177 protein-coding genes, 1 tRNA gene, 1 rRNA gene and 1 pseudogene (1 of these 180 only partly in view) are annotated in these 199,029 nt (G+C 31.5%); 150 read left to right on the top strand and 30 right to left on the bottom strand.

Annotated elements, in window-relative coordinates:
• Window positions 1-86: 86 nt before the first annotated feature.
• Window positions 87-201, top strand: a 5S ribosomal RNA gene (gene rrf / locus BQ7358_RS04945).
• Window positions 202-332: 131 nt separating this feature from the next.
• Here rrf and nagB read toward each other — a convergent pair.
• Window positions 333-1,052, bottom strand: coding sequence for a glucosamine-6-phosphate deaminase (gene nagB, locus BQ7358_RS04940; protein ID WP_062172059.1), 720 nt, complete (start codon window positions 1,050-1,052; stop codon window positions 333-335).
• A gap of 4 nt (window positions 1,053-1,056) precedes the next feature.
• Complete coding sequence (gene nagA, locus BQ7358_RS04935; protein WP_062172057.1) at window positions 1,057-2,211, bottom strand: N-acetylglucosamine-6-phosphate deacetylase; 1,155 nt, start codon at window positions 2,209-2,211, stop codon at window positions 1,057-1,059.
• Window positions 2,212-2,428: 217 nt separating this feature from the next.
• On the opposite strand from nagA, the gene BQ7358_RS04930 reads away from it, so the two are divergent.
• The 11 genes from BQ7358_RS04930 to BQ7358_RS04880 all read left to right on the top strand — a co-directional run bounded on the left by BQ7358_RS04930 (window position 2,429) and on the right by BQ7358_RS04880 (window position 14,294).
• Window positions 2,429-3,037 (top strand): S1 RNA-binding domain-containing protein, encoded by a 609-nt coding sequence (locus tag BQ7358_RS04930; RefSeq protein ID WP_062172055.1) that lies wholly within the window; start codon window positions 2,429-2,431, stop codon window positions 3,035-3,037.
• Window positions 3,027-4,343, top strand: a complete 1,317-nt coding sequence (tilS, locus tag BQ7358_RS04925; protein WP_062172051.1) for a tRNA lysidine(34) synthetase TilS — start codon at window positions 3,027-3,029, stop codon at window positions 4,341-4,343. Before BQ7358_RS04930 ends, tilS begins: the two co-directional genes overlap by 11 nt.
• Before the next feature lie 4 nt (window positions 4,344-4,347).
• Window positions 4,348-4,896 carry a hypoxanthine phosphoribosyltransferase gene (gene hpt / locus BQ7358_RS04920; RefSeq protein ID WP_062172046.1) on the top strand — a complete coding sequence of 183 codons (549 nt, stop codon included), beginning with the start codon at window positions 4,348-4,350 and terminating at the stop codon, window positions 4,894-4,896.
• A 143-nt stretch (window positions 4,897-5,039) separates the two neighbouring features.
• Complete coding sequence (gene ftsH / locus BQ7358_RS04915) at window positions 5,040-7,019, top strand: ATP-dependent zinc metalloprotease FtsH (protein WP_062172040.1); 1,980 nt, start codon at window positions 5,040-5,042, stop codon at window positions 7,017-7,019.
• Window positions 7,020-7,305: 286 nt separating this feature from the next.
• On the top strand, window positions 7,306-8,124 hold the full coding sequence (gene cdaA / locus BQ7358_RS04910; protein ID WP_062172032.1) for a diadenylate cyclase CdaA: 819 nt from the start codon (window positions 7,306-7,308) through the stop codon (window positions 8,122-8,124).
• A gap of 11 nt (window positions 8,125-8,135) precedes the next feature.
• Entirely contained in the window at window positions 8,136-9,095 is a 960-nt protein-coding gene (locus BQ7358_RS04905) for a CdaR family protein (protein WP_062172028.1), read from the top strand.
• A gap of 6 nt (window positions 9,096-9,101) precedes the next feature.
• A complete protein-coding gene (locus tag BQ7358_RS04900) occupies window positions 9,102-9,356 on the top strand; it encodes a hypothetical protein (protein ID WP_062172025.1) in 255 nt (84 codons plus the stop codon).
• Window positions 9,357-9,654: 298 nt separating this feature from the next.
• On the top strand, window positions 9,655-11,526 hold the full coding sequence (locus BQ7358_RS04895) for a polysaccharide biosynthesis protein (protein ID WP_072520274.1): 1,872 nt from the start codon (window positions 9,655-9,657) through the stop codon (window positions 11,524-11,526).
• A gap of 341 nt (window positions 11,527-11,867) precedes the next feature.
• On the top strand, window positions 11,868-12,419 hold the full coding sequence (locus BQ7358_RS04890; RefSeq protein WP_072520273.1) for a hypothetical protein: 552 nt from the start codon (window positions 11,868-11,870) through the stop codon (window positions 12,417-12,419).
• Between the two features lie 171 nt (window positions 12,420-12,590).
• Window positions 12,591-13,055 (top strand): hypothetical protein, encoded by a 465-nt coding sequence (locus tag BQ7358_RS04885; RefSeq protein WP_072520280.1) that lies wholly within the window; start codon window positions 12,591-12,593, stop codon window positions 13,053-13,055.
• A gap of 99 nt (window positions 13,056-13,154) precedes the next feature.
• Window positions 13,155-14,294, top strand: coding sequence for a tRNA(Met) cytidine acetate ligase (locus BQ7358_RS04880; protein ID WP_231723785.1), 1,140 nt, complete (start codon window positions 13,155-13,157; stop codon window positions 14,292-14,294).
• Window positions 14,295-14,415: 121 nt separating this feature from the next.
• On the opposite strand, the gene BQ7358_RS04875 is transcribed toward BQ7358_RS04880, so the two are convergent.
• Window positions 14,416-14,979 (bottom strand): flavodoxin family protein, encoded by a 564-nt coding sequence (locus BQ7358_RS04875; protein WP_062172014.1) that lies wholly within the window; start codon window positions 14,977-14,979, stop codon window positions 14,416-14,418.
• A 173-nt stretch (window positions 14,980-15,152) separates the two neighbouring features.
• Here BQ7358_RS04875 and BQ7358_RS04870 point away from each other — a divergent pair, with 173 nt between their 5' ends.
• From BQ7358_RS04870 to BQ7358_RS04830, 11 genes are all read left to right on the top strand, one after another.
• The gene (locus tag BQ7358_RS04870; protein ID WP_062172010.1) at window positions 15,153-16,205 is read left to right on the top strand and encodes a Tle-like phospholipase domain-containing protein; all 1,053 of its coding nucleotides are present in this window, start codon (window positions 15,153-15,155) and stop codon (window positions 16,203-16,205) included.
• A 497-nt stretch (window positions 16,206-16,702) separates the two neighbouring features.
• Window positions 16,703-17,404: a response regulator YycF gene (yycF, locus tag BQ7358_RS04865; RefSeq protein ID WP_062172007.1), complete on the top strand. Its 702-nt coding sequence runs from the start codon at window positions 16,703-16,705 to the stop codon at window positions 17,402-17,404.
• Window positions 17,404-19,356 carry an ATP-binding protein gene (locus BQ7358_RS04860; RefSeq protein WP_062172003.1) on the top strand — a complete coding sequence of 651 codons (1,953 nt, stop codon included), beginning with the start codon at window positions 17,404-17,406 and terminating at the stop codon, window positions 19,354-19,356. Before yycF ends, BQ7358_RS04860 begins: the two co-directional genes overlap by 1 nt.
• Window positions 19,357-19,368: 12 nt before the next feature.
• Complete coding sequence (yycH, locus tag BQ7358_RS04855) at window positions 19,369-20,685, top strand: two-component system activity regulator YycH (RefSeq protein ID WP_062172001.1); 1,317 nt, start codon at window positions 19,369-19,371, stop codon at window positions 20,683-20,685.
• Window positions 20,685-21,476: a two-component system regulatory protein YycI gene (locus BQ7358_RS04850; protein ID WP_062171998.1), complete on the top strand. Its 792-nt coding sequence runs from the start codon at window positions 20,685-20,687 to the stop codon at window positions 21,474-21,476. The genes yycH and BQ7358_RS04850 overlap by 1 nt, the downstream gene beginning before the upstream one ends.
• A gap of 208 nt (window positions 21,477-21,684) precedes the next feature.
• Entirely contained in the window at window positions 21,685-22,509 is an 825-nt protein-coding gene (locus BQ7358_RS09020; RefSeq protein WP_062172723.1) for an ISL3 family transposase, read from the top strand.
• Window positions 22,478-22,723 carry a hypothetical protein gene (locus tag BQ7358_RS09015; protein WP_106388771.1) on the top strand — a complete coding sequence of 82 codons (246 nt, stop codon included), beginning with the start codon at window positions 22,478-22,480 and terminating at the stop codon, window positions 22,721-22,723. The genes BQ7358_RS09020 and BQ7358_RS09015 overlap by 32 nt, the downstream gene beginning before the upstream one ends.
• A 55-nt stretch (window positions 22,724-22,778) precedes the next feature.
• On the top strand, window positions 22,779-23,087 hold the full coding sequence (locus tag BQ7358_RS09010) for a transposase (protein ID WP_159428385.1): 309 nt from the start codon (window positions 22,779-22,781) through the stop codon (window positions 23,085-23,087).
• Between the two features lie 498 nt (window positions 23,088-23,585).
• The gene (locus tag BQ7358_RS04840) at window positions 23,586-26,288 is read left to right on the top strand and encodes a DUF1542 domain-containing protein (protein ID WP_072520272.1); all 2,703 of its coding nucleotides are present in this window, start codon (window positions 23,586-23,588) and stop codon (window positions 26,286-26,288) included.
• A gap of 360 nt (window positions 26,289-26,648) precedes the next feature.
• On the top strand, window positions 26,649-27,074 hold the full coding sequence (locus tag BQ7358_RS04835) for a sigma-70 RNA polymerase sigma factor region 4 domain-containing protein (RefSeq protein ID WP_062171988.1): 426 nt from the start codon (window positions 26,649-26,651) through the stop codon (window positions 27,072-27,074).
• Window positions 27,075-27,142: 68 nt separating this feature from the next.
• Window positions 27,143-27,661, top strand: a complete 519-nt coding sequence (locus BQ7358_RS04830; RefSeq protein WP_062171985.1) for a sigma-70 family RNA polymerase sigma factor — start codon at window positions 27,143-27,145, stop codon at window positions 27,659-27,661.
• A 268-nt stretch (window positions 27,662-27,929) separates the two neighbouring features.
• On the opposite strand, the gene BQ7358_RS04825 is transcribed toward BQ7358_RS04830, so the two are convergent.
• The 3 genes from BQ7358_RS04825 to BQ7358_RS04815 form a co-directional block, all read right to left on the bottom strand.
• A complete protein-coding gene (locus BQ7358_RS04825) occupies window positions 27,930-28,628 on the bottom strand; it encodes an N-acetylmannosamine-6-phosphate 2-epimerase (protein ID WP_062171982.1) in 699 nt (232 codons plus the stop codon).
• 23 nt (window positions 28,629-28,651) lie between these two features.
• Window positions 28,652-29,356 (bottom strand): GntR family transcriptional regulator, encoded by a 705-nt coding sequence (locus tag BQ7358_RS04820; protein ID WP_062171979.1) that lies wholly within the window; start codon window positions 29,354-29,356, stop codon window positions 28,652-28,654.
• Between the two features lie 310 nt (window positions 29,357-29,666).
• Complete coding sequence (locus BQ7358_RS04815; protein WP_062171975.1) at window positions 29,667-30,530, bottom strand: ROK family protein; 864 nt, start codon at window positions 30,528-30,530, stop codon at window positions 29,667-29,669.
• 274 nt (window positions 30,531-30,804) lie between these two features.
• On the opposite strand from BQ7358_RS04815, the gene manA reads away from it, so the two are divergent.
• On the top strand, window positions 30,805-31,758 hold the full coding sequence (gene manA, locus BQ7358_RS04810) for a mannose-6-phosphate isomerase, class I (RefSeq protein WP_062171972.1): 954 nt from the start codon (window positions 30,805-30,807) through the stop codon (window positions 31,756-31,758).
• Window positions 31,759-31,916: 158 nt separating this feature from the next.
• Here manA and BQ7358_RS04805 read toward each other — a convergent pair whose 3' ends face one another.
• On the bottom strand, window positions 31,917-32,951 hold the full coding sequence (locus BQ7358_RS04805) for a cyclically-permuted mutarotase family protein (RefSeq protein WP_062171967.1): 1,035 nt from the start codon (window positions 32,949-32,951) through the stop codon (window positions 31,917-31,919).
• 247 nt (window positions 32,952-33,198) lie between these two features.
• On the opposite strand from BQ7358_RS04805, the gene BQ7358_RS04800 reads away from it, so the two are divergent.
• The 13 genes from BQ7358_RS04800 (at window position 33,199) to tnpA (ending at window position 46,018) form a co-directional block, all read left to right on the top strand.
• Window positions 33,199-34,077: an N-acetylneuraminate lyase gene (locus tag BQ7358_RS04800; RefSeq protein WP_062171964.1), complete on the top strand. Its 879-nt coding sequence runs from the start codon at window positions 33,199-33,201 to the stop codon at window positions 34,075-34,077.
• A 25-nt stretch (window positions 34,078-34,102) separates the two neighbouring features.
• Window positions 34,103-35,656: a sodium:solute symporter family protein gene (locus BQ7358_RS04795; protein ID WP_062171961.1), complete on the top strand. Its 1,554-nt coding sequence runs from the start codon at window positions 34,103-34,105 to the stop codon at window positions 35,654-35,656.
• 456 nt (window positions 35,657-36,112) lie between these two features.
• Window positions 36,113-36,397, top strand: coding sequence for a CD1845 family protein (locus tag BQ7358_RS04790; protein ID WP_034910996.1), 285 nt, complete (start codon window positions 36,113-36,115; stop codon window positions 36,395-36,397).
• An 89-nt stretch (window positions 36,398-36,486) separates the two neighbouring features.
• On the top strand, window positions 36,487-37,515 hold the full coding sequence (locus BQ7358_RS04785; RefSeq protein ID WP_072520271.1) for a DUF6017 domain-containing protein: 1,029 nt from the start codon (window positions 36,487-36,489) through the stop codon (window positions 37,513-37,515).
• 2 nt (window positions 37,516-37,517) lie between these two features.
• Complete coding sequence (locus BQ7358_RS04780) at window positions 37,518-38,003, top strand: PcfB family protein (RefSeq protein WP_006268784.1); 486 nt, start codon at window positions 37,518-37,520, stop codon at window positions 38,001-38,003.
• Window positions 38,000-38,731 (top strand): phage antirepressor KilAC domain-containing protein, encoded by a 732-nt coding sequence (locus BQ7358_RS04775; RefSeq protein ID WP_072520270.1) that lies wholly within the window; start codon window positions 38,000-38,002, stop codon window positions 38,729-38,731. Before BQ7358_RS04780 ends, BQ7358_RS04775 begins: the two co-directional genes overlap by 4 nt.
• On the top strand, window positions 38,721-40,502 hold the full coding sequence (locus BQ7358_RS04770) for a VirD4-like conjugal transfer protein, CD1115 family (RefSeq protein WP_072520269.1): 1,782 nt from the start codon (window positions 38,721-38,723) through the stop codon (window positions 40,500-40,502). Before BQ7358_RS04775 ends, BQ7358_RS04770 begins: the two co-directional genes overlap by 11 nt.
• 63 nt (window positions 40,503-40,565) lie before the next feature.
• The gene (locus tag BQ7358_RS04765) at window positions 40,566-41,003 is read left to right on the top strand and encodes a hypothetical protein (RefSeq protein ID WP_072520268.1); all 438 of its coding nucleotides are present in this window, start codon (window positions 40,566-40,568) and stop codon (window positions 41,001-41,003) included.
• A 175-nt stretch (window positions 41,004-41,178) separates the two neighbouring features.
• On the top strand, window positions 41,179-41,322 hold the full coding sequence (locus BQ7358_RS08590; RefSeq protein ID WP_456071312.1) for a hypothetical protein: 144 nt from the start codon (window positions 41,179-41,181) through the stop codon (window positions 41,320-41,322).
• A 32-nt stretch (window positions 41,323-41,354) separates the two neighbouring features.
• Window positions 41,355-42,956, top strand: a complete 1,602-nt coding sequence (locus BQ7358_RS04760; RefSeq protein WP_268762348.1) for a recombinase family protein — start codon at window positions 41,355-41,357, stop codon at window positions 42,954-42,956.
• 1 nt (window position 42,957) lies between these two features.
• Window positions 42,958-44,502: a recombinase family protein gene (locus tag BQ7358_RS04755; protein ID WP_072520267.1), complete on the top strand. Its 1,545-nt coding sequence runs from the start codon at window positions 42,958-42,960 to the stop codon at window positions 44,500-44,502.
• Window positions 44,441-45,532 (top strand): ORF6N domain-containing protein, encoded by a 1,092-nt coding sequence (locus tag BQ7358_RS04750; RefSeq protein WP_061115189.1) that lies wholly within the window; start codon window positions 44,441-44,443, stop codon window positions 45,530-45,532. Before BQ7358_RS04755 ends, BQ7358_RS04750 begins: the two co-directional genes overlap by 62 nt.
• A 30-nt stretch (window positions 45,533-45,562) precedes the next feature.
• On the top strand, window positions 45,563-46,018 hold the full coding sequence (tnpA, locus tag BQ7358_RS04745; protein ID WP_072520266.1) for an IS200/IS605 family transposase: 456 nt from the start codon (window positions 45,563-45,565) through the stop codon (window positions 46,016-46,018).
• 149 nt (window positions 46,019-46,167) lie between these two features.
• On the opposite strand, the gene BQ7358_RS04740 is transcribed toward tnpA, so the two are convergent.
• Both BQ7358_RS04740 and BQ7358_RS04735 read right to left on the bottom strand, forming a co-directional pair.
• The gene (locus tag BQ7358_RS04740; RefSeq protein ID WP_062171955.1) at window positions 46,168-46,746 is read right to left on the bottom strand and encodes a TlpA disulfide reductase family protein; all 579 of its coding nucleotides are present in this window, start codon (window positions 46,744-46,746) and stop codon (window positions 46,168-46,170) included.
• Between the two features lie 23 nt (window positions 46,747-46,769).
• The gene (locus BQ7358_RS04735) at window positions 46,770-47,498 is read right to left on the bottom strand and encodes a cytochrome c biogenesis CcdA family protein (RefSeq protein ID WP_062171952.1); all 729 of its coding nucleotides are present in this window, start codon (window positions 47,496-47,498) and stop codon (window positions 46,770-46,772) included.
• Window positions 47,499-47,840: 342 nt separating this feature from the next.
• Between BQ7358_RS04735 and BQ7358_RS04730 the strand changes: the two genes are divergently transcribed.
• The 6 genes from BQ7358_RS04730 (at window position 47,841) to BQ7358_RS04705 (ending at window position 56,043) form a co-directional block, all read left to right on the top strand.
• Window positions 47,841-48,767 (top strand): LysM peptidoglycan-binding domain-containing protein, encoded by a 927-nt coding sequence (locus tag BQ7358_RS04730; RefSeq protein WP_062171949.1) that lies wholly within the window; start codon window positions 47,841-47,843, stop codon window positions 48,765-48,767.
• A gap of 388 nt (window positions 48,768-49,155) precedes the next feature.
• Complete coding sequence (locus tag BQ7358_RS04725; protein ID WP_062171946.1) at window positions 49,156-49,809, top strand: response regulator transcription factor; 654 nt, start codon at window positions 49,156-49,158, stop codon at window positions 49,807-49,809.
• Window positions 49,809-51,149: a sensor histidine kinase gene (locus BQ7358_RS04720; RefSeq protein ID WP_072520265.1), complete on the top strand. Its 1,341-nt coding sequence runs from the start codon at window positions 49,809-49,811 to the stop codon at window positions 51,147-51,149. The genes BQ7358_RS04725 and BQ7358_RS04720 overlap by 1 nt, the downstream gene beginning before the upstream one ends.
• Window positions 51,150-51,467: 318 nt before the next feature.
• Complete coding sequence (locus tag BQ7358_RS04715; RefSeq protein ID WP_072520264.1) at window positions 51,468-52,238, top strand: threonine/serine exporter family protein; 771 nt, start codon at window positions 51,468-51,470, stop codon at window positions 52,236-52,238.
• Window positions 52,238-52,690 (top strand): threonine/serine exporter family protein, encoded by a 453-nt coding sequence (locus BQ7358_RS04710; RefSeq protein WP_062171936.1) that lies wholly within the window; start codon window positions 52,238-52,240, stop codon window positions 52,688-52,690. Before BQ7358_RS04715 ends, BQ7358_RS04710 begins: the two co-directional genes overlap by 1 nt.
• Window positions 52,691-53,433: 743 nt before the next feature.
• Window positions 53,434-56,043 carry a thioester-forming surface-anchored protein gene (locus BQ7358_RS04705; protein WP_327058535.1) on the top strand — a complete coding sequence of 870 codons (2,610 nt, stop codon included), beginning with the start codon at window positions 53,434-53,436 and terminating at the stop codon, window positions 56,041-56,043.
• Window positions 56,044-56,063: 20 nt separating this feature from the next.
• Here the strand turns inward: BQ7358_RS04705 and BQ7358_RS09175 are convergent, their stop codons facing one another.
• Together BQ7358_RS09175 and BQ7358_RS09170 are read right to left on the bottom strand one after the other, a co-directional pair.
• The gene (locus BQ7358_RS09175; protein WP_231723783.1) at window positions 56,064-56,672 is read right to left on the bottom strand and encodes a transposase; all 609 of its coding nucleotides are present in this window, start codon (window positions 56,670-56,672) and stop codon (window positions 56,064-56,066) included.
• A complete protein-coding gene (locus BQ7358_RS09170; RefSeq protein ID WP_062172723.1) occupies window positions 56,641-57,465 on the bottom strand; it encodes an ISL3 family transposase in 825 nt (274 codons plus the stop codon). Before BQ7358_RS09170 ends, BQ7358_RS09175 begins: the two co-directional genes overlap by 32 nt.
• A gap of 330 nt (window positions 57,466-57,795) precedes the next feature.
• On the opposite strand from BQ7358_RS09170, the gene ybaK reads away from it, so the two are divergent.
• Entirely contained in the window at window positions 57,796-58,284 is a 489-nt protein-coding gene (ybaK, locus tag BQ7358_RS04695; RefSeq protein ID WP_062171917.1) for a Cys-tRNA(Pro) deacylase, read from the top strand.
• A 43-nt stretch (window positions 58,285-58,327) separates the two neighbouring features.
• Here ybaK and BQ7358_RS04690 read toward each other — a convergent pair.
• A tRNA-Thr gene (locus BQ7358_RS04690) sits at window positions 58,328-58,398 on the bottom strand.
• Window positions 58,399-58,562: 164 nt separating this feature from the next.
• Here BQ7358_RS04690 and BQ7358_RS04685 point away from each other — a divergent pair.
• The 4 genes from BQ7358_RS04685 to BQ7358_RS04670 all read left to right on the top strand — a co-directional run bounded on the left by BQ7358_RS04685 (window position 58,563) and on the right by BQ7358_RS04670 (window position 65,521).
• Window positions 58,563-59,546, top strand: coding sequence for a DDE-type integrase/transposase/recombinase (locus BQ7358_RS04685; RefSeq protein WP_072520279.1), 984 nt, complete (start codon window positions 58,563-58,565; stop codon window positions 59,544-59,546).
• A 544-nt stretch (window positions 59,547-60,090) separates the two neighbouring features.
• Window positions 60,091-60,984, top strand: a complete 894-nt coding sequence (locus BQ7358_RS04680; RefSeq protein ID WP_062171914.1) for a DMT family transporter — start codon at window positions 60,091-60,093, stop codon at window positions 60,982-60,984.
• A 165-nt stretch (window positions 60,985-61,149) separates the two neighbouring features.
• On the top strand, window positions 61,150-62,208 hold the full coding sequence (locus BQ7358_RS04675; RefSeq protein WP_062171911.1) for an exonuclease/endonuclease/phosphatase family protein: 1,059 nt from the start codon (window positions 61,150-61,152) through the stop codon (window positions 62,206-62,208).
• Between the two features lie 655 nt (window positions 62,209-62,863).
• Window positions 62,864-65,521 carry a Cna B-type domain-containing protein gene (locus BQ7358_RS04670; RefSeq protein ID WP_072520261.1) on the top strand — a complete coding sequence of 886 codons (2,658 nt, stop codon included), beginning with the start codon at window positions 62,864-62,866 and terminating at the stop codon, window positions 65,519-65,521.
• 76 nt (window positions 65,522-65,597) lie between these two features.
• On the opposite strand, the gene glmS is transcribed toward BQ7358_RS04670, so the two are convergent.
• Both glmS and BQ7358_RS04655 read right to left on the bottom strand, forming a co-directional pair.
• Window positions 65,598-67,400 (bottom strand): glutamine--fructose-6-phosphate transaminase (isomerizing), encoded by a 1,803-nt coding sequence (gene glmS, locus BQ7358_RS04665; RefSeq protein WP_072520260.1) that lies wholly within the window; start codon window positions 67,398-67,400, stop codon window positions 65,598-65,600.
• 569 nt (window positions 67,401-67,969) lie between these two features.
• Window positions 67,970-68,770, bottom strand: a complete 801-nt coding sequence (locus BQ7358_RS04655; RefSeq protein WP_062171900.1) for a DUF6612 family protein — start codon at window positions 68,768-68,770, stop codon at window positions 67,970-67,972.
• Between the two features lie 334 nt (window positions 68,771-69,104).
• Here BQ7358_RS04655 and BQ7358_RS04650 point away from each other — a divergent pair, with 334 nt between their 5' ends.
• Window positions 69,105-69,491, top strand: a complete 387-nt coding sequence (locus BQ7358_RS04650) for a DUF1310 family protein (protein ID WP_062171897.1) — start codon at window positions 69,105-69,107, stop codon at window positions 69,489-69,491.
• A 362-nt stretch (window positions 69,492-69,853) separates the two neighbouring features.
• Window positions 69,854-71,236 carry a H2O-forming NADH oxidase gene (nox, locus tag BQ7358_RS04645; RefSeq protein WP_062171893.1) on the top strand — a complete coding sequence of 461 codons (1,383 nt, stop codon included), beginning with the start codon at window positions 69,854-69,856 and terminating at the stop codon, window positions 71,234-71,236.
• A gap of 151 nt (window positions 71,237-71,387) precedes the next feature.
• Here the strand turns inward: nox and BQ7358_RS04640 are convergent, their stop codons facing one another.
• Entirely contained in the window at window positions 71,388-72,491 is a 1,104-nt protein-coding gene (locus BQ7358_RS04640) for an ArsR/SmtB family transcription factor (RefSeq protein WP_062171891.1), read from the bottom strand.
• Between the two features lie 356 nt (window positions 72,492-72,847).
• Here BQ7358_RS04640 and BQ7358_RS04635 point away from each other — a divergent pair, with 356 nt between their 5' ends.
• From BQ7358_RS04635 to BQ7358_RS04575, 13 genes are all read left to right on the top strand, one after another.
• Window positions 72,848-73,633, top strand: coding sequence for an MBL fold metallo-hydrolase (locus BQ7358_RS04635; protein ID WP_062171888.1), 786 nt, complete (start codon window positions 72,848-72,850; stop codon window positions 73,631-73,633).
• A gap of 291 nt (window positions 73,634-73,924) precedes the next feature.
• The gene (locus BQ7358_RS04630; protein ID WP_072520259.1) at window positions 73,925-74,923 is read left to right on the top strand and encodes an ABC transporter ATP-binding protein; all 999 of its coding nucleotides are present in this window, start codon (window positions 73,925-73,927) and stop codon (window positions 74,921-74,923) included.
• Complete coding sequence (locus tag BQ7358_RS04625) at window positions 74,923-75,855, top strand: ATP-binding cassette domain-containing protein (RefSeq protein ID WP_062171881.1); 933 nt, start codon at window positions 74,923-74,925, stop codon at window positions 75,853-75,855. Before BQ7358_RS04630 ends, BQ7358_RS04625 begins: the two co-directional genes overlap by 1 nt.
• Complete coding sequence (gene opp4B, locus BQ7358_RS04620) at window positions 75,855-76,820, top strand: oligopeptide ABC transporter permease (protein WP_062171878.1); 966 nt, start codon at window positions 75,855-75,857, stop codon at window positions 76,818-76,820. The genes BQ7358_RS04625 and opp4B overlap by 1 nt, the downstream gene beginning before the upstream one ends.
• An 11-nt stretch (window positions 76,821-76,831) precedes the next feature.
• The gene (locus tag BQ7358_RS04615) at window positions 76,832-77,737 is read left to right on the top strand and encodes an ABC transporter permease (protein WP_021753109.1); all 906 of its coding nucleotides are present in this window, start codon (window positions 76,832-76,834) and stop codon (window positions 77,735-77,737) included.
• 435 nt (window positions 77,738-78,172) lie between these two features.
• Complete coding sequence (locus tag BQ7358_RS04610; RefSeq protein WP_072520258.1) at window positions 78,173-79,975, top strand: ABC transporter substrate-binding protein; 1,803 nt, start codon at window positions 78,173-78,175, stop codon at window positions 79,973-79,975.
• A gap of 612 nt (window positions 79,976-80,587) precedes the next feature.
• A complete protein-coding gene (locus tag BQ7358_RS04605) occupies window positions 80,588-82,390 on the top strand; it encodes an ABC transporter substrate-binding protein (RefSeq protein ID WP_062171875.1) in 1,803 nt (600 codons plus the stop codon).
• Window positions 82,391-82,677: 287 nt separating this feature from the next.
• The gene (gene leuS / locus BQ7358_RS04600) at window positions 82,678-85,107 is read left to right on the top strand and encodes a leucine--tRNA ligase (RefSeq protein WP_062171873.1); all 2,430 of its coding nucleotides are present in this window, start codon (window positions 82,678-82,680) and stop codon (window positions 85,105-85,107) included.
• 10 nt (window positions 85,108-85,117) lie between these two features.
• On the top strand, window positions 85,118-85,342 hold the full coding sequence (locus tag BQ7358_RS04595) for a KH domain-containing protein (protein WP_062171870.1): 225 nt from the start codon (window positions 85,118-85,120) through the stop codon (window positions 85,340-85,342).
• 571 nt (window positions 85,343-85,913) lie between these two features.
• Window positions 85,914-89,498: a MiiA motif-containing surface protein gene (locus tag BQ7358_RS04590; protein ID WP_456071311.1), complete on the top strand. Its 3,585-nt coding sequence runs from the start codon at window positions 85,914-85,916 to the stop codon at window positions 89,496-89,498.
• A complete protein-coding gene (locus tag BQ7358_RS08630; protein ID WP_122983164.1) occupies window positions 89,485-91,752 on the top strand; it encodes a MiiA motif-containing surface protein in 2,268 nt (755 codons plus the stop codon). The genes BQ7358_RS04590 and BQ7358_RS08630 overlap by 14 nt, the downstream gene beginning before the upstream one ends.
• Window positions 91,753-92,139: 387 nt before the next feature.
• Window positions 92,140-92,841 (top strand): peptidoglycan editing factor PgeF, encoded by a 702-nt coding sequence (gene pgeF, locus BQ7358_RS04580; protein WP_062171864.1) that lies wholly within the window; start codon window positions 92,140-92,142, stop codon window positions 92,839-92,841.
• A gap of 14 nt (window positions 92,842-92,855) precedes the next feature.
• Window positions 92,856-93,383 (top strand): hypothetical protein, encoded by a 528-nt coding sequence (locus tag BQ7358_RS04575; protein ID WP_062171861.1) that lies wholly within the window; start codon window positions 92,856-92,858, stop codon window positions 93,381-93,383.
• 78 nt (window positions 93,384-93,461) lie between these two features.
• On the opposite strand, the gene BQ7358_RS04570 is transcribed toward BQ7358_RS04575, so the two are convergent.
• Window positions 93,462-93,983 (bottom strand): hypothetical protein, encoded by a 522-nt coding sequence (locus BQ7358_RS04570; protein WP_062171857.1) that lies wholly within the window; start codon window positions 93,981-93,983, stop codon window positions 93,462-93,464.
• A 94-nt stretch (window positions 93,984-94,077) separates the two neighbouring features.
• Here BQ7358_RS04570 and BQ7358_RS04565 point away from each other — a divergent pair, with 94 nt between their 5' ends.
• Complete coding sequence (locus tag BQ7358_RS04565; RefSeq protein WP_062171854.1) at window positions 94,078-94,497, top strand: hypothetical protein; 420 nt, start codon at window positions 94,078-94,080, stop codon at window positions 94,495-94,497.
• Window positions 94,498-94,596: 99 nt separating this feature from the next.
• Here BQ7358_RS04565 and BQ7358_RS04560 read toward each other — a convergent pair whose 3' ends face one another.
• The gene (locus tag BQ7358_RS04560) at window positions 94,597-95,985 is read right to left on the bottom strand and encodes a rhodanese-like domain-containing protein (protein WP_062171851.1); all 1,389 of its coding nucleotides are present in this window, start codon (window positions 95,983-95,985) and stop codon (window positions 94,597-94,599) included.
• 512 nt (window positions 95,986-96,497) lie between these two features.
• Here BQ7358_RS04560 and rpsJ point away from each other — a divergent pair.
• The 29 genes from rpsJ to rplQ all read left to right on the top strand — a co-directional run bounded on the left by rpsJ (window position 96,498) and on the right by rplQ (window position 110,316).
• Complete coding sequence (gene rpsJ, locus BQ7358_RS04555; protein ID WP_003147624.1) at window positions 96,498-96,806, top strand: 30S ribosomal protein S10; 309 nt, start codon at window positions 96,498-96,500, stop codon at window positions 96,804-96,806.
• A gap of 18 nt (window positions 96,807-96,824) precedes the next feature.
• The gene (gene rplC / locus BQ7358_RS04550; RefSeq protein ID WP_021753555.1) at window positions 96,825-97,487 is read left to right on the top strand and encodes a 50S ribosomal protein L3; all 663 of its coding nucleotides are present in this window, start codon (window positions 96,825-96,827) and stop codon (window positions 97,485-97,487) included.
• A 32-nt stretch (window positions 97,488-97,519) separates the two neighbouring features.
• Window positions 97,520-98,143, top strand: coding sequence for a 50S ribosomal protein L4 (gene rplD, locus BQ7358_RS04545; RefSeq protein WP_021753554.1), 624 nt, complete (start codon window positions 97,520-97,522; stop codon window positions 98,141-98,143).
• The gene (gene rplW / locus BQ7358_RS04540; RefSeq protein ID WP_021753553.1) at window positions 98,143-98,424 is read left to right on the top strand and encodes a 50S ribosomal protein L23; all 282 of its coding nucleotides are present in this window, start codon (window positions 98,143-98,145) and stop codon (window positions 98,422-98,424) included. The genes rplD and rplW overlap by 1 nt, the downstream gene beginning before the upstream one ends.
• A gap of 39 nt (window positions 98,425-98,463) precedes the next feature.
• Window positions 98,464-99,294: a 50S ribosomal protein L2 gene (gene rplB / locus BQ7358_RS04535; RefSeq protein ID WP_072520256.1), complete on the top strand. Its 831-nt coding sequence runs from the start codon at window positions 98,464-98,466 to the stop codon at window positions 99,292-99,294.
• Window positions 99,295-99,384: 90 nt separating this feature from the next.
• Complete coding sequence (gene rpsS / locus BQ7358_RS04530; RefSeq protein WP_021753551.1) at window positions 99,385-99,663, top strand: 30S ribosomal protein S19; 279 nt, start codon at window positions 99,385-99,387, stop codon at window positions 99,661-99,663.
• Window positions 99,664-99,700: 37 nt separating this feature from the next.
• Complete coding sequence (gene rplV, locus BQ7358_RS04525; protein ID WP_021753550.1) at window positions 99,701-100,036, top strand: 50S ribosomal protein L22; 336 nt, start codon at window positions 99,701-99,703, stop codon at window positions 100,034-100,036.
• Window positions 100,037-100,078: 42 nt separating this feature from the next.
• Window positions 100,079-100,732, top strand: a complete 654-nt coding sequence (gene rpsC / locus BQ7358_RS04520) for a 30S ribosomal protein S3 (RefSeq protein WP_021753549.1) — start codon at window positions 100,079-100,081, stop codon at window positions 100,730-100,732.
• Window positions 100,733-100,735: 3 nt separating this feature from the next.
• Window positions 100,736-101,161: a 50S ribosomal protein L16 gene (rplP, locus tag BQ7358_RS04515; protein WP_021753548.1), complete on the top strand. Its 426-nt coding sequence runs from the start codon at window positions 100,736-100,738 to the stop codon at window positions 101,159-101,161.
• Window positions 101,161-101,370 carry a 50S ribosomal protein L29 gene (gene rpmC / locus BQ7358_RS04510; protein ID WP_003147630.1) on the top strand — a complete coding sequence of 70 codons (210 nt, stop codon included), beginning with the start codon at window positions 101,161-101,163 and terminating at the stop codon, window positions 101,368-101,370. The genes rplP and rpmC overlap by 1 nt, the downstream gene beginning before the upstream one ends.
• A gap of 14 nt (window positions 101,371-101,384) precedes the next feature.
• Window positions 101,385-101,648, top strand: a complete 264-nt coding sequence (gene rpsQ / locus BQ7358_RS04505) for a 30S ribosomal protein S17 (protein WP_062171844.1) — start codon at window positions 101,385-101,387, stop codon at window positions 101,646-101,648.
• Window positions 101,649-101,687: 39 nt separating this feature from the next.
• The gene (rplN, locus tag BQ7358_RS04500; protein ID WP_021753546.1) at window positions 101,688-102,056 is read left to right on the top strand and encodes a 50S ribosomal protein L14; all 369 of its coding nucleotides are present in this window, start codon (window positions 101,688-101,690) and stop codon (window positions 102,054-102,056) included.
• Window positions 102,057-102,092: 36 nt separating this feature from the next.
• Window positions 102,093-102,398 carry a 50S ribosomal protein L24 gene (gene rplX, locus BQ7358_RS04495; protein ID WP_021753545.1) on the top strand — a complete coding sequence of 102 codons (306 nt, stop codon included), beginning with the start codon at window positions 102,093-102,095 and terminating at the stop codon, window positions 102,396-102,398.
• 32 nt (window positions 102,399-102,430) lie between these two features.
• Window positions 102,431-102,970 (top strand): 50S ribosomal protein L5, encoded by a 540-nt coding sequence (gene rplE, locus BQ7358_RS04490; protein ID WP_062171841.1) that lies wholly within the window; start codon window positions 102,431-102,433, stop codon window positions 102,968-102,970.
• A 20-nt stretch (window positions 102,971-102,990) separates the two neighbouring features.
• Window positions 102,991-103,260 (top strand): 30S ribosomal protein S14, encoded by a 270-nt coding sequence (gene rpsN / locus BQ7358_RS04485; RefSeq protein WP_021753543.1) that lies wholly within the window; start codon window positions 102,991-102,993, stop codon window positions 103,258-103,260.
• A gap of 29 nt (window positions 103,261-103,289) precedes the next feature.
• Entirely contained in the window at window positions 103,290-103,685 is a 396-nt protein-coding gene (rpsH, locus tag BQ7358_RS04480; protein WP_021753542.1) for a 30S ribosomal protein S8, read from the top strand.
• Between the two features lie 23 nt (window positions 103,686-103,708).
• Window positions 103,709-104,245 carry a 50S ribosomal protein L6 gene (gene rplF / locus BQ7358_RS04475; RefSeq protein WP_062171838.1) on the top strand — a complete coding sequence of 179 codons (537 nt, stop codon included), beginning with the start codon at window positions 103,709-103,711 and terminating at the stop codon, window positions 104,243-104,245.
• A 27-nt stretch (window positions 104,246-104,272) separates the two neighbouring features.
• Window positions 104,273-104,629 (top strand): 50S ribosomal protein L18, encoded by a 357-nt coding sequence (rplR, locus tag BQ7358_RS04470; RefSeq protein ID WP_021753540.1) that lies wholly within the window; start codon window positions 104,273-104,275, stop codon window positions 104,627-104,629.
• A 21-nt stretch (window positions 104,630-104,650) separates the two neighbouring features.
• On the top strand, window positions 104,651-105,148 hold the full coding sequence (gene rpsE / locus BQ7358_RS04465) for a 30S ribosomal protein S5 (RefSeq protein ID WP_021753539.1): 498 nt from the start codon (window positions 104,651-104,653) through the stop codon (window positions 105,146-105,148).
• 15 nt (window positions 105,149-105,163) lie between these two features.
• The gene (gene rpmD / locus BQ7358_RS04460; protein ID WP_021753538.1) at window positions 105,164-105,340 is read left to right on the top strand and encodes a 50S ribosomal protein L30; all 177 of its coding nucleotides are present in this window, start codon (window positions 105,164-105,166) and stop codon (window positions 105,338-105,340) included.
• A 28-nt stretch (window positions 105,341-105,368) separates the two neighbouring features.
• Window positions 105,369-105,809 (top strand): 50S ribosomal protein L15, encoded by a 441-nt coding sequence (gene rplO / locus BQ7358_RS04455; RefSeq protein ID WP_021753537.1) that lies wholly within the window; start codon window positions 105,369-105,371, stop codon window positions 105,807-105,809.
• A complete protein-coding gene (gene secY / locus BQ7358_RS04450) occupies window positions 105,809-107,113 on the top strand; it encodes a preprotein translocase subunit SecY (RefSeq protein ID WP_062171835.1) in 1,305 nt (434 codons plus the stop codon). The genes rplO and secY overlap by 1 nt, the downstream gene beginning before the upstream one ends.
• Window positions 107,114-107,119: 6 nt before the next feature.
• The gene (locus BQ7358_RS04445) at window positions 107,120-107,773 is read left to right on the top strand and encodes an adenylate kinase (protein ID WP_062174633.1); all 654 of its coding nucleotides are present in this window, start codon (window positions 107,120-107,122) and stop codon (window positions 107,771-107,773) included.
• A 15-nt stretch (window positions 107,774-107,788) separates the two neighbouring features.
• A complete protein-coding gene (infA, locus tag BQ7358_RS04440) occupies window positions 107,789-108,004 on the top strand; it encodes a translation initiation factor IF-1 (RefSeq protein ID WP_003144387.1) in 216 nt (71 codons plus the stop codon).
• Between the two features lie 26 nt (window positions 108,005-108,030).
• Complete coding sequence (rpmJ, locus tag BQ7358_RS04435; RefSeq protein WP_021753534.1) at window positions 108,031-108,144, top strand: 50S ribosomal protein L36; 114 nt, start codon at window positions 108,031-108,033, stop codon at window positions 108,142-108,144.
• A 22-nt stretch (window positions 108,145-108,166) separates the two neighbouring features.
• Window positions 108,167-108,532, top strand: coding sequence for a 30S ribosomal protein S13 (gene rpsM, locus BQ7358_RS04430; RefSeq protein WP_006364579.1), 366 nt, complete (start codon window positions 108,167-108,169; stop codon window positions 108,530-108,532).
• A gap of 25 nt (window positions 108,533-108,557) precedes the next feature.
• On the top strand, window positions 108,558-108,947 hold the full coding sequence (gene rpsK, locus BQ7358_RS04425) for a 30S ribosomal protein S11 (RefSeq protein ID WP_006364578.1): 390 nt from the start codon (window positions 108,558-108,560) through the stop codon (window positions 108,945-108,947).
• Between the two features lie 35 nt (window positions 108,948-108,982).
• Window positions 108,983-109,924 (top strand): DNA-directed RNA polymerase subunit alpha, encoded by a 942-nt coding sequence (locus tag BQ7358_RS04420; RefSeq protein ID WP_062171830.1) that lies wholly within the window; start codon window positions 108,983-108,985, stop codon window positions 109,922-109,924.
• Window positions 109,925-109,947: 23 nt separating this feature from the next.
• On the top strand, window positions 109,948-110,316 hold the full coding sequence (gene rplQ / locus BQ7358_RS04415; protein ID WP_062171819.1) for a 50S ribosomal protein L17: 369 nt from the start codon (window positions 109,948-109,950) through the stop codon (window positions 110,314-110,316).
• 588 nt (window positions 110,317-110,904) lie between these two features.
• On the opposite strand, the gene BQ7358_RS04410 is transcribed toward rplQ, so the two are convergent.
• A complete protein-coding gene (locus BQ7358_RS04410) occupies window positions 110,905-112,410 on the bottom strand; it encodes a C69 family dipeptidase (protein WP_072520255.1) in 1,506 nt (501 codons plus the stop codon).
• Window positions 112,411-113,054: 644 nt separating this feature from the next.
• Between BQ7358_RS04410 and BQ7358_RS04405 the strand changes: the two genes are divergently transcribed.
• Window positions 113,055-113,573 (top strand): recombinase family protein, encoded by a 519-nt coding sequence (locus tag BQ7358_RS04405; protein ID WP_327058534.1) that lies wholly within the window; start codon window positions 113,055-113,057, stop codon window positions 113,571-113,573.
• Between the two features lie 1,316 nt (window positions 113,574-114,889).
• Here BQ7358_RS04405 and proC read toward each other — a convergent pair.
• Entirely contained in the window at window positions 114,890-115,678 is a 789-nt protein-coding gene (proC, locus tag BQ7358_RS04400) for a pyrroline-5-carboxylate reductase (RefSeq protein ID WP_072520254.1), read from the bottom strand.
• 192 nt (window positions 115,679-115,870) lie between these two features.
• Between proC and ung the strand changes: the two genes are divergently transcribed.
• Both ung and BQ7358_RS04390 read left to right on the top strand, forming a co-directional pair.
• Complete coding sequence (ung, locus tag BQ7358_RS04395; RefSeq protein ID WP_062171798.1) at window positions 115,871-116,527, top strand: uracil-DNA glycosylase; 657 nt, start codon at window positions 115,871-115,873, stop codon at window positions 116,525-116,527.
• Between the two features lie 340 nt (window positions 116,528-116,867).
• Entirely contained in the window at window positions 116,868-118,748 is a 1,881-nt protein-coding gene (locus BQ7358_RS04390) for a Tle-like phospholipase domain-containing protein (protein ID WP_062171795.1), read from the top strand.
• 444 nt (window positions 118,749-119,192) lie between these two features.
• Here BQ7358_RS04390 and BQ7358_RS04385 read toward each other — a convergent pair whose 3' ends face one another.
• Window positions 119,193-120,008 (bottom strand): hypothetical protein, encoded by an 816-nt coding sequence (locus BQ7358_RS04385; RefSeq protein WP_072520253.1) that lies wholly within the window; start codon window positions 120,006-120,008, stop codon window positions 119,193-119,195.
• 388 nt (window positions 120,009-120,396) lie between these two features.
• Here BQ7358_RS04385 and BQ7358_RS04380 point away from each other — a divergent pair, with 388 nt between their 5' ends.
• On the top strand, window positions 120,397-121,575 hold the full coding sequence (locus BQ7358_RS04380) for an acetyl-CoA C-acetyltransferase (protein WP_062171789.1): 1,179 nt from the start codon (window positions 120,397-120,399) through the stop codon (window positions 121,573-121,575).
• 11 nt (window positions 121,576-121,586) lie between these two features.
• Window positions 121,587-122,204, top strand: a complete 618-nt coding sequence (locus BQ7358_RS04375) for a ribonuclease H1 domain-containing protein (protein WP_062171786.1) — start codon at window positions 121,587-121,589, stop codon at window positions 122,202-122,204.
• Window positions 122,205-122,418: 214 nt separating this feature from the next.
• Here BQ7358_RS04375 and BQ7358_RS04370 read toward each other — a convergent pair whose 3' ends face one another.
• Window positions 122,419-127,584 carry a hypothetical protein gene (locus BQ7358_RS04370; RefSeq protein ID WP_072520252.1) on the bottom strand — a complete coding sequence of 1,722 codons (5,166 nt, stop codon included), beginning with the start codon at window positions 127,582-127,584 and terminating at the stop codon, window positions 122,419-122,421.
• A gap of 803 nt (window positions 127,585-128,387) precedes the next feature.
• On the opposite strand from BQ7358_RS04370, the gene BQ7358_RS04365 reads away from it, so the two are divergent.
• From BQ7358_RS04365 to BQ7358_RS04355, 3 genes are all read left to right on the top strand, one after another.
• Entirely contained in the window at window positions 128,388-129,557 is a 1,170-nt protein-coding gene (locus BQ7358_RS04365; protein WP_062171780.1) for a hydroxymethylglutaryl-CoA synthase, read from the top strand.
• Window positions 129,558-129,573: 16 nt separating this feature from the next.
• On the top strand, window positions 129,574-130,839 hold the full coding sequence (locus BQ7358_RS04360) for a hydroxymethylglutaryl-CoA reductase, degradative (RefSeq protein WP_072520251.1): 1,266 nt from the start codon (window positions 129,574-129,576) through the stop codon (window positions 130,837-130,839).
• Window positions 130,840-131,071: 232 nt separating this feature from the next.
• On the top strand, window positions 131,072-131,761 hold the full coding sequence (locus BQ7358_RS04355) for a C39 family peptidase (protein WP_062171774.1): 690 nt from the start codon (window positions 131,072-131,074) through the stop codon (window positions 131,759-131,761).
• Window positions 131,762-131,879: 118 nt separating this feature from the next.
• Here the strand turns inward: BQ7358_RS04355 and galE are convergent, their stop codons facing one another.
• Complete coding sequence (gene galE / locus BQ7358_RS04350) at window positions 131,880-132,896, bottom strand: UDP-glucose 4-epimerase GalE (RefSeq protein ID WP_062171770.1); 1,017 nt, start codon at window positions 132,894-132,896, stop codon at window positions 131,880-131,882.
• Window positions 132,897-133,210: 314 nt separating this feature from the next.
• Between galE and BQ7358_RS04345 the strand changes: the two genes are divergently transcribed.
• The 4 genes and pseudogenes from BQ7358_RS04345 to BQ7358_RS04335 all read left to right on the top strand — a co-directional run bounded on the left by BQ7358_RS04345 (window position 133,211) and on the right by BQ7358_RS04335 (window position 138,416).
• On the top strand, window positions 133,211-133,999 hold the full coding sequence (locus BQ7358_RS04345; protein WP_062171767.1) for a TatD family hydrolase: 789 nt from the start codon (window positions 133,211-133,213) through the stop codon (window positions 133,997-133,999).
• A pseudogene (locus BQ7358_RS09290) lies at window positions 134,000-134,377 on the top strand (ubiquitin-like domain-containing protein); the annotation flags it as partial. It lies immediately after the preceding gene.
• 18 nt (window positions 134,378-134,395) lie between these two features.
• Window positions 134,396-134,989, top strand: coding sequence for a G5 domain-containing protein (locus BQ7358_RS09285; RefSeq protein WP_371524246.1), 594 nt, complete (start codon window positions 134,396-134,398; stop codon window positions 134,987-134,989).
• 430 nt (window positions 134,990-135,419) lie between these two features.
• Window positions 135,420-138,416 (top strand): GbpC/Spa domain-containing protein, encoded by a 2,997-nt coding sequence (locus tag BQ7358_RS04335; protein ID WP_072520250.1) that lies wholly within the window; start codon window positions 135,420-135,422, stop codon window positions 138,414-138,416.
• Between the two features lie 234 nt (window positions 138,417-138,650).
• Here the strand turns inward: BQ7358_RS04335 and BQ7358_RS04330 are convergent, their stop codons facing one another.
• Both BQ7358_RS04330 and BQ7358_RS04325 read right to left on the bottom strand, forming a co-directional pair.
• Entirely contained in the window at window positions 138,651-139,814 is a 1,164-nt protein-coding gene (locus tag BQ7358_RS04330; protein ID WP_062171757.1) for a multidrug effflux MFS transporter, read from the bottom strand.
• Window positions 139,815-140,309: 495 nt separating this feature from the next.
• On the bottom strand, window positions 140,310-140,564 hold the full coding sequence (locus tag BQ7358_RS04325) for a hypothetical protein (RefSeq protein ID WP_062171754.1): 255 nt from the start codon (window positions 140,562-140,564) through the stop codon (window positions 140,310-140,312).
• Between the two features lie 129 nt (window positions 140,565-140,693).
• On the opposite strand from BQ7358_RS04325, the gene BQ7358_RS04320 reads away from it, so the two are divergent.
• Window positions 140,694-141,176, top strand: a complete 483-nt coding sequence (locus BQ7358_RS04320; RefSeq protein WP_231723784.1) for a hypothetical protein — start codon at window positions 140,694-140,696, stop codon at window positions 141,174-141,176.
• Between the two features lie 252 nt (window positions 141,177-141,428).
• Here the strand turns inward: BQ7358_RS04320 and BQ7358_RS04315 are convergent, their stop codons facing one another.
• Window positions 141,429-142,196, bottom strand: a complete 768-nt coding sequence (locus BQ7358_RS04315) for a MurR/RpiR family transcriptional regulator (protein WP_062171751.1) — start codon at window positions 142,194-142,196, stop codon at window positions 141,429-141,431.
• Between the two features lie 233 nt (window positions 142,197-142,429).
• Between BQ7358_RS04315 and BQ7358_RS04310 the strand changes: the two genes are divergently transcribed.
• From BQ7358_RS04310 to BQ7358_RS04275, 8 genes are all read left to right on the top strand, one after another.
• Window positions 142,430-144,136: a PTS transporter subunit EIIC gene (locus BQ7358_RS04310; protein WP_062171747.1), complete on the top strand. Its 1,707-nt coding sequence runs from the start codon at window positions 142,430-142,432 to the stop codon at window positions 144,134-144,136.
• A 4-nt stretch (window positions 144,137-144,140) separates the two neighbouring features.
• A complete protein-coding gene (locus BQ7358_RS04305) occupies window positions 144,141-144,899 on the top strand; it encodes a Cof-type HAD-IIB family hydrolase (protein WP_062171743.1) in 759 nt (252 codons plus the stop codon).
• A gap of 249 nt (window positions 144,900-145,148) precedes the next feature.
• Window positions 145,149-145,607, top strand: coding sequence for a DUF4064 domain-containing protein (locus tag BQ7358_RS04300; protein WP_062171741.1), 459 nt, complete (start codon window positions 145,149-145,151; stop codon window positions 145,605-145,607).
• 194 nt (window positions 145,608-145,801) lie between these two features.
• Entirely contained in the window at window positions 145,802-146,209 is a 408-nt protein-coding gene (locus BQ7358_RS04295; RefSeq protein ID WP_062171736.1) for a hypothetical protein, read from the top strand.
• Window positions 146,210-147,154, top strand: coding sequence for a polyprenyl synthetase family protein (locus tag BQ7358_RS04290; RefSeq protein ID WP_062171732.1), 945 nt, complete (start codon window positions 146,210-146,212; stop codon window positions 147,152-147,154).
• Entirely contained in the window at window positions 147,154-148,338 is a 1,185-nt protein-coding gene (locus BQ7358_RS04285; RefSeq protein ID WP_072520249.1) for a tetratricopeptide repeat protein, read from the top strand. The genes BQ7358_RS04290 and BQ7358_RS04285 overlap by 1 nt, the downstream gene beginning before the upstream one ends.
• 100 nt (window positions 148,339-148,438) lie before the next feature.
• Window positions 148,439-151,054 carry a DNA polymerase I gene (gene polA / locus BQ7358_RS04280; RefSeq protein ID WP_062171725.1) on the top strand — a complete coding sequence of 872 codons (2,616 nt, stop codon included), beginning with the start codon at window positions 148,439-148,441 and terminating at the stop codon, window positions 151,052-151,054.
• Window positions 151,055-151,255: 201 nt separating this feature from the next.
• Window positions 151,256-152,515 carry a Glu/Leu/Phe/Val family dehydrogenase gene (locus tag BQ7358_RS04275; protein ID WP_062171722.1) on the top strand — a complete coding sequence of 420 codons (1,260 nt, stop codon included), beginning with the start codon at window positions 151,256-151,258 and terminating at the stop codon, window positions 152,513-152,515.
• Window positions 152,516-152,658: 143 nt separating this feature from the next.
• Here BQ7358_RS04275 and BQ7358_RS04270 read toward each other — a convergent pair whose 3' ends face one another.
• Complete coding sequence (locus BQ7358_RS04270; protein WP_083577635.1) at window positions 152,659-154,608, bottom strand: amidase family protein; 1,950 nt, start codon at window positions 154,606-154,608, stop codon at window positions 152,659-152,661.
• Window positions 154,609-155,252: 644 nt separating this feature from the next.
• Here BQ7358_RS04270 and BQ7358_RS04265 point away from each other — a divergent pair.
• The 10 genes from BQ7358_RS04265 to BQ7358_RS04220 all read left to right on the top strand — a co-directional run bounded on the left by BQ7358_RS04265 (window position 155,253) and on the right by BQ7358_RS04220 (window position 168,471).
• The gene (locus BQ7358_RS04265) at window positions 155,253-156,062 is read left to right on the top strand and encodes a class I SAM-dependent methyltransferase (RefSeq protein ID WP_062171720.1); all 810 of its coding nucleotides are present in this window, start codon (window positions 155,253-155,255) and stop codon (window positions 156,060-156,062) included.
• A 48-nt stretch (window positions 156,063-156,110) separates the two neighbouring features.
• On the top strand, window positions 156,111-157,151 hold the full coding sequence (locus BQ7358_RS04260; RefSeq protein ID WP_062171717.1) for a hypothetical protein: 1,041 nt from the start codon (window positions 156,111-156,113) through the stop codon (window positions 157,149-157,151).
• A 293-nt stretch (window positions 157,152-157,444) separates the two neighbouring features.
• Window positions 157,445-158,464, top strand: a complete 1,020-nt coding sequence (gap, locus tag BQ7358_RS04255; RefSeq protein ID WP_062171714.1) for a type I glyceraldehyde-3-phosphate dehydrogenase — start codon at window positions 157,445-157,447, stop codon at window positions 158,462-158,464.
• A gap of 406 nt (window positions 158,465-158,870) precedes the next feature.
• Window positions 158,871-161,474 (top strand): leucine-rich repeat domain-containing protein, encoded by a 2,604-nt coding sequence (locus tag BQ7358_RS04250; protein ID WP_072520248.1) that lies wholly within the window; start codon window positions 158,871-158,873, stop codon window positions 161,472-161,474.
• A complete protein-coding gene (locus tag BQ7358_RS04245) occupies window positions 161,434-162,936 on the top strand; it encodes a MucBP domain-containing protein (RefSeq protein ID WP_072520247.1) in 1,503 nt (500 codons plus the stop codon). The genes BQ7358_RS04250 and BQ7358_RS04245 overlap by 41 nt, the downstream gene beginning before the upstream one ends.
• 863 nt (window positions 162,937-163,799) lie before the next feature.
• A complete protein-coding gene (locus BQ7358_RS04240) occupies window positions 163,800-164,072 on the top strand; it encodes an autorepressor SdpR family transcription factor (RefSeq protein ID WP_062171703.1) in 273 nt (90 codons plus the stop codon).
• Window positions 164,065-164,688 carry a DUF1648 domain-containing protein gene (locus tag BQ7358_RS04235; RefSeq protein WP_062171699.1) on the top strand — a complete coding sequence of 208 codons (624 nt, stop codon included), beginning with the start codon at window positions 164,065-164,067 and terminating at the stop codon, window positions 164,686-164,688. The genes BQ7358_RS04240 and BQ7358_RS04235 overlap by 8 nt, the downstream gene beginning before the upstream one ends.
• Window positions 164,689-164,949: 261 nt before the next feature.
• Window positions 164,950-165,987 carry a YdcF family protein gene (locus tag BQ7358_RS04230; protein ID WP_062171694.1) on the top strand — a complete coding sequence of 346 codons (1,038 nt, stop codon included), beginning with the start codon at window positions 164,950-164,952 and terminating at the stop codon, window positions 165,985-165,987.
• A 149-nt stretch (window positions 165,988-166,136) separates the two neighbouring features.
• Complete coding sequence (locus tag BQ7358_RS04225; protein WP_072520246.1) at window positions 166,137-166,418, top strand: DUF6110 family protein; 282 nt, start codon at window positions 166,137-166,139, stop codon at window positions 166,416-166,418.
• A 1-nt stretch (window position 166,419) separates the two neighbouring features.
• Window positions 166,420-168,471: a heavy metal translocating P-type ATPase gene (locus BQ7358_RS04220; RefSeq protein ID WP_062174629.1), complete on the top strand. Its 2,052-nt coding sequence runs from the start codon at window positions 166,420-166,422 to the stop codon at window positions 168,469-168,471.
• Window positions 168,472-168,643: 172 nt separating this feature from the next.
• On the opposite strand, the gene BQ7358_RS09165 is transcribed toward BQ7358_RS04220, so the two are convergent.
• The gene (locus BQ7358_RS09165) at window positions 168,644-169,252 is read right to left on the bottom strand and encodes a transposase (protein WP_234971553.1); all 609 of its coding nucleotides are present in this window, start codon (window positions 169,250-169,252) and stop codon (window positions 168,644-168,646) included.
• Window positions 169,221-170,045 carry an ISL3 family transposase gene (locus BQ7358_RS09160; protein WP_062172723.1) on the bottom strand — a complete coding sequence of 275 codons (825 nt, stop codon included), beginning with the start codon at window positions 170,043-170,045 and terminating at the stop codon, window positions 169,221-169,223. Before BQ7358_RS09160 ends, BQ7358_RS09165 begins: the two co-directional genes overlap by 32 nt.
• A 390-nt stretch (window positions 170,046-170,435) precedes the next feature.
• Between BQ7358_RS09160 and tadA the strand changes: the two genes are divergently transcribed.
• The 21 genes from tadA (at window position 170,436) to BQ7358_RS04105 (ending at window position 190,706) form a co-directional block, all read left to right on the top strand.
• Window positions 170,436-170,891, top strand: coding sequence for a tRNA adenosine(34) deaminase TadA (gene tadA / locus BQ7358_RS04210; protein WP_062174627.1), 456 nt, complete (start codon window positions 170,436-170,438; stop codon window positions 170,889-170,891).
• A 256-nt stretch (window positions 170,892-171,147) separates the two neighbouring features.
• Complete coding sequence (locus tag BQ7358_RS04205) at window positions 171,148-171,978, top strand: methyltransferase domain-containing protein (RefSeq protein WP_062174626.1); 831 nt, start codon at window positions 171,148-171,150, stop codon at window positions 171,976-171,978.
• Window positions 171,979-172,002: 24 nt separating this feature from the next.
• Window positions 172,003-172,281: a hypothetical protein gene (locus BQ7358_RS04200; RefSeq protein ID WP_062174624.1), complete on the top strand. Its 279-nt coding sequence runs from the start codon at window positions 172,003-172,005 to the stop codon at window positions 172,279-172,281.
• Between the two features lie 58 nt (window positions 172,282-172,339).
• On the top strand, window positions 172,340-173,380 hold the full coding sequence (locus tag BQ7358_RS04195; protein WP_062174621.1) for a competence protein CoiA: 1,041 nt from the start codon (window positions 172,340-172,342) through the stop codon (window positions 173,378-173,380).
• A gap of 73 nt (window positions 173,381-173,453) precedes the next feature.
• Complete coding sequence (dprA, locus tag BQ7358_RS04190) at window positions 173,454-174,287, top strand: DNA-processing protein DprA (RefSeq protein WP_106388773.1); 834 nt, start codon at window positions 173,454-173,456, stop codon at window positions 174,285-174,287.
• 24 nt (window positions 174,288-174,311) lie between these two features.
• Window positions 174,312-174,983: a hypothetical protein gene (locus tag BQ7358_RS04185; RefSeq protein ID WP_062174617.1), complete on the top strand. Its 672-nt coding sequence runs from the start codon at window positions 174,312-174,314 to the stop codon at window positions 174,981-174,983.
• A 519-nt stretch (window positions 174,984-175,502) separates the two neighbouring features.
• The gene (locus tag BQ7358_RS04180; protein ID WP_062174615.1) at window positions 175,503-176,117 is read left to right on the top strand and encodes a nitroreductase family protein; all 615 of its coding nucleotides are present in this window, start codon (window positions 175,503-175,505) and stop codon (window positions 176,115-176,117) included.
• Between the two features lie 134 nt (window positions 176,118-176,251).
• The gene (locus BQ7358_RS04175; RefSeq protein ID WP_062174613.1) at window positions 176,252-176,923 is read left to right on the top strand and encodes an HAD family hydrolase; all 672 of its coding nucleotides are present in this window, start codon (window positions 176,252-176,254) and stop codon (window positions 176,921-176,923) included.
• A 114-nt stretch (window positions 176,924-177,037) separates the two neighbouring features.
• Window positions 177,038-177,427, top strand: coding sequence for an OsmC family protein (locus BQ7358_RS04170; RefSeq protein ID WP_062174611.1), 390 nt, complete (start codon window positions 177,038-177,040; stop codon window positions 177,425-177,427).
• Between the two features lie 239 nt (window positions 177,428-177,666).
• Window positions 177,667-179,043: a S1C family serine protease gene (locus BQ7358_RS04165; protein WP_062174609.1), complete on the top strand. Its 1,377-nt coding sequence runs from the start codon at window positions 177,667-177,669 to the stop codon at window positions 179,041-179,043.
• 237 nt (window positions 179,044-179,280) lie between these two features.
• A complete protein-coding gene (gene galU, locus BQ7358_RS04160) occupies window positions 179,281-180,153 on the top strand; it encodes a UTP--glucose-1-phosphate uridylyltransferase GalU (protein ID WP_062174607.1) in 873 nt (290 codons plus the stop codon).
• A 567-nt stretch (window positions 180,154-180,720) separates the two neighbouring features.
• Window positions 180,721-182,043: a proline reductase-associated electron transfer protein PrdC gene (gene prdC / locus BQ7358_RS04155; RefSeq protein ID WP_327058533.1), complete on the top strand. Its 1,323-nt coding sequence runs from the start codon at window positions 180,721-180,723 to the stop codon at window positions 182,041-182,043.
• A 20-nt stretch (window positions 182,044-182,063) separates the two neighbouring features.
• Entirely contained in the window at window positions 182,064-184,013 is a 1,950-nt protein-coding gene (gene prdA, locus BQ7358_RS04150) for a D-proline reductase (dithiol) proprotein PrdA (RefSeq protein WP_072520244.1), read from the top strand.
• 23 nt (window positions 184,014-184,036) lie between these two features.
• Window positions 184,037-184,327, top strand: coding sequence for a CBO2463/CBO2479 domain-containing protein (locus BQ7358_RS04145; protein ID WP_021752993.1), 291 nt, complete (start codon window positions 184,037-184,039; stop codon window positions 184,325-184,327).
• A gap of 18 nt (window positions 184,328-184,345) precedes the next feature.
• Complete coding sequence (prdB, locus tag BQ7358_RS09155) at window positions 184,346-185,071, top strand: D-proline reductase (dithiol) protein PrdB (protein WP_082729142.1); 726 nt, start codon at window positions 184,346-184,348, stop codon at window positions 185,069-185,071.
• A gap of 123 nt (window positions 185,072-185,194) precedes the next feature.
• Complete coding sequence (gene prdD / locus BQ7358_RS04130) at window positions 185,195-185,932, top strand: proline reductase cluster protein PrdD (protein ID WP_072520243.1); 738 nt, start codon at window positions 185,195-185,197, stop codon at window positions 185,930-185,932.
• 15 nt (window positions 185,933-185,947) lie between these two features.
• Window positions 185,948-186,418, top strand: coding sequence for a glycine/sarcosine/betaine reductase component B subunit (locus BQ7358_RS04125; protein WP_062174599.1), 471 nt, complete (start codon window positions 185,948-185,950; stop codon window positions 186,416-186,418).
• Between the two features lie 18 nt (window positions 186,419-186,436).
• The gene (locus BQ7358_RS04120; RefSeq protein WP_062174597.1) at window positions 186,437-187,456 is read left to right on the top strand and encodes a proline racemase family protein; all 1,020 of its coding nucleotides are present in this window, start codon (window positions 186,437-186,439) and stop codon (window positions 187,454-187,456) included.
• Window positions 187,457-187,466: 10 nt separating this feature from the next.
• Entirely contained in the window at window positions 187,467-188,354 is an 888-nt protein-coding gene (locus BQ7358_RS04115) for a TSUP family transporter (protein WP_062174595.1), read from the top strand.
• A gap of 336 nt (window positions 188,355-188,690) precedes the next feature.
• Entirely contained in the window at window positions 188,691-189,581 is an 891-nt protein-coding gene (locus tag BQ7358_RS04110) for a TSUP family transporter (RefSeq protein ID WP_062174593.1), read from the top strand.
• Between the two features lie 237 nt (window positions 189,582-189,818).
• A complete protein-coding gene (locus BQ7358_RS04105; RefSeq protein ID WP_062174591.1) occupies window positions 189,819-190,706 on the top strand; it encodes a sulfite exporter TauE/SafE family protein in 888 nt (295 codons plus the stop codon).
• Between the two features lie 95 nt (window positions 190,707-190,801).
• On the opposite strand, the gene rarD is transcribed toward BQ7358_RS04105, so the two are convergent.
• Both rarD and BQ7358_RS04095 read right to left on the bottom strand, forming a co-directional pair.
• Window positions 190,802-191,698 carry an EamA family transporter RarD gene (gene rarD, locus BQ7358_RS04100; RefSeq protein ID WP_062174589.1) on the bottom strand — a complete coding sequence of 299 codons (897 nt, stop codon included), beginning with the start codon at window positions 191,696-191,698 and terminating at the stop codon, window positions 190,802-190,804.
• Between the two features lie 36 nt (window positions 191,699-191,734).
• On the bottom strand, window positions 191,735-193,168 hold the full coding sequence (locus BQ7358_RS04095; protein ID WP_062174587.1) for a bifunctional folylpolyglutamate synthase/dihydrofolate synthase: 1,434 nt from the start codon (window positions 193,166-193,168) through the stop codon (window positions 191,735-191,737).
• Between the two features lie 203 nt (window positions 193,169-193,371).
• On the opposite strand from BQ7358_RS04095, the gene folP reads away from it, so the two are divergent.
• The 5 genes from folP to BQ7358_RS04070 all read left to right on the top strand — a co-directional run.
• Entirely contained in the window at window positions 193,372-194,175 is an 804-nt protein-coding gene (gene folP, locus BQ7358_RS04090; protein ID WP_062174585.1) for a dihydropteroate synthase, read from the top strand.
• 5 nt (window positions 194,176-194,180) lie between these two features.
• Window positions 194,181-196,988: a DUF3427 domain-containing protein gene (locus BQ7358_RS04085; protein ID WP_072520242.1), complete on the top strand. Its 2,808-nt coding sequence runs from the start codon at window positions 194,181-194,183 to the stop codon at window positions 196,986-196,988.
• Window positions 196,989-197,412: 424 nt separating this feature from the next.
• Window positions 197,413-197,979, top strand: a complete 567-nt coding sequence (locus BQ7358_RS04080; protein WP_062174582.1) for a DUF402 domain-containing protein — start codon at window positions 197,413-197,415, stop codon at window positions 197,977-197,979.
• Window positions 197,960-198,772, top strand: a complete 813-nt coding sequence (locus BQ7358_RS04075; RefSeq protein WP_062174581.1) for an NAD kinase — start codon at window positions 197,960-197,962, stop codon at window positions 198,770-198,772. Before BQ7358_RS04080 ends, BQ7358_RS04075 begins: the two co-directional genes overlap by 20 nt.
• On the top strand, window positions 198,765-199,029 hold the 5' portion of the coding sequence (locus BQ7358_RS04070; RefSeq protein WP_062174580.1) for an RluA family pseudouridine synthase. It continues 617 nt past the right edge of the window; the window shows 265 of its 882 coding nt (coding positions 1-265); its start codon is at window positions 198,765-198,767; the stop codon falls past the right edge of the window. The genes BQ7358_RS04075 and BQ7358_RS04070 overlap by 8 nt, the downstream gene beginning before the upstream one ends.

The raw sequence follows: 199,029 nt of genomic DNA, 5'->3' as shown, positions 1-199,029 counted from the left end.
GAGGACTTAATCAGAGAGTAGAAGCAGAGAAGTAAAGAAGTTGACAAAAGGAGAGGAATTGATATAATATGAGTATAAAGTTTTCGTCTGGTGGCGATAGCAAAGAGGACACACCTGTACCCATACCGAACACAGAAGTTAAGCTCTTTAGCGTCGAGAGTAGTTGGGTTTACGCCCTGCGAGGCTAGATCGTTGCCAGGCTTTTGTTTTAACTCCCGTTTGGGAGTTTTTATTTTTTAACGAAAATAAAAAAACGAAAGAATAATATATAAAATTTTTAACATAATATAAGAGCAATTAAACAAAAAGATTGTTTAATTGCTCCTGTTTTTTTATTTATAATCTGCTTCTTTATCAACAAAAACATAAACACTAGGGTGTTTTTTTAAAATAGTACAAGGGATATTCTCATCTATTAAATTGCCGGAAGTAAGATATTTAATAGCTTCTTTTTTCTCTTCACCGAAAGCTAGAAGAATAATATGTTTAGCACGCATAATATCATTAATGCCCATAGTAACAGCTTGTTTAGGAACTAAATCTATATTATTATCGAAAAATCGTGAATTTGCTTTAATAGTTTCTTCTTTTAAGTCTACAATATGAACTCCGGTTTCAAAAGAAGTACCCGGTTCATTAAAACCGATATGTCCGTTAGAGCCGACACCTAATATTTGTACATCGATAATGGTATCGTTTAGTTCATTCTGATAATCATCAACAGCCTGTTTTAAATTTTTTGCACCGGCATTGGGAATATGGGTATTATTTTTGTTAATATCAATATGATTGAATAAATTTGTTTCCATAAATTTGTGGTAACTTTCAGGATGATCATAATTAATACCAACGTATTCATCTAAGTTGTATGATTTTATATTTTTGTAACTGAAATTTCCTTTTTTAAAATCTTCAATCATTTCACGGTAAAGATCAATAGGAGTGGATCCGGTAGCAAGTCCCAAAGTAGAATTTTTATTAATAAGTTGTTTCAATATTTCATAAGCCTTTTTAGAGGCTTCTTTTTTTGTTTCAAAAACTAAATATTTCATATTATTATTCTCCTATTTTATTACTATAAGCAAGTTTTCCTCGGGTAAAGGTATTGAGTATTTCATAATCAGAATTTATAACTACAAAATCAGCATCATAGCCAACTTTTAATTTTCCTTTTTTATCACCGAAACCAAGCATTTCCGCAGGATTTTTAGTACATGAATTTATGGCTGAATCTATTGGAACCAACGCTTCTTCAATTAAAATTCTTAAACCGTCAATAACTCGTAAGGTTGAACCGGCTAAACGTCCATCATCACGATGAGCACTACCATCTTCGTAAATTTCCATATTCTCACCACCGAAAACATAAGAGCCACGACCACAGCCTTTTGCACACAATGAATCGGTAATCATAATAGCATGATCACGACCTTTGGCATTAAAATAAGTGTTTAGAGCATCGGTTGTTGAATGAATACCATCACAAATAATTTCTCCGTAAGCGTCTTTAGCACGTAATGCGAAGCCGACCTGTCCGCCGTCACGATGATGAAAACCAACCATACCGTTAAATACATGAGTTTGAGAAGTAGCACCATTGGCAAAAGCTAAATAACTTTCTTTATAGTTGGCAGCCGAATGACCGAGACTAACTTTAATGTTTTGACTTGCCAAGTATTTGGTAAGTTTGTAATCGATGTCCTTTTCACAAGCTATAGTAATAAGTTTTATAAGATTATTACTAGCCTGTTGAAATTTTTTAAATTGTTCAACACTTGGAGTTTGAATACATTTTAGAGGTTGAGCACCTCTTTTTTCAGCATCAAGATAAGGACCTTCAAAGTGAATACCAAGTATTTCGGCACCATCGTAACCTGCTTCATAAATATTAGCAATATTTTTTACAGCTTTTAATAGAACTTCTTCTGTTTGGGTAATAGTCGTTGGTAAAAAGGAAGTTACTCCCTCGCTCGGTATATTTTTAGTCCAATTACGTAAACCGTCTTCTGTTGCATCGTTTGTATCATAGCCATAGGCACCATGAGTATGAATATCTATAAATCCCGGCAAGATACGATTGTTTTCAAAATCATAATCGACGGTATTGAAATGATTATAATCATAGATGGAAATTATTTTTCCTTCTTTTATTTCAAGTGTTAACGGTAAAAATTGACTATTAGACCATACTTTTTTACTACGTATTAGCATATAAAACAAACTCCTTTTAATATTTTAAAATTTAATGTGTTAAATTTCTGTTATCTTAATGGTAACACAGAAAGAGTAGTTTTGTAAAGTAGGAAAAAATTAAATAAAAATCTAATTTTAAAAGAAAAACTATATTATTATTTACCTTAGTTGTTGGATATTTTTTCTTGTGATATAATGATGAATAAAGTTGTATTGAGTAAAGCGTGGTGTTTTTATGGAAAAAGATATTATAGGAAAAGAAATTTCCGGAAAAATTGTAAAAGTTGAAAACTATGGCTTGTTTGTTGAGTTTGATAACAATCAAGGATTTTTACCAAAGCAAAATATGAATATTGGGAAAAAGAAAAAATTGATTGATGTTTTTTCTTTTGGTTTTATTGTTAAAGCAAGGGTGATAAATTTAAAAAAAGATTGCTATATTCTCAGTCAAAAGGATAAAATAAATGACGAAAAGAATGTGGAGAAAAAAGCACCTTTTAAAAAAGAAAAAGTAAAAAAGAAAAAAATAAAAAAAGAGAAGATATATAATATAGAAAAAGAAGAAATAAATCAAGAACCTAAAATTGAAAAAACCAAAATAACAGATTTGCATAAACTGAAATATTTAGGTAATATGAAAATATCTGTTAAAAAAGGAAAAAAAGCTATAATAGAGTTAACACAAGAAAAAGAAGAGAAGCAAGAATTTTTAGAAATTCCCGAAGGTTTTTTAGAAAAAATAATAACGACAACAGAATCAAAAATAAAAAAATTTGAAAATATAAAGCAAGAATTGTTAGAAAAAGGTTGTTTAGATAGTAGAGGACAAAGTGATGAATTTTAATATTTTGTGGGACAAAAAAGAGAAGATAGCATTAGCGCTTTCCGGTGGTGTAGATTCTATTGTTTTGTTTCATCTTTTGGTGACAAAATATAAAAATAGCTATAAAGAACTTGTAGTTTTCCATATTAACCATGGGTTAAGGAGTGAATCTTTTGAAGAGGCGAACTTCGTTGAGAAATTTGTGGGCAGTTATGATGTGAAATTTTATAAAAAAGAATTAAATATGAAAACAGTTGTTAAAAAATCACATATTTCTGAGGAAATGTTGGCACGTGAGCTAAGATATAAAGCATTTAAAGAAATGGCAAAAATGGAAAAAATTGATAAAATTTTAACAGCTCATCATAAAAACGATAGAGTTGAAAATATTTTAATGAGATTGCTAAGTGGGCGAAGTATTGATTACAACCTTTCAATAGAAAGTAAGACAATAATAAACGGTTTAAATATTTGTAGACCGCTCTTAGATACTTTAAAAGAAGAATTGGAAAAATATGCCGTAAGTGAGAGATTAACATATTATACTGATAAAACAAATTTCGATACCGAATATACAAGAAACAACATTCGCCATAATATAGTTCCTCTGTTAAACGGCATTAATAATGCCAGTTTTGATAATCTTATTAATTTTTCGGAGTATTATTTCAATGTGAATACTATTCTAAAAGAGTATATCTTAAAAAGAAAAGATACTTACATAAAAGAAAGTTCAAAAAATTTTGTAGAGCTTGATAAAGAAAAATTACTTTTATTAAAAAGAGAAGAAATATTTTTTATTTTTAAAGAGATTTTTATAGATAATTTTTGTGTTTATGACATCAAACAACGAACTTTGTTTAAGATAATAGAAGATTTAAAACAAAGGGGAGGCAATAAAAGTTATGATGTGAAAAATAATTTTAAAATAGTAGTAGAATATGATAGTATATATATTCATAAAATTGTGAAAAAGTGTTATAATGGTAAAATAGAATTAATTATAGATAAAATTGAAGATAATAAAGAGTATGAATTTTATCAAAATAAGTTTCTAATATCAACAAATACCGAAGGTGCAGAGCTTGGATTTAATAAAGAAGATTTACCACTTATTATTACAACAAGGCGTCAAGGAGATGTAGTAAAGAGAGGCAATATTAATAAGAAATTGTCAAGATTATTTATTGATGAAAAGATTCCGGCAAGCTTGCGTGATGAGTTGGCGGTTGTAAGGAGTGGAAATAGTATTTTGGGAGTTTTAGGTATCGGTACTAAGGTTAACAAAAATATAAAATATGACTATTACATAAAAACGAAAGGATAAAGCAGTGGAAAATTTAAAGCAGGATATAGAAAAAATTCTATTTAGTCATGAGAAAATCGTAAATGCTTCCAAAAGAATAGCAAAGCAGATAGAAGAAGATTATAAGGACAAAGAGCCGGTGCTTTTATGCACATTAAAAGGTGCGTTACCTTTTATGGCAGAGGTTATGAAACATATTGATATACACGTTGTAACTGATTTTATAGATGTTTCAAGCTATCATGGCGGAACTTGTTCATCAGGATCAATAAAAATTAATAAAGATGTAGCTATGGACGTTAAAGATAAAGATGTCATTATAATTGAGGATATTGTTGATACAGGCAGAACGTTAAAATGCCTTATTGAATATTTAAAAGAACTTGGCGTGAACAGTGTAACCTGTGCATCTTTAGTAGATAAACCGGAAGCACGTATTGTTGAAGTACAAGCGGACTATATTGGAATAGAATCTCCAAACGCATTTTTAGTAGGTTTCGGATTAGATTATGAAGAAAAATATCGTAATCTTCCATATATCGGGGTGCTGAAAAAAGAAATTTACACCAAGTAGATTAGGTATTATTAAAAACTGAAAAAAAGAAAAGAAATTTTTAGTCAAAAATAGTCAAAACTTTAATTAGATTTAAAGTACATTGTGTTAAAATGAATTACTTTTAGAAAATTAGGATAATAGTAGGAGGTAAAGTTTTTCTTATGAATAATAGAAAAAGGCAGAATCCTTTTCTTGGTATTCTAGCTTTAATAGTTATTGCTATTGGAGTATTTGCTTATTGGCAACAAGATTTACCGGGGACAACAGAGAAAATAGATTATGCTAAACTTGTCCAAAATATTAATGATGATAAAATTAAGGATATTAGTTTGCAACAAAAAGACGAAAATTACAATGTTAAAGGAACATTAAAAGACGGTAATAAAAACTTTGAAACGGTAGTACCGGCAAGTGACAGTAAAGTAAGAGAACAAATCAACGATAAGGCAAAAGAAGGAAAACTTAGCGTTGTTGAATATAAACCGGCAGAGAAAACGGGTGTAATTCTTCAATTTTTAGGAAATATAATACCGTTTATTTTAATGATGGGATTATTGGTATTCTTTATGTCGCAAATGCAAGGCGGCGGTGGCGGAAAAATGATGAATTTCCAAAAATCGAAAGCTAAAAAAATCGATGGAGATGAAGCAAAAATCACTTTTGCCGATGTTGCCGGAGCTGATGAAGAAAAACAAGAACTGGCAGAAATGGTTGAATTTTTAAAAGATCATCGCAAATTTACCAAAATGGGTGCTAAAATACCTAAAGGTGTTTTATTAGAGGGCCCTCCGGGAACAGGTAAAACACTTCTTGCACGTGCTGTGGCAGGGGAAGCAAAAGTTCCATTCTTCTCAATCTCGGGTTCTGATTTTGTTGAGATGTTTGTCGGGGTTGGTGCGAGCCGTGTTCGAGATTTGTTTAAAGAAGCAGAAAAAAGTGCTCCATGTATTATCTTTATTGATGAAATAGATGCCGTAGGTCGTAAGCGTGGAAGCGGAGTCGGTGGCGGTAATGATGAAAGAGAACAAACGTTAAACCAACTTCTTGTAGAAATGGACGGATTTAACGGCGACAAAGGTATAATCGTTATTGCGGCTACTAACCGTGCCGATGTTCTTGACAGTGCGTTAAGAAGACCGGGACGATTCGACAGACAAATTAAAGTATCAACACCTGATGTAAAAGGTCGTGAGGCAATCTTAAAAGTTCACGCTAAAGGAAAACCGTTGGCAGAAGATGTTGAATTAAGAAGTCTTGCACAAAAAACTCCGGGATTTTCCGGAGCGGATCTTGCAAATATCTTAAACGAAGCGGCTTTACTTGCAGCACGAGAAAATAAAAAAGCTATTGAAAAAGAAGATTTAGACGAGGCAATGGACAGAGTTATTGGTGGGCCTGCTAAACGCAGTAGAGTCTATACTCCAAAAGAAAAACGTTTAGTAGCATATCATGAAGCAGGACATGCAATCGTCGGAATGGTTTTAGACAGTGCCGATAAAGTGCAAAAAGTTACTATTATCCCACGTGGTGATGCCGGTGGTTACAATTTAATGATACCGGAAGAAGAAAAATACTTCCAAACAAGAACGGATCTAATCGATAAAATTTGTGGATTGTTGGGAGGACGTGCCGCTGAGCAAATCTTCTTTAATGAAGTATCAACCGGTGCTCATAATGACTTCGAACGTGTTACGGCAATTGCTCGTGCAATGGTAACGGAGTACGGTATGAGTGATGCTGTAGGACCGATGCAAGCACCGTTTCATGATCCGTACAGCGGACGTCAATTATCAAGTATCGGTAATTATTCGGAAGATATGTTGAAAGAAATTGATGGAGAAGTACGAAAAATAATTAATGAATGTTATACAAAAGTGCTTCATATTATAGAAACTCATAGAGAACAACTGGAGTTAATAGCTCAAACATTGGTGAAAGTGGAAACAATTGACAGAAAAGAAATCGTTGCTTTATACCAATTCGGTAAAATGCCGAAAGAACTTAGCGAAGAAGAAGCTGAGCAATTAGATAGAATAGTCAATAAAAAATATTATGAAGAACAAGCTCGTTTGGAAAAAGAAAAACAGCAAGAAGAAATAATTGATGTTTCTGCAACTGAAAATATAATAGATAATGAATAAGAAATTTCCCCATAAAGACGTATCTTTGTGGGGATTTTTGGTTGTACAATAAATATGTGATATGGGAAAAATACATACCGATATTTGATAAAGAACCGATTTTTTTAATCTGTTCTTTGCAGTAAAGAAAATTTTAAAATAAGTTTATATGATACAGAAGAAAAAAGAAAAAAACTACAGCATAACCTTTTTATTTATGTTATAATAAAAAGTGAATTGTTATGGGTATTTAATATTAATAAAAAATATTTGTAACAAAGAATATTAAAAAGAAAGGAGCTTTGAAATGATAGCTGATTATTTATCAAATATAGGAACTTTGACACTTATTATTCACCTGCTTGATATATTATTGGTTTGGGTAGTAGTTTATAAATTGCTGACACTGTTAAAAGGAACACGTGGTATGCAACTTGTTAAAGGTATTTTAATCGTTATTGGATTAAAAATATTTTTTAGCTTTATAGGCTTTACAACAATGACTTATATATTTGACCAAGTGGTAACATGGGGAGTTCTTGGTATAATGATTATATTCCAACCGGAGTTAAGACGGGCGTTGGAGTATATCGGTCGAGTTCAGCTATCTAATATCCTTAACCTTAATATTAAAAAAGAAAAAGATAATAAAGCTGATATTATAAGTTCCATCGTCGAAACGACACGTCATATGTCACGTAGAAGAATAGGAGCTTTGTTAGTTTTGGAAAATTATACCGGTCTGGATGAGTATGTTGAAAGCGGGATAATAATCAATGCAACTGTTAGCAATGAACTTATTATTAATATTTTTATCCCTAATACACCTCTTCATGACGGTGCGATGATTTTAAATAAAGATAAAATTCGTGCGGCGAGTTGCGTTCTTCCTTTGTCGGATAATAGAAGTATTGCCAGCAGTTATGGAACAAGACATAGAGCGGCGTTAGGACTTTCGGAATTAACCGATGCTATTGTCGTTGTTGTGTCGGAGGAAACGGGAAAAATTTCTGTTTGTCAAAACGGTATTTTAACGACAGACTTTAAATCCGACGAACTTTCAAAATATTTAACAGAAAATTGGCTTACTCAAAAAGATAATCTCCTTAGAGATAAATTAAAATAGGGGGTGATATTGTGAGACTAAAAGAAAATAACCAATTAAAATTAATATCATTTTTGATAGCGGTACTACTTTTTATTTCGGTAAATGAAAATTTCAAAAATATTTCCGTTATCGGAAATAATGACAACATAGCGGCTGCTTGGATAACAGATGTACCGTTGGAAGCTGATTATGATAGGGATAAACTTTATGTAGTAGGAATACCGAATACGGTGTCTGTAAAATTAAGCGGGCCTCCATCAAAAGTACAAAAAGAAAGTATTGCTAAAAATTTCAAGGTGAAACTTAATTTAAAAAATGCCCAAATCGGCGATGATCAGAAAGTTAAGTTGGAAGTGGAAGGATTGGAAAAAGGGCTGGAGGCTACCGTTGAGCCTAGCAGTATTACTATTTCCATTCGAGAAAAAGTAACACGTGAATTTAAAGTCACTCCGATAGTTAAAAAAGAAAGGTTATTGCTCGGTTTTGAAATTGATAAACTAAGTTTAAATAATGATACGGTAAAAATTTCCGGAGATATAGACAGTATTAATAGAATTAAAGAAGTACGGGCAGAAAGTGCTACAAAAACTAAAATTAACAAAAATACACGAGAAGAGGCTAAAATTGTCGCTTATGACAGTGATTACAACAAGATAGAAGATATTCAAATAGAAACGGAATCAACTGTAATGACAATTGATCTTAAAAAAATAGAAAAAGAAGTACCGTTACTTGTTAATAAAGTGGGGGAACTTTCTTCAGATTACGAATTGGTATCCATAACACCGGATTCAACAAAGGTAACCGTAAGAGCGGAAACACAAGAAGAGCTTGATAAAATATCAGCGATGTATGTTGATGTTGATTTGAGTGATGTTAAAGAGGAAACCGAAGAACGTAGTAATTTAAAAATTTATCCGAAAGAAGATGTAAAAACCGCTACTGATACTCCAATAGTAAAAGTAACAATTAAGGTAAGGAGAAAATAGAGGTTTATGGTAGATAAAAAACTAATATTTTTAGCTATAAGTATGTTGATTACTGTAGTTGCCTTAGTTATTATAATAGGCACGACGTTTATTGATAACGAAAAAATGAAAAATATCCTTATTGCAGTAGGTTTTGTTATTCTAATTGTTCAAAAAATTGTTGAGATAATAGTAATAAAAGAAACTCGAAAAGTGAGCTTCGTTATCTTAGGAGTAATAATTATTGCGGCGGCTTACTTAGGATATAGGTTAACTTTATAAAAAGTATATTGGTAATATTTTAAGATAAAAAAGGGATGGCTAACTGAAGACGGCGCAAAAATCATAATTTTTTAAAGTAGGATTTTGTTAAGTCATCCCTCAAGTTTAACAAGGACAAAAAATTTCATAAAACAAATTTGAATACAGGTAGGTTGCTGTTGCTAAATTAATATAAAAACTTTTAAAAGGATAGATTGTGAAAAAGTTGGTTGTAGGTGTTTATATCGCTACTAACCATTGCCGGGATATTTGTAAAATAATATATTTTTTTATTGAATTATTATATTAGGAGTTGAACATGAGAAAATTATTTTCATCAAAATTATATATATATCATCGTTTTAAATTAATAATGATGATAGACTTGTTTATAGTAGCACTTGGTACTTTAGCCTCTATTTTTTTAGGGCGAAATTCTTACCCGCTGGAGATGTTGGAAAATCATGGTGTAAGTATTTTAGAGTTTGTAGTGCTGTCACTTTTTATTTACGGAATATTATTTAAAATATTCGGTATTAACAAGTCTTTATGGTCTTATCTTGGAGTTACCGAGATAGTTAATATTTGTACTTCAATATTGATTGCAGATTTATTTTGCGGTGTGTTGTATCAGTTTATGTTACCTGACACATTTTCTAATGTAAGATTTGTTATTTTTGCTCCATTACTTATTGTTGCGGGGATAATGTTTATTAGAATGTTATACAGAGCATTAAGAGAACGTGAAAATAATATTCATGGAAAAAATGCCTATAAAAATACATTAATCATAGGAGCGGGAGATGCCGGTTATATTCTTTTAAAAGAACTTTCTAAAAACAATGTTTTTAAAGCCAATGTTATCGGACTTATTGATGATAATAGAAAAAATTCAATTATCAGCGGTGTAAATGTTTTAGGAACAACCTATGATTTGTTAAAAATTATACCTAAGCATGAAGTAGAACAGGTATTTTTAGCGATACCGTCTATTTCTACCAAGGATAAAAATAGAATATTAAATATTTTAAAAGAAGCGGATGTTCAAGTTAAGGTAATGGGTTCGGGCATTGCACTTGAAGAAGGCGAAAGCATTTCAAAACATCTTAAAGACGTGTCGATAGAAGACCTTTTAGGACGTGGAGAAGTTAAACTTTCGCAAGGAGAAGTTCAGTCATATATAAAAGGAAAAAGTGTCCTTGTAACAGGCGCAGGCGGTTCTATCGGTAGTCAAATCGCAAGAGAAGTGTTTAAGTTTAAACCGAAGCAATTGGTCTTGGTTGATATAAATGAAAATTCTCTATATATGTTGGAGCGTGATTTGGATTTTGAAAAATCTCACGCTAAAGAATACGAACAGGTAAATTATATCTCTGAGATAGTGAGCATTAGAGAAAAAGCCGCTTTAAAAGAGGTGTTTGAGAAATACAAGCCTGATGTTGTTTTTCATGCGGCTGCTCATAAACATGTGCCGTTAATGGAAAGACGCCCGCAAGAAGCTATAAAAAATAATGTTTTCGGTACGAAAAATGTTATGGATGTTGCTATTGAATATGAAGTTAAACGTTTTATAATGATTTCTACAGATAAGGCGGTTAATCCGACCAACGCTATGGGAGCTTCAAAACGTTTAACGGAAATTATTTTACAGTCTAAAGGTGCTAAATACAAAACTAAATTCGCAGCGGTTAGATTTGGAAATGTTCTAGGTTCAAACGGTTCGGTTATTCCTATTTTTAAGGAGCAGATAAAAAAAGGTGGACCTGTAACGATTACTCATAAAAACATAATTCGTTATTTTATGACAATACCGGAAGCCTCACAACTCGTTTTACAAGCCGGATACTATGCCAGTAGCGGAGAAATTTTCCTACTTGATATGGGTGAGCCTGTGAAAATTATAGATCTTGCTACAAATTTGATAAAACTTTCAGGGTTGGAGCCGTATAAAGATATAGATATAGAAGAAATAGGTTTACGCCCCGGTGAGAAAATGTACGAAGAGTTATCACTTGATTACGAAAATAGTGAAAAAACTGATAATAAAATGATTTATAAAAATACAACATTGGATATAGATATTGCTACTTTAGATGAACAATTAGAAAAACTTCGCACGATGTTAAGTAATTCTACGAGTGAAGATATTAGGAAATATTTGTTTGAAGTAATAGGTAAGTATAATAGTTAACAAGCTGATAATAATACAAAATATGTAGAAAATAATGCGAATAATCAACAAAAAATATTAGAGTTAAAATAAAGGCAATTTCTGTTAGGGTAACGCCATATTAATAAAATTTGCTATTGATAATTAGAGTAGCGGTTTACTGAGTTGGGAACTTACTTTAAAGAACTTTTTAAAATCAATGAACCGTGTCGGAGCGACCTTATAAAGTCGCTCCTTTTTTCCATTAATGGAGATTTGGAAAAACCGGAATAAAAGGAAACGTTTACTCTAAATCGCCTATAGAAATTTTTTTAAAAGAGTATTATAATAATAAATAGTAAAAAAAGAAGGACTGATTTAATATGAAAGATAATAAATTACTAAAAACATTATGGGGAATAGTGATTGCTGTATTTTTATGCAGTGCATTATTTATAGGGATAAGTTATTTTTCCAGTGGTGACAAAGAGCCGAAAAAAGATAATGAATCCGGTTTTGTAAAAAAAGATAGTGAAGATAATAAAGATAATGAAGAAAACGTAGATGATAAAAAGTCTGATGACGATAAAACAGAGGAAGAAAAAAATAATTCTTCAGACAACAAAGACGAAACTTCAGATAATAAAAACAATTCATCATCAAATAATAAAAAAAATGAAATTAACATAAAAAATAATAGTCAAAGAAAAGATACCGATCAAGATAAGAAACAAGATAATAAAGAACAAACCGGTTCTTCAGATAACTCGCAAAAACCGTCTTCACGAACCTTTAAAACTTCAGAAGAAGCCCATAAATATGCAAATGAAGAGATGGATAAATTAATTAAGAAAAATAAAACAGGTTATACTTACAAAATTGTTCAGGATCCAAAAGGGGAAAGAACGGTAGTTTTTATACCAAATAAAAAATAGTTTAAAAGTTAATCACCGATAAAAAAGATATTCCAAAGGTAGAGAATATTATAAATTCTTTACCTAAGGGTATCTTTTTGGTTATAAGGGAAAAACTTCGCAAAAAATAGCTAACGGTGGTATAATTAGGGGGTGAATATTTATAAAGTTTAATAAAAAGGACTGATGGATATGAAAAATAATAATTTATTAAAAATACTATGGGGAATGGTGTTTGTAATATTTTTATCAAGTGCACTTTTTCTAGGATATAGTTACTTTTTTGGAAAAAGTTCTACAAAAGAGAAAGATAAAACATCACAAACCAATACTACCAAAAAGGTAGAAAAAGAAGAAAAACAAAATTCAAATACGACAGATTCGGCTCAAAGTTCAACAGAAAATAAAACAAAAAACCAAGATCAAAAAAACAGTTATGAATATGACGGTAAAAAATTATCTCATAGTGCCGGACTTGGGAATACAGGAAAGGTATTTAATTCACAAAAAGAGGCTATGGAATATGGAAATCAAGAGATTGCAAGGTTAATAGAAAAAGATAAAAAACCTCGACAATTTTCAATCAGCAGAGTAACCTCAGAAGATGGTAAGTTAGTTGGTTGGACAGTCGATATATTTGAAAGTAATAATGGATAAAGGTGACGAAAGTTACCTTTATTTTTCTAAAGTTAGGGTAGTCATCTATATAACTGTAAAAAAATTATTAAAATTATAACTGATAAAAGGGACGATAAAATGAGTATTAGAGTAGGTATTATAGCGGAATTTAATCCGTTTCATAATGGACATAAATATTTAATAGAGCAAGCAAAAAAATATATAAAAAATCACGGTGGAGGAGAAATAGTTTGTGTAATAAGTGAGTATTTTACTCAACGAGGGGAAGCGGCAATAGTAGACGGTTATACCCGTGCTGAAGAAGCGGTAAAAAACGGTTGCGATATGGTAGTTGCACTACCTTACGTAGCGAGCGTTTCTTTTGGAGATGACTTTGCTGAAAAAAGTGTGGAAATTCTTACCAAGATGGGAATTACTCATTTAATATTCGGAACAGAAGAAATAAATATGGAAAAATTTTCCACATTGTATAATAAACAACAAGGAAAAGATATTAAATTAAAATATAAAGAATTATTAAAACAGGGTTATAGCCACGCAAAAATAAATAGTTTATTGTTTGATATTGATACAAATGTTCCAAATTTTATTCTGGCTTACAGTTATTACAAAGCGTTAAAAAAACAAGCTCCTAATGTGAAACTAATACCTATAAAACGACAAGGTCAAAGTTTAAACAACTCAAACTTGGAAAAAACAAGATTTCTCAGTGCTACCGCCTTAAGGACAAATATTTATAAAAAAGAGATAGAAAACTATCTTCCTGCCGAAATGCTGGAAAAACTTCGCAATAAAAAAAATATCTACTTGGAAGATTTTTATTCCTTTATAACCTATCAAATAAATATTTTAGGAAAAATCGGTTTAAGTAATATTTACGATGTTAATGAGGGATTGGAAAATAGAATATTTAATGCAGCACGAATATCGAAAACTTATAAGGATTTGGTAGAAAATATAGCGACAAAAAGATACAGTAATAAAAAAATACAACGAAACCTGCTTCATATACTGACTAATACAACAAAGGAAGACTATAAAAAGTATTTTGGAACAAAAGCGTTTAGAGTGCTGGCGGTAAAAAAAGAAAAAACTCATTTAATAAAAGAAATAAATAATAAAAAAGAAATAATGTTGGTTACAGTTTTAAATAGTAAAAATGCTCAATATTTTGAACATGATATAAAAGTTTCGAGGTTGTATAACTTGGTAGCCGGGGACAAAGATATATTTAAAGAACCTGTTGTTATTATTTAGCAACAGGTTTAATAAGTTTAATTAGGACGTTTTTCTAAAGGTAAAAATCCTAATAGAAATGCTTATAGGTATTTAGACACAGTGTTTATTTATTTGAGAATTTACTTTGGAAATAAAATTATTAAACATTAAGCGGTGATTTTTCAAGAGTTATATCTTTTAAAAGCGTGCTGAAACAATCTTGTGCATCTTTTAAATCTTGAGCATCAGGGTGTGTTTTAGACTCATTAACCATCTCCACTAAGTCCGGCGTTACTTTATGAATAAAGTTAGGATCTTTCCATGTTAAAATTCTAAAGACAATCATTACCTTCGGGTCTATTTTCCCTTGGCAAATAAATGTTTTATGAATGCGGTTATTACGCTCTTTCATAAATTCAATATAGTTGTTTATCGAATCATCGGCATGGTAATGCTCACGAGGAACACCGCAGGTTAAAAATATTGCTACATCTTTGTTGTGAATTTCTTGAATATCAATAAAATGCTGCATATTTTTATTAGCATTTGTTTTATCCGTCCAAGCACCGAGTATATAAAAATCGTACTCTTTATTCATTTTTTTCTTGTGTTTTTTTATATCAATTAAATCAACGTCCCCTAGATTTTTTATATCTTCGTAAATAGCTTCAGCTACTTTTCTTGTGTTTTTTGTTTTGCTAGAGTAAGCAAGTAAAATTTTCATAAATCTAACCTCCGTTTAAGCTGTTATTAAACATCTGATATTATTATAACAAAAAATAATTTTATTTTAAATAGGTAGATGAAAATAATTATCACTTATTGGCAACGGTTATAGTGTTAAAAATATAATAAGTGTGATAGAATACTATTGATTAGTAAATTAGGAGAAAAAAAGTGGCAAAAGAACTAGAAGTAACCAGCTATGCTTCGTTTATTGTATATCGAATAGAAGCTATGGACAGAATTAACACACCTAAAAGAGTAATAAAGGAATTTATAGAATTGCAAAAAATAGTAGGTAAGTTTCCGAAAGAGTTGGAATATTTACACAGCTTTTATGATAAAAATACCGGTAGCAGCGGAGCATTATTTAAAAATATTGATAAAGATAATTATGTTTTATCTTTCACCGGAACGAATTTTTATTTTGATAGAGAAAAAGACTTATACGCTGATATAGTAGGGATTTGTCTAGGGCAAGGAGAACATTATTTAGTTTGTTATAAATTTTATAAAAAAATGGAGAAAAAATATGGTGAAAATATTATTCTCACCGGTCATTCCCTTGGTGGAAATATCGCTCAACGTGTTGCTTTGGAGTATAATGTTGCAGAAACGATTGTTTATAACGCCGCACCGTTGTATCTAATCGGAGGAATAGATATTTTTATGAACAAAAATGCAGATACTGAATTATATCAAGGAAGGTTATCGAGATACAAAAGAGTTGTCAACAGAATAGAGAAAAAGAAACAGTTATTTACGGGTGATGTAAAAAGGATAGTTTCTGAGCAAGATGTATTTACCCGTATAGCGGAGCTTTTAAATATCGGTTATTATATTGGAGAAGAATATATTATTAAAGAGGCGGGTATGCACGGTATAAAAAATTTTCTCGGAGAACGTCAACTTACTTTAAAAGAATTACTTATAGAAGATATTAAGGAAGAAAATCTTTCTACAGAATATAAAGAATTCAGCCTCGCTGAGATTAATATGCTTAAATATTTTTCAGAAGACAAATTATCTTATCTGGAGAATCAACTAACGGGCATGTTGATGAGTGAAACGGTAATGTGTAATCTCAATAAAAATCCATACCATGTTGATTTTAGATACTTCTTAACAAATGTTTTAGAGAAAATAACAGAAACAAAAAATATTAATAATGAAGATGTGGAAAAACAAGAAGTTTTACTATTAGATAAAAAATTAAAAAATAATTAATTTAGAAAAATAAGATTACCGAATTTATTAAGTTTCAATCTGTTTTTAAGTTAACTTTTGATATAGAAAGCAATCGATTTAATATTAAATACTGAAAAAATATTAAAAAAATGATATAATGTAGGTAATTCTATGTGTAATTATTATGAAAAGTATATATTTATATACAAAATATTATTTTTTGCTGATTTTATAGTGGTGTGGCAACCTTAAGAACTAACTGCTACGCAGTTTTCTTAAGGTTCACCTAAGCTTATAATCTCAGGTGAAGCCAGTATTCCACCACTAAGAACAGCAACGAACTTAATAGCAATGTTTGTAGTGGTAATAGTAAAATGCTAAAAGCATTTTACTTGGAGAATTTTAGACCTTGGCTAAAATTCTAGCCGAAAAATCCACCTACGTAGTAGGTTAGTTGTAGGCGTCCATACCACTACTAACCATTGCTGGAATATTTGTAAAATAATATATACTTTCTGTAACAAGGAGGAAATTAAATGGTTGAATATAAAATTTTGGTTGTTGATGACGAAGAACCAATTGCAAAAATTTTAGATTTTAATTTAAAAAAAGAAGGCTATGAGGTAATAGTAGCTAATGACGGAGAAAAAGCGGTAGAGCTTGCTTTTAGTGAAAATCCGGATTTAATACTGTTAGATTTAATGCTACCTAAAAAAGACGGCATGGAAGTATGCCGGGAAGTTCGTGCCCAAAAAAACATTCCGATTATTATGTTAACGGCAAAAAATACTGAAATTGATAAAGTATTGGGACTTGAGTTCGGAGCGGATGATTATGTTACTAAACCATTCTCAACTCGAGAACTTATGGCACGTGTTAAGGTAAATTTACGCCGAGTTACTAAAAACCAAGAAGAAAAAGAAGAAAAAGCCAACGATAATTTAGTTGTTAAAAATATTGTCATCTATCCGGAAGCATATGTTATTAAAAAAAATGGTCAAGAAGTTGATTTAACACGAAGAGAATTTGATTTATTTTATTATTTGGCACAACATCGTGGACAAGTGTTAACACGTGAAAATCTGCTTCAAACCGTTTGGGGTTATGATTATTTCGGTGATGTAAGAACTGTCGATGTAACTGTCAGACGATTGCGTGAAAAAGTAGAAGATGACTCGTCGCAACCGGAGTATATTATGACAAGGCGTGGTGTCGGATATTTTATAGGTGAAGAATAATGAATTTCTTTAATAAAAAAATAAAGAAAAGATTTTTTTCATCAATTAGAATAAAGTTTGTTATAGTGTATGTGCTTGTTAATATTATTTCTTTACAACTAATAGGTTTATTTTTTACAACACAGTTGAGAAATACAAATATTAACACCTTTGAACAAAATATAATAGAACAGGAAAAGGTTCTTAATTATCATATAAGAGAAGAGTTGGATAAAGATAACGCCTCAAAAAAAGGTAACGGAGAAAAACGTGAATCGGTATCGCTGGAAGAAACTCAACGTAATCAAAATAATCCGCAAAACTCACTGCAAATTGACAGTAAAAGCGGTGTAGCTAAATTAATAAGTGAGTTTAATACCCAAAAACTGTTATTAGTTAACGTTATCGACAAAAATACAAAAATATTGGCTTCATCGTCTAAAAACGGGAACAGTGATTACTTCGGAAAAAGATCTTTTGATCCGCTGGTAAGCCAAGTGCTAAAAACCGGTGAGAGTGCAAAAAGAATTCAAACAGATGCCAACACCAATAAGCGTGTTTGGATGTATGTAAGCCCGATAAAAAAAGATAATCAAGTAATAGGTGTCATTTCATTAATGGCAGATATAGAAAGTGTTTATCAAGAAGTAACGGGCATTTCTAAAATATTTATTGTCGGAACTGTTTTATCTATTTTAATAACAACAATAATAGGGCTTTTAGCGTCAAAAACGGTCACAAGCTCTATTGAGAAGATGAGCTCACAGGTTAAAAAAATGGCTTCCGGAAATTACGGTACGGTTGTCGGAATAAATACCAATGATGAAATTGGAGATTTGGCAAAAGTGTTTAACCAAATTTCCAAAAGAATAAAAGAAGAACAAGATGTAACCGAAACGGAAAAAAGAAAACTTGCAACGATTATCAGCAGTATGATAGACGGTGTAATAACTACGGATAACAACGGGAAAATTATTCTTATTAATACAAGTGCTGAAACAATGATCGGAACAAAAGATAATGAGATATTTATCGGAGAAGATGCTCTTAAAGTTTTAAATATAACAGAATATGAAACTATAGGAGAAATAATAGAAGCGGAAGACAGCTTATTGGTTAATATTACTAATAATGAGGGTGAAAATCTTTTGATTCGTGTGGAATTTTCAGAAGTAGTGAAAGAAGAAACGGAAGATTTAACTCAAATGTCGACAGAACTTGAAGGGTATATTATTGTATTATATGATGTAACCGATCAGGAACGTCAGGAAAAAGAACGACGAGAATTTGTATCGACCGTATCCCACGAACTTAGAACACCGCTAACAACGATGAATAGCTATATTGAGGCATTAGAAGAAGGTGTAATGGCTGATAAAGAATTAGCACCGGTGTTTATTGATACAATTCATAAAGAAATCAATCGTATGATAAGAATGGTTAACGAACTTATGCAGCTCGGTAAAATGGATATTCAAGAAGAACATTACGAAAAAGAGTTTATTGATATTAATAAAATGATTGAGCAGATAGTTGGTCGTTTTGAACTAACTCATCCGGAGAAAAACTTTATTAGACACATACCGAAATCTCCTATATTTGTAGAAGGAGATCAGGATAAACTTACGCAAGTATTTGATAATATTATAAATAATGCCGTAAAATATTCTCCAAATGGGAAAAACATTACAATAAGAGTTCGTCAAAATTATAATCATAATAGGGTAAGTATATCAATAAAAGATGAAGGCGTCGGAATACCGCTTGTTCATATTGATAAAATTTTCAATAGATTTTATCGTGTTGATAAAAGCAGACAACGTAGTATGGGCGGAACCGGTTTAGGTTTAGCACTTGCAAAAACAATAGTAGATGCACACAAAGGAAGAATTTGGGCTCAAAGTAGAGAAGGATACGGTAGCATTATTTTTGTAACGCTACCTTGTGAAAAAATAGAAGATGAGTGGCTGTAGGGAGTGAATGCTATGAAGAAAAATAAAGAAACGATTAAATCCATAATACTGGTATTACTTGTCATATCTAGTATTTTTCTGACCTATGTAATAACAACTTATCAGCCGGATTATGAAATATTTACCAAAAAAACCTCTCAAAAAGTAAACGACAATGAAGAAAAAGTCGTAGATGATCTACTTCATTTTTTAACACCTAATATTATAGTAAAAGTCAATGGAGGAGCAAGAGAAGAACCGCCGGTTCAAAACAGTATTACCAAAATTGCAACTGTTGACGGAATAAAAGATAAAAAAACTCAAAAAGAGATTATAAAAGAAGTTACCAAGAGTGAAAGTGTTGAAACAAGGGTTCGAAATAAAGATATTGAAGAAGTTATACATAACGGTGGAGAAAAAATCACCTTGGAATACTCGGCGACACTTGACTCAGCGTTAGTAAAACCGATATTTTTTGCAGAAGAAAATTCGAATATAAGTTTAGAATTTGATACAGTAGTATTTTTAAAAGAAAAACCGGAAAATATCTATCTTTATAAAAAAGGCGAAAAGAATTATCTCCAAATCAAAGTAAATGGGGATATTTATAAAAAAATATCTGAAAAATTCTCTTCTGCTAAGCAGAGTTATGGGAAATATAGTTTGAATAATAATTTTATCTACTTAAAAGAAGATGCGGACAAGTATTATATTGATGAATTTAGTACGGAAAACATCAGTTTAAATAAACTTGGTAGAGATATTTTTGAACCTCAAGGTGGCATAAAAAACAGTAGTGATAATGAAATTTCCGATGGTTATTCCATTTTAAGAGAACAGGGGGACAGATTAACCTATATTAATCCGTCAAACGAAGAAAAAAACGGAACAACCTCTTTAGCATCATTAGGATATGCGGTCAATTTTTTAAATCTCGGGTATGTTAATAACCAAAATTATCAGCTTATTTATTCATATGAAGACTTAACACAGTTTCAAGAAACATATAAAGAGGGTTTGGTATTTAATAAAGAAGAATTAGCCAATATTAGAGTTTTAAGTAACAGTTCAGGAGTATATCAGGTTATTTCACCTAAAAAAATAACGAAAACTTATTTATCCTCTAAAACTGCGGGAGTTTACGACGTAGAACGTGGTGAATATGTAATAAACTACCTATATAATTACGCTAATTTAAAAAGCGTCAGCGATGTTGTTTTAGGTTATGAAAAAACATTTAGCAAAACAAAAATTAATTGTTATTACAAGCCGACTTGGTATGTAAAATATAACGGTAAGTACATAAGTTTTAAAAATCTAAAGGCTAGTTTAGAAAAGGGGGCGGAGTAATGAATTGGAATAAAATAAAAACGATGTTTATTTATTTATTTATTGCTCTGAATGTTATGCTCCTAGGCTTTTATGTTTACACCGTTTATAAAAACAAAGTGGAAATTGTTCAAGAAAAAGAAGTTATTGAACGTGCAATGAAAAATGACGGTATAAAGATAGAAGAAAATCAGCCGAAAAAAGAAAATCTCGGTTATATCAATGTAACAGGTTCAAATTTTAAAGATATAAAAAAAGAAACCGGCGGTTTAAAATTAGAAATAGAAACTGTAGATAAATATAGCAAGCTGAAAGGAACATTGGATACCGCAATTACTAATATTGATAAAAATAATTATAGGGCTGAATTAGATACTTTTTTAGCAGAAAAATACAAAGCGGGTAATCATTATATGTTCTCAAGTTATGACGCTACAGAAAAAACGGTAACTTATGAACAAATAATAGACGGGGTCAGAGTATTTGATAATAAAAATGCAAGACTTGTGTTTAAGGTGGAAGCGAATGGAGATATAAAATCTTTCGAGCAAACAGCCGTAACAAATATAAGAAAAGATAAAAACGAAACATTGGTAACTCAATCGCAAGCCATTAATCGATTATACCACGAAGATTTAATACCGAAAGACAGCAGAGTAAAGGCGACGTTAGGGTACTACACCTATATTTCCCAAACAGAAAATCAAGTATTAATTCCGACGTGGTATGTCGAAATAGTATCAAAAAATGACGTTGTTAAAAAATACTATGTTGATGCTATAGAGCTTAATATATTAAATAAAGGGAATTAGCAATTTGCTGTATAGATAAAAATTTTTTACCAATATAACTATAAGATATAAATCTCCTACTAGGAACTTAAAATAAGATTTTAGGTTGTATAATAAATACGGGGTATGGGAAAAAAATCCATACCTCGTATTGTTTTTTAATATACAAAAAGACAAATATCCAATATAATTAAAGTGCAAAAAAATAAACTATGAAAGGATATCTGTCATGAATAATTTTAACACAAAAACAAAAGAAATAAAAGAGGGAGAATTCATTAAAAACCTACTACAAATAAAAGATAAAAATATAACTATTGAGAAAACACATAACGAAACTATAAAAAATAATCAAAAGTACTTTGTATTCAAAGGTACCTTAACATATAAACCCAAGAAGTGTGAATGCTGTGGTTGTCTTAATAAAGGTTATACTGTAGTTAAAAACGGCTTTAATGAACTTACTAGAATTAATCTATTAAAAATATCAGGTATCCCTGCTTATTTGGAACTAAGAAAGCAACGTTTCAAGTGTAAAACTTGTAATAAAAAATTTGTAGCTACTACTTCTTTTGTAGATAAATACTGTAGTATTTCTAAAAATGTTAAGTTTTCTATAATGAGTGATTTAGCTGATACTTTATCTTTTAAACAAATAGCCAAAATGAATAATGTATCGGTTAATACTGTTATAAGAACTCTTTATAAATGTAAATCCCATGTAGACATTCTTAACTATAATACCTTACCTGAGTATTTATGCTTTGATGAGTTAAAGTTTACTAAAGATAGTAAAAATGGTATGAGTTTTATTTTTTTAGATGCTTTAACTCATGAGATTATTGATATAGTTGATGGTAGAACTGAGTATATTTTAAATAATTATTTTTCCAGATTTTCTAAAGAGGCTAGAAGTAATGTTAAGGCTATTTGTATTGATATTTATACTCCTTATATGAAGTTGATTAGAAATAAGTTTCCTAATGCTGAAATTGTTATAGATAGGTTTCATATTATTCAAAATGTTAATAGAGAACTTTATTCAAAATGTTAATAGAGAACTTAATAGAACTAGAGTTAAGCTAATGAATATTTACAAAAAACAAAAAGGTATTAATTATACTCTTTTAAAAAATAATTGGAAGTTAATATTAGAAGATGAAAGTAATGTTACTCATGGTAGGTTTTTCTTTAATAGGAGTTTTAGGAGTTTAGTTACTAGACGTGATATTTTAGATTATTTATTAGGATTAGATTGTAATATTTAAGGCTAGCTATGAGAGAGTTCAGGATATTAGATATGCAATAAGGTATAGAAATGAGTTGGAGTTTAAAGAATTAATTGAAAAATCTACTATCGGTTTATCTGATGGTGTTAGTAAGGCTATTAATACTATGAGAAAACATAAAGAGTATATGCTTAATAGTGTTAGGTATTCTATCTCTAATGGTTCTTTGGAGGGTATTAATAATAAGATAAAGGTTTTAAAGAGAGTTTCTTATGGTTATAATAGCTTTTATAACTTTAGATTACGCATTTTAGTTGTTTCTAGGTTATTTGTTTCTGAGTATAAAAATAATATTTCTTTTAAGGGCGTTTTGAAAAATGCCAAGCAACACTGCATTGCTTAGCATTTTATCCTTATTTTTTCTCATGCCCCGTATTTGACACAGAGCCAGATTTTAAGGTTTTAGTAGGGGATTTTAATATTTTTTTGTATTGTCTAAAAAATATTTCTAAAGAGGACATATGTATATTAATGTATTAAATTTTAATCTTGAAAAATATATTTATATGCTTAGCAGAGAATAAAAAATGAGTGAATATTTATTCACCTTTATGTATAATAATATTAATCTAAGTTTATTTAATAAATACTTAAAAAATTTAAAGTTTACATAATTAAAACTAAAAATAAATATAATCTTAACGGCTTTTAAAGTAGAATTTAAGTGGATTTTAATTTTATTTATATAAAACTCATTTCTTAAAAAATGTCACTAAAAAAGTAAAATTTTAAGTATAATTATATTGCATAATATTAAATTATCTGTTATTATAAATATTGTTGTAGGGGAGGACACCCTAATTATAGTGATAATAAAATTAAGAAAAAAGAGGATTATAAAATGCAAAACAAGGAAAAATTTTCTATACGAAAGTACAAGATAGGAGTAGCATCTGTTCTAGTAGGACTGGGAGTAGCGATGGGCGGAAGTATGGCTGTTGCACAGGCGTCAAATACTACCGGTACTCCGGCTCAATCGAAAGTAAAAGATAATAAAAATTCAGAAACACGTGGAAGAGCACTTCTTCCTTTAATAGAAGAGAAAAAAGCAGAATTGGGATCTAATGTAAATTTATCGGAAAAAGAATTAGAAGCTGCTAAAACACAGGTAGTAACAAAAGCAAATGAAGCAATTGATAAATTAGAAAGAAGTAGCAGTGATACTGATAGAGAAATAGAAAAAATAAAAACGGAGTTAAAGGCAGATTTAGCTAAAATTAACCCTGTAGGTAAGGAATTAGTTTTTACAGAGTTAGATGATGTTAAAGATAGTTTAGTAAAAAAAATACTTGAGAATAAAAATCTAACACCTGAAAAAAACCAAGCTTTTACAGATGAAATTATTAAACTGGTGGATAATAAAAAAGCAGAGATAGAAAAATTGGCTAAAAATGCTAATACTTCTGCAGAAGCGGATAGACTTCAAAACGAAATAGATAAAATTGAAAATACCGTAATTAAACGTGCTGCTCAAATAGAAGTAGAATTATTACAAGCTGATAAGGTAGCACAGTTAAAAGCTAATAATCATTTATCAAAATCTGAGTTGAATGAAGCTAATAAATCGGTTGAGTATGAAACAAAAGAGCCAACTGAAAAGATTGATAAAGTTAGTGAAGAAAATATAGATTATGATATTGAAAAAATAAAAGAAGACTTTTTAAAGAAATTAGCAGAAATAAATCCGCTTGGAGTAGATAAGTATCTTGAGGAAATAAATAAAGAAAAAAACAGATCATTACAAGCCATAAAAGATAACAAAAATCTTTCTGACGCTGAAAAAGGTCAACTTAAAAGAAAAATAGAAGATGAACTTAAAAGACTGTTTGACGAAATAAGTGGTATTGCGAACAAAGTGGATACTGCACGACCGAAGTATACACCGGAACAAATTAAACAAGCACAGCAAAAAGTATATGAGGTGTATCTAAAAGCGTTAAAAACTGTAGCAGAAAATGATATTACTTTGGAATCGGCAAATAAACAAGCTGAAATAGATAAAGCGAATGCAACAGAAGATAGTAAAAATGAGGCAAGCTCTAAGCTGGAAGAAAAAACACAACAGATTTATGAAAATATAAATAAACAAACTGATCCGGATAAACTAAAAAAAGTTGTAGAACAAGGTAAAAAAGATATAGCTGATATTAAGGTAAAAGAAGATAAAAAAGGACAAAAACCGGATATGTCGAAACCGGACATGCCAAAACCTGATATGCCGAAACCGGACATGCCAAAACCTGATATGCCGAAACCAGACATGCCAAAACCAGACATGCCAAAACCAGACATGCCAAAACCTGATATGCCAAAACCGGACACACCGAAACCAGATATGCCAAAACCGGACATGCCAAAACCTGATATGCCAAAACCGGACACACCGAAACCAGATATGCCAAAACCGGACATGCCAAAACCTGATATGCCAAAACCGGACACACCGAAACCAGATATGCCAAAACCGGACATGCCAAAACCTGATATGCCAAAACCGGACACACCGAAACCAGATATGCCAAAACCGGACATGCCAAAACCTGATATGCCAAAACCGGACACACCGAAACCAGATATGCCAAAACCGGACATGCCAAAACCTGATATGCCAAAACCGGACACACCGAAACCAGATATGCCAAAACCGGACATGCCAAAACCTGATATGCCAAAACCGGACACACCGAAACCAGATATGCCAAAACCGGACATGCCAAAACCTGATATGCCAAAACCGGACACACCGAAACCAGATATGCCAAAACCGGACATGCCAAAACCTGATATGCCAAAACCGGACACACCGAAACCAGATATGCCAAAACCGGACATGCCAAAACCTGATATGCCAAAACCGGACACACCGAAACCAGATATGCCAAAACCGGACATGCCAAAACCTGATATGCCAAAACCGGACACACCGAAACCAGATATGCCAAAACCGGACATGCCAAAACCTGATATGCCAAAACCGGACACACCGAAACCAGATATGCCAAAACCGGACATGCCAAAACCTGATATGCCAAAACCGGACACACCGAAACCAGATATGCCAAAACCGGACATGCCAAAACCTGATATGCCAAAACCGGACACACCGAAACCAGATATGCCAAAACCGGACATGCCAAAACCGGACAAACCGTCAGATAAGCCGAACACCCCGCCGGCAACATCAACTCCGCAAGATGGGATTAAAGATTTAACAGAACAAAAATCGGAATTAAAAGTAACACGCTGGGTAGATGAAAACGGAAAAGAACTAAAACCATCAGAGGTAGGTGAACTAAAAGCAGGCGAAATAAAAGGTTATACTTTTGATAAAACTTTGAAAAAAGATGGAATAACAACACATTACTTTAAAAAAGTAAAAGAAAAAACCCCTGATAAATCAACGCCAACACACCCAGGTACGGATCTATCACAAGGTAAAACTTTGCCGAATACAGGGCTAAATACAACTCAAAATGCAGCATTAGGATTAGGGTTAATATCTTTAATCGGTTTAGCTGTAAGAAAAAGATTATCTGATAAGTAAAATATTTACTTAAGATATTAAAAATTATGTAATTTATAAATACTCCTCCAAAAAATTTCTGTGGGGCATGGATATATTCCGTGTCCCTTATTTGTATGCACCCAAATCGGTTACGGTTAAACAACAACCGCCATTAAATCAAAACATAATTATTATTTATCAATAATTTAAAAATTGCTTTAAGAGGGTATAGTTTGCATCAACTTGGCTTTTATTTAAAGAAGAAATTAATTATTTCAATTAAAAGTTATATGTTTTGTTAAATATTTTGTGAATATCTTTAATTTTTGCTATATAATGGTATTCCCTAGTATTCTTGTTTGCCCTTTTATTGAAGTGTCTTATAGGAGAGGAATAATTATGACAAAATATATCTATGTTAATAAAGAAAAAGTAATTGTTGAAGATGATGTTTATAAAGCATTAAAAAAAATTTTAAATAGGGAGTATTATTTGTTCAAAGAAAATATCCGCCATGGATTGATTAATATGGAAAGTTTTGATAGCGAAAATCAAAACGGGATTGAGTTGTTAAAGGCAACTACTCCGTCCCCCTACGATAACCTTGAAAGAAAAATAATTCTCCAAGCACTTCGTCATGCTTTGTTAAAACTTACCGGAAATGAACGACGTTTGATTTATTATTTGTTTTTTGCAGAGTATTCACTAAGAGCGGTAGCTAAAAAAGAAAAAACGAATGCGATGGATATTAAAAGAAGACGTGATAAAATATTACAAAAATTAAAAGTATTTCTAAAAAATTACAAAATTTTTGTTACAGAGTAAAGGATTTTTAAGGTTTAGTTATGAAGGGATAACTTCAATATTTTATTTTTATAAGGGAGGATAAGTATATGAAAAATTATGCGTTATCTGATGAACAAGAATCTAGGTTTTTGGAGGTTGTAGAAGAACATAGTTCACTCATTAACATAGCTTTAAGGAAACTTAATATTCCGGCGGGGGTCAGGGATGAATTTTACACTTTCGGTTTGGAAGGATTACTTGTAAGTTTTTTAATTTTAGAAGAAGGGAAGATAGAAAAACAAGATTTTGAGCGTTTTGCTTATGTTGCGATAAAAAGGAAAATTATTGATGAAATTCGTCGCCGTAATCGTAAAAAAGAGGTTGCTTTTGATTTTGTGGAAAATTCTAAGCTGTTTATTTCACCAAATATGGATATGGTTAAATTTGAGTTTTATAACGGTTTTCTTGAAGTATTGTCCCCTAAAGAAAAGAAGTTTTTCTTGGCTTACTTAAAAACATTAAACGTTAAAGAAACAGCAAAAAATTTAAAGATATCTAAAAGCAATGCCTACCGTCTTATTGAAACAATTAAGCTAAAAGGAGCAAAATATATGTTTGTTAAATAGATAGTAAATATTTTCATTTTTATAGACGAAAATTAAACTATATAAAAAGGTTCTAAATTTAAAAAACTGTCTGACATTTTGTATAAAAACGTCTATAACATTAATTTACCGGTGTTCAAATAAGTCTTTTGAACACCGGTAAATCTTGTGGGAGTATTTTGATAAAATCTTATTTAAAAAATTACGATTATTGAGTTACTCCCGTTTTAATTTTTATAAATAATTTTATGCAAAGGCAAGAAAATTTTAAATAAATAGAGAATTTTCTTTATTTAACGGCATTAATAAAACGTTGGGTAATTTCTTTTGGGCGGGTAATCGCTCCGCCGACAACTACGCAAAAAGCTCCTGCTTCGAGTGCTTCTTTTGCATGATGTGGATAATGAATTCGTCCCTCCGCAATAACCGGAATGGAAATAGTATTTGAAAGATTTTTAATTAACTCTAAATCAACTTTGTCGGGACGGTTTTTTGTATTTTCGGTATAACCGCTCAGTGTTGTTCCGACAAAATCAACACCTAATTTTTCAGCATTAATGCCATCTTCTAAAGTAGCGATATCTGCCATTAAAATAATATCCGGATATTTTTCTTTTATTTCAGCGACAAAATCATTAACGGTAGTTCCGTCAAACCTAGGTCTTAAAGTACAATCAAGAGCGATAATTTCGCACCCGGTTTTGACAAGATCATCAACTTCTTTCATAGTAGCTGTGATAAATTGTTCCATACCGTCATAACTTTTTTTAATAATACCGATTATAGGTAAATCAACCATTTTTTTAATTTGCGTAATATCTTGAACGCCTTGGGCACGGATACCTACAGCGCCCGCTTGTTTTGCGGCAAGTGCCATTAGCTGCATAATTCCACCTTTTTCGACAAAAAGCGGTTCTCCGGGCAGTGCCTGACATGAAACGATAATGCCATTTTTTATTTTTTTTAACAGTTCTTCTTTTTTAGTCATACAAAACTCCATTCTTAAGACTTTTAATCTTTTATAGTAATGCTATAATATTTGTAGTTAATATATATTTTTACATATTCAAAAATTTTTCCGTCAGAAAAATAAGTATATCTGTTAAATTCGAAACAAGGTTCACCGCTAGGAGCTATATATTTAGAGATCTCATCAGGAACATCGGTAATAACTTTCATAGTTTTTTTAGATTTCTCCTGATGAATATCAATGCGATACTCCTTACGAATCATTGTTGCTAATTCTCTAAAGTTATCAATATCGGTTATATTAATATTGGGTAAATATTTTATCGGAATGTAATTGGTTTGATAAGCCCAAGGAGTAGTACCGATATATTTAATACGGGTTACCTTTAGTAACTTTTGATTTTTAAGTTGTAATTTTGAACAAAGTTCTTTATCTTGAACCAATTGAACATCAATAACTTCAGAACGTTCAACAACGGCTTCTTTAAATATTTTGTTGAAATTATTGGTTTCTGTCAAATAAACACGTTTGTTAACAAGTGTTTTATTTACGAAACTCCCTTTACCTTGGACTCTAAATATATACCCTGTAACCTCCAGCTCGTTTAGGACACGGACGGCGGTAGTAGAACTGACATTGTAAATTTCTTTAATTTCTCTTTCGGTGTAAAGTTGCTCCCCCTCTTTAAAAATACCGGTTTTTATTTTTAGAATAATATCATTAATAATTTTTTCATATTTTTTCATTTTGTTCTCCATAGCTATATTAAATTTAATGTGTTAACTTATTTTGATTGTATCACCATAGTGATAATTTGTAAAGATAAAATTTGAAATATTAGTAAAATAGACGAATATTTTTAATTAACAATGGAGGAAGATAATATATAAAAAAAGAGCAACTTAAAAATCGTAATTTTGTTAGAAATTGATTTTATTAAGTCGCTTTCGCATAATTCGTTAGATTTTGTAAAGTTTTTTAAAGTACATTATCTAACTGTTAAATAAGTAAATTCTATAAAAATTTTTAACTTTTTGATCGGTACAGGTAGGAATATTATTTTTTAACAAAAGGACTGATCGCTCCGTAAAGAGCGGCATCATTACCTAAAGCGGCTGTTAAAAATTTTGTTTTATCGATTTTTATAGGATTAAGTTCACGTACTTTTTCTTCGATTTTATTTAATAAGTAATCTTTCTGAGCGGAAATAGCACCGCCGATGATTAAATATTTAGGATCTAATATTACGAAGAGATTTACTATACCACGAGCAAGTTCAAATAACCACTCATCAAGAACTTTTAAAGCATTGGCATCTTCTTGTTTACAAAGTTCAAAAAATTCAATAACATCAAGAGTATCATGGATTTCAGTTTTGATTTTTTTATCAAGGGCAATCGTTGAAGCACGTTGTTCATAAGTAGTTTCAGTATCAAAATCGTAGACAGATTGACCGATTTCTCCGACACTAAACTGCGAACCTGTAGGAAGTCTATCAAGATAATAAGCACCGCCGATGCCCGTTCCGAGAGCCATACAGAAAACTTCGTCAAGCCCTTTAGCGCAACCGAGCCACTGTTCACCGAGTAAGGCGCAGTTAACATCGTTATCAACGTAAATGTCAACACCTAATTTATCACCAAATTCACGTCTGAAATTAGTGCCGATATAATTTTTAATTGTCGGAGCGGCACTGATAACTTTCATAGCTATATTATCAATAACTCCTGCCGAAGAAATACCGACTGCATTAAAGTTATACTTTTCACGAATAATACCGGCAACACGATACATTTCATCGGTAATTTTCACCGTAGTATTATCCGGTGTTTTACATGTTTCATAGTGAATAATTTCGTAGTTGTTATTAAAAACGGCGAATTTAATACTTGTTCCGCCAATGTCGATTCCTAATAGCATAATTTTACCTGCCTTTTAATATTTTATACAACAAATATCTTAACATAAAATTTAACGTTTTAAAATAAATATTTCCAAAAACCTTATTTTCTCTTTGAATTTTTTTTATACTGTGCTATGATAAATTTTAAAGCGGTAGCTACTTGCTAATCTTTACGAACAAAGTAAGTAAAAGATTAGAGTAGCCTTGCATATCTTACTTCTACGAATTTTTACACATTACAATACTAAAAATTCCAAAATTAACCCAAATAGATATATTAAGGAGGTTGGCATGGATAAAATATTATTTTTAAAACCTGTTCTTTGTGAGCGACTTTGGGGCGGGAGAAACTTAGAGCAGTTCGGCTATGACCTACCTGCCGGTAAAATCGGTGAAGCATGGGTGATTGCGGCACATGATAACGGCAGTTCGCTTATAATAAACGGGAAATATAGCGGTAAAACTTTAAAAGAAGCGTATAAAGAAGATTATAAACTTTTTACTCAAAAACAGTATGAAAAATTTCCGTTGCTTATAAAAATATTGGATGCAAGTGATGAATTATCGGTTCAAGTTCATCCGGATGATAACTACGCTAAAAAGTACGAAAATGGTGAATTAGGAAAAACAGAGTGTTGGTATGTTCTTGATGCAGAAAAAAACTCTCAGTTAATATATGGTCATACAGCGAAAAATCACGAAGAATTTAATAAGAAAATTGATAATAAAGAATGGGATAAATTGTTTATAAAGGAAAATGTTAAAAAAGGTGATTTCTTCTATATACCGGCAGGAACGCTACATGCAATAGGCGGAGGGATTTTAATTTATGAAGTACAGCAAAATTCAGATACAACTTACCGGGTTTACGATTATGACAGAGTAGACAAAAACGGCAATAAGCGTGAACTTCATATCGAAAAAACAAAACAAACAACGACAGTACCGTTCAAAAAGATAGTATCTGATTATACAAAAACTGTAAAAGATGATGCAGTAATTACAAACTTAGCACAAGAGCGTTATTTCGGTGTTTATAAAATAGAATTAGACGGTAGTGCTACGCTTGAAAAAAATAAAACAGGTAATCTTTTTACAGTCTTAAATGGAGCCGGTGTGATAAAAATTGATGGACAAACTTTTTCGTTAAAAAAAGGTGACAGTTTTATACTAACGACAGCTTGTCGTAATTATGAACTTATCGGGGAAATGTTTTTAATCGGTAGTTATGATAGGGTGCAGTAAAATTGAGTTCATAAAGTTTAAAAAATAAAAAATTAATTAAAATAAAAACACAGGATAACATAAACTTATTTTCTAAAGTTAGAGTTCTTTTGTCCGGCTTTAGGAGATAGTCTATATGTTCCTGTGTTTTTGTGTAAATTATAGGTGTGAATTAAAAATTATTTTTTACATTGTTGAATAAATGGTGAGCGGACAGCAGGTTTTATCTCGCCCATAATCGAATAAATATATTTTTTTGTTGAAAGAAGGGCATGTCCACAGGGTGCGTAAAAATTTATTTCCCTTAATTTGTACCATTTATCTTCAACAAAATTATAAACTAATTCTTTTTTATTCCAATGATAATCTTCTATCGGCATGGTGAAGTATTTTGTTCTGTACTCAGCACGCTCATCACCTGTTAAAGTGTTGAGATTATAAGTAGCTTCTTTCCAAACGTCTTTATTAAAACCGCCGATAATAAGAAGTTCATTTTCGTTAAGAAGTGTTCGATCAGCACCGAGTAGAGATAATTCTTCATCGTTGATAACAACAGGAGAAAGATTATTCCAAGTAAGAGTTTTGGTATCGAAACTAAAGCCGTCGTTATAAGTAACGTCCGCACCACCGCCGTAAATAATAAGTAAATTTCCTGCGGCATAAGATATAGCTTGTGAACGTGATAACCCCGGAAAGTTTGAAATAACTTCAAAACCGCCGTCTTTTAAACTGTAGCGATAAAGCTCATTACTGTTGGTACCATTAATAGAACCGACACCAAAATATAAATAATCACCCAAAACTTCAGCGATAATATTTTCTACCGAAAATGGTAGAGCATATAACTCTTCAAAAAACAACTTTTCATTTTGTACAGAAATTTTAATAATTTTTGATGAAGTTTCATTTTCTGCTCCTATGTAGTAAAGAGCGTTTTTAGTTTGCGCCGTTGCTCCATAGGCGGTTTTAAAAGAAAAATTAGTTTGTTCAATCAGTTTTAAATTATCGTCAATTTCTTTATAAAGATAAATGTCGGAATAAATAACCTTGGTGCCATTTTCGACAGGAGTTCCGTTGGGGAAGTTAGCACCACCGCCTATTATTAAATAATCGTTAATCGTTCCTTTTATTAAACCGGCAGTTCCGATATTTTCTTGTTGATTTTTTTGAGCCGGAACTTTTCCGATGTTTTTCCAAAATAATTTTTTGTTCATACGAATATCTCCTAAATAAATTTTATTTTTGTATTTCAATCAACGTGTTAAATAACTTGCACTTTAATTTTACAATAGAGTTAGAACGTTTGTAAAGTGTTAATATTAAAATAAAATTTGCTGTAAATAGCGTTAAACATCTTATTTTTTAAAAATAGTTCTTGACAAAACAAAAGTAAGCGTTTTATAATATAAATGTATTAAAATTTAATGTGTTAAATAAAATTTAAAACAAGGAGAATCTAAAATGAAAGATTTAAAAGGTATATACTCAGCAGTATTAATCCCGTTTGATGAAAATGGAAACATTAAAGAAGACGGTTTAAGACAAGTTATTGAGTACAATATCGAAGTATCAAAGGTAGATGGTTTATATGTTAATGGAAGTAGTGGCGAAAATTTCTTATTAAATACAACGCAGAAAAAACAAATTTTTAAATTTGTAAAAGAAGTTGTCGGAAGCAGAGTAAAATTAATCGCTCAGGTCGGTTCTCTTGACTTAAACGAAGCGGTAGAACTTGCAAAATATGCAACCGACTTGGGATACGATTCGCTATCGGCGGTAACACCGTTTTACTATCCGTTATCATTTGCCGAAGTAAAACATTATTACGAAACTATTATCAATGCAACGGAAAATACAATGATTTTATATTATATCCCAACATTGACAGGGGTAAAAATCAGCTTAGACCAATTTGCTGAACTTTTGGATAATGAAAAAGTAATCGGTGTTAAATATACAGCGGCGGACTTTTATCAATTAGAACGTTTTAGAAGAAGATTTCCTAATAAATTAATTTGGTCAGGATTTGATGAAATGTTGGTACAAGCTGTAGTGTCAGGTGTTGATGGAGCTATCGGTTCTACGTATAATGTAAACGGTAAAACCAGTAGAAAAATTTTCGATTTGGCGAAAGCCGGAAAAGTTGCCGAAGCTTATGAACTTCAACATCAAGCTAATGATGTGATTGAAAAAGTTTTAGAACTTGGGCTTTATCAAACATTAAAAGAAATTTTAAAAGTAAAAGGTATTGATGCCGGTTACTGTAAACAACCGATGAAAGTATTTGCCTCTGAAAAACTTAAAGAAGTAGAACAGTTGGTAAAAGACTATAACTTATAATTTAAAAAAGTGGAGGAATTAATCTATGGAAAAAGTCGGTTTTGGTACTCTTAATGGTATTATGCTGGTGGTATATTTACTGGCAATGCTGGGTGTTGGAGTGTATTTCACTAAAAAAGCAGGTTCCAGCACGGATGAATTTTTTAAAGCAGGTGGAAGTATTCCCTCGTGGGCGGTAGGTTTTTCGATTTATGCGACGACATTATCAGCCATTACGTTTATGGCGACACCGGAAAAAGCATTTAATGGAGATTGGACATATGCAGCCGGAAATTTTGCGATTATAGCAATTATTCCCATTCTAATTCATTACTATGTTCCGTTTTTTAGAAAGTTAAATGTTACAACAGCTTATGAATACTTAGAAGCACGTTTTAATCCTAGTATGAGAGTAATAGGAAGTGTCTTATTCTCACTGTTTCATATAGGAAGAGTTGCAATAGTTATTTATTTACCGACGGTAGCTATTACATCAGTGTCTACTATCAGTCCTTATTTAGTGTGTGCGGTAATTGGACTTCTTTGTGTAATTTATTCATTTTTAGGTGGAGTGGAAGGAGTTATTTGGACGGACGTTATTCAAGGTATTATTCTGTTGGGAGGTGCTATTTTAGTTATTGTTATTGGGATATATCAAGTTGGCGGTTTTTCTCATGTTGCAAACGACGCTGTTGCCAACGGGAAGATTGTTACTTCAGAAAAATTTAGCTGGTCATTTACAGCATCAACTATTCCTATTATATTTATAGGATCAATATTCAACAATTTACAACAGTACACAGCTTCTCAAGACGTTGTTCAACGTTACAGCACAACAGAATCGGTAAAAGAAACTAATAAATCTATTTGGACAAATGGCTTACTTGCATTTATTTCAATTCCGATATTTTACGGAATGGGAACCGTATTGTACAGTTTTTACAAAGGGGCTCATGCTGTAACAAAATTACCGAACTTTATGAATGCTGAAGTTGTTGGAAAAACTGCGAATACAACAGCGTTAGTTCCTTACTTCATACTGACAGCTCTTCCGGCAGGAGTGGCAGGCTTGGTTATTGCGGCAATTTTAGCGGCGGCACAATCAACAATTGCTTCCAGCTTAAATTCTATTTCCGCTTGTATCACGGTTGATATTAAACAACGTTTCTTCGGTTGCAGCAAAGATGCAAAAACAGACGTTTTAATCGCTCGTATAATTATTATCTTAGCCGGTATTTTCGGAACATTAGCGGCGTTGTACTTTGTTAATACAAACCAAAAAGAAACTTGGGATTTATTCTTGAAATATACAGGGTTATTAGGAGTGCCGCTAGCGGGGACATTTGCGTTAGGAATCTTCACAAAACGTGCTAACGGTGTAGGTGCGTTGGTCGGATTATTTGCGGCAGGAATAGTTTGCTGGTATATCCAAGATTACACACTATACGCTAAACAAAGTCCATTTATATTCTCAGGTTTTTCATTCTTAAGTTCATTAGCCTTCGGTTATATTTTTAGTTTAATATTCAAATTTGATAAGAAAAATATAGTAGGTTTAACTATCCATACAAAAAATGAAAAATATATAAAAGAAAATTAATTTAATAGACGTGTAAATAAAAATAATTAAATATAAAAAACAGCGATGTATTTTGAGATAATCTCATAATTCACATCGCTGTTTTTATTAATGGCTTTAGCCAGTTGAGGAGGCGAAGTCTCCGAAACAATAAACCACCCGCTATGCGGGTGCGAGAAAAGAGTTAAACAATTGAAAAATCATCCTTTCTTGATAAAATAAGAGTAGTTCAAGCACTAAAATAAAGAAAGGATGATTTTAATTATGGCAAATAAACATAATAGTTTATCGCATACAAAGTGGGCTTGAGATATAATAGGGATACAGAGGAAAAAGCTTGATAAATAGGAGCTTTCAGCACTGTATCCCTATTTTTAAAATCAAACAAAATATCGAAAAGGAGGCTTTTATGATATGTAAAAGAATATTTCAAGCCATTATGTCAGTTATTCCATTAGCAAAGGCGGTGGAGAATAAATGAGATGGATATTAAAAATAATTTTATTTCCGATCAGCCTGCTGTTAAGTATTCTTACTGCATTTTTAACATTCTTACTAAGCATAGGAACAGCGTTACTGTATCTGCTAATGCTGATGTGTGTATTTGCGGCAATAGGCTCGTTCTTTATGTTGCACAACACAAGAGCAGCAATAGAAGCACTCATACTCGGATTTCTGCTAAGTCCTTACGGAATACCGATGATTGGAGCTGTAATTATAGCTTTTATACAAGGAATCAATGAAGCCATAAAATCAATATAAAAAATTTTATAAAAATGGTTACCAAGGGCGATAGATAAAAACTATCGTCTTTTTTAGTGGAAAAATATCATGGAAAGGAGAGCTTTTAGATGAGTATGTATTTATTTGATGAACAACCTATCGTTGCAAATAAGACATTGGCAAGGGAAATAGGTTTAAACGAAGCTCTTATCTTACAACAAATAAACTATTGGATAGAAATAAATAAGAAATCCGGCAATAACTTCTATGACGGAAGATATTGGACATATAACTCAATAAGAGCATGGCAGGAAAAAGATTTTGACTATATGAGTTTCGATACTGTAAAAAGAACCTTTGCGAAGTTGGAAAAGGCAGGTTTTCTACTCGTAGGAAACTACAATAAAGATCCAAGAGATAAAACAAAATGGTACACCATAAATACCGAAAAGCTGGAGGAACTTTATGCTGAAATTGAGAACAAAAAGAAAAAAGAAGAATTACAAGCCTTAGAAAAAGCTGTGCCTAATGCATTAGGGCAAAATGCACCAATGGAAAAGTGCAAAATCCACCAATGCACAAGTGCAGATTGCACCGATGCAACAGAGCAAAATCTGCCAATGCAAAATGGCAATATGCCCCAACCATTACCAGAGATTACTACAAATAATTCATCAAAGATTACTACAGATATTTCATCATATAATTCCACCCATCATTCCATCATAGATGCCGAGTATTCAGAACCAAGAAAAAGGATGGATGGAGAGGCGGAAATAGAAAACAAAAATATATATCAGAAATATTTAGATGAGTTAAGAACACAGACAGGCTATTATGAACATCTTGAGTTGGGCAATAAATTTATAGTTAAAGACTTTGATGAGATATTAAAGATACTGGCAGATATTATGATACTTGATGATAGAGAGTTTGTTACAATCAATCAAACGAAGCTTCCGGCACATATAGTAAAAGAAAGATTTAGAAAACTTAGATCAGAGCATTTAGAGTATTTGTCAGATGTTATTAAGGAAAATGAATACAAGATTAGGAATATCAGAGCATTTGTCCTAACAGCAGCATATAATGCACCAAGCGGGATAGATGCACACTACTCTGCCCTTGTAAGTTATGATATGAGAGGAGGATATTGAATGTGGTTAACGAAGAAATTGCAAGAAAGACATTAAGCCTTGAAGTTAAGGCTGCTAAAGTAACAGGAAAACTTCTTTTAAATCTGTTGAAAAAACTGATAAAAGAAGCAGAGAAACTGGGAGGACTTGAAAAGCTCGTTAAAGTAAACGGAAATGAAGTCAAGCTCAAGGATATGGCGAAAAAAGGGCAACTGGAAGAAATACCGGTAGAAGAAGCGGAACTGAAAGAACTGAAAAAAGAGCTTAACAAATATGGTGTTAAGTTTTCGGTAATGAAAGATAAAGAAACAGGCAAATACTCCGTATTTTTCCAAGCCAAAGATATGAAAATGATGGAGAAAGCCTTTAAAAATGCCCTTGCAACATCAGAAAGAAAGGCTGAGAGGAAAGAGTCCATTCACAAAAATATTGAGAAGTTTAAGGAGATGGCAAAAAATACTGTTTCTAAGGATAAAGTTAAGAATAAACAAAAGGAGCAGAGCTTATGAGCAACTTAATAACATTTGAAAATATGGAATTTGGGAAACTCACTGTAATGGAAAAAGACGGTGAGTTTTTCTTTATCGGAAAAGAAGTAGCTGAAAAGCTTGGCTATTCAAACACGAGAGATGCTTTGGTAAGACATGTGGATATAGATGATAAAGCTGATGTCGTGTTTCACGACGACAGGCAAAGAAGAAGTATGGTATCTATCAACGAGTCAGGATTATATTCTCTGATCCTATCTTCAAAGCTACCACAGGCAAAGGAATTTAAGAAGTGGATCACCACAGAGGTATTACCGAGTATTCGTAAGAATGGAGGATATATCAAAAATCAAGAAAAAATGAGCAATGAAGAAATATTGGCAAATGCGGTACTCCTTGCCAATCACCTGATTGCTGAAAAAGAAAAAATCATAGAAGATTTAGAGCCGAAAGCCAAGTATTTTGATGAACTGGTGAATAACAATCTGCTGACCAACTTTAGAAACACAGCAAAAGAGCTTCATATCCCACAAAAGGTATTTATTCAATTCCTCTTAGAGAAGGAACTCATTTACAGAGATAAGAAAAACAGACTTCTACCCTATGCTAAGAACAATAAGGGATATTTTGAAGTAAAGGAATGGTGTAGAAACGATAATGATGCAGTGGGCATTCAAACCTTTATAACACCTAAAGGAAGACACTTTCTTTTACTCTTGATTGGAGGTGAAAAGACTCGTGATAAATAAGATATTAAAAGACATCAAAGGCTTATTCAAGGTTCAAGATAAGGCAAAGTTTGTAAAACAAAACATTCCCTATCTTGCATTTTTCTATTTAGGAAACATTTTCTCTCATCATGTAAGAAGTTATGTAGGTGGAGATATGATTGATAAGATATTTCAGGGGATATTAGAGCTTAATACAATGAGTTTTATCCCAAGCATACATCTTATTGATATACTGGTAGGAGTTGGAGTAGCAGCCTTAATTAAATTTATTGTCTATACCAAAGGAAAGAATGCCAAGAAGTTTAGGCAAGGCAGAGAGTACGGCTCGGCAAGATGGGGAAATAAAAAAGATATCGAGCCATATATGGACGAGAAGTTTCAAAGCAACATCTTGCTAACACAAACAGAACGACTGACAATGAATGGCAGACCGACAAATCCGAAGTATGCGAGAAATAAAAATGTACTTGTCATAGGAGGTAGTGGAAGTGGTAAGACGAGGTTTTATGTCAAACCGAACCTTATGCAAATGCACTCGTCATATTGCGTAACCGATCCGAAAGGAACGATAGTCCTTGAGTGTGGCAAAATGCTTGAAGATAACGGATATGAGATAAAAATTTTAAATACCATCAACTTCAAAAAGAGCATGAAATACAATCCATTTGTCTATATTCGTTCTGAGAAAGATATATTAAAACTTGTTCAGACTATCATTGCAAATACCAAAGGTGAGGGAGAAAAGGCAGGTGAGGATTTTTGGGTAAAAGCCGAAAAACTCTACTATACAGCACTTATCAGCTATATCTTCTATGAAGCTCCAAAGGAAGAAAAGAACTTCGCTACTCTCCTTGATATGATAGACGCTTCAGAAGTCAGAGAAGATGATGAAACCTATATGAATCCGATAGACAGACTCTTTGAAGCATTAGAAAAGAAAGAGCCTACACATTTTGCGGTGAAACAATATAAGAAATACAAATTGGCTGCGGGAAAAACTGCGAAATCTATCCTTATAAGCTGCGGTGCAAGGCTTGCTCCATTTGACATTCAGGAACTTAGGGACTTGATGCAAGAAGATGAATTGGAACTGGATACTCTTGGTGATAGAAAGACTGCCCTCTTTGTTATTATATCCGATACCGATGATACTTTTAACTTTGTAGTGTCCATTATGTACTCGCAGTTATTTAATCTTTTATGTGATAAAGCGGATGATGTATATGGTGGCAGGCTTCCTGTCCATGTGCGATGCCTGCTTGACGAATTTGCAAATATCGGCTTAATTCCAAAGTTTGAGAAGCTGATTGCAACCATCAGAAGTAGAGAGATTTCAGCAAGTATAATACTTCAAGCACAATCTCAGCTAAAGGCAATCTACAAGGATAACGCCGATACAATTGTAGGTAATTGTGATAGTACCCTATTTTTAGGCGGAAAAGAGAAAACAACTCTAAAAGAGCTATCAGAAACGCTTGGTAAAGAAACCATAGACCTATATAATACTTCTGAAACAAGGAGCAATCAAAAGAGTTTCGGATTAAATTATCAAAAGACGGGGAAAGAGCTGATGAGTCAGGACGAAATAACAGTAATGGACGGCAGTAAATGTATCTTTCAACTTCGTGGTGTTCGCCCTTTCCTATCGGATAAATTTGATATTACAAAGCACAAGAACTATAAGCTACTTGAGGATTATGATAAAAAGAACCTGTTTGATATAGAAAGCTATATGAAAAGAAGGGGCAAGGCTAAACTAAATAAGAATACGGTTATTATGAAGTTATAGCTGTTAGATATTATTTGCATTTGGTATAATAATCAAAGAGAAATACACAAGGAGGAAACATTATTGAACGATAAAGAACTGATAGGAAAAGTTCATTCATCTATGTATCACCAATTAAAAAGAAAAGGATATGCAACAGCAGTAGATGTGCTTATGGATTTGGAAATACTTTCAAAGACCGACTATGAACTTTGGAGAAATGGAAAAGTTTTGTATTTGGAAAAAGTATGCAAGGTCAATCTTAAAAAATTGTCTACAATACTGCATGAAATGAGGGTATATGCAAAGAAAGGAAATCTAAAACCGTCGTTTTGTGTATATAAGAAATGGGCGATTAAGAAAAAGAACGGGCAAGGGAAAAAGCCGGTTATTAAACTACGGTTTAGCAAAAGTGGTTCTGAAGATATTGAAAAATGGTATGCTACTCACTTTGTAGACACGAAGAAGATAGAAAAGATAAAAGAAGAAAAACAAGTAAATAACAGTGATGATAAGCAGTAAGTCTAAAAATAGATTTGCTGCTTTTTTCATGTAAAAAGCAGGAGGAAAGATGATAAGGATAAGAAATCCCACTTAATAAAACATAAGAAAACTTAACAGTAGCGTTATGAAGCGATTGGAAAATAAAACTTTCAGTCGCTTTTTTTATTGAAAAGAAAAAGGAGAAATAAAAAACATGAAGCAGGAAATGATTAACATCAATGCCAACTTGGTTGCAGAGCCTACGTTCTCAAGTTTTGAAAAAGATGAGGAAACAGTAGAAGTTACAAACTTTACTCTTGTAAAAAAGTACGGGAAAGGGCAGAAGAAGCTTCATTAAGCAAAGAAAGCGGAAACAGTTTTCAAACAGCGATTTACACAAGAATATCAAGAGATAAAAAAGAAAAACCGAGTGATTCCATTGAAAATCAAATTGCTCTTTGTGAAAGTTATATAAAGAAAAATGACGGGCATAATTTGGTTGGAATATATAAAGACATCGCAAAGACAGGGACAGAATTTGAAAGACCTGACTTTGAAAAACTTATGGGAGAAGTAAGGACGGGAAAAGTCAACTGCATTATTGTAAAAGATCTATCCCGCTTCGGAAGAAATTATACGGAGCTTGGAAACTTCATTGAAAAGATATTTCCGTTTCTTGGAGTAAGATTTATTGCGGTTAATGACAATCTGGATACCTTTCACATGGAAGATCCCAATAAATCTCTTGAGGTAATCTTGAAGAATATTGTAAATGAAACTTATGCAAAAGACATTTCAAAGAAAATATCAACTTCCCATCAGATTAGAATTAAGCAAGGTGGATTTATTTGTGGTGCAGCTCCTTATGGCTATACAGCAAGAAAAGATGAAGATGGAGTAAGACGGTTATATATTGATGAAAATACAGCTTCCATCGTAAAAGAAATCTTTGATGCGTATTTGAAGGGATTTAGTACACTTGATATTTCAAAGTTACTGCTTGAAAAGAAAGTATATATAGCAACTGATTATAGGAAGTTTGGAAAAGCTAAAGCTGATGAAAATGAACTTATAAGAACTTGGATTCCAACAACAATATTACAAGTACTTAAAAATCGTGTATATACAGGAACACTCATTCAAGGCAGAAATCAAAAGCATTTATTTGAAGGCAAAAAGAGAGAAAGGCTTGACGAAGAACATTGGACAATAACAGAAGATGCCCATGAAGCAATTATCTCGCTTGATACATTTGAAAAGGTACAGGAGAAAATTTCCTCAAAATCTAATTCCATTAAAAATAGCAGAAAAGAAAATAAGAATGCTAAGGATGATACAGTATTTAGAGGAAAACTCTATTGTGGGATTTGTAAGAGAAAAATGAGCGTACACAGGCAAAAAAGCGGTAAGAAAACTGTATTTTATTTTAACTGTAATCGGTTCAGAGAATTTACAACAGAAAAATGCGGAACATCTATTACAGAAGCTACTCTTGTAAAAACCGTTAAAGCAGCCTTTGATACTATTCTTTTAAATAACAGTAAAAGTTATAAGGCTTATCTGAATGCTTATGACAATCTTAAAATAGAGATGGATAAGAAAAAGGAAAAAGAAATAACTGAAATTGAAAGAAAAATTTTAGGCTTTAGCAGACTTCAAAGTGAGTATTATGAAAAATATGTTTTGGGCAAGTGGAGGAAAGAAGATTTTGAAAGGGAAAAAGGACTTCTGGGTAAAAAGAAAGCAGAACTCGAAAGTCTAAAAGAAAGACAAGTTGCTATCTTTGAAAAAGAAGTATTTGAACTTGAAGAAAGGCATAAGTACCTTACAGCACTTTTTAAAGGTAAAACAAAGAAATGGGATAAAGACTTTGTAGATAGCATCATTGATAAGATCTTTATAGGGAAAGATAACACAATAGAAATCAAATTTAATTTTGAAGAAACTCCTGTGATTACTGAAAAACTCGGTAGAAAGACAAGGAGGAGCTGATATGAATACAGTAGATTTTTATTTAAGACTTTCCTTAGAAGATGACGACTTAAAAGACGAAAGTAACAGCATTACTTCCCAAAGAGAAATCTTAAAAGACTATATCAGTTCAAGAGAAGAATTTACTGGAGTGAAGATAAGAGAACATATTGATGATGGCTATACCGGAACAAATTTTAATCGTCCTGCATTTCAAAAGATGATAGGTCTTGTGAAGAAAAATGAGATAAGAACTATTCTTGTAAAGGATTTATCACGATTTGCAAGAGATTATATTGAATCCGGAGCATATATTGAGCAGATATTCCCTTTTATGCAGGTTCGTTTCATCTCTGTGAATGACAATTATGACAGTAATAACAATGAGAATGGAATCAGCAGTTTAGAAATTCCTTTTAAGAATCTTGTCTATGACTACTATTCCAAGGACATTTCACAAAAAATCAGTTCATCAGTAAGAGTAAGACAGGATAGAGGGTATTATTTCGGTTCAAAAGCACCGTATGGATATGTAAAAGATGAAAAAGACCATCATCAGCTACTTGTCGATGATAGAGTGAGAAACATCATTGAAGAAGTCTTTGAAAGATACCTTAGTGGTGAAAGTATGCTTTCCATTTCTAAAGATTTTAATCATAGAGGTGTTCTGACGCCGGCAAAACATATAGGGCTTAAAAGAGGAAGTGGAGTATGGACAGGACAGATTATTAGATATGTTTTAACACAAAGAGTTTATACAGGAGCTGTTGTTGGTGGAAAGACAAGGGTACAGGAAGTTGGTTCTGATAATAGAAAATGGGTTGATAGCAAAGACTGGATAATTAGAGAAGATATGCACGAAGCTATTATATCCAAAGAGGATTTTGACAAAGTGCAGGATATGCTAAACAGCAATACAAAACATATCAGCAGGGAGCGGAAGCATTTTCATATTCTTCAAGACAAAGTCTATTGTGGTAAGTGCTATCATAAAATGACTTATACGGTTAATTATGGAAAAACAGATGGATATTGCTGTCCCTATCGGTACAAAGTAAAAGACTGTGGCTGCATGAAAGGGAAGATAAAAGCAGAAACACTGGAAGATATTGTTTCAGAAGAGATTAAATTTTATACAGAGAGCTTTCTTGAAAAAGAACAGACAAGAAAGATTGAGCATAAAGTTATGGAAAGCATTTGTGAAAGCCTGCTTGACAGGAAGAAAAGACTGGAAGCGGAAAAGCAAAAGATTCAGGTTTCCAAAATGCAGCTTTATGAAAAGCATAAACAGGACGAAATAGATAAGGAAGCATATTTATCAAAGAAAGAAGATTTAAGCAGAAAACTTAAAAATACAGAACAGGAAATAACCATCATTACGGACAAGATAAAAGAAAATACATCTTCAGGACATAACCTTAATGTTGATAAGCTAAGAGAAGCGGTTGCAAAAGGAGAGCTTGTTTTAGACTGGATCAACGAAGTCATAGACAGGATTTATGTTTATGATAAAGACAAGGTGGAGATTATTTGGAAATTTGAGAAAGGGAATGGAAAAGATGGATAAAAAAGACGAAATTATGCTTGTAAATCAGGAATCCCTTGCAGAAAAAATTTATATCATAAGGGGACAGAAAGTAATGCTTGACTTTGAACTGGCAGAGATTTATGGGTATGAAACAAAAAGATTTAATGAGCAGGTCAAAAATAACATTGAGAAATTTGACGATGATTTCAGGTTTCAACTTACAAAAGAGGAATGGGAAAATTTGAGGTCGAAAATTTCGACCTCAAAATCGGAAACAGGTTCAGGAGGAAGAAGATACTTACCTTATGTTTTTAGTGAAGCCGGAATCTACATGCTGATGACGGTTCTTAAAGGAGAGCTTGCTGTCAAGCAGAGTAAAGCCTTAATACGTACTTTTAAGCAGATGAAAGACTATATTGTGGAAAACCAAGGCTTGATTGGACAAAGAGAATTTTTACAGCTTTCCATGCAGATAACAAGTAATGTCGTAGAAATGCAGGATTTAAGACGGGATTTAATGAATGTGGAAGATAAGGTGGCAGGATTGGTGGACAATTTAGGTAGTGTTGTGCATAAATCCGAACTGTCAGAGTTAATTCTTGACCTTAGCAATCCTCAGCTAAAATATGGATTTTTGCTTTTAAATGGAGAGCCGATTGAAGCGAACCTTGCTTATAAGGACATTTACAGCATAGCAAAAAAGAGCATTTATATTGTAGATAACTATATCGGAGTTAAGACACTGGTACTGCTGAAAGATATACCCTCATCGGTAGAAATCACTATATTTAGCGACAATGTTGGTAAAGGACTTCATACCCTTGAATACCAAGATTTTTGCAAAGAATATCCGTTTAGAAAGATAAAGTTTCAAAAATCCGGTGGAGAGTTCCATGACAGGTATATTATCATAGATTGGAATACGGATAAGCAAAGGATATACCACTGTGGAGCATCTTCCAAAGATGCAGGGCAAAGAATCACAACTATATCGGAAGTAGTTGACCAAGTAGTATATGCAGACCTAATAAACAAGCTCTTGAAAAATCCAATTTTAAAGTTAAAATAGAGTAAAAAAGTTGATTGGAAATTTGAAAAAATATGTATCCAATACTTGACACAAGGGTGGATATGTAAATACCATATTGTATTTACCCCTAAGTATAGACGAAAAATAGAATTTAATCAATACAAACGAGATATAGTAGATATAATAAAAAGGTTATGTAAGTATAAAGGAGTGGAAATAATAGAAGGACATATAATGCCAGATCATATACATTTGCTGTTATCAATACCACTAAAATATAGTGTATCAAGTTTTATGGGATATTTGAAAGGAAAAAGTTCACTGATGATATTTGATATGCATGCAAACCTGAAGTATAAGTATGGGAATAGAAAGTTTTGGGCAGAAGGATACTATGTAAGTACTGTAGGTTTGAATGAAGGTACAATAAGAAAATACATCAAAGATCAAGAAGCGCATGATATTGCAATAGATAAACTGACAACAAAAGAATATACAAAACCATTTGGAAATAAGAAAAAATAGATAAACCCGTTTGACGGGTAGCGGGCGTAAAAATACAATAGGGCTTGAACGAATGTGAAAGCCAGCGCCTTGAGGTGCGTGTTAGTAACAAAGGGTTATACCCGAAGAGAAAACCACCCCTTTTCAGGGGTGGTCATTATTTGGATAACTTAAACTAAAGCGTTAATTTCTTTTTCTAATACATCTTTAGAAATCATACCTGTAATTTTCTTATTAATTGTCCCATTACTATTAATAAAAATATGAGTTGGGAATGAACGGATATTGTAATTAATAAAAAATCTATCATTTACATCAAATAATATGGGATAATTAATACCTAACTCTTTAGCTTTCGCAAGAATAGTAGCTTTATCTTTATCACCGGGATTATCGTTTTTAAATAAACTGTCATTTGGGGACGTCATTGATAAAAACGCAAAGTCGGTTTTATCTTTAAATTTATTATAGGTGTTGATTAATTCTGGAGTTTCCTTAATACAAGGTCCGCACCAGCTTGCCCATGTATTAATATATACCTTTTTTCCTTTAAAGTTACTAAGTTTAACGGTATTGCCGTCTTTATCCATAGCGCTGAAATCAAAAGCCTGTGATTCAGTTTTTTTTGTAGTTTGAGAATTGGAACTGTTCTTGTTATCAGAATCATTATTTTTCGGATTATCAGCCGAACAACCGGTTAAAATCACCGACCCGCAAATAAGTAGAGTAAGTAAAATTTTCTTTTTCATAGTTAAACCTCCATTATAAATAGTTAGTTAAAATATCTCATAATTGTAGCGAAAGAACCGCTTAAAATTAAAATTCCGATAATAATAAGAATAGCACCCGAGATAATAGATGTGTATTTTAAAATATTATCGTTTTTCTTAAAGACCGTAAGTAATTGTGTCGCAAAAAATGCTACAAGAATAAACGGTAAAATAAATCCGAGTGAGTATACGAGAACTAAAATAATACTCATAATTCCGGTATGGCTGCTTGCGTATATGAAAACACCGGCTAAAATAGGGCCTATGCAGGGTGTCCAAGAAAAACTAAAGGTAAAGCCCATCAAAAATGCTAAGATTGGGGTAGTGTTACCTTTTTTTAGTGTCAATTTATTTTTCATCGAAAATTCTCTGTTCAAAGCGGATATTTTAAAGATACCGAGTTGCAGTAATCCCATAAAAATAATAAGAATACCGCTGATAATTTGTAGAATTTTAATATTATCATTTAAAAAGATACTAATACGACTTGTCGCAAAAGCGAGTATAAAAAATGTTGCCGAGATTCCCAAAACAAAAAATAAAGTATTAACAATAATATTACGTTTATTAAATACTAATTCACCTTGGATATTTTTTTCCTTTTTCCCGGCTAAAATCCCTATATAAATTGGTAAAATAGGAATAACACAAGGAGAAAGAAATGACAGTACACCTTCTAAAAATAAAAGAAATATCTTCAAGATAGAAGCTGAAGCTGTGAAATCATACATATATAATCCTCCATAATTTTATAATATATCATTGACCAATCAGTACAATTTACAATATTACTATATAATAAATGTTGCATGAAAGCAATAAAAGTGATTTATTTTCATAGGAACAAATTACTGTAAAGTAACGAAACACAAGCAATGTAACAGAAGATTATCACTATTATTACAAAAGTGTTACAACTATTGAAAAGGTGAAAGATATATAATACAATGTTACTACATTGGTTTGAAAAAACGTTAAGAAACTATAAATTTAGAAATTGAAAATACATTAAAGAAAATTGATAAAAGTGAATATAAGTTCACAAATATGAATTTAAGGAGATTTTAGAACAGATGGGTAAATTACATAAATTAGTAGCAACAACAGCAATAGTATCGACAGTGGCTTTCGGATTGGCACAAGTGGCTGATGCGGATACATATACAGTAAAAAAAGGTGATACACTTTGGGATATTGCTATTAACAACGGAACAACAGTTGACCAACTTATGAAAGATAACAATCTTACAAGTTCACTTATCTTTCCTGGAGATAAATTAACTTATAACGAAACTGTATCACAAGTGGCAAAAGCTAAATCACAAGGATACTACACAGTAGTTTTAGGTGATACTTTAGGTAAAATTTCTAATAAATTTGGAGTATCGGTAGATAAGTTAGTACAATTAAACAATGTTTCTAATCCAAACTTAATTTATGTTGGTGAAGTATTAAAAGTAACTGAATCAGCTCCGGCAAAAGCGGAAAATACTGTAGCGAAAACTAGTGTAGTGGAAAGCACTCCAACTAAAACTGTAGCGAAAGTTGAAGAAAAAGCGGCTGCAACTCCAAAAGCGGAAGTTAAAAAAGCAGAAGCACCAAAAGCACAAACTAAAGCAGTTGCTCAAACAACAACTAAAGCACCTGCTCCGGCAGCAACAGTGAGATCTTCTAGCAAAGGATCTGCAATTTATCAAGCGGCTTTAGCGCAATTAGGAAGATACCAAGACTGTACAATGTTGGTAACAAATGCACTTAAAGCAGTAGGAATTAATTTCCACGACTGGCCGGCTGGATACATGAAATTAGGAACAGTAGTTCCGGCATCACAAGCACAACCGGGTGACTTAATCTATTATGCTAACGGTGGAATAGGATTAGCTCATATTGCCGTATATGCAGGAAACGGTCAAGCAGTTCACGGTGGTTGGTACGGAAACCAAACAGTACTTAACACTGCAAGCGTAGGTAGTGGAGCTGTATATATCCGTGTAAGATAATATAAAGTAAAGTTCAAAGGCATCTCGAATGATATTCGAGGTGCTTTTTTAAATTTATATGGAAATTTTTCTTACAGCACTATCCAAAAACAAGATAAATACTTTTCCTATAAAATTTATAGGTTGTATAATAAATATCCGGCATGGGAAAATTTCATTTTAATATTTAATATAGAGCCTTTTATTGTAAAAAGAGGGTAAATATAAGATAAAGTTTATAAAATATACCAGCATAAATTATTATGTTTTATATGAAACAAATATGAAATTTTGATGATTAGATTGAAAATTTTAAGATAAAGTGATACGATAATACTGTTATAAATTTAAAAAGGATATATTGAAATAGTTGATAGAAACCATAATATTATGATTGGAGAAAGACTATATGAATATACTTATTATTGATAATGAAGAAATAATTTTAGACGGAATAGCAGAGTTTTTCAAAGAAGAAAATTACAATGTATTATTGGCAGAAAATGGAGAACAAGGATTAAATCTATTTAATAGTAATACTGTAGATCTAATTATTTTAGATTTGATGCTACCGAAAAAGCATGGGTTTGAAGTGTTAAAAGAAATTAGAAAAATCAGTAATATACCGGTCATAATACTAAGTGCATTAAATGATGAACAAACACAGTTAATTTGTTTTGATCTGGATGCTGATGACTATGTAATAAAACCGTTTTCTTTGGCATTACTTGAAAAAAGGGTAAAAGCATTATTAACCAGACACTATGGTATACACGATACATGGTCTTACGGTGAAACAATAGTCGATTTTACCAGTTACAACGCAACCAACGGCGGGCATGAAGTCGATATAAAACCAAAAGAATTGGATATATTGAGATTATTGCTTCGCTATCCAAATCAAGTGTTAACCAGAAGCCAGATAATAGAACACGCTTGGAGCGATACCGAAGGTATTCCGTTGGAAAGAGTGATTGATGTTTACATAAAAAATTTAAGAAAGAAATTAGTATTAGACTGCATAATAACTGTTAAGAATGTGGGGTATAAGATAAAATTATAATGAAGAATATGAAAATTTTTCCCAAGACTTTTATTTACACAATAACTATTTTAGGAAGTATATCATTGTTGGCGCATGCAATTTTTTATTGTGTATTCCCTAATGAATATCTTAAACAAGAAAAAAGAGAGATAAGAGAAAGGGCTGATGTTTTAGTTCAAAGTTTAAACGGTAAAAATATTTCCGAAGTACGAACATTTTTAGAAGCCTACTCTAAAAATATAAATTTAACGGCACATTTAAAAAGAGATATAAATGATGGAAAGTTCGAATTAACTCATGATTTGGATATAGAAAACAAGGGAGAAAATAACCAATTACTAATAGAAGAAAGATCATTAACGACAAGTGACGGCTACCGTGTTATTGTTCAAGTCGTCCTAAGTAAAGACGTTAAAGAGAAATTCACGAGAACATTACGGTTAACATTACCGGCAGTGGTCGGAATTACCTTGTTTTTCTCGATAGTATTTTCTTATTTTTATTCAAAAATATTAGTTAGACCGCTGTTATACGCTGCTGATGTAACAGAAAAAATGGAAAAATTAGACCCTAATGCCAGATTCGATATAGTTCAAAAAGATGAAATAGGAGAAGTAGGATTACATATTAATAAATTGTATGAGACATTGCTGGCTGTTATTGAAACTTTGAAAACTAAAAATAAAAATATAGAAAAACTTCAAGAACAAAAAGTTAACTTTTTGCGAAGTGCTTCTCATGAATTAAAAACGCCTTTAACCAGTTTGAAAATTATGCAGGAAAGTATGCTTTACAATATCGGAAAATATAAAAATCATAATACTTATCTTAAAAAGAGTATTTCCGTTATTGATGATATGGACAAATTGCTTAAAGAAATTTTAGAATCGTCAAAATTTCAAGAATGGACTGAAAATAAAGAAGAACTTTTTGTAAAAAAAGAGGTAGAAAATATTCTAAAAAATTATGAAGAGCTATACCTAAATAAAAAATTAAAAATTCAAAACCTACTTTGTGAAGAAAAAACCATTCTAATGAACAAACAGGCGTTTGGCAAAGTACTATCAAACATTATAGGAAATGCCGTAAAATATACCCAATTTTATGGAGAGATAAGCATACACTTACAAAATAACTATTTGGTGGTGGATAACACTTGCGAAGCACTTGAGAAAAGTGAATTGGATAATCTGTTTAAAATATTCTATCGCACCCAAGTATTTGATAATGCCAAAAACAGAGGAACGGGATTGGGTATATACATTGTTAAAAATATTTTAGAAAGCTATGAGTTGAACTATAGTTTTCTACCATATAAAGATGGTATGAGATTTAAAATAGAATTACCGATAAAATAAATCAACCGCGGGGAAACATTTTCCTAAAGTTGATTTTTTATTCTTTAATTTTGATAAAATAAAATTTTATTTTTAAATAATTTAAAAATAACGCCGTAATAATGTTTTTAATAAGTATTTTTAAAAGAAGTATAGTTAGCTTTTTCCAATATACAAAGATATTAAGGGCAACTAATAAAGCCTGAAAAATTCTTAATACTAAATATAAAATATTTTTAAACAAAACTATATTTTTAGTTAAATATTTATGCTATAATATGTTTGTTGAAATTCTAGGAAAGGACTATAAAACATTTTGTTTTAAGATGGATAATTGTTATGAATGAAAAATTATTAATGAAGACAGCATTACTTGCCGGGAAAATTCTTATGGAAAATGGAGCGGAAGTGTATCGAATAGAAGATACAATGGAGCGAATTATTCGAAAGGGTATCGGCGATCCTAGAATGGATATTTATTACACCCACGTCACTCTTTCAGGGCTTTTTGTTAGAATTGAAGATGTCGGAACTGATTTTCGTCGTGTGGAAGACAGAACATATAACCTGACCAAAACAACGGCTGTTAATACACTCTCAAGGGCATATACAGCCGGGAAAATCGGATTAACCGATATGTATAAAAGTTTAAAAATTGTTGAAAAAGAACAAAGTAAAATTCCGGAATGGTTCAAAATTTTATGTGCCGGAATTTTAAGTGGAAGTATCGTTCTTATTTTTGAAGGTAGTTGGTGGGATGTTTTTCCGGGGGGAATCGCCGGAGTTGTCGCCTACTACGTTTTTTTAAGAGTTGCAGGATATTTAAAAGCACCTTTTATTTCAGAATATATCAGTACCTTTGTAGGGGGGGCGGCGGGATACGTAACATATTTACTTTGTAACGGTGTTTCATTAAAATTTGCTATGGTCGGTGCGGTAGTTCCTCTTGTACCGGGAATTACGATTACTAATTCAATGCGTGATATTATGGCAAGACATTATTTATCGGGTATGATTAGATTCGTCGAAACGTTTTGTATTGCCTTTGCACTGGGAGCGGGAATCGTAACGGTTTACTTTATTCTTAGATTGGTAGGAGGGGAGGCATAATGTTAATGTTATTGTATCATTTTGTGTTCAGTTTTATCTCTTCGGTATCATTTGCGATTTTATGCGATGTTCCTAAAAAAACCTTAGTAACCGGTGGTGTTATCGGGGCTATAGGTTGGTGCGGATATTGGGAGATGTGGAGCCACGGTCAAAGTGTCTTTATGGCAAGTTTAGTCTGTTCATTACTATTAGCTAATATCAGCCAAATCTGCGCCATTAAATTTAAAATGCCTTTAACGGTTTACTTTATCCCGGGGCTTGTACCCGTCGTACCGGGGGTAACGATTTACGATGCTTTTAGAACATTGCTGCTTGATGAATACTCAAACTCAGCGCATATATTTTTAAACAGCTTTTACGGTGCTGTAGGTTTAGCAGTTGGGATAATTATTGCGGATTCGTTGTTTAGAGTAATAATAGGATCTTTACTACATAAAAAAGGGCGTATATAAGTCGAAAACCAACGACTTATAATAGCATGAATAAAAAATCGTTTTAGAGAGATTAAAAATATTAAAACTAAACCAAAAGGGAAGAAAATTTCAAATATTAAGCACATAACTTTTAGTTTTAAAGGTTATGTGTTTTTTGTTGAATAATACGATTTTCTTCCATTATAAAAGGTCGTAAAATTTCACACAAAAGAAAATTACTCTTATTAGCAAAATTAAAATAAATGAAAAAAGGAAAAATTCCGTTGTAAAAATGAATAGAATTATCTAAAATATAAGATAGTGAAAAAATTTTATTTTAAATTAATTTTGTTAATAATTTGATAAAAAGTGTAAATGAAAACGATTTAAAAAGGAGTTATACTAATTAAAATTGTGATTTTAGTAAAAATTTTCAAATTATTAATTAAAAGTAATTTTTTTATTACTTTATATAATTAATAGTAATAACACTGTAAAATAAGGTACTTGATTTTAAAAATAGATTAACAATTTATTATTTTGTTTTTGGTTTATTTACATAACTAACATTATTTCATATTTATTTCATATTATTAGTAGTAAAATCAAAAAATATATGGTATAATCTGTAATGGAAAATATGAAGGTAATCTAGGGAAGTAATTTATAAATAGGGTTTAAAGCATTATTTTTTATATTACTTGTGTGGGTTATCTTTTTGTTTTTTATGAGTAGTTATAATAAATACAGGAGGTATATTAAATGAAAAAATCATTTAAAAAATTATTAGTATTGTTCTAACGATACTTATGGTTGTTGGATTAGCTGCTAATTATGTAAAAGCGGAAAATTCTAATGGCGATACCGGTTATCCTAATGATGCCGTAGCTGATTCAGCAGATGGCAAATATTATTCAGCCGGAACAAGTAATCGTTTGGGTATGGTTACATCAGACGAAGAACATAAAATTGCGGAGTATTTTGGTTTTTGCTTAGCCAATGGTAAGCAATTTCCTAGGTATGATTATAATAGTGATCAATATTTTGGTAAGTATGAAAGATTAACAAAACTTAACAAGGATTCTCTTTCTAAATTTGTTAGAGATAATCATACTTATAGCCATGTTTCTACACCTGATGATCAGCTTTGGGATCTTTTTACTAAATTAGTTTATATTTATTTAAAAGATCCAACTAATATTGTAAAAAAAGCAGGTTGGAAAGATCGTGAACATGCTATATATGATTTTTGGCAATTAATTCAAAATGAAATGTGGCGTTATACTGATGGACTAAAAATTGATAATCAAGCCAATCAATACCTATTTGGAAAATATTCAAAAGAATATCAAAAAGCATTATATATATTGCGTGAAGATATGAATAAAATCACCGTGCCTATGGATAAATTTGAACTTCGTGGTTATAAACCGGAATGGCATAGTGGTAAACTTGGATATCAAGCAATTCTTACAGGGCGCTTTAGAGAAACACCGGCAAAAGAAGTACAAATTAGTAAAGTGGACTTAGCCGGAAAAGAATTGCCGGGAGCAAAAATCCAAATTAAAAAAGGTGATGAAGTAGTAGACAGTTGGACATCAACAAATGAAGTTCACAAGGTAAACTTAAAAGAAGGTGAATATACTTTCCACGAAGAAGCAGCACCTAATGATTATACTGTGGTAACTGATATTCAATTTAAAGTTGATAAAGATGGAAATGTAACAATCATTAAGAAAGAAACTAGTGATACTGCAACAACAGAGAATAATAAACTAAAAGTAACAGATCAAAAAAAAGATATTGATAAAAATGCTAAATTACAGACAACAGTAAAAGTAAATGAACAGGTTTCAACTACAACAAAATCAGTAGAAGTACCGGAAAATAAAGACGGAGTAAAAGTAGTGGATACGCTACATTATAAAGGTTTAGTTGCCGGTGAAAAATATGAAGTAAAAGGAACAATTTATGCAGTAAATGGTGACAATGAAGAAGAAGTAAAAGAAACAAAAACAGCCGAATTTACTGCAGATGCAAGTGGTCAGGGTGATTGGGATCTTGATTTCGGTAGTGTTAAAAACTTAGAAGCCGGTAAATCATATGTAGTATACGAAGAAGTAACATCAAAAGAAAATCTGGTAGATAAAGATAATAACGGCACTCCGGATGAAAAACAAACATTAGAACATAAAGATCCTAAAGATAAAGCACAGATAATGGTTATTAAACCAAAAACAGAAAAAGAAGTAGAGTTCAGTAAGGTAAATATTGCAGGTAAAGAAATTGCCGGAGCACAAATTGAAATTAAACAAGGTACTACGGTAGTGGAAAAATGGACTTCAAAAGAGAATGAAACTCATAAAGTTAAACTAACAGAAGGAACATACACATTCCATGAAGAAGCAGCACCGGAAGGATACTTAGCGGTAACAGATATAACATTTACAGTAGATAAAGACGGAAAAGTCAAAGTAACAAATGTAAATGGAAATAAGGTAGAAGCTAAGGGTAATAAATTAATTGTAACAGATAAAACAAAACCGGTAAATCCGCCACAACCACCAACACCTGGACAAAAAGAAGTGCAATTCAGTAAAGTTGACATAGCAGGAAAAGAGTTGGCAGGAGCGAAAATTAAAATCTTCAAAGAAGGACAACTGGTAGATAGTTGGACATCAACAAATGAAGTGCATAAAGTTAACCTAACAGAAGGAACATATACATTCCACGAAGAAGCAGCACCGGAAGGATACTTAGCGGTAACAGATATAACATTTACAGTAGATAAAGACGGAAAAGTCAAAGTAACAAATGTAAATGGTAATAAGGTAGAAGCTAAGGGGAATAAACTAATCGTAGCAGATAAAACAAAACCGGTAGTACCACCAACTCCAACACCTGATCAACCGAAAGAAGTACAATTCAGTAAAGTAAACTTAGGTGGAAAAGAAATTGCAGGAGCAAAAATTCAAATTCTAAAAGATGGAAAAGTAGTAGCAAGCTGGACATCAGTTGAAAACAAAACACATAAATTAAAACTGGCGGCAGGAACATACACATTCCATGAAGAAGCAGCACCGGAAGGATACTTAGCGGTAACGGATATAACATTTACAGTAGATAAAGACGGAAACGTAAAAATAACAAATGTAAATGGAAACACTGCAAAAGCAGAAGGTAATAAATTAACAGTTACCGATAAAAACAAACCGGTAACTCCGCCAGCACCGCCTATACCACCGAAAGATAAACCAAAATCAACATTACCAAATACAGGTTTAGCAGATAACGGTATGGCAGAAGTGGCAGGAGGATTGTTACTAGCCGGAGCGGCATTAGCTTATTCAAGAAGAAGAAAAGGTTGGCTCTGTGTCAAATACGGGGCATGAGAAAAAATAAGGATAAAATGCTAAGCAATGCAGTGTTGCTTGGCATTTTTCAAAACGCCCTTAAAAGAAATATTATTTTTATACTCAGAAACAAATAACCTAGAAACAACTAAAATGCGTAATCTAAAGTTATAAAAGCTATTATAACCATAAGAAACTCTCTTTAAAACCTTTATCTTATTATTAATACCCTCCAAAGAACCATTAGAAATAGAATACCTAACACTATTAAGCATATACCCTTTATGTTTTCTCATAGTATTAATAGCCTTACTAACACCATCAGATAAATCGATAGTAGATTTTTCAATTAATTCTTTAAACTCCAACTCATTTCTATACCTTATTGCATATCTAATATCCTGAACTCTCTCATAGCTAGCCTTAAATATACAATCTAATCCTAATAAATAATCTAAAATATCACGTCTAGTAACTAAACTCCTAAAACTCCTATTAAAGAAAAACCTACCATGAGTAACATTACTTTCATCTTCTAATATTAACTTCCAATTATTTTTTAAAAGAGTATAATTAATACCTTTTTGTTTTTTGTAAATATTCATTAGCTTAACTCTAGTTCTATTAAGTTCTCTATTAACATTTTGAATAAAGTTCTCTATTAACATTTTGAATAATATGAAACCTATCTATAACAATTTCAGCATTAGGAAACTTATTTCTAATCAACTTCATATAAGGAGTATAAATATCAATACAAATAGCCTTAACATTACTTCTAGCCTCTTTAGAAAATCTGGAAAAATAATTATTTAAAATATACTCAGTTCTACCATCAACTATATCAATAATCTCATGAGTTAAAGCATCTAAAAAAATAAAACTCATACCATTTTTACTATCTTTAGTAAACTTTAACTCATCAAAGCATAAATACTCAGGTAAGGTATTATAGTTAAGAATGTCTACATGGGATTTACATTTATAAAGAGTTCTTATAACAGTATTAACCGATACATTATTCATTTTGGCTATTTGTTTAAAAGATAAAGTATCAGCTAAATCACTCATTATAGAAAACTTAACATTTTTAGAAATACTACAGTATTTATCTACAAAAGAAGTAGTAGCTACAAATTTTTTATTACAAGTTTTACACTTGAAACGTTGCTTTCTTAGTTCCAAATAAGCAGGGATACCTGATATTTTTAATAGATTAATTCTAGTAAGTTCATTAAAGCCGTTTTTAACTACAGTATAACCTTTATTAAGACAACCACAGCATTCACACTTCTTGGGTTTATATGTTAAGGTACCTTTGAATACAAAGTACTTTTGATTATTTTTTATAGTTTCGTTATGTGTTTTCTCAATAGTTATATTTTTATCTTTTATTTGTAGTAGGTTTTTAATGAATTCTCCCTCTTTTATTTCTTTTGTTTTTGTGTTAAAATTATTCATGACAGATATCCTTTCATAGTTTATTTTTTTGCACTTTAATTATATTGGATATTTGTCTTTTTGTATATTAAAAAACAATACGAGGTATGGATTTTTCCCATGCCCCGTATTTATTATACAACCAAAAGGTTAATAACTAACCGATAAAAAGGACGGATAATTATTTTATCCGTTCTTTTTTGGCTCTGTGTCAAATATGGAGTATGAGAAAATCAAGTTTTATAGATAATATTTATATAAATTGTTAATATTACTTTGACATAAATTAAACTTTGAAGTAGAATAAAAATTAATAATTAAAAAATAAAATTAATATAACCGAGGGAATATATGGTAAAGAAAAAAGAATTAAAAACAAATGCTATGAGATTTTTAGAGGAACATGGAGTTGAATATAATCATTATGAGTTTGATGTGAAAAGTGATGCGGCAAAAACCGGTGTAGGGGTAGCGGATATTATCGGTAAAGAACACAATCAAGTATTTAAAACAATTATGACAACTGACGGTAAAGGGAATTATGTTGTCGGAGTATTGATGAGTGAAGACAGTATTAATTTTAAAAAATTAGCAAAAGCGGTGGAACTTAAATCATTATCTATGTTACCGCTAAAAGACTTAACAACAATTACAGGATACGTTAAAGGCGGGTGTTCACCGTTTGCTATGAAAAAATTATTTCCAACAATTATTGATATAAAGTGTAATAATGTGGAAACAATTATTATATCAGCCGGTAAAGTCGGGCATCAGATTGAAGTAAAACCTGATGTATTGGTTGAGTTAATCGATGCAAAGATAGCGGATATTTCAGCATAATAAAAAAAGAAGTTAATCAACTTCTTTTTAAACTTTAAAGTTATGCCGCTACCCAGAATTGAACTGGGAACGGAGCATTACCATTGCTCTATTATACCATTTAACTATAGCGGCTTACTAATGATTATAACATAGAAAGAAAGTAAAGTACATAGGAAATTTTTCATTTAGTAAAAGTGTTGTAGTGTTACAATAGATGTGAGACATATAATAAAAAAAAGAAGAGTAAATCCTGTATAATGAAGTTACCTACAAATCAAAAAAAGGAATTTACTCTTATGAAAACTATTATAACAGAAAATATAGAAAAAACACAACGATATATACCTCATACTTTACAAACAAGAATAGCTGCAGTTAAAACTTATAGAAACGGTAACTCTATTCGTTTTGTTTGTAGGCGCTATAAAATATCAAAAGCCTCTCTTTTGCGTTGGAATAAAAAATATGACGGTACTAAAGAGTCTCTTATAGATAAGTCTCATAGACCTCATTCCATTCACCCTAACGCCCATACAGTTGAAGAATTGTCTTGGATTAAAAATCTTATTAAACGTAATCCTAATATTTCTATGATTGAATTATATGCTAAACTTAAATTCAACAAAGGTTATAAAAGACATCCTTGTTCTTTATTTAGAGTGCTTAGAAAATTAGGTTTTTATAAAGATACTAAGAAAAAAGTAATTCCTTATAAACCTAAACCCTATAATACACCTACTGAAATTGGTAAAAAATGGCAACTTGATGTGAAATATGTTCCTAAACGTTGTTATGTAGGAGAAATTCCTGATAAATTTTATCAATATACTATCATTGATGAAGCTACTAGGGAAAGATTTATTTTCCCTTTTAAAGAACAATCATCATACTCTACTGTTCAATTTGTTAAAATGGCTATTGATTATTTTGGGTATAAACCCAAGATAATTCAAACTGATAATGGTTTTGAATTTACGCATTTTAAAGATACTAAACGAATACACCCTTTTGATGTATTGTGTAATAATCTTGGCATTAAACATCAACTTATTAGACCTAGAACTCCTAGACATAACGGTAAGGTTGAACGTAGTCATAGAAATGATAATGAACGTTTTTACAGGCATTTATCTTTCTTTTCGTATGATGATCTTATATCTCAGATGAAAAAGTATCTATATCGCTCTAACCGTCTTCCTATGCAGACTTTAAATTGGCTTTCTCCTGTTGAAAAAAGAAAAGAGTTACGGAAAGAGTCTATAAAAATATGCCGGCTTTAATTCCTTGTTAGATAATAGATTTCACAACTTATTTGTCAAGGACAAGGGCTACGCCTTTTTCAAATCCTTGACAAATAAGTTTTAGAAATCTGAAATGTTCTCTAAGGAATTAAAGCTGGCAAATCTAATCAAATAATGTAATTTACGTCGGGGGCTTCATACGGTTTACATAGAAGCTAGCTTCTATGTAATTCTATTATATCCGGTATTTATTTTTTACTTTTTTTGTCTCACATCATTTACAAATGTACAGAAATTTTTCATTTAGTAAAAGTGTTTGTAGGGTCGAAATAGGCGTAGGATAAGAGGGTTAAAAAACAGTAAATTCCGCATAAATAAATACCCGTAAATTACAAAAGAAATTAAGAAAGGTTTTTATCGGTATTTTTTTAATTTTGTTCAAATCGGCACTTCGTCATTGCTTTTTGAATTTTATTTTACAGTGTATTATATAAATGTTAACGGTTGAAATTTTTAATATAACACTATAAAATTACATGGTGAGGTTTTATTCATATACTTTACGGTAGAAAGGAATTGTAATGTGAGAAAATTTATAGCGGAAATATTATTAAGTATTGTAACGATAATTTGGGGAATAGCTTTTGTTTGGCAGAGTTTGGCAAGTAAGGCTCTCGGTCCGCTCAGCGTTGTCGGATTTCGTTCGATAATAGCGGTAATAGCGATTAGTGCTGTTGCACTTCTTTTCCCTACACTTTATAAAACTCAAGAACCGAAGATTAAAATTCAAAAAGTAAAGTACAGCAGGCTTCTTTGGTCGCTTCTTTGCGGTATAGTTTTGTTTTTAGCCATGTATATTCAACAAATAGGTCTTGCTATGACAACAGCGGGGAAAGCAGGGTTTATTACGGTGCTTTATATTTGTTTAGTACCTTTTATCGGGGTATTTCTTGGCGAAAAACTTAATAAATACTTTATTGTAGGTTTAATCTTGTCGGTTGTCGGTTTTTATTTATTATCTGTAAAAGAAGAATTTACCTTTGAAACAGGTGATTTAATAGTTTTTATCAGTGCATTTTTATACGGTGCTCATATTATAATAATCGGTTATGCTACAGTTAGGGTTAACTCAATGTTATTATCTATTAACCAACTGGTAGTAGTTAGTGTTTTAAGTTTAAGTCTAGCAATCTTTAAAGAGAATATTACACTGGATGCCGTGGTAAGTGTAGCTGCTCCACTGCTTGCTTTAGGAGTATTATCAAGTGCCGTCGGTTATACTTTACAAATTATCTCTCAACGTGATATACCTGCCCACACTGCTTCACTTATAATGAGTTTGGAGTCTGTTGTTGCGGCGATAGGTGGCGTTATAATATTAGGAGAACATATCGGGCTTAGAGAAGCGGTAGGAATGGTTATTGTTTTTATCGGCATAATTATTTCTCAGAAAAAAGATAAAAAAATTAAAGATTAATTGTAATTTAACGGAAAAAATTATGATTTTAAAAAAATAAGATGCGTTTTCTTATAAGTGTTATTATATTTAATAAAGTACGATAAAAATTATAAAGAGATTGTTTAGAACTTTTTAGTTTAGAAATTTCAAATTTAATTTTGATATATTTTAAGGAGAAAATTCATGAAGAAAATTTTAAAAATAATATTATATGCAATATTAACCTGTCTTTTGTTATTCGGTGCGTTGGTCGGCTATTTAATGGCGACGGAGTATAAACCGAAAGATATTGAAAAATTATCCGTAGTCGGAACAGGTGGTAAGGTAGTAGAACTTAACAAAGATTACAGTGCATTAGATTGGAATATAGGGTATGCCGGGCTTGATAAAGATGAAGACTTTTTTATGGACGGTGGAGAGATGGTTTTACCTTTGGATAAGAACCATGTTGAAGAAAATTTAGAAAATATTTCAAAAATAATAAAAAATGAAAATGCTGATATAACTTTTATTCAAGAAATCGACGAAGATTCAAAGCGAAGTTACAATATTAATCAGGTAGAATATTTGAATAAGGAATTAGGGTTAAATAGTATTTTAGCTTATAATTTTAAGGTAAAATATATTCCGTACCCGTTGCCGCCGCTTGGGAAGGTAAATAGCGGTATTTATACAGCGACCAAATATAATATAGATAAGGCTGAACGTTATCAAATGCCTATACCGTTCAATTTTCCTGAAAAAATAGCCAATCTTAAACGAGGTTTTTCAGTTATTTACAGTAAGATAAACAACAGTGATAAACAGTTGGTGCTTATTAATGCTCACCTTGATGCCTATGACAAAGGAAATAAAGGGAAAATTGCTCAGACAAAGCAATTAGTTGAATTTATAGAAAAAGAATATAAAAAAGGCAACTATGTACTGGTAGGTGCGGATTTTAACCAATCGCTTAGAGAATTATCAAAAGAAGAATTAGGAAAAGTGCCTCTTGATTTATGGCGTGCTGAGAATTTTGATAAAAGTTTATTACCAAGTAGTTTTAAACTCTATCATGGAACAAATTCAGCGAGATTAACTAATAAGCCGTATAAAAAAGGTGAAAAAGATATTTATGAATTTGTTATTGACGGTTATATAGCCAGTGATAATATTGAAGTAAGTTCAGTAGAAACATTACCATATGATTATCGTTACAGTGATCACAATCCTGTAAGATTAAAATTTAAACTAAAAGGATAAAATATAAGCGAAACAAACTCTTTGCTAAATTATGCAGAGGGTTTGTTTTTTAATGTGGTTGGTGTAATAAGAATAAGAAATTTTAAAAAATATAATTTAGTTAGAAATTGATTTTGGCGGACTGCTTTTGTATAGTTTATTAGACTTGAGAAAGATATTTTAAAGTGAATTTTCAAATAAGTAAATCATGTATTTAACTTGTAATAAGAAAATTCGGTTAGAATTTTTAGCTTTTAGATTAATCCCTTAACTGTACGTTTTTGCTTTTACTAAGTATTTTATTTTTTGTAGCTAACTTAATTTTACAATATGTGAATAAATATTTTTTGAGAAAAACTATATTATTTTTTCTTAATTTCACACTTATTACATATTAAAGTTGTATAATGAAAAAGGATAATTAGTGGACCTAGCAACTAATTATATCCTGATATTTATAACACACTCATAAGAAGGGGTGGGGCTAAGTAAGAAATTTACTTAAAACCGCCGCCTTCTTATCTATATATTAGAATATCAACAAAATAGAACAAAAAGTGAGGAAATAAAAATGGCTAAAAAAAAAATTATAGATTAATAACAGAGAAATATAATAAAAAATAATGATAATAATTATAGAAACGGAATAAGAAAGACAGAAAGGATTTAAAAAATAATGCGAAATAAGTTAAGTGCAGGTATATTAAGTATATTACTTTTACTAACTACGCTAAGTGCTTCTTTAGGAATTGGTAAAAGTTATGCACAAGAAAATAATATAAGCGATAAAGTTGTTACCGATTTAACGGTAAGTAATAATAATATTCAAGACGGTGGGAGAACTACCGTTCAATTAAAATTTAAAGAAAACACCGCTCATAATATTAAAGGTGGAGATTTTATAGAGGTTACTTGGCAGAAAACCGGTCAACCTACTTTTGAAGGGTATAGTAAAAAAATACAGTTGGAAGTTAAAGGTCAGCATGTGGCAGATTTGGAAGTAACTGTAGATAAGGCTGTAATTAGATTTAATGATAAAGTTAACAATTTAGATGATGTAGAGGGTTGGGCAACTTTTGAAATTACAGGAAGAAACACTACTCAAACTTCAAAAGAAGATATTAAGACGGGTGATATTGTTTCGGGGAATAAAAGGGTGCAGGTTTCTGTTACCAAGCCGGAATCAGGAACGGAAAGTGTATTTTACTACAAGACAGGTAATATAGATCCACAAGATACGGAGCATATTAATTGGTGGTTAAATGCAAATATGAGAAAAACTCATGTTAATAAAGAAATTAGGATTGAGGATGAAATTCAAGGTGGACAAGAACTTGTTAAAAACAGTTTTTATATCACAGTTGAAGGGACACATTCTAAAATATTCAATGGAGCTAATGCCTTAAATGAATTTGCACATTATTATAAAGGATCATCTATTAGTGTAAATGGTAATAAAATATCAATATACATACCTCAGGGATATGCTTCTTTAAATCATTTTTCAATTTACTACAAAACAAAAATAATAAACAAAAATCAAAAAGAATTTGTAAATAAATCAAAAGCATGGTATCACGAATACAATAAAGAAAAAGTAGTGGGGAAAGATTTTAACTATACTGTAAAAAATATTTATGCAGACGGTGAAGTTACGGGAACTGTAAAAGGCGAACTAAAAATCTTAAAATATTTAAAAGGAACATCAATAGGAATACCGGACGTTGAATTTAGTCTAAAAAAAGAAGATAATTCGGCAATTATAGACGGAAAAGATACTATTATTTTAAAAACAGATAATAAGGGTATCGCTAATATTAAAAATCTTCCTATTGGGAAATATAAAGTAAAAGAGATTAAAGCGCCTAATTGGATTGACTTTAATCCGGCGACAGCTCAGACCATGGAATTTGAAATGAAAGATACGGATATTGTAGGGAAACTTCTAAAAGTTTATAACGATGTAAAACGAACAAATGTCCATGTGAATAAGGAATTTAAAGATGAAAAAGGAGAAAATTTAAAAGACCCTGTAGAAAAAATACTGGTACAACTATATAAAGACGGGGTAAAAGAGGGAGAAGTCAAAGAACTGAATAAATCAAATAATTGGTCATATACCTTTACAGATTTAAAAGAATACGAAAAAGTAGGGACAGACGTTAAAAAACATGTCTATACAGTTCGAGAAGTAGGAGAAATTGACAAAAAAATACAACTGAATGAAAAAACATTTGATGTTGAGTATATAAAAAATTCAGATAACAATTTCACTATTAAGAATATTTTAAAAGAATCTAAAAAGGTTAAAGTTACGGCTCAAAAGACTTGGTCAAACGGTGAAGCGGCAAAAGAAGTGGAAATATTTTTACTTGAGAATGGAGTTTATAAGTATAAACATCAAATAGCAAAACCTGAAAATAATTGGCAGGTAGAATTTTCTAATCTTCCTAAATTTGATAGTAAAAATCAAGAGATAAAATATACCGTTACGGAAGTTAGACCGGATTTAAATACCGTTAAACAAAATAATATCGTTAGCTTAGATAATAAAAAATATCAATTTAGTATTACAGAGTATAAAAAATATAATTTTGTAATTGATAATAAATATATTCCTGAAATATTGCCGAAACCTAAGAAAAAAGATGTAGTAGTAAGCAAAATAAGTTTCAACGACGATAAAACAATATCAGAAGTAGTTGGAGCGAAGATACGAATTTTTGAGGGTGAAGATGGTAGAATAGTAGATGAATGGATAACTGAAAAAGGGAAAAATCATACAATTAAAGATTTGGAAGTAGGGAAGAAATATACCTTTAGGGAAATATTTGCACCAACAGGCTTTAAAGCAGTAACAGATTTTATATTTAGCGTAGATGAAAAAGGAAAGATAACAATTCATTCTACACTTACAAGTGGAAAAGCGGAGTATAAGGACGGAAAGTTAGTTGTTACTGATGATAGGGAAGTAATCCCGACCCCACCTGTACCGACGCCACCAACACCAACGCCACCTGTTCCAACGCCACCAACACCAACGCCACCTGTTCCAACGCCACCAACACCAACGCCACCTGTTCCAGCGCCACCAGCTCCAACACCGCCAGTCCCAACACCGCCAGTCCCAACACCGCCAGTCCCAACACCGCCAACACCCGATAAGCCGACAGATAAAGAAGAACAACCACCAAAATCTAAGGATAATATTCCGAAAAAAAATAAAAAAATTACTAAATTGCCAAACACAGGGGAAGTTCCCAACAGTAACTTCGTTTTGGGTATTTTTGGATTAATATTGGCGTTTGTAATAAAAAGAAAATATATAAAATAGATACATATTAAGGTTAAAATAAGTCCCCTCAAAACGGTTCATGTTTTGAGGGGATATTAAAATTATTATAAATTACTTATTCAACAGTTACTGATTTTGCCAGATTACGTGGTTTATCAACATCAAGTCCACGGCCGACAGCTGCATAGTAAGCGAATAATTGCGTTACAACAATACTTGCAATAGGTGCAAGGTCTTCGTTAACATTTGGAATAGCGTAGTCGCCTTTTCGTGCTAATTTTTCCAATGTGATAATTAGAGTATTTGCACCACGGCTTGCTACTTCACTGACATTGCTTCGGGTATTAAGATCCAGTTTTGTGCTGGTAATTAAAGCTACTACCGGAGTTTTTTCTTCGATAAGAGCGATTGTTCCGTGTTTTAGTTCTCCACCGGCAAAACCTTCTGTTTGAATATAAGAAACTTCTTTAAGTTTAAGAGCGGCTTCACAGGCACTATAATAATCAATGCCACGACCGATATAAAATGCGTTTCGTTCTGTAAATAACTCTTCTGCCAATTTTTTAATAGTTTTGGTATCATCAAGGATAGATTCAATAGCTGAGGTTACTACTGATAATTCTTTTTCAATATCAAGTTTCGGTTTACTGTTACGTCTTGTTGCTACTTCATATGCTAAAATACTTAGTATTGCTATTTGTGAAGTATATGCTTTAGTAGATGCTACGGCGATTTCAACACCGGCATGAAGAAGTAAAGTATAATCACATTCACGGCTTAATGTAGAAGAATCAACATTAGTTAATACCAAGAATTTATAGTTGGAGTTTACGCTGCGAAGTTTAGTAAGAACGGCACGTAAATCCGCAGTTTCTCCTGATTGTGATAAGAAAATAAACATTGGTTTTTTCGATAAGAGTGGTACATTGTAGGCAAATTCACTAGCTAGGTGAACTTCTGTTGGAATACCTGCCCATTTTTCAAAATAATTTCTACCTACCAAGCCGGCGTTGTAGCTGGTACCACAACCGATAATATATAATCTGTCAGCATCTTTAATGTGATTAATTATTTCTGTATCAATATTTACATCATGTCCATTAAAGTAATGAGAGATGATATTACGCATTGCTCTGACTTGTTCGTTTGTTTCTTTAATCATATAATGTTCGTAAATACCTTTGTCAATTTCACCCGCATTTAAGTTAGTAGAGAAAGGTTTACGTTTTATGATTTTGCCGTCTTTATCTTCAATAGTTACATTGTCTTTTTTCACAATAACGACTTCACCGTCATTAATTTCTAAAAAGTTGTTAGTGTATTTAATCATTGCAAGAGCGTCGCTACCAACATAGTTAGTAGAGTTATCTCCAAGTCCGACTAAGAGTGGACTTTTATTTTTTGCAACATACAAGGTATCTTTATCATCGGTATCAATTAAGCATAAAGCGTATGATCCTTGTAGCTTAGAAATAGCTTTTTTAAAAGCGTCTTTAGTAGATAAGCCACGATCACTATAAATTTGAATTAATTGAACAACTACTTCCGTATCAGTTTCACTAACAAGATTAACATCTTTAAAAAATCTGTCTTTTAACTCTTGAAAGTTTTCAATAACTCCGTTGTGAACTAAAACGAAACGTTTGTTAAAACTTTGGTGAGGATGAGAGTTTGTTACATTAACGCCGCCGTGGGTCGCCCAACGTGTATGTCCGATTCCAATATTAAAATAAAGGTCGGCAGGTGTTAATTTCTCAAGATTTTTAATACGACCGACGGTTTTAATAACCTTAGCTTCTTTATCAACTATTCCGGCAATACCGGCAGAGTCATAGCCACGATACTCAAGACTGCTAAGCCCGTCAATTAAAAATTTTACTCCATTATCTTCTCCGATAAATCCTACGATTCCACACATATATATAAAATCTCCTTGCTTTTTCCTAAATTATTTATAAAACTAAGTAAATTATAGTTTTAGATTATATATTAAAGTATATATTATTTTACATATTTATATACAAAATTTTTTTGTTGCTAATTCTATAGTGGTGTGGCAACCTTAAGAACTAACTGCTACGCAGTGGATTTCTTAAGGTTCATCTGAGCTTATAATCTCAGGTGAAGCCAGTATTTCACCACTAAGAATAGCAACAAGCCTAATAGCAATGTTTGTAAAATAATATATGGGAAATAATACTGCTTTTGTAGTGAAAGTACACCTTTGTACAGCATTTAACGAAATTCCATTTTCCGAAAAAGCATCCGCCGAATTTTCGATAACTTTTTTCCTCGTCAACTAAGCTCCTGTTAATCGTTGGTGCTTAGTTCGGGCGCTATAATTGTAAATAATTTTCTTCCTTTCATATCATGATTATATGACAATAATATAACATATAAAAATAAATATGTAAATAGATTTAATATTTCCAGAAAACTAAATTAACCTAAATTTCTTGTTTTGAAATTTAGGTTAATTAAAAAATATTAATCTGTTTTTAATTCGGTTGCATTTTTTACGTCATCAGGTAGGGAAATGTCCGATACCTTATTTACATTAGTATAGGAAGTTTTTTGAGTTAGTTTCATAGCTGAACCGATGTTGTTTTTAATCTCAAGATCCATAGTTGTTTCAATATCAACAGGTATAAATTTTTTTGTTATAACATATCTAATAGAAACATTTTTAAAGTTAACGTCATTAAATGTATTGGTGTCGACTTGCTGAGAACCAGAAGCAGAATTAACAATTTCTACCATGAGTTCTTTAAACTGTTCGCCACTTCCCGAATAAGTAAGTACGTAATTTCCATTTTCTTCAGTTACTTTAAAATCTTTGGCAAGTTTCTTATAAAATTCAAAAATTTTTTCAGAGTAAGCAATGTTCTTTAGATTTTGAAATTGCGACATAACGTTGTCGTTGGAGTTTTTAATCCAACTATTTTGTTCAAAAGATTTTGTGTAAATAACATTATCTTTGACATAAAGTTCAGATTTTTGGGTTGTACTTTGTGATTTAGTTTCGGAGATAGTTTTTAAAGTGAATGGTTCAAAAATAATAGAACCGGAAATTTTGCTGTCGACTTTATGAGTTTGTTCACCGTTTACTATTTCAGAAACATTAGTAGAAATAAAATCGGTATTTTTTATACTTTTAGCTGTGTCTGCCGTTTTATTTAAAATGTTTTCGGCTGATTTATTGAACTGTAACATGCTACAAGCACTCAGTACGACTGTTAAAGTTAAAGTGAAAAAAACAGCGATACTACGTTTGATGTTTTTTGGCATATTTTTTCTCCTTGTTCTGTGTATGTTACTATGTATTTTAGCATATAATGACTATTATAGCTAGAAAACCTTCGACTGATGAAAAAATTAATTAAAATTAAATTTTCACAATATAATATAAATAATTCACTATAAAATATTTATTTCATAATCTAAAATAGCATTATTTAAAACTTGTAATAATAGCGATTAATTATTTTATAGTCTAAAATATATAATAAAATAGTTGAAAAAAATATAAAAAAGATATATTATAATGGTTAACTAATAAATTCACCATTGGTTAGATTTGAAAATTTTGAAAATTAAAATAATGTTTAAGGAGGGGTATAATATGAAAAAAAGAATAGTCGGAACGTTTGCTTTTATTGTTGCTATTGGGGGAGTTATTTATATGAAAAATAACCCTAGGTACAAAGAAATAATTAAAACGGTAAAAACTGCTGATACAAAAGGTTTGTATAAAAAAATAATTTTAGAAAAAGATAAACAGGCTTTTACAACAAAATCTAAAATAAAAAATTATGCAATAGATTACGAAAGTATTCGAGGTGTCGGTGAGAAAATTTTTACCAGATTGATTATAAATGATAATTCTAGGTTTAACATTAATACTCTTATCATCCCAAGAGAAAATACCTATAATATAGAAAAAATCGAGTATTCAAAAGAATTGGAAAAGTTATTAAAATCTGATAACAACAATAGCATGATGACATAATAGTTACACAAAAAGGCGATGATACAAAAAATCATTTGCTTTTTTATTTAATTTTAAACATAATTAGCATTAATAATTTTTTATTTTTTAAAGTTAATTTAATGTTTCGTTAATACAGATATTAATAATTATTAATACAGACAATTTGTTTTTAATCTACATCTATAGTTTTAGATAATGGGATTATTAAAAAAATTTTAATACAGAAGTAATACAGATACAAAAATATGCCATTAAAATAATTTTTTAAAATTTATCTTATTTTTATGAGCGGTAAATTTGTAATTGAATTTAATTCTGAGTATAATGGCGGTAATGATAATTATTATCATTAAAAATTTAATAATAAAGAGGTATTTGATATGAGTAAAATAGTAGTAGTTGGGGCTAACCACGCAGGAACAGCTTGTGTTAATAAGATTTTAGCAACATATGGTGATAAAAATGAAGTTGTAGTTTTTGATCAAAACTCAAATATTTCATTTTTAGGTTGTGGTATGGCGTTGTGGATAGGTAAACAAATTTCAGGTGCGGAAGGATTATTTTATGCAAATAAAGAGTCTTTGGAAAAAGCCGGTGCTAAGGTATATATGAATTCACCTGTTGAGTCGATTGACTATGATAAAAAAGAAGTGCATGTGTTATTGGAGGGGAAAACACAACATGTAGAATCATATGATAAATTAATTTTAGCAACAGGCTCAACACCAATTTTACCTCCTATAAAAGGTGCGGAACTGGTACCCGGTAATCGTGAATTTAAAGCAACGTTGGAAAATTTACAATTTGTAAAATTATATCAAAACGCTGAGGAAGTAATTAATAAATTAAACGATAATCCGAATATTAAACGTGTGGCAGTTGTTGGAGCCGGTTATATCGGAGTTGAATTAGCTGAGGCGTTTGAACGTTTAGGAAAAGAAGTAACGGTGGTTGATATAGTAAATACATGTCTAGCAGGTTACTATGATCCGGAATTTTCTGATTTAATGAAGAAAAACTTGGAAGATCATGGTATTAAATTGGCATTTGGGCAAAAAGTGGAGGCTATTGAAGGTGACGGCAAAGTTGAACGATTGGTTACCGATAAAGAAACATTCGATGTTGATATGGTAGTTCTGGCTGTTGGATTTAGACCGAATACAGCACTAGGAAATGGTAAAATAGAACTATTCCGTAATGGTGCATTTTTGGTAAACAAAAAACAAGAAACAAGCATTAAAGATGTTTATGCAATAGGAGATTGTGCAACAGTGTACGATAATGCAATAGAAGATACAAATTATATTGCTTTGGCATCAAATGCGGTTCGTACCGGTTTGGTTGCGGCTTTAAATGCCGGAGGTGACGGTGATGTTGTTGAATCGGCAGGAGTTCAAGGGTCAAACGGTATTTGTATCTATGATTTAAAAATGGTATCAACAGGTCTTACATTAGAAAAAGCAAAACGTTTTGGATACAATGCAGTGGTAACTGAATTTACAGACTTGCAAAAACCGGAATTTATTGAACATGACAACCATGAAGTGAAAATTAAAATTGTTTATGATAAAGATAGCCGTGTAATTTTAGGAGCGCAAATTGCATCTAAAGAAGATGTTTCTATGGGAATACACTTATTCTCATTGGCAATTCAAGAGAAAGTAACGATCGAAAAATTAGCATTAACTGATATTTTCTTCTTACCGCACTTCAATAAACCGTACAACTATATCACAATGGCAGCACTGTCAGCTAAAGAATAGGATAAACTATAAAGAATTAATTAACCTTAATAAAAAAGATTAATTGTTTTAAATATTTAAAAACCAAGATTTTAGAAGTATGTTTCTTTAATCTTGGTTTTAATTTTTAATTAAATTTTTTTATAGCTTATCGCAATATTATTATTTAAGATTATGTGTTATCGTCATTATCGGTTTCTCCTACCAACAAGAATAAAAATTCTATTGATTTCAAACCTAATTTTATTTTCTCGAAATTGACACAGAGTAACCCGTTTCCATAGCTGTCAACAAGTCCGGCTTGTTTTAAAATATTTGTTTGATAAGTAATTGCCGGTGGCGAGATTTGGAAAAAATCGCTCAATTTTTTGTTTGTATTAAAACCGTAGTGAATCATGCGGAGAATTTCGAAACGTGTATCATCGCCAAGAGCTTTTAATAATGATTTGCGAATGTTATCGGCATTTTTTAACTGTGTAGCTGATTCTCTTGTTAACAGTCCAAGGCAAATAACAGGTTGAAACGGACTGTTATTCGTTGTAAATGGTTCGTCGCTAATAATAACAAGACGATTAGCGGAAAACATCAAGGGTATTATTTCGGACTCATGGTTATCTTGCAATAATGCTTTAGCTTTATTATTAATATATTTACGGTACAAAGTATCGAGTTTTTCCGTTCCAAGTATATTTAGAAAATAAGAATTTGTATTTTTATCAACTTCTTTATAAAATTTCGTAAGTTGTGGTTCAAACAATTTTTCAGCATCAATGTAGTGCTTAAGAAAAATTGGGTATAATGTAGAAAAACAGTTTTTAATTTTTTTACGATAAATTCCAAAACTTCTGTAGGCGGAAAACAGTACAAATTTAGTTTCGTTTCCAATATCAAGTAAAGAAAGATTTTCCAGAAAGGTATCGTTATCAAGTATGGTATTTTTATTAAAAGCGTATTTAACTACCGCTAACTTAAACTCATTCGGATCGATAGCATCTAAAATTCGCAAAAAATCATCAACGTTATTAACATTTTGTGTCATAAAACGGCGATAAATCATTTGAACAAGAGGTAGTGACGGTTCGGTAAAAACATCACCGATAAGCGTTTGGTATGCACTGATGTCAGAATAATATTTATAAATTGTGTGTTTAAACAGCAGTGCTTCCGAACTGTTATCAAAATTATCACGTAATGTATTAAGCCATGTAGTTTTAATAAGTTCGTGTGTAATAATAAAATCAAGTAGTATACATTTCTCTCTTTTAGCGATATTCATGCACATTCTCCTATAAAAATTCAATATACTAATTATATATCAGAATAAGCTATAATACAAATGTTTCTTAAAGAGATATTTAATAATAATTACGATTTAAAGCTAGGATATATTAATAATTATTTATTAAATTATAGTTTATATACAGTAATTTTATGATAAGGATATATAAATTTTAATTTAAGTAGCTATTTAATTATAGGATATTTTAAAATGAAATAATGATTTTATAATTATTACTTGATATTTTAAGATAAGAAATTTGAAATAAATTATTAAAGTGTGTTTTAGCTAGTGGAAAAGGACACGAAGTAATGCTATAATAAACAAGAAATATTAATAAATGGAGGTGTAATTTGAAATTATCAGTTTTGGCTAGTAGCAGTAGTGGAAATAGCATTTATATAGAAAGTCCTAAATTCAGATGTTTAGTTGATGCAGGACTTACCGGAAAAAAAATAGTGGAAAATCTGGAACAAATAGATAAAGATATAAAAGATATTAATGCAATTTTTGTTACTCATGAACATATCGACCATATAAAAGGGGTTGGTGTTCTTGCGAGAAAATACAATATTCCAATCTATGCAAATAAACTGACTTGGGATAATATGACAAAAATTGGAGAAGTTAAATCCGATTTGAAATTTCATTTTGAAAAAGAAGAAAGTAAGATTTTTGGAGATATTGTCGTTAACAGTTTTGGAGTAAGTCATGATGCAGCTAATCCGCAGTTTTACACTTTTGAATGTGACGGTAAGAGAGTTGGTATCTTAACAGACACCGGATATATTTCGGATAAAATGATAGATTATGTAAAAGACTCCGACACTCTTGTTTATGAGAGCAATCATGAGGAAAATGTTTTACTCAGCGGCTCATATCCTTGGAAAACGAAACAACGTATTTTATCAGATATGGGGCATTTATCCAATACAGATTCGGCAAATTATCTCACAAGAATTATCGGGGATAATACAAAAAATATCTACCTTGCCCATCTTAGTAAAGAAAATAATACTAAGGAGCTGGCAAGGATGACGGCTGTAACAACATTGGAATCAAAAGATATTGATTGTAACAACAGAATTTGTATTTTTGATACAGATCCGGAATTGCCGACGGATATAATAGAAATATAAAATTTTGGGGAAGAGGTTATTTAATAATTTTATATTTTTCAAATTTGTAGTTGAATAAATGCAGGGAAAAAATAATAAAAAAATTATAGCAATTCTCACTGAATATTCAGAAAATTCTAGTTTTTTTAGTGGGAATTGCAACTTTTTTATTGCATTTTTTCGAAAAATCTTATAATATATTACTATGTTTTAAAAAAATTGACTGTGTAGTTAATATAAAAATATAAAAGTTATAAAGTTTGAACAGAAAAGCTATAAAATGATATTAGGTATGTTCGGAAGGAGTAGTTAATGGACAAACTATTAGAGATTAAAAATCTGGAAACAGCTTTTAGAATTAAAGATGATTATTTTAACGCTGTCGACAAGGTGAGTTTGGATTTGTATAGAAATGAAGTGCTTGCTATTGTTGGAGAAAGTGGTTGCGGTAAGTCAACTTTAGCAACGACAATTATGCGACTTCATAATGAAAATTTAACACGTTCTACCGGAGAGATTATTTACGATGGGAAAAATCTTTTAGAACTGACTGAAGAAGAGATGAATAAAATTAGAACGAAAGATATTGGTATGATTTTCCAAGATCCGCTTTCTTCTTTAAATCCCCTTCATAGAATAGGAAAACAAATAGAAGAAGCTTTGATTTATCATACTGAATTATCAAAGGAAGAACGAGAAACACGTGTTATTGAGTTATTAACTCAAGTAGGTATTCCAAATCCGAAACGTTGTGCAAAACAATATCCGCATGAATTATCAGGTGGTATGCGTCAACGTGTTATGATTGCGATGGCGATGAGTTGTAAGCCTAATGTTTTAATCGCTGATGAACCGACTACAGCCTTAGATGTAACTATTCAAGCACAAATTTTAGATTTGATAAAAGGATTGCAAAACGAAATGCACGCCGGAATTATTTTAATTACTCACGATCTTGGTGTCGTTGCTGAAATGGCGGATAGAGTGGCGGTGTTATATGCAGGAGAAGTGGTGGAAATCGGTACTGCAGAACAAATCTTCAAAAATCCGAAACATCCTTATACACGTAGTCTTTTACGCAGTATACCACAATTAGACGATGATGCGGCAGATGATGAATTATATGTAATTCAAGGTATGGTGCCGTCTATTAAAAATCTTGACCGTAACGGGTGTCGTTTTGCGGATCGTATTCCATGGATTAAAGAAGAAGCACATGAACCTAATCCGACTTTACATGAGGCGGAAGAGGGACATTATGTAAGATGTACTTGCTACAAACACTTTGTATTTGAAGGGGAGGATAGCTAATGTTAAAAGTTGACAATTTAAAAGTACACTACCCCATTCGTGGAGGTTTTTTCAATACGATAAAAGATCACGTTTATGCAGTTGACGGTGTTGATATTGAAATTGAAGCCGGAAAGACTTACGGTCTTATAGGAGAAAGTGGTAGTGGGAAAACGACTGTCGGTAAAGTGGTGCTGGGTTTGGAAAAAGCTACTGCAGGGCAAATTATTTATAAAGATGAAGATGTTACTAAGAAAAATGCACGTAAAAAAATAAAGTATAATCGTGATGTTCAAATGATTTTCCAAGATGCGATGTCGAGTTTAAACCCTAAAAAACGCATTATTGATATTATCGCAGAACCGATTAATAATTTTGATAATTTATCGGAAGAAGATACTAAAAAACGGGTTTTAGAACTTTTAAATATCGTCGGTATGGGAGAAGAGTCGTTGTATAAATATCCGTTTGAATTTTCCGGTGGACAACGACAACGTATCGGTGTAGCTCGTGCTATTGCGTGTAACCCACGTTTAATCGTAGCTGACGAACCTGTATCTGCCCTTGATCTTTCCGTACAGGCACAAGTGCTTAACTTTATGAAACAAATTCAACGAGAGTTTAATATCAGCTATTTATTTATTTCTCATGACCTTGGTGTCGTAAAACATATGTGTGATTATATTTATATTATGTATCGTGGGCGTATTGTAGAGCGTGGTACTCGTGAGGATATTTACAATAACCCGCAACACATTTATACTAAAAGATTGATTGCAGCTATTCCGAGTACAAACTTAGATAAAGCGAAAGAAGTTATTGAAGTGAGGGAAGCTGTAGAAAAAGAATATCAGAAACATTACGAAGATTACTTTGACGAAACCGGCAGAGTATATCCGTTGAAAAAGTTAACTGATACACACTATGTTGCGATGAAAGGAGGAGAAGTATAATGTGGAAAGTAGTATTAAAACGTGTTTTAATCATGATACCGCAGCTGTTAATTCTTAGTATTTTAGTTTTCGGTTTGGCAAAACTTATGCCCGGAGATCCGTTTAGCGGACTTGCAGAAAATCCGAAAATATCACAGGAACAAATCGAGTCGATTCGTCGTGCGAGCGGATTTTATGATCCGTGGTATCAACAATATCTAACATGGCTTAAAAATTTTATCCATGGTGATTTCGGTTTGAGTTATACAACCGGAAAATCGGTAGGGACATTACTCGGAGAACGTATTTTCAACACGTTTAATCTGTCATTATTTACAGCGATATTAATGTATGCGGTAGCAATTCCTATGGGAATGTATGCAGGGCGTTATAACGGTTCAAAATTTGATAAATTTGTAACGTTTTATAACTTCTTCTTCCTTGCGATTCCATCATTTGTATTGTATTTATTTATGATCGCGATTTTCGGTTTCGGTCTTGGATGGTTTCCGACAAGCGGATCTGTAGATGTTAATCTTGACCCGGGGGCTTTTAATTATTATATTAATAAATTACAGCATTTAATTTTACCGGGTATTTGTTTAGCATTACTATCAACGGTATCAACGGTTCAATATTTGCGAAATGAAGTAATAGATGCTAAACATAGTGACTATGTAAAAACAGCCCGTGCTAAAGGTGTACCTGTAAATAAAGTATATTCAGGTCATATTTTTAGAAACTCAATCTTACCGATTGCAGCGTTTTTCGGATTTACAATAACAGGATTGTTTAGCGGTGGTATTTTTGTTGAAACAATCTTCGGTTATCCGGGTATGGGGCAATTGTTCTACCAAGCAATACAAGATCGAGATTATAGTGTTGTTACAACGTTAATGTTATTCTCAGGGCTTTTAACTTTAGTAGGTAGTGCATTAAGTGATATTATTATGGCTATTGTTGACCCACGTATTAAACTGGACTAGGAGGAAGTAAAATGTCAAAAGCTAAAGAAACAACAGTTACAACAAAAACTCCTTCCGGATTTTCGGTTGTAGCACGTGAGTTTAAAAAAGATAAAGGTGCATTTGCATCGTTAATCGTGTTATCGGCGATTATATTATTTGTTATTGTTTTTAATATTTACATAAGAGTAACGGATCTTTATGATAGTTATTTTAATGTGGATTTACTGAATATTTTCTTAAAACCCGGTGAAGATGGCTTTTTACTTGGAACGGACGTAGGTGGTCATTCTGTTTTCGGTTGGCTTATGATGGGTATGCTCAACTCAATTTTGATTGCGGTTGCCGTTACAGTAATTACGATTACTTTCGGAACGACTGTCGGGTTGGTAATAGCCTATTACGGTGGACGTGTCGATAATATTGTTATGCGTTTTGTAGACTTTATGGTAATTATTCCGATTCTAATGGTAATTATAGTATTCGTTAGTATTAAGCGTAATTACGGTATTGTGTTATTTATCTTAATACTGGCAGCGTTCGCTTGGATGAGTTCAACACGTTTAGTACGAAGTAAAGCACTTAGTGAATCACGTCGTGACTATGTTCTTGCCTCAAAAACTATGGGAACACCGGATTGGAAAATTATGTTAAAAGGGATATTGCCTAATATCAGTTCGATTATTGTTGTAGAAGCAACTTTAACCTTAGCTGCTAATATGGGTATTGAAGTTGGATTGACATACCTTGGTTTCGGTCTTCCGGCAGGGACACCGAGTATCGGGACAATGTTATCTTATGCCAAAGATGCCGATGTACTTATTAATAAAATGTATATCTGGTTACCGGCAGCCCTTGCGATTTTAATTATTGTTTTATGTATTAATTCAATCGGTGGAGCATTAAAACGTAGTTTAGATGCAAGACAAAGATTATAGCAAATATATTAAATTATTTTAAAGTAAAAAATAGAAAAAAGAAAAGCTAAGCAGCATTTTGTTGTTTAGCTTTTTTCGGCTCTGTGTCAAATGCGAGGCATGAGAAAAAACGCGTAACTAAAAAATCATGATTTCATTAGAAATTTGTTTTGGTAAGTTGCACTTATAATCATGAAAATGCTGCTACTAGGTTAGATGTTATACAGCTATAAAGTAAAATAGTTTGTTTATGAATATATTCGTTTGCTATTTTCTAAATAAAAGCACTTGATAGAAAATACAACTGTAATATTTCAAAAAATGTTTCCTAAGGAGAAACTTTTATGTTAAATTTTCTGACAATTAATTGACCGTGTTAGATTCTTCTGATATAATACCAAACAACAAACGATTAAGAAAGGTCGTGTGCTTTAGACACGATAGGAGGATAAGATAATGGAAAAAAGAAAAATGTTAAAGGTTGTTAGTTCTGCTATGGCGCTCACTATGTTACTTGCAGGTTGTTCAAGTGCAAGTAACAAAACCGGTGGGAGTAAATCTGCCGTAGAATTTAAAACATCTGTTGATAATGGAGGAACAGCGGTAAGTAACGGAAAACTTAAAGTCGGTATTCTAAGTTCTGATCCACTAACAGGTATGTTTAACCCTGTATTTTATTTACAAGCAACAGATCTTTATGTCATGGAAGATACAATGACAGCAACATTCTCAACAGATAAATCATATAGAATGAAACAAGATAATAGTGATGATCCTGTAATGTTCCACATGGATAGAGATAAAAAAGAAGTTACATTAACCGTTAATAAAGATTTAAAATGGAGCAACGGTAAAGATGTAACGGCAGATGATATTATTGCAACTTATAATTTAATGGGTAACCCGAAATATTCTGATAACGTACGTTACAGCGATGAATTTGAAGTTATTGAAGGTATGAAAGAATATCATGACGGAAAAGCAAGCAGTATTTCAGGAATTAGCAAAAAAGACGATAAAACAGTTGTGATTAAATATAAAGAAATTAAACCTGCGTTATTATGGGGTACAGGATTTATAACCACATTCCTTAACAAAGATCAAGTAGAAGCTGCTTCAAAAGATTTTACAAAATTCTCTGAAGCCGAACTGAATACAAAACCATTATCATACGGCCCTTATTACTTTGATAAAGTAGTAAACGGAGAAAGTGTTTTAGCGAAAGCAAATCCTCATTTCTACAAAAAAGATGATGTTAAAGTTAAAGAAATTGAATATAAAGTTATCTCTCCTGCCCAAGCGAGTGCGGCAATTAAAAATGGCGATGTTGATTATATGAAAGCAATAACAACAGGGGTTTATGATAGTATTAAAGATGCTAAAAACGGAACAGTTTTAGGGCAATCGGACTTCTATATGTCATATGTCGGCTTTAAACTTGGTAAATTTGATAAAGAAACAGGTAAAAATGTCGTAGATCCTAATGCGAAAGCGGCAGATGTCAGAGTGCGTCAAGCGTTCGGTTATGCAGTTGATTGGGATCAAATCAACGAAAAAGTCTTTAAAGGATTGCGTTTTACAGCTACTGATTCAGGGTTATATCCTCCACGTGTAGAAATGTTCCACAATAAAGACGGTAAAAAATTTACCAAAGATACAGAAAAAGCGAAAAAATTATTAGATGAAGCCGGTCTGAAAGATACTGACGGTGACGGATTACGTGAAGATAAAAACGGTAAAAAATTAACATTTAACTTCGCAATTCGTAACACAGGGCAGGATTTCGACCAAACATTAGCTGATACATTTATCAAATCATGGAAAGAAGTTGGACTGGATGTAAAACTTGTTGACGGAAAACTAATGGCACCTAAAGACTGGTCACGTCGTGTAACAGCGGATGATCCAAGTATTGATATTTTCCAAGGTGCATGGGGCTTAGGAACCGATCCGAACCCTAGTGAATTGGTGGGAACTACTGCACCGTTAAATTATACACGTTATACCAGTGATACTTTGAACAAAGACTTGGCGGCACTTAGTACACAAGAAATGTTCGATGATAACAAATTAAAAGAAGCATACAAAAAATTCGACAGTGATTATGCTAATGAAATACCATGGTTACCATTCAGTTGGACAAATGAAATGACATGGATTAATAAACGTATTAAAAATATTGATATAGCAAAATTGAGTTTAGGAGAAATGAAATTATATCAATTAGAACTTACATCAGATGACAGTGCAAAAGGATAGAAAATACTAATTATTATTAAAAACAAAAAGAGGGCTGCCCTAAAAAGCGGAAATTCTAATAGAATATCTTATTGGCAGTTAGACGCAAAGACTCATTGATTTAGGAATACTCTTTAGAGAATTTTTCAAAAATCTAATGAACTGTGCGGGGTGATCTTACAAAATCGATTTTTAACGAAATCACGATTTTTAAGTCGCCCCTCTTTTTTTATGATTTTTTGCTAAATAAATGTTAATTATATTTGGATAACTATTTTTTCGATTGTATTAATAATTTTAAAAGACTAATTGTCAGATTTGAAAATAATAAAGTTTCTTCTATATAAAATAAAGATAACATTGCAAAAATCAATTTCTCCAATTTAATAAAAAAATATAGAATAAGAATTTGTAGAAATTGAAAAGTAAGTAGAGCTATAATATTTAAACAACGGCTGATATTATTTAATAAAAAAGCAGTTTTGCAGAACGTGTTCTATCAAATTATTGAATTAAATAAACTTAAATATAAATAAAATTTTCAGATAATTATATTGACTTATTATTAAAATGATGTTAGAATATTCTCATATTAACTGAAAATAAACAACTGTATTTTATGGAGGGAATAAAATGAAAAAAGGTAAGTTCTTAAAAGTATTTAGTTCGGCAATGGCGCTTTCGGTGATTTTAGCCGGTTGCTCAAGTTCAAGCAATTCAGGAAGTAAAAATTCACCAAAAGCAAAAGTTGAATTCAAATCAAGTTTTGATAATGGTGGTTCGGCTGTAAAAGATGCAACATTAAAATTTGGTATTCTTTCACCACAACCGTTAACCGGACTTTGGAATCCTATATTCGCAGATAAAGCAGAAGATATGTATGTTAATGATGCTGTTATGGGTGGAACTTTTACAGTCGATAAAGAAGGACGTATTAAACAAGATAATGCTGATGATGCGGTTAAATTCCATTTAGACAGAGAAAAAAAAGAAGTAACGTTAACTATTCATGACGGAGTTAAATGGAATAACGGAGAAGATTTAACAACAAAAGATATTGTTGCTTCATACGAACTTATGGGTAATCCTAAATTCACTACAAACACCCGATATAATGATGCTTTTGAATTTATTGAAGGTATGAAAGAATATCACTCAGGTAGTGCAAAAACAATTTCAGGCTTGCAAGTAAAAGACGATAAGACCATTGTAATTAAGTATACTCAAATTCGTCCATCATTGTTATGGGGAGAAGGATTTATCGCCGATTTCTTAAATGCAAAACAAGTAGCGGAAGCCTCTAAAGATTTTGCAAAATTTGCAGAAGCGGACTTAAACAAAAAACCGTTATCATATGGTGCTTACTATATTGCTAAAGAAGTAAATGGAGAAAGTATTCTTGCAGAAGCTAACCCGCACTTCTATAATAAAGACAAAGTAAAATTAAATAAAATTGAATTTAAGGTTGTATCACCGTCACAAGCAAGTTCTCTAATTAAAAATGGAGACATAGACTATTTGGCTGCTACGCCGGCTGTTTATGAAAACAGTAAAGATTTGAAAAACGGTACATTTTTAGGAGAAACTTCACGTGATATGACATATGTTGGATTTAAACTAGGTAAATTCGACAAAGAAAAAGGAGAAAATGTTGTAGATCCGAATGCTAAATTAGCCGATAAAAACTTACGTCAGGCATTCTTATATGCGGTAGACCGTGACCAAATCAATGAAAAAGTTTATAAAGGTATTCGTTTTACACCGACAGGATCAGGTATGTATCCGCCGGCAGTAGGTAAATTGGTAAATGAAAATGCAACAGCCGTTAAAAAAGATGTTGAAAAAGCTAAAAAATTACTTGATGATGCAGGTTATAAAGATACCGACGGTGATGGATTACGTGAAGATAAAAACGGCAAAAAATTAACATTTAATTTTGCTATTCGTAATACCGGAGCTGACTATGACCAAGCATTAGCGGATACATTTATTAAATCATGGAAAGATGTTGGATTAGATGTAAAACTTGTTGACGGGAAATTAATGTCACCAAAAGACTTCGCTTCTCGTGTTCAAGCAGATGATCCGTCAATCGATATTTTCCAAGCCGGATGGGAATACGGAACAAATCCTAACCGTCAAGAGTTATTAGGTAAAAAAGCACCGTTAAACTTATACCGTTATACTACCGATGCTTTTGAAGAAAGTTTCAAAAAACAAGCAACCGATGAAATGTTTGATGATAATAAATTAAAAGAAGCATATAATAAGTTTGATATGGAAGTAGCAGAAGAACTACCATTCTTCCCATTAAGTTGGAACACAAATATTTATTGGTTCAATAAACGTGTTAAATCTTATGATTTAGAAAAAGTTAAAAAAGGTGATTTTAAACTATACGAGTTGGAATTAACCGCTAACGAAGGTGCAAAATAACAGTTAGAAAATAATTAAGTGAATGCTCGACCGGAAAATTCCGGTCGGGTATTACTGTTTTATATGAAAAATTATTAAAATTAGTGCAATAAATAGCAAATAACCTTTTTGCAAAAATATTATCAAGATATTAGGTTAAAAAGATATATATAACAAATAAAAAACAGTATAATATTTGATGTAATTGTATTTTGAAAACCGGTAAGGTGTTGCTAAATGACATTAAAATTGATATACTATAAGTTAGACAATAGACAACTTGAAGCGAAGGAGTGTGCTTAAATAATATGGTATATAATCATAGAGTTATAGAAAAGAAATGGCAAAAATATTGGGAAGAAAATAAAACATTTAAAACATTAGAAAATCATAGTAAAGAAAAATTTTTTGCATTGGATATGTTCCCTTATCCGTCGGGAGCAGGGTTACATGTTGGACATCCGGAAGGATATACGGCGACAGATATATTAAGCCGTTATAAACGAGCAAACGGCTATAACGTCTTACACCCGATGGGGTGGGATGCTTTCGGTTTACCGGCTGAACAATATGCGCTCGATACCGGAAATGATCCGAGAGATTTCACAAAAAAAAATATTGATACATTCCGTCGCCAAATTAAAGAATTAGGATTTTCTTACGACTGGGATCGTGAGGTTAACACAACAGATCCGAAATATTATAAATGGACACAGTGGATTTTTAAAAAATTATATGAAAAAGGTTTGGCGTATGTTGACGAAGTACCTGTCAACTGGTGTCCGGCTTTGGGAACGGTGTTGTCAAACGAAGAGGTAATTGACGGGAAATCGGAACGTGGTGGGCATCCGGTAGAACGTCGACCTATGCGTCAATGGGTTCTAAAAATTACCGAATATGCTGAACAACTATTAGCTGATCTTGATATTCTTGATTGGCCGGAGAGTTTAAAAGCAATGCAACGCAACTGGATTGGGAAATCTGTCGGAGCGGAGATTGATTTTAAAATCGATAAAACGGAAGAAAGTTTTACAGTATTTACAACACGTGCGGATACTTTGTTCGGAGCGTCTTATTGTGTACTTGCCCCCGAGCATAAATTAGTGGAAAAAATTGTAACTGCCGAACAGCGTTTTGTTGTAGATGAATACTTAGATATTGTTAAGCACAAATCGGATTTGGACAGAACAGATCTTAATAAAGATAAAACCGGGGTTTTCACCGGAGCATACGCAATTAATCCGGTAAATAATGAAAAATTACCAATCTGGATAGCAGATTATGTGCTTGTTTCATATGGTACCGGTGCTGTAATGGCGGTACCTGCACATGATGAACGTGATTACGAATTTGCTACAAAATTCAACTTACCTATAAAGGCTGTTATTAAAGATAGCGGTGAGGTGGTTGTACCGTTTTACGGTGACGGTAAGCATATCAATTCAGATTTTATCAATGGTTTAAATAATGAAGATGCTAAAGTAAAAGTAATAGAATTTTTGGAAAATAACGGAGTTGGACGCAGCAAGGTAACATATAAACTTCGTGATTGGTTGTTTTCAAGACAGCGTTATTGGGGAGAACCTATTCCGATTATCCATTGGGAAGATGGCACTATGACAACCGTGCCGGATAGCGAACTGCCGTTATTACTACCGGAAACCGATAATATAAAACCATCAGGGACGGGAGAATCACCGCTGGCGAATATTGAAGATTGGTTAAATGTTGTAGATTCTAAAACCGGTAAAAAAGGAAAACGTGAAACAAATACAATGCCGCAATGGGCAGGCTCATGTTGGTACTACTTGCGATATATTGATCCGCATAATGATGAAATGTTTGCAGATCCTGAAAAATTGAAATACTGGTTACCTGTTGATGTATATATCGGGGGAGCTGAGCATGCTGTCTTACATCTGCTGTACGCACGTTTTTGGCATAAAGTGCTTTATGATTTAGGCTTAGTTCCGACTCGTGAACCGTTCCAAAAACTATTTAACCAAGGTATGATTTTAGCGGAAGGAAAAGACGGACGTCCGGAAAAAATGTCAAAATCAAAAGGAAACGTTGTTAATCCCGATGATATTATTATCTCTCATGGAGCAGATACATTGCGTGTTTATGAAATGTTTATGGGGCCGTTAGATGCCTCTATCGCTTGGAGTGAAAATGGACTTGACGGATCACGCCGTTTCTTGGATAGAGTATATCGTCTGTTTGTTGACGAAGAAACCGGTATGGTAAATAACAAAGTTAAAGACAAGGATAATTCTAAGTTGGAAATAAGTTATAACTACACTGTGAAAAAAGTATCAGAAGATATAGAAACAATGCAATTCAATACAGCCATTTCTCAACTTATGGTTTTTGTTAATGATTGTTACAAAGCGGAGTATATTCCACGTAAATATGCGTTAGGTTTTATCCAATTATTAGCACCGTTTGCCCCTCATTTAGCAGAAGAAATGTGGTCTATTTACGGAAACAATAAATCAATATCATATATCTCGTGGCCGACATTTGATGATAGCAAATTGGTTAGTGATAATGTAGAAATCGTTGTGCAATTAATGGGTAAAGTAAAAACTAAATTAGGAGTTAAAAAAGATTTAACATCTGCCGAATTAGAACAAACAGTATTGGAAAATGCTGAAGTTAAAAAACTGTTAGCAGGTAAAAATATTATTAAAGTAATTGTTGTCCCGGGTAGATTAGTCAATATAGTAGCAAAATAAGGAGAATAACATGGAAGAATTAATTTATAATATTGTCAGTGAAATAGTTGCACATAAAGATGAAATCAAAATAGAAAAATTGGTAAAAAATGCACGTGAACATTATATTTTAACCGTTCACCCCGAAGACTGCGGACGTGTTATCGGTAAAAAAGGTATGGTCATTAATGCGATTCGTACTGTACTAAATTCAACGACATTTAGCAAAAAAGTATATTTAGATTTAGTGGAGTAAAAGCATAAGTTAGAAAACCTTTAAATCAGCTCTAAAGTATAAAAGTTTAGATGATTTAGAGGTTTTTTATTTTTATAGAATTTAATTAAAAAAAGAAAATCGAAAATTATTTAATGTGATTTTCAATGTAATAGCACTATGTGATAAATTGTAAGTTATAATAGAAGAATTGCAATAAAATGTGCTAAAAAACTATAAAAATATATGGTAAAGGTATAAATTAAAGAGAAAAAAGTGACAATATCTATAATTTAGATAGAAAACTATAAAAGTTCAACAAAAAATACAAAAAAGAGTATTTAAAGCGGTAATAATAAATAATTATTAAATTTACAAAAAAACGTTTAATTACGCTGGAAAACTAAAATATTTTCTGTAAGTTTTTTCATTATCAGTTACATAAAAAACAAAAAATATTAAGGAAACAATAAGGTTTTTGCTTGACAGATCAAATATATTAATAGTAGTATATACATATAGCGTAATTATGTATACTTAAAAAATAATAAATAATATGCAAAAATAAGAAATATATAGAACTATAAAATTGTGTGTTATAAAAGTGTTATAAATGTTAAGGAGGAATATTATGTTTAATAAAAAGAATGCTACACAAAAAAATTGGCGAATGATCAAAAAGGGGAAAAATATCCTATTTAGCTGTTCGCTTGTTCTCACGTCCGGAGTAGGTGCTTTAGCAACTCAATCGTCTTCAGCAGCTTTGGCGAAGGATACAGCTAAGGTAGATACGGTTTCAGCCGAAACATCAACAAAGTCGTTAAGTTCTGAGAAGAAAGTAGAAAATGTAGGAGAGGGAAGTAGAAGTATTAAATCCGGAGAATCTAACGGGACAACTCATACCGGTAACAATGCAGGTGGTGTGAATTATCTTTTAAATGGACAAGTAACTCCCGCTCCAACTGTAAATACTACTTATTCTAACACATCAATAAATATTAAAATAGCAACAGTAGCCTCAACCGATAGAGAATTAACGGGGACAGGTAAGCCTGGAGCTACTATTAATGTTAAAATTAAGGGACATGTTGTTTATAATGCAAAAGTAGATAATTCAGGGAAATGGGTTGTTAAACTTACGCAAGGTTTAAATAATAATGCCGGAGATGGAGCTACCCTTACTGATAAAGATGGAATAACTGTTACACAAACGCTTAATGGTGTAGAAAGTACAGAAGTGAATGTATTTGTTTCTATCGGTCATTCAAATGTTGAAGCATCATCTTTATCAGCTGATAGCAAAAGTTTAATTGCCGGACAAAAGGAAGTTACTGTAAAAGTACCGCATGACGTTGGTATGGGTTATTTCCAATATAAAAATGATGCTAACGTAGATAGTCAACTTGGTTTTAAACGAGATTCTTTAAATTCGCCTTGGGTTTCTGTTGATGAGTCAAAAGGGAAAGTAAAATCATATAGCTCAGATGGTTTTTATGATACAGTTGTTCTCGAAATGAAACAAAAAATAAAAGAAGGTACTAATGGCGCATCTTCTACATCAAATGCCGTAGAAAACGGTTATTCGAGTCTTGATGGCTGGAAGAAAATTAATGTTGTAAATGAAGCGCCGACTATTACTTCAAAAGTAACAGGAAATAAAAAAGAAGTTGTTAAAGGTACTTCTTTAGATTTAATGTCACTTATAACTGTTGCTGATAAAGAAGATAATGCAAATGCTACAATAGGAACACCTGTTCATGCAGAGGTGGTATCTGTTAATGGTGATGTAAATACAAAAACAGTTGATACAAACAAACTTGGAAGTTATAGTGTTGTTTATAAAGCGATTGACAGCCAAGGTAAGGCATCAACAGTTACAATTACAGTAGAAGTTAAGAAAACGCCTACTCCGCCCGTACCACAAGTAGCGGCAAATGATGACGGAAGTGTGGAAATTACTCCACAAGGAGATACTGATAAGGTAGAAATAAAATATACAGATGAAAATAACCAACCACGAACAATAACTGTTAAAAAAGGTTCAGATAATAAATGGAAAGTTGAAGGAACAACACCGACAGGAGTAACAGTTGACGAAGCAACCGGAAAAGTAACATTACCTAAAGAAGCGGTAAAAGACAATTCACAAGTAACAGCTGATGCAACAAAGGGAGACAGTGACAAAGCTACACAAACTGAAACAGCAAAAAGTAATAAAGAAACTATAGTACCGGAACTTCAAATACCTTATGATAACCCAACATTAAAAGAAATTTACGTATACGCTACTGAAGAAACAAATATTACACTAAAAGCCACAGACAACTCAGGGAAATTAGTTCAATTTGGTTTGAAATTACCGGTGAGCGGCTCTTGGGATGATCAAATGAATGGTAATAGCCAATATGCGTTATATCTAAAAGCTGATAAAATAACAACAGAAACAACTGCAACAGTAGCTAATCCGGCATCAATCACAGTAACAGGTAAGGTGCCTAAAGGGAAATACACTGCAGGTACAGGATTTACTCGCTTTTTATATGCAAAAGATGAAGCAGGGAATGAAACAACAAAAACATATGAAAATAAACCATCAGTAAATGGTTATATTCGTTTTATTGTAAAAGAACAAACAAGTAAATACGATGCCAAAGCACCGGCAACACCAATTCTTGTAACTGAACCGACAGCGGATATTACTAAAATCGAAGAAGCTGTAAAAAATGCCAATAGTACATTTAAAGATAAAATAGGTAGTGTAACACTATCTGTTGATGGTAGTAAAGTAATTGTAACTTATAATGACGGTAGTACAGATGAGTTAGATGCACAAAAAGTATTTGTAGTTAAACAAAAAACGCCACTTGCACCAAAAGTAGAAGCAAAAGATAATGGTGTTGTAGAGGTGACACCACAAGGTGATGCAGACAAAACAGAAGTAAAATATACAGATGAAAATGGAGCATCACAAACAGTAATCGTTAAAAAAGGTGCTGACGGAAAATGGAAAGCAGAAGGAACAACGCCGGCAGGAGTAACAGTTGACGAAACAACCGGAAAAGTAACATTATCGGCAAATGTGGTGAAAGATAATACAGAAGTAAGTGCAACAGCAACAAACGGTAACAGTGACCCATCAGAAGTGGCTAAAGCCCAAGCTAAAAAACCGGTAGAAGCACCAAAAGAAGTAAAAATAAAAGAATTTAAACATGGTGACACAAGCGTAACAATTACACCTGAAGACAAACCGGACTTAATTTTCTTAGGTGTAAAAGGAAAAGAAGCTAAACTGGAAAAACAAGCAGACGGAAAATACAAAGTAGTATCAAATCAAGCAAATGTGACGGTAGAAGAACAAGCAGACGGAAGTATTAAATTAACATTACCGACCGGAGAAACATTTGCAGCAGGCGACAGAGTTGTAACAAGAGCGGAAAATAAAGATAATACAATGCCGAAAGGAACAAGACCGTCACAAGAAGTAAGTGGCTATGCTGGCTTAAATCCTATAACAACTAAAGTACCTGTTAAAAATCCAAGTAGTTTGACGGACGAAGAAAAAGCCAAAGTAAAAGAAGAAGTTAAAAAAGCAAATCCGGGAATGGAAGAAGCTGATATAGAAGTGGAAGCTAACGGAGATGTAACATATAACCATAAAGGAGCGGGTTCAGACGCAAAACAACCGCTTAAATTAACCAATACGGTAAAACCTGCAGATGCAAATAACGTTAAAGATCCTGAAACAAAAACACCTGTAAAAGATGCAAGCAACTTAACAGATGAGGAAAAAGCAAAAGTCGAAGAAGCAGTTAAGAAAGCGAACCCTACAGCAACAAAAGTAGAGGTAGGACAAGACGGAACAACAACAGTAACATTCCCAGACGGAAGTACGACAACAATAACTCCTGATAAAACAGTTAAGTCAGCAGATGCAAATAACGTTAAAGATCCTGAGGTAACACCTGTAAAAGATCCAAGTAACTTAACAGACGAAGAAAAAGTAAAAGTCGAAGAAGCAGTTAAGAAAGCGAACCCTACAGCAACAAAAGTAGAAGTAGGACAAGATGGAACAACAACAGTAACATTCCCAGACGGTTCAACAGCAACAATAACTCCTGACAAAACAATAAAATCAGCGGACGCAAACGGAGTAAAAGATCCTGAAACAAAAACACCTGTAAAAGATGCAAGCNCCTGAGGTAACACCTGTAAAAGATCCAAGTAACTTAACAGACGAAGAAAAAGTAAAAGTCGAAGAAGCAGTTAAGAAAGCGAACCCTACAGCAACAAAAGTAGAAGTAGGACAAGATGGAACAACAACAGTAACATTCCCAGACGGTTCAACAGCAACAATAACTCCTGACAAAACAATAAAATCAGCGGACGCAAACGGAGTAAAAGATCCTGAAGCAAAAACACTTGTAAAAGATCCAAGTAACTTAACAGATGAAGAAAAAGCAAAAGTAAAAGACGAAGTTGAGAAAGCAAATCCTACAGCAACAAAAGTAGAGGTAGGACAAGATGGAACAACAACAGTAACATTCCCAGACGGTTCAACAGCAACAATAACTCCTGACAAAACAATAAAATCAGCGGACGCAAACGGAGTAAAAGATCCTGAAGCAAAAACACCTGTAAAAGATCCAAGTAACTTAACAGACGAAGAAAAAGTAAAAGTCGAAGAAGCAGTTAAGAAAGCGAACCCTACAGCAACAAAAGTAGAAGTAGGACAAGATGGAACAACAACAGTAACATTCCCAGACGGTTCAACAGCAACAATAACTCCTGACAAAACAATAAAATCAGCGGACGCAAACGGAGTAAAAGATCCTGAAACAAAAACACCTGTAAAAGATCCAAGTAACTTAACAGACGAAGAAAAAGCAAAAGTAAAAGACGAAGTTAAGAAAGCGAACCCTACAGCAACAAAAGTAGAAGTAGGACAAGACGGAACAACAACAGTAACATTCCCAGACGGTTCAACAGCAACAATAACTCCTGACAAAACAATAAAATCAGCGGACGCAAACGGAGTAAAAGATCCTGAAGCAAAAACACTTGTAAAAGATCCAAGTAACTTAACAGATGAAGAAAAAGCAAAAGTAAAAGACGAAGTTAAGAAAGCGAACCCTACAGCAACAAAAGTAGAAGTAGGACAAGATGGAACAACAACAGTAACATTCCCAGACGGTTCAACAGCAACAATAACTCCTGACAAAACAATAAAATCAGCGGACGCAAATGGAGTAAAAGATCCTGAGGTAACCCCTGTAAAAGATCCAAGTAACTTAACAGACGAAGAAAAAGCAAAAGTAAAAGAAGCAGTTAAGAAAGCAAATCCTACAGCAACAAAAGTAGAAGTAGGACAAGACGGAACAACAACAGTAACATTCCCAGACGGTTCAACAGCAACAATAACTCCTGATAAAACAATTAAGTCAGCAGATGCAAATGGAGTAAAAGATCCTGAAGCAAAAACACCTGTAAAAGATCCAAGCAACTTAACAGATGAGGAAAAAGCAAAAGTCGAAGAAGCAGTTAAGAAAGCGAACCCTACAGCGACAAAAGTAGAAGTAGGAAAAGATGGAACAACAACGGTAACATTCCCAGACGGTTCAACAGCAACAATAACTCCTGACAAAACAATAAAATCAGCGGACGCAAACGGAGTAAAAGATCCTGAGGTAACCCCTGTAAAAGATCCAAGTAACTTAACAGACGAAGAAAAAGCAAAAGTAAAAGACGAAGTTAAGAAAGCGAACCCTACAGCAACAAAAGTAGAAGTAGGACAAGATGGAACAACAACAGTAACATTCCCAGACGGTTCAACAGCAACAATAACTCCTGACAAAACAATAAAATCAGCGGACGCAAACGGAGTAAAAGATCCTGAAGCAAAAACACCTGTAAAAGATCCAAGTAACTTAACAGACGAAGAAAAAGTAAAAGTCGAAGAAGCAGTTAAGAAAGCGAACCCTACAGCAACAAAAGTAGAAGTAGGACAAGATGGAACAACAACAGTAACATTCCCAGACGGTTCAACAGCAACAATAACTCCTGACAAAACAATAAAATCAGCGGACGCAAATGGAGTAAAAGATCCTGAGGTAACCCCTGTAAAAGATCCAAGTAACTTAACAGACGAAGAAAAAGCAAAAGTCGAAGAAGCAGTTAAGAAAGCAAATCCTACAGCAACAAAAGTAGAAGTAGGACAAGACGGAACAACAACAGTAACATTCCCAGACGGAAGTACAGCAACAATACCCGGTAAAAAATTAGTTAAACAACTACAAGGTAATAACGAGAATGCAGGATTAAGAAATGACGGAAGTGGATTAAAAGGATATTTAGCATCAACAGGATTAGAAAGTCAAGCAACATTAGGGGGTTACGGCTTGGCAGGTTTAGCATTATTAGCGTTAGTATTTAAACGTAAAAAAAATAATAAATAAACCCGTAAAAAAATAATTATCATTGAGCATATCCGGTAGGAACAGCTACTTAATAGATAATCAATTCTTTTAAAAATTGAATATTTTTGAAAAATCTCAAGTAATAAATTATTGCTTGGGATTTTCCTTATTCTCCGTTATTTTTGTATTTAGATAATTAAAATTAATAAAAATTTATTTTTCTACAAGGTATTATTAATTAGAAAAAATAAAAAACTGTTTTTTAAAGTGCATAAAAGGTATATTTTAAATAAATAATTAACTATGTTATAATTATTAATAACAAGGGAAAAGTGAAAATAAAGATATTACAAAAGTTACTTTATTTAGGCAATAAGTAAGGATACTTTTCAATAATATAAAAAGTTATTAATAAAGGAGAAGTCAATGAAAGAGAACAGTAACGCTTTTATATTTAATGATGATAATATAAAAGTAATTTTTACTAAACGACAAATTGATTCTAAAAATATAAATGATATGGAAAAAATATCGACTGAATATAATTTTGATTTTGAAAATTTAGCATTTAATACTCAAGTTCACGGAGCAAATGTAAGAAAAATAGAAAGAAAAGAAGATTTAAAAAATAACGGTTTGGAAGCAGACGGTTTAATAACAAATTCGGTAAAAATTCCACTTTTAATTTTCACCGCTGATTGTGTGCCGTTAGTTTTTTATGATAAAATAAGAAATGTTGTCGCTTTAGCTCATGCAGGGTGGCGTGGAACGTATAGTAATATTTCTCAGGAAATAATTCGTTCTATGGTTCAAGATTATAATTGTGATAAAAAAGATATAAAAGTTATTGTAGGACCTTCAATATCAATAGAAAACTATGAAGTATCAAAAGAATTGGTAGATAAGTTTAGTAGCTTAAATGTAGCGGATTATTATATAGAAAAAAACGGTAAGTATTATTTGGATTTGTGGCAGATAAATAAAGAATTGTTAGTAAAAAGTGGAGTATTGGAGAAAAATATTATTTTTTCTAATTTATGCACGGTAAAAAACAACGATAAATTTTTCTCTTATAGAAAAGATAAGGAAACATCGAAAAGAATAGGAACATTAATTCAAATAGACTAGCTAAAGGAGTTAATATGGAAAAAAATATACGTTTAGTTGAGCAGATATCAACTTTTAAAAGATTACCAAAAAGTGATAACAGATGGCGGATAGCATTTTATTATATTGCTAAAGAACTGTGGGAACTTGAAGAAATTTTTGTTGTTTTTGATAAAGAGTTATATAAAAAAGGTTTAAAAATTCCCGTTTTTAGGGAATATAACGAGGCGGAAGGTTTTCAATTATTTTCAAATTATTCCAAAGCGTGTAATTTTGTTCAAAAAAATAAAAATTTATTTGAAATTGATGGGAAAAAATTAATTGGAAGAATTCGTCAAGGTGCTTTCAGAGAAGTTTTTGTTCCTTTTTTCTCAGAACAAAAGTTTAATTATATTCTAAATGAAGATGAGAGTTTATTTATTGATACTTTTACACGACTTCTTGCAGTTATGGAAGCAGATGAAAATTACATTGTTGATGAAGAACAAGAAACGATGTTAAATGCCGGAAATATTCAGCAATTTTTTGCGGATATTTGTAATAAATATATTGTTTTAGTATAAAGTTGTATCCTAATAGAATTAACAATAAAATGTAAAATGTCCTCAAAACTCAGATGAAGTTTGAGGACGGATATATTTTTACTTCTGCTTTAAATAATTTACAGTATATGCAATAATAACAAGGAAAATTATAATATAAACGGTGTAATTTGTATAAGATGTGTTTTTAAGTACATTTACTAAAAAACTTTGGATTGTTATGGGTGCACTTACCGCCAGAATAAAACCAAGAACTTTATCTTTATAGGTTAGAAGAACTAAACTTATAAAAATAAATAATGTCATTATAAAAAATGTAATTCTCGGTATTTCCACAAAAAAGTTTTTGGGATTGGGTAACGGATTATAGTAAAAAAAGATAATTCCAAGTAATACTAATATAAGTGTAATACCGTTACGCTCTTTTTCGTTTGTTTTTAGGATATCTTTAATTAAAAATAAATAACCTGCAACAAGCCAAAGGATAAATGTTAAAAGCGTTAAGCCGAAATTAGCAATATTTAGCTGTTTGGTTAAATCAAAATTCAGATTAAATGTATATAAAAAGAAGAAAGTCAGCACGAGAATGCTTAGTGCGGTGAAGTAACGTTTGATGTTCATAGTTCCTCCGTTTTTGTTGTAATTGACCAATAATTTTTTATAATCTATAATAGAGATTATATCATTAAAAAAACTTAAAAACAAGGAGAACTGGATGTTAAGAAAAATTCATTTTAAGAAATTTTATATTTTTATAGCGGTACTGGAGATAATTTTAATAGTAGCTTTAATTGGCTGGAATTATTTTAAAGATCGTAAAATGGGTATGGTACGCCATATTATGCACAAAAATATTTATAAATTTCCAAAGGTATTAACGGAAAATAATATAAAACTTATGTTGGGTGTATTAATTTTATTTGTTATTATTCAGGTTATTTTAGTTATAGTTTATAAAAAATTTATTTTTTCATTGGTAATTAACATTATTTTAGTCATCGGTTCAGCGTACTATATTTTAACAAACAATGTAGACAGTGAGTTTATCTATTACTATATTGTCATATTTTGCGGGGGATTAAATACTCTTCGTTTTCTTCAATTTTTAACTTTAGATTTAAAAAAAGAAATATAAACTTTATTCGGTAAGGTTTTAAAATAGCAAAAAAGAGAGTGACTTAAAAATCGTGATTTTTTAAAACAAGATTTTATGAGTTACTCTCTTTATTTTTAATTATTTATAATCATTTTTAGCATCAGGTTTTTGCCCTTTGTCTTTATTAATATCTACAGGTAATGAGCCGTCAAGTTGCCAATCGTTCCAACCTCCATCGTAGAAGTAAGTGTTAGCACGTCCGGTAAGTTGAGTCATAAACCATGGTACAGCATTACGCCAACCGGTACCGCAGTATAGGGCAATTTTATCTGTTTCGCTGATACCTTGACCTTTCCATAAATTATAAATTTCTTGCGGATTACGAAGTGTGCCGTCCGGATCGTAATAGTCGCTTAAGTCGGCTTTGTTTTCTCCTGCAAAACCGAAAATTGCTCCTTGAGGTTCACCTGCTTTATCAATATAATCATAACCGCTGGTTTTTCCTAAGTATTCATCCCATGAGCGAATACTTACTAATTTAATTCCTTCATCTTTAACTTTTTGTGCCATTTCTTTAGCACGAGATATATTGTATTCCGGGTGAGCTGGTATTTTTGTACCGAAGTCTGTTTCTTCTTTAGGTGTATTAACGTTAGTTTCCGTTTCAAAGCCTGCATTTTTCCACGCTTTTAGTCCACCGTTCATTATGCGGACATCTTTTACTCCTGCCCATTTCAACGCCCAGTTTACACGAAATGCCGCTGAGGCATCATCTGAATATAAAATAACTGTTTTATCGGCAGTAATACCTTGTTTTAATAAATTTTTCTTAATTTCATCAGCCGAACGTAGGTTCCATACCGGACCATCTTCTACCCAGTCTGTGTTAAAGTGATAAGCACCTTTAATATGTTCTTTATAAGCTACTGCTTTATCTCCCTCACCCCAAGAAACTTCGAAAATGCTATATTTATCATTGGTATAGGTTTCAGGTTTTTTATTATCTTGAACGTCTTTAACCCATTTAGGAGAAACTAAGTTTTGATATTCGGGATAACTAACTAATTTTTCTTTATTAGCATCATTATCTGCAAATTTTTTATAATCTTCAAATTTATAAACTTCATAACCTAAGTTTGCAAATTTATCAGCAACTTTATTTAGGTTATCTTTATTAGTATCATAAACGACAACTTTTTTATTTTTATCAATACCTTTATCGCTAATAAATTTATCTTCTTTATCTTTATTAACATTACCTATAAATGTTGCTGAATATTGAATAGAGTTTTTTAAGTGACCTCCGTTTTTAATATCATCGGTTTTAAATCCGTTGTAACTTTCGTCACTGCGTGTATCAATAAATTGATAATCAGAGTTTCCTATATTTTTTGTGAAATCTTCTAAAGAAATAGATTTAATTTCCTTTTTTTGAGTTTGTGAAGAAGAGTTGTTCTTAGTAGAACATCCGCTAAGCATCAAACCTGCTGCTAAGAAAACTACTCCTGTTTTTTTAAAATCAATCATTATATTATTTGTGACAACCTGCCGCTTTCCTCCTTATATTTGTCCAATATAATTATATACCATAATGTATTTTGTGTAAACAGTAATTTTTTTGTATTAGTACAATTACTTTAGAAAAGTTAATTAATATTTGGAAAAGGTATGCTATAATTGACAAAGCAAAATAGTATATAGATATTTTAATCAAAACTATGACTTTAAAAAATGTTTGGCTTATATTTTGAGCAAATTCAATCTAATTTATAATTATTTTTTCCATATAAATGCAAAATATTTAACTTAAAAATTTGAGAAAACATATTCATGACTTTTTATTTATATTTTTTTGATAAAACACTTGTAATGTAGCGGAATATCATGTATAATAGTGAATGTCGGTCTGAAGAGGACTTGCGTTGAAGCGAAAGGTTACTGACACGCCCGGTCGCTTTGCCATGGCATGGCGTGCTGGAGAACTTTCGTGGAGAAGTTGCTACTCGATAGCAGCGAATAAATGTATAGGAGGAGAAATGATGGCAAAACAAAAAATTCGTATTCGTTTAAAAGGATATGATCACAGATTAGTTGATCAAAGTGCAGAAAAAATTGTTGAAACTGCAAAACGTTCTGGTGCTAAAGTATCTGGGCCAATCCCGTTACCAACAGAAAAAGCGGTATATACAATTTTACGTTCAGTTCACATTTATAAAGATAGCCGTGAACAATTTGAACAACGTACACACAAACGCCTAATCGATATTATTGAACCAACACAAAAAACAGTTGATGCTTTAATCAGCTTAAACTTACCATCAGGTGTTGACATCGAATTAAAATTATAATATAGGAGGTGACTTTCGATGACCAAAGGTATCTTAGGAAGAAAAGTAGGTATGACGCAAATCTTCGCTGAAAATGGGGAATTAATTCCGGTAACAGTAGTTGAGGCGAAAGGGAATGTCGTTCTACAAAAGAAAACAGAAGAAGTTGAAGGATACAATGCAATCCAATTAGGATTCGACGATAAACGTCCTTACGATAAAGAACGTAAAGATCGTTTAGTAAAAGTTGCGAATAAACCTGAACAAGGTCACGCAGATAAAGCGAACACTGCACCAAAACGATTCATTAGAGAAATCAGAGATGTAGAAGTTGCTAGTTATGAAGTAGGTCAAGAAGTCCAAGTTGATATTTTTGCAGCAGGGGACTTAGTTGACGTAACAGGAGTAAGTAAAGGTAAAGGATTCCAAGGGGCAATCAAACGCCACGGGCAAAGTCGTGGACCGATGGCTCACGGTTCTCGTTACCACCGTCGTCCTGGATCAATGGGACCTGTAGCACCTAACCGTGTATTTAAAGGTAAAGCACTGCCGGGGCAAATGGGTGGAGTTACAGTTACAACTCAAAACTTAGAAATAGTAAGCGTAGATGTAGAAAATGGATTAATCTTAATTAAAGGTTGTATTCCGGGTTCTAAAAAAAGCTTCGTAAAAATCCAATCAGCAGTTAAATCTGGTAAATAATCAGAAAATATACGGAAGGAGGAAATTAGAAAATGCCACAATTAGATTTATTTAAACAAGACGGTACTAAAGTCGGTGCAGTAGAAGCTAATGACGCAGTATTCGGAATTGAACCTAATCAACACGTTTTATTCCAAGCGGTAACATTACAACGTGCATCACTTCGTCAAGGTACACACAAAACAAAAGGACGTTCTGAAGTTTCAGGTGGTGGTCGCAAACCATGGCGTCAAAAAGGAACAGGTCGTGCTCGTCAAGGATCTATCCGTTCACCACAATGGCGTGGAGGTGGTACAGTATTTGGACCTACACCACGTAGTTACAGCTTCAAAATGCCTAAAAAAATGCGTCGTTTAGCATTGCGTTCTGCTTTATCTTCTAAAGTAGCGGCTAACGAAGTGTTTGCATTGGAAACATTAGCATTTGATACAATTAAAACTAAAAACTTTAAAACAATGTTGACAAACTTAAACCTGGATAAAAAAGTATTGTTCGTAGTTTCAGAATTTGAAGAAAATACAGTATTATCAGGAAGAAATATTCCGGGGGTTGAATTCGTAGAAACAACCGGTCTTAATGTATTAGACATCTTAGGAAGTAATAAAGTAGTCTTCACTAAAGATGCACTAGAAAAAGTTGGGGAGGTATTAGCATAATGGATGCACGCGATATTATCAAACGCCCAGTATTAACTGAAAAAAGTTATTTATTAATGCAAGAAAATAAATACACTTTCCTAGTAGACACACGTGCTCACAAAACTCAAATTAAACAAGCTATCGAAGAAATCTTCGGTGTTAAAGTTGAGAAAGTAAACGTAATGAACTACAAACCGAAATTCCGTCGTGTCGGAAGATACGGTGGGTACACTAACAAAAGAAGAAAAGCTATCGTTAAGTTAGCTAAAGGACAAACAATCGAAGGATTATTCGCATAAGAATAAATTCCATATACCACTAAGGAGGAACAATGACAAATGGCTATTAAAGTATATAAAGCTATTACTAATGGGCGTCGTAATATGACATCATTAGATTTTGCAGAAATTACAACAAGCAAACCAGAAAAGTCATTATTAGCACCGCTACCGAAAAAAGCGGGAAGAAATAACCAAGGTAAAATTACTGTGCGTCACCACGGAGGCGGTCACAAAAAACAATACCGTATTATTGACTTCAAGAGAAATAAAGACAACGTACCGGCAAAAGTTGCCACAATTGAGTACGATCCAAACCGTTCAGCGAATATCGCTTTACTACACTACGCAGATGGTGAAAAACGTTACATCATCGCTCCCAAAGAATTACAAGTAGGACAAGTAGTAATATCAGGGGTTGAAGCTGACATCAAAATAGGTAATACATTACCGTTATCAAATATCCCGGTAGGGACATTAATTCACAATATTGAACTTAAACCCGGTAAAGGTGGACAATTAGTACGTTCAGCCGGAGCAAGTGCTCAAGTGCTTGGTAAAGAAGGTAAATACGTATTAGTGCGTCTTAAATCAGGGGAAGTAAGAATGATCTTAGCAACTTGCCGTGCTACAATCGGAGAAGTTGGTAATGAACAACATGGATTGGTAAATATCGGTAAAGCCGGTAGAACTCGTTGGTTAGGTAAAAGACCTACTGTACGTGGATCTGTTATGAACCCGAACGATCACCCACACGGTGGTGGTGAAGGACGTACTTCAATCGGACGTAAATCACCTATGTCACCATGGGGTAAACCTACACTTGGTAAGAAAACACGTTCTAAAAAAGCTCGTTCAAACAAATTTATCGTACGTGCTAGAACTAAATAATAAAGCATATAGAAGGTTAGGTGGTGAGGAGCAAAAGCTCTTTACCAAAAACCTAATGATAACGCAAAGTATCAGAAAGGAGATAACACAATGGCTCGTAGTTTAAAAAAAGGACCATTCGCTGATCACCACTTATTGGCAAAAGTTGAAAAAATGAACGGACAAGAGAAAAAACAAGTAATTAAAACTTGGTCACGTCGTTCAACAATTTTCCCATCATTTATCGGAATTACTTTTGCAGTATATGACGGAAGAAAACACGTTCCTGTTTACGTGACTGAAGACATGGTAGGGCACAAACTTGGTGAATTTGCACCAACAAGAACTTACAAAGGTCACGCAGCAGATGACAGAAAAACAAGAAGATAATTTATAGAAATTTTTAATAACACAAGGAGGCACATTCATGGAGTCAAAAGCAATCGCTAAGACAGTCCGCATCGCTCCACGTAAAGTAAGATTGGTATTAGACCTAGTACGTGGTAAAAAAGTGGGCGAAGCATTAGGAATTTTAGAATTCACAACTAAAGCAGCTTCACTACCAGTAGCTAAAGTAATTAAATCAGCTGCTGCAAACGCTGAACATAACTATGGAATGAATGTAGAAGACTTAGTAGTATCTCAAGCATTTGCAAACGAAGGACCGACACTTAAACGTTTCCGTCCAAGAGCAAAAGGTGCTGCAAGTTCAATCAATAAAAGAACAAGTCACATTACTATCGTATTAAGTGACAATAAATAATTAAAATTAATAAGCTAAACTAGTAAAAGGAGGCTACAAACTGTGGGTCAAAAAGTACATCCAATAGGCTTACGTGTCGGAGTAATTCGTGATTGGGATTCAAAATGGTATGCAGAAAAAGATTTTGCTACTAACTTACACGAAGACTTTAAAGTTCGTGAGTTCATCAGTAAAAAATTAAAAGATGCTTCAGTTTCTAAAGTTGAAATTGAAAGATTTGATAAGAAAGTAAATATTTCAGTACACACCGGTAAACCGGGTATGGTAATTGGTAAAGGTGGATCTGAAATTGACAAATTAAGATTAGAATTAAATAAACTAACAGGCAAAAGAGTACACATTAATGTAGTTGAAATCAAAAAAGTTGATATCGATGCAAAATTAGTAGCTGAAAATATTGCCCGTCAATTAGAAGCACGTGTGTCATTCCGTCGTGCTCAAAAACAAGCTATCCAAAGAGCTATGAGAGCAGGAGCAAAAGGAATTAAAACTCAAGTATCAGGTCGTCTTGGTGGAGCTGATATCGCTCGTGCAGAACACTATTCAGAAGGGTCAGTGCCACTACACACATTAAGAGCGGATATTGATTATGCTCATGAAGAAGCAGATACAACTTATGGTAAACTTGGGGTTAAAGTTTGGATTAACCGTGGTGAAGTATTACCAGCTAAAAAATCTGAAAAAGGAGGTAACTAATTTATGTTAATGCCTAAACGTGTTAAATATCGTCGTCAACATAGACAATCAACAAAAGGTAAATCTAAAGGCGGAAATGTAGTAGACTTTGGTGAATTTGGTTTACAAGCAACTACTGCATCACGAGTTACTTCTCGCCAAATTGAATCAGCACGTATTGCGATGACTCGTTATATGAAACGTGGTGGTAAAGTATGGATTAAAATCTTCCCTCATATGCCTTATACTAAAAAACCTTTAGAAGTTCGTATGGGATCTGGTAAAGGTGCAGTAGAAGGATGGGTTGCAATAGTTAAACCAGGTAGAGTGATGTTTGAAGTTGCTGGAGTAAGTGAAGAAGTTGCACGTGAAGCTCTAAGACTTGCATCTCATAAGTTACCTGTTAAATGTAAATTTGTAAAACGTGAAGAAACAGGTGGTGAAGCATAATGAAAACAAATGAATTCAAATCTATGATTAGAGAATTAACTTCACAAGAGTTAGAAGCAAAAATCAAAGAATTAAAAGAAGAGCTTTTCAACTTACGCTTCCAATTGGCAACAGGTCAATTAGAAAATACAGCTCGTATTAGTCAAGTTAGAAAATCAATCGCTCGTATGAAAACTGTTATTCGCGAAAGAGAATTAGCGAATAAATAATATAGGAGGCAAACATGACTGAGAGAAACGATAGAAAAGTTTACGTTGGAAAAGTAGTTTCTGATAAAATGGATAAAACTATTACTGTTTTAGTAGAAACATACAAAAAACATCCTTTATACGGTAAACGTGTAAAATATTCTAAAAAATTTAAAGCACATGATGAAAATAATGTAGCAAAATTAAACGATATTGTTAAAATAATGGAAACTCGTCCATTATCTGCAACTAAACACTTCCGTTTGGTAGAAGTAGTAGAAGAAGCAGTTATTATTTAAGAAAACTAGGATAAACCCTAAGAAGGAGGCAAAAAGCGCATGATTCAACAAGAAACACGCTTAAAAGTGGCTGATAACTCAGGAGCTAAAGAAGTTTTAACAATCAAAGTTCTAGGTGGTTCAGGGCGTAAAGTTGCTAACATCGGTGACGTAATTGTATGTTCTGTTAAGAAAGCAACACCAGGTGGAGTTGTTAAAAAAGGTGATGTAGTTAAAGCTGTAATCGTTCGTACAAAAACAGGAGCTCGTCGTAATGACGGTTCATATATTAAATTTGATGAAAATGCTTGTGTAATTATCCGTGATGATAAGAGCCCACGTGGTACACGTATTTTCGGACCAGTTGCACGTGAGTTAAGAGACGGTAACTACATGAAAATCGTATCACTAGCTCCAGAAGTATTATAATAATACAAGTACAATAAAGAAGGAGGCTAGCAAGAAATGTTCATTAAAAAAGGTGATAAAGTTGTAGTTATTACTGGTAAAGACAAAGGTAAAGTCGGTACGGTAATTGAAGCACAACCTAAAAAAGATCGTGTAGTTGTTGAAGGTGTTAACATTATCAAAAAACACGTTAAAAATTCTCAAGACGCTCCACAAGGTGGAATCGTTGAAAAAGAAGCGGCAATTCACGTATCAAACGTAATGTTACAAGACCCTGAAACAGGTAAACCGACACGTGTAGGTTTTGAAACTAGAGATGGTAAAAAAGTTCGTATCTCTAAAAAATCAGGAAAAGAAATATAATTAATAGTTGAAGAAAGGAGGCACTATTTTAGATGGCTCGTTTAGAAGAAAAATTTAAAACTGAGATAACAAAAGAATTAATGACAAAATTTGAGTACAAAAGTGTAATGCAAGTACCCAAAATTGAGAAAATAGTAATTAACATGGGTGTGGGAGATGCAGTTCAAAACTCTAAAGCCCTAGATAACGCAGTAGCTGAATTAGCTTTGATTTCTGGTCAAAAACCGTTGATAACAAGAGCTAAAAAATCAATCGCTACTTATAGATTGCGTGAAGGTATGCCGATCGGAGCAAAAGTTACTTTACGTGGAGAAAGAATGTATGAATTCTTTGATAAATTAGTAACAGTTGCACTTCCACGTGTACGTGATTTCCACGGTATTCCTAAAAAAGCATTTGACGGTCGTGGTAATTACACACTAGGAATAAAAGAACAATTAATTTTCCCAGAGATTGATTACGATAAAGTAAGTAAAGTACGTGGTATGGACATCGTAGTAGTAACAACAGCAAACACAGATGAGGAAGCTCGTGAGTTACTAACACTTTGTGGTATGCCGTTTGCAAAATAAGAAAGGTGAGGTAGTAATACATGGCTAAAAAAGCAATGGTAGAACGTGAACTTAAACGCCAAAAATTAGTTGATAAATATGCAGCTAAAAGAGCGGAACTTAAAGCTAAAGGTGATTACATCGGACTTAGCAAACTTCCTAAAAACTCAGCACCGGCTAGACTGCACAATCGTTGCAGCATAACTGGACGTCCTCATGGATACATTGGAAAATTCGGTATCAGCCGTATTAAATTCCGTGAATTAGCTTACAAAGGACAAATTCCCGGAGTTAAAAAATCAAGTTGGTAATATAGTAGAAGAAAGGAGGATTTATCCTAATGACAATGACAGATCCTATCGCAGATATGCTAACACGTATTCGTAATGCTAATATGGTAAAACACGAAACATTAGAAGTACCTGCGTCAAACATTAAAAAGCAAATTGCAGAAATATTAAAAGAAGAAGGGTTTATCAAAGATGTAGAGTACATCGAAGATAACAAACAAGGAATTATTAAAATTTCTCTTAAATACGCTAAAGGCGAAAGAGTAATTAAAGGAATTAAAAGAATTTCAAAACCTGGTCTACGTGTTTATGCTAAAGCAAATGAATTGCCAAAAGTATTAAACGGATTAGGGATTGCAATCGTATCAACTTCAAATGGAGTTGTAACTGATAAAGTTGCACGTAAAAACAATACAGGTGGAGAAGTATTAGCTTACATCTGGTAATATTATAAGGAGGTGCCAATTAAATGTCACGTATAGGTAATAAAGTTATTACAATACCTGCAGGGGTTGAAGTTAACATCGCTGATAACTTCGCAACAGTAAAAGGACCTAAAGGTGAATTAAAACAACAATTTGACAAAGAAATTACTTTCAACATTGAAGGAAGTGAAATTACAGTAGTACGTCCATCTGATTCAAAACGTCACCGTACAATTCACGGTACAACACGTGCTATCTTAGCAAATATGGTAGAAGGTGTGTCAACAGGATTTAAAAAAGAACTTGAATTAATCGGGGTTGGGTATCGTGCTCAAATGCAAGGTAAAAAATTAGTGCTAAGCGTCGGTTATTCACATCCGGTTGAATTTGAAGAAATTGATGGAATCAAATTAGGTGTTGAAGGAAACACTAAAGTTAGTATCGAAGGTATTAACAAAGAAGTAGTAGGACAATATGCAGCAAAAGTTCGTGCAGTACGTCCGCCAGAACCTTATAAAGGTAAAGGTATTCGCTATGTTGGTGAATATGTACGTCGTAAAGAAGGAAAAACTGGTAAATAATAGATAACAGAAAGGAGTGTTTCAAATATGATTACGAAACTTGACAAAAATAAAGTTCGTAAAAAAAGACACGCAAGAGTACGTGTTAAAGTTCAAGGGACTACTGAAGTACCACGTTTAAACGTTTATCGTTCAAATACAAATATTTATGCACAAATTATTGATGACACTAAAGGTGTTACACTAGCTCAAGCATCTTCATTAAAACTTGAAAATGTATCAAAATCAAGTGTTGAAGCAGCTAAAGAAGTTGGAAAACTAATCGCAGAAGTAGCAAAACAAAATGGAATTACAAAAGTTGTTTTCGACCGTGGAGGATATTTATATCACGGACGTGTTAAAGCATTAGCTGAAGCAGCACGTGAAAACGGACTTGTATTCTAATAAAGGAGGGAAATATACAAGATGCGTCAAGAAGAAATCAAAAAAGAATTTGAAGAACGCGTAGTTGCCGTTCGTCGTGTAGCTAAAGTTGTTAAAGGTGGACGTCGTTTTCGTTTCTCTGCTTTAGTAGTAGTAGGTGACAAGAATGGTCGTGTAGGATTCGGTACCGGTAAAGCTCAAGAAGTACCGGATGCAATCAAAAAAGCGGTAGAAGCTGCAAAACATAATTTAATTACCGTACCGGTAGTTAACGGAACTATTCCGCACGAAATTATCGGACAGTTCGGTGCAGGTTCAGTATTAATTAAACCGGCAGCTCCCGGTACAGGGGTTATCGCAGGTGGACCGGTGCGTGCCGTATTAGAATTATCAGGTATTTCAAATATCTTATCTAAATCTTTAGGTTCTAATACTCCGATTAACATGGTACGTGCAACAGTTGATGGCTTAACAAGATTACAAACAGTAGAACACGTTGCAAATTTACGTGGTAAATCTGTAGAAGAATTATTAGGATAAGAGGAGGGATAGAACATGACATTAAAAGTAACCCTAACTCGTAGTATAATTGGTCGTCCGAAGAATCAAAAAAAAGTTGTAGAAGCTCTAGGTCTAAAAAAAATGCACCAAACAGTAGAACATAAAGACAACGCTGCGATTCGCGGTATGATTAATAAAGTTTCACACTTAGTAACAGTAGAAGAAAAATAATTATTAATACAAGGAGGTGCTAGTCTAAATGAAATTACATGAATTACAACCGGTTGAAGGTTCTCGTAAAGAACGTAACAGAGTAGGTCGTGGGATTGGATCAGGAAACGGAAAAACAAGTGGCCGTGGTCAAAAAGGACAAAAAGCACGTAGTGGCGGCGGGGTTCGCCCGGGATTTGAAGGTGGACAAAACCCACTATTCAGACGTATTCCAAAACGTGGATTTAACAACGTAAACAGAAAAGATTATGCAGTTGTAAATCTAAAAGATTTAAATAAATTCGAAGATGGTACTGTAGTATCACCTGCTCTATTATTGGAAACAAAAGTAATCAAAAAAGAACTTTCAGGTGTTAAAGTATTAGCTAACGGTAAATTGGAAAGAAAATTAACCGTTCAGGCACATAAATTTTCATCTTCAGCCAAAGAAGCTATTGAAGCAGCTGGAGGAGTCTGCGAGGTGCTATAATGTTTAATGCAGCACTTAATTTATTTCGAGTTAAAGAAACTCGTAAGAAAATATTATTTACCTTATTTGGTATACTTTTATTCCGTATTGGTTCGTTCTTACCAATACCGGGCGTAGATGCAGATGTTCTTAAAAATCAAGATGCGTCTGGTCTATTCGGAATTTTTAATACATTTGCAGGAGGAGCGTTACAACAGTTTTCTGTATTTGCTATGGGTATCATGCCTTATATCACAGCATCTATTGTAATTCAGCTTATGCAAATGGACGTTATTCCTACATTAACCGAGTGGTCAAAACAAGGTGAAGTAGGACAGAAAAAAACTCAAAAGGTAACAAGAATCTTAGCAATTGTTTTAGCCTTTATTCAATCGCTTATTATGTCTTATGGATTTAACAATGCGTATAAAGGATTAATTAAAGACACATCAATTATAGGATTTATAACAGTGGCTTTAGTATTAACAGCAGGTACTGCATTATTATTATGGTTAGGTGACCAAATTTCTCAATATGGTGTAGGTAACGGTGTTTCAATTATCATTTTAGCAGGAATTATCGCTCGTATGCCGACGGAATTTGTTCAAATTTATGAATCACAAATTAAAGATGCTGAGAATCTTACTCTTGCAATTTTGAAAATTGTGATAGTTGCATTGATAGTTATTTTAATAGTAGCGGCGGTTGTTTATATCCAAGAAGCTATTCGTAAAATCCCGATTCAATATTCACAAGCAAGAGCAGGGCGTAGAATGTTAGGTGCAAGATCAACTTACTTGCCGTTAAAAGTAAATAGTGCAGGGGTTATTCCGGTAATCTTCGCTATTGCATTTTTACAGTTACCTAGAACAATAGCAATCTTCGCTCCAAACAATGAAAAACTACAAAAAGTAGTATCATACTTTGATTTCAGTCATTGGTTAGGTTTAACATTATATGTAGCATTGATTATTGCGTTCTGTTACTTCTACGTAATGGTTCAAGTTAACCCTGAGAAAATGGCGGACAATTTAAGAAAACAAGGAAGTTTTGTTCCAGGGGTTAGACCAGGTAAAAAAACTGAACTATACATTACAGGTATTTTATATAGATTAACATTTGTAGGTTCAATATTCCTAGCAGCTGTTTCGGTTCTTCCAACAATATTCACCAATTTAGCTAAATTACCGGCTTCTGTTCATATCGGTGGAACAAGTTTAATAATTGTTGTCAGTGTAGCACTAGAAACAGTTAAGCAACTTAGTACACAATTAACAGAAAGAAATTACAGAAGTTTTATTACAGGAAGAAAAGGTGGTAAATAAATTATGATGAATATTATTCTAATGGGATTGCCGGGGGCAGGAAAGGGAACTCAGGCAGATCAAATCAAAGTGAATTATCCAATTCCGCATATTTCAACAGGAGATATGTTTAGAGCTGCGATTAAAAATGAGACACCGCTTGGAAAAGAAGCAAAAAGTTATATTGATAAAGGACAACTTGTTCCTGACAGCGTAACTATAGGATTAGTTGAAGAAAGATTGAATCAAGAAGATGCAAAAGAAGGCTTTTTACTTGACGGTTTTCCAAGAACAGTAGAACAAGCTGAAGCCCTTGATCAAATTTTAGCAAAAACTAATAGAAAAATTGATAAAGTATTAAACATTGATGTAGATCCGACTATCTTATTACCAAGATTAACAGGTAGAAGAATCTGTAAGCAATGTGGCACTACATATCACTTAATCTTCAATCCGACAAAAGTTGAAGGTGTTTGTGATAAAGATGGTGGAGAGTTATACCAACGTAGCGATGACAACGAAGAAACAGTTGCAAATCGTTTAGAAGTAAATATTAAACAAACTAAACCATTATTAGACTTTTATAGTCAAAAAGAAGATGTAGTTGAAAATATTAACGGTGATCAAGACATCAAGGTAGTGTTCAAAGACGTGCAAAATATATTAGACAAACTGAAATAGTCAGGGAGGAAAAATATGGCAAAAGATGTCATTGAAGTAGAAGGTTTAGTAGTAGAAAACTTGCCAAATGCAATGTTTAAAGTAGAATTAGAAAATGGTCATATTATTTTAGCTCATGTTTCTGGAAAAATCAGAATGAATTATATAAGAATTTTACCAGGGGATAAAGTTACAGTAGAAATGAGTCCGTATGACCTGACAAAAGGTAGAATAACTTATAGATTCAAGTAAGTTATAAACTCAAGGAGGAAATAACGATGAAAGTAAGACCATCAGTAAAAAAAATATGTGACAAATGTAAAATAATTCGTCGTGGTGGTAAAGTATTAGTGATTTGCGAAAATGCAAAACATAAACAAAAACAAGGATAATTAATTAGGAGGTGCAAACTTAATGGCACGTATCGCAGGAGTCGATATACCTCGTGAAAAACGAGTTGTAATATCATTAACTTATGTATATGGTATAGGTTTAAAAACTTCTCAAAAAATCTTAAAAGAAGCTGGTGTTTCTGAAGATGTGAGAGTTAAAGACTTAACAGGTGAACAACTAGATAAAATTCGTGAAGCTGTAGATAACTATAAAACAGAAGGTGATCTACGTCGTGAAGTTTCATTAAACATTAAACGTCTAATGGAAATCGGATGCTACAGAGGAATCCGTCATCGTCGTGGACTACCGGTAAGAGGACAAAATACTAAGAACAACTCTCGTACTCGTAAAGGTCCTAAGAAAACAGTTGCGAACAAGAAAAAATAATTAGGATAGGAGGAGAAAATAAACTATGGCTCGTAAACAACAATCACGTAAACGTCGTGTGAAAAAAAATATACAAAACGGTATAGCACACATTCGTTCTACATTCAATAACTCAATAGTAACAATTACAGATGAACATGGTAATGCAGTATCATGGTCAAGTGCAGGAGCATTAGGATTTAAAGGTTCAAGAAAATCTACTCCATTCGCAGCACAAATGGCAAGTGAAGCAGCAGCTAAACAAGCTATGGAACATGGAATGAAATATGTAGATGTAACAGTTAAAGGACCAGGTGCAGGACGTGAAGCAGCTATTCGTGCATTACAATCTGCCGGATTAGAAGTTACATCAATTAAAGACGTAACTCCAGTCCCTCACAATGGATGTCGCCCACCTAAACGTCGTCGTGTATAGTAATAACGTAGACTAAACTTAGGAGGTTTAACATAATGTTAGCAATAGAAAAACCAAAAATTCATATCATCGAAGAATCAGATGACAAACGATTTGGTCGCTTTGTAGTAGAACCGTTAGAACGTGGATATGGGACTACATTAGGTAATTCATTGAGAAGAATGTTAATCTCATCATTACCGGGAGCAGCGGCTAGAAGTATTGATATAGAAGGAGTTCAACACGAATTTCAAGCTATAAAAGGTGTAGTAGAAGATGTAACTGAAATAATTATGAATGTTAAAAACATTGCATTCAAAATTCATTCAGAAGAAGATAAAGAAGTATCTATTAATATAAAAGGTCCGGCACTAGTAACAGCTGAAGATATTGCTATTGATTCTGATATTGAAGTAATTAACAAAGATCAGCATATTGCTACGGTAGCAGAAGGTGGACAATTTGAAATGATTATTTCAGTAGGAAAAGGTCGTGGTTTTGTTCCGGCTGACGGAAATAAAAAACGTGACTTAGCTATCGGAGTAATTCCAATTGATTCTATTTACACACCGGTATCTAAAGTAAACTATACAGTTGAAAAAACACGTGTAGGACAAAGTACAGACTTTGATAAACTTATTTTAGATGTAACAACAAATGGTACAATCACAGCTAACGACGCTTTGGCACTAGCATCGAAAATTCTTATTTCTCATTTAGAGTTATTTATGGAAATGTCGGAAGAAGCAAAAGCTGCTGATATATTGGTAGCCAAAGAAGAAGATAATAAAGTTCAAATGTTGGAAATGTCAATCGAAGAACTTGATTTATCAGTACGTAGTTATAACTGTCTAAAACGTGCAGGTATAAATACAGTTCAAGAATTAGCTAGCAAAACAGAGCAAGAAATGATTAAAGTAAGAAACTTAGGGCGTAAATCACTAGATGAAGTTAGAATTAAACTGGCGGATTTAGAATTAGGCTTTAGAGAAGAATAAACTAAAATAAAGGAGGCATACTAATGGGTTACAGAAAATTAGGACGTACATCAGCTCACCGAAAAGCGATGTTAAGAAACTTAGTAACTGCTCTACTAGTACATGGTAGAATTGAAACAACTGTTACAAGAGCGAAAGAAGTTCGTTCATTAACAGAAAAAATGATTACATTAGGTAAAAAAGGTGATTTGGCAGCAAGACGTAATGCGGCTAAGTTCATTCAACCTGTTGCAGTAGCAACTGAAGAAGGTAAGAGTCAATTAGCTCTTAAAAAATTATTTGAAGAAGTAGCACCTAAATATCAAGACCGTAATGGTGGATATACTCGTATTTTACGTGTTGGGCCACGTAAAGGTGATGGTGCAGAAACAGTTATTATAGAATTAGTTTAATAAAAATTTTTTCATACAACAATAACATACTACATACACACAACAAAACAACACATACAGCAATTAAACTAGTTTTAGAAGGCAAAAGAGTGCTTGAAATGCGTAGGAAAAGGCTACGACGTCTAGCTCTAATGTATCCCGGAATAACTCCGGGGTACACCTTTTGTCCCTTTAAATTAAAAATCTAATTATACTTTAAAAGATTACCAAGGGCAAGGTAGTCTTTTTATTTTGCACTAACGCTTTGGTAATTCTTTGAATTACATAAAACGCTAAAGTTTAGATAATTTTACAAATTTAAGTTTTAAATTAGGTATGGTATAAACTACATATAAAGTGAAAAAGATATAATAAACGTATAATAAAAATGCAATACACGATTGTACATTAAAGATAAAGCAATTACAGTGTAGAGCATATAAATAAGAATTTAGTTTTCAAGAAGAGTGATGAGAAAATTTTAATTCTTAATTGTTAATAATATTTTTTTCATGATATTTAACGGCTTATTAACATTCATGAGCCGTTCTCCTTTCAAGAGCCATGTGATATTAAAATCACATGGCTCTTTTGATATTTTTGATATATTTACGCATCAGATCTTGAGAATTTATTTTTCATTTCACAACTTGCTACATATAGTACATCGTTTAACAGAATATCTGTTTCGACTTTAAGGGCACGTGTGACTTCATCGTTAGCTTTTTCTAAGAAATCTTTTGCATCATTGTTTGAAATTTTTTCCGTAATAAATTTTTCATCATATTTATTTATTAATGCTGTCGATTGAGATTGAACTTTTAGTTGATAACGTTCGACAGGTGATGCGGTATCTGCAAAATGAGCATCGGAAAGTGCAGCTATTAGACGATTTGTCCAGTAAAAGTTATTTGTTGTAACTTCGTTAGTTGTATTTGCCAAATATTCCGGTGTACGATTTATATTTGTGTAAAACGGTACGATTGCATTAAAGACACAAGAACCGATCGCTAACCATTGAATACATTTTATTTCATCAGGCATATACGGTCTGATTTGGACTAAGCCTAAGAAGTTCGTGCGGTTAATACCGATTGGACGAAGGCTTCCTTTTTTCACTGAATGAATATCTTTTGAATAAGAATCGTACTCTGTTCCTTGGTAATGATGTGATAGTGCATATTTTATATCCTCAACCGTAATTTTTTTCTCAGGAACTCTCGCCCAAGGAATATTATCAGAATCGGGACGGTAATCAGCATTAATTCCATCATAAGTATTTGACGTTGGGTTGAAATAACGTTGAAGTATCCAAGCACGAGGAGTATTGTAAGTATGATCGGCATCACTTCTGCTACCGAAAGCATGACGTGGATTAAATTCTCCATCTATAGATAAATCAAGATGATATTTTTTTACAAAATCTTTCAGGTCAGCTGAACACATAAATTCTTTTTTAGCACCGTAAGCATCTTTCCAGTTGAATTTATCAATTCCAAGTTGGTTTGGCATAATAACGTAGCTATCGTCCGGAACACGACGTGCCATCCAGTGATGACCGCCGATAGTTTCTAACCACCAAATTTCATTTTCATCTTGGAAGGCGATGCCGTTCATTTCGTAAGTACCATATTTTTCTAATAAATTCCCTAAAAATGTTACGCCCTCACGTGCACTTGTGATATATGGCATAACGATGGTGTAAATATCTTCCTCACCTATACCGCCAAGTTGTTCCGGTTTATAGTTCGCATCACCCGGAGTACCGATAGCCGGTTTATATTCTACAAGAGGATCGGCACCTAAAACACGTTCATTAGAAGTAATAGTTTCAGTAGCACTCATAGATACATTATATTCATTTGCACCACATTGCCCCCAAATACCATTATCCAAAATTGCATTAGGTACAGCAGTGTAACGAACAGGATTGTTAGGTAAATCTATTTCTACTTTTGAAATTACAGATTTGTATTTACGTGGTTGTTCTTCAGGTGAAACATTTATAAATTTTTTAGCTCTAAAAACTCCCGATGGTGAATCTTCCGTACGTGCGACCATTGTAGAACCATCAAAACTGGCATTTTTTCCGACAAGAATAGTTGTACATCCCATAGTATATCTCCTTTTTATTTGAAATTTTATACAATTAAACAATAATTTTTTTAATTAAGAATAGTACCTCTAAAGATTTTAGTTTGCTTATTCTTATAAAGTTTAAAAAATTATAACGTTCATAATATTTCGCCTCGGTGAAATATTTTCTATTTTTATTGTATTACTTTCGGATATATTATTCAAGGGATAAGGTGTTGTTGTAATAAAAAAATTTATTATTTAAAGAATATAAAGTTGAAAATTTCGCTAGTCATGGTTAGCTTTTAGTTGCTATTACTAATCATATCGTATTTAATTTTGTTTCGGCAGTATCGGTTATGATAATAAATAATTTTATGAATAATGGATTTAATTTCAATTTAATTTCTTTATTAATTCTTTATTTAAATCTTGGTTGAAGTTTTAAATATCGGTTTATTATATAACTTTTTTATTGAATAAAAATATAAAAGTTACAAATGAATACTAGATAATATGTTACATTATATAATTAAAGAAAATATTATATTAAGTACATATTTTAATTGTAAAATATATGCTTATACTATTGTAGGAGGATAATAATGAAATATGGATATGTTAGAGTATCAACTAAAGACCAAAATATTGAAAGGCAGTTGGTCGCAATGGAAAAGTAGAATATACAAGAAAATAATATATTTATTGATAAAGTTTCGGGGAAAGATTTTAATAGAAAAAGTTATAAACGTCTTATTAGAAAATTAAAAAAAGGTGATGAGTTATTTGTGAAATCAATAGATAGGTTGGGAAGAAATTATGAAGAAATAATAAATGAATGGAATTATTTGGTAAAAAAGAAAGAAGTAGATATTATAGTATTGGATTTTCCACTTTTAGATACAAGGGATAAGATAAATAATATAACCGGAAAATTTCTGTCAGATATAGTGTTACAGATATTATCGTATGTAGCACAAATAGAAAGAGAAAATACTCATAAAAGACAAATGGAAGGAATAAGAGAGGCTAAAAAGAAGGGGAAAAAATTTGGGAGACCGACAATTACAAAACCAAAAAATTATATGGATATTTATAACCTCCATAACGCCGGGAAAATATCACTAAGAGAAGGTGCCAAAATATTAAAAGTAAGTCATTCTACATTATCTAAATGGATAAAGAATACAGAAACAATTTAATAATGATGAATAATAGAATGGATTTAATATATTTTTTAAATTAGGAGAGTCTTTAATTTTTTATTACTCATATTTTAAGATATTTATTGAATTTAAACAAAAATATAAATTTAAAAGACATTTGTTTTTTAAATTATAGTGTTTTAAATTTAAAATGGAGTAAAATTTTAAAAGATGATTATATCTTGTATTAATGAAGGTATTAAATATTGTGTAAATAAAAGGGTAACTATATATTATAAGTATATTTGTATAATAGATTGTTATGTAGAGGTAATGTTTTTACAAAAATATTAATTTATATATTTATTATTAAAAAAATTCATGTTGAATAATAGCTAAAATTTTACTATAATATAGGGACAAGTGTATTTATACAAAAAACACATATATAATAACTTATAACTCTTAAAGTTATAATGAACTATTGAAACTAATATATATAAGGTTAATGTATAGTAATACTTAAAATAGTAAGAAAGAGAAGGTGAAAATTATGTAGTAAGGGTAGCAGTGTTTAAAATAGGGAAAATTGTATTAAGGAGGGTAAAGATACAACTGAAAAGGATAGACAATGACATTGTTACTTAGATAATTTATTGAAATATGGGCGGTAAATTATAGAATAAATAACAGAACATTAGAAACAGGAAAAGAAGCGAAAAAAAGGAAAGAATGAAGTTTTAACTATACGAACAGGGTAGGTTTTGAAAACTAAGAAATAGTAAACAGCCATAAAAATTAAAGAAGACGGTAATTACCGTTTTGGTAAACAGCAAGGGGAGGAACGAAAGAAACAACCCCTAAAAATAGGGAAAAGAATGCAGTAATATACAAGGGAGTAAAGAAGAAAAAATAAGGTAATAGTAATATAGAAAAATAAAAAGTGAAGTTTAAACTATAATAGACAGCAGCTTTAAGAAAAGGAAAGAAGTAAAAGAAAAAACGAAGAAATAACCATAATTTCAATAAATAAAGTTAATAAAATAAAAGAAAAAATAGATTAAGTTATCGTAAAAGGACTATAATTTAATTAAGATATGATAGTTTATCAATGGTTAAATTCTTTTTATAAAAGATTTTTAGCGTTGAGTAAAATTGTAGAGTGATTAATAAGATTTTGTTTCGGGATTATGATTTATTAGTCACCCTCAATATAAAATAATAATAATAATTTAAAAGCTGTTAACTAAACGAAAAATAAGGTAAATATAAAAATCACACTTGAGAAAAAATACTCATGTGTGATTTTTAAAGTTTAGTAATAAATATGTATTGACTTAAAATTCTCAATTATTAGTGAAGAGAAAAGGAAATTACATTTTTTTTAATTTTTCAAAACAAGCCCGTTCACATTCAATAACGGCACTTCTAAATCCTTTTTCCTCTAAAATTCTAATGGCTTCAATGGTGCTACCAGCAGGGGAAGTAACATCATCTTTTAGTTTTGCAGGATGATGACAGGTTTCCAACAACATTTTTGCCGAACCTAAAAGTGTTTGTGCGGCAAGTTTATAGGATATATCACGTTTAAGCCCGTTAAGAACAGCTCCGTCAGCCAAGGCTTCAACAAAAAGATAAGCATAGGCCGGACCCGAACCGCTAATGGCGGTAAGTGATGACATATCAGACTCTTTAATTTCTATACAAATGCCCAGTGTAGAAAAGATAGTATGAATGGTCGTTTTTTCTTCAGGTGTAATAAAAGTATTTGCACACATACCGATAACACCGGAACAGACTTCAACCGGAGTATTCGGCATTATACGGATTATTTTTTTATCCGGAATAATGTTTTCCATATCTGAAATAGACACGGCTGCTGCCATAGAAATAATTATTTTTTCAGCAATAATATCTTTTATTTTTTCTAAAATATCTGTAATAAGGTAAGGTTTAACTCCTATAATTATAAGATCGGAATTATTAACAAGATCATATATATCTTTACAAAAATTAACATTGTTTCGTTCGGCTATAATTTTTGTGCTTTTATCACAGGAATTTCTTATAAATATATTTTCTTTCGGGACAATATTTTTCTTTATAAACCCTTTTAGTATAGCTTCTCCCATTTTGCCGGCACCGATAAATCCTATTTTCATAAAAACCTCCTATAATTTATTATTATCTTCATTATAAAACTTTTTTTAAAAATTCACCAGAGAAATTAAGTAAAATTTAAAGATTTAGAATAAAATGTGGTATACTAATAAAGAATAGATTTTAAGTTGCTATTTAGGAAAAAATATTTTTATTGTTATCAATAATAAATTTATTATATAAGGAGTAATATTATGGACAAATCATGGAAAGAAATATTTAAGAATTATCAATATAGAAAAGAATTAGGCGAAACGGTAGATAATATAAATATAGTAAGGAACAGGGCAACTATTTTTCCTCCGAAGGAGCAAGTCTTTAGAGTTTTTGAACTACCTATTGAAGATATTAAAGTTGTTATATTAGGGCAAGACCCTTATCATAATGAAAAACAAGCTTGCGGTTTAAGTTTTTCCGTTAATGACGGAGTGGCATTACCTAAAAGCCTTATTAATATTTATAAGGAGTTATATGATGATTTAGGTATTAAACCGGCGAAAACCGGAAATTTGGAACCATGGTTTAAACAAGGAGTATTTCTTTTAAATGCGGTGCTTACTGTAGAAAAAAACAAACCTGCCAGCCATAATAATATAGGGTGGCAAAATTTTACGGACTATATTATTAAGACGATTTCTGATAAGAATAATAATGTTGTTTTTATACTTTGGGGGGCATATGCACGCAGTAAGAAGATGTTAATTGATACAACAAAGCATAAAATTATAGAATCTGCTCATCCAAGTCCGTTGTCAGCGTATCGTGGTTTTTTTGGAAGTAAACCTTTTTCAAGAACGAATCAGTTTTTAAGAGAATGTGGAAAAACGGAAATTAACTTTGATTTGAATTAATTTAAAAATATTTTTTATAAAGTTTTTTATTTTAACTTCTCTTAAACTTAGAGGAGTATACTAATAATCAGAACAAAACTTTTAATAATATTTTTTTCATAATATAGGGACTCGCTAATTTGCGGGTCTTTCTCCTTTTTATTGTTAGATTTACAATAATGAAGAAAATTTAAGGAATATGAAAAATTTTCCTTGATCTATTATTACATTTTTGAACTTTTTTCTGGATATATTTTAACTTTAGTATAAAAAAACGATTTCATTGGCAAGAAATTATATTTTTTAGTATAATGGAGAAGCGTAGCGTAATAATATATTTAATAAAAAGGTGGTTATAAAAATGAAAAAACAATTTGGTGAAAAATTAATAAGATATTCCATTAACAAGTTAAAAATAGGTGTTAGTTTAACTTTAGTTGGAACATTTTTTATTTTTGGAAGTAATTTAGTAGAAGCTAATAATCTCGAAGTAAACGGTAAAGCGGATAATGTAAAAAATACCAACGAAAAAAATACAACAACACCTTTTAAAAAAATAGAATTAGATAGTAATTATGCTGAAAAAATTTCTAAAGGATTAATTGGACTGGAAAACGGAAAATATGACAGTTTACTTTTTAATAAAGGTACAAAGGTATTAGATCCAAATGCCGATGATGATAACGATGGAATTTTAAATAAAGATGAAATTTACATTTATGAAAAAAATGGGAAAAAATATTTAGGATATAACAGTCACCCATTATTAAAGGATAGTGACGGCGATGGTTTAATAGATACAAAAGTATCAGAATATAATAATAACTCTACTGATAAAGATAATGATAATTTACAATGGCATGTGACTGACAGAGATATGGCGCTACTTATGGAGCTTTGTTATCGTGACGATGAATATATAAATAAAGTTCTCAATAACAATAGAACTTGGAGTAAGGAAGATAATTATAGAAAAAATGGAGAAAAGGAAGGTAGAAAAGAATATGAATTAATGCACAACGAGTTGGCACCATATTGGAAAGTCAAAGAATTTTATCATAAAGATAGCGGATTTGATGCGGTGTTGTTTGAAACCAGAAGTGAACTTCCGTTTTTGAAAAATGGAACTGTCCAAGTGTTGGCAATTCGTGGAACTCAGGCGGAAAGTTTAAAAGATTTGACAAATGATTTTGTAATAGCGTGGGGGCAAAACCCTACTCAGGCAGAAGATGCAAAATCACTGATTAGATCGTATATTAATCGTGATGATATAACTAATTTATACATTACAGGGCACTCACTTGGAGGTTATTTAGCTCAACGAGCGGTAGTGGATGCGTATGAATTATCAATCAATCCGTACTATATAGAATCCGCACAAAAGAAAAATCAAAATTTTTATAATAATATTTTAAAAAAAGCCACTACTTTTAACGCACCTAAAGTAAATGCAGCCAGAACTATATGGAGTAAAGACTTGTTTAATTCAAGTTTATACAGCAAAAAATTGGCGCAATCAGGGGAAATAAAACATTATGGTGTAGAGAATGATGCTTTGGTAGGAAAAATATATAACGATAAAGATGTAATGACCATTATAGGAAAAACTGAAAGGGGACATAGTTCACGTTCTTATTTTGAAAGTATAGCTAACAACATAAAAAATTTCAAGATTGGTAGTAGAAACAAGTTAGATGGTGTTGGAGCTCAAGAAAAACCGCTTAAAACTTTAAAGCAAGTTTCACTAACAGATGAAGAGTATAAAAACTTATTTAAACCACGTTTAGTTGAAAATTCAATAGAAATAACTAAAAATGCCAAATTAACGAAAGAGGATATTTTAAGTAAAATAGATAAAACTAATCTTCCGGAAAATATAAAAATTTCATTTTCTATTCCAAAAACTGATAAGGAAGGAGAATTTAATGTACCGATTACTATAACTTATCTTGATAGAAATCTTACGGATACATTATTGAATATCTCTGTTAAAATTAAAGATTTGGATTTAACAGAGTTAAAAAATAAAAAAATGGAGATGGAAAATTTATTAAAAGAATTTTCAAGAAGCAAAGTCAATGATGAAGTAATTGAAAATTTAAAAGATTTAATAAAGAAAACAGATGATATAATTAATGATACAACCAAAACACAAGAAGAAATTTATTCAGAGGTTGAAAAACTTGAAAAGATTCTTAATGATTATAGAGTAAAAAAATTTCAAAAAGAAGATGAGCAATAATTTTAAGAAAAAAATTCTAAAATTAATTCAAATTGGGTGTAGATGTCCGTAATGTCGTTAATTATTGTTGGAAAATTCGGATAGAAAGAAATTAAATCGGTAAATATTTAAAACAAAATTATTTAAAGTATATTTTAAGTATAAAGAGTATAATAATGTCTTAGACAAAAATATTATTTCCATAAACTTAGCGACAATTGTCGTTTCTCCCTTTTAAGTAAAAAATATTTTTGTTTAAACCAATATTTCGGTTAATTCTTTATGATATTAACAGATAATAAAACTTTTTAATTTTTTTCATAATGTGGCTTGTCGCTCCCTAGGCAAGCCATTCTCCCTTTAAAGAGTATAATGCTCTTTTGTTATTTGTATATAAATTAGATATTGATGACTACTTTTAGTCAAAAAAATAGTGCAATCATTTTGATGACTGCACTTATTTTTTTAAAAGATAATGAAACTTTCTACATAATATTTTGTTTTATTATTACCGTGTTCATACTGTTTATTATTTAATCTTAAAGTCATTTCGCCTGTTTTTTTATTGGTAGCTACTGTAACGTAAGGAATTATAATTCTGTCACCTTTGATTTTCCAGCTTTCAGTTGGAGCAAAGATAGAGTCAGTAGCCCCTCCATAACCAACAAAAGTTTTTAAAGTGAAGCTGTTATCTTTTTTAAAGTAGATAATAGTTGAATCTGTTTTAAATAACTTCGTCAATCCCTCAACTGTGTAATCTTTTTTACTTTTGTCCAATTCAATAAAATTAGGATTAGCTCTAAGTTTTTTTAGAACATCTTCCGTATGGTATGTTTCCTTATTATAAGTATTTATTAAATCTAAAATATTACTCATAGAGGTGGTTGTAATTTCACCATTGCCGGCTGATTCGCTGACATTAAAACGAATTATATTTTCGATATTGCTGCCGTTTAGATTAATAAGACTGTAAATCATAGGTTTTAATATTTTTCCGGCTTCTTTGAAATCATGGTTATAATTATTACTGTTACTTGCTTTTGATGGAATATTTTTTTGTTTATAATTTTCTAAGGTATCAGTAATTTTATTTTCATAAGAGGGTAGCAGTTTATTTGTGTTTTCATTATTATTTTCGGTTATTTTTTCTCCATCTGCAATAGCTATAATTTTATTTTTATCATTAGTTGAATCTATTTTTTGAGCAACTTTATCAGAACACCCTGTTAAAATACTAAGCCCTAAAACAAAAGTTCCTGCAATTTTTAATGTGTTATTCATTAGAATCACCTTCTTTGTTAATAATAAATTTTCTTCTTATCTTTGATACTAAAATTATAACATTTAAAATTTTAAAAAGCAAGAAAATGTTACAATAATATTACAAAAATATTAAATATTTATTTCTTTGGTATTTCTATTTTATTACTATAAACCTGAACTAAAAGCTAAGAATTTTAATAGAATTTATTTATTAAGCAGTTATGCTCAGCGGTTTATTAACTTAAAAAGGTTGTTTTCTAATCTAATGAATTGAAGGAGTAACATAGTAAAATCTATTTTTAACAAAATCACAATGTTTAAATCACTTCCTTTGATTATTTATTTGAACTTTCTTTTTTTTTATAGTAAAATATACACGATTAATTTAAGATAGGAGTTTAATTTTATGACTAGAGTTGCTATTGTTTCCGCTTTTCGTTCGGCAATCGGAGCGTTTGGCGGAAGTTTAAAAGATATTGATGTAGCAGAACTTGGGGCAAAAGTTGTGAAATATTCGTTGGACGACATAAACTTAGAATATAATTTGGTGGATGAGGTAATTTTTGGTAATGTCCTTCAAGGTGGTCTTGGGCAAAATATAGCTAGACAAATTTCTGTTAAAGCAGGTCTGTCTAAACAAACTCCGGCGTTTGTAGTTAACAAAGTTTGCGGTTCCGGGTTAAAGAGTGTTTTACTCGGGACACAGTCTATTCTGCTTGGAGATAATGACATAGTTGTTTGTGGTGGACTAGAGGTTATGAGTGGTGCACCATACTATACGAAAGGTATTCGCTTTGGGAAAAAATTAGGTTCTTTTGAATTGGAAGACAGTATAATTTCTGACGGTTTAACAGATGCTTTCGAGAATTATCATATGGGAATTACCGCCGAAAATATTGCAGAAAAATTTAATATTTCGAGAAAAGAGCAGGATTTTTTTGCGTTTGATAGCCAGAAAAAAGCTCAAAGGGCGATAGAAACCGGGAAATTTAAGAAAGAAATTGTCCCCATTAAAGTAAAAATAGGAAAGGAAGAATGTATTTTTGATACCGATGAATTTCCGAGGTTTAATTCTACTATGGAGGGGCTGGGAAAACTTCGCCCCGCTTTTAAAAAAGAAGGGACTGTGACGGCAGGGAATTCTTCAGGAATTAATGATGGAGCGGCGGCGGTTATTTTAATGAACGAGAAAAGAGCAATAGAATTGGGAATTGAACCGTTGGTTTTTATAGAAGGATATGCTACTTCCGGTTTGGATAATAAAATAATGGGTTTAGGCCCTGTTCCGGCTGTTAATAAAGTATTGACAAAGTTAAACATTTCAAAAGAAGAGGTTGATTTATTCGAGTTGAATGAGGCGTTTGCAGCACAGTCGCTGGCAGTTATTAACGAATTAGGTGTGGACAGTGAAAAAGTAAACATTAATGGAGGGGCTATAGCCCTTGGGCATCCGATAGGAGCGAGCGGAACAAGAATTTTAGTGAGCCTTGTTCATGAACTTATTCATGAAAATAAGAAACGAGGTCTTTGTTCACTTTGTATAGGTGGAGGACAGGGTATAGCACTTGTTATACATAGAAATTAAGAGGTGGTATTATGGTAAAATATTATGCGGTAAGCAAGGGAAGGAAAGTAGGAATATTTTTAACCTGGGACGAATGTAAAGAGCAGGTTCACGGATATAAGGGTGCCGTATTTAAAAGTTTCAGCACCCGAGAAGAAGCGGAAAACTTTTTAACAGCGGGTAATATGAAAAAAGAAGTTGAAGCTGAAAAAATTAACGGTTTTTACGCTTATATTGATGGAAGTTTTGATAAAAGAACGGGAGTGTACGGTTCCGGTATTGTTATTGTAAATAATGATAAGAAATATCAAACTAAATTAGCAGGAAACGATAGAAGATTGGCACGATTTCATAATGTTGCTGGTGAAATAGAAGCGGCGAAATTTGTTACACGTTATGCAAAGGAGAATAAAATACCGGAAATAACGTTATTCTATGATTATCAGGGCATTGAATCATGGGTGAGCGGAGCATGGAAGGCGAATTTGGCGTATACTCAACATTATGCTCAATATATGAATAAATTATTAGAAGTGGTTAAGGTAAATTTTGTTAAGGTTAAAGCACATAGTGGTGTGAGATTAAATGAACTTGCTGATAAATTGGCAAAACAGGCTATAGAGGAATTTAAAATTAAAAATAATATTTAAAAATATTTGTTGTAAAAAATACACAGTTTTAACCAAAAACTGAAAATTTTATAAAAAATTATATGTTAATAGTTAGATATAATGGTTCGTTAGATTTGGAAATTTGCTTTAAGAGTATTTGTCAAATCTAACGAATCGGACAAGAGCGACTTGATAAAATTAATCAATTTTATCAAGTCGCTCTCTTGTATTTTCTATAATAATCTAAAAATTATTAATGTTTGTTTTTTCTGCGTTTAGTTAATAAAACTACACCCAGTCCTAAAGTTATAGCACCTATTAATAGAGTAGATTTATTTTCTAAACCTGTTTTACTTAGAGTTTTTGTAGAATTTAATGTTGAGTTGGTTGGTGTAATATTTGAAGTTGGCATAATATTAGGCTTGCGGTCATTGTCGGTATTATGTTTTTTAGAATTAGACACAATAGCAAATTTACTAAAATGATCTATTTCAAATTTTAAAACACCATTTTCTACCCTAGATTTAATTAATTCCAATTCACCGTTATCTTTAACATGGTAGACGGCAACATCTTTTTCTTCAGCTTTAAGAACTATTGCCACCGTACGTTTTTCGTTTGAATTTATAACTTTATTATCTTTATCAAGAAGTTTTAAATCAAATATTCTGATTTTGTTATCGGCAGGTAAATTTAATTTTTCTAAAATAGATTTAGCCAAAGCTGCATCGTTTATTTCATCTGCTGATAAACCTTTTGCTTTAGTATTACCTGATAATTCAACACTTACTCCGGTTTTATCGTTGTTAAAAATTTGTTTGGCAACATCTTCTGTAGGTTTATTTGGAGTTTGGTCGTTTGTGTTAGAGTTGTTATTATCTTGGTTGTTATTGTTGTTTTGATTATTACCTTGGGTATCATCAGGTTTAGAGTTATTATTTTGATCTTTACCTTGATTGTCGTTGGAATTATTGTTTCCGTTACCTGAGTTATTGTCATCGCTTGGTTTAGTATTTTTATTTTTATCATACTCTTTAATAGCGTTATCTAATTCCTCTTTAGCGGCTTTTATTTCATCTACAGATTTTGGATTATCATAAATTTTTTGAACTTTTTCAACAACTTCATTAAGTTTATTGTAAGCATCTTTATTTATGCTGTCTTTATCTTTATCATCTTTGATAAGGATTTTAGCTGTTTCTAATGGAATTAGTAATTTAGTTTTTTCCGCTTCTAATTTTTCATTTTTATTAGGTTTGTTACCTTGGTTATCGTCAGGTTTAGAAGTTTCTTTTAAATTTTCAATATCTTTATTTATTTCCTTTAGTAATGCTTCTCGTTTATCTTCAAGATTTCTGGTAGTTTTTGCTTTTTCTATAAAATCTTTAGCATTGTTTATAGCTATTGTTAATTTAGATTTAGATTCTTCGGTATAAGTTTTTTCTGATAATTTTTTATTTGCTTTTGTTATAGCTTCTTCTAATTTTCCGGTATCATAACGTAACATGTAAGAATAGTTATTGATAGCGTCAAATAAATCTTCTATTTCGTTAGAAGAAGGATTTTCTTCTAATAACGCTTCTAATCTGTCAACTTTTTCTTGTAGATAGTGATCAACTTTATCTATACTTTCTTTACTGTATTTACCGCTATTTTTATCAAGGTTAAAGTTAGCTAATAGTTGTTCGTTTTCACGTCTTAAACGAATAAGGAAATCATATTGTATACGTGCTTTACGTAATTCAACATAAGCTGTGCTGATTTGTTCGTTCGTAGCGGAGTTGTTATTTAGCACGCTTTGTGCATTGTTGATTTTGTTGTTGAAATTATCTACTATTTTTTTATCTTTTTCAACTCCATTTTTTTTGAATACACTTGTCCAACTTTCGTAATATTTACTGGTTGCTGTTTTGAATAATGTTTGAAGTTCTTCTCTGCTACCTTCATTGTTGTTATCGGTAGGATAAGAAATTTCTAAAGTGGCCTTATTTACGTGTTGCTCCATTCCGAATACAGGACTGTTTGCGTAAGTGTTCACATTTATTTTTGTAGGTTTTCCTTCTACAGAAATACGCAGTTTAGTCGGATATTTATAGGTATTGGATTGACCGTTGAAAGTTAATGTTATTTCTTTTTCTTCAAGGACGGTTGTATCATGTTCAGCATTATTGTCATCAAATGTTGTTAATTTGCTCAGAACACCTGATGGTTGATTTTGATTATTGTACATTGGTTGAAGAATTAATTCAATATAATTTTTCTCGTTTTCTGTAACAAAATATGCTTCTTTAAGAACGGCATTAGTCATCGAATTGCTGCTTTCTCCGAATTTCTTGAATACTGCTTCTACTTTTGTTTTACTTTGATTTACTTCATCGTTAGGTTTTGAATCTTCTGATTTATTAAAGGTATCAAGTGCAGAAGTTAAATTAGTTAATGCTTGAGAGATTTCTTCATCCGTAGCATCTGTTTTACCATAAACTTTTTTGGCTTTTTCAAGTTCATTTTGCAATGCGGTATATGCTGCTGATGATTTCTTCCCTTGTTTAACCGCTTCTACTTCTTTAATTTTAGCATTAAGCCCGTCTTTGTTGGCAGGTTTTTCTTTGTCATCTGTATCCGGTTTTAAATCTTGAACAGCAAGTTTTAATTGTTCTATGAAGTAATCGTTAAGGTTTGTGTTTACTTTATCGTCTGTACCGTGATCGTCAGGTGTAAGTTTCGCATTTTCAATATATTTTTTGGCTTTTTCTATAATTTGTTGTAATGCTTGACGAGATTTTGGACTGTTAGTTGTATCTTTCAGTTTTTCTTCCGCTTTAGCCACTTCTTTTTCTAACGGAGTTGTATCAACTCGTAGATAATCACCTATATTTTGAAGTTGTCCGATTATCTCATCAATAGTTTTGTAAACGATAGTTTCACGTTGTTCACCGTGTTCATCGGTAAGAGTTTCTTTAGTACCTTCCACATCAGATGCTTGAAGATTATTAATGCGTTGTTCCAGTTTGTCTAATTTATCTTTTACAAGTTTAATACTTTCTTTAGTATAATCTTTATTATTTTTCCAGAAGTTTTCGTATGTATCTTTTTGCCCTTCAAGTGAAAGCTGCATATTAGCTAATGCGTCAAGTTTTGTATTCTCATCTAATAACTTGTGGACAAGAGATGATACTTCTTCTTTTGAAAGTGAATCTTTTTTTAGAAGATTAGCTGCCTGTGTTTTTAATTGTTCTAATTGTGTTTTGAATTTATCAGGTACTTTTTTATGATTTTCTTGAACTTCTTTTTTATTAAAATAATCAAGTTGTTTTTGTAGTTCTTCTTTTAACGGATCTTTTTTAGTTTCATCAGAAGAAGATTTAGACGAGTAGTCTAGGAATAAGTCCGTATTTGCAGTATGGTGATAAATTCCATCATCTCCTAAGTGCATAGAATCTTTAAATTGAATATCGCCTAGGAGTGCCAATTCAATATTAGATTTGTCGCTGTAGACTGTAAGTTTGATTTTTGTAGGATATTGTTTACCCTTAATAGTAGTAGTTTCAACAGTTTCACTGTCTGCATTAGCGTTGCCGGCACTGTTATATTTGAATGTTCCTACAAGTGCAAATTCGACATTACCTGAAGAGTCTAATTTAGGTTCAAGGTTAAGATAAATTTCATTTTTGCCATTACCTAATTCATGAACTTCAATATTTTTTATAATTGAAGATAAGTCCCTATTATATTCGCCTATGGCATCAGTATCCTCGCCACGTTTAACAAATTTACCCTTTATATTGTAAGGTTTGGCAGTGTCCTGTTTTTGATCTTGTTTTTTCTCAGGAACTTGTTCACCTTTTTCGCCGTTTGTTTTAACTAAGCCGTTTATAGAATCACGTAATTGTTTAACAAGCTCAGGGGTATTATTAATTTGCGGATGGAATTTTTTGTTTTGTTCAATCCAATCTTTTGAATGGCGTAATGCGATAGAGAATTTTCCCCATGTTAGAGGTGTATATTCACTCTCCATTTTTTGTTCGCCGATTTTAATTAAATCTTCTAATTCGCTTGTATTATATTTTAAATATTTATAATGAGAATTTTCAAACTCTTTAATTAAGCTGACCAACTCTTTAATATTTTTTCCGTTTTTAAGTTTAGGAACACTTTCAATATAATTTTTGTAATCTTTAATACTGTTTTCTGTGTAAATATCTTTAGTATATATGCTAAATGTTTCAAGAAGTTTTGCAACTTTAATATCTAATACTTCACGCAAGGTAGCAACATCTTCAGCTTCATGAATAGGAGTTGCTATTTTATAAAGTTTATCATAGTTGGCATTAGGGTCACGTTTTAATTTTTCCAATTCATTTATAGCTGTACTGATTTTTGCCCGTTCAGTTATGTCCGAATCAATAACGGTGTCTTTTGTTGTAGCCGGAGAAAGTAGCCATTCGTTTACTTGGCGACCTCGGTCAATCCATTTTTGAATTTTTGACTCCAATTCTTCACGATATTTAGGAATACCGTTAGAGCCGTCAGCATTAGGTTTAGCTTGCAATTTAGAATAGTCAATATCAAGTGCAAAGGCTCCGGTTTGATGTTTATTCCCATGTTTATCAAGATAGGTCATATTAGTAACTATTATTTGTTCTGCTTTTAATTCTCCGGGAATGCTGAAAGCAACTTGTTTTTGATCTTCGGCAGAAGGACCTAGGTGAACTGTAGGGTCTATTGCAGAAATTTTGTTTACAGTAAATGAGGTGATTTTACTTACTTCGTCAGGATTTGCAACAAGGTTTATTTCCAGATCTTGCCCCTTTTTGTAAACCCCAAGCAGGTTATCTTTAAACAGTTTTTTTATTTCTTCGCTGTTTGAATTAGCAGCTTTTTTATAAAAATCTTGTTGACCGTCGCTATCGCTTTTAACCATTTTAGGAGTGGTAAAGTTGGTAGTTGTATAAAAACCGTCATTAGTAAGGTGCTGACTTCTTTCAAAATTAAAAAGATTTGTGAAGTAGTCAAGGGTTCTTATCGCATTTTGAGCAGTTTTTTCTGTATATGAGTTTGCATCAAGTTTTGCTTTAGCGGCGGCAGCTTCACTCCACATATTGTACCAAGGTGTAGTGTCAATGACATCTTCAGGAACTTGATGATTTTCAAAGGTTATGTGATAGTAAGGAAATTTTGATTCTTTATGGTAAAACATAGTTCCCAAATATCTATTTGTCAAATTTTCATCGGCAAAAATTTTATCAATAACAGTTTTTAATTGTTCTTTAGTTTTAGAAGATGCAGGTTCATCTCCAAAATCAGCTTTAGCTACATGGTTTGTTTGAACACCCGGCCATGCTACAGCGGTTACACCTCCTATCGTCATAGCCAGCGCTACAGTTATACCGGATTTTAATAATTTGTTTTGTGTTTTCATGTTTATCTCCTTTAATTTATTTCTAACTTCAAGAAATTTTAATATCAGAAAATAAGTTCACCCCTTTCTAAAATTATTAAAAATTTCCTGAACTTAATTTTTATTCATAACATAATATACTATATCATAAAACCGTTTTAAATGAAAGAGATTATCAATATCTTTTAATAAAAAATATAAATGCTGATAAAACAGCCTTTTTGAATTTAAAATAAATTATAATCTAATAAATAGTTATATATAATAAAATTTAGTTTTCATTTTCAATTATGTCCACTCAATAATAATGAAAATATATTTTAGTGTTTAATAACGGTGTGTTATTTTGCAAATATTCTAACAATGGGTAGTAGTATGGACGCCTACAACTACAAACATTGCTATTAGGCTTGTTGTTATTCTTAGTGATGGGATACCGGCTTCACTTGAGGGTATATGTTCAGGTGAACCTTAAGAAATTTACTGTGTACATTAATAACGGAATAAATATTTATACCGAACGTAGGTCATTTTTATATATTTTATATATCTAATGCTGAAAATGTTAAGATTAATCCAAGCTGATTATAAATATATTCAATACCATTGCTTATTGATAAAAATTTATTAAAAAATTGTAATATTTATACGATTATATTAAAAAAACAAGCAAAAATAGAAATAAATTTTTAAATTTGGAGGGTATAAGTAGACTAATTTGAAAAAATCTTATAAAATAGTAGTTGCGACAAATTTAACTATAATTTGTGAATAATGTAAATTTGCGATAGAAGTTTGATTATTAATCGAAAGGTAGAATTGATATGAAAATTGGAATTGATAAAATTGGGTTCGCAATGCCGGAGTATTATTTAGATATTTGTGATTTGGCAGCTGCACGTGGAGTAGAACCTGATAAATTCACAAAAGGTTTATTACAGCTTGAAATGAGTATTCCGCCTGCCAGTCAGGATATAGTAACATTAGGAGCTCAGGCTGCATATGAAATTTTAGATAAAGATGATTTAGAAAAAATTGACATGATTATCGTCGGAACTGAGTCGGGGGTTGACCAAAGTAAAGCCGCCGCTGTTTTTATTCATAATTTACTGGATATGAATCCTTTTGTTCGAGCAATTGAAGTAAAAGAGGCGTGTTACGGTGCAACTGCAGGTCTTGATTTTGCCAAGAATCATGTTCTTAATAATCCGGATTCCAAAGTATTGGTTATTGCCAGTGATATAGCTAAATATGGAAAAAATTCTTCCGGAGAATCTACTCAAGGAGCAGGAAGTTGTGCTATGCTTGTTGCTAAAAATCCGAGAGTATTGGAATTGAACAATGATAATATCTGTCAAACTCGTGATGTGATGGATTTTTGGCGACCAAACTATTCAAATTATGCTTTTGTGGAAGGAAAATTTTCTACAGAGCAGTATCTTGATTGTTTAATGACAACATGGGACGAGTATGAAAAAAGAGCAAAAGTTTCGCTGGAGGATTTTTCTGCCGTTTGTTTGCATCTGCCTTATCCAAAACTTGGTCTTAAAGGGTTAAATGCCTTATTAGAAAATAAGACAGATACAGATTTAAAAGAAAGATTATTAACTCGTTTTGATGAATCTATGTTATATAGTCAACGAGTAGGGAATATTTACACCGGCTCACTGTTTTTAGGATTATTATCTCTTATAGAAAATAGTGCAGAATTAAATGCCGGGGATAAGATAGTTCTTTATAGTTATGGTAGCGGAGCTGTAGCGGAAATTTTCAGCATGACGCTTGTACAAGGGTATAGAGATCATCTTCGTAATAATCGCTTTGATGATTTTAATAAACGTAAACGAATTACAGTGGAGCAATATGAAGATATGTTCTTTAGATGTACTTTACCTGATAAAGACGGTAATTTAGATATTTCAGATATTAAAGATGACAGTATGTTTGTTTTAGAAAAAATAGAAAATCATAAACGTATCTATAAAAGACAATAATTAAAAGGGAGATTTCATGAAAAAAAATTGGAGCGGATTTTATAAAAAAAACCGAGCAGAACGTTTGGATATTATAAAAGAAGAAATACTTGATGAAAGTAGTTTTGAGTTATTGGAAGAAAATAAGGTTTTAGATTTTGAAACGGCAAATAATATGGTGGAAAATGTAGTGGGAACTTTTTCGCTACCGTTTAGTGTTGTTCCAAACTTTGTTGTTAATAATATCACCTATTGTGTTCCTTTTGTAACAGAAGAGCCGTCTGTTGTTGCGGCGTGCAGTAACGCCGGGAAAATTATTTCTTCTTGTGGCGGATTTAAGACCGTTATTCATGACAGAAAAATGATAGGTCAAGTTGCGTTATACGATGTAGAAAATTATACCCTTGCCAAAGATACTATTACAACTAACAGTGAAACTATTATAAAAATAGCAAATGAAGCATATCCGTCAATCGTTAAGCGTGGTGGCGGAGCAAGAGAGTTGGAAGTAAAAATTCTTAACGAAGATGATGTAACTTTTGTTGTAGTTTATTTAATTGTTGATACTTTGGAAGCAATGGGTGCTAATATGCTGAATACAATGTTGGAAGCAATTAAGCCGTTTCTTGAACAATTAACAGGCGGAAATTCTTTAATGGCTATTCTTTCTAATTATGCTACCAGGTCAATAGTCAGCTCAAAATGTGAGATTCCGTTTGATAAACTTTCAAAAGAAAACGGCAAAGAGATAGCTAAAAAAATGGAATTGGCCGGAAAGTTTGCCAAAATGGACGTTTACCGTGCGGCTACACATAATAAGGGAATTTTTAACGGAATAGATAGTGTAGTTGTTGCCAGCGGAAACGATTGGCGTGCGGTAGAATCTGCCTGCCAAAGCTACGCAACTAAAAATTTTCGCTATGAGGGATTATCGACTTGGACTTGTGATTATGAAAAAGAGTTATTGATTGGAGAATTATCACTTCCTATGCCTATAGCGAGTGTTGGAGGCTCTATCGGGATTAATCCGAGCGTTAAAGTTGCGCGTTCCTTAATGAAAAATCCGGATGCTAAAACTTTAGCGGGAATTATTGTATCTGTCGGTTTAGCGCAAAATTTTTCGGCAGTGCGTGCCTTGGTAAGTACAGGTATTCAAAAGGGACATATGAAACTACACGCTAAATCGTTAGCAATTTTAGCCGGAGCTACCAATGAGCAACTGGAAGAAGTTGTAGAAAAGTTACAAAAAGAAAAACACATGAATTTAGAAACAGCTAAAAAAATATTAGCGCAGTTTGAATAACAGGCTTTTTATAAGAATGTTAAAGATTATATACATAGAAATTATTAAAAAATTTTTGAAAATTAAGAGTATATTATATATGGCTAGAATTTAATTCATATAATACTAAGTTGTAAAATATTATGGCTAAAAATAATAAAAGAATAGCGTCTTTTATAATGAAAATATAATTAATATGAAAATACTATTAACAAATTGTTAAATATATAGTTTGGGGTGAGTAAGTATAGTTATGAAAAAATTGGTTATAGGCTTAGTAACAATAGGTTTATTTCTAACCAATGGAATTACACAAGCAAAGGGAGATTGGATACAAGACCAACAAGGGAAGTGGGAGTATTATGCCGATGAAGAACCTATTGAAAATTTTTACAATAAAAGCTATTCCGATTTTACAAAACCGATAAAATTTCCACAGTATTATCAAGCTGACAGCAGATGGGGAGGTAAGAGATACGGTTTATCAAACTTGAAAATTACAGGCTGCGTACCTACCTCATTAGCAATGATTATTTCAGAATTAAAAGAAGATGTAACCCCTGTTCAAGTTGCCGATTATATTTATAATACGTCAATGGAGATGAATACCACATTTACAGGCACATCAAGTCTAGGTGCTGCGTTGGCACTGGAAAATTGGGGGTTAAAATATCGTATTGTAAATTCTAAAGAAGATTTGGAATTATCTCTTAAAAAAGGTTATATTGTTTTTGGCATTGTAGGGCATGGGATCTTTGTTAAAGGAAATAGTACCCATTCCGTTATTCTAAGCGGATATCATAATGGGAATACAAAAGCGATTGATCCGGATAATATGGATAAAACAGATCGTTGGTATAACATGGATAAAATATGGCAGCAGCGTAGCACGGCAGCAGAAGATGTTGTTTTAGGTGGAGCCTTTATGGTAGTTTATAAATAATTTAAAGATATAAATAATAAATTCCAGATTTTGTGTTTAAATCAAAATCTGGAATTTTCATGGAGTGGTTCAAAAATTTTTATTGAAATGTTAGCGTTTAGGCTAGTTCTAATTAATCTTAAAATCCGTTTGGATGTTTACTTTGCCAATGCCATGAATCTTCGCACATTCTTTTAATGTCAAATTTCGCTTCCCAACCCAACTCTTTTTTTGCCTTAGTAGCATCCGCATAACAAGCGGCAATATCACCGCTTCTTCTTTCAGTAATTACATAAGGAATATCTTTACCTACTGCAAGAGATGCATTTTTGATTATATCAAGGACTGAATATCCGTTACCTGTTCCCAAGTTATATTTGGTTAAGCCGCTATCTTTTTCAAGTTTTTTAAGTGCGGCTACGTGTCCGCATGCAAGGTCAACAACATGAATATAATCTCGAACGCCGGTTCCGTCATGTGTGTTAAAATCATCACCGAAGACATTTACTTTTTCTAGTTTCCCAACGGCAACTTGCATAACATATGGAAGCAAATTGTTGGGAATACCGGTAGGATCTTCTCCAAGATCTCCGCTTTCATGTGCTCCAATCGGATTAAAGTAACGAAGCAAAACTATATTCCAATCTTTATCAGCTGTATAAATATCACCAAGAATTTCTTCTATCATTAATTTTGTTCTACCGTACGGGTTAGTTACTGATAATGGGAAATCCTCTTTTATCGGTAATGTGTGCGGATCACCATATACAGTTGCCGACGAACTGAAGATAATATTTTTGCAGTTGTATTTTTCCATTACACGACATAGTACAAGTGTACCTGTAATATTATTATCATAATATTTTAGAGGTATTTTACAAGATTCACCGACAGCTTTTAGACCGGCGAAGTGAATAACTCCAAAAATATTCTTTTCTGTTTCAAATACATTTTCCAGAGCTTTTTCATCTCTAATATCTACTTGGTAAAATTTTACTTTTTTTCCGGTAATGCGTTCAATAATATCAATGCTTTTTTTATTAGCATTGTATAAGTTATCAACTATAACAACTTCATTTCCATTGTTTAATAATTCGATACAAGTGTGTGAACCGATAAAACCAGCACCGCCTGTTACCAATATTTTTTTACTCATAAATCAGTTTAGCTTTATCAATTTGATAAAACATCCTCCTAATAAATATTTTATAGTTACAATTTTATAAAAATAACACTTGAATGTCAACCGGCAAAAGATAGAAGCTACTGAAGTTAAATAATGTAATGTATTAGAATATGGAAAATAATAAATATGAACAAAGAATTTGTTAAGTATGAATTAAATAAGGTTAATATTAAGAAATAATAATTTATAAGTAGATGAAAAAATATTGTAATCTAATTGAAATAGTTTAGATATTCTATTGACACTTTGTTTTGTTATAATCGTAAAGGTGAAGGAGGCATGATATGTTATTTGATACACATGCACATTTGAATGATGATGCTTATTTAGAAGATTTAGAAGAAACAATAGAGCGTGCTAAAATGCAAGGTGTTAAGTTAATTAACATAGTTGGTTTCGATGATAAAAGTATTCAAAAAGCATTAGAAATTACGGAAAAATACGACTTTTTATACTTGACGGTCGGCTGGCATCCGGTAGAGGCGATTGATTTTACGGAAGAAAAATACGAAATGATAAAAAAAATCGCATTAACGAATGATAAAGTAGTGGCAATCGGCGAGATTGGTCTTGATTATCACTGGGATAAAAGTCCGAAAGAAGTTCAAAAAGAAGTATTTAGACGCCAGATAGCACTGGCAAAAGAAGTTAAAAAGCCAATCGTTATTCATACTCGTGATGCGATGGCAGACACAATTCAAATTTTGCAGGAAGAAAATGCAGGTGAAATTGGTGGGATAATGCATAGTTTTTCAGGCTCGGTAGAGAGTATGAATATTATGCTGAAAGAAAACTTTTATATTTCACTTGGTGGCCCGGTCACATTTAAAAGTGCGAAAACACCTAAAGAAGTCGCAAAAGCATGTCCGCTTGATAGATTACTAATCGAAACGGATTGCCCATATTTGACCCCGACACCATACAGAGGTAAAAGAAATGAACCCGCCTACGTTCATTATGTAGCACAAGAGATAGCTGATCTTAGAGAGATGAGTTATAAATCGTTAACAGAACAAACATTTAATAATGCTTGTAAGTTATTTAAAATAGATATAAAGGAGAAAATGATTTAGATGAAATTAGGAAAAATTGTAGCATCGGCAGCAACAGCAGGAGTATTATTATCAGGAGCTTTTATGGTTGCAGAAGAATACACAGGGCAATCAGCATTCGCCGTGAATTTAGATAATACCAGAATAGATATTAAAGCAAAAAAAGGTACGGTAAGAGAAGTTCTTATCACCAATAATATTCCGTTCGGAGCAGACGATAGAGTTGAACCGGGATTGGATACTAAAGTAAAAGGCGGAGAAACAATTAATATTTATAGAGCACGTGAAATTACGATAGTAGATAACGGTAAAGAAACAACAAGAAAAACTACTTATACAAAAGTAGAGGATATTTTAAAAGAATTGAATATCACATTAGGATCGGATGATAAAGTTACACCAAGTTTAGATAGCGAAGTGGCAACTGTTGACACTATAAAAATTACTCGTGTAAATAAAGATACCGAAACGAGAAAAGAAGCTGTTAAATTTGAAACTAAAGAAGAAAAAGATGATTCTAAATATGTTGATGAAAAAGTAACAAAAGTAGAAGGTAAAGACGGTGAAAAAGAAGTAACTGTTGAAGCTGTTAAAGAAGATGGAAAAGTAGTTTCAGAGAAAGTAGTTTCAGAGAAAGTAATTTCAGAACCGACAACTAAAGTGGTACTTGTCGGAACAAAACAACGTCCGGCGGCAGAAACAAGTACGGCAACATACACTGCAAAAACTGCAGGAGGATCTATAGTATTAAGAAATGGTAATACTGCCGGTGCAACAGGCTCAGCGGCTGCACAAGAAATGGCAAGAAGAACGGGAGTACCGGCTTCAACTTGGGAAGCTATTATTGCGCGTGAATCTAACGGACAAGTACACGCTAGAAATGCTTCAGGAGCGTCTGGGTTATTCCAAACAATGCCCGGTTGGGGTTCAACAGCAACGGTTCAAGATCAAATAAATGCGGCAACCAGAGCATATAAAGCACAAGGACTTTCGGCTTGGGGTATGAGATAAAAATAAATAAAATAAGAAAAAGAGTGAACTTTATTATTTAAAGTTTGCTCTTTTTTTGTTTTGCATATAGTCATCAAAACCTTACAAATATTTGACTGTTAGATAAGGATTTTTCGTGAGTAGTTATATTTTAAACAATTTTTTAACATTTACTAAGGTGTGTTTTTCTTGTATTATAATAAAATTGTGTATAAAAATGTAGGATTTAATTTACATCTTAAATAATACATAATATTATAAAATACTTAACAAGAGGAAACCACTTATATCAGCGATGTAAACTATTATTCCTAATATATATTATAACATACTAAACTATTGTTGTAAATTAAATCCTACTTTAAAATACAAAGAAAGGAAGAAAATTTGCAAATGCAAAAATAAAATTTTAATCGAAAAATTAATTTTTAATAATAAAGGAGGCTATATTATGAGTATGAAACTCAAAGAAAAAGGTAGAAAGGCATCTACCTTGTTTTTATCGTTATTAATGCTGCTTAGTGTATCAACACAGAATTTAACAATACACGCAGCGGATAAAGATAAAGGTATTGAAGTAACTGTTGATAGAACAGAACTTGACAAGAGTGTAAAACAAGCACAAGATACCCGAGTAAATGTAAAAAAAGAAAGTGATATTGATAAAGGGGTAGCGGCGACAAAAGTTGAAGCGGATAAAAAAATCGCTGAGATAAAAGACGACTATAATCAACAGATACAAAAGCTAAAACAAGCAAAACAGGAATTAGATAAATACAATGCAGAAAAAGCAGAGTATGATAAGAAAAAACAAGAATATGATAAAGCTCTTGAAAAATATAAAAAAGCAATGGACGAGCTTGAGAAAAAGAAAAACGAGGATGGTTATATGGTTAAGCCATATCCACAATTTCTTATTTTTAAATCTGAACCTAACGCAAAGTTAAGTTTTTCTGCTAAGAAATATACAAGAGATGAATTTGAAAAAGAAGTAAAATCTTGGAATGTTGGAACAAAACCTTGGAGATATGTATATTTTGATATATTAAACAAAGGTCAAGGAGCTAATGCCGCAAGGGTTATGTTAGAAAAAAATAAACCATTTGTGGCTACCTATACAAATTTACAAAATTCTTATTTCAATGGTAAGAAAATTTCTAAAGTAGTATATACATACACTTTTACAGATATTACTGGGGCAAAAGTACCTAATAAACTTCCAGTTGTTCTACAAAATGATCCCACTGTTACGATATGGTATAATGACTTTTTTGGTAGTGCACGAATTAACTTAAAAGTAAAATTTTATGATGAGGCTGGTAAAGAAATTGATACTAGAGGAGCATTGCTTAGTTTTTCGTCATTAAATCGTGGGAATGGTTCGTCACAAGTAGAAATAGATGCGATTGAGAAGGTTGCTTCTTTTAATGGAGAGTATATTACTATTTCAGGATCTTCTATTACCCCACAAGCTGATGGTGGTGCGTATGCAAGTAAAGACAATACGGCAAAAAGTAGAGGATCAAGATTTGATGTTACAGAATGGGATACAGAAAGTGCAACTAATAAGTGGTATGGTGCTATTGTAGGGCGAGTGACTAATCCAGAAATTAGTTTAGATATTGCCTCATACAAAAGTGGTTGTGTATGGTTTGCTTTAAACTCAGACATTAAAGCTCTGGGTGTTCCAATAAAACCTGTAGAACCAACACCACCAACACCACCGGTAGAACCTAAAAAACCGGATATAAAAGTAAATTATCATTACGATATTCTTTATGTTAAATCACAAGTTGAGAAAAAAGTAACAGATGAAGCTGATAAAGATATAAATAACGCCACAGTTCAAACAGGTTCGGTTGTAAAATTTAAGTTACAAACATCAAACTTCCCTGCAGGACACGAAGAAATTAAATCATTAGTATTTAAAGATATATTGCCGGAAGGGTATGAACTTAACCTAGAAGGAACAAAACAAGCCAGTCCGGATTATGATGTAACATATGATAAAGATTCCAGATTACTTATATTTAAAGCAAAAGACGCTCTATTAAGTAAAATAAATGCTGAACCGACGAAAGAAGCACAAGTGCCTTCACCGATTATTACAGGTAAGGTAACAAAAGAAGGTACAAAATATGAAAATCATTTTGATTTAGATATTAATAATGTTTACAAAGTAATATCAGAGCCTGTTAAAGTAAATACACCGGTAAAACCAAGTAAAAAAGTATTTACAGGGCAGGATACAACAAACATAGACGGAAAAGTAGTAAAACCAAATCAAGAATTAACATATAAAATTGATTATAAAAATACAACTGGAAAAACACAAGAAGTAGAAATTACCGATGTTATTCCAAAATTCACAAAATATATAGAAAACAGTGCAAGTGATAACGGGGCATACGACAATAACACCAAAAAAATTACATGGAAAAAAACAGTAGAAGACGGTAAAGAATGGAGTGTAACATTTAAAGTAAAAGTTGATAGTGATGTAAACGGAAAAGTAATCGATAATATAGGGCATACAAAAGATGCTGCTAATAGTTTCGATACAAACATTACATCAAATCCAACGCCAAAAGAGCCGGTAAGAGATGTTGTAGACAATAAAGGGACAACAATAAACGGAAAAGTAGTAAAACCTGGAGAAACTCTAACATACACTGTTGAATACAAAAATACAACAGACCAAGATAGAGAAGTAACAATTAAAGATAAAATCCCGGCATACACAACATATATACAAAACTCAGCGGATAACAACGGAAAATTCGCTAATGGTGAAGTAACATGGAGTAAAAAAGTAGCTAAAGGCGAAACATGGAAAGTAACATTTAAAGTAAAAGTAAACAATGACGTAGATGGTAAAGAAATTAAAAATATAGCCCGTACATCAGACGGAGTATTGGATATAGATACCAACCCAACAAATAACCCGACACCGAAAAAGCCGATAAAAGATGTTGTAGATAATAAAGGAACAACAATAAACGGAAAAGCGGTAAAACCTGGAGATATCTTAACATATACAGTAAGTTACACAAATACAACGGGAGAAGACCGAGATGTAACAATTAAAGATAAAATCCCTGAATACACAACATATGTAGAAAATTCAGCAGATAACAATGGAAAATACACAAACGGAGAAGTAGTATGGACTAAGAGAGTAGCCAAAGGTGAAACATGGACAGTAACATTTAAAGTAAAAGTCAATGAAGAAACATATGGCAAAGAGATTAAAAATATAGCCCGTACATCAGACGGAGTATTAGACATAGACACCAATCCGACAACTAATCCGGTACCACCGACAACACCAAAAACACCATTACCAAAAACAGGTAATGAGGCAACAAATGGAATATATGCAGGAGTGGCAACATTATTGGCAGGACTTGGATTAGCATTAAGAAGAAAAAGAAAAGATGAAGAATAGAAATAAACAAAAGTAATAAACGTTTTGGGCTATTAAACAAAACTGATTAAAAAATCAGGAAAAGAAAGAGTGATGGAAAAATTCATCACTCTTTTAATGTTTTGTAACAAACTTGATATATCTCGGTAAGTAAAACACCTTTATTAAAAGTTTATTTATAGAATAACTATTGTGAAATTTATAATTGATAATTAAAATAATCGCCAAATCAAGATTATTTGACGATTATTAATATTATATTTTTTTCTCGATAGTTTTAAACAGTAAATAAGAAATTGCTGAACAAAAAACGATTGCTATAGCACTGGAATGAAAAATATTACCCAATCCGACGAGTGGAGAAACTACACCCCCCAAGAAAAACGGTAGGAAACCGAATAATGCAGAAGCACTACCTGCACGTTCTCTTTCCAAGTTCATTGCAAGAGCGGAACCCGAAGGAAGTATAAATCCTAATCCCAGCAATAAAAAGAAAAAGCCTACTTCAACAAATAAAAATGGCAATGCTAAAGTTAAAATAATAGCTAAGTAAATACTTAGAATTAGCATAATACTTAATCCTAATTTAATACTTTTCTTTTCTTTAAAGCGTCCGGCTGCCTTACTACCTACAACAAGAGCGAAACCGTTTAAACCGAAGCACAAACTATATAAGAATGGTGATAGTTTATAATGTGTTTGTAAAATAAATGGAGATGCGGCTATATAAGCGAACATGGTTGCTAATGCAAATGCTTGAATTAAAACAAGAATAGTAAACAGTTTATTTTTTGATACTAAAACTATAGAATTATAGGTTTTTAATATAGGTACATTAAGTCTTTTTTCTTCTTTCAATGATTCTACTAATTTAAAAGCTGCAATAATTATTATTGCACCGATGATTGCAAGTGTAATAAAAATACCGCGCCAATCTGTTAATTGAAGCAACAGACTTCCTGCAACAGGAGAGATTATCGGAGCTAGTCCATTAACCGCCATAAGTAAAGCGAAAAACTCCGCCATTTCTTTTCCGCGATAAAGGTCGGTAGAGATAGCACGAGATATAACAACTGCCCCTGCTGATGAAATACCTTGAACAAATCGCAAAATAATCATTGCGTAAATGTTGGGGAAAACAATAATAGCTATAGTGCTGATTAAATAAATAATAAGACTAATAATTAAGGGTTGTTTACGCCCGAATTTATCACTGATAGGACCTATAAGAAGTTGTCCTAACGCAAGCCCTACCATACTTCCTGTAAGTGTTAACTGAATAGTCGAAGTATTAGCTCCAAAGTATTCTGCCATAAATGGAAGTGCCGGCAGATATAAATCTGTGACAAATGGTCCAAATGCAGATAACGTTCCTAAAAATAGAACGAGAAATAGTTTTGAATTTTTTTTCTGTGTTATGTAAATTCCTTTCTTTTATAAATTATATTTTCTAATTATATCATAAAAAAAATCTTTTCGTAATAGTTAAATTTATATAAATTTCTAAGAAGAAAATAAATTTAGATATATTAACAAGTGATTAAGACCCAAAAAGATTTTCTTATTATATTCATTTATGTAAACAATAAAAATGAAATAAAATTATGGGAAAATCATATGTTAAAGTAGAGTTATATAAAGGTTAAAAAGGGAATATTTCAGTTTAGTAGTGAAGAAAAAAAGAGGTGAGTGTGGAAACTCATCTCTTTTTTTGAAGTGGTATAACAATAATTAAAGAACTGATTTAAAAAATAAAAATTCTGATAAACTTTACTTATAAGTAGTCAGGGTTGTAAATTTATTGCTTTAGGAATATGCTTTAAAAAGTTTTTTCAAATCTAATGAATTGTTGGAGATTTCTACTTAACAAAATTGATTTTTAATAAAATCTTAATTTTGAGCCGCTTTATATAGTTAAAAATCAATATTATTAATTTTTCCGATAAGATGTTTTGTAATAAACCAACGTAAAGTATAAATATATATTGTATATGAAAAAATAAGTAGGGTACTGAAGATAGTGACCTTATTATTTTTAAAGAAAATAAAGTTTACTATTAGAATAATTAAATATAAAATAACGCCAAATAAAAATTTGAACATATTTTTTTTAATCCAAAGGTTATATTTTTTTAATAATTCTTCTTTTTTGTTATTTGGAGTATTCATTACAATTTTTCCTTTTTTCTTTCGCTATTTAATCCTATTATATCATCTTTCTTTCATTTTTTATAAGTATATTGGTCAATAACTGTATAAGTAAATTGTAAAATGGTATAATATAGGAAAAATAATTAAGTGAATGTACAAGAAAAGAGCATTGGAAAGGTGGGAGAAAAAATGTGTGAGGAGTGTTACTCAACTGAAAATAGAATAACACCGTTGTTAAATCCTTTGGAATGTTTAGAAGATCATACTCAGTATATTTGTGGAATGTGTGGGCGTTGTATTTGTATTGAATGTGATCCGGTTAGAGGGCTGAAAAGATGGAATTTCCCTTTTAAATCTTTGGAAATTGCAAAATTATATTTACGAACAGCCGATTACAGTATGAAAAGTTCGTGTGGTATTTACGAGATAAAAAATGAGAGAAATGGAAGATTATCGTATAAAATTTTAGCAAATAGTAAAGAATTGAAAAGTTATTTAAGGAAGAACAAGGATAAAACTTGCAATACTATGAAATCTGTTTTTGCTGTTGAAAAGTATAGAGAGTATAATAATACAAAAGTGAGGAAGTTAACCTCCAAAGAAATTCAAAAATATATGGAAGAGCGATAATTCTAACTTAAAAATCCACTTACGTAGTAGGGTAGTTGTAGGAGTTCATACCACTAATCATTACTGTAATATTTGTAAAATAATATATACATAATAAAACACTAGGTAACTTATTATTTAGCCGTACTTTAAAAAATATTTTTTTGAATATAGCTATCTACCTAGTGTTTTTTAGTTTTTATTTTGGAATATATTTGTCAATATATTTTGAATTATTTGTAGTGTAAAAATCTTTATTTTATACTCGTATTATTAGTCTATAATATACTGACCCGGGCTCATGGTGTTGACGATTGTTTCAAAAAGAATAATTCCGACAACATTTAACATAAGGCGAGAGCGGATTTTTTTTCTGGTTTTAGGTGCGTCATAGACTTTTATAACATGGTCGCTTATTTTAGCGAGGGGGCTGTTAGACAAGCTGGTTATTGAAAGAATGGTTGTTCCGTTTTGTTTTGCTTCTAGAAGGCTGTCGTTGATAATCTCGGTATTTCCTCCTAAAGAAAATACCAAAATAACATCTTTGTTTGTTGAAATATCGGATATGCGTTTTATAGAATAATGTTCGAAATAATCGTTAGACCAGAGATTGATAAGTTTGAGCTTTCTATTGAAATCGCTCATAACCATATAACTGGAACCACTACCGACACAAAAAATTCTGCGGGATTTTATAATAATATCCGAAAATATCTCAAAATCTTTTTGATTTAAGATAGACATGGTACGTCCAAATTCAACGCTTAGTTGTTCCTTTAATTGAACGAAGTTGGAAGTGGATGAATTTTCGCTTTTGGATAATTCTTTGCTTGTTCTCAAATCATATTTTAAATCAATAAATGTGTTATAGCCGAGTTTTTTACAAGCACGGATAATGGTTGATGAAGAAACTAAGACTGCTTGTCCAATTTCTTTTAACGTGACGTACTCAATATTATCTTGTTTCATTAAATAGTCTATTGCTTGTTGTTCGGAGATAGATAATTTATCGTAATTTTCTTTTAAGTTATTAAAAAACATAATTCACTCCTTTGAGTAAAATTTACTAAATTTTTCATTGTGATTATTATAAAGTATAATAACATAAAAATAATGAAAAGGAAAGCGATTGTATCAAGTTTAAAAGATGATTAGTAAAATATTACCTAAATAGTAAAAAAATACAATGAAAGTAACTTTTAAGCAAGATGAGAAAAATCGTTTTCAGATTTGTTATAATATATACATATAATTTTAAAAAGGAGAAGAAAGTAATGGCAAAGAAAAAAAATAAGTTCGTTTCCGCTTTTGAGCAATTCGGACGTTCATTCTTATTACCGGTATCTGTACTTCCCGGTGCAGGGATAATTAAAGGTATTGGGACTGCATTCAGTAATTCAAACACTTTAAAAATGTTTCCGGCATTAAAAAATGATATTATTCAATTTATTATGAAATTTTTAATTGTGCTTGGGGATACGGCATTTAATAACTTACCGATAATTTTTGCAGTAGGAGTAGCGGTAGGGCTTGCTAAACGTGAAAAAGGTTCAGCTGCTTTATCAGGATTATTAGGATTTATCGTTTTACATTATGTACTAAACTTCCTACTTGTACAAAGTCATAAACTAGTTGATACCAGTAAATTATCAAGCAATGAGGCTAAATTGGCATTGTCAAATGCCATGCAGACAAAAGTTCTTGGTATTCAAACAATGGATCTTAGCGTATTCGGTGGTATTATCGTCGGTATTGTTGTTTACTTCGTTCATAAATGGGCGGTTAAAGTACAACTTCCAACGGTAATCGGATTTTTTAGCGGACCACGTTTTGTACCGATTGCGACTATTATAATTATGTCGGTAGTGGCAGCCGGATTATTCTTTGTTTGGCCGCCGGTACAAAGAGGAATTAGTGTTCTGTCAATATTTATTTTGAAATCAGGACCGATAGGGACATTTCTTTACGGATTGGTAGAACGTGCTTTACTTCCGTTTGGTCTTCATCACGGTTTAAACTGGCCGGTTCGTACTACAGAACTTGGAGGAGCATGGGAAATTGGTGGACAACGTGTTGTTGGGACAATTAATGCTTACTTAGCATCATTAGCTGATCCTAATGTAACACATGTTGACCCAAGTATTACACGTTTTAACGGTGGTAAATTCGTTTACTTTATGTTCGGTTTATCCGGTGCAGCTTATGCAATGTATAAAACTGCCGATCCTAAAAAACGTAAAATGGTAGGTTCATTATTATTTGCAGCAGCAGGGACATCATTCTTAACCGGTATTACAGAACCAATTGAGTTTACATTTTTATTTGTAGCACCTATCCTTTATATCGTACACGCATTCTTAGCGGGGTCAGCACTATTTGTAATGCACATGTTGGGAGCGGGGGTTGCGACACCTACAGGACATGGTTTTATTAACTGGGTAATTTACGGTGTACTTCAAGGGCCTAAAACTGCTTGGTGGTTAGTGCCGATTGTTGGGATAGTATATTTCTTTATCTACTACGTTGTCTTTAGATTTATGATTGTTAAATTTGATCTTAAAACACCGGGACGTGAAGATACTGACGATGTGAGATTATCAAATAAAAAAGAAGCACGTGCTAAACTGGGTGTAGAAATTGCAACAATCGGTAAAGAAGAGTCACCAAAAGAAGTGGATAATACAGCAAGTGATGATGAAGTTATGGAAACCGTTCAAAAAACACCGGAAGGAATTCACAAGCAAGCTGTTGAATTGGTAAAAGCACATGGTGGAGCAGAAAATATTGAAGCGGTAGATGCTTGTATTACACGATTAAGAATAAATGTTAAAGATAAAAGTTTAGTAGATCAAGAGAGAATTACAACTAAACTGGGAGCTATGGGATTTGCGGAAAGTGATATGCAGATGCAATCTATTTATGGTTCTCACGCAAATGTGTTAAAAATGGAAATTCAAGATATGCTTGGTATGGAGGAATAGGTTTATGAAAAATTTGTTTGTTACAGACTTAGATGGAACATTTGTAAAAAATTCGGTGTTCGTCGAACAAGGTGATTTAAGGGCGTATCATAGTGCAAAAAAATATGGGGACTTCTCAGTTGCGACCGGGCGATCTGTTGAAGAAATCAAATATATTGCCGAAGGTGATAATATAGAAGTCACACATATGATAGGGTTTAACGGAGCGGTTGTAACAAGACAAAATGAAATTATATTTGAAAAATATATTCAAGAAAAAGATTTAGAGGATATTTTTAAATATTTAAAAGAAAATAAACTTATATTTGATGCTTTAGACGGCAAACAAAGAATTGGCAACTTCAATCATGAGAAAAAGGATAGACTTTGGAACATGGAGCTTATTTGTGTGGATAATCCTTTTGAACTATTGGTTGGGAAAACAATTTATAAGATAAATGTAAGACCGTGTAAAGAAGAATTAAATTCTCATTATGAAATTATGAGAAAATTATTTCCGAATGTAGAAATTTACAAATCGGGATCAACAAGAATGGAAATAACAGCTAGGGGTATTTCTAAAGCGAGTGGAATAAAATTAATAAAATCAGGATATAATAGAATTATTGCTTTGGGTGATTCCGGAAATGATGTGGATATGTTTAAAATAGCCGACATTTCTTACTGTATGAGCGGTGCTCCGAAAGAAGTGCAGCAACAGGCTACATATGTAGTAGAAAGTTTTGCAAAAGCAATAGAACATTTTGAAGAAAATTATAAATAGTATAAAAACCATTATCTATCTAAAAAGGTAATGGTTTTTGAGTTGTTTCATATATCATATTAAATTTTGGGACTGTTCCAAATACAGGGTATGAAAAAATTATATTCTTGTATTATTTTTCATCTGGATAATAAATTTGACACTTTAGTGGAAAATTAGCGCAAAAATTTAAAATATGATATACTAAGATTGTGGTAGTTTATATAAAAGTTACTATAATATTTATTAAAACATAAGGAGGAGTTATTTATGAAACCATTTAAAAGGACTACTGAAAAAATTTTAGCTTGGATAGCTAATGTGTTATTATTAATTATTACCGGTGGTTTAAGTTATGTATCATTTATTAGTAGTACAAAAGATATATTAAAAAATCCGGAGTTTTTAAGAGCGTTTGAAGCCAGCTTAGCTCAACAAAATGCGTCTATTCCTACGGATAAAGCATTAGAATTAGGTGTTGCAACATTTAAAATTTATACGGTAATTTACATTGTTTTATTAATATTAGCATTGATAGCGACATTTATTATAAAAAAACGTATTATTGCCGGTATTTTCTTCTTGTTGGTAGCTATCGGTGTCGGTATAACATCAGTTGGATTTTTCTTCCCAATTTATATATTACACTTTATAGTAGCGATAATGTTATTTGTAAGAAAAGAACCTGAAGATGATATTAATCAAAACGAAACGGTAAGTTATTTATAAAAAATTAAACTATTGATTTAACTTGATAAAAGACATATAAAACTTTCTAACTAAAAAGAACCGAAAAATTTATTCAATTTTTCAAAAGGTAGTAACCATAGTTCATAAGTGTTAGAAAGTTTTTTAGTTTTGAAATTTTTATTAATATCTATATTGTGTTATAATAATAGGGATAAAAAACTTGAGGTTTTACAATGAAGACATATAGTTATAATAAAAAATTTATAGAAAAGTTAAATCTTTTTAAAATAAAAGAGCGTTATCATTTTAATAATGAAGAATATAACAAAGCTATATTTTTTGCTTTGAGTTCTTTAGAGCAGCATATAAAGGAATTTTCTACCGATAACATTAAAACTAAGTCATTGCTTTTTGGTGATTATTATAGTTTTGAGTATTATAGTTTATTAAAAAAAGATTTGGTTAAACTGAAAAAATTGACAGATATTATGAAGGTCGGGTATCAAAAATTATTAAATAATAATTCGAGTGTAGATAAATTCATTATTAATATTATTTATGTGTGGTTTGAGTTTTATGGTAAAAAAATAGATGATGATGACAGAACCTTTATCAAAAAAGTAGTATGGGCGGAGAATTAAATGTTAAAACAGTATGACGGATTGATAGCGGAAGTGCTAGAAGATATTTTTGAAATAACAAAAAGCAACGATAATAAATTAAATAAAGTTATTAAGAAATATTTTTTGAATGGCGGAAAAAGGATAAGGGTGCTTTTGTTGCTTATCTGTGCAAAATTAGGAAATTTTAGTGAGAATAAAAAAGATATTATCCGTCTTGCTGGTATCGTTGAAATTATTCATACTGCGAGTCTTATTCATGATGATATTATTGACAATGCACAAACTCGTCGCGGGGATGTGACACTAAATAAAAAATACGGGAATTATTTCGCCTTGTATGTTGGTGATTACCTTTTTGCGGTTGTTCTTAATACAATTAGCGAATTTAAAGATGAGAGATTGCATACTTATCTTGCGATGACTTTAAAAGAGCTTTGTGTCGGCGAATTAATCCAAGAAGATGATTTGTATAATGTTAATACGAGAAGATTAGATTATTTGAAAAAAATAAAACGTAAAACTGCGATTCTTATCGCTTTTTCTTGTGTAGCCGGCAGCATTATTTCGGGGGCGGAGGATAAGGATATAATTAGCAGTTACAGATATGGCTATTACCTTGGAATGAGTTATCAAATAGTTGATGATTATTTGGATTTTTCCGGTGGAAATAACCTCGGTAAAGAGTCGGGACAGGATTTAATAAATGGAAATATGACTTTACCGGCGATAATTGCTAGAGAATATAATAACGAGTTATTTTTAGATTTTTGTAAAGACAGTAGCATAGAGTATAAGCAGAAGATAATAGATTTTATAAAAAGTAATGAAGAGATATTGGAACAAACACTTTCGGTGAGTGTAAGTTATTTAGAAAAGGCACGTTTTATCATTAGAGATATGGATAAAAAAATACGTCTGGAATTAGAATATGTAATGAATAAATTAGCAAGGAGAGATAAATAATGGATATACAAAAATTTTTAGAAGAATTTAAGGGTATTGACTTGGAACAATTAGATAGAGAACAACAGGAAAATTTCCGTTCAATTTTATTTAATAATGGATTGTTTGAGGATGCACTTGAGTTGTCAAGAATTATTTATGAACAAAATAAGGAAGAAGACGATGCGATTGAAGGATATGTTCATAATTTAATGTATCTTAATAAAAAGGATGATGCCCTTTTTATTTTATATAATGCTGAAAAAACAGCACCGGTTTTGTATTTAGAGGGTATGATTTATAAAAATGACGGTTTGTTGGAAATTGCAGAAGATAAGTTTCAACAGGCACGCAGTAAAACCAAACACCCTGAAGCTGTAAGAAGTATAGATTCGGAGTTGGTGTCCATTTATTTAGAAACCGGTAGGGAAAATAAGGCGAAAATTATGAGTGAAAGAATTTTCCATGAAGAACCGTCTGCTGAAAGTTTTCATTTGGCATTTGATAATTTATTTGTAATGGGTTTATTTGAAGATGCCGTTGATTTTTATACAAGACACGGTAGGGAGTATGAAGATGCCAATTTATTATTCGCTGTTGCATATTCGTACAATCAGCTTAAAGATATTGAAAATTCAAAAATGTACCTTTTAAAAACAATAGATTTAGATTCGGAGTTTGTTGATTCTTATTTACATTTAGGTCATATGTCAAAAGGTGAAGAAGCGAAAAAATATCTTGAAAAATACATCGAACTTCAAGGTGTTGCACACAGTGCCTATTTGCACTTGATTTCTCTTTATAACGACGATAAGGAATATGATAAAATCCGTCAGTTGATGAAAGAAGTTTTAACAAATATGGGAATTTCGGAAGAAACTCTATATATAGCGATTTATGCTTTAAAAACTTTATTTGAATATGATAAAATTTATAGTTTATATAATGAACACGCCATTGTTAAAGACGATCCGATTTTGTTAGGTGCTGCCTTAAATGCTCTATCGGAAGAGGAAGATTATATTGATTTTGTTGAAGAAGAAGCGGTGACTTATGTTGAATTATTGCATGACGAACCGACTTATTTGGAAACACTAAAAAATGTTTATGAGCTAACAGGAAGTAAAAGAGTTCATGAAATTATAGAACATTTTGAACATCATCACCATCATGGTTGTTCACATAATCATCATGATGAATATTAATTAAAAGAGGAGGAACTCAGAGGTAGAAAATTTGTGATTTTAAAAAATTTTTACTTGTGAGTTTTCTTTAGTTTATTAACGGTATAATAAGGAGATAGACATGGATAAAATAATTTTATTGGATGGTAATAGTTTGAGCTATCGTGCTTTTTATGCTATGCCGGCACTAAAAAATAAAAAAGGGTTATACACGAACAGTGTTTATGGTTTTACCTTAATGTTGGAAAGAGTTTTAACCGATGTTAAGCCGAAATATGCACTTGTTGCCTTTGATAAAGGAAAGCAAACTTTTCGACATAAAAGTTACGAAAATTATAAAGGTACACGTGATAAAACGCCTGACGAGTTGGTGGAACAGTTCGGTTATGTAAGAGAGCTTATAGAATCTTATGGAATAAAATATGAAGAGCATTTTGATTATGAAGCAGACGATATTATCGGAAGTTATGCACGTTTGGCAGAAAAAGCCGGCTTAGAAGTTATTATTGTTTCAGGCGATAAAGATTTAACTCAGCTTGCAAGTGAGAATATCACAATTTATTATACAAAACGAGGAGTAACGGAAATTGATTATTATACTCCGGAATTTATTAAGGAAAAATACAATTTAACTCCGGAACAAATAATTGATATGAAAGGTTTAATGGGAGATAAATCTGATAATATTCCGGGAATAGCCGGAGTCGGTGAGAAAACTGCGATTAAACTGCTTACCGAGTATGGAAGTGTTGAAAATATTTTAGATAATATTGATAATATAAGCGGTAAAAAGTTAAAAGAGCGTCTAACAGAGGGGAAAGAAGATGCCTTGATAAGTAAAAAATTGGCTACTATCCATACAGAAGTACCGTTAGAAAATAAACTGGAAGAATTAATTTTTGAAGAAAACAGAAAAAAGAAAATAAAATTATTTGAAAAATTGGAGTTTACCTCATTTTTAAAAAAATTACGTATAGAAGCGGAAAAAGAGGGCTTAGAAACAGAGGAAGAATTGGAGATAATCCATGCTACTGATAAAACAAGAATAGATTTTAATTCAGCAAGTATCCATGCGGAATGTTATACGGAAGATTATCATAATTCCAGTGTGGTAGGAATAGCTGTTTATAATCAAGAAAAAATTTATTTATTTAGTGAAGATTCTTTTTTTAGTAACGAAACGGTTTTGGACTATTTAACTTCCGAAAATAAAAAGATAGTATATGATTACAAAAAATTGATGTATTTAGCGTTAAAAAACGGTACTACAATAAACGGAGATGTTTTTGATGTTATGATTGCCGCATATTTAGCAGATGTAACTTCAAAAATTCAAATTGATAAAATAGTTTTTAATTATCTTGGAGAAATTTTAAAAAGTGATGAAGAAATCTACGGCAAAGGAGCAAGAAGAACCTTACCGGTTAATAGTGTGATTCATTCCTATTTAGCTCAGATAGTAAGTTATATTTCAAAATTAGAAGAGCCGTTAAGGGAAAAATTAATTGAAGAAGATATGATGAATCTTTTTGAGAACATAGAAATAAAAACCGCAAAAGTGTTAGCAAAAATGGAATTTGAAGGTATCCATGTTAGTAAAAAAGAGTTAGAAATAATGAGCGTAGAACTTGATAAACGAATTTCAACGCTTGAGGCCGGTATTCATGCTTTAGCAGGTGAAGAATTTAATATCGCATCTCCAAAACAACTGGCGGTAATTTTATTTGAAAAATTAAATTTACCTCCTATAAAAAAAATAAAAACAGGATATTCCACTTCTGTAGAAGTATTGGAACAACTCCAAAACGCTCATGAAATTATCCCGCTTATAATGGAGTACAGAATATTGGCAAAACTTAATTCGACTTATGCTAAAGGATTAGTTAAAGATATTACTCGTGAAGGGAAAATTCATACACGTTATGAACAAACATTAACTCAAACAGGAAGACTATCATCGGTTAATCCAAATCTTCAAAATATACCGACAAGAATAGAGGAAGGAAAGAAAATTAGAAAAGCATTTATTTCAGGCTCTGAAGATAGAGTTATTTTGTCAATTGACTATTCCCAAATTGAATTAAGGGTATTAGCTCATATTGCGAATGATGACAGAATGATTGATGCTTTCGAACATGATATTGATATTCATGCAAAAACGGCAAGTGATGTGAATGGAGTTACACTTGAAGAAGTAACCCCTGCTATGCGTCGTGAAGCTAAGGCGGTAAATTTTGGGATAATATATGGTATTTCCGATTTTGGATTATCAAATAATCTGGGAATAACAAGAAAACGTGCAAAGGAATTTATTAAAAAGTATTTAGAAACATTTCCGGGGGTAAAACAGTATATGGAAGATATTGTAAACTTTGCGAAAGAAAAGGGGTATGTTGAAACGCTGTACCATAGAAGAAGAAACCTTCCGGAAATTAATTCGAAAAATAAAATGATAGTAAATCTAAATTCACGTATCGCAATGAATACACCAATTCAAGGCACTGCAGCTGATATAATAAAAATCGCAATGATAAATGTTAACGATTATATAGAAAAAAACAATATTGATGCTAAATTGTTGCTTCAAGTTCATGATGAATTAATTTTGGATGTAAATAAAAAAGTGGTAGAGGAATTTACAAAAGAAATAGTGAAAATAATGGAGAGCGCCGCTAAACTATCTGTAAAACTAAAAGCGGAGGCAGGTGTTGGAGATAGTTGGTATAATGTTAAGTAAAATAGCAAAAAAAGGCGAAAAATTGTATTAATTAAATAAAAATTTACCTCTTATAATATTATTAATAAGGTATAGGCTAAAGTTGAAAAAATTGGCTTTAATAAGAGAAACATACCGTTTACAATCCTGATATTAATTTGTTATAATAAGGTAGGGTAAAATCATTACTCTTAAAATTAAAAAGTTTAAGGAGAATCAGTTATGAATAACAATCCATTAATTAATGCCAGAGAACAAATTAAAAGTGCCTGTGATATACTTGGGTACAAAGATGAGGTATACGAAGCGTTAAAAGATCCGCAACGCTTTATCGAAATAACTATTCCGGTAAAAATGGATAGTGGAGAGATAAAATACTTCAAAGGTTTTCGTTCTCAGCATAATGATGCGATAGGACCGACTAAAGGGGGGTTACGCTTTCACCCATTAGTAACAGGAGATGAGGTAAAAGCGTTATCTATTTGGATGACATTTAAGTGTGCAGTTGCCAATCTACCTTATGGCGGTGGGAAAGGCGGCGTTATAGTAGATCCTAAAGAATTGTCACAAGGTGAATTAGAACAATTATCACGTGGATATATCCGAGGATTATATAAATATCTTGGGGAAAAACAAGATATACCCGCACCGGATGTGAATACGAACGGTCAAATTATGTCGTGGATGATTGATGAGTTTAATACATTGACAGGAGAACAGGCGATTGGAACACTAACAGGAAAACCGTTAGAGCTTGGTGGTTCATTAGGTAGAACACAGGCGACAGGGCATGGTGTTGCTTTGGCTGCGAAATTAGCACTGGAAAAATTAGGAAAATCGGTAAAAGGTTCAAAAGTTGCTGTTCAAGGTTTCGGTAATGTAGGTAGCTACACCGTTCAAACTATAATCAACTACGGTGGGACTGTTGTTGCAGTTACTGAGCGTGACGACAACGGCGTTCAGTATGCAGTTTACCGTGCTGAAGGACTATCTTATGAGGAACTTCAACATTGTAAGGATACAAAAGTAAGATTTCATACATTACCCAATACTAAACGTTTAAGTTTAGATGAATTTTGGGCATTAGATGTTGATGTGCTTTGTCCATGTGCTTTAGAAAATGCTATTGATGAAAAAGAAGCTAATTTAATAAATGCACCGATTATTTCAGAAGGAGCGAACGGGCCGGCTACACTGGTAGGAGATAAAGTTTTAACGGAGCGTGGTAAAGTTGTTATTCCGGATATATTGGCAAACAGCGGCGGAGTAACAGTATCATATTTTGAATGGGTACAAAATCTATATGGTTATTATTGGAGTGAAGAAGAAGTAGTGGAAAAACAAGACCGTGTTATGACAAAAGCATTTAATGATATTTGGTCAGTAAAAGAACGTTTTGAAATTCCGATGAGAAAAGCAGCTTATGTAAATTCAATTGAAAAAATTGTTAAAAATATGAAACTAAAAGGGAAACTTAGCTAATACAAAATAAAAGGGGCGACTTGAAAAATCGTGATTTCGTTAGAAATAGATTTTGGCAAGTCGTCCTCTGTATAGTTTATTAGATTATAGGAAAAGGTCTTATAAGATCTTTTCCTATTTTTCAAAGAATTTAGTTGTAAAATTTATTTTACTTTACGTTTTAATATAAGGCTAATACCGATGATTATAAATGTAAGTATTTTAATTAATGATAATGAGCTATTAATTAGCCCCGTTTTAGGAAGAATTTTTTTTGTAGTATTTTTATTATTGTAGTCAGTATCTTGATTATTGTCAGATTGAGACGTTTTGGTTGTTTTATTTTTGTCGGTATTTTGATTATCCTTGATTTTTAGTTCAGGTTTGGGATTTGTAGGAGCAACATCGGGAATTTTATATTCAAATTTTGTTCCATAATCATTGGTTGCTACTTTGTTTCCATTTTTAGTGGTGGCATTATTGGTTATAGATGGATGCAACTTAAATTGATTGTTATCTTGGAATAGTTGTGCTATTTCTAATAATATTTTTTCGGAATTATCTTGTGCTGCGAACATTACTCCAAGTGGCAAGTTGTTACTATTGACATAAACGGGCAGCGAAATTGCCGGGTTTCCGGTCAGATTAAATAACCATGTAAATGGAGTACGTCTCATCATAGGTTCCCACTGTTTAACTAATAATTCAAAGCGTTTTTTAGGATCTTGTATGCTGTTGATATTATATAGTTGTTTTTCAATATCCGGATTAACATAGGGGTCGATGGTTTTATTGTTAGACGGAGCGGTTACGGCATTAGTTGCCATTAAGAATAAGTCGTATTTTTTATAAAATTCATTTATAGATTTTTTGTATTCAGAAGCGGGTTTTACACCTGAAATATCAGTATTTGCTCTGTTTCCTTTTGTAGAAGACGATCCGAATGTGTAAGTTGCCGGATCTAAATCATATTTTCCGTTTTCTCCTTTTTTCTTCGCTTTTTCTACATAGTTAGAACCATAACCGATAGAATTTACGGTATAAGTTTTAATTCCTTCATAACCATCAATAGGAAATTCAGTAACTTCTTCAACTGAAAAACCTTGTGCTTTTAAAAATTCAACGGCTTTTAGAACGGCTTTTTTACCGTCTTCACTAAGTTCAACATCTTTTAACGGAGTTTTTAATGTGTATGCTATTTTCAATTTTTTTAAATCTTTAGGAACGGGAGTTAATTCTTTTGGTTTATTAATAGTAGTTTTATCAAAATAAACCTTGGCATCTTCAACAGATTTTACCAGTGGGAATTTAACAACAGAACCGGTTGGCTTTAAACCGATAAGACCTGTCCAAGACGCCGGTATACGAATAGAACCGCCGGCATCACTTCCGCTTGCTATTGGAACAAAACCTGCTGCAACGGCTCCTGCAGAACCTCCGGAAGAGCCGCCTGTATTACGTTCGGGATCCCACGGGTTTCCGGCAGGCCCGAATAATTTGGAATCGGTTATATTTCTCCAACCGAGTTCCGGGTAATTGGTTTGACCGAGAATAATAAATCCTAATTTACGAAATTCTTTAGCGACTTGGCCGTCTGATGAGGAGATTTTCCCTTTTTCCGACAAAACGCCGTTAGAGTGATCGCCATCTTTTAGGGCATCTAACCCTTTTATAAGTGTGGGAACTCCTGCAAAGGGTTGTTCTTGCCAGTTAATAGGATTACTTGCGGCGTTACCTGCGTTAATTCGTCTGTCTATTTCTCTTGCGTCTTCATATGCTTTATCCCAAATTGCTTTAGGAATATTTCCATTTTCATTCATAAGAACAAGATTTAGTCTTGGATTTTCAGCTTCTATTGCTCTGTAGGCAAGAGTAACGAGTTCCTCACTTGTGACTTTCTTATTGCGTATAAGAGCCGCTAATTCTAAGGCGCTTTTTTGTTTGTATTCTTCCAAGGTCATAGGAATTTTAGAAGAATTATTATTTTTTTGAGTTGTATTAACATTTTTAGCGGTTACTGTATTATTATCATAAAAATTTATTTTTCCATATGAAAGAAGTAAAGTAGCCGTTAATGATGTTGCTAACAAAAATTTAAAATTTTTCTTTTTCATTTAATTTACCTCGTAATTGTTGGTTTGTAATTATTTTTATAAAATATATTATACCTTCGTAAAAAGTTTTTGTAAATTTATTAAACTTGGTAAATTTTTTCAGATAAAAATATCAGATATGTCTGTATCTGTATTCGAAAATATTCTGTACTAAGTTTGAAAAATTAAAAATAGTAGTAATTAACTTGGATTAATTCCGGAGTTTTTAAAAATTGTTATCTCGATAAAATCAATTTTGACAGGCAGTTTTCATTCGGTTTATCAGACTTTTGAAATTTTCTTGAAATAACTTTTGAAATCAATAAATGGTTACTTCTAACTATTAGTAAGTAAATTCTATTAGAATTTTTGGTTTTTGGGGTAAATCCGTGAAAATTCGTTGGAGTAGCATGACAGGAACCGAAGATTACAGTTTTATAAAATTAAAGTGTTTGTTATATATTTCTTACTGCAAAGACACTTTAAACGAGCAACTAACACAATAAAAGTTATTTTCTTAATTATAAAAATGATATAATTTGAACCTTAAAGCTGAAGTGTAAGACGAGTAGAAATTCAACATAATCAACGTTTATGATATAATAATGGTAAGAATAATTTATAGAGAAAAGAGAGTTAATAAAGTATTTTTGTGAGGATAAAAAATGAACGAACAAAATATATTAAAAGGAGTGGAAGATACCTTATATATTCCATTAGTGGCAAGAATATATGCGTCTAAGAAATTTCCTGAATTTTTTTATGACAAAAAAGCCTTATCTTTGGAAAAGTATATTCCCGCAAACAGCATAAAAGAAAATACAACAGAATATTTTTATATGGCAAGCGTTTGTAGGCAATATATAATAGATCAAAAGATAACAAGATTTCTTGAGAAAAATGATTTATGTAATGTGGTATTTTTGGGAGCGGGGTTGGAAACAGCCTTTAATCGTATAGGAAATACAAAAGCATATTTTTATCAAGTCGATTTACCGAATGTGATAGAGATAAGAAAGCAAGTGCTTGGAAAAGCGGAAAATGAAACGTTGATTTCAGGAGACATGTTTACTCTTGATTGGGCAAAAGAAATTGATGTTTCATTGCCAACTTTGATTGTTGTTTCAGGAGTATATCAATATTTTAAAGAAGATAAAATATTATCTATGATTAAACGGATGCAAGATAATATTTCTAAAGGAGAGTTGATTTTTGATGTTACAAATTCAACGGGTTTAAAACTTGCAAATAAATATGTGAAGAAAACCGGTAACAGTGCTGCACAAATGTATTTTAGTATAGATAATCCGATTGAATTTGCAGATAAAACACAGACAGAACTTATCAGTGTTGACGGTTTCTTCAAGGATGCTCTAAAAATTTGTAAAAATTTAAAATTGAAAACAAGGGTATATATGTATTTTGCAGATAAGCTTAACAGGACACTAATAGTTTATTTAAAATTCAAAAATTAATAAAAAAACATTTTGGAAAGTAGCTATCGAAAATGGGAGGTAAAATAAATGAAAAAACCTTGTTACATGATAATAATAACTTTCCTTATAATAATCCTCAGTTCAGGGTGTAGTTTGAGCGGTAGCAAACATCTTACAACAGAAGGGATACAAAAACGACTTGAAGAACGTTACAATACGGGGGAAGTTAAGGTGGAACAAATTGATTCGAAAAGTTGGGCAGTCTCTTTGACTAAATATCCGGATGTTAAATATACTGTAAAAGAAAAAGTAGGTTTTAATCCCTCCATTCCGGTACCCGAGTATAAGTTTGTAGACAATAGAATCGAAAAAGTATGTAATCTTGTAGCACCAAAATACTTTACCGTAGATGAAATGAAGAACATAACATATTCGACCGGAATGGTAAAAATAAAATGGGATGTAAAAGATGATAAGGATATAATAACCCTTAGTAGTAAAATTGAAAAATTTTGTAAAGATATGCGGGAAAACTATTCGCAAATCGTGGATGATGCAGTAGTTAATGTATTGTTTTATGAATCTTCTGTTATTTTTCCAAAAACAAGTAAGAACAAATTAGCTAAATGGGAAGATTTGGATGAGAAGAATATTTCGTTATATTTAGATACAACATATGGAAATGGGAACTATACTTACAAAAAATCTAATTTAGTATCGCATGACGGAGAAATAGAAGTTAGGTTGGCTGCCTATCCGGATATTCCTTTTTACTTATCCATTCAAAAAAAGAATTTTGGATTTAAAAAAGTTATTTCTGATACAAGGTATTATGATACGAGTGTATATGTAGCAAGTACCTTTCCAAAATCCGATTATGATAATAATGCACAATTTTTGAATATTGAAGCGGTTGAGAATATTTATGGAAATGAATTGAATGGATTTTATCTAAAACGTTATTTAGAATTTGAAAAGGAAAAAGATGTTATATCGAAAATATCGTATATTCATAAAGAGTTGAGAAACTATATAAATCAATATCCAATGCTAATTTACAAAGATTATCCTAAAAATCAAGAAAAGGTAGAGCCGCCGATGTTAACGGAATTATCTATAAGGTTATGAAAAATTATATAAATAAAATATAAGTAATTGTAGAGTTATATACTTCTTTATTATCTATGTGTTTTTTTAGGATAAGTTATGAATTTGTAATTCAATAAATTATCTAATTTTAGTAAATACGGAGAAATAAAATAATATATATATTTGTATAAATATAAAGTTAATGTATAATATTATAAAAATATAACACACTACTTGAAAAAGATATAAAGTTATGATATATTAATTCTAGGTGTTTGAAACGCTTACGTTAATAAAAATTAAAAAATAAGATTTTTTGGGGGAAAAAACACATGACAATAAAAGTAGCACTAAATGGATTTGGGCGTATAGGGAGACTTGTTTTAAGACAAATACAGGCGCAACACGCAGATGATATAGAGGTTGTTGCTGTTAACAGATCAAGAGTAAGACCGATAGATCAAATAGTGTATTTGTTGAAATATGATACAACGCAAGGACCATTTCCGGGAACCGTTGAAGAAGGTGACGGTGCTTTTATAGTAAATGGGAAAGAAATTAAAGTATTTGGAGAACCTGAACCGGAAAATTTACCGTGGAAAGAACTAGGAGTAGATATAGTATTAGAATGTAGCGGTAGATTTAATAGTAAAGAAAAAGCTCAAGCACACATTAAAGCAGGTGCTAAAAAAGTATTGTTATCAGCTCCGGGTGGGAGTGATGTAAAAACAATAGTTTATAATGTAAACCATGAGATATTAGATGGAAGTGAAACTGTTATTTCAGGTGCTTCATGTACAACTAACTGTTTAGCGCCTATGGCTAAAGCAATGCATGATAACTTCGGAATTGTTCAAGGATTGATGACTACTATTCATGGATATACCGGGGATCAAAATACATTAGACGGTTCACATAAAAAAGGTGATTTTAGACGTGGGCGTGCTGCTGCGGAAAATATCGTGCCTAACACAACCGGTGCTGCCAAAGCAATCGGTTTAGTAATACCGGAATTAAACGGTAAGTTAGATGGTGCGGCACAACGTGTACCTGTACCAACAGGGTCTTTAACTGAGTTATTTGTTAATCTTGAGAAAAAAGTGACTGTAGAAGAAGTAAATGCTGCAATGAAAAAAGCGGCTAATGAATCATACGGTTATACAGAAGATCCGATAGTTTCTTCAGACATTATAGGGATGAACTACGGTTCATTGTTTGATGCTACTCAAACAAGAGTTATTGGAACAGGTGATAATCAAATGGTAAAAGTAGTATCTTGGTATGATAATGAAATGTCTTATACGGCACAACTTATTAGAACATTAAAACATTTTGTAAAACTAGTTAAATAGCAGACATTCAACCATTCTTCTAACTTTAATGAGATGATTTACGTTTTGTAAATCATCTTTTTTAGTTTTATCTTACAATGTTTTATATAAAATAGATTTTTTAAAATTATAATTTTTTATTTTTTTAAATATAATGATTTTATAATTTTATTTTTATTATATTTTTAATATATCAATATGAGTTAGAAAAAAATAAAAATATTATTTTTACATTCTATGATTTATTAACAGATAAGTATTCTCAAACTCTATTGAAAACTATTTTCCTTTAGTGTATCATTAGTATGTAATATAACAAAAGGAGTAAATTATATGGATAAAATAAAAAAAATATATTGAATTGACAAAAAAATATTACAATACTATAAAAATTTTTTTATGAAAATAAGCAGCATGGAGAAAATGTATGAAAAATAAAACAATTTTAAAGATAACAAGTGGAGTTCTAAGTGGAGTAGTGGTATTAAGCGGTATTTCACAATTAGGAAGAATAGATGTTCAAGCAAAAGAAAAAATTGAAGTAAAAGCAAATAAAGATTTACAAATCAGCATTAAAGAACAAAATGGCGGAGCAGTAGTAGACATTATAGCGGTAAGAGATGTAAATAATGTTGATGTAAAAATAACGATAGACGGTAAAAAAGTAATAAGTTATCGTGTTAACAGTCTGAAAGCAGGGCAAAAAGAAGAAAAAGTAATTTCAAAAGAGCAGCTTGAAAATTTCAAAAGACAACTAAAAAATTTAGCTAATAAGAGAGTGCTGCCAAATACAGCTCCGGTTAAGAAAAATATAGAAAGCAAGGCAAATATAGCGGGAAGTGAGATAAAAGTAGAAGTAACTTACTATGCAGAAGAAGAAATAAATACAGAAGATGGTAGAAAAGAAGACCCAAAACAACCGATAGAGCCGAATAAACCCTCTGAACAGGATAAACCTGATAATCCGATAACACCGGAAGATCCAAGTAAGCCGGTAAATCCGGGCGATCAGGATCAGGAAGTTATAATAAATGATCCGTTATTGAAAAAATTAATTAATAAAAATATAGATGCGGCTCGTGATGATAATCAAAAAATAACTAAATCAGAAATAGAAAAATTAAAAATTATAAAACTTCGTGATAAAAATAATAAGGCGATATTAGAAAGAAAATCACTAAAAGGAACACAAGATTTTAAATTTGTATTTACTTGTGGAATAAAAGATCTTTCCGGTTTGGAAAAAGCGATTAATTTAGAAGAATTAAATTTAGATGAAAATGAGATAACGGATCTAACACCTTTAGCTAATTTGAAAAAATTAAAACATCTAAGTTTATTTAGAAACAGAATTACTAATTTAGCGCCGTTGTCTGATTTAACAAATTTAGAATTTTTAGATTTATATTCAAATAAATTAACGGATATAAGTTCGTTGAAAAATTTAGTTAACCTAAAACATTTAGATCTTCATAATAATAATGATCAAACAGGCGATGAAAGTCACCCTATCGTTAGCGGTGGTATTAAAGATATTTCTGCAGTGGCTAATATGACTAAATTGGAAGTTTTATCGCTGGGAAGTAATGATATTTCAGATATTTCAGTTTTAACAGGATTGACTAACATTAAAGAATTAATTTTAGGCGGTAATCATATTAAAGATTATTCAAAAGTAGTTGATTACATAGTTCCACGTATTGTTAAGATGATTAACGAAGAAGGTGGAAGTATAAAATTCGATGGTCAGAAAATTAACTATGGTAAAGAAGTAGAAGTAAACTCAAAAAATGTTTCTATGTCAAGTCCTTTTGTAGGTATAAATGAAATAGGAAGAAAATTAGCTAAACAATTAGAAAGTGAGGAAGCTATTAATTTCTTCTCCGATATAAAAACAAATGTAGAAGGTGTGAGTGCAACTTATAATGTTGCAACTTCTAATTTTGAGTTGACATTTACAGATGAATTTTTGAAACAAAATAATGGTAAAACTGTGCCTGTTAATTTGAAATTGGGATTTGAGGAGTATGCTTGGAGTTTAACTAATATTAAAATAAAAGTAAATAAAAAAACAGAAAATCCGGTAGTTAATGAAAGTGAATTGAGAAATAAACTGGAAATATTGATAAAAAGAGATATAAGATCAGAAGAAGGTTATGTCCCTAATGAAGGAAATCAACCAAATAATAATAAATGGATTGAAGTTAGAACAAAGGCGGAGCAAGTATTAGCTGATAACAAAGCAACTAAGGAACAAATAGAACAGGCGATAACTTCATTGGAAGAAGCGACGTATAATGCTATATTAGGAAGTGAAAAGGTAAAAGCACGAAAAACTCTAATCTCATTAGGGAAATTTGAATTAATTCCACAGATAACAAAAGCGACTACAATAGAAAAAGTAAAAAAAATTGTTTCCGATGTTAAGGGCGGTACAGAAGAAAAACCGGCAAAACCTGATGAAAAAGATCCGAAAAAACCGGGGAATAACGATAATAAACCTATAGAACCAGAACAACCAGTAAAACCAACTCCGGAACAGCCGACAGAAAAAGCGGTGATAACAGGTTATGAAATTAGTAATAAGGTATTAGAATCAAATGGCGGTTCATTAGATGTTGTGATTAAAGGTAAAAATTTGACTGTAGACAATGTTAGGATAAAAGTTCTTGATCCTTTTACAGCAACTAAAAACAACAACTTAACCGATGGAATTGTCTATAAAAAAGTTGGTGATAATATTATCGCTACTATAAATGTTCCCTCTAATAATGAAAATAACGCAAAATCATATAATTTGATTTTTGCAGATAAAAATGGACAAAAAGTAACGACTACATATGAAGAAGGTCGTGGAGAGAATGGACGAGTAATTACGGTGCTTCCGGTAGGAAAAACTAAACAAGATGCTGTTTTAAGTTTTGTAACAATTAGCTCGTATCAGGCGCATCACAGCACAGATTTGACAACTACGACAACTGATAAAGGAAATGTTAGTAAAAAAAACGGTTGCTCATCTTTATGGTACTAATTTGAAGGCAAGTATAACAAAAGTTAAAATAATTGATCAAAATGGTGTTGAATGGCCGATTCATACAAAAGGGAGTGACGTTTCTGCATCAGATTATCCTATGATGTTAATAGGTAAATTAGGTAATGGTATTTCAGGCGACGGTACATATCAAGAAGCTGAGATTGTTTTACCTAATAGTTTGGATAAAGATATGACCTTTACTTATACTTTTGCACCGGACGGAGTAAATTTTGATGAAAATCATAAAGTAACAGCGGTTGTTGAAAAAACCGGGGCGACAAAATCAGGTGAGAAACGTTCTATAACCGTAAAATATCAAACTGAAGACGGTAAGGAATTGAAAAAATCTAAAGTATTAAATGGGTACAGTTGGTTTAAATATAATATAGAAAAACCTGAAATATCAGGGTATAAAAATATTGTGGTAAAAGATAATAAATCATTGACAGGTGTATTTGGTGATGAAGATAAAGAAATAGTATTAGTGTATACAAATAATGAGGTTATAACGCCGAACACACCGGAAAAACCACAATCAAAAGATGATACATTGGAAGAAATTAAAGAAAAATTAGCAATTCTTGCAAACAGAGATTTAAAAAAAGAAGCGGGATATGATAAATTAAAACCAGAAATCCAGTCAGCTTGGAAAAAAGCTCGTGCCAAGGCACAACAACTACTAGCTAATGACAGTACAAAAGAAGAATTGGAAAAACAATTAACACAGCTGGGAAATGCTATTAAAGCCATAGAAGAAAATAGTAAGGTCGATACCGAAACACCGACACCTAGTGAAGATGAAAATAATAAACCGCAACCGGAAAATCCAATATCTTCTGACGAAACGAAAGAACAATTAATACAAAAGCTACAAAAATTAGTTTTAAGGGATTTAAGAGAAGACAAAGATTATGTAGCAAACCAAGGCAATCAGCCTACAAATAACGAATGGATAAGGGTAAAAACAGAAGCAGAAAATATTTTACATAATACCAATTCTACAAAAGAAGAATTAGTTAGAGTGGTAACAAACTTAGAAACGGCGATAAATAATGCGTTATTGGGAAGCGAAAAGGTAAAAGCAAAAGCGGAATTGAAAATTATTGACAAACCACAAATAGCATTACCTTATATTGCAAAAGTTAATAAAGCTAAGACAGTAGAAGAGGTAAGACAACTTGTAGCAGAAGCAAAAAAAGCTGTAGAAGATGAAGTTAAAGAAAATAAACCTGTCATTGAAACAATAGAGAATTCGAAAGCTAAGTTGGAAAAATTAGTTGATAAAAAATTGAAGACAGAAACTAAATTTAATGAAGCAAGTAAGGAATTGCAATCTAAGTGGAAACGTGCTCGTGCTATGGCAAGAAAGTTATTAGCCGACAACGATACAACAAAAGAGCAGTTTGATAAACAAATAAAATTATTACAAGAAGCTATTAATGAAATATTAGGAGATTAGAAAGTATAAGTTTTTTCTGAAAAATATAAAATATTAATTAATACAGCATATAATTTGAAAATGTAATAGTCAATATGAAAACCAGCCGATGAGAAGGCTGGTTTTTGTATAAACACAAAATAAAAATTTTAGGGTAAATTTGTTATTTTGTAGTAAACTAAAACTAAAATAGTTTTAGAAATAAATTAAAAGTTTATTGTTAAATAATTTTATAAAATTTAACAACCGAAAATTATTTATTAACAACATTGGAAAATTTTCCTGTTGTTATTTTTCGCAGGCGACATAGATATGTCTTTGACTTATACAATTTTGTATTAAATAATATTTTAAGTATTGTCTAATATGTTATCAAATTTGCATTGTAGATGTAGTAAAAAACTTAATTCTTAACAAAGAATATTAGTTACTAAAAATATAGAAACATTTACAGATAATTTTCGTCAAAACAATCGGTTACAATTTCATTGTAGCTTGTTTAAATAATCTTGTCAACAAAAATATTTTTTTAAAAATTTTTTCAAAATAAAATATATTTTTAAAATAAGGTAAAGAATATTAGAGGAAAATTTTAAAATTCAATTAAAAATTATAATATTGTTACCGTTGGATAAATTATTTTTAATGGTTAATATTGTATATGCAAACTAAACAATTGTTTTATTTAAAATTAAAATTAAACATAAAAAATTTTTATAGAAATAAAAAATAAATAGATTGAATTTTTATAATCATATAACAATAACTATTTAGAAAAAAATCGAAATAGTTATTGACAAGTTTTATGAAAAAGATGTATAATCTATTTAGATAGAGATCGAAATAGATTATATGTTCGAACAGCGGTAAAGAGGTGAGTGCAAATGGGAATAAGTGATACACTAAAGGCGATAGCTGATCCTGTAAGGAGAAATATTTTAGAAATGTTGAAAGAAGAAGAACGATCGGCAGGAGATATTGCTAAGGTGTTTGAATTGAGCGGGGCTACGGTATCATATCATTTATCACAATTAAAAAAAGCCGGATTAATTTCAGAAACAAAACATAAAAATTTTATTTATTACAAATTAAACGCAACGGTTTTTGAAGAAGTCCTTGTATGGATTTATGAATTAGGAGGGAAAAAAGATGAATAAAGTAGATAAAAATTTTTTGTTTATCAGTATAATTATATGTTTATTGCCGATAGCGGTTGGATTATATTTTTATAATATTTTACCCGATAAAATAGTGGTACACTTTGATTATCATGGTGTTCCTGATAAATATATAAACAAAGGATTAGGAGTAATAATGCTACCAATATTTTGTTCTATAATTCAAATAGCTATGGCATTATCTATAGATTTAAGCAAAACAGCTAAAAAAGGAGCATATTTATTAAAAAGTATAATACCGATTATAAGTATAATATTTCAAATTTCGCTGATAATTTATGCTATTAATAATAATTTTGAAGTTGTTAAGTTGGTTATTTTTGTTATAGGTATATTATTTATGATAATTGGCAATTATATGCCGAAGCAAGAGTGGTGGGGTAGTTATAGATTAAATCTTTTCGGATTGGAGAAAAAAGTAAATAAAGATAAAGTAATTAGAAGTTATGCTAAATTAACGATGTTTGGTGGGTTGGTTATTTTTATAAGCGGTTTTTTAAAAACGGAAATATCTATTTGTTTAGTAATTATCTTTGCAGTAGTATCTGTAGTATATCCGTTTTATTTGGCAAAAAAGTTACAAATGAATAATTAAATAAATCTATTAACTTAAGAGATTGAAATTTTTAAATATTGTACAGAATTATTAAGAGAGATGACAAAATTTGATTTTATAAAATTATAATTTTGTGCTGCTCTCTTTTTATCGCATGAAATAAATAATATTATATAATATTTCTGATAAAATTTTCTAGCAATTATAGTGTTATTTGATAGCGAAATTGACTTTCTTATTGCGGTTTATTATAATGAGTTAAGAGTAAGATAAAATATTTTTTAAGATAAGGAGGAGAAAATGTTACAAGCAAGTTTCTACTTATTTGTATTATTTGCAGTTGTATTTTTTTTAATATTGTATAAAGATAGACGTAATTTATTTTTGGGTATATTTTTTATATTGTCAGGTTTAAGTTTTGCCGTTTTTTTATTTAATTTAATATTACAAAACACAGAGAATAAGATAGTATATGGAGTAGGGGTAATACTATTTGTAATAGCTTTATTTATTGTTTTAATATTCCCGTTTGCATTGTTATTTATGTTCGGATATAGTTCAATAATGTTGGTGAGAAGAGAGGGGTTAAAGGTAACTAATCTGCTTGCGATTGGAGTAGGGTTAGTGTTGTTAATTTATATAGTATATTGGCCGAATATTGCAAAATATACATATGAGTACATTTGGTTGAATGGTATATATATTTATGTAGGATTGGTTATTTTGTATTTTATTTGTATTGCGGTATCTTATTTAGTGACGAGTACACTTAATATTATTAATTTGCTTCCGAGGAAACTGGATTATGTTGTGGTCTTGGGTGCAGGGTTAATTGGAGAACGTGTAACGCCGTTACTTGCCGGAAGAATACAAAAGGGAATAAAAATATATCGAAAAAATCCCGGCAGTAAACTTATTATGTCCGGTGGTCGTGGTAGTGATGAAGTGGTATCGGAGGCTTTTGCAATGAAAAATTATGCGTTAGAGCAAGGAGTGCCGGCGGATGATATTATCATGGAAGATAAATCAAGGAATACTGAAGAAAATGTTAAATTTTCTAAAAAATTAATGAGAGATGCGGGACGTTTTGCACTTGTTACTAATTATTATCATGTTTATCGTGCGTTGATACTGGCAAAGGCACAGGGGATACGTTGTATCGGTTATGGAGCATCGACAAAATTATATTTTAGTATAAATGCTTTTGTCAGAGAATTTGTTGGGTATTTATATTTTAAGCGAAAGTTACATATTATGATTTTATCCGTATTGACGTTTTTATTTGTTGTATTAATAGTGATTATACAAGTATATTATTTTTTAAATTATGGGAAATAAAAGAAAAATTTTCAAAAGTACAAAATAAAATTTTCTTTTTGTTAGTTATTGTAATATCGTGTTATTAATACCCGCTTTAAATTTACATGGGAATAAAAAGGTGTTATAATAAGGGTGTGAATATATAACGAAATAAGGAGGTCATATATATGTCAATAAAAATATTAAAACTTGCAAAATCAGCATTAAAAACTCCCGGTATTTTTGCAGGGGGTGTAGCTTTTGGAACAGTCGGATTTAAGTTGTTAGCTAGTAAAGAAGCTAAAAAAGGATATTCTCTTGCACTTTCAAAAATATATAAAGCAAAAGATGAAATAGATAATACTATTTCCAATGTAAAACAGCACACTGATGATGTGGTGGCGGATGCTAAAGATTTATACGAAAAGGAAAAACAGGAAAGTAATCTGTTATCAATAGGAGAAGAGTAGAATGTATTTTAAAATAGTGCATTTGTCAAGTAAACGTGCACGAATAAAGTCTACGATTTGTCTAACTCCGGATGTGAGAGAATATTTTAAAAAACAGGCATTAAAAGTTAAAGAAATAAAAAAAATAGAATTTTATCAAGATGAATTTGCTTTTAATATTTTCTTTGATTCGGATAACATACAATGTATTAGAAAATTTTTTAATAGTATTTGTGTTGAGGATATAAAAAAATGTTATAAATATCCTATTTTAAAAAAAGAAGAAAGTCCGTATACAATAATATCAGATGCGTTATTTTGGAGAGCGGTCTCGAAATTGTTTATTCCTCTACCTATAAGGATAGTAAAAACATGGTGGAAAGCATTGGGATATTTAAAAAATACTGTTAAATTATTATTCAATAAACAGTTAACGATGGAAACATTGGATTCGGCGGCTATTTTTGTTTCATTACTTACCGGACAAAGAAGTACCGCCAGCTCTATAATGTTTATTTTAGAGTTGGGAGAAGCCCTTAATAATTGGTCGGAGAAAAAATCGATTATTGACTTGGAAAAAAGTTTAACTACTAAGGATAAAGATGTATGGATTGTTGACGGAGAAACAAAGAAAAAGGTAAAAAGTTCATCAATAAAAAAAGGCGACGTAATCTTATTTTCTGAAGGAAATGAAATTTTATTCGATGGAACGGTAGTGTTCGGAACGGGTAGTGTTGATGAAAGTTCACTTACAGGAGAATCGTTTCCTATAAATAAAAATTTGAGTGATGAAGTTTATTCAAACACAATTATTGTTCATGGAGAACTTTATGTAAAAGTAGAAAATTCTCAGATTAATGGAAGAATTCATGAACTCATACAACTTATAAAAGAATCTGAAAAAAGGGAAAATACATACCATTATAAATATATAAAATTAGCGGATAGAATAGTTAAATATAACTTTATTGCTATGGGGCTTACGTACCTTTTAACTAAGTCTTTCAGTAAAGCTATATCTTTCTTGCTAGTAGATTATTCTTGTGCTTTAAAACTATCTACACCGGTAGCTTATTTAACTGCGATTAAAAATTTAATTGATAAAAATATTGTTGTCAAAAATTCTGTAACTCTGGATAAATATGCAGAAATAGATACTTTTGTTTTTGATAAAACCGGAACGATAACGGTATCACAACCATATATTAAAGAGGTGATTCCTTTTTATGAATATAATTACGAGGAAGTTATAAAAATAGGAGCATGTTTAGAAGAACATATTTATCACCCCATCGCCAGTGCAGTCGTTACCAAGGCGGAAGAGGACGGAATAGAACATGAAGAAATGCACACTGAATTGTATCATATAGCTTCAAGAGGGATTATATCACATATTAATGAAGAAAAGGTGGTTATAGGTAGTTTGCAGTTGCTTGTTGAAGAAGATATAACGGTAACATCTGAACAACAAAAAATTATTGAAGAAAAACAAGAAGAGTATAATTTACTATTTTTGGGATATAAAGGTAAGTTGATTTCAATATTTTGTATAGATATACCACTTAGAGATGAAGCGAAATTGGTTATTAAAGAACTAAGAAATATGGGGGAAAAGGCAGTGCTATTAACCGGAGATAATAAACTAAGAACTCAAAAACTGCTAAGTAATATTTCTTTTGATGAGGTTTATACCAATATGACCCCTGTTACGAAATTTGAATATATAAAACAAGAAAAAGAGCAGGGAAGAAATGTGTTAATGATAGGAGATGGTTTGAACGATTCAGCAGCGTTGTCTGAGAGTGATATTAGTATCGTTATGAACCAAAGTGCAGATTTATCAAGACAAGTAAGTGATATAGTATTAAAGGCGGATTCTTTGAAATCATTGTTGTTATTAGATGATATATCTAAAAAGCTACAAAATCAAATGAAAGACAATGTTCAACAAACAGTGTTAATCAACAGTTTACTAATTATGTTCGGATTAACTAATGCGATTTCTTCAAAATGGTTAGCAATATTTCATAATTTGACAACATTTGGAATAGTTTTAAAAAACTTTAAAATATAGATTTAATAATCGGAAAGATAGTAAATTTTTTAAAAATAAGAAATTAACGGTTATATAATAAATATGGAGTATAAGAAAAATTTTATTCCTATATTTGAAAGAGAGCCGATTAACAAAGTAAAAATCGGCTCTGTGTCAAATACGGGGCATGAGAAAAAATAAGGATAAAATGCTAAGCAATGCAGTGTTGCTTGGCATTTTTCAAAACGCCCTTAAAAGAAATATTATTTTTATACTCAGAAACAAATAACCTAGAAACAACTAAAATGCGTAATCTAAAGTTATAAAAGCTATTATAACCATAAGAAACTCTCTTTAAAACCTTTATCTTATTATTAATACCCTCCAAAGAACCATTAGAGATAGAATACCTAACACTATTAAGCATATACTCTTTATGTTTTCTCATAGTATTAATAGCCTTACTAACACCATCAGATAAACCGATAGTAGATTTTTCAATTAATTCTTTAAACTCCAACTCATTTCTATACCTTATTGCATATCTAATATCCTGAACTCTCTCATAGCTAGCCTTAAATATACAATCTAATCCTAATAAATAATCTAAAATATCACGTCTAGTAACTAAACTCCTAAAACTCCTATTAAAGAAAAACCTACCATGAGTAACATTACTTTCATCTTCTAATATTAACTTCCAATTATTTTTTAAAAGAGTATAATTAATACCTTTTTGTTTTTTGTAAATATTCATTAGCTTAACTCTAGTTCTATTAAGTTCTCTATTAACATTTTGAATAAAGTTCTCTATTAACATTTTGAATAATATGAAACCTATCTATAACAATTTCAGCATTAGGAAACTTATTTCTAATCAACTTCATATAAGGAGTATAAATATCAATACAAATAGCCTTAACATTACTTCTAGCCTCTTTAGAAAATCTGGAAAAATAATTATTTAAAATATACTCAGTTCTACCATCAACTATATCAATAATCTCATGAGTTAAAGCATCTAAAAAAATAAAACTCATACCATTTTTACTATCTTTAGTAAACTTTAACTCATCAAAGCATAAATACTCAGGTAAGGTATTATAGTTAAGAATGTCTACATGGGATTTACATTTATAAAGAGTTCTTATAACAGTATTAACCGATACATTATTCATTTTGGCTATTTGTTTAAAAGATAAAGTATCAGCTAAATCACTCATTATAGAAAACTTAACATTTTTAGAAATACTACAGTATTTATCTACAAAAGAAGTAGTAGCTACAAATTTTTTATTACAAGTTTTACACTTGAAACGTTGCTTTCTTAGTTCCAAATAAGCAGGGATACCTGATATTTTTAATAGATTAATTCTAGTAAGTTCATTAAAGCCGTTTTTAACTACAGTATAACCTTTATTAAGACAACCACAGCATTCACACTTCTTGGGTTTATATGTTAAGGTACCTTTGAATACAAAGTACTTTTGATTATTTTTTATAGTTTCGTTATGTGTTTTCTCAATAGTTATATTTTTATCTTTTATTTGTAGTAGGTTTTTAATGAATTCTCCCTCTTTTATTTCTTTTGTTTTTGTGTTAAAATTATTCATGACAGATATCCTTTCATAGTTTATTTTTTTTGCACTTTAATTATATTGGATATTTGTCTTTTTGTATATTAAAAAACAATACGAGGTATGGATTTTTTCCCATGCCCCGTATTTATTATACAACCTAAAAATCTTAGTCATTATAATGACTAAGATTTTTAAGTATGATTTCCTAAACTTTATGAATTTCTACAGTAACTAAATTTGCCGGATTTATTACGTTTAATTTTAAAATAAATGCAAGTATTTGTACGTTTGATAATTGCTGCTAAAAGATTTTACTAAAAATCTATGTTATCTTGTTATTGTGTAGTATAATATAAAAATGGTATAATTAATTTTATAAAAAATAGTTAAAAAACGGTAAATAAGATAATATAGGAGAAACAGATGGATCACAATTATTATATGGAGTTAGCTTTAGAAGAAGCGCGGTGTGCTTATGCAAAAGGAGAAGTACCGGTAGGAGCGGTACTTGTTATAAATAATAGGGTTGTTGCTAAAGCACATAATACCCGTGAAGAAAGTCAACAGGTATTAAATCATGCAGAAATTCTCGTAATAAAAAAAGCATGCGAAAAGATCGGTTTGTGGCGACTGAACAACAGTTATCTATACACTACAGTAGAACCTTGTGTTATGTGTAGCGGGGCAATTGTGCAAGCTCGGATAGAAAATGTTATTTTTGGAGCAAAAGATTCTAAATATGGTTGTTGCGGTAGTAGAATGAATATTGTTAATAGTGATAAATTCAATCATAAAGCAAATGTAGTGGCAGGTGTTTTGGAAGATAAATGTTCACAGTTGATAACCGGCTTTTTTAAAGAATTGAGAGAAAAAAAATAATATTAGTAAATATTTAGATATTTTTTATAAAATAATGAAAAATATTCATAGAGGAAATAATTTAGCAACAATTTTAAATTAAATAGAAATTGTTGTTTTATATTTTACATATAGTTATAAACGCTAAATAATTATAATAAATCTCAAAAAAATATTTTTTAAAATCAACAAAGATTTTAAAATATTTTTATGTTATTGCTGTCTTTATTTGTGAATATCTGTTACAATTAAACTAGAGGTTAAAAGAGGGAAATTAATGCGAATAGAAAATGTTATAAAGAAATTTAATCAAGATGAAATTTACCGCTGCCCTAAGTGTTGCGCTAACTCCAAAATTACCGGAATAAGTCTATGTTGTGAGAATAGTCATCGGTATGATTTTTCAAAGAAAGGATATATCCATCTTATAAATAATTATAAGAAGACGAAGTACAATGAAGAACTCTTTGTTGCAAGAAAAAATATTTTTGAAACCGGCTTTTATAAACCGGTGTTGGAAGTTTTAAAGGTATTGATGGAAAAATATTCTAAAAAGATTGTTGTAGACGTCGGTTGTGGGGAAGGATATTACATAAGGAATTTAAAAAAAATGTTTCCTAATAAATATTTCTTTGGGTTGGATAATAGCAAAAGTGCGGTGAAAACCGCTGTAAAAGTTGATAAGGATAACCCTTATATGTTGGCAAATTTAGTTGCATTACCTTTTAAAGATAAAAGTATTTCATGTGTACTTAATATATTAACACCTGCTAATTATGAAGAATTTTTTAGAGTTCTTGGAGAAGAGGGATATTTAATAAAAATTATTCCTAATGCTGATTATTTAAAAGAGATAAGAAATTTAGTTAATGCTGGTGAATATACTAACTATGATACAATAAAACTTATTGAAAATACTTGTGATATAGTTGAAAGAATAAGGGTTAATAACACTTATAGATTAACGGAAATTTTAGCGAAAAATTTTTTGAAGATGACACCGCTAACATTTTCTAAAAAGTTATCAGAAAATGATATAAAATCTCTAAAGGAAATTACAATAGACTTGGAGATTTTAGTCTGTCGAAAAAAGTATGAAGTAAAATAAAAAATTATACAAGGGGTGATAATAATGAATATTGCAGACTATAAGAGTGTAGTAGAAGTGATAAAACATGATAAAAAAGAGTGGATAAGTAAATTTTTAGAATTCAACATATATGAACATCCGGATTTTTATGAAAAATTGGTACAGCAAAAAAAGAATTATTATCTATGTGAAAAAGAAGGGAAAATTTACCTTGTAGACAGCGATAATAATAAAAAAGAAATATCTTGGGTGAGTTTAGATAATTTTGAAGAAGTGGAAATAGGAGAATATATTTATAAAAAATACAGGGTGTTGAAATAAAAGGGTATATTACAACTTTAAGTTGAAAAAGTAGTTTTTTATAGAAAGGGAGCAGATTATGTATGTGGCATATGATGATAAAGAAACGATTTTTAACGCATTAGATGATGATATTGAAAAAGCTAAAGAGTACCATTGCCCTGTTTGTAAAGGGAAAGTAATTTTTAGAAAAGGTGTTAAGGTACAGTCGCATTTTGCTCACGTTAAAAATTGCAGTTGTGAGTATAATACGTATAAAACAGAGAATTCAAAGCATTTGGAAACGAAGAAAAATCTCTATAACCATTTTAAAAAAATATATAATAACGTTGAGGTTGAGTATGTTTTTAAAACGCAGGATAGTGTTCAAATAGCGGATGTTTATATAAAAGATATTAATGTCGCTTTTGAGTATCAACGTTCAGTTATACCTTATGAACTTATAGAAGAGAGAACAAGAGGTTATGAAAAAGCCGGAATTAAATTAATTTGGTTAATTGATACAAATAAATTTATAAAAGAACTTAGATATTATAACGGTATTAGTTATATTAGGTATGCACCATTTGTTGGCAATTTTTTGAATTACTATCAAGGCAAAGTATTTTTTTACGGTTGGGATAATGAAAATAAAAAATTTGAATTTTATCAGATTTGGTCGCATAATCTGAAGAAACGAAATGCTGTATGTATAAAAACAACATTCGATATTGATAATTTTAATATACCACTTGATTTGAAATTGTTAGATAAAGATTTAACGTCAAAATTATATCCTAAAGACATTGAGAATTATGTTTATGAACAAATAAAATATGATAAAACCGTAAAAAATAAAATTTTAAGCATGTTCTATAATCAAAGAATAGAATTAAATAATATCCCAAAAATTATCGGGGTGAATATTTTAGAACAAGTATTAATAAGTACACCGCTGATCTATTGGCAAGGACTGATGTATAGGTTTTATAAAGATGGAAAAACATATCCCGAGTTACTTAGAATAATGGGTAATATTATTAAGTTTAAAAAGAGTATTCATATAAAAAATATTCAACAAGGGGAAATTTTCATTAAGGTAGTAAAGCGATATTATGAATTATTGATTGCAAGCAGTTAGAAGGAGAATTTATGTTTAGGGGAAAGTATGAAAAAAAATTTACAGAACATGAGAAAAAATACTTTTATCACTTATGGCAATAGAAAAGATAACGTCATTAAAATTACATAAAGTTTTAAAAGTAACAGGTAGTATAGAGGAGATTTCTACGCTTAGTGCGGCAGAGTTTGCCATTTATTTTGAAGATAAATCCGGTGAACTGTATTCTAAGTTTTTGTATAATTTAGATTTTGATTTTGATAGTTATTTTAAGTTTTATAATGTAAAGTGTATATTTTGTGATGATATTTACTATCCAAAAGAATTTTTTAGACTTTATGATTATCCTTTTGTAATCTTTTACAGAGGCAATAAAAAGTTACTGTTATTTGGAAGAAAACTTTCAATAGTTGGGAGTAGAAATAATACCTGCTATTCGGAGGAAGCGCTTGATGTAATAGTGCCATATTTAACTAAGAATAATTTTGTTATTGTAAGTGGTCTGGCGTATGGTGTTGATAGTTTGGCTCATAGCAGTGTGATAGAAAGTAACGGTTTTACCATTGGGGTCATTGCACACGGACATAATATTATTTATCCTGAACAAAGTAAAAGTTTATATGAAGAACTTGAGAAAAATCACTTAATTATTTCGGAATATTTTCCTACTTCACCGATAAGGAAGTATAAATTTTTGGAAAGAAATAGATTGGTTGCCGGATTATCTTGGGCTTTATTGGTAACAGAAGCGGCAAAAAGGAGCGGAACATCACGAACTGTTAATTTTGCACTTGATGTGGGTAATACTGTTTTTTGTCTTCCGGGAAAATTTGGGGATAAGATGAGCATTGCTATAAATGAATATATAAAAGAGGGGGCGGTGTTAGTAAATAAATTAGAAGACTTTAACGACGAACTGGGATTTTAGTAGATATTTGAAAGGATGATAATTATGACAGATATCTTATTTATAAATCCGCTAGGTTGGGATAATTTTATTTGGTCGAAAATTATAGACAATATTGATAATAAAATTTTTGATTTCGTAGAGTTTACAGAAGAAAGTTTTAAAACAATATCAAAAAAAGAAATTGAACAGATGTTATTAAATAAAATGACAAAGGTAAAACGTGGTGGTTATATTATAAGCGTTTCTTACGGAACTGTTGCGTTACTAAATAGTCTGGAAAAATTTTCTGAATATCTTGACGGAATTAATTTAATAGTGGTTGAAGGGCTGGAACCCGTACCGCCAAAATCTATATTGAAAAAATATTTTGAAGATGAAGTAAAGTTTAAAAGTAGAGAAGAATACTTGGAAAAAACACTTAGTGGAAATGAGTTAGAAAATGAGTCTTTAAAAGAAATGTTATTAAAAAGACTTATAAGTAAGGGTAGTGAATATGTCATAAGTCCATCCGCAAAAACGGAATATAAATATTTATCCCTTTATGCAGGGATAGATAATTTAAAATTATTAAAAAGATATAGGGGAATTTTTAATAGATTGACTATTTTTTCATATTTTAAATTAGTCGGAATTAATTATATTCAAATAGAGGAGAACGATCATCTATTAATGGTAACAAAACCAAATATGATAATAGATATATTAAATAAATAAAGTTTATTCATGGAAAAGTTATACTTAAGTAAGATTTTGTATGTTATTAATAAAATACATTATTTTTTCAAAAATTTTGTAATTGTGAAAACGTATATTATAAATTCAAATAAAAAAATTTATTAAAGGCAACTGGTTATCTTAAAAAGTTAATCAGTTGTTTCTATTTCTATATATTTATATACAAAATATTTTTTATTGCTAACTCTATAATAGTAAGGCAACCTTAAGAAATTCACCACTAAGAATGGCGACGAGCCTAATAGCAATGTTTGTAGTGGTAATAGTAAAATGCTTTTAGCATTTTACTTGGAGAATTTTAGACCTTGGCTAAAATTCTAGCCGAAAAATCCATTCACGCAGTGAATTAGTTGTAGGCGTCCACACCACTACTAACCATTGCTGAAATATTTGTAAAATAATATATACTTTTAAAACATATGGCTTGATAATAATTATCATTTACTATATAATGTAGACGTTATTGGGAAAAATAGGTTAGGTGAAAGAGGTAAGGTAATGAAAGACTTTTTTGAGATAATTAAGAGTAGACGTTCTGTAAAATATTATAAAAATGAAGTGAAAATTCCAAGAGAAGAGATAGTAGAAATGTTGAATATGGCGAATACCGCTCCATCATTTTGTAATTTCCAACCTTGGAGATATATTGTTGTAGATACTGCTGAAGGGAAAGAAAAACTGGCTAAAGCGAATTATAACAAAGCTCAAAATGAAACGTCGGCAGCCATGATTGTTTTATTAGGTGATTTGAATTATTTTGATAACTTCCATATGATTTATGGTTCTGCTGTAGATAAAGGTTATCTTCCACAAGAAATAAAAGACGGGTTGTATAACGATATGGAAGGAATGGTTAATTCATTAAATGAAGAAACTAAACGGGAAATAGTTTATTATGATTGTGGACTCTGGTCAATGCAGTTTGCCAATATAGCACGTGCCAAAGGATACGATACAAATATATTAGCAGGATTTAATAAGGAAAAAATAGTAGAACTTTTTGAGGTAAAAGAAGATTTTGTACCGATTATGCTAATATCATTAGGGGAAAAAGAAAAAGACGGTCACAAAACAACAAGGATGGATGCGGAAAGTCTAGTATCGTTTGAGTAAAAGAAATAAACATAGTAATAATTTTAACAAGTCCTAAAAAGTTCTTTAGGCTTGTTTTTTCATATTACTTTTAATTTAATCTATAAAAGTATAAAATAATATTTGTACTAAAATAAAGTGTCAGGAGAAGAAAAGTGAATAAACTAGAAGCGGTAATTTTTGATTTTGATGGAACGATAGTAAATACGGAAAAAATATATTATGAAACTATGAGCGAACTAACGAAGGAATGGCTTAATGAAAATCTTGATAAAATGGATTATATTCATAATGTTTCAGGAACAAACGAAGAAACCAGCAAACGATATTATAATAAGAGATATAATATGACAGGCGAGGAATATGATAAATTCGAATTAGAAATTACAAAAAGAATTATAGCAAATTATCATAATGCGGAAATCCTTCCGGGGATTCCGGAAACGATGAGTTTTTTAAGAGAAAGCGGTATAAAAATGGCAGTTGCTTCTAATGGTAAATTAGGGCATATTGAAGCAGGGTTAAGAAACAAAGGACTTGATAAATATATAGATGTCATTGCAACAAGAGAAGATGTTAAAAATCCTAAGCCTGCTCCGGATATTTTTTTACATGCAGCAAGTAAATTGGGAGTAAATATAAAAAATACAATAGCTATAGAAGACTCAAGACCCGGAGCGTTAGGTGCAGGTGTTTCGGGGGCTACACTTATATTACAGACAAATGAGATAACAAAATATATGGATTTTAGCGGTGTAAATTATGTTTATAAAGATGTAGATTTATTAGAAACAATAAAAAATATTGCCGCTAAAAATAGTTTATAATTAAAGAAACAAGTCGGCTTGGTAAAAACTGTGGAATGGAGAAATTTACTGTTTTAAATTATATTTTTATACAGTTATAAAATATATATTAAACAAAAAATAAGGAGAGAAATTATGTATAAGATACAAGGAACAATAAAAGAGGGATTTACAACAACAGCGGTAACTTCATCAGGTGGAGAATATAGGATGTTCATTGAAGAAAATATTGATGGACCGATGGATTTGTTTTCCGTAGCTTATGTTGGGTGTATTAGTATGTGTGCTAAGGGATATTTTGTAAGAACATATGCTCTAAAAAATTTACAATTAAATGTTGAACTAACAGTAGATTATGATAATAAAAAAATTGTTGCGGATATTTATGTTGATAGAACTGAAGAACAGCTTGTAAACGGTGATAGACAAGGAGTGTTAGATAATATAAAACTTCGTTGTAAAGTATCTCATTTATTGACAAGCGATTTAGATATTAACTACAATGTAAAACGGCTAAAAAAATAAAATATTAGTAAGAGATAATTACCTTTTTAACCAAATTTTAAAACTTTAAATTTAGGGCGACTAAAGGTAATTATTTTTTGAAATGATACATTGTAAAATAATATTACGGCAAAATTATAACTGAACCTTAACAAAACTTAAATAAAAATATTAATTGTGTTTAAACCTCCCTTTAAACTGTGTTTAAACTTTTATTGATAAGATTAAAACAAGTTAAGAATAAAGTTAGGAGGATTTTTATGGAAAACAACAATAATAATAGAGATGAAGAATTTAACACACAAAATTATAATAACGAATCATACAATAACCAACAAATAAATCAAGAATATTATAACGATCAACAAACACATTATAACAACGATTATCAAAACGGTAATGATTACCAATATGATAATTCTTTTGAAATGCCTCAAACAACAAAGGATAATAGAAACTACGGAAAATTATTTTTAACGATATTTGCTTCTTTTGCTTTGGGAGCAACAAGCGTCTTTGGAGCACAAACAATTATGGGTTCTACAAAAACGACGAAAACGTCAAGTGTTGCAACGACAAAACAGGAACAGGATAACCAAACAACAACTGTTAATGCAATCTCAAAAGCAAAAGATGCTGTAGTGTCAATAGTTAATTATCAAAGCACATCAAATAACGGTTTAGATTCTGCTTTAAGAGGTATAACCGGTAAAAGTGGAAATAATTCAAACTCAAGTGAGTTAAAACCTGCTTCAAGCGGAAGCGGAGTAATTTATAAAAAAACGGGAAATACAGCTTATCTTGTAACGAATAACCACGTTATAAAAGGGGCGAAAAAATTAACAGCAATTCTCAGCGATGGAACTAAGGTCAATGCTGAAGTTGTAGGAACAGATGTTTGGACAGATATAGCCGTTTTAAAAATAAGTGCCGAAAATGTTACTACTACGATGGATTTTGCAGATAGTGACAAAGTTGCTGTCGGTGAAACGGCATTTGCCATAGGGTCACCGTTAGATGTTAATTTATCAAATACGGTGACAAAAGGTATAGTGTCGGCTGTTAATAGACAGATACCGATGGATATTGACGGTGACGGTACAAGCGACTGGAATCAAACGGTAATTCAAACGGACGCTGCTATTAACCCGGGTAATAGTGGAGGAGCATTAATAAATAATGAAGGAAAATTAATCGGAATTAATGAATCTAAAATTGCTAAAGCCACTTCAAATGTTTCTGCTGAAGGTATCGGTTTCGGTATTCCGTCAAATGAAGTAAAATTAATAACAGAACAATTAGAAAAATCCGGGAAAGTAACAAGACCGGCTCTTGGGGTACAATTAGTTTCATTAGCATCAGTTGATAGTGATGTTGTAAAATCTGAATTAAAATATAATGGTAAATCGGGAGTTGTTATAAGAAATGTAGAAGAAAATACTCCGGCTTCTCAAGCAGGTTTAAAAAAGTATGATGTCATAACTAAATTAAACGGTGTAGAAGTAAAAGATGTTGCAGCGGTAAGAAAATATTTATTTGAAAAAGCCAAAATCGGAGATAAAGTTACCGTAACTTATTACAGAAACGGAAAAGAACAAACAACAGATGTAGTAGTTCAATCTTTATCGAATAATTAATTAAGTAATAACTAATAAAATGAAAACCAGCTTAATAATCAAAATAAATTTGAAACAGAGTTATTAAGTTGGTTTATTTTGTTTGAAAAATGTTTTTAATTATATATTTGTACGCAATAGAATACTTTGAATTGTAATTTTTAAAAAATAATAAGTTTGAAAAATGTTTGATATTTGCTAAAAAAATAAAAATATGTTATTATACCTATGATAAAATATAAGAAAATAGGTGAATAAATGAAAAAAGTAAGAAAAGCTATAATTCCGGCAGCAGGATATGGTACTAGATTTTTACCTGCTACTAAAGCATTACCTAAAGAAATGTTACCGATAATTGATACTCCTACTATTCAATACATAGTAGAAGAAGCGGTAAAAGCCGGAATAGAAGATATAATAATAGTAACAGGAAAGCAAAAAAGAGCTATAGAAGATCATTTTGATAGAAATGTAGAATTGGAAGTAGAATTGGAAAATAAAGGTAAGTTGGGAATGTTGGAAAAAGTAAAATACCCAACAACACTTGCTAATATTCACTATGTTCGTCAAAAAGAAATGGCAGGTTTAGGAGATGCTATTTTGACGGCACGCAGTTTTATAGGAGATGAACCGTTTGCCGTTTTACTTGGAGATGACGTTGTAGTAAATAAAGAAAAACCGGCAATTAAACAGTTAATAGAAAAATCGGAAAAAACAGGTTGCTCTGTTATTGGAGTACAAACAGTTCCTGAAAATCAAACTCATAGATATGGAATAATCGCTCCAAGATCAAATGATGGAAAATTATATGAGGTGGAAAATTTTGTTGAGAAACCCGCACAAGGGACAGCACCATCTAATCTGGCTATAATGGGTCGCTATGTTCTTAATCCGGGAATATTTAAACATCTTGAGAAAAAACAAGTTGGTGTTGGCGGAGAAGTACAGTTAACAGATGCAATTCAAATGTTAAATAAAGAAGAAAAAGTTTATGCTTATGATTTTGAAGGGAAACGTTATGACGTTGGTGAAACTATCGGCTTTGTAAAAACTACAATAGATTTTGCACTTCAAAGCGATTTAAGGGATGAATTGATTCCATTTTTAAAAGAAAAATTAGCAAATTTATAAGTGATAGTTACAAAGAACAAGATTGAAATTTACAATCTTGTTTTTTACTTTGAAATAATATAAATAGGAGATTTTATTTAAAGAAGTTGTTAAAAAAATTTTGAAAAATTATATTTAAAATTTTATAGTATTATACCAGTAAAAGTAAAATTTTAAGAAAGAAATTTATTATGTTTAAAAATTTTATATAACAATTCTAATCTATTTTTATTTCTAACATATATTAAAATTCAAAAAAAGAAACTTCTGAATGTTACAAGAGTTATTTAGAGAAAAGTTTATTTTTGTAAGTGTAACCATAACTTTTAATAACAGATTTTTAAATGATAATACATTTCAATTAGAGAATAAATTGTAGGGAGAATTATATTAAAATATTTTTATTGAAAAAGGCATATATTCAATAATTTAACAGATTGTCTATGCAAAATTTAAAAAACTTTAAAAAAAACTTTGAAAAATTGTTTAAAAATGTTTTGCAAAATTATTAAGACTGTTATACAATAAATATAGTAGGAGTTTTATGCTACTGCTTATTCATAATCTTTAAGGAAAGGAGGAAAAAATATGTTAGAGTTTAATAATGTTGAAAAAATCAATATTCCGCTAAAACAACACGTTGGTGGTCCTTGTCAAGCTATTGTTAATGTCGGGGATCATGTAAAACGTGGTCAATTAGTTGCTACTCCCAATGGGTTAGGTGCTAATATTCACACTAGTTTATCCGGTGTTGTAGAAGAAATTAACGATATGAATATCGTTGTAAAATTAGATAAAGAACAAACAGATGACTATGTGAGATTAGAAAAAACTGACGATAAGTTGCAAAAGATAAAAGATGCAGGTATTGTCGGAGTTGGGGGAGCCGGCTTTCCTACCGGAATTAAGTTATCGGCACAAATACCGGGTGGGTATGTTATTGCCAATGCAGCAGAATGTGAACCGATTTTAGGACATAATGTTAAGTTTATGGAAGAACATCCGGAAGAACTTGTACGCGGTTTGAAATATATTGTTGAATTAACCGGCGCAAAAGAAGGATATATTGCGATAAAAACAAAATATCGTAAAGCATTGCATGCATTAGGTAAAGCGTGCAAAAATGAACCTAATATTAGTATAAAAATCTTGCCTAATATGTATCCAGCAGGAGACGAACGTGTTATTGTTAGGGAAACATTAGGCGTGATTTTAAAACCGGGTCAATTACCATTGGAAGCTAATGCAATTATCTCAAATGTTGAGACTATTAAGCGTATAGTGGAAGCAATAGAAGAAGATAAGCCGCTGATTGACAAAGATCTTACAGTAGGCGGACGTGTAAATAACCCAAGCATATTCTTAGATGTACCGATCGGATTACCGATTAGTGTGTTTATAGAAAAAGCCGGCGGTTATATTAACCCACATGGAGAGATTGTTCGTGGGGGACCATTTACGGGACGTCCGGCACAAAAAGGAGATCCTATTAATAAAACAACCGGTGGTCTTCTAGTGGCTATGCCATATCCACAAGAAAGAGAGAAAGTAGGAATACTAATTTGTGAATGTGGTGCACAAGAAGAACGTCTTCGCCAAATTGCTGACGGAATGGGTGCTGAAGTAGTGTCTGTCCAAATGTGTAAACGTATGAAACCGGATAAAAACGGTAGATTACGTTGTGAATTACCGGGTATTTGCCCAGGACAAGCGGAAAAAGTATTGAAAATGAAAAAAGATGGTGCGAAAGCAGTCATTACTGGTACTTGTCAAGATTGAACCAACACCGTGACAGGTGTAGCTCCTAGGTTAGGAGTAAAAGTTTATCATAGTACCGACCATGTACTTCGTGCCACTGACCATCATTTATACAGAAGCTATAAAAGCTTAGAATTACATAATAATAAATAATTAGTTGGAGGTTAGAAGTAATGTCAATTACAGTAGAAACTGCAAAAGAACACTTAAATGACAAAGCGGTATTTTGTTGCAGAGCTGAGGAAGGTATCGTAATTAGTCCTGAAAACTTAGAAGATCCAGGGTTATTCGATGACTTAGAAGATTCAGGGTTACTATCATTCCCAGACAATGCATTAACAATCGGACAAGTATTAGGAGCAAAATTAACAAAAACAACAGACGCTCTAATACCAATTACACCGGATATCATTGATGCTGTCCAAGGTGTAGAAGAAGAAAAAGCAGAAGAAAAACAAGAAGAAGTAGTAGTAGGAGAAGCTAGCGTAGTGGCAGAGCCGATTCCTGCTCCCGTAGTGGTGGCAGAACAAACACAAGCTCCGGTAAATTCAGGAGTATTCAAACTACAAATCGGTAAAGGTGAAAATATTAACCTTGAAATTCCACTATCAGCTTTTGCAGGGCAATCTGCAGCACCGGTTGCACAACCGGCAGCACCTGCTCAAGTAGTAGAAACAAAAGCTGTAGAAGCTCCTAAAACAGAAACAGTAGTAGAAAAAGAAGCAGAAGAAAAACATGAAGGTGAACCAAAATTCATTCGTTCTCTTTTAACAAAACACTACAAAATTGATAAAGTAGTCTTCGGTGAAAAAACAGAAATTAAAGGTACAACTTTAGTATTAGGAACTCCGGAAGATTTATGTAAAGCTGCTATTGAATCAGAAGAATTAGTAGAGGATGTTAAATTAGAAATCATCACTCCTGAACAGTATGGTACATACAGTGAAACAATAATGGACGTGCAACCGATTGCGGTTAAAGAAGAAGGAGAAATCGGTCATGGTGTTACTCGTGAACTTAAAGGTGTAGTAATGGTTCTTACAGGAACAGATGCTAACGGAGTTCAAATCGGGGAATTCGGTTCTTCAGAAGGAGAATTGGATCGTAACATTATGTGGGGCCGTCCAGGTGCTCCGGATAAAGGAGAAATCTTCATTAAAGGACAAGTAACAATCAAAGCGGGAGCTAACATGGAACGTCCAGGACCATTGGCAGCTCACAAAGCATTTGACCATATTACAGAAGAAATTCGTAAAGCTCTTAAAGAATTAGATGATGAAAGTTTGGTAGTTGGTGATATTAAATTAGAACAATATCGTCATCCGGGAAATAAAAAAGTGTTGATAGTTAAAGAAATCATGGGACAAGGTGCGATGCACGATAACTTGATTTTACCGGTAGAACCGGTAGGAACACTTGGTGCTAAACCTAACGTTGACTTAGGTAACTTACCGGTTATGCTTGCTCCAACAGAAGTATTAGATGGTGGTATCCATGCGCTAACATGTATCGGGCCAGCTTCAAAAGAAACTTCTCGTCATTACTATCGTGAACCGTTAATCTTAGAAGCGATGACTGATGAAGAAATCGACTTAGTAGGGGTATTACTAGTTGGATCTCCACAAGCTAACTCAGAAAAATTCTATGTATCTAAACGTGTAGGTATGACTATTGAAGCTATGGATATTGATGGTGCTATCGTTACAACAGAAGGATTCGGTAACAACCATATCGACTTTGCATCACATATTGAACAAATCGGTTCTCGTGGAGTGTCTGTAGTAGGTATGACTTACTCTGCGGTTCAAGGGGCTCTTGTAGTAGGTAACGAATACATGAAAGCCATGGTAGATAATAATAAATCTAAACAAGGTATTGAAAACGAAATTCTTTCAAACAATACATTATGTAGAGAAGATGCTGTCCGTGCTTTAGCAATGCTTAAAACACAAATGGGTGGCGGAGAAATAAAAAAAGCTGAAAGAAAATGGAATCCTAATGTTAAATTAAATAACGTAGAAGTTATTGAAAAAGCTACAGGAGAAAAAATAGAGCTATTAGAAAACGAACAAATTTTACCAAAATCTAAAAAACGTCAAGAAATTTACGAAAAAGAAGATTAATTTTTAAGAGTAGGAAATAAGTTATGATTGAAAAATTAAAATATGCGTCTACAGAAAGAGTGTTCGAAGGGATAATAGTTGATCATAACGATGCCAGCGTTACGATAGATATTAAAGGACGTTTAGGGCAGTTTAAAATTCCTATGAGAATGTTGATTTCTGAATATCCTGTGCAAATAGGTCAAGAAGTTGCCTTTTTGTTCAGCTATCCGGAAGTTATAACAGAAGAACCTGACGAACATTATGTAAATGCAATAAAAAATACTAAAAAGTTACAAGAAGAAGTAAAAAATAGAAGACTAAAAGAAGAATAGTAGGAAGGAGAATTTAGAATGTCATTAACGATATTTGAAGGTCTACAATCAGAGATTTATGTACCGATTACACCAAAACCAGTTTGGGCTCCAGTGACTAAAGAATTAAAAGACATGAAAGTAGCATTAGCAACTGCTGCGGGAGTTCACTTAAAAACAGATAAAAGATTTAACTTAGCAGGGGATACAACATTCCGTGAAATTCCGGATACTGCACACAGTTCAGATCTTATGGTATCTCATGGTGGGTACGATAATGCTGACGCTAACAAAGACATCAACTGTATGTTTCCGATTGATAGATTACATGAACTGGCTAAAGCCGGATTTATCGGCAGCGTAGCAGAATTCCACTATGGATTCATGGGTGGTGGTGGAGACCAAGAGGCTTTCACTAACAGAACAGGTCCGGAAATCGCTAAAAAATTAAAAGAAGAAAATGTTGATGCAGTTATTTTAACTGCTGGTTGAGGTACTTGCCATAGAACTGCCGTGATCGTGCAGAGAGCAATTGAAGAAGCAGGTATTCCAACAATCTTAATAGCGGCACTACCGCCGGTAGTGCGTCAAAACGGTACTCCAAGAGCCGTTGCTCCACTTGTACCAATGGGAGCAAACGCAGGAGAACCTGGTAACGTTGAGCAACAAACACAAATTCTAGAAGCAACTTTAGAGCAACTAGTTAAAATACCAAGTGCAGGTAAAATAGTTCCTCTTCCATTTGAGTACATCGCTCACGTGTAGGAGTTTACTAAATTAGAAGAGGGATGTGAATCTCTCTTCTTTTTTAACAAAGAAACTGTATTATAAAACAGTTTCAGTTGTGTTTCAATACAGTTTTTAATAAATAATAGGGGATGATGACTTATGCCAAAAGAAAAATTACAAATAAAAGCATTCCATATTAATACTGTTACACTTGGTAAGAAAGTTAAGATTGATAATAATGTACTGACTATACCAACAGAAATAGTATATAATAAAGATATTTTTGAAACTGTAAGTATAAAAATTATTAAACCGAAAGAACATGATATTTATGTTAATACTATAATGGATATAGTGCCAATTTCGACAAAAGTAATAGGGCGACTTGGAGAAGGAATAACTCATACATTGACCGGTGTTTACACATTGCTTACCGGGGCAAATACTAAAGGGGAACAGATGCATGAGTTTGGTTCATCAGAAGGTATTTTAAGTAAGCAATTGGTGCTTAATAAAGCAGGATCACCGTCAGTTGATGATTACTTAATTCATATTGATGTTGTGATTAAAGATAATATAGATTTTGATAGAGCTTTAGCATTTTCAATTTTTGAGTTATCAGACTTATATCTTCAAGAAATTAGAGAAGCCATGAAGGTACTTAGCGGACGTGATGCTGACGAAGTTCATGAATTTTATAATACATCAAATCCGGGTAAGCCTAAAGTTGCTCTTGTAAAAGAAGTAGCCGGGCAAGGAATGATGTATGATAATCAGTTATTCCCGATAGAACCCAGTGGAATAGATAAGGGTATTTCTATTATAGATATGAATAATATGCCGGTTTTACTTACAGCGAATGAATATCGTGACGGTGCTATAAGGGCTATGGTATAGAAAGAAGGTGTTAGTATGGGGATAGGGCCATCTACAAAAGAAACCAGTTTACACCATTTTAGAGATCCGTTACTTGATACATTAGCTACTGATCCGGATATTGATTTTCAAGGTGTAATTATTGTTGGAACGCCACAAGACAATAGATTAAAACATCTTGTAGGCTGGAGAACCGCCGTATGGCTGGAGGCTATGAGAACAGATGGAGCTATTATTTCGGCAGACGGCTGGGGGAATAGTGATGTTGACTATGCCAATACAATGTTTGAAATAGGAGAGAGAGGAATTTCTATAGTTGGTTTAAAATTTATGGGAAAACATAAATTTGTGGTAGAAAATCAGTATACAAAATATGTCTTAGATTTTAATAAGTCTAAAGAAGGTGTAGAAACGGAAATTGTTTGTCAGAATAATGTTGATTATTCTGATGCGAGAAAAGCGTTGGGACTTTTAAAATTAAAAATGAGGCAAGATGCAAATAAATAATTTAAGGAGAGAATTATCATGAAATTAAATAAAATGATTTCGGTTATAGATACACATACAGCAGGGGAAGCTGCTCGTTTAGTAACAGCGGGTATTCCAAAAATTCCCGGTAAGGATATGGTAGAGAAAAAACAATATTTTATCGATCATTTAGATGATGTTAGAAAATCTGTAATGTTTGAACCACGTGGGCATCAGGATATGTTCGGAGCGTTCTTACTACCTCCAACAAAAGAAGAAGCGGATTTCGGATTGGTATTCATGGATACCGGCGGTTACTTAAATATGTGTGGACATAATACCATCGCAGCGGTAACAGCTTCAGTTGAAACAGGTATGGTTGATGTGGAAGAAGGAGCTACAGAAAAAGAAGTTGTTGTAGAAACGCCGGCAGGATTAATCTACGCAACGGCAAAATTAAAAGATAATGGAACAAAAGTAAAAGAAGTTTCATTTAGAAATGTTGAGTCATTCTTATATAAACGTGATTTAGAATTAGATGTAGAAGGTGTCGGTCATATTAAATTTGATATTTCATTTGGTGGTAGTTTCTTCTGTATTCTTTCAGCTGATCAATTAGGGTTGGAAGTAAAACCGGAGAATGCTTCTAAATTAAAAGAAATGGGACTAAAAATCAGAGATGCGGTTAATGCAAATGTAGAAATTCAACATCCGACATTATCGCATATCAAAACTGTAGATTTGATAGAAATTTATGATAAACCGACTCATCCGGAAGCTACATATAAAAATGTTGTAGTATTTGGAGATGGTAATATTGACAGATCACCTTGCGGAACCGGTACTTCTGCAAAATTAGCAACATTATATGCTAAAGGTGAATTAAAACCGGGAGATCCTTTTGTATATGAAAGTATTTTAGGTACTTTATTCAAAGGTAGAATTGTTGAAGAAAGAAAATTAGCGGATTATGATGCTATCATTCCGGAAATAACAGGTTCTGGTTATATCTTAGGATTTAGTAATTATGTATATGATCCGGATGATTCACTAACTTATGGATTCTTATTAGGATAGGAGAAAAGAGATGTTTAGTTTAGTAAATATATTATTAATGTTATTAGCTGCTTCAGGCATATACTTTTTGGCAATGTGGGTGTTGGATATAGTAAAAAACAAAGATACTGAAAGTGAAGATTCAAACCCTATAATCGGATTCTTTATCGGATTAATAACAGACTTTATGGATACTTTAGGTATCGGTAGTTTTGCTCCGACAACATTACTTGCAAAAGTAACAGGTTTTATAAAAAATGACAGATTCTTACCGGGAACATTAAATGTAGGGCACACAATTCCCGTATTAATCGAAGCATTTTTATTCATTCAAGCGGTTAAAGTAGAGGCTGTAACCTTACTTTCTCTAATTGCAGCAGCAGTTATTGGTGCTTTAGTCGGAGGACGTATAGTAACAAAATTACCTGAGAAAAAAATTCAGGTTGTTATGGGATTTGCTTTAATTATTACAGCGTTGTTAATGTTTGCCAGTAAAATGGGATGGCTTGCATTACTTGGTGCTAACAACACAGCACTTAAATTAACAGGAATTGCTTTAATAGTAGGTATAGTTGGTAACTTTATCTTTGGAGCATTAATGATGGCAGGAGTAGGATTGTATGCACCATGTTTAGCAATGGTATCCCTATTAGGAATGGATCCGAAAGCTGCATTCCCTATTATGATGGGTTCATGTGCCGCATTAATGGCGATTGGGTCACCTAAATTTATTAAAGAAGGATTATACCCAAGAAAAGGTGCAATTGGTGTTACAATCGGAGGTATAATCGGGGTTATCGTCGGATATCAATTTATTACTTCATTATCATTATCAAGTTTACTATGGTTAATTATCGTAGTAGTTATTATCACAGGACTTGATATGTTAAGAAAAGGATTTAAAAAAGAAGTAGCATAGAGATAAAAAACTTTAATGTCAGCTCACCTTGTAGTTATGAAAACACATTTGAAAATACAATGATAATATGTTACAATAATAATGTGAGATATTAGAAATGTATTGAATAAAGTGAAATATAATGAAAGAAAGAACATAGATATATTTAGTAGGGGGATTAATCCCGATTTAGAGTGTTAGAGAATTCTAGCACTCTATACATTTTTGTGATGAGATTAATCTATAAGAAAAAAGTTGTAAATATTATTTTTTCAGAAAACTACTAAATATTTTCATATTAGAAGTAATTATTTACCGGATAGAAGGTAAATTATAATAAAAGCAAGAGGTGAAAAGATGATTAATTTAGTAAACACAGTGTTGTTGTTATTAGGGATAGCTGTCGTGTATTTTGTCATTACATTAGCTATGGATGTGATTAAGAATAAGGATAAAGTAAAAAAGGAATCAAATTTTATTTTAGGATTTATAATAGGAATTATAACAGATTTCTTTGATACTTTGGGAATTAGTAGTTTTGCGATAACGACTCTGTTAGGAAGAGTAACAGGTTTTATAAAAAACGACAGGTTATTACCGGGAACTTTGAATATAGGACATGCAGTACCGACAGCCACAGAGGCATTTTTATTTATTTCTGCTGTAAAAGTAGAAGCTATTACACTTTTATCATTAATAGTTGCGGCTGTGGTGGGGTCACTGGTCGGCGGTCGTATAGTTACTAAATTACCGGAGAAAAAAATACAAATTGTAATGGGATTTGCCTTATTATTTACAGCTATCTTGATGTTTACTAAAAAAATGGGGTGGTTAGATTTACTTGGTGCAAACAACACCGCACTTGAATTAACCGGGTTGTTGTTGATTATAGGAATAGTTGGTAACTTTATTTTTGGAGCATTGATGATGGCAGGAGTAGGATTGTATGCACCGTGTCTTGCTATGGTTTCTTTGTTAGGAATGGATCCGAAAGCTGCATTTCCCGTTATGATGGGTTCATGTGCTGCGTTAATGGCAGTGGGCTCTTCTAAATTTATCAAAGAAGGGTTATACCTAAGAAAAGGAAGTGTTGCAATTACTATTGGAGGAATTATCGGAGTAATTATTGCTTATCAATTTATTAATTCACTATCGGTTTCAGGTCTTATGTGGTTAGTAATTGCCGTAGTTACTATAACCGGCTTTGATATGTTGAGAAAAGGTATAACTAATAAAAAAATGTCTTAATAATATTTTATGACAATTATTAATTTAACAAAATAAAGAATAACTATATACAAAAAAATTGGGTCTACAAAAAATCGGACTGATGAAAAAATCAAGTCCGATTTTTTTATAACAAATTTACAAAAAAATATAGAAAAAAAGTAAAATATTTTTTCGATTAAACTTTACAAATAATAATAAATATAATATAATATTTATTTGCAAGGGTATTCATTAATATATTAAAGGAGAGGTTATATGAGTTTAGTAGTAATATTGTTAGGTTTATTGTCGTTAGCGGCGGTATATTATGTTGTGATTTGGGCGCAAGACATTATAAAAAACTGGAATGAACCGGATAACTCTAATCCGATTTTAGGATTTGTAATAGGTATTATTACGAATTTTTTTGATGTGCTTGGGATAGGAAATTTTTCAACAATAACATTAGCATCACAGTTGACAGGTTTTATAAAAAACAATAGATTATTACCCGGGATGTTAAACATAGCGAGTGTTGTACCGGTTTTAATTGAAGCATTTTTATTTATTTCAAATGTCGAGGTCGGTGCAGTTACATTGTTATCCTTAATTATAGCGGCAGTTGTCGGTGCATTGGTGGGAGGACGTATAGTAACAAAATTACCTGAATATAAAATACAAATTGTAATGGGATTTGCCTTATTGATAACAGCATTTTTAATGTTTGCCAAAAAGATAGGTTGGTTGGCGTTATTGGGAGAAAATAATACGGCGGTTAATTTAACCGGTATAGCTTTAATTATCGGTATTGTAGGAAATATTATTTTTGGAGCATTGACGATGGCAGGTGTGGGGTTGTATGCACCGTGCTTAGCAATGGTATCACTATTGGGATTAAATCCAAAAGTTGCTTTTCCGATTATGATGGGTTCATGTGCCGCCTTAATGGCAATGGGATCTCCAAAATTTATTAAAGAAGGTATGTATCCAAGAAAAGGGACACTGGGACTAGCTATCGGTGGAATAGTCGGAGTGTTTATAGGATACCAGTTTGTTAAATCATTATCAGTAGACAGTTTGATATGGATAATTATTGTTGTAGTAATTTATACAGGTATTATGATGTTAAGGAAAGGATTTAAAAATCATCAAAAAATAGTTTAGTGAATATATTAAAGCTGATTAATTAGTAATAAATCAATGAGATGTTTTCGAACATTGTATGAATTTAGTTACCGGATAATCAGCTTTTTAGTTTATTATATATTTTTATTTTTGAATGATTGGACAGTTGAGTAACAAAACACAATAACGGCTATCCAAATTATTATGAATGAAATGAGTTTTTCAATGCTAAGAGCTTCTCCATAAACGAAGATTCCTATAAGAAATTGCATTGATGGTGGAATGTATTGAAGTATTCCTAATAAATACAGCGGTATATGGTTGGCACCTTTAGCAAAAAGCATAAGCGGTACTGCAGTTATAGCACCGGAAAGTAAAATCCAGATAATAGTCATAGTACCGTCAGTATAGAAAGTTAAGTTATTATTTATTGTTAAGTATGAAATATAAATAAGTGCTATTGGGAAAACAATTACAGTTTCTACTAACAGGCTAGCTTTAGGGCTAATAACAATTTTCTTTTTACACAGGCTATATAAACCGAAAGTTAGTGCGAGCATTATAGAAATCCAAGGAAGTGACCCTAAAGATATAAATAAATATAATAATGATATGCCGACACAAATACAAGCTATAATTTGAGTACGACTGAGATGCTCTTTTAAAAATATAACAGCTAGGATAATTGTCACTATTGGATTTAAGTAGTAACCGAAACTTGCTTCCAGTACATGATTTGTATTAACAGCAATAATGTAGGTTAGCCAGTTAATTGTAATGAGAATAGCGGCTATAACTAAAAGTATGAATTTTTTCTTATCTTTCCATAATTTTAAAATTTCTTTAAATATTCTTTTTTTATTTTTTGAAATTAGAACGATAAACAACATAAAAACAAAAGACCAAATTATTCGATGTGACAAAACTTCATAAGCATCAATGTTTTTTAATAATTTGAAATAGACGGGAAAAACTCCCCATGATAAATAACAAATTAAAATAGCAATTAAACTTTTTTTTGTATTATTCATAATAAACACTCCTTACTTGTATAAAATAATATACTTTTAATAATGGTCAATTATTTCACTTCTTACCGCTGAGATGAGATATAAAGACCCTGTTATAAGAAGTATTTCGTCATTTTTCAGGTTTGGTACTAAGTTGGCTAATGCTTGTTCATAATCTTCAAACTTTGTAATAAAGGTGGTATCAAAAGCATTAACTAAACTGTTAAGATTGGATTCTTTTATTGCAATAGGAACTTTTGTAATGAAAAATTCTGCAGGAATAGTTTTTATTATTTCTATCATAGAAGAATAGTCTTTATCTTCTAAAATTCCCAGAAGAATTTTTAATTTAGGGAATTTAACCATTTTTAAATAATTTACTAAACTATTTACTCCGTCATTATTATGGGCACCGTCTAATAAAATATTTTCTCTTATCCACTCAAGTCTACCTGCCCAGTTTGAGGTAGCTACAGCACGAGAAATAGTGTTAAAATCTATATCTATTATTTTTCTTTGCTGTAAGTTTTCCAGTACGAGTAGAGCGAGTGAACAGTTATAAATTTGATGTTCTCCTATCATTTTAGTAGAGTAGGTTTTATTTTTGTAATTAAATTCGTTTCCATGAGCATGAATGCTTTTTATTTGAATATCTTTAGTATTTAAAATAGTTAATGTAGCATTTTTTTCTTTGCAAATATTTTTAATAACCATTTCGATCGAATTAGAAGAAGGGTAAATAATTACATTATCATTTTTTTGGATAATTCCGGCTTTTTCAAAGGCAATTTCTTCTAAAGTATTACCAAGGATATTTGTATGATCCAGACTAATTTTTGTAATAACGGATAGTAGTTTTTTTTCAAAAATATTTGTACCGTCAAAACGTCCACCAAGCCCAACTTCCATAATAACAAAATCTGTACCTTGTTCTTTAAAATAAAGGATAGCAACTGTAGTTATAATTTCAAAGAATGATAAGTTATCGGTTGAATGTGGGTTATTATCAGACCAAGTTTTTTCTACAAGTTTAAACAGTTCAAATGCTCTTTTATAAGGTATAAATTTATCATTAATACGAATACGATCGTTAAAACTAAGCATACCGGGGCTTGTGTATAAACCTACACGATATTTGATTTTCAAAATATCTTTAAGGTATGAACAGGTTGAGCCTTTGCCGTTTGTTCCGGCAACATGGATAATATTAAGGCTTTTTTCCGGATTATTAAATAGTCCTAATATTTTTTTCATACGATGAAGCCCCAGTTTCATACCGGAGCGCTCAATTTTATATGAAGAAGTTATCAGTAACTCTTCACAAATAATTTCTGTAACATAATCAATAGTTATATTTTTATTAAATGTTTCTAATTTTTTTAGTATTTCATCAAGTTCAAACTTATCAAAAAGTTCAAAGATATTATTTTCATCTTTTAAATTATTTTTTTCTAAAAAGTTTTTATATTTTAATTTACAGTTATTAATCATAATAATTCTCCTAATATAATTGTCCGGGAAGAAGAGAATAAATTCTTGCCTGCCAATGTAAAAAATATTATAGAATAATTTTATAACAGTAAGTAAAAAAAGTAAAGAAAGGGTTGTGTTGATATGTTGTAAAAAAGCACTCATCTTTATTTTAATGTAGATGAGTGTTATAATTATAAAAAATAAAAAGAGTGGGTAATATAATGAGTAAATTAAGAAAACTTTTAAATGAAAAAAAATATTTAATAATGGGGATTTTAAATTTTACACCTGATTCTTTTTCGGACGGTGGAGATTTTTTTGACGTTAATTGTGCAAAAGAACAGGTAAAAAAAATGATTGAAGACGGAGCGGATATTATTGATATTGGAGCGGAATCTACCAGACCGGGAGCGGTTGTTGTGTCGGAGAAAGAGGAGATAAAGAGATTGGAGAGCATTTTTCCTACTTTAAGAAAAGAATTTCCTAATGTTTGTTTTAGCGTAGATACTTATAAAGAAAATGTTGCAGAGTATATGATAAAGCAAGGGGTTGATATTCTTAATGATGTTAATGGAGCGAAAAATAGCAATATGGCACAAATCGCTGCAAAATATGATATTCCGATTATTGTGATGCACAATGGAGGTGTAGAGGAAACTAAGGAAATAGAACAAGTAGTAAAAGAATTGGGAGAAAGTGTTGATATTTGTCTAAATGCTGGTGTGAAAAAAGATAATATTATAGTTGATCCGGGCATGGGATTCGGGAAAACTGCGGAAGCTAATTTAACTATCACAAAAAATCTTAGTCTATTGTCTTCTTTGAATTGTGAAATTTTGTACGCTGTTAGTAGAAAAAGAACGACAGATTACATTTTAGGTGGGAATACAAATCCTAAAGATAGAGATGTAGTAAGTGCCGTTTTATCCATTGAATCACTAAGACGTGGTGCAAGGATAGTACGGGTTCATAATGTGAAAATTATGAAAGAAGCTGTGTTGACTTATGAAAAAATAAATGGATAAAGCATATGAAAAATACTTTTATATATAATGATCATTTGAATGCCAAAAAGGTACTAAGCACATTGGAAAGAGAATTAGATGGGTGTTCAGAATTTATTTTCAGTGTAGCATTTATTTCAGAAAGCGGCTTAACCGGGTTACTTCAAATATTAAAAAATTTAGAAGAAAAAAATATTCATGGTAAAATTTTAACAACAAATTATTTATATTTTAATTCTCCAAAAGTATTGGATAAATTAGAAAAATTTAAAAATATAGAATTAAAAATCTTTGATATTGAAACTAATAAAATAGGATTTCATACCAAAGGATATTTATTTAAGTATGAAGATGGATGGAGAGTGTTGTTAGGAAGTGCAAACCTTACTATTAATGCCTTAACAACGAATAAAGAGTGGAACACTTTGATAGAAGATAATAATTCTTTAGTCGCAGAAATTTTGACGGAATTTAGTAATTTATGGAAAAATGCCACTGATTACACAAGTATACAAAATAAATATAAAAATCAGTATTTGGAATATAAAATGGTAGATAAAGAAAAAAATTCTCTAAAGCCAAAAGTTATAATCCCAAATAAAATGCAGGAAAATTTTATAAGAAATTTTTTCAATATACGTAAAAATAGTACAAGAGCACTTTTGATTTCAGCTACAGGGACAGGAAAAACTTATGCTGCCGCTTTTGCAATGAAAAGTGTAAAGGCGGGAAGGATACTATTTGTAGTGCATAGGGAGCAAATTGCCCAAAAAGCTCTTGAAACATTCAAAATTATTTTTGGAAATACTAAAACATATGGGCTTCTTAGTGGAACCAGTAAAAAATTAGAAGCGGATTTTATTTTTTCAACGGTGCAAACTTTATCGAAAGAAGAAGTGCTATCCGGTTTTAGTAAGAAACATTTTGATGAAATAATTATAGATGAAGTTCATAGAGCCGGAGCAAAAAGTTACTTACGAATTTTAGAATATTTTGAACCGAGATTTTTCTTAGGAATGACGGCAAGCCCGGATAGGACGGATGGATTTAATATCTATGATTTGTTTGATAATAATATTGTTTATGAAATAAGACTTCAGGAGGCGTTGGAGCAAAACTTACTTTGCCCTTTCCATTATTTTGGTATTAGTGATTTAATCGTTAATGGAAAAGGTCTAGATGATTTTACTGATTTTAATAAACTTGTAACAGATGAGAGAGTGAATCATATTATTAACAAAATAAGTTATTATGGGTACTCAGGAAAAAGGGTAAAAGGTTTGATTTTTTGCTCAACAAAAAAAGAAGCAAAAGAATTATCAGGAAAATTTAATAAAAAAGGATATAAAACTTCTTATTTGACCGGTGATGACAGTATTAAAAAACGTGAAGAAGAAATTAACAAACTTGTAAGTGATAATGGAGAAATCTTAGATTATATTTTTACAGTTGATATTTTTAACGAGGGAGTTGATATTCCGGAAATAAATCAGATTGTTATGCTTCGTCCTACACAAAGTGCGATTATTTTTGTTCAACAGCTAGGGCGGGGCTTAAGAAAAGCAGCCCTTAAAAATTTTGTCGTTATAGTTGATTTTATTGCGAATTATAAAAATAATTTTTTAATACCGGTAGCACTTTCCGGAGATAACAGTTATGATAAAGACAATATTCGTCGTTTTCTTGCTCAAGGTACGAGATATTTACCGGGGACATCAACAATTCACTTTGATAATATTTCTAAGCAACATATATATAAATCAATAGATAGTGTAAAATTAAACACTTGGCATTTAATAACTGATGAATATTTTTTGTTGAAAAATAAACTGGGAAAAATTCCTGCATATTATGATTTTGACAACAATTTTGATATAAGAAAGATATTTGAAGTAGCCGGAAGTTATTACACATTTTTGTCCAAAAAGGAACCGAACTATAAATATAAAAATAAATTAACTAAAACTCAAGAAAATATGCTGAGTTTTATATCAAAAAATTTAATTTTAAGTAAAAAAATAGAGGAATTACAAATATTAAAATTACTTTTAACAAAAACTGAAAGTATAGAATGTAGTTTCAAAAAGATAATGTTTGACGATTATAATAAGTTTATTGCGGACTACGAATTGGAAGTAAGCAAAAAAATATTAACAAATAATTTTGTGACCAGTAGTGTTACGAAAAAGAAATTTAGCGATTGTATATTTTTAGATGAAAAAGAAAAAATGCTGAAAATTTCAAAAGAATTTAAAACGGAGTTAAGTTCGGAAATTTTTAAAAAGTTAATTACAGAGCTGGTAGATTATGGGATTTATATATACAATGAAAAATATAAAAATAAATTATATAATGACACCAATTTTGTTCTTTATGAAAAATACAGCTTTGAAGATATTTGTAAACTTTTTTCATGGAGTATTAATTATGTGCCTTTAGCAATAGGGGGATATAAATATGACGAACAAACCAAAACATTGCCGGTGTTTATTAACTATGATATTGATGAAAATTCATTTAATCATGATTACACACATGGCTTTCTCCCTGATAATAGATTTACTTCAATGTCGAAACCGAGAAGAAATCTTAATTCAAAAGAATGTGAGTATTTTTATAATAAGAATACGAAAATTTATCTCTTTATGAGAAAAAACAAAGACGATAAAGACAGTGCAAGAGTATTCTACTTTTTAGGAGAAATGAAAACAATAGGAAGCCCGAAATTAGTACATAGACAAAAAAGTAAAGATACTGTAATTCAGTTTTACTACAAAATATTAACACCGATAAGAGAAGATATTTATGAATATTTTACAAGAGATAAGGTGTAAAAATACAAATTAAAAAAGTGAAAAATATGACTAGCCCTCAAAACTTGGACAAGTTTTGAGGGCAATTTTTAATGAAATTGATAAATGAAAATAAAATAGAAATATACAAACTTAATTAAAGGAGGCTGCACTTATATACAACTATCCGAAAAATTCAAAATAGCGGGATGTATCCTAAAAATCTCGGTTTTTTATCTTTTGAAAATACTTTATTATCTAACCGATGTTGAAAAAAAGTTAATTTTCTAACGTGAAAAAGGCTATTAAAATAATTATTTAGAGACGCTTAGGAGATTTATTAAGAGAAAATAGTAGTACATAAAATGTTTTAAAAAGTTTAAAAGTGACAAATCTTAGTAGTCTATAAAAGAAAAAATATGATATAATTAAAAGGAAAAGTTAAAAAATAGTGAAAGGAGGCACTATGTATATTGGAGAGAAGCCCAAAAAGGGTGACATTGTAAAAATAATTGCTTATAAGCATGATGGCTCTATTCATAGAATTTGGCATAAAAATATTGTTCTTGAAGCAGATGAACAAGTTTTAATATTAGCAAATAATAGAACTCTTGTAACCGAAAGTGACGGTCGTACTTGGGTTACAAAAGAAGTGGCTCTTGTGTACTTTCACAATGATTGTTGGTTCAATATAATATGTATGTTTAGAGAAGACGGTGTTCATTATTATTCTAACCTTAGCAGTCCGTTTATCTATGATGTTGACGGAGTAAAGTATATTGATTATGACTTGGATATTAAAAAATATCCGGATGGGAAATATTTTTTACTTGATGAAGAAGAATATAACCAAAATAAAGAGCGTTATAAATATGGGCAAAAGATTGATGAAATTTTGAAATATAATGTTAACAAATTACAAGATTGGATTGATAAAAAACAGGGAGCTTTATCACCGGATTTTGTTAATATTTGGTTGGAGAACTATGAAAAAATAAAAGGTGAGGTGCAAGATGCTAAAGGGAACATTTAGTGTAGAGATAAGAGATGATGACGTGTCGCAAGAAATAGCTACTAAATTAAAGCGATTATTGTTATTTAACGGAATGGAAGAAAGTAAAATAGCACCAGATTATGTATTTATAGTGGGTGGAGATGGAACGGTACTTCGCACCTTTAATAAATATGTTGATATAGTAAATGATGTGAAATTTTTGTCTATTCATACCGGACATTTAGGATTTTATACGGATTATTCCGTTCAAAATTTCGAAAAAATTTTTCATGATATGGTGTCAATTGAACCCGTGATTGATCAGTATCCGCTTCTTAGGATTAACGCTTATTGTAAAGATAATAACCTTATAGCCGATTACTATTCATTAAATGAAGTAACCGTTGACAGCATGACAGGTTCAACTTATGCGGCGAGAGTTTATATTAACGGTGAACATTTTGAAAATTTTCGTGGAGATGGGTTATGTATCAGTACACCCACAGGTTCAACAGCTTACAATAAAAGTTTGGGGGGAGCGGTCATTCATCCACAGATGGACTTATTTCAAGTTACCGAGATAGCGGCACTAAACAATCTAGTTTATCGAACATTAGGTAATCCTATTATTTTATCAAAAGATGATGAGCTTGTTATTATACCTAATGAATATGATGATCATAGAATAAGGGTTGATTATATGGATTTTAATTACAACACCGTATCAAAAATAAAAATAACTTTGGCAGAAGACAAAAAAATTTCTTTTATTAGATATAATGATGTTGATTTTTGGAAGAGAGTAAAGAGATCGTTTATCGGAGATGAGTAAGTTAGTTTTAAAATTTAATGTAGAAGAAAAACAACTGCTTCGTGATTTTTTATTAACCAATAATATTTCAAAAAAAACATTAACTCGCATAAAATTTGATAATGGAGGGAGTATTAAGGTAAATAAAAAAGAAGAAAATGTTCGTTATAATCTGAAAAAAGGTGATAAAGTTGAAATTACATTGCCCGGAGAAAAATTCAGCGAGCAAGTAAGATTTATTGATTCACCGCTGAAGATTATGTATGAGGACGAATATT

Origin of the sequence: Gemella massiliensis (assembly GCF_900120125.1) — a bacterium.
Lineage (GTDB): Bacteria > Bacillota > Bacilli > Staphylococcales > Gemellaceae > Gemella > Gemella massiliensis.
This window is presented reverse-complemented; position numbering and strand designations above follow the sequence as displayed.

Coding starts and splice junctions, on each gene's coding strand:
- nagB (WP_062172059.1), bottom strand. CDS start 1,052: ATGAAATATTTAGTTTTTGAAACAAAAAAAGAAGCCTCTAAAAAGGCT.
- nagA (WP_062172057.1), bottom strand. CDS start 2,211: ATGCTAATACGTAGTAAAAAAGTATGGTCTAATAGTCAATTTTTACCG.
- BQ7358_RS04930 (WP_062172055.1), top strand. CDS start 2,429: ATGGAAAAAGATATTATAGGAAAAGAAATTTCCGGAAAAATTGTAAAA.
- tilS (WP_062172051.1), top strand. CDS start 3,027: ATGAATTTTAATATTTTGTGGGACAAAAAAGAGAAGATAGCATTAGCG.
- ftsH (WP_062172040.1), top strand. CDS start 5,040: ATGAATAATAGAAAAAGGCAGAATCCTTTTCTTGGTATTCTAGCTTTA.
- cdaA (WP_062172032.1), top strand. CDS start 7,306: ATGATAGCTGATTATTTATCAAATATAGGAACTTTGACACTTATTATT.
- BQ7358_RS04900 (WP_062172025.1), top strand. CDS start 9,102: ATGGTAGATAAAAAACTAATATTTTTAGCTATAAGTATGTTGATTACT.
- BQ7358_RS04895 (WP_072520274.1), top strand. CDS start 9,655: ATGAGAAAATTATTTTCATCAAAATTATATATATATCATCGTTTTAAA.
- BQ7358_RS04890 (WP_072520273.1), top strand. CDS start 11,868: ATGAAAGATAATAAATTACTAAAAACATTATGGGGAATAGTGATTGCT.
- BQ7358_RS04885 (WP_072520280.1), top strand. CDS start 12,591: ATGAAAAATAATAATTTATTAAAAATACTATGGGGAATGGTGTTTGTA.
- BQ7358_RS04880 (WP_231723785.1), top strand. CDS start 13,155: ATGAGTATTAGAGTAGGTATTATAGCGGAATTTAATCCGTTTCATAAT.
- BQ7358_RS04875 (WP_062172014.1), bottom strand. CDS start 14,979: ATGAAAATTTTACTTGCTTACTCTAGCAAAACAAAAAACACAAGAAAA.
- yycF (WP_062172007.1), top strand. CDS start 16,703: ATGGTTGAATATAAAATTTTGGTTGTTGATGACGAAGAACCAATTGCA.
- BQ7358_RS04860 (WP_062172003.1), top strand. CDS start 17,404: ATGAATTTCTTTAATAAAAAAATAAAGAAAAGATTTTTTTCATCAATT.
- yycH (WP_062172001.1), top strand. CDS start 19,369: ATGAAGAAAAATAAAGAAACGATTAAATCCATAATACTGGTATTACTT.
- BQ7358_RS04850 (WP_062171998.1), top strand. CDS start 20,685: ATGAATTGGAATAAAATAAAAACGATGTTTATTTATTTATTTATTGCT.
- BQ7358_RS09020 (WP_062172723.1), top strand. CDS start 21,685: ATGAATAATTTTAACACAAAAACAAAAGAAATAAAAGAGGGAGAATTC.
- BQ7358_RS09015 (WP_106388771.1), top strand. CDS start 22,478: ATGTTAATAGAGAACTTTATTCAAAATGTTAATAGAGAACTTAATAGA.
- BQ7358_RS04840 (WP_072520272.1), top strand. CDS start 23,586: ATGCAAAACAAGGAAAAATTTTCTATACGAAAGTACAAGATAGGAGTA.
- BQ7358_RS04835 (WP_062171988.1), top strand. CDS start 26,649: ATGACAAAATATATCTATGTTAATAAAGAAAAAGTAATTGTTGAAGAT.
- BQ7358_RS04830 (WP_062171985.1), top strand. CDS start 27,143: ATGAAAAATTATGCGTTATCTGATGAACAAGAATCTAGGTTTTTGGAG.
- BQ7358_RS04825 (WP_062171982.1), bottom strand. CDS start 28,628: ATGACTAAAAAAGAAGAACTGTTAAAAAAAATAAAAAATGGCATTATC.
- BQ7358_RS04820 (WP_062171979.1), bottom strand. CDS start 29,356: ATGAAAAAATATGAAAAAATTATTAATGATATTATTCTAAAAATAAAA.
- BQ7358_RS04815 (WP_062171975.1), bottom strand. CDS start 30,530: ATGCTATTAGGAATCGACATTGGCGGAACAAGTATTAAATTCGCCGTT.
- manA (WP_062171972.1), top strand. CDS start 30,805: ATGGATAAAATATTATTTTTAAAACCTGTTCTTTGTGAGCGACTTTGG.
- BQ7358_RS04805 (WP_062171967.1), bottom strand. CDS start 32,951: ATGAACAAAAAATTATTTTGGAAAAACATCGGAAAAGTTCCGGCTCAA.
- BQ7358_RS04800 (WP_062171964.1), top strand. CDS start 33,199: ATGAAAGATTTAAAAGGTATATACTCAGCAGTATTAATCCCGTTTGAT.
- BQ7358_RS04795 (WP_062171961.1), top strand. CDS start 34,103: ATGGAAAAAGTCGGTTTTGGTACTCTTAATGGTATTATGCTGGTGGTA.
- BQ7358_RS04790 (WP_034910996.1), top strand. CDS start 36,113: ATGAGATGGATATTAAAAATAATTTTATTTCCGATCAGCCTGCTGTTA.
- BQ7358_RS04785 (WP_072520271.1), top strand. CDS start 36,487: ATGAGTATGTATTTATTTGATGAACAACCTATCGTTGCAAATAAGACA.
- BQ7358_RS04775 (WP_072520270.1), top strand. CDS start 38,000: ATGAGCAACTTAATAACATTTGAAAATATGGAATTTGGGAAACTCACT.
- BQ7358_RS08590 (WP_456071312.1), top strand. CDS start 41,179: ATGAAGCAGGAAATGATTAACATCAATGCCAACTTGGTTGCAGAGCCT.
- BQ7358_RS04755 (WP_072520267.1), top strand. CDS start 42,958: ATGAATACAGTAGATTTTTATTTAAGACTTTCCTTAGAAGATGACGAC.
- BQ7358_RS04750 (WP_061115189.1), top strand. CDS start 44,441: ATGATAAAGACAAGGTGGAGATTATTTGGAAATTTGAGAAAGGGAATG.
- BQ7358_RS04740 (WP_062171955.1), bottom strand. CDS start 46,746: ATGAAAAAGAAAATTTTACTTACTCTACTTATTTGCGGGTCGGTGATT.
- BQ7358_RS04735 (WP_062171952.1), bottom strand. CDS start 47,498: ATGTATGATTTCACAGCTTCAGCTTCTATCTTGAAGATATTTCTTTTA.
- BQ7358_RS04730 (WP_062171949.1), top strand. CDS start 47,841: ATGGGTAAATTACATAAATTAGTAGCAACAACAGCAATAGTATCGACA.
- BQ7358_RS04725 (WP_062171946.1), top strand. CDS start 49,156: ATGAATATACTTATTATTGATAATGAAGAAATAATTTTAGACGGAATA.
- BQ7358_RS04720 (WP_072520265.1), top strand. CDS start 49,809: ATGAAGAATATGAAAATTTTTCCCAAGACTTTTATTTACACAATAACT.
- BQ7358_RS04715 (WP_072520264.1), top strand. CDS start 51,468: ATGAATGAAAAATTATTAATGAAGACAGCATTACTTGCCGGGAAAATT.
- BQ7358_RS04710 (WP_062171936.1), top strand. CDS start 52,238: ATGTTAATGTTATTGTATCATTTTGTGTTCAGTTTTATCTCTTCGGTA.
- BQ7358_RS09175 (WP_231723783.1), bottom strand. CDS start 56,672: ATGTTAATAGAGAACTTTATTCAAAATGTTAATAGAGAACTTAATAGA.
- BQ7358_RS09170 (WP_062172723.1), bottom strand. CDS start 57,465: ATGAATAATTTTAACACAAAAACAAAAGAAATAAAAGAGGGAGAATTC.
- ybaK (WP_062171917.1), top strand. CDS start 57,796: ATGGTAAAGAAAAAAGAATTAAAAACAAATGCTATGAGATTTTTAGAG.
- BQ7358_RS04685 (WP_072520279.1), top strand. CDS start 58,563: ATGAAAACTATTATAACAGAAAATATAGAAAAAACACAACGATATATA.
- BQ7358_RS04675 (WP_062171911.1), top strand. CDS start 61,150: ATGAAGAAAATTTTAAAAATAATATTATATGCAATATTAACCTGTCTT.
- BQ7358_RS04670 (WP_072520261.1), top strand. CDS start 62,864: ATGCGAAATAAGTTAAGTGCAGGTATATTAAGTATATTACTTTTACTA.
- glmS (WP_072520260.1), bottom strand. CDS start 67,400: ATGTGTGGAATCGTAGGATTTATCGGAGAAGATAATGGAGTAAAATTT.
- BQ7358_RS04655 (WP_062171900.1), bottom strand. CDS start 68,770: ATGCCAAAAAACATCAAACGTAGTATCGCTGTTTTTTTCACTTTAACT.
- BQ7358_RS04650 (WP_062171897.1), top strand. CDS start 69,105: ATGAAAAAAAGAATAGTCGGAACGTTTGCTTTTATTGTTGCTATTGGG.
- nox (WP_062171893.1), top strand. CDS start 69,854: ATGAGTAAAATAGTAGTAGTTGGGGCTAACCACGCAGGAACAGCTTGT.
- BQ7358_RS04640 (WP_062171891.1), bottom strand. CDS start 72,491: ATGAATATCGCTAAAAGAGAGAAATGTATACTACTTGATTTTATTATT.
- BQ7358_RS04630 (WP_072520259.1), top strand. CDS start 73,925: ATGGACAAACTATTAGAGATTAAAAATCTGGAAACAGCTTTTAGAATT.
- BQ7358_RS04625 (WP_062171881.1), top strand. CDS start 74,923: ATGTTAAAAGTTGACAATTTAAAAGTACACTACCCCATTCGTGGAGGT.
- opp4B (WP_062171878.1), top strand. CDS start 75,855: ATGTGGAAAGTAGTATTAAAACGTGTTTTAATCATGATACCGCAGCTG.
- BQ7358_RS04615 (WP_021753109.1), top strand. CDS start 76,832: ATGTCAAAAGCTAAAGAAACAACAGTTACAACAAAAACTCCTTCCGGA.
- BQ7358_RS04610 (WP_072520258.1), top strand. CDS start 78,173: ATGGAAAAAAGAAAAATGTTAAAGGTTGTTAGTTCTGCTATGGCGCTC.
- BQ7358_RS04605 (WP_062171875.1), top strand. CDS start 80,588: ATGAAAAAAGGTAAGTTCTTAAAAGTATTTAGTTCGGCAATGGCGCTT.
- leuS (WP_062171873.1), top strand. CDS start 82,678: ATGGTATATAATCATAGAGTTATAGAAAAGAAATGGCAAAAATATTGG.
- BQ7358_RS04595 (WP_062171870.1), top strand. CDS start 85,118: ATGGAAGAATTAATTTATAATATTGTCAGTGAAATAGTTGCACATAAA.
- pgeF (WP_062171864.1), top strand. CDS start 92,140: ATGAAAGAGAACAGTAACGCTTTTATATTTAATGATGATAATATAAAA.
- BQ7358_RS04575 (WP_062171861.1), top strand. CDS start 92,856: ATGGAAAAAAATATACGTTTAGTTGAGCAGATATCAACTTTTAAAAGA.
- BQ7358_RS04570 (WP_062171857.1), bottom strand. CDS start 93,983: ATGAACATCAAACGTTACTTCACCGCACTAAGCATTCTCGTGCTGACT.
- BQ7358_RS04565 (WP_062171854.1), top strand. CDS start 94,078: ATGTTAAGAAAAATTCATTTTAAGAAATTTTATATTTTTATAGCGGTA.
- BQ7358_RS04560 (WP_062171851.1), bottom strand. CDS start 95,985: ATGATTGATTTTAAAAAAACAGGAGTAGTTTTCTTAGCAGCAGGTTTG.
- rpsJ (WP_003147624.1), top strand. CDS start 96,498: ATGGCAAAACAAAAAATTCGTATTCGTTTAAAAGGATATGATCACAGA.
- rplC (WP_021753555.1), top strand. CDS start 96,825: ATGACCAAAGGTATCTTAGGAAGAAAAGTAGGTATGACGCAAATCTTC.
- rplD (WP_021753554.1), top strand. CDS start 97,520: ATGCCACAATTAGATTTATTTAAACAAGACGGTACTAAAGTCGGTGCA.
- rplW (WP_021753553.1), top strand. CDS start 98,143: ATGGATGCACGCGATATTATCAAACGCCCAGTATTAACTGAAAAAAGT.
- rplB (WP_072520256.1), top strand. CDS start 98,464: ATGGCTATTAAAGTATATAAAGCTATTACTAATGGGCGTCGTAATATG.
- rpsS (WP_021753551.1), top strand. CDS start 99,385: ATGGCTCGTAGTTTAAAAAAAGGACCATTCGCTGATCACCACTTATTG.
- rplV (WP_021753550.1), top strand. CDS start 99,701: ATGGAGTCAAAAGCAATCGCTAAGACAGTCCGCATCGCTCCACGTAAA.
- rplP (WP_021753548.1), top strand. CDS start 100,736: ATGTTAATGCCTAAACGTGTTAAATATCGTCGTCAACATAGACAATCA.
- rpmC (WP_003147630.1), top strand. CDS start 101,161: ATGAAAACAAATGAATTCAAATCTATGATTAGAGAATTAACTTCACAA.
- rpsQ (WP_062171844.1), top strand. CDS start 101,385: ATGACTGAGAGAAACGATAGAAAAGTTTACGTTGGAAAAGTAGTTTCT.
- rplN (WP_021753546.1), top strand. CDS start 101,688: ATGATTCAACAAGAAACACGCTTAAAAGTGGCTGATAACTCAGGAGCT.
- rplX (WP_021753545.1), top strand. CDS start 102,093: ATGTTCATTAAAAAAGGTGATAAAGTTGTAGTTATTACTGGTAAAGAC.
- rplE (WP_062171841.1), top strand. CDS start 102,431: ATGGCTCGTTTAGAAGAAAAATTTAAAACTGAGATAACAAAAGAATTA.
- rpsN (WP_021753543.1), top strand. CDS start 102,991: ATGGCTAAAAAAGCAATGGTAGAACGTGAACTTAAACGCCAAAAATTA.
- rpsH (WP_021753542.1), top strand. CDS start 103,290: ATGACAATGACAGATCCTATCGCAGATATGCTAACACGTATTCGTAAT.
- rplF (WP_062171838.1), top strand. CDS start 103,709: ATGTCACGTATAGGTAATAAAGTTATTACAATACCTGCAGGGGTTGAA.
- rplR (WP_021753540.1), top strand. CDS start 104,273: ATGATTACGAAACTTGACAAAAATAAAGTTCGTAAAAAAAGACACGCA.
- rpsE (WP_021753539.1), top strand. CDS start 104,651: ATGCGTCAAGAAGAAATCAAAAAAGAATTTGAAGAACGCGTAGTTGCC.
- rpmD (WP_021753538.1), top strand. CDS start 105,164: ATGACATTAAAAGTAACCCTAACTCGTAGTATAATTGGTCGTCCGAAG.
- rplO (WP_021753537.1), top strand. CDS start 105,369: ATGAAATTACATGAATTACAACCGGTTGAAGGTTCTCGTAAAGAACGT.
- secY (WP_062171835.1), top strand. CDS start 105,809: ATGTTTAATGCAGCACTTAATTTATTTCGAGTTAAAGAAACTCGTAAG.
- BQ7358_RS04445 (WP_062174633.1), top strand. CDS start 107,120: ATGAATATTATTCTAATGGGATTGCCGGGGGCAGGAAAGGGAACTCAG.
- infA (WP_003144387.1), top strand. CDS start 107,789: ATGGCAAAAGATGTCATTGAAGTAGAAGGTTTAGTAGTAGAAAACTTG.
- rpmJ (WP_021753534.1), top strand. CDS start 108,031: ATGAAAGTAAGACCATCAGTAAAAAAAATATGTGACAAATGTAAAATA.
- rpsM (WP_006364579.1), top strand. CDS start 108,167: ATGGCACGTATCGCAGGAGTCGATATACCTCGTGAAAAACGAGTTGTA.
- rpsK (WP_006364578.1), top strand. CDS start 108,558: ATGGCTCGTAAACAACAATCACGTAAACGTCGTGTGAAAAAAAATATA.
- BQ7358_RS04420 (WP_062171830.1), top strand. CDS start 108,983: ATGTTAGCAATAGAAAAACCAAAAATTCATATCATCGAAGAATCAGAT.
- rplQ (WP_062171819.1), top strand. CDS start 109,948: ATGGGTTACAGAAAATTAGGACGTACATCAGCTCACCGAAAAGCGATG.
- BQ7358_RS04410 (WP_072520255.1), bottom strand. CDS start 112,410: ATGGGATGTACAACTATTCTTGTCGGAAAAAATGCCAGTTTTGATGGT.
- proC (WP_072520254.1), bottom strand. CDS start 115,678: ATGAAAATAGGATTTATCGGTGCCGGCAAAATGGGAGAAGCTATACTA.
- ung (WP_062171798.1), top strand. CDS start 115,871: ATGGACAAATCATGGAAAGAAATATTTAAGAATTATCAATATAGAAAA.
- BQ7358_RS04390 (WP_062171795.1), top strand. CDS start 116,868: ATGAAAAAACAATTTGGTGAAAAATTAATAAGATATTCCATTAACAAG.
- BQ7358_RS04385 (WP_072520253.1), bottom strand. CDS start 120,008: ATGAATAACACATTAAAAATTGCAGGAACTTTTGTTTTAGGGCTTAGT.
- BQ7358_RS04380 (WP_062171789.1), top strand. CDS start 120,397: ATGACTAGAGTTGCTATTGTTTCCGCTTTTCGTTCGGCAATCGGAGCG.
- BQ7358_RS04375 (WP_062171786.1), top strand. CDS start 121,587: ATGGTAAAATATTATGCGGTAAGCAAGGGAAGGAAAGTAGGAATATTT.
- BQ7358_RS04370 (WP_072520252.1), bottom strand. CDS start 127,584: ATGAAAACACAAAACAAATTATTAAAATCCGGTATAACTGTAGCGCTG.
- BQ7358_RS04365 (WP_062171780.1), top strand. CDS start 128,388: ATGAAAATTGGAATTGATAAAATTGGGTTCGCAATGCCGGAGTATTAT.
- BQ7358_RS04360 (WP_072520251.1), top strand. CDS start 129,574: ATGAAAAAAAATTGGAGCGGATTTTATAAAAAAAACCGAGCAGAACGT.
- BQ7358_RS04355 (WP_062171774.1), top strand. CDS start 131,072: ATGAAAAAATTGGTTATAGGCTTAGTAACAATAGGTTTATTTCTAACC.
- galE (WP_062171770.1), bottom strand. CDS start 132,896: ATGAGTAAAAAAATATTGGTAACAGGCGGTGCTGGTTTTATCGGTTCA.
- BQ7358_RS04345 (WP_062171767.1), top strand. CDS start 133,211: ATGTTATTTGATACACATGCACATTTGAATGATGATGCTTATTTAGAA.
- BQ7358_RS04335 (WP_072520250.1), top strand. CDS start 135,420: ATGAGTATGAAACTCAAAGAAAAAGGTAGAAAGGCATCTACCTTGTTT.
- BQ7358_RS04325 (WP_062171754.1), bottom strand. CDS start 140,564: ATGAATACTCCAAATAACAAAAAAGAAGAATTATTAAAAAAATATAAC.
- BQ7358_RS04315 (WP_062171751.1), bottom strand. CDS start 142,196: ATGTTTTTTAATAACTTAAAAGAAAATTACGATAAATTATCTATCTCC.
- BQ7358_RS04310 (WP_062171747.1), top strand. CDS start 142,430: ATGGCAAAGAAAAAAAATAAGTTCGTTTCCGCTTTTGAGCAATTCGGA.
- BQ7358_RS04305 (WP_062171743.1), top strand. CDS start 144,141: ATGAAAAATTTGTTTGTTACAGACTTAGATGGAACATTTGTAAAAAAT.
- BQ7358_RS04300 (WP_062171741.1), top strand. CDS start 145,149: ATGAAACCATTTAAAAGGACTACTGAAAAAATTTTAGCTTGGATAGCT.
- BQ7358_RS04295 (WP_062171736.1), top strand. CDS start 145,802: ATGAAGACATATAGTTATAATAAAAAATTTATAGAAAAGTTAAATCTT.
- BQ7358_RS04290 (WP_062171732.1), top strand. CDS start 146,210: ATGTTAAAACAGTATGACGGATTGATAGCGGAAGTGCTAGAAGATATT.
- BQ7358_RS04285 (WP_072520249.1), top strand. CDS start 147,154: ATGGATATACAAAAATTTTTAGAAGAATTTAAGGGTATTGACTTGGAA.
- polA (WP_062171725.1), top strand. CDS start 148,439: ATGGATAAAATAATTTTATTGGATGGTAATAGTTTGAGCTATCGTGCT.
- BQ7358_RS04275 (WP_062171722.1), top strand. CDS start 151,256: ATGAATAACAATCCATTAATTAATGCCAGAGAACAAATTAAAAGTGCC.
- BQ7358_RS04270 (WP_083577635.1), bottom strand. CDS start 154,608: ATGAAAAAGAAAAATTTTAAATTTTTGTTAGCAACATCATTAACGGCT.
- BQ7358_RS04265 (WP_062171720.1), top strand. CDS start 155,253: ATGAACGAACAAAATATATTAAAAGGAGTGGAAGATACCTTATATATT.
- BQ7358_RS04260 (WP_062171717.1), top strand. CDS start 156,111: ATGAAAAAACCTTGTTACATGATAATAATAACTTTCCTTATAATAATC.
- gap (WP_062171714.1), top strand. CDS start 157,445: ATGACAATAAAAGTAGCACTAAATGGATTTGGGCGTATAGGGAGACTT.
- BQ7358_RS04250 (WP_072520248.1), top strand. CDS start 158,871: ATGAAAAATAAAACAATTTTAAAGATAACAAGTGGAGTTCTAAGTGGA.
- BQ7358_RS04245 (WP_072520247.1), top strand. CDS start 161,434: ATGTTAGTAAAAAAAACGGTTGCTCATCTTTATGGTACTAATTTGAAG.
- BQ7358_RS04240 (WP_062171703.1), top strand. CDS start 163,800: ATGGGAATAAGTGATACACTAAAGGCGATAGCTGATCCTGTAAGGAGA.
- BQ7358_RS04235 (WP_062171699.1), top strand. CDS start 164,065: ATGAATAAAGTAGATAAAAATTTTTTGTTTATCAGTATAATTATATGT.
- BQ7358_RS04230 (WP_062171694.1), top strand. CDS start 164,950: ATGTTACAAGCAAGTTTCTACTTATTTGTATTATTTGCAGTTGTATTT.
- BQ7358_RS04225 (WP_072520246.1), top strand. CDS start 166,137: ATGTCAATAAAAATATTAAAACTTGCAAAATCAGCATTAAAAACTCCC.
- BQ7358_RS04220 (WP_062174629.1), top strand. CDS start 166,420: ATGTATTTTAAAATAGTGCATTTGTCAAGTAAACGTGCACGAATAAAG.
- BQ7358_RS09165 (WP_234971553.1), bottom strand. CDS start 169,252: ATGTTAATAGAGAACTTTATTCAAAATGTTAATAGAGAACTTAATAGA.
- BQ7358_RS09160 (WP_062172723.1), bottom strand. CDS start 170,045: ATGAATAATTTTAACACAAAAACAAAAGAAATAAAAGAGGGAGAATTC.
- tadA (WP_062174627.1), top strand. CDS start 170,436: ATGGATCACAATTATTATATGGAGTTAGCTTTAGAAGAAGCGCGGTGT.
- BQ7358_RS04205 (WP_062174626.1), top strand. CDS start 171,148: ATGCGAATAGAAAATGTTATAAAGAAATTTAATCAAGATGAAATTTAC.
- BQ7358_RS04200 (WP_062174624.1), top strand. CDS start 172,003: ATGAATATTGCAGACTATAAGAGTGTAGTAGAAGTGATAAAACATGAT.
- BQ7358_RS04195 (WP_062174621.1), top strand. CDS start 172,340: ATGTATGTGGCATATGATGATAAAGAAACGATTTTTAACGCATTAGAT.
- dprA (WP_106388773.1), top strand. CDS start 173,454: ATGGCAATAGAAAAGATAACGTCATTAAAATTACATAAAGTTTTAAAA.
- BQ7358_RS04185 (WP_062174617.1), top strand. CDS start 174,312: ATGACAGATATCTTATTTATAAATCCGCTAGGTTGGGATAATTTTATT.
- BQ7358_RS04180 (WP_062174615.1), top strand. CDS start 175,503: ATGAAAGACTTTTTTGAGATAATTAAGAGTAGACGTTCTGTAAAATAT.
- BQ7358_RS04170 (WP_062174611.1), top strand. CDS start 177,038: ATGTATAAGATACAAGGAACAATAAAAGAGGGATTTACAACAACAGCG.
- BQ7358_RS04165 (WP_062174609.1), top strand. CDS start 177,667: ATGGAAAACAACAATAATAATAGAGATGAAGAATTTAACACACAAAAT.
- galU (WP_062174607.1), top strand. CDS start 179,281: ATGAAAAAAGTAAGAAAAGCTATAATTCCGGCAGCAGGATATGGTACT.
- prdA (WP_072520244.1), top strand. CDS start 182,064: ATGTCAATTACAGTAGAAACTGCAAAAGAACACTTAAATGACAAAGCG.
- BQ7358_RS04145 (WP_021752993.1), top strand. CDS start 184,037: ATGATTGAAAAATTAAAATATGCGTCTACAGAAAGAGTGTTCGAAGGG.
- prdD (WP_072520243.1), top strand. CDS start 185,195: ATGCCAAAAGAAAAATTACAAATAAAAGCATTCCATATTAATACTGTT.
- BQ7358_RS04125 (WP_062174599.1), top strand. CDS start 185,948: ATGGGGATAGGGCCATCTACAAAAGAAACCAGTTTACACCATTTTAGA.
- BQ7358_RS04120 (WP_062174597.1), top strand. CDS start 186,437: ATGAAATTAAATAAAATGATTTCGGTTATAGATACACATACAGCAGGG.
- BQ7358_RS04115 (WP_062174595.1), top strand. CDS start 187,467: ATGTTTAGTTTAGTAAATATATTATTAATGTTATTAGCTGCTTCAGGC.
- BQ7358_RS04110 (WP_062174593.1), top strand. CDS start 188,691: ATGATTAATTTAGTAAACACAGTGTTGTTGTTATTAGGGATAGCTGTC.
- BQ7358_RS04105 (WP_062174591.1), top strand. CDS start 189,819: ATGAGTTTAGTAGTAATATTGTTAGGTTTATTGTCGTTAGCGGCGGTA.
- rarD (WP_062174589.1), bottom strand. CDS start 191,698: ATGAATAATACAAAAAAAAGTTTAATTGCTATTTTAATTTGTTATTTA.
- BQ7358_RS04095 (WP_062174587.1), bottom strand. CDS start 193,168: ATGATTAATAACTGTAAATTAAAATATAAAAACTTTTTAGAAAAAAAT.
- folP (WP_062174585.1), top strand. CDS start 193,372: ATGAGTAAATTAAGAAAACTTTTAAATGAAAAAAAATATTTAATAATG.
- BQ7358_RS04085 (WP_072520242.1), top strand. CDS start 194,181: ATGAAAAATACTTTTATATATAATGATCATTTGAATGCCAAAAAGGTA.
- BQ7358_RS04080 (WP_062174582.1), top strand. CDS start 197,413: ATGTATATTGGAGAGAAGCCCAAAAAGGGTGACATTGTAAAAATAATT.
- BQ7358_RS04075 (WP_062174581.1), top strand. CDS start 197,960: ATGCTAAAGGGAACATTTAGTGTAGAGATAAGAGATGATGACGTGTCG.